The organism is Salinicoccus kekensis (assembly GCF_900220995.1).
GTDB classification, from domain to species: domain Bacteria; phylum Bacillota; class Bacilli; order Staphylococcales; family Salinicoccaceae; genus Lacicoccus; species Lacicoccus kekensis.
In genome coordinates this window covers 57,672-263,290 of the sequence record NZ_OBQF01000004.1, presented here as the reverse complement: position 1 = coordinate 263,290, position 205,619 = coordinate 57,672, and the positions used below count along the sequence as shown (strand labels likewise).

The following is a 205,619-nucleotide window of genomic DNA, read 5'->3' as shown; positions in this document are numbered from 1 at the left end:
GATAGGTTCGGCGTGTAAGTGTGGCAACACACTCAGCGGACGAATACTAATCGATCGATGACTTATTCAAAGATTTGTACCGTGTAGGTTTTCTATGCGTGCTTGGCTTCTATATGGTTTTGAATGTGCATTGATGACGTTCTTGCATCTGTGATGCTTAGAACGGCACAAATGGACATTCGTTCGACGACAGTCGAACATCCACCCAGTGATTACATAGACTGTAATCGACAATTGTCTGGTGGCGATGGCGGAGAGGCCACACCTGTTCCCATGCCGAACACAGCCGTTAAGCTCTCCAGCGCCGATGGTAGTTGGACATACGTCCTGCCAGAGTAGGACGCTGCCAGGCAAATAGTTAAGATCCGATCCCAGTGATTGGATCTTTTTTTGTGTTGTTTTTTATCAGTGGAAAGTATATATGATGATTATGTTAGTATAAGGTAGGGTCTGAAAGACAAAGTAGATGATACATAAGGTGATTATATGGGACTAGTGGATAAATTAAACGCGCTTAAGCGTGACCATGCGATATCGATGCATGTGCCGGGTCATAAGAACATGACCATCGGTAACCTGGAGCAACTGGAGTGGTCATATGATAAGACGGAAATAACCGGGCTGGATGATCTTCATTCACCGGATGGGGTCCTGCTCGAGTTGAATAATTTACTTTCCAAGAAAGAGCCGGGCTATAACGCACAGGCGATGGTCAATGGTACGACTACGGGGATCTTATCAGCTGTACATGCTCTGAAAGACGATGTTGAGAAATTCCTGATTGTCGGTGATGCTCATAAGTCCGTCTATCACGCTCTGGATCTCGCAGGTGTTTCTTTTGAAAAAGTAAACTTTGATAATCTTTTGGAGATGTCAGTGGGTAATACTGCAGTGCTGATTACATATCCATCCTACAGCGGCCGTGCACCTTCCCTTCCTGAAGTGATTGAACAGGTAAGGGCTGCAGGCGGCACGGTCATCGTTGATGAGGCGCATGGTGCGCATTTCGGCATTACCGGAAGGTTTCCCCAATCTGCCCTGAGGCATGGTGCGGACATAGTGATACAATCCTACCATAAGATGCTGCCGGCTTTGACCGGTGCGTCTGTAGTATTCACAAAAGAGCAGGCATTACATAATAGGGTGATGAAGTATATCGACCATTTTGAAACTTCGAGCCCCTCCTATCTGATACTCGCTTCCATAGAGCTTGCGCATCAATTTTACAATGATTTTGAAGATGAAGTTTTCTTCCAAAAGAGAGCTGAGCTGATTAAGAGTTTGGAGCACCGGGGGTTTTCAGTGACAAAAGCGGATGATCCGGCGAAAATCGTGCTCAATATTGAAGGTGTTTCTCCTTATTTACTTTTCGATGCATTGAACAGGAAGGATGTTTATTCGGAAATGGTGACGGAGGAAGGAGTGCTCTGGTGTCTGCCATTGTTCCACGAGGGGGACAATTATCCACTCGAGTCATTGTCAGGGCGGCTGGATGAACTTACTCTGGTGGAGGACGTGCGTAATGAAGTTCAGGAGGATTTGAGCTTCCTGCTCGGCAGGCCCGCCGTGCGTGCTGTCGTGCCTTATCCCCCAGGTATCCCGCTCATTCACGAAGGTGAACGATTCACGGAGGAAGTTATCAAATCTATAATACATAAAAAGTCTTATCATGTTAAAATAGAAGGTATAGAAGAAAATATCGCATATTATAAGGTTGATGACGCATGACATTATTTATTACGTTTGAAGGGCCGGAAGGTTCCGGGAAGACGACGATGATACAGATGCTCGCTGAAGCGCTTAAGGATACACATGAAATAGTGCTTACACGTGAACCCGGCGGGATCCCGATCAGCGAAAAAATCAGGGATATACTGCTCGCCAACGATACTGAAATGGATGCAAGGACTGAAGCCCTCCTCTTTGCGGCAGCAAGGCGGCAGCACCTGGTGGAAAAAGTCGTGCCGGCGCTGGAAGAAGGCAAGGTTGTCCTGTGCGACCGTTTCATCGACAGTTCGCTTGCCTATCAAGGGTATGCCAGGGGGCTTGGAGTTGAAGATATCATGCAGATCAACCGGTTTGCCATTGAAAACTGGATGCCGGATCTCACCATATATCTGCAGCTGCCACCTGAAACCGGTCTTAAAAGGATACAGGACAACAACCGCATCAGTAATCGTCTGGATGCAGAAACACTGGCCTTCCATAAGGATGTCGTATCGGGTTATAATGAGTTATCTGAAAATTATCCGGAACGCATCAAAGTCGTCGATGCCGACCGGGAAATTGAGGATGTATTCAAAGACATATACAATATAATCGGAAAATATTTAAATCATAGAGGTGACTGATCATGAAAATGGTAATAGCAATCGTACAAGATCATGATAGCCAGAGACTGACAGACCGCTTGACCAAAGCGAATTTCAGGAACACGAAACTTGCTTCAACAGGCGGCTTCCTGCGTGCGGGCAACACAACTTTCCTGTGCGGGGTCGATGATGACAGAGTGGGCGATCTGCTTAACCTGATAGATGACACTTGCGGCAACAGGGAGCAGACTGTCGCTCCTGTAACGCCTATGGGCGGGAATGCGGACTCCTACATCCCGTACCCGGTGGAAGTTGAAGTGGGCGGAGCGACGGTGTTCGTGCTGCCGATTGAGCAATTTGAAAGATTCTAAAGGTTCATCCATGGATATCAATCAAACGACAGAGGAGAACCTGTTGAACGCAATCCATAATAACCGCCTGAGCCACACTTATATGTTCGAAGGCGATACGCTGGAAACCCTGCGCAGATACAGCATGTTCTTTGCATTGAACATTTTTGGTGATACACCCCGCAACCGGGCTTTATTGGAAGAGGGCAACCACCCTGATTTCTATTATTTGAGCACGGAAGAGACGACGATAAAAAAAGAAGAAGTCGCTCATCTGATGCATGCGATGAACAATAAACCCACGGAAACTGAATATAAAGTATATGTCATAGAAGCTTTTGAAAAGTTGACGCCCCAGGCTGAGAACAGTCTCCTTAAATTTTTGGAGGAACCGCCTGAAAAGACGGTTGCTTTGCTTCTGACCATAGATAAGAGCAACATCCTGCCGACCATCCATTCGAGGGCTCAGCATGTCTTTATAAAAGGAGACTCTGGGGACCGCATGAAGGAACTTGGACATTTGTCGGAGGGCGATCTTCAGACGATAGATGTCCTCTCACTGAATGCCGGACACATCAAGGAATTGGGGGAGGATTTCAGCAGGCTGAGGAATGCGGCACTGGAATTCTCGGTGAAGTGGATCAACCGCCATTCTCTTGTGCTCCTCGATATCAAGCCGATGCTTGATATGTGCAGTGAGCGGAGGGATCACCTGCTGCTTCTGCAGCTGATAGATGGCGGTGTGCGGCAGGCAATGCACTCCAAGTTGAATCTCGATATTTTCAAGCCTTACAAGGAAGAGTTGAAAGTGGATAAAATGATCAGTGTTAATCATCTGACCAAAATGCTGGAAGAGATAGAACAGGCCAACAAGATGATTCAGTTCAATGTACATCCAACGCTCGCATTTGAGGGAATGGTTATCAATTCGAAAGGTTGATGAAGTATGATAAAGCTCATGACTGCGACCCAATTAGATTACTTTAGTAATATTTATATAGATAGCAGCAAAGCAACTGTTGAAAGAGATGATTACATCATTGCCGAGACGAAACGCGGCGTCGAACTGCTGCGGGTCGTGAAAGGCACATATGAAATTTCAAAAGATAATATAGTTGAGCCGGACGGTCAATTTGTAAGATTCGCAGAAGATGAGGATTTGAAGAAATATCATCAGAATGAATCGAAAGCCCGCGAAGCACTCAAATTCTGCAAGAAATCAGTGATAGAGGAAAAACTGGACATGAACATTGTCAATGCAATGTATACGCTTGACCAGAAAAAACTCATATTCAAATTCACAGCGGATGAACGTGTGGATTTCAGATCCCTTGTCCGGGTGCTTGCCACACGCTTTAAGACGCGCATCGAGCTCAGGCAGGTCGGTGTACGCGACGAAGCCAAGTTTTTGGGTGGTGTCGGACCTTGTGGACGTGCACACTGCTGTTCGACATTCCTCGGGGATTTCGTTCCGGTCAGCATACAGATGGCCAAAAATCAGGACCTGTCATTGTCGCCGACCAAGATCTCCGGCGCCTGCGGCAGATTGATGTGCTGCCTGAACTATGAAGACCAGTATTATGAAGAATCCCGCACAAAGATGCCTGATGTCGGGGAAATGATTGATACGCCGAACGGTAAAGGCAAGGTCATCGGCATGAACATACTCGACCTGGTCGTCCAGGTCAGATATAAAGATGACTATATCCAGGAATTCCATTATGATGAACTGGAAGAAACGGCTTCCGGCGGCGGTGTTTCATAATGGATCGTGAACAACTTTTTGACCATATCAGCAAGCTTGAAGCCGACCTCAGGAATATGCAAGAAAATCTGGAGACACTCAAAGTTCATGCTGTAAATCTGGTCGAGGAGAATGTCAGCTTACAGATGGAAAAAGAGCATTATGAAACACTTGTGAACAATGCTGAGGAAAAAACGGATGCATCGTTCAAACACAATACTTTAAAGAATTTATATGATGAAGGATTCCATATCTGCAATGTACATTTTGGTACACACAGGCACGGGGAAGAATGCCTCTTCTGCCAGGGGTTCTTAAATCAATAGATTGATCATAAGCGGCTGAAGCCGCTTTTCTTATGCCGGAACGAGGTGAATGAATTGTTGAAAGAGGATGAAAGGCTGGATGAACTCTACCGTGAAAATATGAAAATCATCCAGAGCAGATCTGTATTTTCTTTTTCAGTGGATGCACTGCTGCTTGCGAATTTCACTAAAATCAGCAGGCAGGATAGAACAATAATGGATTTATGTTCAGGAAACGGCGTCGTCCCCATGCTGCTGTCACACAGGACAGCGCTGCCGATCGATGCGGTCGAAATCCAGGAACAGCTTGTGGATATGGCGAAGCGCAGTTTCGAGCTGAATGATAAAGCCGGACAGCTGGCCATGTATAACATCGATATAAAGAATATCAAAGAACATTTTAAGCACTCCACCTATGATGTGATTACAGTGAATCCACCATACTTCACAAACGATCAGCCTTTGAAGGTGCTGGGACCGCACAGCATCGCAAGGCATGAAGTGATGATTGATCTGGAAGGTGTGGTCAAAGCCGCGCGCTATCTCATCAAAAATAAAGGGCGGCTGTATATGGTGCACCGGGCCGAGCGCAGTGCAGAAGTGATCTTCTGCCTCATGGACAATGGTTTCAGAATCAAAACCCAGCAATACGTCTATAATGATCCGGATTCCAAAAATGCAATGTTCGTCATCGTTGAGGCACTGTTCCATTCACAGGCGTATGTGGATGTCCTGCCGCCGTTTTACATCTATGAAGCAGAAGACCGGTACTCCAAAGAGATGCTGGAGGTGTATTATGGGTAGCTACTATGTATATATCGTGGAATGCAGCGACGGCACTTTCTACACCGGGTATGCGAGAGATGTGGCATCACGCATCGAGAAGCACAACCTCGGCACAGGGGCCAAGTATACGCGGAACAGGGGGCCGGTCAAATTAAAGTACAAGGAACCGTTCGACACGATAAGCAGTGCGCTCAAAAGGGAAATTCAAATAAAAAAATTGACGCGGAAAGAGAAAGTGAAGTTGATTGAAGGAGGTTCGACATGAATTTATATATCACCGGCACGCCGCTCGGTAACCTGGATGATATGAGTGTGCGGGCTGTAAAGACTTTAAAGGAAGTTGACGTCATCCTGTGTGAAGACACAAGACTGACAAAGAAACTCACCAATCATTTCGAAATTGGGACACCGCTCCGTTCCTACCATGATTTCAACAAGGAAGAAGTCGAGGAAGGAATCATCGGGGAGATGAAAAACGGCAAAGTTTTTGCCCTGGTCAGTGATGCAGGCATGCCGGCGATTTCGGACCCGGGTTATGAACTGATCAGGAAAATGCAGGATGAAGGACTCACATATGCAGTCATCCCGGCGGCCTCTGCGTTCACTCTGGCACTTGTCGCAAGCGGTATCCCTTCATTTGAATTCACGTTTTTCGGATTCCTCCCGAAAACCGGAAGCAAAAAAAATGATAAGCTGAGGCAGATCATGCATCATCCACAGACATCTGTGATATATGAATCACCCCATAAGCTGAAGTCGACGGTCCAGAGTATGATGGAAATCGACGCAGACCGGGAAATCAGCATTTCAAGGGAGATCACGAAAAAGTTCGAACAGCACAGGCGGGGCACAGCGAAAGAGATTTTTCAAGCGCTCGATGCTGACATCCCTTTGAAGGGCGAGTTCGTGATCGTCATCCGGGGATATGAGGAGGAAGCGGTCGTCAGTGATATCCCGATCAGGGACCATGTCAATCAGTTCATTGAACAGGGCATGAAGCCGACGAAGGCCATGAAGATGGTGGCGGACATCAAAGGCATGAAGAAGCAGGAAGTGTATGACATCTACAATGGATGATGCAGGAAAAGGGCAAAAAAAAGCCGCTGAAATCAGTTGATTTCTGCGGGCATTCAATCAGTCTTTCGACATTTTATCTTGAATCTCTTTTATAAGCATTTGTGCGCCTTCTTCGCTTAAAATGATCCTGCCTTCAGCAAGTCTCATGTTTTTATCAGAGACATCGCCCGTAATATCACAAGTCATGGATGGCTTATACTTTTTAAGAATGATGGTATCATCATCCGTATAAATTTCCAAAGCATCTTTCACTTCAATATCCAGTATACGGCGCAATTCTATCGGGATGACGACGCGGCCAAGTTCATCGACTTTACGTACGATTCCGGTTGACTTCATTTCGAGCTCCTCCTTACTATGTTTCCTACAAGGTTCTGGGATGTTTTTGGGATATATTAAGACTCTATTGTATGCTATAAATTATTAAGAAAATATAAAAGAATTTTTTATAGTATGAGAAATCGATAGGTCTTAAGATACACATGATTATAGCACAAAAGGATTCGGAGTTGCCAACAATTATACTGCAGCAATTGAAAATTAATTCAAAATTAGATATATTTAACTAATGAACATATAGGAGGCAGAGGCATGGAAAAACCGACATTTTATATAACAACACCGATTTATTATCCAAGTGGACAACTGCATATCGGCAATGCTTATACGACGATCGCAAGTGATGTGATGGCAAGATATAAGCGCATGCGCGGATATGATGTATATTATTTGACAGGGTCGGATGAGCACGGCCAAAAAATAGAAAAGAAAGCCCAGAAGATGGGTGTTTCGCCTCAAAAATATGTCGATGACATGGTTGCAGATATGAAGACATTATGGACGCAGCTTGAAATCACACATGACCAGTTCATTCGCACAACTGATGCTCCACATAAAAAGGCCGTTCAGCAGATATTTGAACGTCTGCTTGAACAGGGGGACATCTATCTGGGTGAATATGAAGGCTGGTATTCCGTGGAAGATGAGGAGTTCTTCACGGAGACGCAGCTGGCTGAAGTATACAGGGACGACGAAGGCAACATGACCGGCGGCGTCGCACCGAGCGGCCATGAAGTGGAGCTCGTGAAAGAGGAAAGCTACTTCTTCAGAATGAGCAAGTACGCAGACCGTCTTGTCCAATATTATGAGGACAACCCGGAATTCATCCAGCCCGCCTCACGCAAGAATGAGATGCTGAACAACTTCATCAAGCCGGGGCTTGAGGACCTTGCGGTTTCCAGGACGACGTTCGACTGGGGCATCCCGGTGAAATCCAACCCGGAACACGTGGTCTATGTATGGATTGATGCACTGACGAACTATATAACAGCGCTTGGTTACGGCTCGGATGATGAAACTTTATTTCATAAATACTGGCCTGCCGACGTCCAGATGATCGGCAAGGAAATCGTCAGGTTCCACGCGATCTACTGGCCGGTGATGCTGATGGCACTTGATTTGCCTTTGCCGAAAAAATTGATGGGCCACGGCTGGCTGCTGATGAAGGACGGCAAGATGTCCAAGTCCAAAGGTAATGTCATCTATCCGGGTGCCCTGGTTGAAAGGTATGGACTCGATGCACTGCGTTACTACCTGATGAGGGAAGTGCCTTTCGGTTCGGATGGTGTGTTCACACCGGAATCATTCGTGGACCGCACAAACTTCGACCTCGCTAATGATCTGGGCAACCTCGTCAACCGGACGCTTTCAATGATCAATAAGTACTTCGACGGAGAGCTGCCTGAATATAAGGGTCAGATGAATGAATTCGATGGAGGGCTTGAAAATACAGTCAAGGAGAACATCGAAGCTTATGAAGATGCCATGGAAGCACTCGAGTTCAACAAAGCACTGAGGGCGGTATGGACGATCATCAGCCGGGCGAATAAGTATATCGACGAAACGACACCATGGGTGCTTGCGAAAGATGAAAGCAAAAAAGAAGAGCTTGGCAACGTGATGGTGCATCTCGCTGAAAACATCCGTATTGCAGCGATCCTCCTCAAACCATATCTGCCACATGGTCCGAAGGAGATATTCAGACAGTTGAACATGGTGGATGCAACGCTTGAGGAATACGATTCGATCATGACATACGGTGCGATCAAAGTGGATGGCAGAGTGATTGAAAAACCGCAGCCGATCTACCCGCGCCTTGATGTTGAAAGTGAAGTTGAACATATAAAGAGTTCAATGAAACCGCCTGCCCAGGATAAAGAAGAGGAACAGGAGCAGGAAGACCTCACCTCCGGACGCATCACAATCGATGATTTTGATAAAGTGGAAATGAAGGCAGGGACGATCATCAACGCCGAAGGTGTGAAGAAGGCGGATAAACTGCTGAAGATCCAGGTGGATCTCGGTGAAGAGCAGCGCCAGATCGTTTCCGGCATCAGAGAACAATATGAACCTGAAGACATCATAGGCAAGAAAGTGCTGGTCGTCACGAACCTCAAGCCGGTGAAGCTGCGCGGTGAATTGTCGGAAGGCATGATACTCACTGCTGAAAAAGGTTCGCGTCTGACATTGATCAGCGTGCCTGACGGCGTGGAAAACGGCAGTATCGTAAAATAGGGAGTGGAATCTTTTGCTGATTGATACACATGTGCATTTGAATGCAGATCATTATGATGCAGACCTGGATGAAGTGATGGGCCGGGCAAGGGAAGCGGGCGTTGAGAAGATGGTCGTCGTCGGCTTCGACCGTAAAACGATAGAACGTACGATGCAGCTGATTGATGACCACGAAGATGTGTACGGGGTCATCGGCTGGCATCCAGTCGATGCAGTGGACTGCACCGATGCCGACCTTGAATGGATAGAGGAATTGTCGAAGCATGAGAAGATCGTCGGAATCGGTGAGACCGGCCTCGACTATCATTGGGACAAGTCACCTAAAGACGTTCAAAAGGACATCTTCAGACGTCAGATCGCCCTGGCCAAGCGGGTCAATCTGCCGATCATCATCCATAACAGGGAGTCGACGGAGGATTGTGTGGAGATCCTGAAAGAGGAAGATGCACACGAAGCAGGCGGCATCATGCATGCGTTCAGTGCGGATGAAAAAACGGCCGATGAAGTGCTCGATATGAACTTTTATATCTCACTCGGCGGGCCCGTCACCTTCAAAAATGCACAGCTGCCGAAAGATATCGCAGAGCATGTGCCGTTGGACAGGCTTCTCGTTGAAACGGATGCACCGTTTTTGACGCCCCACCCCTACAGGGGGAAGCGCAATGAACCTGCCTATGTAAAGCTTGTGGCGGAAAAGATCGCAGAATTAAGAGGGGTATCCTACGAATCGCTTGCAAAGGCGACGACTGAAAACGCCGAAAAGCTGTTTAATTTCAAATGATCAAGCCGGGAGATCCCCGGCTTTTTTCATAAGGGAGCAGATGCACGGAGCATCTTATATCAGGATACTCCCCAAAGGAGATAACATATGGAAAAACCAGTGATACATGAAGTGATCATAGTTGAAGGCCGGGATGATACAAGAAGACTGAAAGAGGCATTGATATGTGAAACGATCGAGACGAACGGATCCGCCATCAATGAAAGGACGATGCAGGAGATCGAAGTGGCTTTGAACACACGGGGTGCCATCATTTTGACTGATCCGGATTTCCCCGGCCATAAAATAAGGACTGAAATCCTGAAGCGGTTCCCTCATATCAAAGAGGCTTTCATATCCCGGCAGAAAGCAAAAGGCAGGCACGGAATCGGTGTGGAACATGCATCGATAGAGGATATCCGAAGTTCACTTAAAAATGTGCTGGTGAACCATGAGATAAATGAAGAGACGATTTCAAACGAAGATATGCAGCTGTGGGGCCTGAGTGGAAGGGTGGACTCGAAAGCGCGGCGTGAACATCTGACTGCCGGACTGAATATCGGTTACGCCAATGCAAAGCAGCTCAAGAATAAGTTGAACAGGTATCGGATTGATAAAGAAGAAATCAACTCGATCCTTTCGGAGTTGAAAAAGGATGAATGATATGAAAGATATCGCAACTGCATCAAGGACAAAAGAGATATTGAGCAAATATGGATTCAAGTTCAAGAAAAGCCTGGGTCAGAACTTCCTGATCGATGCGAACGTCATCCACAAAGTTCTGGACAAGGCGGACGTAGGCCGGGAGACCGCCGTGATTGAAGTCGGTCCGGGCATCGGCTCGCTCACCGAACAGATCGCAAAAAGAGCGGGCAGAGTGATCGCATATGAAATTGATCAAAGACTGATCCCTGTGCTGAATGACACACTTGCCCCGTATTCCAATGTCAACATCATCAATGAAGACATCCTGGAAGCGGATATCGGCGCGATGATCGAAGAGGAACTCAGTGATTTCGAAGAAATTGTGGTCATTGCAAACCTGCCTTACTATATCACCACTCCGATCATAATGAACTTCCTGATGCAGAAATTGCCGATCGACCGGTATTATGTGATGATGCAAAAAGAGGTCGGTGAGCGCATCAGCGCGGAACCCAACACGAAAGCCTACGGCTCACTTACAATCGCCATCGATTATTATACCGAGGCAAAAATTGTGCAAAATGTACCGAAGGCGGTATTCATGCCTGCACCGAATGTGGATTCCATCATCGTTGAAATGAAAGCCCGTCAATCACCGAAAGTGGCCGTGGACGATGAAGACACCTTTTTCAGGCTCACAAAAGGTGCTTTCATTCAGCGCAGGAAGACGATTTTGAATAATTATCTGTCTTTATTTGAAGATGGTAAAAAATTCAAATCGGAAATCGGTGACCTGTTGAATGCTGCGGGGATAGACCCTGTACGCAGGGGGGAGAGTCTTTCGATTGAAGATTTCAGCGCCATCTATCACAAATTAAACGAATTTCCAAATCTAAAGTTCGAAAAAGTACAATAATTACAACAATTTTTTGACAAAGTTATGTAAACTTGCTATAATGAAAGCAGTGAGGTGGGCCAAATGCCAAAATCTTTAGTCGACATCAAAAAGATTCTTGATTGTCAATTAGGTAATCGCGTAATACTTCGTGCCAACGGAGGCCGTAAGAAGTTAATAGAAAGACATGGTATTCTCAGAGAGACATATCCTTCTGTTTTCGTGGTGGAACTTGACCAAGAAGAACATAACTTTGAAAGAGTGTCATATACATACACTGATGTATTGACATCGAATGTTGAAATGACTTTCGTCAACGAGCAGAGTGAAGCATTTGTAATCCAATAAGAACGGGACGGCTGGCGCAGAATCAGCCGACATAATATAGGGTGTAAAATCTGTTAATGGGGATTTTACACCCTATTTTTATTTTGTTCAATTCCTACCAAAATGATAAACAATATGTTAGAAATTTAATGGCGGCATAAGTATACTGTAATTAATAAAGTTTGGAGTGTGACGAATGGAAAATGAAAACCCGCATGTAATGCCTAAGATTGATCGCTCAAAAGGGATGGAAATCGGTCTTTATTCCCTCGGGGAACATATGCCGGACCCGCATACCGGTGAACTCATCCCGGCGAGCCGGCGTCTGAAGGAAATCGTTGAAGCGGCAAAGATGGCGGAGGATGCCGGCCTGGACCTGTTCCAGGTGGGCGAGTCCCATCAGGAGCATTTTGTATCCCAGGCCCATCTGGTGCTGCTGTCTGCAATCGCCCAGGCGACGAACAAGATAAAAATAGCTTCGGGTTCGACCATCATCAGCACATCGGATCCGGTGAGGGTGTTCGAAGACGCTGCCACAATCGATTTACTGTCAGACGGACGGATGGAAGTCGTGGCCGGCAGGGCATCGAGGGTCGGCCTTTATGAACTGCTCGGCTACAGCCTGAATGATTATGAGGCACTTTTTGAAGAGAAGTTCGAACTGCTTCTGCAGATCAATGAAAACGAGACCGTCGACTGGCAGGGGAAATTCCGTGCACCGCTGAATAACGCACAGGTCATCCCAAGGCCGGAAAACGAAGCTGCCGGGCTGCCGATATGGCGGGCTGTCGGCGGTTCGCTGGCATCCGCTCAGAAAGCGGGAAGGCTTGGCGTACCGATGTATCAGGCGCATCTCGGCGGACCGGCCGAGGCCTTCAAGTCGCGTATCGACCTCTACAGACAGACGGCTTTCGAAAACGGGTTCAATCCCGACGACCTTCCCGTGGCCACGGCAGGCTTCCTGTATGTCAGGGAAAATATGATGGATGCGTACAGGGAATATTATCCCCATCTCAATGAAGGAATGAAGCTTTCAAACGGTCAGGGTTTCCCAAAGGAGGCCTTCGCCCAGGGTCAGGATGTCAAAAGCGTCCTCAATGTCGGATCGCCTGAACATATCGTGGAAAAGATATTATACCAGCATGAAATGTTCAACCACGACCGTTACATTGGGCAGATCGATTTTGGCGGCGTCTCCCTTGATAATATAAAAAGGACAATAGATATTCTCGGCGAGAAAGTGGTGCCGGAAGTGAAGAAGCATACTAAGAGGACTAAAGGAGAATAGGGTTATGAATATATTGGTTTTATCAGGTTCGAACGCAGGCAGCAAAACACGGATTGCGACGACACTGTTAAAGGAGAAGCTGCAGAGGCAGTACAGCGGAGAGAATATAGACTACATCAATCTACAGGACGTCAGCCTTCCGTTCAGTGACGGCCGGAATTATATGGATTACGGCGGGGATGCGACTGAAGTATTGACGAAAATCATGGAAGCGGATGTCCTTTTCATCGGCAGCCCGATTTTCCAGGCCTCCATGCCAGCGCCGTTGAAGAACGTCTTCGACCTCCTCCCTCAGAATGCACTCGAGGATAAAACGGTGAGCATGCTGATCACGGCCGGCTCCGACAAACACTTTTTAATCCCGGAGTATAACTATAAGCCGGTACTCAGCTACTTGAAGGCGAACATCGTCCCAAGGTATGTCTTCATACTGGATACGAACTTCCAGGACGGGCAACTGCTGGGAGATGATGTGGACATGCGCCTGGACAGGCTGATCGATGATACGATGGTCCTGTCACGCACGTATCAGGATATCAGGGCTGAAAAAGATGCCCAATTCGGATTTTAACCACAACAAAGCCTGCATGAAAAATCCATGCAGGCTTCTTTATATTGTAAATATTGAGTTCTGATTAACGGATTGTCTTAAGTGCTTTTGCCCAATTCACAACATCTGTAACGACTGCTTCCATAGTTGGATTGTGCACTTCTGCCGGCTTGAATGTGCTCATGTTTTCAAAGTCGGTGAAAAGGCTGAACGCACCCTGAGGTGTGACGATCGCGAGCTTCAAGTTTGCCAAAGTGCTGCGAAGTGCCATTGATGCAGCAATTCCGAGGGTGGAGCCGTAAGAGACGATTCCAGCTGATTTGTTGTTCCACTCGGAAGCGATGTAGTCGATATGATCCTTCAGTGAAGAGGAGATGTTTTTATTATATTCAGGAGTGACGAAGATGAAACCGTCCAATGAATCAATCTTTTCAGACCATGCATCAATTTTCTCATTTGAGTACTCTTTGTTCGCCATAGCCGGCGGCAATTTTTCGTTGAAGCGGTCAAGACCGTATTCCTTGATGTCAACGACTTCAAATTCTGCATCCGTATTCTGCTTCTCAGCAAAATCCTTAACCCATTCTGCGACCTGTGTGCTGACACGGCCTTCGCGTGTGCTTCCTACTATAATACCAATTTTAGTCATAAATCTTTCCTCCGGATAACATATATTTATTTAATTACATAATGTAACTAACTGTATGTTTATATTACAATATGTATTTACAGAATGGAAGAGAAAAAGTCTCGAAATCTAAATGAATACGTTTTCATTAAGATGGGTGGTGCTTGAGGGCTGATTTTTATATAATTGAGAAGGAAAGGCGTGAAGTATATGAAGATAAACGTCAGTGAACTCACAGGGGAAGCGGCCGGCGGGCAGATCTCATTTGAACCGGGGACGGTAAAAGCAATCCAGATGCCTTTTGAGTATTTGAGCCGTCTCGAAGAGTCTGTCGACTTAAAACATATCAATGTCGTTAAAGCCGGTATACCGGTGTATAAGCGTCTCAGCATAAAAGATCACATTTCATTCTATAATAAATGGTACAACCGGGGATTCGATGTCGCTGACCTGATGAAGCAGTTCGAATTGGAAGGTTCGGGGAAAATAAAACTCGGCAGGGCAAGTGCCGAATTGAATCAGCGGCTCAGTTTCATACTCGGGCTGATGTGCCGCCAGGAGCATATATTATTCATTGAACCTTTCTTCCAGGCGACCAGGGAAAACATCCATCTGTTCCATAAATTGAAAGCCCAGCTTGGCGATCAGGGTAAAAGCATAGTCGTTGCAGTGACGAAAACTGAAGATGCCTTCCTCGTCCAGCCTGAAATCATGCGGCTGACCCGGGAGGGGCTTCAAAGCGTCGAGACGGAGGAGAATGAAAAAACATCCGGGATGGATCATATAAGCAGAATCAAAGTGAAGGCGGAAGATAAGACTTTATTTGTGAATATACGGGACATAGAATACATTGAAAGTAATGAAGGAAAGGTCTTCATCAATATTTCCCGGGAAAAGTTCGCGATGGAGTCGACTTTGCAGGATGCTGAGAAGTCACTGGGTGATCACGGGTTTTACAGATGTCACCGTTCATACATCGTGAACCTCCATAAAGTGAAGGAAATCATCACATGGTCCAAAAATACATATTCCGTCGTGATCAGCAATCCTGAAGAATCCAAAATTCCTTTATCCCGTACAAAGTACAATGAAATTCAGGAAAGGCTCATCAAACTGTGACATTGGTGGAAAAGGGGTTGAAATCATGAGGCATAAAATAATGGCGGTATTCATGCTGAACGCGAAGGAGATCATAGTCAACATGTCTATGCTGACGAGCCTGCTCCTGCCGGTCGTCATGTCATTGATGTTCCAGAGGATGGACACGGCCGGGGCGCCGATGCCGTTCATCGTCATCAATGTCATCATCGGAATCACCTTTGCCTCCACGCTGGGTGCCATATTGATGGGCCTTGTGGCAGAGGAGAATGAACACGGTACAATGGAGCATATGATCGTCGACAGGCAGGATATGGCGGCCAATTTTCTTGGCAAAGCACTGCTGCTCTTCCCGGCCGCTTTTCTTATCCTTGGGATCAATCTGATCGTACTTGGTTATATGAATTTGCTGAGCATCACCATTTTTCCGGCGCTGGTGCTCATATGGCTGTTCTTCTACTTCAGTTCTGCTGGATTCGGCATGTTATCCAATTCAGTGGCGGCGACTTCATTATTCATAATGATTCTGCTTTTCGTATTCGCCATGTCACCGTATATTGATTTCCTGATTTATGACAGGAACAATATCATCAGGCAATTTTTTGAGCTGACCCCGGTTTATCAGATTAAGCATATTGAGGGCGGATCTTTGGCCGGCCCTTATATCAGTCTTATCCTCTGGGTGCTGCTGAGCTTGGTCTTCTTCATGACCGTTTTCAACAGGAGGACGAAGTCGCTGTAACAGCACGGCCCGGGGCGGTACACTTCATCCTTATTGAGTACAGTTCAGCGTATTGCCTTTAAGTATCTACGAGTATTCAGCTACAACCGGACAATAAATGACTACAACTCACCGTGATGTTATCGCGGTGTTTTTATTTTGCATGTAATCTTGAATCAAGAACGAAACAAGCGAAGATGGAGGGGTTCAAATGATACATGTAACGAATCTGAAAAAGACATTCGGCAACGAACATGCATTGAAAGGCATAGATTTTGAAGTGGGGAAAGGCGAAGTGTTCGGGCTTCTTGGCCCGAGCGGATCGGGAAAGACGACGACGATCAAACTTTTGACTGGTGAGTTCAAGCCGGACGGCGGGGATATTGAAGTGAACGGCACAGGGAGCAGGCATTTCGGCAGAACTTCTTATGTAAGGAACTTAGGGATACTGTCGGATAAAAGTTCCTTATATGAAAGGCTGACGGTCAAGGATAACCTCGAACTTTTCAGGAAACTGTACGGTGCGCCTAAAAAGGTTGTGGATGAAGTTCTGGACAAGGTGGGCTTGGCCGATGAAAAGGACAAAAGGGTTTCAAAGCTCTCCAAAGGAATGAAGCAGCGGGTCCTGCTGTGCAAGGCGGTGCTGCACAAACCGGATGTGATGTTTCTGGATGAGCCGACGAGTGCCCTCGATCCGACGACGACCGAAAAGATTCATGAAATGCTTGAAGATTTGAAGGAAGAGGGCACGACGATCATGCTGACGACACACAATATGGATGAAGCGACGAGGCTGTGTGGCCGGGTGGCATTCCTGCATGAAGGTGTGATCAAGGAAACCGGCGCTCCGGAAGTATTGCGCCACAAGTATAAGAGGAATGAAGTGCATCTGACCTACGAAGACGGCGGTGTCCGTACGGTCGGGCGGGATCAGGAGAACGGTGGCCTTTTGAAAGAGGCGCTGTTCGACGATAGTGTCATCGATATCCGCACGGATTTCCCGACGTTGGGTGAAGTGTTTAAAAAAGTGACAGGAAAGGAGCTTGTTTAAAATGAGTATGACACGAGTGCTGGCTATATTTGAAAAAGATTATAAGGAATTCATGAGGAACATGATGCTGTTCACTTCGGTGCTGATACCGGTGGTGCTTGCGGCATTCTTCGGCAGGCTGGGCGCGGATGCAGGGACTCTGCCGAGTGAGATGGTGATCATCATCGTCGGGGTCGTGTTCACGTCGGTGACGTTCAGCGGGATGATGACGATGATGGCGGAAGAGAATGAAAAAGATACGCTGAGGGGGCTTCTGCAGTCGCCGGCCTCGATTTTGGATATCATAACGGGGAAGAGCCTAGTGATCACTTTGATGACTGTCATCTCACTGGCTGCCTCCATTTTCCTGATCGATGCGGATGGTTTCTGGAGTCTTGAAAATATCGCGGGATTGATTCTCCTCGGCGTATTCTTCCTGAACCTCGGCATCGGCATCGGGCTGATCGTCAAGAGTGTGGCAACGACGTCCGTATACCTGATACCGATAATGTTCCTGTTTGGCTTCACCCCGTATATCGAATTTCTGGTCACTGAGGAAGGACATATCGCAAGGCAGATTGCAGAATACTTCCCGCTGTATCAGAACTTGTATATTTACAATGGTGACGGCGGTGCAGCAGAGTTTCTGATCCTCCTCGCCTGGGTGGCTGTAAGTCTCGGAATCGTCCTGTGGGCGTTCAATAGAAGGAAATCAGATGGTTGATCCGCATCATCCGATTTGGTGCTCCTGTAATCCGGGGTGTGATCGGATTCGTCTTCAAAATCCGATTTGGTGGCCCCGAAATCCGGGGTGTGATCGGAATCGTCTTCAAAATCCGATTTGAAGGCCCTGAAACCCGGGGTGTGATCGGATTCGTCTTCAGAATCCGATTTGAAGGCCCTGAAACCCGGGGTGTGATCGGAAACATCTTCAAAATCCGATTTGGTGGCCCCGAAATCCGGGGTGTGATCGGATCAGGGCCCACCCCGGCAATTACAGGATGGAGGTCCACCAAGGTTCAGCTGCCTCCCGGGCGGCTGGGCCTTTTATTTTGATGGATATTTCATATGCATCTTTGATCTATGTTAAAATAGACAAAAATATCAGGACAAATGGAGACAGTATTATGCATTATGAAACAGCTCCGGCTAAAATCAATTTAACTTTGGACACTCTTTTTAAACGTGAGGACAATTATCATGAAGTGAGCATGGTGATGACGACGGTGGATCTGAATGATCAATTGTCCTTCGAGAAGCGCAGTGATGATCAAATCATCATAGAGACCGAAAATCAGTATGTGCCGAATGACAGGAAGAACCTGGCTTACCAGGCTGCGGCTTTGATGATGAAGACTTATGATATCAGGACGGGTGTGAACATCGTCATCGATAAGAACATACCGATTGCGGCCGGCCTCGCGGGCGGTTCAAGTGATGCGGCGGCGACATTCAGGGGGATGAATAAACTCTACGGCCTGGAGCGGCCGCTTGATGAGCTTGCGGATCTCAGCGCAGAGCTGGGTTCGGACATCCCTTTTTGCGTCTACGGCCGCACGGCACTCTGCACGGGCAGGGGGGAAGAGGTGAAGCTCCTCCCTAAACCGACGAATGCCTGGGTGATACTCGCAAAACCTTCAATCGGCGTCTCGACCAAGACGATCTATTCGCATCTGGAGCCGGGTAAGCATGAACCGGCATCCGAAAAAGTGGTCGAAGCGGCATTGGCGGGAGATTATGATGGCGTAATCCGCCATATGAAAAACGATTTGGAAGAGGTGACGGCCCGGCATTACCCTGAAGTGAAAAAGCTGATCCAGAACATGGAGGCTTCAGGTGCGGACAAGGCGATGATGAGCGGGAGCGGGCCGACTGTGTTCGGTCTTGTTCAGAAAGAAAGGCAGGCCATCCATGTATATAATTCGATGCGGGGCTGCTGTAACGAAGTTTACCGGGTGAGATTGCTCGGTTAATTGCCTAAAGGCGAACAATTATGATAACATCTTACTTAATAATACGGAATTGGAGAGTTATCATGAAATATAAACGCAGTGAGCGTCTGGTGTTCATGACGCAGTATTTAGCCACACACCCAAACCGCCTCATTCCGCTGACATTTTTTGTAGATCAATTCAACCAGGCAAAATCTTCAATCAGTGAGGATATCCGGATCATCAAGCATGTGTTTGAAGAGGACGGCATCGGCACGATCAGGACGACTGCAGGCGCCGGGGGCGGCATCACATTCCATCCGGAGATCAGCAGGACGCGTGCAGCGGACATCGTCACAGGCTTCAAGGAAGTCCTGGAGAAAAGCGACCGGCTGCTGCCGGGCGGATACCTGTACATGTCGGACATCATGGGCAATCCGTCGCTGATGGATTCCATAGGCGAGCTGATCGCGACGATGTATAAGAATGAACAGATCGATGCGGTCGTGACCATCGCGACAAAAGGCATTTCGCTTGCGAATGCAGTGGCAAGGAAGCTGAATGCGCCGGTTGCGATCATCCGCAAGGACAATAAAGTGACCGAAGGCTCCACCGTATCAGTGAACTATGTATCAGGTTCGACACGCAAGATAGAGACGATGGTGCTCTCCAAACGCACATTGCAGGAAGGCTCAAGCGTCCTTGTCGTGGATGACTTCCTGCGTGCCGGCGGCTCCATTTCAGGTGTGATGAATTTGATGGAGGAATTCAATGCGCAGGTCGTCGGCGTCAGCGTGCTGGTGGAGGCGAAGGAAGTGGCAAACAGAAGGTTCAGGGACTATACATCACTGCTCAAAGTTTCCGAAATCGATGAGTATAACCAGTCCTTTGTAGTAGAAGAAGGCAACTGTTTGGAGTATATTGATAATAATAACTAAAAGGAGTGTTATGAATGCAACCGATCAATGCAGATAAAGCCCCGGAAGCTCTGGGGCCGTACAGTCACGGCGTGAAGACCGGCAACCTCTTCTTCTCATCAGGCCAGATTCCCCTGACGAAGGAAGGCGAGATCATTTCAGACGATGTCAAGGAGCAGACCGACCAGGTGATGAAGAACGTCGGTTACGTGCTTGAAGCGGCAGGTTTGAGTTTTGGGGACGTCGTCAAGACGACGATCTTCATCGCCGACATGAATGACTTCCCGCACATCAATGAGGTTTACGGATCTTACTTTCAGGGTAAATTACCAGCAAGGTCATGTGTGGAAGTCAGTCGTCTACCTAAGGATGTTCAGGTGGAAATCGAAGTTGTTGCATCGATAGAATGATACATTAGGCAATAACTGAATTGATCATTATTGGACTGCAGCAGTAACACATTTGATCCAACAATATCAACGTATTGGGGGAACGGATATGCAAATTACAGATGTTAGGCTGCGTAAAGTTAATAATCAAGATACAAGAATGAAGGCATTGGTTTCAATCACTTTTGATGATGCGTTCGTCATCCATGATTTAAGGGTGATCGAAGGTAATAACGGACTTTTCGTAGCCATGCCGAGCAAGCGGACGCCGGACGGTGAATTCAGGGACATTGCCCATCCGATCCATTCGGATATGAGGCAGCATGTGCAGGAAGAAATCATGCGGGTCTATGATGAAACCGAAGATGTGGCGGAGACGCCTAGAGCAGATGAAGACGGCAGTACCGGAGAAGAAGCAGAAGAGGAAACGGAAGAAGAATCCATCGCCGTTGACGAAGACGATGATAATGATGAAGAACAGAACGTTTAAAATTCCAAAATGAGCATGAAATCTGGATTCAGGTTTTATGCTCATTTTTTATTTGCTTTGCAGAAAATAGTTTGTTAATTTTGTTACAAACTCTTAACGTTCGTCTTGAAAGTCCTTATAGAGTAAAATATAATTGATATATCGATTAATTGGAGGGTGATTATGCAAACACGAGCGATAATCTTGGCGGCCGGCAAGGGAACACGCATGAAGTCGAGGAAGGCGAAGGTCTTACATGAATTATGTGGTTTACCAATGATCCAGCATGTGATCAATAACGTTAAAGAGGCCGGATTTGATGAAGTACATACAATCATCGGGCCTGACAGCCGGGAAATCGGCGAATATCTGGGTGACAGTGTCGAGAAGACGGTACAGGATGAGCAGCTCGGTACAGCGCATGCAGTGGGTCAGCTGAGTGATGCGCTTGCAGGTAAAGAAGGGCATACTCTGGTCATATACGGGGATACACCCCTGATCTCTCCGCTGACGATCAAAAACCTGCTTGAATTCCACAAACAGAGGAAATCACTCGCCACCATACTGTCCGCCGAAGCGGAAGTGCCGACGGGCTACGGCAGGGTCGTCAGAAATTATGATGGCTCTGTGAAGAGGATCGTGGAGGAAAAGGATGCCACTTCAGAGGTCAGGGAACTTCATGAAATCAATACAGGCACCTTCATCTTTGATAATAAGACACTGTTCAAGGCACTGGATAAAGTCACCAATGATAATGCCCAGAAGGAATATCATCTGCCGGAGGTCATCAGCATAATGTTTTCGGAGCATAAGCTGATAGACGCCTATGAAACGGCGGATTTCAACGAAACGATGGGGATCCACGACCGGGTCGCCCTCGCAAAGGCGGAGGCCATCCTCCGTGAGCAGATCAACACCCGCCATATGCAGAACGGGGTCTCCTTTACAGACCCGAAATCAACTTATGTCGATGCTACAGTGAAGATCGGTATGGACACCCTGATTTATCCGGGAGTCGTATTGAGCGGTGATACCGTGATCGGGGAGAATGTCACGATCACTTCCTCTTCCCATATCACGGATTCCCATATAGAAGATGACGCAGTGATCAAGCAGTCCGTCGTATCCGATGCAAAAGTGGGTAAAGGGACGACTGTCGGCCCATTTGCCCAGCTCAGACCGGGTGCGGAGCTCGGAAAGAATGTCAAAATTGGTAATTTTGTTGAAGTGAAAAAGTCGCAGCTTGAAGATGAATCCAAAGTATCCCATCTGAGTTATATCGGGGACGCCCGCATAGGCGAGCGCACCAACATAGGATGTGGTACAATCACGGTGAATTATGATGGCAAGAACAAGTTCAGGACGGAAATCGGCAAGGATGCTTTCATAGGCTGCAACGCCAACCTGGTCGCCCCTGTCAAAATCGGGGACCGTTCGTTCATCGCAGCCGGCTCGACGGTAACAGACGAAGTGCCGGACGACAGTCTGGCAATCGCAAGGAACAGGCAGACAACAAAAGAAGGCTATTATAAAAACTCAAAATAATGGAGGCAAATCATGTCATCTACAAACGTAACCAATTCCAAATTAAGGCTCTTTTCACTAAACAGCAACGAACCGCTTGCAGAAGAAATTTCGCGCCATATCGGCATTCCGCTCGGAGCCTGCGAAGTCAACCACTTCTCGGATGAGGAAGTTTCAATCAGCATCGAGGAAAGTGTGCGCGGCTGTGATACATTTGTCATCCAGTCGACTTCCCAGCCCGTAAATGAACATCTTATGGAGCTTTTGATCATGGTGGATGCATTGAAGCGTGCATCAGCCAAGACGATCAATCTGGTGATGCCTTATTACGGTTATGCGAGACAGGACCGTAAAAGCCGCTCCCGTGAACCGATCACGGCCAAACTTGTTGCGAATTTACTGGAAACTGCAGGTGCGGACAGGGTCATCTCACTGGATCTTCATGCACCGCAGATCCAGGGCTTCTTCGACATCCCGATCGATCACCTGATGGGTGTGCCGCTTTTGAGCGATTATTTCTCGGAAAAGGAAGACCTGAATTTTGATGATGTGGTTGTCGTGTCCCCGGACCACGGCGGAGTCACCCGCGCCCGTAAGATGGCGGACCGTCTGAAAACGCCGATTGCCATCATTGATAAGCGCCGGCCGAGACCGAATGTCGCCGAAGTGATGAACATCGTCGGTGATATCGAAGGTAAGACAGCAATCATCATCGATGACATCATAGACACCGGCGGGACGATCAAGCTCGCTGCACAGGCTCTTGTGGACAAAGGTGCAAAAGAGGTTTATGCATGCTGTACACACCCTGTCTTATCCGGTCCGGCTATAGAAAGAATTGAAAGCTCCATTATAAAAGAACTTGTGGTGACGAATTCCATACAGCTTGCCGAGGAGAAGAAAATAGGCAAAATCACTGAACTTTCAGTGGGTGCACTGATTGCCCAGGCCATCGTCAGAGTATATAAAGAGGAATCTGTCAGCACTTTATTCGATAATTAAAAGTTTTTTTTACAAACAGGCGGGTAATATGTTATTATTGTTTGTGCTATGTGTTAAATTGGACATAATACATTGTCTGTTATATGAAAGGTGGAATTATTACCATGGCAAAATTAGCCTCGGCAAATAGAGAAGCAAAAACTCGTTCATCCGTTAAACAACTGCGCAACAGCGGTCAAGTACCGGCAGTCGTATACGGATATCAAGTTGAAAACACTTCAGTTGCAGTTGATGAAGTTGAATTCATCAAAGTCATCCGTGAAGTGGGACGTAACGGTGTAATCGATCTGGACTTGAACGGTGAACCGACAAAAGTGATGGTTTATGACTATCAGTTCGATTCACTTAAAAACCAGATCACCCACATCGACTTTGTGGCGATCAACATGAAGACGGAAGTCACTGTTGACGTTACAATCGAAATCACAGGTGAAGCGGTGGGCGTCGATGAAGGCGGCATCGTGGAACAGCCGATCTTCGAAGTTGAAGTTACGGCGACACCGGATAACATTCCGGAAACACTGGTAGTGGACGTGAGCGACCTTGGTATCGGCGACACACTTTATGTATCCGATATTAAGACGACGGGCAACTTCACGATTGAAAACGAAGATGATGAAGCACTCGTGACGGTTGTACCTCCACAAAAAGAGGAAGAGCTTGACGACGAAGAATCAGAGGAATCTGCAGAGGAATCAGCAGAAGAGGCTGAGGAAGAATCTTCACAGGAGTAATACATCAAATGACAGGCGGTGGGCGACCATCGCCTTTTTTAACGTTGTATGAGGTGATGAGATGAGATGTATAATTGGGCTTGGAAATCCAGGGAAGAAATATGAACTGACGCGTCATAACATTGGTTTCATGGTGGTCGATAAAATCGCTTCGGACTTGAATATCGAAGTCACCAATCGTAAATTCAAATGTGACTACGGCATCGGTGTACATGACGGTCATAAGGTCATGCTGGTCAAACCCCAGACTTTTATGAATTTGTCAGGTGAGGGCGTCCGCCCGCTGCTGGACTATTACAACATAGAAATGGAAAAAGTCATCGTCCTTTACGATGATCTGGACCTGCCGCTCGGCAGGCTGCGCTTAAGGCAGAAAGGGACCGGAGGCGGGCATAACGGGATGAAATCACTGAATCAGCATCTCGCCACCGAAAAATATAAACGGATCCGCATCGGGATCGACCGTCCGGCTGAGGGTACGACGGTCGTGAAGTATGTGCTCAGCAAATTTTCAAAGGCGGAACAGCCCATCCTCGAAAAAGTTGTCGACAGGGCGAGTGAAGCATCCATCAAGTTCATCACTGAACCTTTCGAGGAAGTCATGACGGAATTTAATGGTGATGTCGATGGATAAGCAAATTTTAAAGCGCATACGGAATGATGAAAGGTTCCTCGAGGTCGCAAAGCACGATAAAAAAGAAAACCTCCTTGTCACCGGTGTGAATGAAGATTTCAAGGCCACTCTGCTGTATCAGCTTTACGAAATGAATAAAAGGCCTTACGTCATTTTCGTCCAGAACAACCACCAGATGGAAAAGCTGGCGGCAGTGCTGATGGATCTCATGGAAGACAATGTCTATACATTCCCGGTCGGCGATATCATGATCGAAAACCATTCGAAACAGAGTCCCGAATTCATCAAGTCAAGGATGGCAGCAGCCTATGCTCTGGCACACAATGTGCCGGGGCTGTTTCTCGTGCCGGTACATGCGCTGATGAAACCCCTCATGCCGAAGGAAAAGCTTCTGACATATCAAAGGACTTTCAAAAATTCGGATATCGTGGATTACGAAGAGTTGTTGGAATATCTGGTCAGCATCGGCTATAAGCGTTTATCGAAAGCCCAGAACTCAGGCGAGTTTGCGGTCCGCGGGGACATCATCGACATATTCACACCGGAGGCGCTGTACCGCATGGAGCTTTTCGGTGATGAAGTCGATTCTTTGCGCATCATCGATCCGGAGACTCAGCGCTCGATCAAAAACATAGATGCATTCACCCTGGAGCCGTATGCAGAGTACGTTCTGGATGCAGGAGACAGGGAGCAGCTCCTTGCCAAAATCCGTGAATTATATGAACAGGACACGGATTATCTGGATGAGGCGGGGAAGGAAGCTTTGACGGAGCATTTCGAAGAAGTGACGCACCCGGACCTCGCTTTCGAGCATCTGACACGGTATGCACATCTACTGCATGAATCCGGGAACTCGATCATCGATTATATAGAGGAAGACCACCATGTGATGGTCGACGAAGTGACGAACATCACCTCAGCGTATGAAGCGGAGCTTTCGGCGGTCAGTGAGTTCTACAGTTCTATGGTTGAAGCCGGCAAAGTGTTCAAGGGCGGCGGCAACTACCTCGAAGGACAGCTTGACCGGCTGCTGTCGATGAAAGGCAGCACATATTTCACCCTGTTCACCAAGAGCATGCCGGTTGAAATCGGGAAGATCGTCAAGATATCGGTGCGTCCGACTGAAATCTACTACGGACAGTATGATATCCTTGCCTCAAACCTCAACAGGATGCTGCAGGACGACTATCTGGTCAACATCATCCTGAGGAATGAAGAGGAACTTTTAAAGACGAAGCAGCTGCTGGACGATCTGAAGATTACAAGCTACATTCATGAAATACCGGTCGACTCGGGCATCGTCCTCACCCTGGGCGAAATGCCTAAGGGTTTCATCCTCCCATTCATGCAGGTGGCCGTGCTGACTTCAAAGGAACTTTACAATAAAACCATCAAAAAGAAGAAGCGGCGGCAGAAGCTCACCAATGCCGAGAAAATCAAGTCCTACCAGGACTTGAATGTCGGGGATTACGTCGTTCATGTGCACCACGGCGTCGGGCGCTACCTCGGCATAGAGACGATGGAAGTCGGCGGCATCCACAACGACTATATGAAGCTGCAGTATAAAGGGACGGACCAGCTTTACATCCCTGTGGATCAGATGGACCTCGTGCAGAAATATGTATCGAATGAAGACAATGCACCGAAGATGCATAAACTCGGCGGCACGGAATGGAAGAAGACGAAGGCCAAAGTCGAAGCGAGCGTCAATGAAATCGCCGACGAGCTCATGAAGCTCTACCAGGAGCGTGCAGAGGCAAGAGGCTACAAATATTCGCCGGACACCGACATGCAGCAGGCGTTCGAGGAGCGTTTCCCTTATGAGCCGACACCTGACCAGGTCGCTTCTGTGAATGAAATCAAAAATGATATGGAAGACATCAAGCCGATGGACCGTCTGCTCTGCGGGGATGTGGGCTACGGCAAGACGGAAGTCGCCATCCGTGCAGCCTTCAAGGCCGTCCAGGACGGCAAACAGGTGGCATTCCTCGTGCCGACGACCATACTTGCAGCCCAGCACTTCGAAAGCCTCATCGAGAGGATCGAGGATTATCCGGTGAATGTGGCGATGATGAGCCGCTTCAGGACCGCCGCACAGAACAAGAAGACGCGGGAAGGCCTGAAGGAAGGGATGATCGACATCGTCGTCGGCACCCATAAGATATTGAGCAAGGATGTCGAGTTCAAGGACCTCGGCCTCCTGATCGTCGATGAGGAGCAGCGTTTCGGGGTGAGGCACAAGGAGCGCATCAAACAGCTGAAGACGAATGTGGATGTGCTCACCCTCACTGCCACGCCGATCCCGCGCACACTGCATATGAGCTTATCCGGGGTGAGGGATTTGTCGGTGATCGAGACGCCGCCTGAGAACCGCTTCCCCGTACAGACTTACGTACTTGAATACAACGGCAACTTCGTCCGTGAAGCGATCGAAAGAGAGCTTGCACGGGACGGACAGGTGTTTTATCTCCATAACCGGGTGGATACGATCTACCAGAAGAAGGCCCATGTGGAATCCCTCGTGCCCGATGCGAACGTCGGCGTCATGCATGCGAAGATGACCGAAAAAGAGATTGAGGAGACGATGCTCGACTTCGTCAACAATGAGTTCGACGTCCTTGTCACGACGACGATCATAGAGACGGGTGTGGATGTACCGAATGCGAACACCCTGATCATCGAGGATGCCGACCGCTTCGGCCTCAGCCAGCTCTATCAGCTGCGGGGCCGGGTCGGACGGAGCAACCGGATCAGTTACGCCTACCTCTTCCATCAGCCGAATAAAGTGCTCACCGAAGTGGCGGAAAAACGGCTTGAAGCCATCAAGGAATACACCGAACTCGGCAGCGGCTTCAAGATCGCGATGCGGGACCTCAACATCCGCGGTGCGGGGAATCTGCTCGGCAAACATCAGTCGGGCTTCATCGACTCCGTCGGATATGAACTCTATTCCGAAATGCTTGAATCCGCCGTCAGGGAGAAGCGGGGGATCGAAGAAGAGGAGAAGCCGCTCAACATACCGATCGACATCACGCTCGATGCCTATATACCCGGCACCTACATCACCCATGAACAGTCGAAGATCGATATTTATAAACGTCTCCGGGCGGCAAGTTCGATCGATACGGTCATGGACATCGAAGACGAGCTGATCGACCGGTTCGGCACTTTCCCGGAGGAAGTCAACAATCTCCTGCAGCTTGTGCGGGTGAAAGTCTACGCCCTGATGTACGGCATCTACCAGGTCAAGGAAGACGGCGGCAAGATCCATCTCCACGTTTCCAAACAGGCTACGGCACAGATCGACGGTGAAAAATTGTTCATGGACACCCGCGACTACGGGCGCATCATCCAGGTCGGGGTGCAGGACGGTGAACTCAAGATCACGGTTGCCACAAAAGATATCAAAAAGCTCGTCAATATATTGGAAGATATACAGGACAGCAGGATGGAGGTTGCATGATGAATACAATCAATATCATCGGGCTCGGCAGTTCGGACATCGACAGCATGCCGCTCGGCATATGGAGGGAAATCAAGTCTTCCCGCAATCTTTATCTGCGGACGGAGGACCATCCGGTCACCGCGACCTTGAAGGAGGAAGGGCTCAAATGGCAGTCCTTTGATGACATTTATGAAAGCAGCGGCACTTTCGAGGAGACATATGAAGAAATCTGCAACCGCCTCATCCGGGCGGTGCAGTCATCGGATGTGGATTATGTCGTGCCTGGGCATCCTTTATTTTATGAAACGACGACGGAGCTCCTGCTGGCACGCGCGGCAGAAGATGGTTTCCGAGTCGACATCAAGGGCGGCGGCAGCCTCATAGATGCGGTCATCACCGCAGCGGGTGTGCCCGTCAATGACGGTTTCCAGCTGCTTGATGCGACAGCGCTTGAACTCCGGGACCTCTCGCACAGGAAGCATACGATCATCACGCAGGTGTATGACCAGTTCAGCCTGAGTGATGTCAAACTGACTCTGCTCGATTACTACCCGCCGGAGATGGATGTCAAAATCATCATCGCTGCAGGCGGCAGTGATGAGATGGTGTATGAGGTGCCGCTCCATGAGATCGATCATCTCCAGGTCGCGAGCAACCTGATGGCGCTCTTCATCCCTGCATCATCACTCGAGGCGCAGGATGTGAAGTCGGTCCACCATATGATGGGCATCTTTGATACGCTTGTCGGTGAGGATGGCTGCCCGTGGGATAAGAAGCAGACGCACGAATCGCTGCAAAAGTACCTGCTGGAAGAGGCATATGAAGTGATCGAGGCGATCGAGCGCGGAGATGATGAGGACATCATCGAAGAGCTTGGTGACATACTGCTCCAGGTCGCACTGCATTCCGCCATCGGCAGCAAGAGGGGACACTTTGATTTCATGGATGTCCTCGCCGGGATGACGGAAAAAGTCATCAGGCGCCATCCCCATGTGTTCTCGGATGCGGTCGTTGAAGATATGGAGGACTTGAACGAAGTCTGGCAGGAGGCCAAGAAGGCAGAAGGCAAGAAAGATAAGGTCAAATATGAAAAAGAATACGGGGAGAAGGTCCTCAGGTGGATGAAAGAGACGATCCACAATCAGAAGACCTTGTCCGAGCAGGTGGAAGAAAAGGAGGATACCGAATGAGACTGGATAAATTCCTTAAGGTGTCGCGCGTCATCAAGAGGCGGACACTCGCAAAAGAAGTGAGCGACGAAGGCCGCGTGAAGATCAACGGCCACACGGCCAAGGCGGGTACGGTGCTGAATGTCGGCGATATCGTCGAAATCAGGTTCGGCAATAAGATTGTGACGCTTGAAGTGCTGATGCTTGAGTCCCATGCAAGAAAAGAAGAAGCGGAAAGAATGTATAAGATCATCAGCGAGGAAAGAATTGAAAAAGAAGAAAAAGACGGGGAAATCAATGAGTTTCTGTAGAATTTAATCTGAAAATAGTGTATTTTAAAAGTGAGAGCTGATGATGAGGAATGGACGTGGTGCTGTGAACAATAAAGTTGTGAAATTACTAAACAGCTACACCCGGAAAAAGGAATCCGAGAAAAAGGTGCTGACGGGTGAGCAGCGTGTCAGCAGGAGAAGAACGGTGCTGGTCAGCAGTCTCATGCTGGTCGTCGCAGGCATCCTTCTGGTCATGGCCCTGCATCAACACAATCAAAATTCATTTTTAAAAGAAGAAGTGGTCTCGAACGAAGAGATCCTGGAGAATAAAATCACGGAAGCCCGGGATCTGGAACAGCAGATCAAGCAATTGAACGACGATAATTACATCATGCGCATTGCGCGCAGTGAATTCTTCCTGTCCGAGGAAGGGGAGATCATATTCAACCTCTCGGATGGCAATGATGACGAAAGTGTTACAACCGAAGATGGAAAGGGAGAATAATCATTACATATGTAATGATTATTTTTCGTTTTTATAGTATCATATATAGAGATAACAGTAATTGGGAGGATATCATATAAACATGTCATTAGAAGTGGGCAGTAAAATCACAGGGAAAGTAACAGGTATCAAACATTTCGGGGCGTTCGTTGAATTGCCGGAAAGAAAGAACGGCTTGGTGCATATCAGTGAAGTGGCCGATCAGTATGTAGAAGATATCAATGATCATTTGAGTGTCGGCCAGGAGGTGGAGGTCAAAGTACTGTCCATCGGTGATGACGGTAAAATCAGCCTTTCCATAAAAAAGGCGAAAGAGAACAAACCTAAGCCAAGACCCCGCAAAGAAGCGTCACCAAAAGATTTTGAGGAGAAACTTTCTTCTTTCCTTAAAGACAGTGAAGATCGACTTTCCACGATCAAGAGACAAGCAGAATCTCGTCGGGGCGGCGGGGGTCGCAGATAAAAAATCAAGGCGATTACTAGTAATCGCCTTATTTTATTTTTGTATATAAGTTGGAGATTAAAATGACCGAAGATATCGATAAATTGATGCAGATGTCGTGGGCGCCGTCCGATACGATTGCTCTTGCGCTCTCCGGAGGCATCGATTCCATGATCTTGTACCATATTCTCACGGATCGGGATGACACCTACCGGAAGCTTGTACTGCTGCATGTCAATCACGGGATGAGGCCGGAATCGGCGGACGAAGAAAACTACATAAGGCGCCTCGCTTCCCGGAACGGACATACAGTGGAAGTGGCGCACCTTTCAATGGCTGGGGATTTTTCCCAGGCGAAGGCAAGAACCCTGCGTTACCGTTTTTTTAAGGAACAGTGCAAGAGGCACGATGCAGCGGTCCTCCTCACGGCCCATCATCTGGATGATCATCATGAAACCATCCTCCACCAGCTGCTGACGGGCAGGCACCTCAATGATACGCTCGGTATCAAAGCGGCCGGCACCGTCGACGGACTTCCGGTCGCAAGGCCTCTCTCGGCCGTCTCGAGGCAAATGATAAAGCGATATCAGAATAAACACCATATCCATTACTTCGAAGATGAGACGAATGCAGAAGATGGTTATACAAGGAACTATATACGCCATCACATCATGCCGGCCATCAGGACGCATGAACATCTTCACGAAACAAGCCTCGGCCGGGCTGCAGAAGATATGGATGAACTGAAAGGACTTGCACGGCTCAGGGCATCGGAATTCATAAGTCACAACAAAGGTGGGGACCTCGAAAGAGATGCGTTGAATGGTGAGCCGCACATCATCAAAGTGTTCATCATACAGCAGTGGCTCAGCCTACATGGGATCCATGCCGGACGGAAATTCATCGAAGAGCTCCTCGCCGTCAGTCAAGGTGATGCCTCCCAGAGTGATCTCCATATCGGGGGTAAAACCGTCAAATTGAGATACGGCAGGCTGTTCATTGATGATGACAGCGTAAAACATGTAAGATTAATGGATGAAGATCTTTTGATCACAGGCAACGGGACTCACCATTATAACGGGTACCGGATAGATGTGGACCTCCCCCGGGAGCTCCTGCCGCTCGCTGTACGTCCGAGGATGGATGGCGATGTGATGAGGCTGCCGAATGTGGGTCGGAAGAAGCTGTCGAGGATTTTCATCGACAATAAAGTTCCGCGTGAGGAACGGGGGAAAACCCCTGTAATCGTCGATAAGCGCAATGAAATCATTGCACTGGGAACGATCTATAATATAATTGAACCACAAGAAAATTATAATGGATTAAATATATCAAAGGAGAAAGCGCATGAGCCTGAGGAATGATATCAGTGAAATAGTTTTATCGGAAGAAGATATTGAACGGATCGTGACCCATCTGGGTGAGACGATCACAAAAGACTATGAAGGAAAGACCCCGATCATGGTCGGGCTGCTTAAAGGATCCGTCCTTTTCATGGGAGATCTGATCAAGAAGATCGATGCACACCTGGAAATAGATTTCATGGACGTATCAAGCTATTTGGGTACAAAATCGACGGGGGAAGTCCAGATATTAAAAGACCTTTCGGGGTCGGTCGACGGCAGGCATGTTCTGATCGTCGAGGACATCATCGAGACGGGGACGACGCTGAACTCGATCATCGACCTCATCAAGTACCGTAATGCCGCATCGATTGAAATCGTCACCCTGCTGGATAAACCCGTGAACAGGAAGCTGCACGTCGACGTCAAGTACATAGGGACGGAAATTCCTGATGGTTTCGTCGTCGGATACGGATTGGATTTCGATGAGAAATACCGGAACCTGCCTTATATCGGACTGCTTAAACCTGAGTTTTATTCATAAACCATATAAGTGGAATTACTTGAAGATATTATGATATTATTTTTTTTAGTGTATTAGAAATGGAGGATTACGAATGCCGAAGAATACAGGTCGTAATATGATACTAATCCTTGTATTAGTAGTCATTATGTTTGGTATTTTCTCACAATTTAATGGTACTGGCGGTCTTGAAGAAGAACTTCAGTACAGTGAATTTTTAGAACAGCTTGAAGCCGGCAACGTTGAAGAATTACTGATCCAGCCGGACAGGAATGTTTATTTGATCGAGGGGCGCCTCAGCACGCAGGAAGAACAGGAATCATTTACATCCGTCATCCCCTACAACAGTGTGGATGACCTCGACAGCATATTGGATTCGGCACGGGCCCAGGACGGCCTGAACTTTGCGGTGGAGCCGGCTGAGCAGCAGAGTCCGTGGACGACCATGCTGTTTACATTCATACCACTGCTCCTCATACTCTTCCTCTTCCTGTTCCTGATGAGTCAGGCCCAGGGCGGCGGCGGAGGCGGTGGCAAGATGATGAACTTCGGCAAATCCAAGGCGAAGCTCTATGACCAGAATAAGAAGAAGGTCCGTTTTGACGACGTCGCCGGTGCAGATGAAGAGAAACAGGAACTGATCGAAGTCGTCGACTTCCTGAAGGATCACCGACGCTTCGACAGGATCGGCGCACGTATTCCAAAAGGTGTACTTTTAGTGGGACCTCCGGGTACCGGTAAGACATTGATCGCAAGGGCAGTCGCCGGCGAAGCGGGCGTACCGTTCTTCTCAATCAGTGGTTCGGACTTCGTTGAGATGTTCGTCGGTGTCGGTGCATCCCGTGTGCGTGATTTATTCGAGAACGCGAAGAAGAACGCACCATGCATCATCTTCATAGATGAGATCGATGCAGTCGGACGCCAGCGTGGCGCCGGTGTGGGCGGCGGCCATGATGAGCGTGAGCAGACATTGAACCAGCTGCTTGTTGAAATGGATGGTTTTGGTGAAAACGAAGGCATCATCATGATTGCAGCGACGAACAGACCGGATATCCTCGACCCGGCGCTTCTGCGCCCGGGACGTTTCGACAGACAGATCCAGGTCGGCCGTCCGGATGTCAAAGGCCGTGAAGCGGTGCTCAAAGTGCATTCGCGCAACAAGCCTCTTGACGACACCGTCGACTTGAAGGCAATCGCACAGCGTACGCCGGGCTTCACAGGTGCGGACCTTGAGAACCTGCTGAATGAAGCGGCACTTGTCGCTGCAAGGCAGAACAAGACGAAGATCGACATGCGTGACGTCGATGAAGCGACCGACCGTGTCATTGCCGGTCCGGCCAAGAAGAGCAAGATAATTTCCGAGAAGGAAAGGAAAATCGTGGCATTCCACGAAGCAGGACACACGATCATCGGCATGGTGCTGGATGATGCGGACATGGTCCATAAAGTAACGATCGTTCCGCGCGGCCAGGCAGGCGGATATGCCGTCATGCTTCCGCGTGAGGACCGCTACTTCATGACGAAGCCGGAACTTGAAGATAAGATCGTCGGATTACTAGGCGGACGGGTATCTGAAGAGATCAACTTCGGCGAAGTATCCACCGGTGCCCATAACGACTTCCAGCGCTCAACAGGGATTGCGCGCAGCATGGTTACGGAATACGGTATGAGTGATAAGCTCGGACCCCTTCAATTCGGTGAAACGAACGGACAGGTGTTCCTTGGTAAAAGCATGCAGGGCGAGCCGAACTACTCGGATAAGATCGCCTATGAAATCGATCAGGAGATGCAGAATATCGTCAAGACACAGTATGAACGCTGCCGTCAGATCCTGACCGATCATAAGGAACAGCTCGTATTGATTGCGGAGACGCTGCTTGAAATCGAGACGCTCGACCGTGAACAGATCGAAGGTTTGTTCTACGACGGTAAACTGCCTGAGAGAACGTTTGAGGACCACACGGCAGATGATGCCGAACTCGAGGAGTCCGAAGAGGACAAGATCGGCAAGTCATATGAAGAAGTTAAAAAAGAAGCAGAAGATAAAGAACGCAGCTCTGGTCCTTCATCCGAAGACTCCGGCCGCAGTCTGGAAGAACGTCCGGACATGGTCGGTGAATCTGAAAACCGTGAAGATAACGTACGTCTTGATGAACAGAAGAGACGTGCAGAAGAGTGGGAAGACGATAACAGGAAGAATTAATCAATTACAGCCAAAGTCGCCGGAAGGCGACTTTTGGTGATTCAGGAGGAATAAAATGAGTGACCATTTAGTAAGAGGACTTGGATTGGATGATGAAATCCGCATATTGGCAGTGGATACGACCGAAACGATCAATGAAGCGGTGAGCCGCCACGGCGCCTATCCGACAGCGGCGGCAGCGCTCGGGCGCACGATGACTGCAGCTGTATTGATGGGGGCGATGCTCAAAAATGAAGAGAAAGTGACTGCGACCATCGAGGGCGGCGGACCGATCGGTGCGATCGTCGCCGACAGCAATGCGAACGGCACGGTCCGTGGATATCTCGGAAATCCGCATGTCCACTTTGACTTGAACGATTCGGGTAAGCTGGATGTGAAGCGGGCAGTCGGTACCGAGGGCTACCTGCGTGTCGTGAAGGACATCGGCCTTAAGGAGCATTTCACAGGTTCAACTGAAATAGTCTCCGGTGAAATCGGCGAAGACTTCTCCTACTATTTCTATGCGAGTGAGCAGGTGCCGTCCATCGTCGGTCTCGGTGTCCTCGTCAATCCGGATAATACGATCAAAGCTGCAGGCGGCTTCATCATACAGGTGCTGCCGGGAGCGAGCGAAGAGACTTTCGATTTCCTGGATGCACGGGCAAAAGAAATGGAGCCCGTATCCAAACAGATCGATAAAGGATTGTCACCGAGGGAGATTATAAATGAGGCGATCGGGGAAAAGAACTGGAGAGAACTTGGCGAAATGCCGGTTTCCTTCGAGTGCAACTGTTCTAAAGAGCGGTTCCTGAACGCGATTTCGGCACTCGACCCTTCAGAGATCATGTCGATGATCAAAGAAGACGGCGGTGCGGAAGCGGACTGTCATTTCTGCCGCAATAAAGTATGGATCGAAAAGGAAGAACTGCAGGAATTGATCACGCACTAATCCATTGTAATGAAGCCCATTGCGTGCTATATTCATAGTGTCATACCAGGAAAAGGGAGTGCTTTTTTTGAGTAAAGTTTATAACAACATTTCAGAAACGATCGGCAACACGCCTCTGGTGAAATTGAACAATCTCACTGATGAAAACAGCGCAGATGTATATGTAAAACTTGAATTCATGAATCCGGGCAGTTCAGTCAAGGACAGGATTGCGCTGGCGATGATTGAAGCGGCTGAAAAAGAAGGGAAGCTGACGCAGGATACGGTGATCGTCGAACCGACAAGCGGCAACACCGGCATCGGACTTGCCATGGTCGCAGCGAGCAAAGGCTACAAAGCAACCCTGGTCATGCCGGATACGATGAGTAAGGAACGGCGCAACCTGCTGCGTGCATACGGTGCAGAGCTCGTGCTCACACCGGGTGCCGACGGCATGAAGGGCGCCATCAAAAAAGCAGGCGAACTGGCTGAAAAAGAAGGCTATTTCATGCCGCAGCAGTTTGAAAATATGGCCAACCCTGAAATCCATGCAAAAACGACAGGTGTTGAACTGGTCAACCAGATGGAAGGGTTGTCCATAGACGGTTTCATCTCCGGCATCGGTACAGGCGGTACAGTATCGGGTGCAGGCCGTGTGCTGAAGGAACATCATCCGGATGTGAAGATCGTTGCGGTTGAGCCGTCGGATTCTGCAATCCTGAGCGGCAAGGACCCGGGACCTCACAAAATCCAGGGCATCGGTGCAGGATTTGTCCCCAAAACACTGGACACGGAGATTTATGATGAAGTTGCAACGGTCACAAATGATGAAGCGATGGAAGTCGGCCGTGAGCTTGCTGCAAAAGAAGGCATCCTCGGCGGCATTTCCTCAGGGGCTGCAGTCAAAGTCGGCCTCGATGTCGCCAAAGAGCTCGGAAAAGGTAAAAACGTCATCGTCATCCTGCCTTCAAACGGGGAACGATATTTATCGACGGCATTGTTCAATTTCGAGGACTGATGCCATCAAAATGGGAAATGACTGTAAGCATGCTTACAGTCATTTTTTATTTGTCCCCGGCAGCACCTGGAGATTTCCCGCATCAACGGCTTTGCGGTGTGGAATCGCCGGGCGGAAACGTGTTATAATATGTCTGTTAAAATTCTAAATAGTAAGAGGTATCTGTCATGAAAAAATTGAAGATCATGGGAATACTGAACATCACACCGGATTCATTCAGTGATGGGGGCAAATATCATGATGCGGACAGTGCAGTGAGGCGTGCGCATGAAATGGTGGATGAAGGTGTGGATATCATAGATGTGGGCGGCTACTCTACGCGCCCCGGATATACGGAGATCACGGAAGAGGAAGAGATCAGTCGTGTGAAGCCCGTCATTGAAGCGATTAAAGATCTCGGAGTGGAGATATCCATCGACACATTCCGCTCCAATGTGGCGAGAGCCGCCCTTGAAGCCGGGGCGACGATGATCAATGACCAGTGGCGCGGTACATACGATGAGGCAATCCTTGATGTGGCGGCCGAGTTCGATGCGCCGATCTTCCTGATGCACAATAATCATCATGCACAATATGATGATGTGGTTGGGGATATGATCAGGGAGCTGGAAGAATCAGCGGAACTTGCTTTGTCTCATGGTGTAAAAAAAGAGAACATCTGGCTTGATCCAGGCATCGGTTTTGCAAAGTCACGTGAAGAGGAGCTTGAAGTCATGCGCCGTCTCGATGAACTTGTGGCCGTCGGCTATCCTGTCCTCCTTGCGACAAGCCGGAAACGGATGATCAAGGAATTGATAGACGGTGAATCAAAAGCTGATGAAAGGGATGCGGCGACTGCGGCAACCACAATCTACGGCCTTGAAAAGGGTGTCGGTGCGGTGCGGGTCCATAATATCGCCATCAACCGTCAGCTGGCGGATACTTATGTCAAACTGAAGGAAGATATTGATGGATAACATTAAGATAAATGGAATCAAAACATACGCATACCACGGTGCGCTTGATGCGGAGCGCGTCCTCGGCCAGTTCTTCATCACCGATGTCACCATGTATCTTGATCTGAGGGCCGCTTCAGAAAACGATGATCTGGAAGGCACTGTGCACTACGGGGAAGCATATGAACTGGTGGAACAGGTCATCAAAAGCGAACCGGTCAATCTGATCGAACATCTGGCCGAAAAAGTCATCAGGGCTTTATTTGACCGGTATGATAAAATATTGGAGATGGATGTTACAATCACCAAGCCGAGTCCGCCGATCGACGGACATTATGAAAACGTGAGCATTACTCTAAACAGAAAGCGGGAAAATTGATGGCAAATGTTTATCTTGGCCTGGGAAGCAACCTGGGCGACCGGGAAGAGAATCTGGAAAAAGCAATCGACGCCTTGAATGATTTCGATGAAATCGACGTAAAAGACCGTTCCCGGGTTCTTGAGACCGAACCTTACGGAAAGACCGACCAGCCTGAATTCATGAATATGTGTGTGGCGATCGAGACGCGCATGTCCCCGCTCAGCCTGCTTGAGACGGTGCTCGGCATCGAGCATTCCCTGGGCCGGGTGAGGGAGGAAGTATGGGGACCGAGGATCATTGACATCGACATCCTGCTTTACGAAGATTTGGAGCTTGAACTCGATGACCTTTCGATTCCGCATAAGGAGATGCATAAACGGAGTTTTGTGCTGGAGCCCCTCGCTGAAATTGCACCGGACGTGAAACATCCGACACTGGATAAGACGGTGCTCCAACTGAAGGAAGACCTGGAAAGGGGTGACTGATATCTTTAAGATAGGCGATATAGAGATCAGCAACCGTGTTGTGCTCGCGCCGATGGCCGGTGTGAGCAATGCGGCATTCAGACTGACGGTGAAAGAATTCGGGGCAGGGCTCGTCTGTGCGGAGATGATCAGTGACAAAGCGCTCCTCGCAGGAAACGACAGGACGATGAAAATGCTGTATATCGACGAAAATGAACATCCCCTGTCCCTCCAGATCTTCGGCGGCGAGAAGGATACGCTTGTTGAAGCGGCGAAGTATGTGGATCAGAATACGAATGCGGATATCATAGATATCAATATGGGGTGTCCCGTCTCCAAGATCATACGGTGCGAAGCAGGTGCCAAATGGCTGCTCAACCCGGATAAGATCTATGAAATGGTCAAGGCGGTGACCGACAATGTATCGAAGCCGGTTACGGTGAAAATGAGGATCGGCTGGGACGATGAGCATATTTATGCCGTTGAAAATGCGAAGATGGCGGAACGTGCAGGTGCTGCCGCGATCAGCATGCACGGCCGCACGAGGGTCCAGATGTACGAAGGTGAAGCCAACTGGGATGTTATCCGCCAGGTCAAGGAAGCGGTGAAGATTCCCGTGATCGGAAACGGGGATGTCACGAGCCCGGAACTCGCCCGCGCAATGCTTGAAGAAACGGGTGTCGATGCCGTGATGATCGGACGCGCTGCCCTCGGCAACCCATGGATGATCTACAGGACCGTCCATTACTTGGAAACCGGCGAACTGATTGATGAGCCGGATTTTGAAAGCAAGATGGAAGTGATGAAGCTTCATATGGACCGCCTGATCGCTCTTAAAGGTGAAAAGATCGCCGTCATGGAGATGCGCAAGCACGCTTCCTGGTATTTGAAGGGCATCAAGGAGAGCGGCGATGCCCGCAAAGCAATCAATCAGGCAACAACGAGGGAAGAAGTTATCAAAATCACAGATGAATGCATCAGTGAAGTAAAGGAACGGCAGGAAGAGTCCGCAGTTCAAAAAATTTAAGGAGTGTTCAGTGTTGACAGAAGAAATGAATGACCAGATGAGTGTCCGAAGGGAAAAGATGCAGCAGTTGATCGATCTTGGCATCGATCCTTTCGGCGGGAAATTTGAACGCACATCTTATACGGATGAGCTTGTAAAAGAGTGGGATCAATTTTCAAAAGAGGAGCTTGAAGAAAAAGAAGGCGAATCCGGGACGGTCGTCGCAGGCCGCCTGATAACTAAAAGAGGTAAAGGGAAAGCCGGTTTTGCCCACCTGCAGGATATCAACGGCCAGATCCAGATCTATGTGAGGAAAGACCAGATCGGCGAGGAGGCTTTCGATCATTTATGGAAAGAGGCTGACCTCGGGGACATCATCGGTGTCAAAGGTGTCATGTTCAAAACGAATACCGGGGAACTCTCCATCAAGGTGCAGGACTTCAAGCTGTTGACTAAAGCACTCCGTCCGCTGCCGGATAAATATCATGGATTGAAGGACGTCGAAGAGCGCTACCGCAGACGCTACCTTGACCTGATTACAAGCGAAGCGTCCAAAGAGACGTTCATCAAGCGCAGCATGATCATACAGGAGATGCGCAATTATCTGAACGAGCGCGGCTTCCTCGAAGTGGAGACGCCGATGATGCATATGATCGCAGGCGGCGCCCAGGCGAAACCTTTCGTGACGCACCACAACGCACTGGATGTGGACCTCTTCATGCGTATCGCGATCGAGCTGCATTTGAAGAGGTTGATCGTCGGCGGTATGGAGAAAGTGTATGAAATCGGCCGGGTATTCAGGAATGAAGGCATCTCCACACGCCACAACCCTGAATTCACGATGATTGAACTGTATGAAGCCTATGCAGATTATAACGATATCATGGATCTGACAGAAGCACTGGTTGCACATATTGCAGAAAAAGTCACAGGCAGTGCCACCGTGCATTACGGCGGCGAAGATATCCACCTCGGCACCGGCTGGAAACGCGTGCACATCGTCGATTTGATCAAGGAAGCCACAGGAGTGGACTTCTATGAAGTGAAATCGGACGAAGAGGCACATGCGCTCGCCAAAGAACATGGAATCGAAGTGAAGGAAACGATGCAGTATGGTCATATACTGAATGAATTCTTTGAACAGAAGGTTGAGGAAACGTTGATCCAGCCGACATTCGTCTACGGGCATCCGATTGAAATATCGCCGCTCGCTAAACAAAATGCGGATGATCCGAGGTTTACGGACCGTTTCGAGCTGTTCATCGTCGGACGTGAGCATGCGAATGCATTCACCGAGTTGAATGATCCGATCGACCAGAGAAGACGTTTTGAAGCCCAGGTGGCGGAAAAAGAGGCGGGGAACGATGAAGCTCATGATATGGATGAGGACTTCCTTGAAGCACTTGAGTACGGCATGCCGCCGACAGGCGGACTTGGGATCGGCGTGGACAGACTGGTGATGCTGCTCACGGATTCAGCGAGCATACGCGATGTCCTGTTATTCCCTTATATGAAACAAAAATGATCCGATTGAAGAATGCAGAGCCCGATACGTTCGGGTTTTGCATTTTTTATTCATGAAAACGTATTCATTTAGTTTAGGTCTTTATTTATATACAGATTCATGTATAATTACAATCATTATGTAGTTCAGGAGTGGTAATTATGAATCGTGATATATTAAAAGATGTAAACCGTGTCGTGATTAAGATTGGAACGAACTCCATCATGAAATCCATAAATAAAATCAACTATCATAAGATTGACCGTCTTGCTTTCGTGTGTGCCACTCTGCGGCAGCAGGGGTGCGATGTCGTCCTTGTGGCATCAGGTGCCGTCGGCATCGGGGCAAGCGTGATGAACCTCGACGAATACCCGGAGGACATTGCAGAAAAGCAGGCGCTTGCTTCAGTCGGCCAGGGAGAACTCATCAATTTATACAGCCGGTTCTTCCAGCATTACGACCAGCATGTGGGGCAAATACTTATGACGCGGGACATCATCAACTATCCGAATTCATATGCAAACTGTCAGACGGCCATCAACACCCTTCTGAAGAACAACATCATACCGATCATCAATGAAAATGATGCTGTGTATGTCGACGAGTCCGGGCACTGTTCAAAATTCGGGGAGAATGACACACTGTCCGCTGTAGTATCGGAAGTCATTGATGCGGATCTTCTGATCATACTGAGTGACATAGACGGATTGTTCGATGCGAATCCGCATACAGAGGTGGATGCGAAACTGATTCCGTTTGTCGGTGAAATCGATGAAGAGATACTGGACATGGCCGGCGGTGCGGGTTCAGTCTTCTCGACAGGCGGGATGGAGACGAAACTTGGTGCAGCGAAGCGCGTGATGGACAACGATAAGAGCATGATCATCGCTTCCGCGAAGGATCCGACGATCGTCTTTGATATATTGAACGGTGAGGATGTCGGGACTTTATTCAAAAAAGAAACCGTGGAATTAATGATACAGGGGGAGAATGAATGATGAAAACAGTGATGACGGAAGAAAATGTATTGTACGGACTTGGTAAGAACGCCAAAAAAGCGGCGAAGGTCTTAAGGGGCCTGCCGGCGGGAGAGAAAAATGAGGCGCTCCTGGCTATGAGCGCAGCGATTGAAAAAAACCATGAGAAGATTTTGAAAGCGAACGCAGAAGATATACAGAATGGTAAGGACAATGGATTGACGGATGCATTGATCGAGAGGCTGACGCTGAACCCTGACAGGCTTGAAGGTATGCAGGCAGGACTTAAGAAGATGGCCGGGCTTGAAGACCCGACGTCGAAAAGTGATGCCCAGTGGGTCAATGAGGCGGGGCTTAAAATCAGCAAGAAAAGGGTGCCGCTCGGCGTCATCGGCATCATTTACGAATCGCGCCCGAATGTCACAGCTGATGCTTCGGGATTATGCCTGAAGGCGGGTAATGCAGTCATTTTAAGGGGCGGCAAAGAAGCGCTGAACAGCAATGCAGCGCTTGTCGAGGTACTGCAGGAAGGGCTCACAGGGACGAATGTGCCGAAAGAGAGCATCCAGCTGATCAAAGACCCGTCCAGGGAACTCGCCACACAGTTCATGCAGTTCAATGAAGGCGTCGACTGCCTCATACCTAGGGGTGGTGCGGGCTTGATCCAGGCGGTGCTGAAACAGGCGACTGTGCCGGTGATCGAGACGGGCACGGGCAACTGCCATATGTACGTGCATGCTTCAGCGGATATGGAAATGGCATCTTCACTGATCGTCAATGCCAAAACCCACAGGGTTTCCGTATGCAATGCACTGGAGACGCTGCTTGTGGACGAGAGCGTGGCAAAGGATATGCTGCCGGTGTTCGCCAAGGCGCTGGAAGAAGCGGGCGTCACGATACACGGCGACGAGAAGGTATGTGACATCGTCGAAAATGCAGTCAGTGCCGGAGAATCCGATTATACGGATGAATACCTCGGATACGATATCGCAGTGAAGATCGTGGATGGTTACGAAGAAGCGGTTGGTCACATTGATGAATATTCGACGGGGCATTCCGACGCGATCGTTGCAACGGATTATCAGGTCATACAGGATTTCCTGAATGAAGTGGATTCGGCTGCAGTTTATGTCAACGCATCCACACGCTTCTCAGACGGCGAAATGTTCGGTTTCGGCGGTGAAATCGGCATCAGTACACAGAAGCTTCATGCAAGGGGGCCGATGGGTCTCGAAGCATTGACGAGCTATAAGTATATCGTCGAGGGTTCCGGTCAGATCAGGGAATGATGTTGTTCATTTCACCGACTCCACTCAATATGGTATTTTTAAGGAAGTAATGAATGAAAGGGGAGAAGTGGGATGGCTTCAGAAAAAATCTTTCCAGAAGGTGAACGGAGGACGGATCATTTTACGGGGGAAGTTTATTTTAATGTAATCTTTAAAGATGATACCCCGTTGAACACGCCGATTGCGAATGTGACATTCAAACCCGGCGGCAGGACGAAGTGGCATTCGCATGAGGTGGGCCAGGTGCTCCTTGTCACCCACGGTGAAGGATGGTACCAGGAAGAAGGCAAAGAACCCCGGACGATCAAGGCGGGGGATGTCATCAACATTGATAAAGATATCGTCCACTGGCACGGTGCGAAGAAGGACAGCGAGCTTGTGCATCTGGCTTTGACCGCCGGCGAAGTGGACTGGATGGGCCCGGTGGAAGATGAAGATATTTAAAATGAAAATGAGCGGAGATCATCTCCGCTCATTTTTGCATTTGAATATTGTCGAGGTGCATCCTGAAATTGTCTGCGAGCTGTTTCCGGTCCAGTATATCGAACGTATGGATGGACTCCTCCATTAATTGGGTTCCGCGGTCCTCGTCGCCTGTCACGTAGTGGTAGAATCCACCGAGATATTTGGAGACGTTTTTTTCATACAGCAAGTATTGGTCCGTCTCCAGCAGCTCTTCCAGAATATCATGGAATTTTTTGCTGTGGACGGTCTCTCCCTTTTCCAAAAGGACCAGTATGACGTTCGTCAATGTCTGTATGGTCATCGTCCGGTGTTTGCCGATTACCCGGTAATACTGTGTATTGTTGATCATCTCATTGGTCAGCATGACGAGTGATTCAATGGTGAAGAGGGGGAGTGAATTGGCGAACAGGACGATTTCATAATTGCACCAAAGATCCACTTCCATCAAGTGATCGATCAATTTGACTTCCCGTTCATTCTCCTCGTACCGGTCTTTGTCGAGGTCCTTGATCAGTGCTGAGAGCATGATCGCATTCAGCTCGAAGAATTTGATGTCCCGTTCCTCGTACTTTTTCAGCTGCGCATCTCTGAGTTCAATGATCTTTTCGATGTCCCGTTGTATATAGTGTTCTTTCATATCATTTATAAGTTGTTCGAATTCACTCAGTTCAAACTCTTTTTCAGCATGGAAGAATTCTTCGATGGTGATATTGAGCCGGTCCAGTATCACAAGCAGTTTATTGATGGTCAGCTCACTGACACCGCGCTCGAATTTGGACAACTGGGCGATTGACAAATCGGTATCACAGACTTCCTTCATCGTAAGGTTCCTTGACTGTCTGAATTCCCTGAGCAGCATCCCTATGGATTGGTTTGACATTTTCCTCACCTCTGATGTTAACTTGTCCTTAAAGATACTACATGGGAATGAGGAAGTAAAAGGAAAGCACAATCTTTTTATTTTCATATATGAAAATTATTAATGGAGTCAGAATATTCGTAGTATAATTAAAATATCACAAAAAGGTGGGGGAGATAGTATGAAAAAAGCAAGACGTTTAGTTACTGTTATTGCGTTGACGGGGATACTCACAATTGTTGGAACAAAGAGTCTGCCGGTTGATCCTATCCTTTATGTTATGTAAGACATGAATCTTCAGAAGCACTTTTGACCTTGTTATACATTTTTGTATAAATACATTAGCTCCCAAAAGCAGGGGGAAAACTCAATTTAATTGAGGGTTTCCACCTGCTTTCCCTTTTTACACATTAAAATGTTAAGATAGTGTTGACATTGTAACGGGTGGTATATTATGATGTATTAGTATTCATCATCCCGTGAACGGAGAATTAGCTCAGCTGGGAGAGCATCTGCCTTACAAGCAGAGGGTCGGCGGTTCGAGCCCGTCATTCTCCACCATTCTAAAATTCAGTCTACATATTGCGGAAGTAGTTCAGTGGTAGAACACCACCTTGCCAAGGTGGGGGTCGCGGGTTCGAATCCCGTCTTCCGCTCCATTTTAATTAAGCGGTTATGCCGTTTTATTTTTTTGAAGGCAGTTAAAACAACTTATCGGGAAGTAGCTCAGCTTGGTAGAGCACTTGGTTTGGGACCAAGGGGTCGCAGGTTCGAATCCTGTCTTCCCGACTTTTACAACGCGGGTATGGCGGAATTGGCAGACGCGCTAGAATCAGGATCTAGTGTCTTCGGACGTGGAGGTTCAAGTCCTCTTACCCGCATTATTTTTATCATAATATATTTGTTACACGGGGGCTTAGCTCAGCTGGGAGAGCGCCTGCCTTGCACGCAGGAGGTCAGCGGTTCGATCCCGCTAGTCTCCACTTTTTTTTATTACATACATAAGAAGGGCCTATAGCTCAGCCGGTTAGAGCGCACGCCTGATAAGCGTGAGGTCGGTGGTTCGAGTCCACTTAGGCCCACTCAAAACGCATGGAAATATCCGTGCGTTTTTAATTTTGTCTTTTTTAAAATATATGTTACTGATTACAATATTCTCAAAATTTGCACTTGACCAGTAATTTGACCTTTGCCAAAATAGTTTTATTGGCCTTTGCGGGCTGAGATTTTGGAAAGGGGTTTCATTTATGCTCAGCATCATCGCTTTTATAATCATCGCAACGATTGTTGCTTTATTGATCACCCAGAAGGTGCATCCTGTCATCGCCCTCACAATTGTGCCGGTGGCAGGGGCCCTGATCGCAGGTTTCGGATTTGAAGAAATCAGCGACTTTTTCAGTGAAGGTATCGCCTCCGTCCTGCCGGTAGTCATCATGTTCATCTTTGCGATTTTATTTTTCGGAATCATGCAGGATTCAGGCATGTTCAATCCATTAATACATAATATGGTGAAAATCTCACGGGGGAATGTCATTCTTGTGGCGATGGTCACTGTAATCATCGGGGGACTCGCCCATCTGGACGGGGCGGGCGCCTCGACATTCCTGATCACGATACCGGCGCTGCTGCCGCTCTACAGGAAGCTCAATATGAGTCCTTATCTGCTCGTCCTGCTGATCGGTTTAAGTGCGAGTATCATCAATATGGTGCCGTGGGCCGGACCGCTTGGGCGTACAGCAGCAGTGCTCGGGGTGGATGCTGCAGAGCTGTGGCCGCCCCTGATCCCTCTGCAGATCATTTCAATCATCTTGTTGATTGGATTTGCTGCGTTCCTCGGCTGGATGGAAAAGAAAAGGATAGAAAAGGAAGGGCTGCTCATCAACACGGACAATGCCGGAATGTTTGAAAGCAACATCAACACCGGTTCGGAGTCCGAGGGGAAGAACCTTGAACGTCCCAAACTGCTCTGGTTCAACCTCCTCCTTGTTTTAATCGTCATCATCTCTTTGGTGACGAACATCCTTCCGGCAGGCCTGATCTTTATGATCGCTTTATGTATCGGCATGCTGGTGAACTATCCAGATGCGGAAGTCCAAAAAGACCGTCTGGCGAGCCATGCCCCGAACGCGCTTATGATGGGAAGCATCATCCTTGCAGCAGGTACGTTCCTCGGCATCATGGACAACAGCGGCATGCTCGAGTCCCTGGCTGAAGACATGGTCAGCGTGCTTCCGGCGTTCATCGTCCCTTATCTCCATTATGTCGTGGGGGCGTTTGGTGTGCCGCTTGATATGGTGTTGAATACGGATGCATATTACTTTGCACTGCTTCCGATCGTTGAAGGCATCGTCAGCCCGCTTGGTGTGGAAAGTGTTGAAATCGCATATTCCCTCTTGATCGGCAATATCATCGGCACATTCGTCAGTCCTTTTTCTCCTGCGCTTTGGCTTGCAGTCGGGCTCGCAGGAATCGAGATGGGCAGATACATCAAGTATGCATTTTTCTGGATCTGGGGTTTCAGTCTGGTGATCCTCTTAGTTGGATTCCTCCTGGGTCTGTATTAAATCAAAAAAGCTTTCCGGAAAGCTTTATTTGTATACATCGGTAAGAAAATGGCTGAGAGTGGCGATGATCTCCTCCGTCTTCGCTTCGCCGATGCCGATGATCACTGCATCATTGAAATGACCGCTCACCGAATAATTGTTTTTGCTGATCAGGCCGTAAGCTTTAATATTCGGGCCGATGTCCCTGCCCGGACACTTCAAGACGAAATGCATGCCGGTATGTTCGCCGCTTACCCTCACCTGGGGGAAATGTTCCCCGAGCCAGTCCGTGATCTCCTTCATCTTCCTTGAGTATATTTTGCGCACCCTGTTGATATGCCTGTTCAAATAACCTTCTGAAATATACCGCGCCACGATATGCTGCATCTGCCTGGATACATTGCAGGATAACTTCTCAGCGTAGTATTTTTCTGCGAGTATTTTCGGCAGCACCATCACCGACAGCCTGAGCGACGGATAGAGTGATTTGGAGAAGGTGCTCATATATATGGTGCGTTCATTCCGGTCAAGGCCCTGGAGTGACGGCAGGGGTTTCCCCGTATATCTGAATTCACTGTCATAATCGTCTTCAATGATGTATTTGCCATTCAGAAAAGCATAGTTCAGAAGTTTCGCGCGCTTCTTCATGGAGAGTACGGCACCGCTCGGGAACTGATGGGAAGGGGTGATGTGGACCACAGGGTTGTCATGTTTTTTGACATCATCAATATTTATCCCGTCTTCTTCGACCTCTGCGATATCACACGACAATTTCAAATGGGAAAGCACTTTTTTAACTATGGGGTAGCCGGGATCTTCAATCGTCATTTTTGGATAGTCCATTAAAAATAAAGCCTGCTGCAGCAGATATTCCGTCGACGGCCCGATGAAGATCTGATCGATCGAGCAGGAGACGCCGCGGTTGAAATGAAGATAGTCGAAAATCGCTTTTCTGAGGGCATGCTCGCCGCTGTCCTCCCCGGGGTTGAGCAGATCCTCCTCACCGAATACCTCCCTGGAAATCTGTTTGATGATGCCTTTCTGGACGATGGTGGTATCGATTGCGCCGAGGCTGAGGTTATAATTGACGGGCTCCGGCCTGGTGATGACGGGCGTCTCTTTCGGTGCAGTTTTCAGCAGGTCGATTTCAGATACGAAGAATCCGCTCTTTTCCACACTGTAGATGAGGTCTTCATCAAGGAGCTGGGCATAGGCACGTTCAACCGTGGTCATGCTGATATTCAAATCCATTTCAAGCTGTCGTTTGCTCGGAAGTTTATCCCGGCTTTTTAGTTCACCGCTTAAAATCTGCCTTTTCATTTCCTGATAGACTTGTTCATATAAACTTACTTCACTTTTTGCATCCAATTTTATATACATCATCTGACCCCTATATTATTAATCGTTCTGACACTTTTTAAGAGTCAGTTAATACACTAGAATATAGCATAAGAACAAAATATAAGGAAGTGGGATGAACAATGACTCAAGATAAGCTGACGATGCCTTACAAAGGCGTAATCATGGATGTAGTGAATGCTGAACAGGCAAAAATCGCAGAGGCTGCAGGAGCGGTGGCTGTAATGGCACTGGAGCGTGTACCGTCTGATATACGTGCTGCAGGCGGCGTGGCGCGTGCGGCAGATCCGCGCATCATAGAAGAAGTGGTGAACGCCGTATCCATTCCGGTGATGGCGAAATGCCGCATCGGCCATATTTCAGAAGCGCGTGTACTGGAAGCGATGGGTGTCGATTACATCGATGAATCGGAAGTGCTGACCCCTGCGGATGAAGAATATCATCTGTTGAAATCTGATTATAAAGTGCCGTTCGTCTGCGGCTGCCGGGACCTCGGCGAAGCGGCGCGCCGGATCGGCGAAGGTGCTGAAATGCTGCGCACGAAAGGCGAGCCCGGGACGGGGAATATCGTTGAAGCGGTGCGTCATATCAGGAAGGTGAACCAGCAGGTTAAAATGATCACCGTCCTGAATGATGATGAGCTGATGACATTCGCAAAAGACCTGGGTGCACCGTATGATGTGCTCAAACAGATCAGGGAAGAGGGCGAGCTGCCTGTAGTGAACTATGCAGCAGGCGGCGTCGCAACACCTCAGGACGCGGCATTGATGATGGAGCTCGGCGCTGACGGCGTATTCGTCGGGTCCGGTGTCTTCAAATCCGAACAGCCGGAGAAATTCGCAAGAGCGATCGTCCAGGCAACCGAGAACTACCAGGATTATAAACTGATCGGCGAACTGGCAAAAGAGCTCGGCACCCCGATGTCCGGCATTGATGTACGCACACTCGCCGAAGCTGACAGGATGCAGGACCGCGGCTGGTGACACGAATAAAATGAGACCGGGACATCAGTTCCGGTCTCATTTTTTTGCGGGAGAAGGTGGGTGACCTATATACGGGGGCTGTATACTGCTGCTCACTCAGGACATTTTTAAGAAGCGAATGAGCACTCCTGACGTTTTGCTGCTCACTTAGAGGGATTTTTGGGGCTGAGTGAGCACTGTCGGCGTTCCGCTGCTCACTTAGAAGGATTTTCGGGGCTGAGTGAGCACTGTCGGCGTTCCGCTGCTCACTTAGAAGGATTTTCAAGGCTGAGTGAGCACTGTCGGCGTTCCGCTGCTCACTTAGAAGGATTTTCAAGGCTGAGTGAGCACTGTCGGCGTTCCGCTGCTCACTTAGAGGGATTTTCGGGGCTGAGTGAGCACTGTCGGCGTTCCGCTGCTCACTTAGAAGAAGTTTAAGACATGAGTGAGCGCTTCCGGCATTCCAGGGGGGATTAACACAGAAAAGGCCAGGACATTTGTCCTGGCCTCCTTGCTATGCTTCTTTTTATTCCTCTGATGTCACGTTATCGATAAATTCTGTATTAATCAGACCCTCGATATCATCGCTTGAAATGTAATCCGCTTCAAAGCTGATCGTCGCCATTTCCTGGAGAACCTCTTCGTCTATCTCGTGGGTCGGATACAGCCTGTCGCTTGCTTCAAGCGTCTCTTCCTCACTCAGTTCACTGCCGGTCACCTCTGTGATGTGATCCACAAAGATGCCGACTGCTTCCTCGGTATTTTCATTTATGAACTCGATTGCTCTTACGTGCGCCCTCAAATAGGCTTCAGTGAGCTCAGGATTCGTTTCGGTGAACGCATCTCTTGCCGTCACCACGGTCATCGTCGAATCTTCGCCCCAGCCGAATTCATCTTCATCCAGAAGGATGTCTGCATTCGCCTGATTTTCAAGGAAAACCCCCCAAGGTTCCTGGGTTGCTGCCGCGTCCACATCACCCTGCAGGAATAAAGTTGAAGTGTCTGCAGGCGCCTGAGGGTTCAGGCTCACCGTCCCGCCGGAATCATCGATGTCGAGGCCGACTTCATGGAGGGCTTTCCTCAGCATGATGTCCTGTGTGGATCCGATGGTCGGGACTGCGACATTTTTGCCGTCCAGATCCTCGACAGAATCAATGCCGGATCCTTCAGCCGTGGCAAGTACTGCACCGCCGTTGACCGCACCGGCAATGATGGAGTGTGCCGGATTTCTCATGTAAGTCGTTGTGGCAGGTGACGGGCCGACCGTGCCGATGTCGAATTCATCGGTTGACATGGCCTCCATGAAAGCACTGCCGTTCGGGAAAGTCATGGTGTCAATTGCGATATCCTCACCGAATTCTTCTTCAAAGTAACCATTCTGGAGTGCGACGACTGTCGAGATGTGGGTCAGGTTCGGGAAATAGCCGATCCTCACTTCTTCAGCTGGTTCTTCTGCACCGCCACAGCCTGCAACGACTGCCAAAGATAATGCGATGATGCCCAATATGAATTTTTTCATTTTATATCCTCCTGATTTTCATTTAGACTGTCTGGCCGTATCGGCGCGCCACTGCACGTTCCATGCGCAGGAACACCTGGTTGTCTATGATCGTCCCGATGATGCCGATGACGATCATGATGGAGAGTACAAGGTCCATCGCCTGGATTGAACGTCCGAGGTCGAGCAGGTAGCCGAGGCCGCCAGTCGAACCGAGCAGTTCACCCGCCATGATTGCCCGCCATGCGAAGGCCCACGCGACCCGGAGGCCGGATATGATGTGCGGGATGGAGGCGGGGATGACGACCGTCCTGACCAGGTGTGAACCTGAGGATCCGAGCGTCTTTGCCGCGTTCAAGTAAATCGACGGCACATTTTTGAAACCTGCACTCGAGTTCACCGTCATCGTCCATGTCGCCCCGATGGCGACGATGAACAATATTGCCGCGTTCCCAAGGCCGAACCATACGATCGCAAGTGGGAACCATACGATGCTCGGTATGGACTGCAGTGCAGTCACAAAGAATCCGAGGGTGTCGTCGACCCACTTATACCGGGCGATCAGGAATCCGAAAGTCAGGCCGAGCACGACGGCGATCGTGAAGCCTACAAGCAGTCTTGCAAGCGTTGTACCTGTTGCGGTGAGGATCTGACCGGAAAGGATGCTGCCGATCAATGTGCCGATCACCGTGACACCGCCCGGTTCATTCGGGATGATTATCGGAGGGAACATGAATGTCGGGAAGAATCCGAGTTTAGATATTACTTCCCATATCCCGATGATCACCGCTACGAAGATGATCCGTCTTAAGACTGTAGTCATCACCAAACTCCTCCTTCAACACTTTTTCCATTTCAATTTCAAGCTCCGTCATCACACGTTTTTCGAGATCGACGATCACACTGTCGGCCGGATCCCTCGGGCGTGCAGCCCGGACGGTGAAGGATTCCTTTATCTTTCCGGGACGCGTGCTCATCAGAAGTACGCGGTCCGATAAAGTCAGCGCCTCACGGATATTGTGGGTGATGAATAAGATCGTGTTGCCGGTCTTCCGCCATATATTCTGAAGCTCCTTGTGCAGTACGAGCCTTGTCTGTTCATCGAGGGCCGCAAAGGGCTCATCCATCAGCAGGACTTCCGGATCCATCACGAGGGCGCGCGCAATGGCCACCCGCTGTTTCATGCCCCCGGATAACTCATGCGGGTAGGCATCGGCAAAATTGCCGAGATGCACCATCTGCAGACCCTCGACCGCTTTTTGTTCCACTTCGGCCTTGGACATCTTCTTCAGGTTCAGTCCGTAAGTGACGTTCTGCTTCACGGTCATCCAGGGGAACAAGCCGCCTTCCTGGAATACGACGATCCGGTCCGTGCCGGGCTTCGTCACCTGCTCACCATTGACGCGGACGTCCCCGGATGTCGCTTTGTCCAGCCCTGCAATCAATTTTAAGATCGTCGACTTCCCGCAGCCGGAAGGTCCGAGGAGGGAGACGAACTCTCCTTCTTCAATATTGAAGTTGATGTCGTCCAGCACATGGAGTTTCTGACCGTCACCTTTTTTAAATTCTTTATGTACATCTTTCAATTCCACTTTCAAGTCCGTTCACCTCACTAAAAAGTCATACCAATACAATAGGAATAATAACCATAATATCCTAGTAAGTCAATATAATTTGACGCATGTCTGATATTCCTATTGTATGAAGAGTGAGGCAGAACTTTATTTCAGGCAGTAAAATTGAACGGGGGGCAGGCAGCTGATAATATTATTTCTAATTTGGAAAATAACTGATGGAAAGTTGAAAGGATGGCTTCAAATGAAATTAAGCGTATTGGATCAGGCTCCGGTCACGATGGGGAACAAGTCGGCGGATGCACTCATAAAAGCCGAGGAGCTTGCGGTGCTTGCGGATGAACTCGGATATCACCGCATGTGGATGGCTGAACACCACGGCACCAAATCACATGTGAGCTCGGCGCCGGAAATCACGGCGGCACGACTTGCTGCGAAAACAGAAAATATCCGGATCGGTACGGGCGGGGTCATGATGATGCATTACTCGCCATTAAAGCTTGCCGAAGTGTTCAAGACGCTCAGTGCGTTTTCACCGGGACGGATCGATTTCGGTGCAGGGCGCGCGCCGGGTGGCGATCACTTCGCGATGTATGCACTCGCACAGGGCGGACAGCCGAAAGTGGATGACCTCTACGAAAAATTCCGGATCGCGATGCAGCTGCTGAATGATGAGGTGCCGGAAGGCCGCCTGTACGGCTCGGTACCCGCATACCCGGCAGATGTCGTAAGGCCTGAGGCTTGGATGCTCGGGTCGACCGGCAACAGTGCAATCGCAACTGCCGAGATGGGGGCGGGATATTCATTCGCGCAGTTCTTCAACGGGGAACTTTCAAAGGATATACTTGATCTCTACAAGAATCGGTTCAAGCCGTCGGCGCTGATGGAAAAGCCGGCGATCAATGTATCCTATATGGCGACAGTGGCCGAGACGCGCGAAGAAGCGGAATACGAGGCGCTGCCGTATGACATTTCAAGGCTCATGATGCAGCAGGGCCGGATCACCCAGACGATGACACCGGAAGAGGCGCAGAACTATCCACTCAGTGAAATGGATAAGATGGCCATTCGGGAGGGGCGTAAGCTTCATCTGGTCGGCTCCGCCAAAGAAGTCGCGGAACAGCTGAAGGAAGAGCAGGAGATGTACGGTTTTGAAGAGGCGATGATATGCAGCATCCCGCATTCCCAGGAGAAGCGGCTGGATGTATACAGGCTGCTCGCAAAAGAACTTTTGTAACAGAATAAATCACTGCCGGCACAGGAAATCATCCCTGTGCTTTTTTAATTTTCAGGAAGTTTGGTATACTTGGAGTATGCCTAATATAATTAAATACAAGGGGGATGAACACAATGAATACCGAGTACAGCACCAACGAATACAATGCATATCAGAAACTTGAAATCGACATCAACGCGACGACAGAGGACATATTCTACTTTTTCGGCACGACGGAAGGCAGTAAAAAATGGTTTCCCGAATTGACATTCGAAGATGAACCGAGACCCGAGAAATTGTTTTTTGAAAAGGGTGACGGAACACATGATCACTTATATATACTGGATTATGCTGAACCGAGACGGTTGATGTTCACATGGGACCCGGGGGACGTCAGTCTTGAAGTGCATGACATCGACGAAGACAATGTCAGGGTGACATTCGAGGAAAGGATGCCTCTCGCATTCAAAGGCATCGTCAAAGATTTCACGGGCTGGTATTTCCAGATCGAAAATTTAAAACATATCGCCGAAACCGGGGAACTGAAGGAAATGGACGAAGAAGCCTTCCAGACTCTGGAGAAAAAGGTGAGGGAGAAGCTGGGGCGTTGACAAAATAAAAACCCGCACTGTTGTGCGGGCTACATATCAGCTGATCGCCTTCAGCCCGACGGCACTGCCGATGATGAGGGCGATGAAGAAGATCCTCGGAAAGTTTTTCGGCTCGTTATAAAACAGCATGCCGAGTATCGCGCCGCCTGCTGCACCGATTCCCGTCCATACCGCATAGGCGGTGCTCATGGCGATCTCATTCATCGCGAGTGACAGGGAGATGAAACTGATGCCAAAGAGGCTGATTATGCCGAAGAGTGCGAGTTTCGTCCTTTTATGCGTATAGACGTTTATTGCGTTGACGCCGAGCATTTCAAAGATGCCCGCCAGTATCAAAAGTATCCAGGCCATTATTTTTCCGCCTCCTCAATGCGTTCTTCCGATGTGACCATCTTCAGGCCGATGACGCCTGCGAGCAGCACTGCGATGAATACGAGGTTCCAGACTGTAAACGGCTGCCCGAACAACAGGAAATCGGTGATTGCGACACCGGTCGCGCCGAGTCCGACGAACACCGCATAGGATGTGCCGACCGGCAGCTCCATGGAAGCGACGATCAGCAGGTAGAAGCTGATATAAATCGCAATCAGGGTCAGCACCCACTGCCACCAGTTGTCGGCATGGTTCAGGCCGATGACCCAGCCGACTTCAAAAATCGAAGCGATGATGATTTTGATCCAGTTCATAAATTCAAATCCTTTCGATCATTAAATAAAAAAAGCCTGGGAGATATTTAAATCTCCCAGGCTTTTATCCCTCCGTGTCACGGCCTCTGCCATGGGTTCACTCTCGGTCCAGTCCAGCGGTGCTGCGGAACCCTAGTGAACTCTCTCCACTATATTCAATCATATGTTAGCACACGGAATTGCTTCTTTCAAACCATGAGCTTCCCTCAGATTATCAGTGCCGCCCTCCGGGATTTCCTGTACAATGATTCTATGAATCATACTGGGGGACACAACCATGCTTTTGGAAATCATGTATACTTTGCTCATCATCTCAATATCCGGCTTCCTCATCAGCGGGATGCTTTCCATCCTGCAGTTCGGCGGCTATTTCAAAAAGCACAGGCAGCGCTACATAAAATATTTCATCGCTTTCGCCGTCATCACCATCATTCTGATGGGCATATTCACCATCATCGCGTCTTGAATATATTTTAAATCAGTGCAGAAAAAGAACGTCCGAATCCCGGACGTTCTTTTTTGATTCATCAATTAAAAGAAGAAGCCGACGACAGCCGCTGTAAGTAGGCTGACGAGTGTCGCGCCGTATACGAGCTTCAGGCCGAATCTTGCCACCTTGTCCCCGCTTTCGCTGTGGAGACCTTTGACGGAGCCTGCGATGATGCCGATGCTGCCGAAGTTGGCAAATGAGATCATGAATACTGAAAGCATCGCCTGTGTTTTCCTTGAAACTTCTTCAGCGATAGGCTGGAATTCCACGATCGCAACGAATTCGTTGGTGATCAGCTTGGTCGCCATGAGGCTTCCCGCAATCTGGGCGTCCTCCCATGGAATCCCGATCAGGAACGCAATTGGCATGAAGATGTAGCCGAGGATATCCTGGAACGTAAAGTTCGATCCCGGTATGAGCAGGAACAGCTCATTGAGCAGATTGATCAGGGCGATGAAACCGATCAGCATCGCGCCGACGATCAGGACGATTTTACCACCATCGATGATATAGTCGCCAAGCACCTGGAAGAACGACTTGCCCGCTTCCGGCTTGGTGGAGATTTCAGCACCGTCATCAACGATCTCCTCTTCGTAAGGGTTGATGATATGTACGATGACATAGATGCCGAACAGGTTCAGTACAATCGCAATCAATACGAACTGCGGTTCAAGCATCGTGAAGAAGGCGCCTACGATTGAGAGCGAGATGGAACTCATCGCCTGTGCTGCGAGTGTATAGAGCCGCGGGGTCGTCATCCTCGGCAGCTGGTTCTTGAGTGATACGAAGACTTCCGACTGACCGAGCATCATTGAAGCCGCACCGTTGTAGGACTCGATGTAAGGCAGTCCCGTGATCCTCGTCAACAGGATACCGAGGCCTTTGATGATGAGCGGCAGGATCCTGGTGTAGGAAAGGATGCCGATGATCGCCGATATGAAGATGATCGGAACCAGTACATTAAAGAGGAATACGTTGACCGGATCTCCTGCGTCATCCGTCATCAAGTCGCCGAAGACGAACAATCCGCCTTCACGGGCAAAGCCGAGCAGATGATCGAAGGCTGCGGCAAGCCATCCGATGAATGTCTGACCCCATGTCGTATTCAGTAAAAGAAATGCGAAAAGGATCTGGAGTGCAATCAGAAGCAGGATGTTCTTCCACTTCCTGAGCGCAAGCTTACGGTTGCTGCTTGCAAGCCAGGCGAGTAACATTACGAACAGCAGGCCGACTATCCCCATTACAATACTCATGATAAAATCCTCCAAAATAAAAATATATGATGTAAAATATGTATATGCTGTCTCGCTTTTCATTATAAAGTATAAAAGGCTGAAACGCGATACCGAATCATTATAATGCAAACGTTTGCAAAAATAAAGAAAGACTTTATTTTTTGAACAGGAAATTTGCCAAAATATATCGCAGGCTGTATACTTTAGTCAAAGAAGGTCAAAAGAGGTGATTGCATGCGTAATATGTCGGATATCATTGAAGAATATTTGAAGGAATTACTTGCAGATTCCGACGGCGAAGCCGTTGAAATCAAGCGTGCATCTATTGCTGAAAAATTCGACTGTGTCCCATCTCAATTGAACTATGTCATAAAAACGAGGTTCACCAATGAGCACGGATACCTTGTAGAGAGTAAACGTGGCGGTGGTGGATATATCCGGATCACCAAAGTCGAAACACATTCAAAAGCGGAATATCTTGCCCGTTTAAAACAGATGATAGGCACCGGGTTAAGCCAGCGGAATGCACAGCATATCGTCCAGTCCATGTATGAAAACAAAGTGATCACATTGAAGGAAGGCAAAATCATCAATGCGGCCCTCGACAGGGAGTCGCTGATGATCGAACTGCCGTACAGGGATCAGCTCAGGGCGAAAATTTTGTTGAACATTATCGACGTCATCCTATACACCGAGGAGTGATTTTATGGTATGTGAATCATGTCAGGAAAATGAAGCGACTGTTCATATAACGACAGGCAGTGGCTTGAACAAAACAGAGAGGTATTTATGCGAAGCTTGTGCCAACAAGTCGTTTTCGAATCAGTTCGCGAATTTCCCGGATGATTCGGTCAACATCCATCAGCTTCTGCAGTCACTCTCGGCACAGCAGCCGGCGGGGATGAAGCAGAAAAGGCACTGTGATACATGCGGTTCCACGATAGAAACCATACTTAAAAACGGCAAGTTCGGCTGTGCGGACTGTTACGGCACTTTCAGCGGCAAAAGCAATGAGATCATCACCAAAGTGCAGCTCTACCAGACGGAACATGTCGGGAAGGTCCCTGAGAAGTCCTCGGCTTACCTTAAAGTGAAGAAAGAAATTGAGAAACTCCGGGAGAAGCTCACAGAACTCGTGGAACAGCAGGAGTTCGAGGAAGCCGCAGTGGTCAGGGACCAGATAAAATCATTGGAAGCAGGTGATGACAATGGTGAAGGTTAGTCCGTGGATCATAAAAGCCGAAGAGAAGCCGGTGGAGATGTCTTCAAGGATCCGCCTTGCAAGGAATGTGAGGGACATCCCCTTCCCCCATATGCTGAAAGGCGGGGAGATGGATGAGGTCACAGGCAGGCTGAAAGCTGTACTGAACGACTTCGGAGAAGTCGATCTGAATGGGATGAAGTTTGAAGATAAGGCACTACTCGTCGAAAAGCATCTGATCAGTCCCCTGTTCACCAAGCGGGGACGGCTGAGCTATATCAGCAGTGATGAATCGGTCTCCATCATGGTCAATGAAGAAGACCATATCCGCATCCAGGTGATGGGGGCGGATGAGTCACTTGATGAATTATATGAGAGGGCATCCAAACTTGATGATAAACTGGAGGCGGAGATCAATTATGCATTCGATGACAAATACGGCTTCCTGACCGCCTGCCCCACCAATGTGGGCACAGGGCTCAGGGCTTCGGTCATGCTGCATCTGCCCGGCTTGTCACTCGGCAGCAGGATACAGAGGATTGCAAGCAACCTGAACCGCTTCGGATTTACGCTGAGGGGAATATACGGGGAAGGCTCCGTCCCGCTCGGCCACATCTACCAGTTGTCCAATCAGCTGACGCTCGGCCGGACCGAAGAGGACATCATCATCAGCCTGAATGAGTTGAAGATGAGGATCATGGAAGAAGAAAGCGAGATGCGCTCCATCATGAATGATGATCATCTCCTGAAAGCGAAGGATTCAATCTACCGTTCCTACGGCACGCTCAAATATGCCCATACTATTTCTCTGAAAGAAGCGGCGAATCACTTGAGTAATGTTAAACTGGGGATGGATCTGAATCTGCTCCCCGAAAACACCATAAGATTCCAGGAACAGATACAGCTGATTCAGCCGGCTTTCATCAAAATGCGTTTAGACACCATGGAAAAAGAGTATGGATCATTAGAAAGAGCAGTCGACGAAGAACGTGCAACACTATTACGTGAATTAATAGGAGGGACATCATAAATGTTATTTGGAAGATTAACTGAAAGAGCCCAGAAAGTGCTCGCTTATGCACAGGAAGAAGCAATCAGCCTGAAACATTCAAGCATAGGCACAGAACATTTGTTACTCGGTCTGGTCAAGGAGAAAGAAGGCATTGCTGCAAAAGTCCTGTCGAGCTTCAACATAAGCGAAGATAATGTACGCGACGAAGTATTCAATCTCATCAATGAGGGCGAGGACGGGACCGGATCCATCCATTACACCCCGCGCGCGAAAAAAGTGATAGAGCTCTCCATGGATGAAGCGCGCAAGCTCCACCATAATTTCGTGGGCACCGAGCACCTGCTGCTCGGCCTCATCCGCGAAAGTGAAGGCGTGGCGGCACGTGTCCTGACCAACCTGGACCTCAATATCACAAAAGCGCGTGCTTCCGTCATCAAAATGCTCGGAAATCCGGAAGCACTCCAAAACAAAGAGGGGCAGAAGAAGGATAACAACACCCCGACGCTTGATTCACTCGCAAGAGATCTCACGGAAATCGCCCGTGATGACCGTCTCGACCCGGTGATCGGAAGATCCAAAGAGATCACCAGGGTAATTGAGGTACTGTCCCGCAGGACCAAGAACAACCCTGTCCTGATTGGTGAACCGGGTGTCGGTAAAACTGCAATTGCAGAAGGTCTCGCCCAGTCCATCATCAAAAATGAAGTGCCGGAAACATTGAAGGACAAACGTGTGATGTCCCTCGATATGGGTACGGTCGTCGCCGGTACGAAATACCGCGGTGAATTTGAAGAGCGCATGAAGAAAGTGATGGAAGAAATCCATAAGGCAGGGAACGTAGTGCTGTTCATTGATGAGCTCCATACGCTGATCGGGGCAGGCGGGGCGGAAGGTGCAATCGATGCATCCAACATCCTGAAGCCGGCGCTTGCCCGTGGCGAGCTGCAGTGCATCGGTGCCACGACTCTTGAGGAATACCGTAAGCATATTGAAAAAGATGCAGCACTCGAACGCCGCTTCCAGCCGGTCCAGGTCGATGAGCCGAATGTCGAGGACACGATCCTGATCCTTAAGGGCCTCAGGGACAAGTATGAAGCCCACCACAGGATAAACATCACGGATGAAGCAGTCGAGGCGGCAGCCAAAATGAGTGACCGCTACATTCAGGACCGCTTCCTGCCGGACAAGGCGATCGATTTGATCGATGAAGCTTCATCCAAAGTCAGACTGCGCAGCTACACTTCACCGCCGGATCTGAAAGATCTTGAAAGCAAGCTCGAAGCGGTCAAGAAGGAGAAGAACGCAGCGGTGCAGAGCCAGGAATTCGAAGCTGCGGCAAACTACCGCGACCGCCAGTCCAAGCTTGAAAAAGAGCTGAAGGAAAAAGAAGAAAAATGGAAAAAGGAACAGGGTCAGTCTTCACAGTCCGTCACCCAGGGCGATATAGAAATCGTCATCAGCGGCATCACAGGCATCCCGCTGTCCAAGATTGCAGAGGGCGAATCGGACCGTCTCCTTAACCTGGAATCCATCCTCCACGACAGAGTCATTGGACAGCAGGAAGCAGTGACTTCCATCTCCAAAGCTGTGCGCCGTGCAAGGGCCGGCCTTAAAAACCCGAAACGCCCGATTGGCAGTTTCATCTTCCTCGGTCCGACCGGGGTCGGTAAGACTGAGCTTGCAAGGGCACTCAGCGAAGCGATGTTCGGCGAGGATGATGCGATGATCCGTGTGGATATGAGTGAGTACATGGAAAAACACTCGGTATCCAGACTCGTCGGTTCACCGCCGGGTTACGTCGGGTATGAGGATGGCGGCCAGCTGACCGAGAAAGTCAGAAGAAAACCTTACTCGCTCGTCCTGTTCGATGAAATTGAAAAAGCACACCCTGATGTCTTCAATATGCTGCTGCAAGTGCTGGATGACGGCAGACTGACGGATGCAAACGGCCGTACGGTCGATTTTAGGAACACGATCATCGTCATGACATCAAACGTCGGCGCCCAGGAACTGAAGGACCGCAAGTTCGCAGGTTTCGGCACGACTTCCGATTCAGGCACGCATGATTATGAGACAATCAAAAGCACGATGATGAAAGAGCTGAAAGATACATTCAGGCCGGAATTCATCAACCGTGTCGATGATATCATCGTCTTCCACAGCCTTGAAAAAGAACACCTGAAAGAGATCGTCTCCCTGATGATCGAACAGCTGCAGGAAAGGCTGAGCGACCAGAACATCAATATTGAGGTCACTGAAGCTGCAAAAGCTCAAATTGCAGAAGATGGCTATGACCCTGAATACGGTGCAAGACCGCTTGCAAGAAGCATACAGAAAAATATTGAAGATACTTTGAGTGAGTCATTGCTCTCAGGTGCCGACTTCGAAAACAAAGTTGTCACTGTGGATTATGAAAATGAAGAATTTACGGTGGGCATGAAAGAAAAAGAAGCGGCAGAGAAATAGGCAGTGTCAGCCCAAATCATGTGTGAATGGTTTGGGCTGTTCTGTTTTCTTTTACATACTTTAAAAACAGGCTCGATAGTAATACAATAATAAGGAAAAGAAGCGGAGGTCATCAGCATATATGGCAAAAGTGAAAAATGTCTTCGAGTGCATGGCATGCGGATATGAATCGCCCAAGTGGATGGGCAAATGCCCGAGCTGCGGCGGATGGAACCAGATGGAAGAAAAGCTTGTGCATAAGGAAACGAAAGGGCGGGGGACGCTCGGCAAACAGGCCCCGGATGAAAAGGTCAGCCGACCGACAAAATTGAACAACGTCAAAAAATCACAAACGCCGAGAACATTGACGAAAAGCGGCGAATTCGACCGGGTGCTGGGCGGCGGGATCGTCGACGGCTCGCTCATACTGATCGGCGGGGATCCGGGAATCGGCAAATCGACGATTCTGCTCCAGACTGCACTGACACTGTCGGAAGACCATGAAGTGCTCTATGTCTCAGGCGAGGAATCGCTTGAACAGATCAAGCTCCGGGCGGACCGGCTGGATGAGAGAAGTGATAACCTGCACGTATACTGCGAAACGAACCTTTACTATATACATGAGGAAGTCAAAAAATCAAAGCCGGACTTCCTCATCATCGACTCCATCCAGACCATCTTCAATCCGGACATCACGAGCGCGCCGGGCAGCGTCTCCCAGGTGAGGGAATGTACACAAAGCCTGATGAATATCGCGAAGGGTGAGAACATCGCGACTTTCATAGTGGGCCACGTGACGAAGGAAGGGCAGATTGCCGGACCGCGCATGCTCGAGCATATGGTGGACACGGTACTTTATTTTGAAGGCGATCAACACCAGACATACCGTATTTTAAGGGCGGTCAAAAACCGTTTCGGCTCCACGAATGAGATGGGCATATTTGAAATGAAAAGTACGGGGTTGAAGGAAGTCCTGAACCCATCGGAAATCTTCCTTGAAGAGCGGTCCAAAAACACACCCGGTTCTGCAATAGTCGCAACAATGGAAGGCACGAGGGCGATGCTGGTGGAAGTCCAGGCACTTGTCGCACCGACACACTTCCATAATCCGCGCCGCATGGCGACAGGAGTCGACCATAACCGGCTGTCATTATTGATGGCGGTACTTGAGAAGAGCGGCGGCTACCTCATGCAGCAGCATGATGCCTATATCAAAGTGGCCGGCGGCGTGAAGCTGGACGAACCCGCTGTGGACTTGAGTGTCATCATCAGCATCGCCTCCAGTTTTAAGAATATGGAAGTGCGCGGGGATGACTGCTTCATCGGGGAAGTGGGACTGACAGGCGAAATCAGAAGGGTCACGAAAATAGAATCACGTCTGCAGGAAGCGGCAAAGCTCGGTTTCAAACGGGCCATCGTGCCAAAATCATCCCTTGCAGGCATACAGCTGCCGGAAGGATTGGAAGTCCGCGGCGTGAGCCACCTGACCGAGGCGATAAAGCACGCCTTCGGTTAATATGATTTTAAATTATTTGAAAGGCGGTGAATGAATTGCTGAAATATCTGATATATATATTGTACTTTCTGATCGGTGTGTCACTCGGCGTATGGCTGCTCCCGGATTTGGTTTCTTTTCTCCCGGTTGAACTGCCTCTGCTGCTGAACAATGTGCTGGTCCATGCCCTGATCGGAGGAATCCTCTTTTTATTCCTGTTCCTTTGGAGTGTTCCAAAAGTCGAATCCCTGATCGGCAAAGGCGAGGGGATGATCCTGAACCGGAATCTGCCGGAAATCATCTTTGCGACATTGGGCATGATTATAGGGCTTGTCGTTGCTGTCTTAATATCATTATTATTAAATACTTTGAATATCCCTATAATCAGCGAAGTCATATCTTTTGCACTGGCAGTCATACTCGGCTATCTCGGTTTCCAGATCGGTATGAAAAAGCATACTGAACTGCTGGAAGTCTTTCCGGGACAGAACAGCAGGCAATCCGGGAAAATGGCGCAGGGCCAGAAGAAGCTGGTGGACACCAGTGCAATCATCGACGGCCGGATCATAGATGTCGTCAAAACCGGTTTTATAGAAGGCGAACTGATCGTCCCCCAATTTGTCCTGGATGAGCTCCAGCTGATTGCAGATTCCACGGATGCCATGAAGCGTGACCGCGGGCAGAGGGGGCTTGATATGCTGAATGAGCTTCAGGACAGCGGACTGGACGTCACAGTCCAGCCGATCGCCTATGAAAAGCTGGATGTGGACCAACAGCTCGTGCAGCTTGCCAAGGAGGAAGATGCCGCCCTGATCACCACTGATTATAATCTGAACCGTGTGTGTCAGGTCCATAACATCAAAGTGCTCAATGTCAATGAATTATCGGATGCGATAAAACTGGTCATCAGACAGGGCGATACTCTGGATATCATGGTGACGAAGCACGGCAAGGAAGAAGGCCAGGGTGTCGGATACCTCGAAGATGGGACGATGGTGGTCATAGAAGAAGGCAGGGAGCTGATCAACCGCACCGTCAGTGTCGAGGTGACAAGTGTCCTGCAGACCAATTCGGGACGCATTATTTTTACAAAGAGAGAGAGCTAATATGTCTTATATTGCGATTATACCGGCGGCCGGCCTCGGCAGCCGCATGGGTTATGGTAAAAACAAAGTATTCATCGAACTGAAGGGGAAATCCATTATAGAACGGACGGTCGGGCTCTTCGAGGAAGACGCGAACTGCACCGGGATTTACCTTGCGGTGAGGGAAGACGAGGCGGCATTGATGGAGGAGAAGCTTTCGGCCTATCCTAAAGTCAAAGGTGTCTTCGCCGGCGGCCGTGAGAGGCAGGACAGCATCTATAATGTTTTGAAGGAAATCCCTGAGAGTGACCATGTGTTCATACATGACGGGGCGAGGCCGTTTGCAAGCCCGAAACTTTTGAATGAGGTTTATGAGGCGGTCATCACTCACAAAGCTGTAATATGCGGCGTGAAAGTCAAGGATACGATCAAAAGGGTGGACGGCCCGACAGTGGCAGAGACGCTGAAGCGGGAAGAACTGCTCATCACCCACACGCCCCAGGCATTCGACTACCGGCTGATTATGAAGGCGCATGAGAATGCCCGCCGGAGGGGCCTTGCGGTGACGGATGATTCAAGCATGGTCGAAACCCTGGGTGAATCAGTACATATTGTGGAATCGGATTACAACAACATCAAAATTACGACCCGGGAAGACCTCGTCATCGCGGAGTCGATCATAGCCGGAAGAGGTGAGAGTAAATGATAAGAATCGGTCATGGTTTTGACGTCCATGCGTTTGCCGAAGGCAGGCCGCTGATCATCGGCGGGCTGACGATACCGCATGATAAAGGCCTTGCGGGCCATTCGGATGCGGACGTCCTGCTCCATACGATTGCGGATGCAATCCTCGGGGCACTTGCACTTGGTGACATCGGGAAGTTTTTCCCGGACACCGACGACGCGTTCAAAGATATGGATTCCAAAGTGCTGCTCAGTGAAGTGGTCGGGAAAATGAATGAGGAACAGTATGAAATCGGCAATGTTGATGCCGTCATCATGGCCCAGGCGCCGAAGTTCAGGCCTCATATCGACGAGATGAGGAAAAGTGTGGCATCGATTTTGAACACAGAGGTTTCAAATGTTAATATAAAAGCGACCACTACAGAAAAACTAGGATTTGTCGGCAGGGCTGAAGGCATCACTTCGGAAGCAGTTGTTCTGCTTACAAAAATGGAGGAATATTAATGGATAAAGTTAGAGTCAGATATGCACCGAGTCCGACCGGATTTCTGCATATAGGGAACGCGCGTTCAGCGTTGTTCAATTATTTGTTTGCGCGTCATTACGGCGGTGATTTCATCATCCGCATCGAGGATACCGATCAATCCCGCCATATCGAGACCGGTGAGGAATCCCAACTCAACAACCTGGCATGGCTCGGAATCGACTGGGATGAGAGCATCGATAAAGACGGGGGGTACGGACCGTACCGCCAGTCTGAACGCGGACATATATATGAACCCTACATCCAGAAACTACTGGATGAGGACCTTGCCTACCGATGCTATATGACGAGCGAGGAACTGCAGCAGGAACGCGAGGAGCAGATTGCACGCGGTGAGATGCCGAGATACGGCGGCCATCATGCCAACCTGACGAAAGAGGAAGAAGAGGCGCTGATCGCCGAGGGCAGGGAACCTGCCATCCGCATACGCGTACCGAAGGACAAAGTCTATAAATTCAATGATATTGTAAAAGGCGAAGTGACTTTTGACTCAAACGGATTCGGAGACTGGGTCATCGTCAAAAAAGACGGAGTGCCGACGTATAACTTTGCGGTCGCCATCGATGACCATGAGATGGACATCACCCACGTGCTGCGCGGGGATGATCATATTTCAAACACGCCGAAACAAATGATGGTATATGAAGCGCTGGGTCTGGAAGCACCGGAATTCGGGCATATGACACTGATCGTCAATGAGAGTAAAAAGAAGCTGTCCAAGCGTGACGGGGCGATCATCCAGTTCATTGAACAGTACAAAGAGCTCGGCTATCTGCCTGAAGCATTATTCAACTTCATCGCACTGCTCGGGTGGACGCCTGAAGGTGAAGAGGAGATCTTCTCCAAAGAGGAATTCATCCAGTTATTCGATGAAAAGAGACTTTCAAAAGCGCCCGCCTTCTTCGACAAACAGAAGCTGACATGGATCAACAACCAGTACATGAAAGAAAAGGATGCTGAAACCGTCTTTGAAATGGCGTTGCCGTTTCTGGTCGAGGAGGGGCTGATCAGCAAGGATCCGCAGGGCGAGGAACTCGAATGGGCAAAGAAACTTGTGGCACTCTATCAGCCGCAGATGAGTTTTGCCGGTGAGATCACGACGCTGTCCGAACAGTTCTTCAAAGACGATATCGAGTTTGATGCAGAAGCGACGGAAGTGATCAACCAGGAGCACATACCGGAATTGATGAATGCATTGTATGATGAGTTTGAAGGATTATCTGACTTTGATCCTGCTACAATCAAAAAGTCCATTAAAAATGTACAGAAAACGACCGGTTATAAAGGCAAGCAGCTTTTCATGCCGATCCGCGTGGCGGTGACGGGACAGACGAGGGGCCCGGAACTGCCGGATGCGATCTCCCTGATCGGCAGGGAAAAAGTGCTCGGGCGTGTGGCTAAGCTGAAATGAAGCGAGTCTAAGTGATTGCAGTAAGGGGAATAATCGATTAATATATCTGTAACAGAGAAAAGAAGTATGATGTATTGTGGAAATCAGAGATTGTCTGGCGGCTGAAAAGACAACCACAATATTTTCAGAAATGCGCAAGCCACAGGTGAATACTATAAAGTGCAAATTGAATTTTGTAAACAGAGTGGAACCGTGCGGAAGCGCCTCTGTCCAGTTATTTGGGCAGCGGCGCTTTTATTATTGAGAGGAGGATCAGCTTGCTTAATCGAATGAAGGAAGACATCAATATGGTACTTGAACTGGACCCGGCTGCCAAGAACAAGTTCGAAGTGGCTTTGACATACTCGGGGCTGCATGCAGTATGGCTGCATCTGCTGGCACATAAACTGTACAAGAGGAAGTTCGCGACATTCTCAAGGGCGATTTCACAGCTCAGCCGTTTTGTGACAGGTATAGAAATACATCCGGGTGCAGAAATCGGCAGGCGCCTTTTCATAGACCACGGCATGGGTGTGGTCATCGGCGAAACATGCCGCATCGGCAACAACGTGACGATCTACCAGGGTGTGACACTCGGCGGAACAGGGAAAGAGGAAACGAAGCGTCATCCGGACATCGATGATAATGTACTGGTCTCCGCGGGGGCGAAAGTGCTCGGGAATATCCGTATCGGTGAAAACACCAAAATCGGTGCGAATTCCGTCGTACTCATCAATACGCCGAAGGATTCGACCGTGGTCGGCATCCCCGGGAGAGTCGTCAAGAAGGCCGGAGAGAAAGTCAAGGATGCACGTGACATGAACGTCACGGATTTGCCGGACCCGATCCTCGATATGATACTGGGTCTTGAAGACGAAATAAAAGATTTCAGAAAAGAAGTAAGGAATGAGGTACAAGATGGTTCGCATATATAATACATTGACAAGGCAGAAGGAAACTTTCAAACCGCTTGAAGAAGGGAAGGTCAAGATGTATGTCTGCGGCCCCACGGTGTATAACTATATACACATAGGGAATGCAAGACCCGCAATCGCCTTCGATACGGTCAGGAGATACCTGGAATACAAAGGCTATGAAGTGGAATATGTATCAAACTTTACGGATGTGGATGATAAGCTCATCAAGGCATCACAGGAACTCGGGGAATCCGTCCCTGACATTGCCGAACGTTTCATCGAAGCATTTTTCAATGATACGGGGGCGTTGAATGTGAGGCGCGCCACCGCCCATCCGAGGGTGATGGATCATATGGACGACATCATCAAGTTCATTGAAGTGCTCATTGAAAAAGGGCACGCTTATGAATCGGACGGCGATGTTTATTTCAAGACGCGCTCTTTCAATGAGTACGGAAAGCTCAGTCATCAGTCGATCAACGATCTCAAAGTCGGTGCGCGCATCGATGCAGGAGAGAAGAAGGAAGATCCCCTGGATTTTGCGCTGTGGAAGCAGGCCAAGCCCAACGAGATCAAATGGGAGTCCCCGTGGGGAGAAGGCCGTCCGGGCTGGCATATCGAATGCAGCGTGATGGCAAGGGAGCACCTCGGCGACACGATCGATATCCATGCGGGCGGACAGGACCTGACTTTCCCGCACCATGAAAATGAAATCGCACAAAGTGAATGCATGACCGACGCGACATTCGCTAACTACTGGATGCATAACGGCTACATCAATATCGACAACACTAAGATGTCGAAATCCCTCGGCAACTTCATACTGGTCAATGACATCATCAAGGAAATCAATCCGAATGTGCTGAGGTTCTTCATGATCAGTGTCCATTACCGCAACCCGATCAACTATAACCGTGAACTTGTGGAGGCGGCAAAAGCCGGACTCGAGCGCATCCAGGGCAGCTATGCCCAGGCGAAGGAGCGTCTGGACAGCGCAATCGGCACGGAAGCGGATGAAAAAGTGATGGAGATCATCCGGAAGAATGCGGAGATGTTCGAATCCCGGATGGATGACGACTTCAATACGGCGAATGCCATCAGCACATGGCATGACCTGACGACCGAGCTCAACAAATATCTCCGGTATAACACAACGAACCGGGAAGTGCTTTCCGAGTTCATCAAAGTGTTCGAGCAGTACGGTGAAGTGCTCGGCATCATCCTTGAGGAAGAGGAAGTCCTGCTGGATGAAGAGATTGAGGCAATGATCGAGGAACGCAATGAAGCGAGGAAGAATAAAGACTTCGCACGGGCGGATGAAATCCGGGATGAATTGAAGGTGCAGGGCATCGTGCTTGAAGATACAAAAGAAGGGGTACGGTTCAGGCGTGGATGACTTTAAAGTGGAAGACGTGCCGAGCCTGTCCCTCGCTTTTCTCGGGGATGCGATCTATGCCGTGCATATACGCACCCGCCTTTTAAAGGAGAGGCCGCGCATGAAGCCCGAAGAGCTCCACAGGGAAGCGAATTTATGGGTGAGTGCGGGGGCCCAGTCGCGCGCCCTGCTCCACTTGAGGAAAGAATCGCTCCTCACCGATGAGGAGTGGGATATAGCGAAGCGGGCACGCAATAAATCCAGTGCCACACGTGCCAAAAATGCAAGCATCAAAGAATACCGGAACGCCTCGGGTCTCGAGGCGCTGATCGGTTATCTGGACCTCACGGGCAATAAGGACAGGATTGACATACTCATGCAGGAGATAATAAAGGAAGGGAGGGTTCACTATGACTGAATCGGTGGTTGCAGGAAAGAATGCGGTGAGGGAAGCATTGCGTTCCAAAAGCGACATCAATAAAATATTCGTCCAGGATACGATCAATAAAAACCAGGTGAAGGAATTGCTGGATCTGGCGAGGGACCGGAAAGTGATCGTCCAGCATGTCCCGAAAAGCAAGATGGACGGGTTGACTGAAGAGAAGCACCAGGGCATCATCGCGATGATCAGTGCACATGAGTACATGGAACTCGAAACATTCATGGAACGCATCTCGGAAAAGGAGACGGCGAACGTCATCATCCTCGACGGGCTTGAAGACCCCCATAATCTCGGATCCATTTTAAGGACATGCGACGGTGCGGGCTTCGACGGGGTCATCATCCCGAAAAGGCGTTCCGTCCAGCTGACCGAAACGGTTGCGAGGACATCTACGGGGGCCATCGAATATATCCCGGTCGTCCGTGTCACCAACATCAACCAGACGCTCGACAGGCTGAAGGAGAAGGGTTTCTGGATCGTCGGCAGCGATGGCAGCGGCAAGACGGATTACCGTGAACTGGACATGGATATGAGCACGGCCCTTGTGATCGGCAGCGAAGGCCAGGGCATCAGCAAAAAGACTCTTGAAAAGTGTGACTTCATCGTCAAGATTCCGATGAATGGTGAAATTACAAGCTTGAACGCCTCGGTGTCGGCTGCACTTTTGATGTACGAAGTGTACAGGAAGCAAAACCCTCCCGGGACGTGATGCTATGAGGAAAAAACGCAGAATTCTGCTGGTCGACGGCTACAACCTCATCGGTGCCAATAAAGAACTGCATGCTGAATCGAAAGCCTCCCTTGAGATTGCAAGGGAGGAAGTCGTGACGGTGCTTGCCGAATACCAGATGGTCTCGAACTATGAAATCATCATCGTGTTTGATGCATACGAAGTGAAGAGCATGGAAACGATAATGGAGAAACACGGCATCACCGTGATCTTTACAAAAGAAAAGGAAACTGCAGATGAGTACATTGAACGTTTCGTGCATGACACATATCATCCTTTTCTTTGTGAGATCAGTGTGGTCACAAGCGACCTGACTGAACAGAATGCAATATTTGCACTCGGCGCCTACAGGATATCTTCCAGGGAGATGTGGGTGCTGCTTGAGGATTCGGAAAAAAACATCAGTAAAGAAATTGATGCAATAAATGAAAAACTGCCCAGGCAGAAACTCGATATCAGTCCCGATATTCTTTCAGAACTCGAAAAATGGAGAAGGGGCCTGAAATAGCACCTTGAGGAATGACCCGCCTCCCCATATATTTATATGTAAAAGGGGGGACGGCTTATGTATCTGATTGCTCAATACCGCTTCTGCATCAAAGAAACACTGGATGATGAAATGAACCGCTGTGCATACAGGGTCAGCAAGGGTGACACTGTTGCATTCGACTGGATAGATGAAAATTTCAGGCCCGCCGTATTCAGGAAGACTTTGAAATACCCTTTCACTGTGCATGATCGTGAAGATGCATTGCAGGAGATGATGGAGCTTGCGCTGAGACTGTGCCACAAGTATGATCCGGTGGCGGGGAATTACCGCCATTATGCATCCAAAGTGATCACTTATGAATTGATGAAGCTCTTCTACAGGGAGATCGACCATCAGTCGGGTGAAATGCTGAAATCTGCAGAGGATATCACTTTTGAAGCGGGGGATTACAGGAACAGGAGGCGGGATGACCCCCTCGACATCATCCTGGACGAGGAAAACAGGATGAACATACTGCACAACCGGAAAGTGTGCTCCCCGCTCGAAAGGAAGATCGTCTACTACTGTGATTACGGTTATGAAATCAAAGAGATCAGCGAAAAGCTCTGCGTGAGTGAAAGGGCGATCGTAAACGGGCTGCACAGAGTCAGAAGGAAACGCGGAAGATGACCGGCTGCCGGATTTAACAGTGATTGACATTATTTTTTAAAATCGGTATAGTGTATAAGAATTGAAATGGGATGTATCATATGAAAATAGCATTGGCGTGCACTGTATGTGGATCAAGGAATTATCAAATCATGTCTGAACATAAAGAACGTCTGACATTGAAAAAGTTTTGTAAAAAATGTAATCGGCATACGACTCATAAAAGTTCCATCTGAAGTAGGAGGATATGTTAAAGATGTCTAACAATAAGAATTTCTTTCAAAACGTCGTTAGCGAAATGAAGAAGGTCAGCTGGCCGACCGGACAGGAAACTGCGAGATTTACGGTAATTGTTACATTGACGGTTATATTTTTTCTGGCTTTTTTCTATGTTTTGGATTTAGGTATTACTGCAGTGATAGATTTTTTGTAATTTAAAGGAGCGATTGGATGTCTGGTGAAAAAAATTGGTATGCCGTACATACTTATTCGGGATATGAAAATAAAGTAAAAGCGAACTTGCTTGCCCGTCTGGAATCGATGAACATGCAGGATCAGATTTTCCGAGTGGTGATTCCGGAAGAGGAAGAGACCACGGTCAAAGACGGCAAGCGTAAAACCGCGATGAAGAAGACCTTTCCCGGGTATGTGCTTGTAGAACTGATAATGACAGACGAGTCCTGGTATATAGTGAGGAATACACCGGGTGTGACGGGGTTTGTAGGCTCACAAGGTGCAGGAAGCAAACCGAATCCATTACTGCCCGAGGAAGTGAAGTTCATCCTGAAATCCATGGGCATGGCTGAGAAGACCATAGATTTCGAAGTTGAAGTCGGAGAAGTCGTCAATATTATAGACGGACCGTTCAAGAATCAGTCCGGTGAGATAAAGTCCATTGATGAGGAACGTTATAAGTTGACGGTACTCGTCGAAATGTTCGGCCGGGAAACACCGGTTGAAGTCGAATTCGACCAGATTGAAAAATTATAAGAACGCATCTTGTAATATGAACAGAATAATGGTAAAATATCATGGTCGGAATTTTCCGGCCATCTTTATTTTTTAAAGATGCGGGTGGGAGGATAAAATTTATAATATCCTATGACCACATCACGATAAACGAGGAGGTGCACATCGTGGCTAAAAAAGTTATCAACGTTGTGAAATTGCAGATTCCTGCAGGTAAGGCGAACCCGGCTCCACCGGTAGGTCCGGCACTGGGTCAGGCAGGCATCAACATCATGGGGTTCTGTAAAGAATTCAACGCACGTACACAGGAGCAGGCTGGACTCATCATTCCGGTTGAAATCTCTGTATTTGAAGACCGCTCATTCACTTTCATCACAAAAACTCCGCCGGCTGCAGTGCTTTTGAAACAAGCTGCAAGCGTGGACAAAGGTTCTGGTGAACCGAACAAGAACAAAGTGGCGAAAGTATCAGAAGCGCAAGTGCGTGAAATTGCTGAAACGAAAATGGAAGACCTGAATGCGGCTGACGTAGAAGCGGCAATCCGCATGGTCGAAGGTACAGCCAGAAGCATGGGCTTCGAAGTTCAAAAGTAAATTAAACGAGACTGTATAGAAATGTATTAATACAAACGTGGGAGGATTACCCGCTAAAACCACAAGGAGGAATTATTAATGGCTAAAAGAAGTAAAAAGTATCAGGCAGCACTTGAAAAATTCGATGCCGATTCTTCGTACTCAATCGAAGAAGCAGTCAAACTGGCTCAGGAAACAAGTACTGTAAATTTTGATGCTTCTGTTGAAGTCGCTTTCCGCCTGGGTATTGATACACGTAAAAACGACCAGCAGATCCGCGGTGCAATCGTATTGCCGCACGGTACTGGAAAGTCACAACGTGTATTAGTATTCGCAAAAGGTGAAAAGCTCAAAGAAGCTGAAGAAGCAGGCGCAGATTACGCAGGAGACCAGGAGTTCGTTGAAAAGATCAACGGCGGCTGGTTCGACTTTGATGTAATCGTTGCGACACCTGACATGATGGGTGAAGTCGGTAAACTCGGCCGTGTACTCGGACCGAAAGGTTTGATGCCGAACCCTAAGACAGGCACAGTGACAATGGATGTCAAAAAAGCTGTTGAAGAAATCAAAGCAGGTAAAGTGGAATATCGTGCCGAGAAATCCGGTATCGTCCATGCTGCAATCGGTAAAGTATCATTCGATACAGATAAGCTGGTTGAAAACTTCAACACACTCCATGATGCCCTGGCAAAAGCAAAACCTGCATCTGCCAAAGGCACTTATTTCAAGACTGTAGCAGTTTCATCCACGATGGGCCCTGGCATCAGAGTGGACAATAATGAAGCGAGAATCGTCTAATTTAAAATAATATTGACAAGTGCAGCTGCATGTTGTACAGTTGCACTTGTATTAAAATATTACCTGAGACAGCAGGAGTGGCGGATCATCGTCACTTAAAACGACATCCTGCCGAGGCAAATGAAAAAGACTTGAATTGACCAATATATATTCAAGCACTTTTTGCCGTGGGTAAAAGGTGCTTTTTTTATTGCACCAGCCTATACACACAAAAATTATGGAGGTGTAAAAATGTCAAAAGTGATGGAATCTAAACAGCAGCTTGTTGATCAGATCGCAACTCAGTTCAAGGAATCTGTTTCTACAGTAGTCGTCGACTACCGTGGACTGACAGTTGCTGAAATGACTGAATTACGTAAGAACCTCAGAGACGCAGGCGTCGAATTCAGAGTATACAAAAATACAATGACGCGCCGTGCAGCTGAAAAAGCTGAACTTACAGAGCTGAACGAATTCCTGACTGGTCCAAACGCCGTTGCATTTTCCAACGAATCTGTAATCGCTCCTGCCAAAGTGATTTATAACTTTGCCAAGGAACACGAAGCGCTTGAGATCAAAGCAGGTGTCATCGAAGGAACTTTCGCTCCTGCGGAAGATGTGAATGCAATCGCATCCCTCCCTTCAAAAGACGGACTTGTATCCATGCTGCTCTCTGTCCTTCAGGCTCCGGTACGCAACTTCGCTTATGCAGTTAAAGCGATCGGTGAAGAAAAGGAAAACGAAGAAGCATAATCGCGTGAAAATAATATAAAAATCGGAGGAAATTATAATGGCTAATCATGAACAAATCATTGAGTCTATTAAAGAAATGTCAGTATTAGAACTAAACGACCTGGTAAAAGCAATTGAAGAAGAATTCGGTGTAACTGCAGCAGCTCCAGTGGCAGCAGCAGGTGCAGGCGGCGGAGAAGCAGCTGCTGAAGAGCAGACTGAATTCGACGTTGAACTTACGGATGCCGGTTCATCCAAGATCAAAGTCATCAAAGTTGTACGTGAAGCAACAGGCCTTGGTCTTAAAGATGCTAAAGCACTAGTTGATGAAGCACCTAAAGTGGTTAAAGAAGCACTTTCCAAAGAAGATGCTGAAGAGCTTAAAGGCAAGCTTGAAGAAGTCGGCGCTGGCGTAGAACTCAAATAATTTTTGTGTGCATAAAGTTTTTGAATGAGGCTCATGATAAACATAATGTTTAGATGAGCCTCGTTTTTTTATTACATATCATATTACCGGGGTGAGGCCATGTCACATTACTTTACAACCGATCAGAGTGCACATGATTACAGTGAAATCTCTTTTGATTTCCAAGGTGAGGTATACAGGTTCAAGACCGACCGCGGCGTATTTTCGAAGGAGCGTGTCGATTACGGCACGAAGACGCTTCTTGAAGGCGTTGTTGCGGACAGTCCCGGGAACCCTTCTTCAATGATTGATATGGGTGCCGGTTACGGCCCGGTCGGCATTGTCCTCGGCAGAGTCTTGAAGCTCGAACCGGTGATGGTCGAAGTCAATGAAGATGCAATCGCACTGCTCCACGACAATGTTGACAGAAACCGTGTCGGCGCCAGAATACTGGACCGGGAGGAATACGATCGGTCGGATATCTCTGCGGATTTGTATGTCACGAACCCTCCGTTCAGGGCCGGGAAGGACACGGTGATGTCGATCATAGATGACAGTCATGAGCGGTTGGGGGATGGCGGTGCGTTTTACATGGTCGTCCAGAAAAAACAGGGCATGAAATCTTATAAAAGTGCAATTGAACGAAAGTTCGGCAATGTCAGCACCGTCCTGAAAGACAAGGGCTACTATGTATTGAAGGGCATCAAATGACGGCGGCTGCCCGGACGGAACCACAAAACGAAAAGAAAATCAATAACAAATTTGACTTGACAAAATTGTTGTGATATAGTTATAGAATGTAAAAATATAATACCAATAAGTATGCACTTTTTATCTGCTTATTGAAATGGAGCGTATTAAATACTGTTTAATATAAATAGAAAATGGGGTTGATTTCGATTCCGTTTTCTTTTTGTCTTTAAACATAAATAGTATGCTAATGTGTATGTTTTACGTAAATTTTATTAGGGGTGAATCTGTCGATGAGTCAAGTGATTCAATATGGAAGACATGCCAAACGCAGAAGCTATGCACGTATCGAGGAGAAATTGGATCTGCCTAACTTGATTGAGATTCAGACGAAGTCTTATGAATGGTTTTTGAAGACGGGTCTGATAGAAATGTTCAAGGACATTTCACCGGTGGAGGATTTCACTGGAAATATGTCGTTGGAATTTGTGGATTACAAACTTGGTGAACCCAAGTACGATGAAGATGAGGCAAAGAACCACGATGCTACTTATTCTGCACCATTACGAGTGAAAGTTCGCCTGGTGATAAAAGAAACAGGTGAAGTGAAGGAACAGGAAGTATTCATGGGTGACTTCCCATTGATGACGGACACTGGAACTTTCATCATTAATGGGGCTGAACGTGTCATCGTATCCCAGCTCGTACGTAGCCCTTCCGTCTACTACTCTGAAAAATACGACAAGAATGGCAGACTGAGTTATGGTGCGACGGTAATACCGAACCGCGGTGCATGGCTTGAATATGAAACCGATGCTAAGGACGTGGTGTACGTCAGGATCGACCGTACCCGCAAACTGCCGATCACGGTTTTGGTCAGAGCCCTAGGATTCTCAACAGACCAGGAGATCATCAACCTTCTGGGAGATAATGAATATATACGCAACACATTAGACAAAGATACTACAGAAACCGTGGATCAGGCACTGCTTGAAATCTACGAACGCCTGCGTCCGGGTGAACCGCCGACGGTGGAAAATGCGAAGAATCTGCTGTACTCAAGATTTTTCGATCCGAAGCGCTATGACCTGGCAAGCGTCGGCCGCTACAAAATGAATAAAAAGCTTCACCTGAAAAATCGTTTGTTCAACCAGGTGCTGGCTGAACCGATCGTTGACAAGGAGACGGGTGAGATCATCGCTGAAAAAGGTGCGACGATCGACCGCAGAACATTGGATTCAATCACTGAAGCGCTTGAGACGACAGCGAACCTTGAAACTTATGAGCTTGAACAGGGTATTCTGGACGAGCCGATCGAGGTCCAGTCGATCAACGTGGAAGCGCCGAACTTTGAAGAAGGCACGACTACTGTCATCGGTAATGCTTTCCCGGATGTTGAAGTGAAATCCATCACTCCGTCGGATATCATTTCTTCAATCAGTTATTTCTTCAACCTGCTGCATGGCGTCGGTCATACAGATGATATTGACCACCTTGGAAACCGCCGTCTGCGTTCTGTGGGCGAACTGCTCCAGAACCAGTTCAGAATCGGGGTTTCCCGTATGGAGCGTGTGATCCGTGAACGTATGTCCATCCAGGACACCGAATCGATCACCCCGCAGCAGCTCATCAACATCCGTCCTGTGATTGCGTCCATCAAAGAGTTCTTTGGCAGCTCCCAGCTGTCACAGTTCATGGACCAGACCAACCCGCTTGCGGAATTGACCCATAAGAGGCGTCTGTCTGCCCTCGGGCCCGGCGGACTTACCCGTGAACGTGCAGGCATGGAAGTGCGTGACGTCCACTATTCACACTATGGACGCATGTGCCCGATTGAAACGCCTGAAGGCCCGAACATCGGCCTGATCAACTCATTATCAAGCTATGCGCGTGTAAATGAGTTCGGCTTCATCGAAACGCCTTACAGAAAAGTTGATCATGATACTGGCCAAGTGACAAGCCAGATCGATTATCTGACGGCTGATGAAGAAGACAGCTATGTCGTTGCACAGGCCAACTCCCCGCTCAACGAAGATGGCAGTTTTGAAAACGAAGAAGTCTTCTGTCGTTTCCGGGGCAACAACACCCAGATGCACAGGGACCGCATCGACTATATGGATGTATCGCCGAAGCAGGTCGTTTCTGCGGCTACCGCCTGTATCCCGTTCCTTGAGAACGACGACTCCAACCGTGCCCTGATGGGTGCGAACATGCAGCGTCAGGCAGTACCTCTCCTGATTCCGGAATCACCGCATATCGGTACGGGCATGGAGCACGTATCTGCGCGTGATTCAGGTGCAGCAGTGGTTGCCAAGTATAAAGGCAGGGTATCGCATGTGGAAGCGAAGGAAGTTCATGTGTACCGTATTGAAGAGCAGAACGGAAAAGAAGTCGAGACGGAAAAGGACGTTTATAAACTGTCCAAGTTCATCCGTTCCAACTCCGGTACATGTTACAACCATAAACCGATCGTCTCAGTGGGGGATGTCGTCTCAAAAGGTGAAATACTTGCCGACGGCCCATCCATGGACAACGGTGAAATGGCACTCGGCCGCAATCTGGTGGTCGGCTTCATGACATGGGACGGCTACAACTATGAGGATGCTGTTATCATGAGTGAGAGATTGGTCAAAGATGATGTCTACACTTCGATCCATATTGAAGAATATGAATCCGAAGCCCGTGACACCAAACTTGGACCGGAGGAAATCACGCGTGATATCCCGAACGTCTCGGACAACGCCCTGAAGAAGCTGGATGACCGCGGTATCGTCTACATCGGTGCCGAAGTCACCGACGGTGATATCCTCGTCGGTAAAGTCACGCCTAAAGGTGTGACGGAACTGACAGCAGAAGAGCGCCTGCTCCATGCGATCTTCGGTGAAAAAGCACGTGAAGTGCGTGACACTTCACTCCGTGTACCCCACGGTGCCGGCGGAATCGTGCTGGACGTCAAAGTGTTCAACCGCGAAGACGGCGATGAATTGTCGCCTGGTGTCAATCAGCTTGTGAGAGTCTACATCGTTCAGAAGAGAAAAATCAGTGTCGGGGACAAGATGTGCGGCCGTCACGGCAACAAAGGTGTCATCTCCCGTATTCTGCCGGAAGAAGATATGCCTTACCTGCCGGATGGCACACCGATCGACCTGATGCTCAATCCGCTTGGTGTACCATCACGCATGAACATCGGACAGGTGCTTGAAATGCACCTCGGAATGGCAGCCCGTGCCATGGGTGTCAAGATGGCTTCACCGGTCTTCGATGGTGCAAACGAAGATGATGTCTGGAATACGATGGAAGAAGCGGGTCTCGCACGTGACGGAAAAACAGTCCTTTACGACGGACGTACAGGCGAACCGTTCGAAAACAGGATTTCTGTTGGTGTCATGTACATGCTGAAACTTGCGCACATGGTCGATGATAAGCTTCACGCGAGAAGCACAGGGCCATATTCACTCGTGACACAGCAGCCGCTCGGAGGTAAAGCCCAGTTTGGTGGCCAGCGTTTTGGTGAGATGGAAGTCTGGGCACTTGAAGCATATGGTGCTGCGTACACATTGCAGGAAATCCTGACCGTCAAATCAGACGACACCGTCGGCCGTGTCAAGACTTACGAAGCGATCGTCAAAGGTGAAAACGTACCGAAACCAGGTGTACCCGAGTCATTCAGAGTATTGATGAAAGAGCTCCAGAGCCTGGGTCTGAACGTCAACATCATGGATAATCAGGACGAAGAAGTCGATATGCATGATACGGATGAAGAAGATGCTTCCAATCAGCTGAATGTCAGCGACAAGAAGCAGGTTGCGACTGAAAATGTCACTGAGTGATGTACTGAGCTTGATTAAACTTTTAGGGAGGAAAGCTCATTGATAGATGTCAATAGATTTCAATATATGAAAATCGGCCTTGCTTCACCGGAAAAGATCCGTTCGTGGTCATTCGGTGAGGTCAAGAAACCCGAAACAATTAACTATAGAACTTTAAAGCCGGAACGTGATGGATTGTTCTGCGAGAAGATCTTCGGTCCTACAAAGGACTGGGAGTGCAGCTGCGGAAAGTATAAACGTGTACGTTATAAAGGCATGGTCTGCGACCGTTGTGGTGTGGAAGTGACAAGAGCCAAAGTACGCCGTGAGAGAATGGGGCACATTGAACTTGCGGCCCCTGTCTCCCACATCTGGTATTTCAAAGGCATCCCGTCAAGGATGGGACTGCTTTTGGATATGTCTCCGCGTTCACTTGAAGAGATCATTTATTTCGCTTCCTATGCGGTCATCAAGCCGGGATCGACAGGACTTGAGCCAAAACAGCTGTTATCCGAAAGAGAGTACCGGGAGTATTATGATAAGCACGGCAACACCTTCACTGCGAAGATGGGCGCAGAAGCGATCAAAGATCTGCTTCGCGAAGTCAACCTGGAAGAAGAGCTGGCAAGTCTGAGGAAAGAGCTCGAATCCGCTACAGGACAGAGATTGACACGTGCAATCAAACGCCTTGAAGTGGTCGAGTCCTTCCGTAATTCCGGCAATGAGCCGGAATGGATGATTCTGGATGTACTGCCGATCATCCCGCCGGAAATCCGTCCTATGGTGCAGCTGGACGGCGGACGCTTCGCAACGAGCGACCTGAACGACTTGTACCGCCGTGTGATCAACCGTAACAACCGTCTGAAGCGGCTTCTCGACCTCGGCGCGCCGGGGATCATCGTCCAAAACGAAAAGCGTATGCTTCAGGAAGCAGTGGATGCATTGATCGATAACGGCCGCCGCGGCCGTCCGGTTACAGGGCCGGGCAACCGTCCATTGAAATCATTGTCACATATGTTGAAAGGTAAGCAGGGGCGGTTCCGTCAAAACCTGCTCGGCAAGCGTGTCGACTACTCAGGCCGTTCGGTCATCGTCGTCGGTCCGAACCTGAAAATGTATCAGTGCGGTCTGCCGAAGGAAATGGCGCTTGAACTCTTCAAACCATTCGTCATGAAAGAACTGGTTCAAAGAGAGATGGCGACCAACATCAAGAACGCCAAAGGTAAGATTGAACGTATGGAAAGTGAAGTCTGGGATGTGCTGGAAGATGTCATCAGCGAACACCCTGTACTTTTAAACCGTGCACCGACACTTCACCGTCTGGGCATCCAGGCATTTGAAGCAGTGCTTGTAGAGGGCAGGGCGATCCGCCTCCACCCGCTTGTAACGACTGCTTATAATGCCGACTTTGACGGCGACCAGATGGCGGTTCACGTACCATTGTCGAAAGAGGCTCAGGCAGAAGCGAGAATGCTCATGCTTGCGGCACAGAACATCCTGAACCCTAAAGACGGCAAACCGGTCGTGACACCGTCACAGGATATGGTCCTCGGAAACTATTATCTGACGCTTGAGCGTGAGAATGATAAACGCGAAGGGCATATCTTCAAAGATGCGAACGAAGTCATCATGGCATACACGAATGGGTACGTAGGGCTTCATACGAGGATCGGTGTCCATACCGACTCGTTCGATCATGAGAAGGTCTCGGATGATCACCGTGGAGAAGTGATGCTGACGACAGTCGGTAAGATCATCTTCAATGAAATCATGCCGCCGTCCTTCCCTTATATCAATGAACCGACGAGATCCAACCTTGAGGAAAAGACACCCGATAAGTATTTCGTAAGAGTCGGGGAGCTGGGTGAAGGTGGACTGAAGGAATATTATAAAGACAGACCGCTGGCTGATCCTTTTGATAAGAAGTTCCTGGGTCAGATCATCGCTGAAATCTTCAATAAGTTCCATATCACGGAAACTTCCATCATGCTGGACCTGATGAAGGATCTGGGCTTCAAGTATTCTTCGAAAGCGGGTATCACTGTTGGTGTATCCGATATCGTCGTACTGCCTGATAAACAGAAGATCATCGATGAGACGGATGAGAAAGTCGAAAAAGTCCAAAAGCAGTTCTCACGTGGTCTGATCACCGAAGAAGAACGCTATAACACAGTGATTGAGCTTTGGACCAGGGCAAAAGATGTCATTCAGGAGAAATTGATGGGCTCCCTGGACCGCCTGAACCCGATATTCATGATGAGTGACTCAGGTGCACGTGGTAACGCCTCAAACTTCACGCAGCTTGCGGGTATGCGTGGATTGATGGCCAACCCGTCCGGTCAGATCATCGAGCTTCCGATCACCTCAAGTTTCCGCGAAGGACTGACGGTGCTCGAGTACTTCATTTCGACACACGGTGCGCGTAAAGGCCTTGCAGATACGGCGCTCAAGACTGCCGACTCAGGTTACCTGACACGCCGTCTTGTAGATGTGGCACAGGATGTGATCGTGCGTGAGAAAGACTGCGGTACTGATAAAGGGCTTCTTGTATCGGCACTGACTGAAGGGTCTGAACTGATCGAACCGTTATTCGACCGTCTCGAAGGCCGTTACGTAAAAGAAACGGTCAGACATCCTGAAACCAAGGAAATCATCGTGAAAGCGAACGAGCTGATCACTCTTGAAACTGCCAAAGAGATTGTGGGCAGTGGCATTGAGGAAGTGTACATCCGTTCCGCCTTCACATGTAACGCCCGTCACGGCGTATGTGAACGCTGTTACGGCAAGAACCTGGCAACAGGTGAAAAAGTGGAAGTCGGCGAAGCGGTCGGCACCATTGCAGCCCAATCCATTGGTGAGCCGGGTACACAGCTGACGATGCGTACATTCCACACGGGCGGTGTTGCAGGAAGCGACATCACCCAGGGTCTGCCGCGTATCCAGGAGCTGTTTGAGGCGCGTAACCCTAAAGGCCAGGCAGTGATCACTGAAATCAGCGGTGAAATAACTGATATTGAAATCATCAAAGACCGCCAGCAGGAGATCAAGGTCAAAGGTGAACAGGAGACAAGGACGTATACCGCGATGGGCGCTGCACGTCTGAAAGTCGAAATCGGGGACACGGTCATTCCGGGTCAGCCGCTGACTGAAGGTTCAATCGAGCCGAAAGAACTCCTCACCGTGGCAGGGCTCAACCGCACTCAGGAATACCTGCTCAAAGAAGTTCAGAAAGTTTACCGTATGCAGGGTGTTGAAATCGATGATAAACACGTCGAAGTGATGGTCAGACAGATGCTTCGCAAAGTGAGGATCATCGATGCAGGTGATACGACACTGCTGCCGGGTGCTTTGGTGGACATCCATGCATTCACGGATGCAAACAAAGCGATATTCAAGAAGAGGAAACGTCCGGCGACAGCGAAACCTGTACTGCTCGGCATAACGAAGGCATCGCTTGAGACAGAAAGCTTCCTGTCGGCTGCAAGCTTCCAGGAAACGACGAGAGTCCTCACGGACGCTGCAATCAAAGGCAAGCGCGATGACCTGCTCGGCCTCAAAGAGAACGTCATCATCGGTAAGCTGATACCGGCAGGTACAGGAATGCCGAGATACCGTGATGTTGAAGTCGACATGGATCAGACGGCAGAAAGTGCCGAAGAAGTGCTTGTGGAAGAATAATTTGAAAATCGGCCGTATGAAAGGCCTTAATACAGATAAATCCTGGAGTGGCCGCTGCATTGCAGGCGGCCATTCCTTGATTATCCTGTAGACAATCCTTGTACTTCATGACCTAACTTGTTAGTATGGACATCTCGGGTACTCAAGGGTAAAAATGCAAATAAAAACTTGACAATGGTAATTCCCAGGTGCTATTATTGTTAAGGTTACTCTATGATGGGTAATTTACCTCGTGAGAGACAATTTAGATGCGAAAATGTAAGAATCTTTTCTTACAGATTTTTTATACTCTAAAAATGAACCACCTGGATGTGTGGTATTACAGAAACTTAGTAAAGGGAGGAGGAATATCCAAGATGCCAACTATTAATCAGCTAATCAGAAAGCCTCGTAAAACAAAAGGTAAAAGCACAGACTCACCAGCATTGAACAGAGGTTTCAACAGTCTTAAAAAGCGGGTCACTAAAGATTCTGCGCCTCAAAAACGTGGTGTTTGTACGCGTGTAGGTACAATGACTCCAAAGAAACCAAACTCTGCACTTCGTAAATATGCTCGTGTGAGACTTTCAAATAATATAGAGGTCAACGCATATATCCCTGGTATCGGCCACAACCTGCAGGAACACAGTGTTGTTCTTATCCGTGGAGGCCGTGTGAAAGACTTGCCGGGTGTCCGTTACCATGTTGTACGTGGTGCACTTGATACTTCAGGTGTCGACGGCCGTATGCAGGGTCGTTCACTTTACGGTGCGAAGAAGCCTAAAGCTAAGAACTAAATAAGACTCAGATGTTAACGTTATGTTAAAAGAATTAAACTTTGAGAGAATAAGTGATAATATTTGAAGGGAGGATTACAATATGCCTCGTAAAGGTCCAGTTGCAAAAAGAGATGTGTTGCCAGATCCGATACACAACTCAAAACTGATTACAAAATTGATCAACAAAATGATGGTTGACGGTAAGCGTGGTACTTCACAAAGTATCCTGTACAGTGCATTCGATTTAGTGGAGGAGCGCTCAGGCAGGGACGCTATGGAAGTTTTCGATGAAGCGATCGAAAACATCATGCCGGTACTTGAAGTCAAAGCACGCCGTGTCGGCGGTTCAAACTATCAGGTACCTGTAGAAGTACGCCCTGAACGTCGTACTACGCTGAGTCTGCGTTGGCTCGTGAACTACGCTCGTCTGCGTGGGGAAAAGACAATGGTGGAAAGACTCGCGAATGAAATTCTTGACGCAGCAAACAACACAGGTGGTGCTGTCAAGAGACGTGAAGAAGTACACAAAATGGCAGAAGCCAACAGAGCATTCGCTCACTACCGCTGGTAGGTGCGGGTGTCTGACAGTTATAAACCGCAATCCATTTTTGGAAGGAGAAAAGAATACTCATGGCAAGACCATTCTCATTAGAAAGAACGCGTAACATCGGTATCATGGCTCACATCGATGCCGGTAAGACTACGACGACTGAACGTATTCTTTATTACACAGGACGTATCCACAAACTTGGTGAAACGCATGAAGGTGCTTCACAGATGGACTGGATGGAGCAGGAGCAGGAACGTGGTATTACAATCACGTCTGCAGCGACGACAGCAGAGTGGGACGGACACCGTGTAAACATCATCGATACGCCTGGACACGTAGACTTCACTGTTGAAGTTGAACGTTCACTTCGTGTGCTGGACGGAGCTGTGACAGTACTTGATGCTCAATCAGGTGTTGAGCCGCAGACGGAAACAGTATGGAGACAGGCAACAACTTACGGCGTTCCCCGTATCGTATTCATCAACAAGATGGATAAGATCGGTGCTGACTTTGAATATTCAGTCGGTACCATCAGAGACCGCCTGCAGGCAAATGCCCACCCTATCCAGTTCCCAATCGGAGCAGAGGATAACTTCAACGGAATCATCGACTTGATCCACATGACAGCTTACAGCTACGGTAATGACCTGGGGACAGAGATTGAAGAAATCGAAATCCCTGAAGATTATAAAGCAAAAGCTGAAGAGTTGAGAGAATCCCTCATTGAAGGTCTGGCAGATGTCAATGAAGATATCATGGAGAAATACCTTGGTGGAGAAGAAATCAGCATCGATGAGCTTAAAGCTGCGATCCGTCAGGCGACGTGTGATGTTGAATTCTACCCTGTACTTTGCGGTACAGCATTCAAAAACAAAGGTGTCCAGTTACTTCTTAACGCGGTAATCGATTACCTTCCATCACCATTGGATGTAAAACCGATCGTCGGTCATGTCAAAGATAACGAAGACGAAGAGATTGTCGCAAAACCTGACGACTCCGAGCCGTTTGCAGCGCTTGCATTTAAAGTGATGACAGACCCGTTCGTCGGTAAACTGACATTCTTCCGTGTGTACTCAGGTACACTGGATTCTGGTTCTTATATCAGAAACACGACTAAAGACAAGCGTGAACGTGTGGGACGTATCCTTCAGATGCACGCAAACTCCCGCCAGGAGATTGCAACGGTTTACGCCGGAGACATCGCTGCTGCGGTAGGTCTTAAAGACACAGGTACAGGTGATACTCTTACAGACGAGAAGAACCAGGTTATTCTGGAGGCTATGGAATTCCCAGAGCCGGTCATCCACTTATCCGTTGAGCCTAAATCCAAGGCGGATCAGGATAAGATGACTACAGCACTTGTGAAACTTCAGGAGGAAGACCCTACATTCACTGCACGTACTGACAATGAGACCGGACAGGTCATCATCGGCGGTATGGGTGAGCTTCATCTTGATGTACTTGTCGACCGTATGAAGCGTGAATTCAAAGTTGAGTGTAATGTTGGTGCGCCAATGGTTTCTTACCGTGAGACATTCAAATCTTCAGCATCTGTACAAGGTAAATTTGCACGTCAATCAGGTGGCCGTGGTCAGTTCGGTGATGTTCATATTGAATTCACACCTAACGAGCAGGGCGCAGGATTCGAATTCGAAGACAAGATTGTCGGTGGTGCAGTACCACGTGAATTCATCCCATCTGTTGAGCAGGGGCTCAGGGACTCCCTGGACAACGGTGTGCTTGCCGGATACCCGCTTGTTGATGTTAAAGCAAAATTATTCGATGGTTCATACCACGATGTCGACTCATCCGAGATGGCATTTAAAATTGCTGCATCACTTGCTTTAAGGGAAGCTGCGAAAGTCTGTGACCCTGTCATCCTTGAACCGGTCATGAAGGTGGAAATCGTCATGCCTGAAGAATACATGGGTGATATCATGGGCGACGTAACAAGCCGTCGTGGACGCGTGGAAGGTATGGATTCCCGCGGTAACGCACAGCTCGTCAGAGCGTTCGTTCCACTTTCTGAAATGTTCGGTTACGCAACATCACTCCGTTCAAACACTCAGGGCCGCGGAACTTACACGATGACTTTCGATCACTATGAAGAAGTGCCTAAATCAATTTCTGAAGAAATCATCAAGAAAAACACAGGTGCATAATTCGGTTACTTGATTTTTAGGTATAAATCATTTATAAGTGGTTTAGGAAACACCTTGGGAGAGTGATTCACTCTTCCCAAGTAAACTATAAAACAAATTAATTTCTTTAAATAAGGAGATGTATTTTAAAATGGCTAAAGAAAAATTCGACCGTTCCAAAACGCATGCTAACATTGGTACAATTGGTCACGTTGACCATGGTAAAACAACATTGACAGCTGCTATCGCAACTGTACTTGCTAAACATGGTGACACTACAGCACAGAGCTACGACATGATCGACAACGCACCAGAAGAAAAAGAGCGTGGTATCACAATCAACACGTCTCACATCGAGTACGAAACTGATTCCCGTCACTATGCACACGTTGACTGCCCAGGTCACGCTGACTATGTTAAAAACATGATCACTGGTGCTGCACAAATGGACGGCGCTATCCTTGTTGTATCTGCAGCAGACGGCCCAATGCCACAAACTCGTGAGCACATCCTGCTTTCACGTAACGTTGGTGTACCGGCACTTGTTGTATTCCTTAACAAAGTCGACCAAGTTGACGATGAAGAGCTTCTTGAGCTTGTAGAAATGGAAGTTCGTGAACTTCTTTCTGAATATGACTTCCCTGGTGATGACATTCCAGTTATTGCTGGTTCTGCACTTAAAGCTCTTGAAGGCGATGCAGACATGGAGCAAAGAATTCTTGATCTTATGCAGGCAGTGGATGACTACATCCCAACTCCAGAGCGTGACTCTGACAAGCCATTCATGATGCCGGTTGAGGACGTATTCTCAATCACTGGCCGTGGTACTGTTGCAACTGGTCGTGTTGACCGTGGACAGATCAAAGTCGGTGACGAAGTTGAAATCATCGGTCTTGCTGAAGAATCAAGCAAAACAATCATCACTGGTGTTGAAATGTTCCGTAAGCTTCTTGACTATGCAGAAGCAGGCGACAACATCGGCGCACTTCTCCGTGGCGTAGCGCGGGAAGACATCCAGCGTGGACAAGTACTTGCAGCACCTGGATCAATCACGCCACACACTCAGTTCAAAGCTGAAGTGTACGTTCTTTCAAAAGAAGAAGGTGGACGTCATACTCCATTCTTCAACAACTACCGTCCGCAGTTCTACTTCCGTACAACTGACGTAACTGGTGTTGTAAGCCTTCCTGAAGGAACTGAAATGGTTATGCCTGGCGACAACGTTGAAATGAACGTTGAACTCATTTCACCAATCGCTATCGAAGACGGTACACGTTTCTCCATCCGTGAAGGTGGACGTACTGTTGGATCAGGCGTTGTAACTGAAATCGTTAAATAATTTCAGACCTTATAAACAGAAAGCGCAAAATCTCAATCGAGATTTTGCGCTTTTTTTGTTTTGATAAATATTTTGGGAAATGCCTGCTCACTCATAGTGAGTTTCAGGTTTGAGTAAGCAGAATTTCGTAATAACTGCTCACTCACAGTGAATTCCAGCCCTGAGTAAGCAGAATCCTGTCATGCCTGCTTACCCACAGCAATTTCCAGTCCTGAGTAAGCAGCTCAAATCCTACACTTCCCTGAAATTCGTAATCAGGCGCAGATATGCTTCGACGCCTGCCTGCATCCCTGCTTCATCGATATCAAACTTCGGGTGGTGGTGCGGGTAATCGGTTTCGAGTTCTTTATTCATCGTGCCGATATTGAAGAATACGCCGGGCACTTTTTCAAGATAATACGCGAAATCTTCGCCGCCCATTGAGAGTTCGACCTCTTCTACGGAACTGATGAACTCTGTTTTGCCTTCAGTCGCTTCAAGCAGCATGTCGACCAGCTCATCCGAATTCAGGACGGCAGGGTAGCCTTTGACGTATTCGAGCTCGCATTCCAGCGCAAAGCTCTCTTCGATGCCTCTCCGGATGCCTTCCATCCGGGTGATCACTTTGTCTTGGACTTCTTTATCGAATGTCCGCACGGTACCGCTGATATCTGCGTTGTTCGGTATGATGTTGAAGGCACTGCCGGCATTGAACATGGCTGCTGTGACGACTGCGGACTTCAGGGGATCGACCGTCCGGGAGACGATCGTCTGCAGCTGCTGGATCAGTGAAGCGGCTGCGACCACGGGGTCATTCGCCACATGGGGTTCTGCACCGTGTCCGCCGCGGCCCATCACTTTAAAGTGGAAGGAATCGGCAGCTGCGTGTTTGTATCCGTAATTGTAGCCGAGCATGCCTGTCGGGTACTTGCTGGAGACGTGTATGCCGTACACGTAATCCACACCGTTGAGGACGCCTGCTTCCACCATACTTATCGCTCCGCCCGGCAGCTGTTCTTCGGCATGCTGGAAAATAAAGACCACATTGACCGGCAAAGTGTCCTTATGTGCACAAAGAATTTTTGCGGTGGTGATCAGCATGGCGGTGTGTGCATCATGTCCGCATGCGTGCATGATGCCGTCGATTTCGGATTTGTATGCCACATCATTCTCTTCTGTGATCGGCAATGCATCAAAATCAGCACGCAAGGCCACGGTCTTGAAATCATCATTCACATGCAGTTCCGCACGCAGGCCGTTGCCGCCGACATCTCGTTCGATCTCAAGCGGCAGGTCTTTGATCTGCTCATATATATAAGCCTTCGTATTCGTTTCCTGGAAGGACAGTTCCGGATATTTGTGCATATGCCTGCGCACAGCCTGCATTTCTTCATATCTGTTTTCTATTTCTTTTCTTATGTCCATCATTTCACGGCTTCCTCCTCAAAGTATATGCATACTGCACGCAGCATCACCGACAGCGCATTGACCAATCCTTTTTCATCGATGTCGAACATGCCGTGATGGTGTGGGTAATCTGCCCTGAAATTTGAATTCCTGACACCTGTGAAATAGAAGGTGCCGGGCACTCTCTGCAGGTAATAGGAAAAATCCTCACCGCCGAGGCTCGGCTGGAGTTCCTTCACCTGATCGACTGTGGATACTTCCCCGGATGCCTGTATGATGATATCCGTCTTTTCGTGATCATTGACGACCGGCGGATAGCCCTTCATGTAGTCGAGCTCATAGGATACGCCGGTCATCGTCACAAGACCTTCCAGGCATTTCTTCAGTTCCCGTATCATGACATCCTGGGTCTCGTGATTGAATGTCCTTATCGTGCCGCCGACTTCGACTTCGTCGGGGATGACGTTATGCTGATGGCCGCCGTTGAACATCGTGATGGAAAGCACGACCGGCTCCATCGGCGACGACTTCCTGGTGACGGCGTACTGCATCTGATGGCAGAAGGAGAGGGCTGCGGCAAGTGGGTCGACTGCGCTGTCAGGTTTTGATGCGTGGCCGCCGCGGCCTTTAATCTTCACCGTGAAGTCATCCGGTATGCCGGTGGCTGTGCCTTTTATATAACCGATGGTGCCGATGTCGAGGCTTGTTGAGACATGCTGGCCGAAAATCGCATCGACGCCGTCAAGGCAGCCGTCGGCGATCATCTGTATGGCACCCCCTGGATCGACTTCCTCGGCATGCTGGAAGATGAAGACCACATTACCTTTCAATGAGTCTTTATTTTCGCTTAATATGCGGGCGGCCGTCATGATTACAGATGTATGGGCATCATGTCCGCATGCATGCATCACTCCAGGGACTGTAGAGCGGTATGTCACGTCCTTTTGGTCATGGATGGGCAGAGCATCGAAATCTGCACGAAGCGCCACTGTGGGCAGATCCTGATCGATTATGAGCCTGCCGACGACACCGCGCCCACCGACGCCTTCCTGGACTTCGAGGCCGAGGTCATGAAGGTAGCTTGCGATATATGCCGGTGTATGGACTTCTTTGAATGACAGTTCGGGATTCATATGGAAATGGCGGCGGAGTTTCACGAGTTCATTGAAATGGTCATCAGAAATCTTCTCTATCTGCTTCAGTTCCATTCGATCACCTGCTCGAGCTCCAGAATTTTCATGAACATCGACAGACCGCTGACCATGGCGTCTTCATCAAGGTCGAACATCGGATGGTGATGCAGGTATGTCGAATTTTTATCCTGATTGCCGGAACCTGTAAGGAAGAAGGCGCCCGGTTTCTCAAGGATATAATAGCTGAAATCCTCACCGATCATGAGCGGCTTGGCCGTTTCAAACGGCAGACCGAGTTCGAGTGCGGCTTCTTCAATCACTTCAGCTTCCCTTTCATGGTTGATGACCGCAGGGTAGCCGTAGTTGTAGAACAGCTCACCTTCGGCGCCGCGTTTTTTTGCCGTATATTCAACTTCCCTCTGGAATATTTCGTGAATCTGGTCTTTGATTTCAGGTTTGAACGTACGGACTGTGCCGACGATTTCAGCAGTGTCCGGGATGATGTTGAATGCCGTTCCGGCACGCACTTTACCGAATGTCACAACGGCATTATCAATCGGGGACACCTGCCGTGAGACGACGCTCTGAAGGTTTGTAATCACTTCGGCGGCAATCAGCACCGGATCGACGGAATCATGCGGCTGGGCTGCATGTCCGCCTTTGCCCTTGATCGTGATGACGAAATAGTCCGGACTTGAGATGATCGGGCCGGGTTTCACTTTCACCGTATGGGTGGGGTGCTGGCTCCAATAATGCTGGCCGTAGACTTTGTCCACGCCCTCCAGGACGTCGTCCGCGACCATGGAAACTGCACCGCCGGGCTGTATTTCTTCGGCGAATTGAAAGATGAATGAGACGGCACCTTTCAATTTGCCTGCCTTCTCCTGTGCTGCCACAAGGTCGAGCAGTGCAAACAGTGTACTCGTATGCCCGTCATGTCCGCAGGCATGCATGAGGCCATCCACGGTCGACTTATACGGTACGTCCTTTTCGTCCTGGATCGGCAGGGCATCAAAGTCAGCACGGATGGCGATATGGGGGCTGCCTGTGCCGAGTGTTGCGCGGATGCCGCCGCCTCCGACTTTCTCCCTGATTTCGAGTGTGTCATACGCCTGCAGGTATTCAAGGATATATTTATAAGTCTCCTCTTCATGGAATGACTCTTCCGGATGCATGTGGAGATATCTTCTGTGTTCAATCATTTGGGGAAGGGTGGACTCCGCCAAATCGTGTATCGTCATAATCTAACCTCCATTAAGATAATAGTTAATTTTATCAAACAACCTAAATTTTTCAAACTATTTAATTTTAATTGAATAGTTCAATTACTTTATTATACAGGATTTCACTAAAAGAAAGCGCTTTATTATGATAAGATGGATTTGAGAGGAGAGGGGCAAATGTCTAAAATATTGAATGAGTTTTTATCTTCGAATTTACAGGAGTTGAAAGATAACGGTCTGTACAATGAAATCAATGTGGTCCGGGGTGCAAACGGCCCGGTGATCGATATTGACGGCAAAGAATTGATCAATCTGTCTTCAAACAACTATCTGGGGCTTGCGACAGACGAAACACTGAAGCAGGCGGCAAAGGATACGATCGATTCCCACGGGGTCGGTGCAGGTGCGGTGAGGACGATCAACGGTACACTTGATGTCCATGTCGAACTTGAGGAGACGCTTGCTGAATTCAAGGGGACTGAAGCGGCGGTCGCGTTCCAGTCCGGCTTCAACTGCAATATGGCGGCCATACAGGCTGTCATGAACAAGGAGGATGCGATCCTTTCAGATGAACTGAACCACGCTTCAATCATCGACGGCTGCCGTCTGTCACGTGCAAAGATCATCCGCGTCAACCATTCCGATATGGATGATCTGCGGCAGAAGGCGAAGGAGGCGACCGAATCCGGCCAGTATAAAAAAGTGATGTACATCACCGACGGTGTGTTCTCGATGGACGGGGACGTGGCGAAACTTCCGGAGATCGTCGAGATCGCAAAAGAGTTCGATCTCATCACCTATGTGGATGATGCACATGGCTCGGGTGTCATGGGCAAGGGAGCCGGTACGGTGAAGCATTTCGGACTTGAAAAGGAAGTCGATATCCAGATGGGAACCCTGTCGAAGGCGATCGGCGTGGTCGGCGGCTATATCGCCGGCACAAAGGAGCTCGCGGACTACCTGAAGGTCGCGGCCCGCCCGTTCCTGTTCTCCACATCGCTCACGCCGGGGGATACGAAGGCGATCAATGAAGCCGTGAAGATGCTGATGGCATCGACAGAACTGCATGATCAATTGTGGGAGAACGGGGATTATTTGAAGAAGGGGCTGAAATCACTCGGCTTCAATATCGGCAATTCGGAAACACCGATCACGCCATGCATCATCGGCGATGAGAAGACGACCCAGGCGTTCTCGAAGCGTCTGATGGAAGAGGGCGTCTATGCGAAATCCATCGTCTTCCCGACGGTTCCGAGGGGGACCGGCCGTGTGCGCAACATGCCGACGGCAGCACATACGAAAGAGATGCTGGATGAAGCACTGGAAATCTATGAAAAAGTTGGAAAAGAACTAAACGTGATATCATAAGAGGGGTATATTATGGAACGAATATTAATTACAGGCGCACTCGGGCAGATCGGCACAGAATTGACTGTAAAACTGAGGGAGATATACGGCGATGACAAGGTGCTGGCGACCGATATCAACGAACCTGCCGAAGGGCCGCTTAAGGGGAAGCCGTTTAAAATACTGGATGTAAGAAGATATGATGAGATGGTGGAGACGGCGGATGAATTCAAGCCGGACACCATCATGCATATGGCGGCGCTGCTCAGTGCGACATGCGAGGAAAAGCCGCTGATCGCATGGGATATCAATATGGGCGGGCTCGTCAACGCGCTCGAGACCGCAAGGAAAAGGGGCATCAAATTTTTCACGCCGAGCTCGATCGGAGCCTTTGGCCCCTCCACACCGAAGAAAGATGCACCGCAGACGACGATCCAACGGCCGACTTCGATGTACGGCGTCAACAAAGTGGCCGGGGAGCTGCTGTGCGATTATTATTTCAAGAAGTTCGGCGTGGATACGCGGGGTCTCCGTTTCCCGGGACTCATCTCACATGTCAAGGAGCCGGGCGGCGGCACCACCGACTATGCTGTTGAAATTTATTTTGAAGCGGTCAAATCGGGGAAGTATACATCCTATATAGGCGAAGGGACGTATATGGACATGATGTATATGGATGATGCCATCGATGCTGTGATACAATTGATGGAGGCGGACGCCGAAGATCTCATCGACCGCAATGCATTCAATGTCTCGGCAATGAGTGTCGAGCCCGGAATGATTGCGCGCGAGATTGAAAAGCATATACCCGGCTTTGAACTCGATTATGATGTGGATCCCGTCAGGCAGGGGATCGCCGACAGCTGGCCGGACTCCATCGATACGAGTGAAGCGGAGAAACAATGGGGTTTCAGACCCAAGTATGATTTGGAAAAAATGACAACGGAAATGATAAACGCAATCAGGGATAAAGCATAAGAAGGCATTGTGCCTTCTTATTTTTAACAGGAGGACAGGAATTGAAAGCGATACTGTTTGATAAGGACGGCACATTGTTGAATTATGAAAAAGTATGGACGCCATTTGCGATCAAAAGTGTCGAAGCCTTCGCAGAGCAATTTGAACTTCATTCCGAGAAGGAAGATCTTGCACGTGCGCTCGGCCTTGTCGACAATAAAATGCAGTCCGATTCCATAGCTGCAAGCGGCACGGGTGCCGATATACATGCGGTGTACGAAAGCTTTGCCACCGGCGGCGGCAGGTGGGCACGGGAGTTCTATGAGAATAACCTGGATTTCATCGCGAGCCATATGGAATTGATCGACGGCTCGAGGGAAGTGCTCACCGCACTGAAAGCCATGGAGTATAAAAATGTCATCGTGACGAGCGATTCCAGGAAAGGTGCGGAGCTTTTCATCAGGCAGCTCGGACTTGGTGAATTGATCGATGATATCGTGGCCGGCGATGACACTGATTATAAGAAGCCGGATTTCAGGGTGCTCCAGCCATTCCTAAAAAGGCACGGCTACGGTGTGGATGATGTCGTGATGATCGGTGACAACAATGCCGACACCATGCTCGGAAAAGAAGAAGGGCTGTACACGATAGGCGTGCTGAGCGGCACATCCGGGCGGGAACAGCTGAAAGGCGCCGATCTCATCGTCGACAGCGTGACCGACCTGATCCAGGACGGAGAGTTTGTAGTGAATGCAAAAGCAAAATGACCACGAAATGTTCATGAAAGAAGCACTCGAAGAAGCGAAAAAAGCATATGAAAAAGGCGAAGTCCCCATCGGGGCGGTGGTGGTGCACAACAACGAAATCATTGCACGCGGGCACAACCTGAGGGAGACGGTCGGCCATCCCCTGACGCACGCCGAAATGATCGCGATCCACCGGGCGAGCGGCCATTTTGAATCTTTCCGCCTGGAGGACTGCACACTGTATGTCACCCTGGAGCCATGCGTCATGTGTTCCGGTGCCATCATCATGAGCCGCCTGTCCCACATCGTATTCGGTGCCTATGACAGGAAGGGCGGGACGGTGAGGAGCCTGCTGGAGCTGCTTGACGAACCCCGCTTCAACCACCGGCCGAAAGTGACGGAGAGTGTCATGGAGGAAGAATGCAGCCGGCTTTTAAAGGATTTCTTCAAGGATTTGAGGCGGAAGAAAGCACAGGGCGGGAAGCATGAGTTATAATGTAGAATATATCATTAAAAGGGAGTTTTATTTAACTTATGGTTAAGTTGATAGCAATTGATATGGATGGGACACTGCTCACACCCGAGCATGAAATCACACCAAGAACCATACTCGCAATCAATAAAGCGATCGAGCAGGGTGTCCATGTCGTCATTGCAACAGGAAGAGCCTATTATGAAGCACATGCGATAGTGCGGGAATACCGGCTGCAGATTCCATATATCTGCCTGAACGGTGCACAGGTGCGTGATGAGCAGCATGAAGTGGTGGCTGATCACCCTCTCCCCCGTAACCTGATTACAGAGGTCTCGGAAGTTTTGAAGGCGGAGGATATCTTTTACCAGGTCTATACGGATCGTGCAATATACACGACGAGCATCGAGAGGGATATTGATATTTTCATAGAGCTGGCCAGACAATCCGGCGGGACTCCGGATGTGGATAAGATCAGAAGGCTGATGCGTGAGAGGCTCGCAAAGACTTCATTGCAGGAAGTCCGGGACTACAGGGATGTATATGAGCGTGAGGATGAAAACGTACTGAAATTCCTTGCGGCATCAACCTCCCGTGCGAAGCTGGTGAGGGCCAAGAACTATCTTAATGAGATTGATGATATTGCCGTTTCCGCATCATCCCCGGGGAACATCGAACTCACCCATGCGGAGGCACAGAAGGGCATTGCACTTGAAAAGCTGGCAGAATCTTTGGATGTCGATCTGAAGGACACGATGGCGATCGGTGACAACCTGAATGATATATCCATGCTGAAACGCGTCGGCACAGCCGTGGCCATGGGGAATGCCACATCGGAAGTGAAAGCCATTGCAGATGTCGTGACCGGTACGAACTCGGATGACGGTGTGGCCGAAGTCATTGAAAAGGCGCTCAATAATGAACTGGAACCATCTTCCAAATAAAAAAGACATCCTAAGGATGTCTTTTTGCTATTTCTGATATTTCATGCGGCTGAAGGCGTCATGCTGGTGGATGCTTTCTTCGTTACGGCATTCCAGTTCAAAACCTTTGACCCAGTCAAGTTCGGCAATATCATAGGCGATCAGACGGATCAGGTCTTCAACAAAGCGCGGGTTTTCGTAGGCGCGTTCGGTCACAATCTTCTCATCCGTCCTTTTCAGGATCGGATAGAGCTGACTTGAAGCATTGATCTCAAGCAGTTCATAGACGATTTCCTTATGGTTTTCAGGCACTTCTGCATCAGGATCGACATCGATCAGCACTTTGACATATCCGCGCTGGTTATGTGCGCTGTATTCACTGATCTCCTTCGAGCATGGGCAGAGCGTCGTGACCATGGCGGTCATGCCGAACTGCTTCCTCGTCAGTCCGCCTTCGTCCAGGGCAAGCGAATACTTCACATCTGCGTGGGCCATGCCGTGCAGGTTCGTGCCGGGGCTCGGTTTGGAAAAGTACCATTTACCGTCTGCAGTGACTTCTGCGTTTTCCTGGCGCATGCGGTCGCGGAGCACTTTCAACACTTGTTCAAGCGTTTCAAAGTCCAGGCTGACACCGTTTTTGTTCTCCGTCTCCAATGCTTCCAGCAGACGACTCATGTTGACGCCCTTCTCCTCACGGCGCAGGCTCGTTGCCAGTTCAAAGTTTCCGACAGACTGGTAATCACCAATCACGACCGGATAACTCAAATTATTGATACCTACAGATTCAACTGCAAATAAAAAGTCTTTTTTAGAATTTTGAAGATCAGCCATTTCAGCTTTCTCTGTTGGCTTGGTCCCTTCTACAGGTTCAACAGAACCAAAATGTTTAAAACGACCTTCTCGTGTCGTTAAATCCAATTCTTCCATAATAATCTCCTTAATCTATATCATAACTGTAAAATTGTTCTAACTTTAAATAAGCTTCCCTTGTTTCCTGGCCTTCCACAGTGTCCGCAGCCAGCCGTTTCAGCAGCGGGCCGGTCTGAGAAATATGAGCCGCCATCACATCTTCTTTCCTGTCTTCATAGCCGGTGATGTCATTGATGATGTCAGGGTCCCCGAGGTCCTCCAATGTACCTTTATCAAAAGCGACGAGCTGGAGGGCCGGTCTTTTTTCAGGCGACATATCCTTTACAGCACTCACAACGGCTTCCGCAGTCGCCTCATGGTCAGGATGGACAGAATACCCCGGATAGAAGGAAATGATTCTTGAGGTGTTGAGTTCGTCTATCAGCTCTTTGATGACTGAAGCCAGGTGGCCGGGCGGTTCAAATTCGAGTGTCTTATCACGGTAGCCAAGAAGCCTTAAATCAGTCAGCTTCATTATTCTAGCACTTTTCTCGACTTCCTGCTTCCTTATATCATGCAATGATTCCCGCGTTGCGAAAGGAGGATACCCGAGGCTTCTTCCCATGTCACCGTAAGTCAGGCAGGCGTAAGTCACCGGCACGCCTGAATCGATGTATTTCATGATGGTGCCGGAGACACCGAATGCCTCATCATCCGGGTGGGGGAAGACGACTAAAACATGTCTTTCTTTTTCCATTCCGATTTCCTCCTATTTGAAAAACTCATTAGAAGATATTTCCAAAGCACTGGCCAGTTTCCCTTCATGATCAAAGCCGTGCATGATGAATTCATCATTCTCGTTGATGACATAGTGCGTCAGGCCGAGTACATAGATCCATCCGCCGTTCACAAGCTTCAATCCGACACGGTACTGACCGTTCCTGCCGCCCCGGATGGCACCCTGAACAAACTCGACCTGGATGTTCCGCAGGAATGTGCCTGCATTAAAGATGTTCTCGTCCAAGTGGTCCGCGTAGACCCCACTTGTGATCTCAACGTGTATATAGACAGGACGGTCCTGATATTGATTCAGTATTTCCTGCACTTTCTCACGGTCAATCTTCTCCATTAAAATGCCACTCCCACTTCTGCATATGAATTCAATTTAAAAGAGATAGGCAGGCTATCTCTTTTAAATCTGTTCTTCTTTTACTTTGATTTCTTCCACTGTATTCGCTGCGCCGTGTCTGACGACACCGACATGTTCATTCAATCTCCAGCCGTTCTTGATTGCTGAAGTGACGAACGCCTTGGCTGACCGTACAGCTTCAAGAGGTGTTTCACCTTTGGCGAGCTTTGCGGTGATTGCTGCAGCGAATGTGCATCCTGCACCGTGGTTGTATGATGCATCGATCTTCTCGGTTGTCAAAAGGTGGAATTCGTCACCATCATAGTATACATCAATCGCTTTGTCACCCTCGATGCCTGTACCGCCTTTGATGATGACATGCTGTGCACCCTGCCTTACGATCTCCACTGCACATTCTTTAACTTCGTCCAGTGTTTTGGGTGTCTTGCGGCGGGTCAGATGGCCCGCTTCAACCAGGTTCGGGGTGACGATCGTTGCATGCGGCAGCAGATGTTCGATCATCGCATCCACAAGACCCGGATTGAGCACTTCATCATCACCTTTACAGACCATGACCGGATCGATGACGAAGAATTTTGCACCGCTGTTCAGGAATGCTGTCTTCGCCCTCTCAATCACTTCCTCCGAAGGCAGCATACCGGTCTTGATGGCATCCGGTGAAATGGATAAAGCTGTTTCTATCTGTGAATCCACGACTTCGAGAGCCGTAGGGAATACCCGGTGGGACCATGTTTTTGGATCCATCGTCACTGTGGTCACAATGACGGACATCCCGTAAGTTTCATGTTCCTGGAATGTTTTCAGGTCGGCGGCTATACCCGCGCCTCCGCTGACGTCCGTACCCGCGATGGTCAGGGTCTTTTGAAGCTGCATAAAAGTTCCTCTTTTCCTCTAATAGATTAATAATGATATTTTACTATATTTGACGCTGTAATTCTAGAGCATTGCTTACTTGAATGGTATAATTGAATTTTAAAAGAGGTGATGTAATGGAATGGTCGGAAGTATTCGCAAAAATAAAGGAAGAACATGATTTCAGCACACTGGAAGCGGTGTTGGAGGATAAATATGAAAACGGCAAAGTTTTCCCGCCAAGGGATGAAATATATACGGCATTCGAATTGACATCATTTGAAAATGTCAGGGTGGTCATACTCGGCCAGGATCCCTACCACGGGGAAAGGCAGTCGCACGGACTTGCTTTCTCGGTGAATGAAGGCATCAAGATCCCGCCGTCACTCCGGAACATATATAAAGAGCTTGAGGAGGACCTCGGGATCAGACGCACAGGCGGCAGCCTGAAAGACTGGGCGGCACAGGGCGTGCTGCTGCTCAACACGGTCCTCACCGTGGATGCGCATGAAGCGAATTCACACCGCGGGCTTGGCTGGGAGAAATTCACGGACAGCGTGATCAAGGTGGTGTCCGAAGAGCTTGAAAATGTCGTGTTCATACTCTGGGGCAAACCCGCCCAGAAAAAAGAGGCACTCATAGACGGCTCAAAACATCTGATAATAAAATCCGTGCATCCCAGCCCTTTATCCGCATATAGGGGATTCTTCGGTTCGAGGCCGTTCAGCCGGACGAACGAATACCTGGAGGAAAACGGGCGGACGCCGGTGGACTGGAGTGAGCGGACGTGAAGCGTGAGATCATCAGCCAGATAAAGTCGGAGCTCCATATGCTCGAAGTCTCAAGCCTGCCCCATGAGTTCGAGAAGCATCTGTATGCAGTCGAGACGCTGGTCAGCCTACTGAAGGCGGAAGGGCCGGGCACGACCCGCGCAGCAACGGAAGAAGCGGAGCCGGACCTCACGGATAAGGATAAAAAAATGCTTGAAATGATGGGCGGCAGCAAAAAAGAGGGCAGGCCGCCTGAAGAAAAACGGACGGACAATTCGATTTTTGATTTTTAACAGCAGGGAGTAAAGAGAAATGAAATTATTTGTAATTCTGGGGGCAGTGAACGCCTTCATATCAGTCGCACTGGGTGCATTCGGGGCACACGGCCTCGAAGGGAAAATCAGCGACCACTACCTCGGCGTATGGGAAACGGCAGTGCAGTATCAGATGTTCCACGCAGCGGGGCTGATCGCGGTGGGGATCCTGATCGGGCTCACGGACATGCCGATGAACGCGGCGGGGTGGCTGATGTTTGCAGGCATCATATTTTTCAGCGGATCACTGTATATACTCGCGGTCTCAGGTATTTCGGTGCTCGGTGCCATCACTCCGATCGGCGGCGTACTGTTCCTCGCTGCCTGGGTGATGGTGATCATTGGAATAGCGAGGATTTGAGCATTGGCTGCATCCATTCGGGGTGCGGCTTTTTATTTTGGGAAAGTCCGGCTGAATTACGGCAAAACAAAGACCGGACCTCTGTGAGGTCCGGCCATAAGTATTTCCATCTATTATGCGAGGCCGTAGAACTTCTTCGCTTTTTCGAAAAACGGCTCGTCTTCCGGCGTCATATCGTATTCTTCGATGATCGCTTCTACAGGGCAGACCGTAACACATGCACCGCAGTCGATGCAGATATCCGGGTCGATGAAGTACTGATCTTCGCCTTCTTCTATGCAGTCGACCGGGCAGACATCAACGCAGTCTCCTGCTTTCTCACCGATACACGGCTGGGTAATGACAAATGCCATTTGAATTACCTCCTTCAATCTATGGATTCCTTCACTTAAATTTGGTTCGTTTAAATCCGGCTATAATTGAATAGTAAGTGAATCCCGGACATTTTTCAAACCATTTCTGGAAACTCGGTTAAAATACACATTTAGGCTGACCCGTGCCGTGTAATTTAACCCCGTTACCTCATTTCATCCGCTTCTTTCTTCAGCTGCATATATTCCTTGAATTCCCGTTGTGCAAACCAGATTGAAATCAGCCCGAAAATCACTATGGCGAGCCCGAACCAGTCGCCTTCGGCAATGATGAAAATCAGGCCCACGACCAGTAACAGCACTGCCACGACCGAGGTTACAGTGCCTGTAAATATGAGTATCCATCTTTTTGATCTGTTGATATTCGATGACATAAGCTTTCCTCATTTACTGTTTTAGTCCATCATATCAGAAGCAACAATTTATAAAAAATGCCGGATGACCCCGCACCCGGCATTTCCAAATTATTTTTTACCCGACTTATTCTTATTGAATATTTTCTTAATGATTATAGGTGCCAGAACTATTGCAAGTCTCCTTATTAAACGGCCCATGTCAACACCCCTTCGAATTATTTAATCCAGCATTGTGTTATATCCGATTTTCCTGGTGTTCAAACATCTGCCTACTTGAAAAAATCGGACAGTTCGTCAGCCGGAAGGTGGACACCGACATAGAAGTCGCCGAATATGCCGTAGCGTGCAGAGGCTTCGTCGAACCTCATTTCATAGATGATGTTCTTGAATTCAAGCATATCATCGGAGAATAAAGTCACGCCCCATTCATACTTGTCGAGCCCCTGTGAGCCTGTGATGAACTGCTTGACTTTGCCTGCATACTGGCGGCCGATCATGCCGTGGTCATACATCAGGCGGCGTCTTTCCTCCATCGGAAGCATATACCAGTTGTCATCCAGATCGCGCTTTTTATCCATCGGATAGAAGCAGATGTACTTGGACTTCGGCACTTCCGGGTACAGGCGGCTTTGGACATAAGGATTCTCATACGGGTCTTCATCCGACTCCTTGGCAAGATATCCGCTCATCTCAATTACGGATACATATGAGTAGGCCGGGATCAGGTAGTCCCTGATGCCGAGCTTATTGAATTCCAGTTCCAGTTTGTTCAATTCATCAATGGTCGGACGCAGCATCCAGAGGATGATGTCCGCTTTCTGGCCGGTCACATTGTAAAATGAATAGCTGCCTTCTTTATTTTTATGAACTTCTTCCTCCCGCTCCAGGAAAGATTGGAGTTCAGCGATCAAATGGTCTTTTTTTGATTCTTCCAGGGTTTTCAATGAAGTCCAGTCGACATTGTACAGCAAATGCAGACTCCACCATCCATCCAGTGTTGAAACAGCTTCGCTCATTTTAAAAAACCTCTCTTTTTTAATTGTTATCATATCTATTCTACTCCAACTGAAAACGTTTTAAAAGTATTTAAGGATGAAATATTGTGACAGAAAAGGTATAATAATTTCGTACATAGGCTTTTCAAGGAGGAAACCATGAGTCAATTTTTAGATAAACTAAAAGCTAACTTGGAAGGGGAAAACGTCAGAGTCGTTTTTCCTGAAGGTGTTGACGGCAGAATATTGAAAGCGGCAATTGAACTGAATAAGACAGATTATGTGCATCCCATCGTTTTGGGGGACCATGATGAGATCAGGGCGCTTGCCGAAGAAAAGTCGCTTGATATTGAAAACCTGGAGATCATCAATCCTGTAAACTGTGATGATAAGGAAGAGCTTGCGGACGCTTTCGTCGAAAGGCGGAACGGCAAAGTGACGAAAGAACAGGCTGACGACATCATAAATGATGTGAATTACTTCGGAACGATGATGGTCTATACGGGGAAAGCCGACGGGCTGGTTTCCGGTGCCATGCACTCCACGCCGCACACTGTGCGTCCGGCATTGCAGATCATCAAGACGAAGCCCGGCGTCTCGCGCACGAGCGGGATCTTCTTCATGCTGCGCGAAGATGAGCTGTATGTCATGGGGGACTGTGCGATCAATCCGGTCCTGAACGCTGAGGAACTGGCGGAAGTGGCGGTCGAAACAGCAAAGACCGCACAGAGCTTCAATGTGGATCCGACGGTGGCACTGCTCAGCTTCTCGACGAAGGGCTCGGCGAAGACCGAAGAGACCGAACGCGTCAGGACGGCTGCACAGTATGCCAAGGATAAACTCCCGGACGTCCCAATCGACGGTGAATTCCAGTTCGATGCAGCATTCGTCCCGAGTGTCGCCGAGAAGAAGGCACCGGATTCCGAAGTCCAGGGCAATGCCAATGTCTTCATCTTCCCGAACCTCGAAGCCGGAAACATAGGGTACAAAATCGCACAGCGCCTCGGCGGTTTTGAAGCATACGGTCCGATACTGCAGGGCCTCAATCAGCCGGTGAACGACTTGTCCCGCGGCTGCACCACGGACGAAGTGTATAACCTTGCACTGTTCACCGCAACACAGGCACTGGCACTGAAGAACGGCCATGAATGAATTTTTTGAAGCAGAATGGGATTACATCCCGCCTGAAGTGACGCCGCATCCGTACCATTCATTTGCGATTGACGACGCCCTTCAGGAAACCGTGAGCAGCGACGGATCTTTCAAATTCCGGGCGTGGACCCATGATCCTTTCGTCATCCTCGGACTGCATGATGCCAGGCTGCCGCACCTCCATGACGGCCTCGCATATTTATCCGGAGCGGGATACGATTACATAGTCAGGAACAGCGGGGGACTCGGCGTCGTACTTGATGAAGGGGTGCTGAATATCTCGCTCATCATGAATAAAAGCCATTCGCCCTCGATAGATGACGGCTACGATCTGATGCTCGGCCTGGTCCGGAGTGCTTTGGACGATGCAGATGTGGAAGCATATGAAATCCACGGGAGCTACTGCCCCGGAAGTTATGATCTGAGCATAGACGGCAGGAAATTCGCCGGCATCTCCCAGCGGCGGATCAGGGACGGGGTCGCCGTTCAGATCTACCTGTGCGTCACGGGAAGCGGGGCGGCGCGGGCGGAAGTCATGAAGGAATTTTACCGGCATGCAAAAAAGGATGCGGAGACACGCTTCCAGTACCCGGATATAGAGCCGGATGTCATGGCTTCCTTAAATGAACTCCTTGGAAAAAGCTGGACCGTGGATGAGATGCTTGATAAGTTTTTGGATGTCTTGAAGATCGACCGGGAAAATACCGGCACACTGCCTGAGGAATTCGACGGCAGGTACACGGAATATGTACGGCGGATGATCAGGCGCAACGAGGATATCAGGGGCGCCCTCGACAGCAGGATATTTTCAGACCTTTAAACCAGTAACGGCATGTTACTGGTTTTTGTGGTTGCAGTAAAGGAGTGGACGCATTGTCTAAAAGTAAATACAGGGCGAAAATTTGGACGCCGGAGTTCATCATCATATTCTTATTTCATTTCATCGTCATGTTTTCGATGTATTCGACGCTGGTGACGGTCGGCAGCACGGCAATTGAGAATTATGGTGCGGCGCCCGCCACCGCTGGATTCGTGGCGAGTGTATTCATCGTCGGGGTGCTGGCCGGGCGCGCGCTCACCGGCTACCAGGTCAACAACATGGGTGCACAGAAGATCATGTATATCGGGACGGTTTTCTTCTTCATTACATATGCATTGTACTTCATAGACGGCGGCCTTTATTTCCTGATTGCAGTCCGTCTTCTGAACGGGATCGCAACCGGCGTGATCAGCACCGCGCTGAACACGCTTGCGACGGTTTCAGTCCCGCCGGAACGGCGCGGCGAAGGCATCAGCTACTTCAGCCTGAGCATGGTCCTTGGCTCGGCAGTCGGGCCTTTTTTGTCGTTCCTGGTACTTGAACACATCAGCTTCAATACGATGCTCACCTGCATCGGCCTTGCCGTGCTCGCGGTTTCATTGATGCTGCCGCTGATCAGGATCAATAACACGATGCGTCCGGAAGGTGCACCGAGGGGCAGGTTCGTGATGATCGACAAGGATGTGCTTTCGATGGGCTTTTCGGTCCTTTTCATGGGACTCGCGTATTCTGCGGTGCTGTCCTTTTTGAACCTGTATGCGATCGAGCTGGATCTGGTCACCGCCGCAAGCATGTTCTTCCTTGTCTATTCCGCAGCAATCCTGATGACGCGCCCGGTGACGGGCAGGATGCTTGATAAATACGGGGCAAATGTCATCATCTATCCGGCCTTCATCATCATGGCCGCCGGATTCTTCACGCTCGGCCAGGCAGCGGCGGGGGGAGTGCTCCTGCTTGCCGGTTTCCTGATCGGCCTCGGCTTCGGGAATTTCCAGTCGGTCGCCCAGGCGGTATGCGTGAAGATCGCGAAAAGGGAGAATGTCGGCCTTGTGACTTCAACATTTTTCATCATGCTTGAGATCGGTCTCGGCTTCGGCCCCTTCTTTCTCGGAATGATCGTGCCGTTCACCGGTTACGGCGGACTGTACCAGCTGCTCGTCCTTTCCATAGCGGCAGGCCTGGTCATTTTCCATGCTGTTTACGGCAGACATGAAAAAAAACAGGAAATATAGTTTAGCCTCCCATGTATTTTGGGAATTGAAGTGTTAAGGAAAAGGAGGCGCTATCAAATGGATAAGAAGAATGATGAGCATAAACGGATGACAACACGTGAAGACGAGGCGGAACTGGAAGAGAAGGAAAAGGTGAACGGGGATGAAGTCAGGGAACAGGTGCCCCCGGACCAGCCGCCGAGCGGTGAGATAAAAGAAGATGCCGAGCGTGAGGAAGATGTCCAGGAACAGAAGAGCGAGAAGCGCGAACGGCATATATAAAAGAATGTTTACGGTGGGGGCGTACTGCCCCCGCCGTATTTTTACGTCCGCGCACCAGATAGAGGCGCGGGAGTTGCACTTAATATAAAGAGGTATGATAATATGGAAACTGAAGGCGAAGGAGGCAGACGATCATGTTGACAGAAGTGCCGTATGCAAAAAAGCAGCTGGCTGAAGAAAAAGTCTTTAAGGACCCGGTGCACCGGTATGTCCATGTCCGCGATCAATTGATCTGGGACCTGATAAAAACGCGGGAATTTCAGCGCCTCCGCAGGATCAAACAGCTGGGGACGCTGTATCTTGCATTTCATTCCGCGGAACATACACGCTTCAACCACTCACTCGGTGTATATGAAATCGTCAGGCGGATGACCGAGAATTTCAAGGAACATGAGGAGTGGCAGGGGCGGTACCGCCTGCTTGCGCTGGCATCCGCCCTCCTGCACGACCTCGGCCACGGTCCTTTTTCCCATTGCTTTGAAAAGATATTCCATACCGATCATGAGGAATATACACGTAAAATCATACTCGGAGATACGGACGTCAATAAAGTCCTGAAGCGTGTGAGCCCGGATTTTCCGCGTGAAGTCGCACAGGTGATCGATCAGACGCATGAAAACAAGCTTGTCATCAGCATGATTTCAAGCCAGATCGATGCGGACCGTATGGACTATCTGCAGAGGGACTCCTATTATACAGGCGTCAGCTACGGCCGGTTCGACATGGAGAGGATACTCCGTGTGATGAGGCCCTCGAAAGAGGAGGTCATCATCAAGGAGAGCGGCATGCATGCGGTGGAGGATTATTTGATGAGCCGGTATCAGATGTACTGGCAGGTCTACTTCCATCCCGTCTCGAGGGGCGGAGAAGTGCTCCTGAACCTCGCTTTGAAACGTGCAAAGCATCTGTATGAAAAGGGGCATGAATTCAAACAGGCGCCCAAATATTTCATCCCGTTCTTTGAAGAGGATGTCTCCGTCGATGATTATCTGCGGCTGGATGAGATGGTCGTCAATTTCTATCTGCAGGAGTGGATTAATGAAGACGATGAGGTATTGTCCGATCTCGCCAACCGCTTCGTCAACCGTGAGCTGTTCAAATATCTGCCGTTTGATGGCTCATTCATCACCCAAAGCGAGCTCGAAGATCTGTTCAGAAGGGCGGGCATCGAGCCCGAGTACTATATTTTCAGCGACTCGTTCTCGGATCTGCCCTATGATTACGACCGTCCGGGGGCAAAGAACAACCGGAAGCCGATACATCTCAAGAAGGACAACGGGGAGCTCAGGGAAATCAGCAGCCAGTCGGCGATCATCAATTCCATCACGGGCGTGCACCGTATGGAATCGAAATTATACTACCCGAAAGAGAAGATATTAGCGATCGAAGACCTTGAAATCAAAGGTGAAATAATCAATATATTGAATCAATTAGCATAGGAGCAGGATACAATGTCAAATGATTCCAATGAAAAAAAGCCGGGATTCCAGTTCAATATAATCAAGGATGACCCGTTGACCGGCCATAAGGGCCAGAACTTCGGCATGATCAGTGTGGAGAATGTTGCGCCGGTCTACATCGACATCGACACCCAGGAAGTGTTCATAGATATCGGGGGCCTTCATGGACGTGCCGAGGTTGAAAGGCGCGTCAAATGGGTGACTGACCCTGAAGCACCGAAAGGCGAGGGGGAGAGGCGGTTCTGGCTGGTCTGGGTGACCGTCGAACGCACAAAGGACGGGCCGGTGTACGAAGGGCTGACCGTGTGCTATGAATCCATCAATAAGACGAAGAAGCGCGGATATAAACTGATGCATGAGCATGTGAACCAGATGGACCGTTCCATGAAAGGCAAAATCATCCTCGATGGAATGGACAAGGAAAGCAGAAGCTCCCTGAAGAAATTCCTTCAAGCCCATAATGAGGAAATGTGGAATAATTCCAAAGAATTGCAGGAAGTAATGAAAGATGACTGAAACTTTGTCTGAATTGTGTCTTTTATAAATGAAGGTTGCAGATTTCCCTGAACGACTATAAAATACTATATAGTTATATAAAATATAACTGGGACACTAAGACAGGGGACACCCTGTCTTTTTTTTATCACCGATTTCTTTAATGTCTGAATATGTTATAATCTACCTTACTTGCAGGTGATGATATGAAAGGTGAAACATCAAAATTTTTACTCACGCAGAACTTCCGGGTGGGCGGGGAAGACCGCTCATTCGCCCAGAAAATCGAAGTTACGGAAATTGAAAAACGCGACCGGTATTTGAAGTACCGGGAAGATATGGAAGGTCACCGGCTGGATGTCGTCCTGCGCATCGGTGATGACTTCATTAAAATCCAGAGAAGCGGGATCGTCAGCATGAAGTTCACTTTCGTCGAAGGTGAAATGACGGATACGTTTTATGAATCAGCGGCGGGACGCCATCATTTCAAGCTGTACACGAAAGCACTGCTCATTGAAAGCGACCGCGTCATCATTGAGTATGATTTATATGAGCAGGGTCAGCTGCTGGGCAATTATCATTATAAATTGGAAAGAGAGGGTTATTGATGAATTTAAAAGCCGGCTTATTGGAAGCCTTGAAAAAAGCAGTGGAAAAATCCGGGATTGTGGATGAAGTACCTGAAATTAAAATAGAGACCCCGAAAGATAAGGCAAATGGGGACTTTTCGTCGAATGTTGCGATGACGCTGACAAAACAGGCGAGGAAGAATCCGCGGGACATCGCTTCTGCCATCGTTGAAAATCTGGATCACTCCGCAGCGAATGTGAAATCAGTGGATATCGCCGGACCCGGCTTCATAAATTTCTATATGGACGAGTCGTCGGTGACGCAGATTGTCCCACAGGTGCTGGAGCTCGGCGAAGCATACGGACGTTCTAATCCTGACGGGAAACAGAAGGTGCTTGTGGAGTTCGTCAGCGCAAACCCGACGGGTGATCTGCATATCGGGCATGCGAGGAATGCGAGTGTCGGCGACACGCTTTCCAATATACTGGACTTTGCAGGATATGATGTGGAACGTGAATACTACATCAATGATGCGGGCAACCAGATCGATAACCTGGCCCTCTCCATCGATGCACGCTACCTTGAGGCGCTCGGGCAGGAACTCATCATGCCTGAAGACGGCTACATGGGTAAAGACATCAAAGCGATCGGCGAAAAGCTTGCTGAGGAAAATCCGGAACTGATCGAGACGACGAAAGAGGACCGCATACAGATGTTCAGGAAACTCGGCGTGGACTACGAGATGGAGAAGCTGAGGAAGGATCTGGCTGACTTCAATGTCCATTTCGACAACTGGTTCAGTGAAACCTCACTGTATGAGAACAAGGAAGTCGAGGCGGCCCTTCGGGTGATGACGGGGAACGGTTATACGTATGAGGCCGAAGGTGCATTGTGGCTTCGTACGACCGATTTCAGCGACGATAAGGACCGGGTACTGCGTAAAAGCGACGGCTCATACACATACCTCATGCCCGACGTCGCCTACCATTACGACAAGGTCGAGCGGGGTTATGACAAGCTGATCAATATTTTCGGAGCGGACCACCACGGCTACATCAACCGTCTGAAAGGCTCCCTCGGGGCACTGGGCAAAGATCCCGAAATGCTTGAAATAAAGATCATGCAGATGGTACGGTTGATAGAGAATGGTGAGGAAGTCAAGATGAGCAAGCGTACCGGAAAAGCGGTCACGCTGCGTGAATTGATCGATACGATCGGCGTCGATGCATGCCGTTATTTCCTCGCGATGAGGAGTTCCGATTCACACCTTGATTTTGATATGGACCTGGCGAAATCGGAATCCAACGATAATCCTGTCTACTATGCGCAATATGCCCATGCGAGGATCTGCAGCATTTTAAGGCAGGCGGAAGAGAAGGGGCATGAAGTGGCCGGAGATGCGGATGTTTCCATCATAGACCACGAACAGGCACTCGATCTCATCAAGAAGATGGCGGCATTCCCGAATGTCATCAAAGGTGCGGCAGAGCATCGTGCGACCCACAGGGTCACGACTTACATCCAGGAGCTTGCCAGCACTTTCCACAAGTTCTATAATGCTGAAAAAGTGCTCGGTGAGGATGATCACAAAACCCGTGCATATTTATTGATGATAGAGGCGGTCAGACAGACGTTGCAGAATGCGCTGAATCTTGTGGGCGTATCCGCGCCGGAAAAAATGTGATTGAAGGAGCGTGCTTATGAGGAAGGTCGTCAAAACAGTCGTCATGCTTTTCCTGGTCATGAATTTATCAGGCTGCGGCATGATGATGATGCAGCAACAGCAGCAACAGCAGAATGATTTTTCCGAGCAGCAGGAATCAACATCTTCAGATTCGAATTTAAGCAGTGACCGAGGCTCTGAGCTGAATAGCTCAGAGTCTTTTTCTGCCCCTGAAAGAAGGATCGTCTCATTGATCCCGAGCAACACTGAAATACTCGCAGCTCTCGGACTGGAAGAGGAGGTTGTCGGGATCACCACCGTAGATACATATCCTGAAGGCCTGATCAGCGATCCGGATGTCGAAAGGCTCGATGCATTCGAGTTTGATGTGGAACAGCTCATGGCGTTGGACCCCACGCATATTCTATCCCATGAAGCCTCATATGGCGTCCATGGCGGTGTGCTTGAAGATGCGGCGGCAGCCACCGGTGCAGAAGTCATCTTCCTGGAAGAAGTGGAAACGGTCGATGAGATTCCGGAAACGATGATGGCGGCCGGTGAATTTCTGGGCGCACCGGATGAAGCCCGTCGAGCCGCAGCGGAATTTGAAGCGGATCTTGCGGCGGTCACGGAAGAGGCGCCGGACCGCGGAACCGTCTTCCTGCAGGTGAGCAGCGGGCCCGAAATGTATACGGCGGGGCGGGGGACATTCCTCCATGATGTGGTCGAAAAAGCCGGGGCTGAAAATATATTCGAAGACCTGGAGGGGTTCGTCAGTGTGAGTTATGAGGAAATACTGGACAGGAACCCGGACTACATCATTTCCGCGAGCGGTGCCGGCGCGGAGCAATTGAGTGAAGAAGTGGCGAACTTCCGCGGCGTTGATAATCTGTCGATACAATCGGAAGACCGGCAGTGTGCCGTTGATCCGGATATCCTCACAAGACCCGGTCCAAGAATTACACAGGGCATGACGGAATTGTCAGAATGTCTTGAAAACTGAATACCTTTCTGTTCAAACCGCTCCTTTATTAGTGTTAAAATGTAGGAAACTGATAAGGGGGATTTTTTGTGTCGAAAAAAGTGGATATCAAAGATATATTCAGCATCAAGTCGGTGGCTTCACCCGTGGTGGTGCCGGGGGGTGGCGCAGTTACATATTCAGTGACCCATCTGGATGAGGAAGAAAATATTTACGTGACGAACCTCTATAAGCATGACGATTCCGGCAGCCGCCAATTGAGCTATAAAAAGGAGCGCATCTCCAACGTGAGGCATTCTCCGGAAGGGAGACACACGCTTTTCATCGCCAAAGGCGAGCATGACAAGCCGCAGGTGTTTTTAATCAGATTGGACGGCGGTGAAAGGGAGCAGCTGACGGCGGAAAAGGAAGGGGTGGCGAGCGCGCTGTTTTCTAGTGACGGCAGCAGGATTTTCTATCATGTCTCGAATGTCCCGGAAACAGAGGAGGAGCTGGCAGAAGCTGAAGAGAAGAAGAAAGAGGATAAAGAGAAGTTCCCGGAACCCGTCGTCATCAACCGCATGAAATATAAGGCCGACAGCATCGGGCTCGTCAAGGAGAAATACCAGGCTGTGAAGTCCCTGGATCTAAAAACACGGGAAACAGAAACCTTCCTGTCAGGCGAGGAGAACTTCACACTGCATGCCGTGATGTCGAACGGCACGATCATCTACTCATCGGATGAAAGCGAGGACAGGGACTTCAATTTCTCGGAAAAACTGTACCTTAAAAGAAGCGGTGCGGAAAGCGAAGAGATCGCAAAAGATGAAGGGTACATCGTTAAGGTGGATGTCAGTCCGGATGAAGCGCATCTGCTGATCACGCACATCGGCCGTGAATTCGAAAATGCAACGCATGCACATATCGCCCTTTATGATGTTGAAGGCAGGAAGTGGTCTGAGCTCACAGAGCAGCTGGACAAGCCGGTCGGTGACTATGTGGCGCATGACACTCAGCAGTCGACCGTGATGAATCCGACGGCCTGGATCTCGGAAAATGAATTCCTCTTCCTTGTCTCTGAAATGGGCAGCGTCAACCTGTACCGGGGGGGTCTTGAAGGCAGTCTCACACCGCTGCTCCAGGATGCCCATCATATACATGGGATGGATGCGGATGAGAACTATGCATACCTCACGATTTCAAAGCCGGAGCATCCCGGCGAACTGTACCGTTATGACTTGAAGGGGGGCGGACTTGAACCCCTGACGTCGGTCAATGAGGAATATGCCGGGGCGACGGATATCGTGAAGCCGGAAGCTGTGGAATATAAGAGCTTCGATGACACGGTGGTCCATGGGTGGTTCATGAAGCCCGCCGGTTTCAAAGAAGGCCGGAAGTATCCGATGGTGACCAATATCCATGGCGGACCGCATGCATTTTATGCGAACACCTTCTTCCATGAGATGCAGGTCTTCGCCGCCAGAGGCTATGCTGTGCTGTATGTGAATCCGCGCGGTTCCCACAGCTATTCACAGGCTTTCGTCGATGCTGTGAGGGGCGATTACGGCAACGGTGATTACAAAGACATCATGGCGGGTGTGGATCATATCACAGGAAAATATGGGTGGATCGATCAGGACAACCTCGGTGTGACGGGCGGTTCATACGGCGGCTTCATGACGAACTGGATCGTGGGCCATACAAACCGCTTCAAAGCGGCGGTCACGCAGCGCAGCATCTCCAACTGGGTCAGTTTCAGGGGTGTTTCCGACATCGGCTATTATTTCAGCGATTGGCAGATCAAAGCCGATTTCAACGATATTGAAACGATGTGGCACCATTCGCCGATCAAGTATGTGGATGATATTGAAACACCGCTGCTGATACTGCACAGTGAGAATGATTACCGCTGTCCGGTGGAACAGGCGGAGCAGCTGTTCATCGCCTTGAAATATAAAAAGAAAGAGACGTCATTCATCCGCTTTCCCGCAGCAGACCATAACCTGTCGCGTACAGGCAGGCCGAACCTGCGGATCGAGAGGCTCAAGCATCTGACTTCATGGTTCGATGAATATCTGGAGCATGATGAATCATGATCACCATCATTACAGGTGCTGATGTGTTCGCACCCGAATATTCAGGCATAAATGACGTGGTCATCATCGGCGGGCGGATCGCCCTCATTGAAAGGGAGACCGATATCGAGAAGTACCTGGCACTGGACATTACGGTCGATATCATCTCGGGGGAAGGGAAGATGCTCACCCCGGGCATCATCGATCCCCATGTCCATCTGATCGGCGGCGGCGGGGAAGGCGGCTACCACACCCGCACCCCTGAAACGCACATCGGGCAGTTCATCGACGCAGGCATCACCACGGCTGTCGGCCTCATCGGCACGGACAAGACGAGCCGGTCGCTTGAGGCACTTTATGCGAAGTCGAAGGCGCTGACATCGGAAGGCATCACCGCCCTGATGTATACAGGGAATTACCAGATTCCGCCGCCGACGATCACCGGGACGATAGAGCGCGACCTTTATTTGATAGATGCAGTGATCGGTACGGCGGAAATTGCGATTTCCGACCACCGGTCGAGCCAGCCCACGACAGCGGAACTCGCAAAAATTGTGGCGGAAACGCGGGTGGGCGGCATGACGGCCGGGAAGGCCGGGGTGACGCATTTCCATACGGGGGGCGGCAAAGCGGGGCTCAGCCAGCTTAAGGCACTGATAGAGGAGTATGACCTGCCGGCGCATAATATCTACCCGACACATGTCAACCGTACTGATGCCCTGATTGAAGAGGCGGCTGAACTGACGAAGCTCGGTGCTTATGTGGATATGACCGCCGGAGAGGGTATCACTGCTGACGTAGATAAGTTCAAGGCTGCAGGCGGTGATATGGAACGTCTCACGCTCTCCTCCGACGGCAACGGCAGCCTGCCTGTGTTCGATGCGGCAGGGGATCTTCAGAGGCTCGAAGTGGCGGCCCTCGAGACCCTCACCGGCAGCGTGAAGGCACTGCATGAGAGCGGGGTGCTCAGTACAGGGGAAGTGTTCCGCATCGTCACCCAAAATACCGCATCGGTCCTGCAGCTCCATGAAAAAGGGCGCATTAAGGAAAATATGCATGCAGATCTCCTGCTCTTCGATGAAGGCTTCAGGCTGGACACCGTCATCGCGAAAGGGAAAGTGCTCAGGCAATACGGGAAGACGATCGTAAAAAGCACTTTCGAATGAAAGTCCGGATGAAAAAACGGCCCTCGAGGCCGTTTTTTCAGGATACCCACAATTGGAAGATATGGATCCTGTTCCATATGTTGAAGAGCACATAACTGAATATATGAATGCCTATTATGCAGAGGATGATCGCCCAGAAGACGTCGACCGGCTCCTCTTTCAGGGAAAGGAAGAGGAAATAGGCCGGGTACAGGTTCGCACCCGTCAATATGATCAGAATCGCAAGTCCGAAGATGAGGAGGATGTGGTCCGTCCCCATGCCGAGCACGTAATAGGAAAACAGGACGGCGAAGAACAGGATGATGGACAGCATGAACAGGAACGTCGCAAAGACTGCATAATACGAATAGATTACACGGAGCGGGACTTTCCTTTGTTTAAAATAACGCACTAAGAGGTACAAATAGATGATGTTGAAGTTGATGAAAAGAAGGAGAATGATCATTCTTAAAATCACAACGGGATAATTGTCGCTCAGCAATTCATCGGATTCACCGATCACGCCGTAATTGATCAAATAAGCGGCAAATCCGGTAATGATCGTATAGAGGGTCAGCAGCGCCAGAGAATAGAACAGCGGCAGCTGGAAATTTTCATTGATCCTGGAATGCAGTCCGTTGAAGAACCGGTAAAATCTTTTCATATTCATCACCATTCGTTATAACATTACTTTAAATCATACCACGGCGAGGTTTTATTTATAACTGGAAGGTCCCGTGCAAACAAAAAAGCAAAGGATGAGGAAATCAATGTCGATATATAAAGAGAGAGTTTCAAAGCTTGCATCAAGTGTCAAAGTGGATACTGTGCTGCTCACTGAGCCGGTGAACATCTTCTACTTTACAGGGTGCTTCATCGAACCGCACGAAAGGCTCCTTGCGCTCATCATAGATACGGAGACTGAAGAGACGACGATTCTTTACCCGGCGCTCGACCAGGAGATCGTGAATGAGACGGCGACGGTCGTCAACCATCTGCCGCACCGCGACGGGGAAGACCCGTTCAGTTTGTTGTTCGATCAGTTTGCCCGCGGGCAGACGAAATCGATCGGCATCGAAGGCAGTCATTTCGTGTATGAAAGATATATGAAACTGCTCGATGAATATGCCGCTGAAAGCATCTTTTCAATCGACCCGGCGGTCAACGCGCTGCGCGGCATCAAAAATGAGGAGGATAAGGCAGAGCTGCAGGAAGCGGTCGATATGACGGAGAGGGCCCTGTCGGATCTGACGGAAGCGGGCGTCATCGGTAAAACTGAAAAAGAGATTGCGGATTTCCTGACAGGGAAGCTGAAGTCATACGGTGCAAAAGACGTCTCATTCGGCCCGCTCGTCCTCACCGGAGAGAATTCGGCACTGCCCCACGGGGAGTCCGGTGATACTGAAGTCCGTCCGGGGGATTTCCTGCTGATAGACTTCGGTGTCGTCACGGAGTCGAGGTATGTCTCCGATATGACACGCACATTCATCATCGGGGAGCCGACGGACCAGCAGCGTGAGATTTATGAAGCTGTACTTGAGGCGAACCTTGCGGGGATCGAAGCGGCCGTCCACGGTACACCGATGAAGGAAGTCGACCTTGCAGCGCGGAATGTGATCATCGAAGCGGGATACGGGGATTACTTCACACACCGCATCGGCCACGGCCTCGGCTACGGACTGCATGAACAGCCTTCACTCGACAGCGAAAATGAAGATCCGCTTGAGCCGGGCCATGTGGTGACGATTGAACCGGGCATTTATCAGACGGGTTTCGGCGGTGTTAGGATTGAGGATGCCCTCTACATCGGTGAAGAGGGGACGCATAATTTCAACAAGTTTCCAAAAGGTATCGAAGAGATAATACTCGAGAAATAAAGGATGATCGGCCGCAATGTGAATGTTGCGGCCGGTTTTTTTTTGGAAAAATGGGTAAAAACATTGCTTATCGGTGTAAATTTCTTGTGAAATAATGTATAATGTACTGTGGTTGAAATAAATGGACGGAGGATCGGACTCATGATGAATAAAAGTCATATGTATCATTTGGATGATTTTAACAACTTCATAATGACAGTCGAAAATGATTCTGATATCGCAATATACAGAGCACTTCTTGAAGGTATACGCGGAGAAAACTATTCTGAGATCAAAAATCTGAAACCATCTTCCATTGAAGAGGAGGAAGGCCGGTATTTTGCGACTTTATGCGATGAAGAGGATGGCATAGAAACATTCCGCAAAATGGAGATTTCGGAACAGCTGTATGAGGATTTGATCTGTGCCCATCATCAGACATTCTATCTGGACAGTTCATGGAATTCAGGAGCGATGGAGCTTTACGAATTTGAAGAATCGCCTTATATATTCAAACCTCTCGAGGCGGAGTGTGAAGCGGACATTGGTGAAAAGATTGATGATGAAGTGATAGAAAAACGTGAACATATTTTAAATCACTTCCTTGCCGGAAAAAACCAGGGCGCGATCACCATAGCCGACTCAGGCACGGTGCTGAATGTGCGCTTTCACTTGAACTGGAAGATCGAAAGATGAAAACGACCCCGGCGGGGTCGTTTTTTTCGTCAATCTCCCGTTTCTTCAAAAAAGACCATCATGCCTTCCCGGTTGTACATCTCAATGAGCCTGAGCTTTGCCAGTTCGCCTTCGGTGGCGAGAGAGTAGTCCACAGTGGAAATTTCAGCCGTGTACTTCACATCCTTCTCGACACTTGAAGCGAGATCGGAGAATACCAGCAGCAGTTCCCCCTGATGATCCACAAGAGTGATTTCCAGCTGATCATCCACTGCAGTATATTCCCCTTTCAAATGCTCTGCGGAATGGATGATGACCTCCCCCGAATCGAATGTGAGAGATAACAGTTCCCCTCCCGCATCTTCTGAAGCGGATTCCGTTTCCGTCCCCAGGAAGTTTGTTGAATCGATGACCGTGAACGTCCGCCCGGTGAAGTCGTCCTCACTGCATCCGCCCATGAAGACTGCCAGGCACATCAGCATCCCCAAGGAAAAACCTTTCATAATGTTCCTCCTCCCTGCTCCCCCTTATTTTGCTTATGTATATACATAATTATCTCATAAACCGAAATAAATATAAAGATAATTTTTAGAAAAATCAAAATATTTAAAGGGCTTCAATTGTACCTTGGGCCTGCTTTAAATCCCCTTCGGTAAAAACGGCGGGGCGATAGGCAATTTACTAACAAACACCATAGTGGTAGCATTATAAATAATAAAAAATCCGATGGAGATGCTAATCATGGACTTTATAGAGAAGGGAACCCCGGCGTTCAATAAAATATCGATCGCATTTTTTGCTGCGGGCTTCAACACTTTCGCAATCCTCTACACCGCACAGCCACTCATGCCGGAATTCACCGAGGTCTTCGGCGTCACTCCCGCGACTTCGAGTTTATCGCTCACTTTAACGACGCTCGCCCTCGCGGTGAGCATGATCATCTTCGGTTCAATATCCGAAGCCGTGGGGCGGAAGCAGATCATGGTCACGTCGATGTTTGCAGCCTCCTTGTTATGTGTGCTCACACCTTTAAGCGGGGAGAGTTTCACGATGCTCCTCATACTCAGGACCCTGCAGGGGGTCGTCCTTGCCGGTGTGCCGTCGATAGCGATGGCCTACATCAGTGAGGAAATCCATCCAAGAAGCATGCCGCTTGCGATGGGGCTCTACATAAGCGGAAACTCACTCGGTGCGGTTTTCGGCCGTGTATTCTCGGGGCTTATGGGTGATGTGTTCAACTGGCAGGTCGCCTTCCTCGCAATCGGCATCATCAGCATCATCGCGACTCTGGTGTTCTGGAAGCTTTTGAATCCCTCCCGGCACTTTGAGGCCCAGAAGCTGTCGGCGGGTGCTTTGCTGGGCTCACTCATCGGCCATCTGAAGAATCCGGTGCTGTTGTGCCTCTTCGGGACCGGGTTCCTGCTGATGGGCATGAATATTGCATTGTTCAGTTACGTGACTTTCGTCCTCCTGGGTGATCCGTTCAACATCAGCCAGTCGATCGTCAGCTGGGTTTTCCTCATCCTTCTGATCGGCACGGTCAGTTCCGTCATCAACGGCAACCTGGTCACGCGCCTCGGACAGGAGAAGGTGATCTACCTCGGGCTTTCGATCCTCACCCTCGGGATATTGGTTTTATTCATCCCGAATGTACCGGCGATCATACTCGGGCTGTCGCTGTTCACGTACGGGTTCTTCGCAAGCCACTCGGTGGTGAGCGGGCTCGTCGGCAGGAATGCCGCCGACAATAAGGCCCAGGCGTCTTCGCTCTATCTGTTCTTCTACTATGTGGGTGCGTCGCTGCTCGGCACTTTTGCGGGGCTCTTCTGGACGAGCCACCACTGGCCGGGCGTGGTCACCGTCAATCTCGCTGCAGCTCTGCTGTGTTTTGTGCTCATCACACTTGCGATCCGGCTCAGGAATAAAATGCAGGCCGGCACTTAAAATCCGTTATTCATTTTTTAACTGTCCTTTAATTTTACTTTAAGCGTTTTTTAGCCTGCTGCGGCTATCATATAAGTAAGATCAAAAGGAGGAGTTAAGATGAAATTCTACAAAAACACATTACTTGCAGGCAGCTTATCCGCAGCGCTGGTGCTCGGTGCCTGTTCGACAGCGAGTGCCTCGGATGATATGGAATGGGAAGATGAGAGCCGTGAAGGGACGGTTGAAGCCGAAACCGGAGAAACATCAGAACTCAGCTATTTAGTGCAGGATGCAGTCGATCTGGCGGGCGAACGCTTTGAAGGTGTCGTCACTGATGTTGAACTGGATGAAGATGACGGCGTGCATTATTATGAGGTTGAAATGGAAGACGGCGAAGATGAATATGACATCAAGATCAATGCAGAGGATTTGACCATCATTGAAGAAGAGACCGACCGTGATGATGAATCCGGCAGCACAGAAAATACGACACCTGCAGATTTCGGGTTCATCGGCATGGATGAGGCGGTAAAGATTGCGAAGGATGAAGCAGGCGGCGGGGAAGTGCATGAGAAGGAATTCGACAGGGACGACAATGAATATGAAATCGACGTCATGAAGGACGGCTCCAAGTATGAAGTTGAAATCAACGCAACAACCGGTGAAGTGGAGAAAGTGGATGTTGAAAAGCAATCAGGCGGACAGTCTTCAAATACCGGTTCAGCCTCTGATTCCGGGTTCATCGGCATGGATGAAGCGGTAAAGATCGCAACAGATAAAACCGGCGGCGGGGAAGTGCATGAGAAGGAGTTCGACAGGGACGACAATGAATACGAAATCGACGTCATGAAGGACGGCTCCAAGTATGAAGTGGAAATCAACGCCACGACCGGTGAAGTGAAGAAGATCGACCAGGAAAATGAATCCGGCGGTGAATACACAAATAACATCGAAGTGGACGGAGGCTTCATTTCATCTGAAGAAGCGGCCGGCATCGCAATCGATGCTGCAGGCGGAGGCACGGTGAAAGAATGGGAACTCGATAAGGAAGACAATGAATACGATTTTGAAGTCGACTACGACGGCCGTGAATATGAAGTTGAAATCAATGCCACGACCGGCGAAGTGCTCGACGTTGAACAGGATGACTGATTGAAAAAACCTTGGGCAGGGTGCCCAAGGTTTTTTATGCTTCTGCAGTTTTATTCTCCTCCGGATAATGTTTGGCGATGTAAGCATCGCGTTCCTCCGCCGAGATTCTGGTAATCCCGAACCCGGTGGCTGCAAGTATGATGGCGATGACCGGGACGGTGAAGTTCAGGATCGCAAAAGGTGCATAATCCCATGCGACGACGCCGAGTGTGCCGTAGATGAAGACGCCGCATGTATTCCATGGGACGAATACGGAAGTCAGTGTGCCGCCGTCTTCAAGTGAGCGGGACAAGTTTTTTGAATGGAGTTTATTGTCGATATAAGCCCTTAAATACATCCTTGAAGGCACGACGATCGAGATGTACTGCTCGGAGCATGTGACGTTCGTCGTAAAGCACGACAGGATCGTTGCCGTGATGATGCCGAATGTGCCTTTTGCGATTTTAAGGATCTGATGCATGATGGAACGGAGCATCCCCGAATATTCGAGTATCCCGGCAAAAGTCAGGGCGGCGATCGTCAAGGCGATCGTATACATCATATCCATCAGGCCGCCCCGGTTGAACAGCGTATCCACCATCTCGTTGCCCGACTCGAGCACATAGCCGTTCATCAATATCGAGGCGGCATCCGCAAGCGTCTCCCCCTGGATGAAGATGGTGCATATCACCCCGAGAACCACACCGGCGATGAGCGCCGGCACCGCCTTCACCTTCAATATTATGAAGACGATGACGAGAGCAGGGACGATCAGCAGCCAGGGGCTGATGACGAAATTCTCACTCATGCCGGACATCATCGCCTGAATATCTTCTGGGGAAGCGGTTGAGTTGCCGATGACATTAAGCCCGATGATCAAATAGGCGGCAAGGGCGACGACAAGCCCGGGAATGGTCGTGTACATCATATGGCGGATATGCTCGAAAAGGTCTGTGTTCGTCAGTCCCGCAGCGAGGTTCGTCGTATCCGACAGCGGAGACATCTTATCCCCGAAATATGAGCCGGAGATGACCGCACCCGCTATCATGGCGGCATTGATTTCCATGCTTATCCCGATGCCCATGCCGGCGACACCGATGGTGGCCATGGTCGACCATGAACTGCCTATCGCAAGCGAGACGATGGCGCAGATGATGCATATCGTGACAAGGAAATACTGAGGGCTGATCACCATCAGACCGTAATAGATCATCGAGGCGACGACGCCGCCGCTGATCCAGGAACCTATGATGAGGCCGACGATCATAAGGATGACGACCGCCGGGAGGGCGAGACGGATCCCCTTATACATCATCTCTTCGATATCCTCCCATTTAAAACCCGAAAATACGGCGACGAGCGCAGCAGTGATGGTTCCGATGATCAGGGGCAGATGGGGGTCGGTCTCAAGCACCACGATGGCGTACAACATCGATGCAATCATCACCAAAAGCGGTGTGATGGCCAGGAAAAAATTGAACTCCTTTTTGGTCTTGTGTTCAAAAAGCGGCTTTTTATCCATGACATCGTCCCTTTTTGATTTAATTATACACAGAGAAACCGCTTTCACAAGGTAAAATCAGTATAAAAATACACCGAAGGCCAGGCCTCCCGGTGTGATTTTTTGGAAACAAAGTTTTATTTCACTTTTATATCTTCATACTTCCGGAACCACTCCGGAAAGACCCGTTTGAAGGGGACCGTCTTAAATTCCCCGTCGACCTTCTTGACGACGACATGCGTCGTGGTGCCAAAAGTGCAGAGCTCCCCGTCCCCATTTACAATCTCATATCCGTAAATTGTTTTCATGCCGGTGTTCAGCTGCACCCATGTCCTGACGAAAGCGCGGTCGCCGTATTTCAAAGCTTTTTTATAAGTGATGTCGACGTTATATACAGGTGCGTAATAACCTTCACGTTCCATTGCCACATAATCATAGCCGATATCCTGGATCAGCTGCATCCGGCCGACTTCCGCCCACTTCAAATAATTGCCGTGATAAACGACACCCATCATATCTGTATCTGCATACATCACCTGAATCTCTTTTTCCGCAACATAGCCGCTTTCCATAAAAAAACGTCCTTTCCCATTCAGATATCCAAAAATTATTATATCATGAATATATTGTCTCATAAATTCAAAGACTGCGATGGCGGTGATATCATCATGAAAATGAAGTTGAAATACATCAGGAACCGTCTCCTTTACCTCTCCTATTAAAGGAAATAACTGAATTGACTGAAAATTGACATAAATATCTAGTGTATCATTACATTTTGTGATACATTATATTTAAGCTTAATGGCGACATGGGAGCACTAAAAGGGGGTCGTTATGTGGGGATTCAAGAGTTTTACAAGCAATTTGTCACAGAAGAGAGCTTAAAGCAGCTGAACGAGAAACGTAACAAAGGGTATCAATCAATCGATGAGTTTGCGGTTTACAGGTACCGGGAGATCACCAATCCGTATCATATCAGCTGGCTCGTCGAGCAGCTGAATGCGCAGGACCTTAAGCTGATTGAACACTTGAAGTCATCTCAATCGAAGGACGGTTATTATACCGTGGAGGCATCAGAGGACGAACATCCTTTTCTGGTTGAGCAGTTCATACTGGTTCCTCTCGATGACAAGCAGTGTGTGGTCCATGAAGAGACGTTGCGGAGCCTGGTCAAGGAGATGAATATAGACAACAAAGATTTGAAATGGCTGGAGGAGATCAGTCCGCTTAAAAGGACGATCCTGCTTTCATACGCCGATTTGAAACTGGAGGAATTGCTGCGCGGCATTACAATCACTCAACTGAAAGAAATTTCGAAAGCGCTTTCACACACGCCTGCTTCGCTTCAGAAGGAGGTTTTCGTCGAGGAATTGAAGTCACTGCTGACGGACCGGACGCGCATCAAGGATATACTGCTGTCGTTACCGGATGACAGTTTCCAGGTCATAAAGGAAAGGGCCGAGAACGATCACCCGTTTTATGAAAATGTCGGTGAATTCAAGGAGCTGATCAAATCCGGGCTGATCGTCAAGCTCGAGGATGAATATGGCATCACACATCCGAAGATACTCGAGACGATCAGGGAGGCGAATTTATCTGAAGTCGCGGAACAGCGGTATAAAAATGTCCTGCTGAAGAATAAGAAGATGCACACTTCCTATAATGCATTCAGGATAAAAGTGTCGCTTCCTGGCGGGAAAAATGTGATTTACCGTGAAATGGTCATACCGACGCGCTTGAATTGTTATGAGCTCCATCTCATCATCCAGTCCGTCTTTGACTGGAGCAGTATGCATTATGCAGAATTCATCTACGATAAAGTGGTGATCCGTGTATTTTCAGGGGATACGCATGAAAGTGACCGGGAAAAAACGAAATTCACATCGAGTCATATACAGGTCGATGCGCTTCTGACGGAAGGCGGCAGCCTTGCATATATTTATGATTATGATGCCAGATGGTTCCATAAGATCGAGCTGATCGAATTCTTAACGGAAGAAGGAAGACCTTATCCGGAAATCGTCGGCTACACAGGACCTTCTCCTATAGAAGGCGCCAAAGGGATTGAAGATTTCGACAGTCTGTATGAAATCCTTAAGGATAAGGAACATCCTGAATACGAGGAGACGGAGGCGCTGGCGAAGCGCTCACACTATAAGATGAGGTTTCCTAAAAGTGCAATCAACCGCAGACTCCATAAGTTATTCGATGTCCAGTACGCGATTACGGAGTTCAATGATGAGAATATCAATCTGGTGGAAAATTAAGGCGGAGCATCAGACGGTTGTGATAAAGTGGTGTTATATGGAGAGGGACCTGTTCAGCAGGGAAGACAAGCCTTATTATCATCTCACTGGAGGATCATTATGCAACTCGGTAAAGTTGAACATTTATTTACAGGAAAGGCAAAAACTTATGGGGATGACAAAGCGGAACGGAAGATGGACCGCGAATGGACGACGGCGATTTACCGCAGGGAGACCGATGAAGCGGTTCATCTGACGGAGACAGGATTTCAAAACGATGAAGTCGGGGATAAGAAAAACCACGGAGGACCTGAAAAAGCGGTGTTCTGTTACACTGTCCGCCATTACACAGAGTGGGAAAAAGAACTCGGGCAGGAGATGGGGCCGGGGGCTTTCGGTGAAAACCTCGCTGTCAGCGGATTGGACGAAACCAATGTATGCATCGGTGATGTGTATCAGCTCGGCGGGGCCCGGATACAGGTTTCCCAGCCGAGACGGCCGTGCTGGCGGCCTGCAAGAAGGCACAGGGTCATGGACCTCGCGCTGAGGATCGAAGACAGCGGCCGGACCGGTTGGTATTTCAGGGTCGTCGAAGAAGGTCATGTACAGGCGGGAGACGTCTTTAAACTTCTGGAAAGGCCTCACCCCGAGTGGTCGGTCGATGCCTGCAATGACGTGATGTATGAGCAGTCCGAAAATCTGTCCCTCGCAGAAAAACTCAGGGATGTGGAGCTGCTCGCAGGAAGCTGGAAAAGATCTTTGCAGAAGCGTCTCGACGGCATCCCTGAAAATAAGGAACCGAGGGTGTTCGGTCCGAACAAATAAGGAACCGGAAAATTCCCGGTTCCTTTTTATCATTCCTGTTCTTCTATGCTTTTCAGGAATTCGATCATTTCCCTGCTTTTGATGCGCTGATCCTGACGTTTTTGAATACGGTCGTCCGCTGTCTTGAACAGCCATTCCTCATGCTGGTTCGTCGGGTAGACTTTCGGCACTTCTACCTTCTCACCGTCTTCATTGACGGCGACGAATGTCAGAAAGCTGAGGACCGCAAGATCGCTCTGATGTGTAAAGGGATTATCCACTTTAATCTGGACGCATACTTCAAGTGAAGATGTACCGACGTGGGAAATATACGCCTCATATGTAACGATTTCGCCGGCGCGGATCGGTTTTAAGAAGTTCACCGAATCGATGGATGCCGTGACACAGTTCGTTTCCGCATGCTTCATCGCCGCGATCGCCGCGATCTCATCGATGTTTGCCAGGATCTTGCCCCCGAACATGGTGTCCAGATGATTCGTATGCTCGGGAAACACCTGTGTGGATTTGATGGATTTTGAAAAGCTCATAGGTTTTTTATTGATTGTCATGTCGCCTGCCCCTAAGTTTGAATTTATATGTATCATCTTATCATAGTTTTTTTCACGTTTGGCAACTTTTGTGAAACCGGTAACATATGATTTGAAGACTGTGAGGATAAAGTTTAAAATGAAGGTATCATTATCAGGAGGTTTTTGCATGTCACTTACAGAAAAACTGTTTAAAAAACTTGAGGAAAAAGAAGACCGCATGATCGAAATCAGGCGTCATCTTCACGAGAATCCTGAACTTTCATTCAAAGAGGAGAAAACTGCCCGTTACATCGCAGATTTCTATAAAGATAAAGATGTGAAGGTCACAGAGAAAATCGAGGGCGAGAACGGCATCGTCGTTGAGATCAATGGCAAAAACAAAGGGAAGACGATCGGACTCCGTGCGGACTTTGACGCGCTCCCGATCACCGAAGAAACGGACGTACCGTTCAAGTCCAAAAATGATGGTGTCATGCATGCCTGCGGACATGACGGGCATACGGCCTACCTGCTGACGCTCGGTGAAGCGCTCATCGAATTGAAGGATGAGTGGGATGGCACAATCAAGCTGATCCATCAGCATGCTGAAGAAGTGCCGCCGGGCGGTGCGAAGAGCATCGTCGCTTCCGGCATACTGGATGACCTCGATGAGGTTTACGGCATCCACCTCTTCCCGATGTTTGAAACTGGTGAAGTCGGTCTGGTGGAAGGCAATGCCATGGCCGGACGTTCGAACTTCAACCTCCATATCCAGGGGAGCGGCGGCCACGGTGCGATGCCTGAAACGACGATCGACCCGATCGTTGCAGGCTCCCATTTCGTGACACAGGTGCAGACGATCGTCTCAAGAAGAATGAGCCCGAAGCATACTGCCGTCGTATCGGTGACCGCATTTGAAGCACCGGGCGGCCAGAACGTCATTCAGGATAAGGTGATGCTCCGGGGTACGGTGCGTTATATGGAAGAGGAGAATAAAGAACCGATCCATGACGAGATGGTCAAGATCATCAGCGGCCTGGAGACTGCTTTCGGCGTTACATGCGATCTTGAGTACATCTATGATTATCCGGTGCTCTACAACGACCCTGAGAAGACACGTGTGGTTGGTGAAATTCTGCGAAACAGCAAGGGCGGGCACATTACAAATGTCGCAGACCATGAACCTTCAAGCGGTTCGGAAGATTTCTCCTACTATCTGCAGAATACACCGGGGACGTTCATCAACGTCGGTGCAAAACCTGAAGGTGTGGAGAAGGCCTACATCAACCACCATCCTAAGTTCGACATCAATGAAGACTCCCTCCTGATCAGCGCTAAAGTGCTTGGGGAAGTCGTGCTTTCAAGACTTGGAAATAAATGACTAAAAAAGATGACCCGGCAATTGCTGCCGGGTCATCTATTGTTTTCCAGGAACTCTGTGACCAGCTCATCCGTTTCTTCTGCCTCCTTGCCGAGCCAGATTATATGGCCCCAGGATTCAGTGACGATCAAAGTGCTGTCCGGGATATTGTCATGAGCAAAATATGCATGCTCCAAAGGGACGGAAGCATCATTCCTGCTGTGGATGATGAGTGCAGGGCACCGGACTTCCTGCAGAGCAGCCGCAGTGATTTCCTTCGTGGCGGCCAGATCGATCAAAAAACCTTGACCCGAAGACTGCCTGTTGTTCATCAGGCGGATTTCTTCGATGTCGTTATCCGCCATTTTATCAAGAATCTCTTTATTTGAAAGTGTACTGAATGAAGGCGCCATAAATCTGAAGACGGTTTTCGGGAAAAGGTTGTTCATCGTTGATAGAAGCCGCCATGTCACTTTCTCGACCGGTGAACGGAAAGCAACCCGGGCTATTTTATATAAACTGTCATCGGGGCGCAGCCATTCCCGTGTGACTGCACTTTGCAAAATTAAACTCTTGATCCTCCCGGGGTATTTTGAAGCCAGATAAATGCCGGACGTCCCTCCTGCAGAAATCGCAATCAGATGGACCTTGTCAATCGACAGATGATTCAGCAACTCAATATAATATGCGGCAGTTTCTGCAAGGGAATCTCCGATGCCCTTGGAAGTCTTCCCATAACCGGGCCTTGAAGGTATGAGGACTGCGTATCCCCCGTCAACCAGCATTTTAGCGCCGAATGTTTCATTGCTGTTGGAGTGGCCGCCATGCAGCAGTAAAACCGTCTCGGCCCCGCCACCAGTGACCGAGTACTCCATAATATGGTGATTAAGCTGAAAAGTGCCGGTGATTCTATCCAAATAAATCCCCCCTTTATGTAAAATCATACTGGTTTATTATTCCCCGTTTGGCTAAGTAATAACACATTAATTTCACTCACGGTGAAATTTTGATTGATTTTTTATTTGGCATCGTATATGATTTAGTTGACAGAAGATTTAGTCATTACATATTAAAACAAGGAGTGGGATGGGATGTCATTGATGGAATTGAAACCTAAAGTAAAAGAGTTTTTGGAGCAGGAGAAGGGGCTGTATATCAACGGGGAATATGTGTCTTCGGAGAGCGGCAATACATTCGAAGTCAAAAACCCGGCGACCGAAAAAGTGATCGCAAAGGTGAGTGAAGCTACGGAAAAGGACATCGACAAGGCGGTGAGTGCCGCAAAAGAGGCGTTCGACAATGGGGAATGGACGAAGATGGATGCGGCCTCAAGGGCTGAACTGATCTATAAGTTCGCCGACTTGCTTGAGGAGAACCGTGAAGAGCTTGCACAGCTGGAGGCCCTGGACAACGGCAAGAAATATATGCAGGCGCTGGAAGATGATGTGGACGGCACGGTCACCCATTTCAGATATTATGCAGGGTGGGCGACGAAGATCTTCGGCAAGACGACGAACGTCGACCCGAATTACGTGACGTACACCGTCCATGAGCCGATCGGTGTCGTGGCGCAGATCGTGCCGTGGAACTATCCGCTTCTGATGGCGGCCTGGAAGATGGGCGCAGCACTTGCTGCAGGCTGTACGATCGTATTGAAACCTGCTGAGGATACGCCTTTATCGATCCTTTATGCGGCGGGACTCTTCAAAGAAGCGGGCTTCCCTGACGGTGTGGTCAACATCGTGCCTGGACAGGGCTCGGTGGCAGGCCATTCGCTCGTCACCCATAAGGACGTCTCAAAAGTCGCATTCACAGGATCGACGAACACCGGCCGTGAAATCATGAAGCATGCCGCTGAAGACATCAAGTCCATCACTTTGGAACTCGGCGGAAAATCACCGGCGATCGTACTGGAAGATGCTGATCTGGATTCAGGCCTCGAAGGAATCTTCGACGGCACGATGTACAACTCCGGCCAGAACTGCAGTGCGACGACAAGGGTATATGTGCAGCGGGGAATCTATGATAAGGTGGTCGAAGAGCTGAAGAAACGGGCTGAGAACCTGGTCGTCGGCGATGGTCTCGATGAAAACACCGATATCGGACCTTTGATTTCAGAGAAACAGATGAAGGCGGTCCTCGGATATATCGAGAAGGGCAAAGAAGCCGGTGCAAAAGTGATCACCGGCGGCAACCGCATCGGCGATAAGGGATATTTTGTCGAACCGACGATATTCACGGATGTCACTGATGATATGGCAATCGCGAGGGAAGAGATATTCGGACCTGTGATGTGCGTCATGCCGTTCGATGATATCGATGAAGCGATCAAAAGGGCGAATGACAGCGACTACGGTCTTGCTTCAAGCGTCTGGACGGAGAATATCAAAGACGGCCACTATATCGCATCAAAACTGGAGGCCGGCACAGTATGGATCAACGACTTCGGTCTGGAGCTCGAGACCATGCCGTTCGGCGGCTACAAACAGTCGGGCATCGGCCGCGATATGGGCGGAGACTACGGCATCGCAAACTACGTGGAAGTGAAGAGTGTGTTCGTCAATATGCACAGATCATAAGTAAATGAGGTCGGGACATGAGTGAGACGCTGGGAAGTGAACTGAAGAAATTAAGGAAAGGCAGGAAGATGACGTTGAAGGAGCTGAGCGCCGAAAGCGGGTTATCCATCAGCTTCCTATCTCAGGTTGAACGAGACTTGAAGACCCTGACTTTCACATCCTTGAAAAAAATATCAGAAGCACTCGACGTCAACGTCAATTTCTTCTTTGATGATAACCAGAAAGACCCGGTGGACACCGCGTCACTGAACGGCAATTTTTCATATGAGGATTTGTCGGGGGATATAGAGAATCCTTTATTCACCCCGGCACTCGTGGAATTGAAGGCGGGAGAGACACAGCACTCGCCATATACCCACAGGGGGCAGGAATTCATCTATGTGCTCAGCGGGACACTGCAGGTCATCATCCAGGGCGAGCGGACTGTCCTGAAGGCGGGCGACTCGATCCACATCGACTCAAAAGTGGAACATGAGTGGTATAACGATAGTGGCGAACCGGCGAAGATCCTCCTCGTATCTTCCAATGTCACATGAAAACAGCGCTGCACTGCAGCGCTGTTTTTTTATGGTCATTATTTGGATTTGAGAAGCCTGGATGGGGTGCTGGGTCCGGAGGGCTATCGCTGTATTTCAGGTTCTGTCCTAATTTTGGTCCAGTATCCAGACAGCGGTCGCCGCACATCAGGCTCCATCCGGGTTTTGATTCCGAATCCAGATGGCGGTCGCTGTCCTTCAAGTTCTGTCCGGAGTTCAGTCCCGGATCCAGACAGCGGTCTCCGCACATCAGACTCCATCCGGATTTTGATTCCGAATCCAGATGGCGGTCGCTGTCCTTCAAGTTCTGTCCGGAGTTCAGTCCCGGATCCAGACAGCGGTTACCGCACATCAGGCTCCATCCGGGTTTTGATTCCGAATCCAGATGGCGGTCTCCATACCTCAGGTTCTGTCCAGGTTTCGATCCCGATCCGGATGGGCACCTCCCGGTTTCAGATCCCATTCTGACTTGACTCCAATACCGCCTCTCATCATTTTGCGAGCCAGTAGAGCTGGAGTTTTTCCCGGCCAGCATCCAGGTCTTCATGGAATTTCACCTTGGCATTTTTGCGTTCTTCATTGATCTTCCTTAAAGTGTCTTCAGATGCCGCCTCATCCCCCAAAATCCGGTGGGCGGCCATCTCTCCCTGGAGCATCGCGACTTTGGCGTTTTCGATGCCGGTGATGTTGCCGGCGACATAAAAGTCTTCGACTTCGGTCTCCATCTTCTCACTGTGGAGGGGCACATATCCGCCGAGGGACTCAAGGTATACATGCTTCAGATTGAACAGCGACGTGACTTCATTGACCGGCGAGAGGCCGTCGGAAATGCAGACGAAGTCGCAGGCGATCTCTTTTTCCGTCCCTTCGATCACGCTGCCGTCGGCTCTCGTCTTAACGGTGGTGACGGACTCGACCTGATCCGTCCCGTTGATTCCGACGACTCTTTCCTTGATGGAGATCGGGAGGCCGAGTGCCCTCACTCCGCCGGAAGGGAAGAGATTCAGCACCGGACCGTGCAGCAGAGGGAGTCTTCGACCGATACCCCCTGCAAGTGATAAAAATTTCGAAGGGGCAGACCGGCTGAGGCCCATCAGTGTTTCCAGGGCATCTTTCGGTGTTGCCGTATTGATTTCATTTACCGCAGGGAGGCATATCTTCTTCACTTCCACATCCGCATAGCCGAGCTCCATGGCGATCACCATGGAGAGGGGATTGATGCCGATGATGACCCCGGATTCGCCCGGTGCGACCCGGTGGAAATTGGTGAGCACCTGGGCCGCCCCGACGGTCATGACGCCCGGCAGTTCCCAGCCGGGCAGCGGGGAGGAGTTTTCTTTGGAACCGGTCGCGGCGACGAGGCACCGGGCCGTGAAATTGCCCTTATCCGTATATACGGTGAATAAAGAACCCTCCCGCTCGGCGTTATAGACGGAGGTGCCAAGGCTGAATGCGACTTTACCTTCAAGTCCACTGTACAGTTCATTGGCGATTTCCATGCCGTTCCACCAGTTTCCCTTGGATTCCTCGTAGAGCTGGCCGAGCAGCCTGCCGCCGTGGTGATAATATTCATCGATGACAAGCACCCGTTTATCATCCTTCAAAAGACCTGCGGCGCTGAGGCCTGCAGGTCCGGCGCCTATGATGATCACATCATAATGCATCGTCTCCGCCTCCTTTGACGAGATGCGGCAGGGCACCCTGCCGACTGATTTCCATATCTTTTCGGACAGGGGTCAGGCAGGCGCGCACATTTTGAGTACCATCAACGGTCACCCTGCATTCGGAGCAGTGGCCGATATTGCAGTAAAGGCCCCGCGGCGCCCCGTCCCTTTCATGGTGCCGGAGTGTCCGCACATCATTGGCGAGGAGGGCGGCTGTGATGCTTTCGCCTTCTGCACCGTAATACGTCTCCCCGTTCCATTTAAAAGGGACGATTTTATTTTTCCTCGGTCCGAGGATTTTATGTTCCAGTATCCGTCTAGTCATCATGCACACCTCCTGCCAGTGTTTCAAAAGAAATCGTGCGTATCGGCGGCTGCGACCTCAAATGGATGAAATCGGGTCCGCTGTCTGTCTCATTCATCATTTTATTGACCAGGTGCCCGCATGTCCTGCCGTTGCAGAAACCCATGCCGGCCCGTGTCTTCAATTTCATTTCCCTGGCATTGTTCACGCCTCTTTCCATTTCCTTCATCATTTCGGCATATGTGACATTTTCACATCTGCACACGACGAAATCTCCGTTATTGTCCATGATCTTCACCTCAAATGATTTATCCTAACAAGTAATAAGAAATAAACGTGCCAGTCATAATTTAAATTTTTTGATCTTCGAGTATAATGTCGGCCGGCTGATGCCGAGCACTGCAGCGGATTTTTCAATGTTATGGTCATTGTTTTCGATGACCTGCCGGATATAATCCGCTTCGAGCCTGTCCACATACTCCTTCAGTTCGATATCACCTGCGGGGACGGAGTAGGCCGGGATGTTGTGGCTCTGTCCGACTTCCTGCAGATATTGATGGAAGATATCGTTATCCAGGGTGCTGCCGTTCGAGAAGATCACGAGCCGCTCGACCACATTGATGAGCTCCCGTGCATTGCCCGGCCATTCATATTCCCTGATCTGCCGGAGCAGTTCCTGGTCGGCATACATGAGATCGGTATTGTACTTATCGGATAACTGGAACAGATAATAGTAGAACAGCGATTCGATATCGTCCGGCCGTTCCCGGAGCGGCGGGATATGAATATTGATGACATTGATCCGGTAGAGCAGGTCGGAACGGAAGTTTTCGGAAGACAACAGTTCGGTGATTTTTTTATTGGTGGCGGAAACCAGCCTGAAATTCGTCGTCATCTCCTTCTTCCCGCCCAGCTTGAAATATTTCCTTTCCTGCAGTATGCGCAGGAACTTCACCTGCATATCGAGCGGCATCTCACCGATTTCATCAAGGAATAAAGTCCCATCCTCCGCAAGCTCTATCTTGCCCTTGTTGCCTTCTTTATTCGCGCCGGTGAAGGCACCCCTGTCATAGCCGAACAGTTCCGACTCGAACAATTCATTCGGGATCGCCCCGCAGTTGAGTGGAATCAGGTCGCCCCGAAGCCCGCTGGTCTTGTGTATCGCCTGGGCGAACAGTTCCTTACCGACGCCGGTTTCACCGGTAATCAGTATATTTGCATCCGTATGCGCAGCTTTCTCGATCTGGTTCTTCAGGTTTTCCATGATGGAGCTTTTGTAGATGATGTTTTTGAAGTGGTTGTCATTATTCAGATGTTTGACGTTATCACTTAAGATATCGACTTTGCTTTTGAGTGCTTCCATCTCTTTTTCTTTTTTGATCTGTGAAGTGACATCCACTTCGGAGACGACGGCGCCGAGGACTTCCCCGTCCACGGTGATCGGTTCCGCCTTGATATCCACATAGATATCCGGGGTTGCCTTATGGCGCTTCTTTTCAAAGGATTTATTCTCCCTCAAAGATTCCAGTATGAGCAGCTGGTCTTCGGAGAACACTTCCTTGATATCCTTGCCGATGACATCTTCATGCTTCAGGTTGAATATTTCGGATGCACGGTCACTCCAGTAAATCAGTTTCTCGTCTTTATCAATGATCGTGAACGAATGGTTGTAAAAATTGATGAGGGCTTCAATCATTTTCTTTTCAATCATAACTATCTCCTCTGTAAACTTTATTATACTTATTATAAGATTCTTTACACTTTATCACAAACGATAATAATATCTTCATGTTTAAAGCTGGCACGCTTATTTCTTATATACAGTTAAAGGAGGGAGTGGCATATTGACCAGTCATTTTGATGTAATGATCATCGGCGGCGGCATCATCGGTGCAAGCATCGCCTATTACACCGCGAAAAAAGGATTGAATGTGGGGATGATCGAAAAGTATACGGTCGCTTCAGGCACGACTTCAAAGTGCGACGGCAACGTCCTGCTGATTGATAAGGAGCCGGGCTTCGACAGCAGGATGGCAATCCAGAGCCAGGCGCTCATCAAGGAATTGTCGGAAGAGCTTGAAATGCCGTTCGAATTCAGGCATCCGGGCAGCATCTTCCTCTGTGCCAATGAGGAGGAACTGGAGCAGGCTTATATATGGGTCGACCGGCACAATCAGGCGAACGGTGAGCAGCGGTTCTTCAATAAGCTCACAAAAGAGGATCTGAAGAATGATTCCAAGCATTTTTCGGATCATCTGACCGGCGGGCTCGAGTGCACGAATGATTCGACCGTGAATCCGTATATGCTGACATTCTCGTTGATCAATGAAGCGGAAAAATATGATTTCTCTTTATATGAACATTCACCGGTCACCGATATTAAAAAGATGGATGTGGAAACGTTTAAAATATACTCCAATGAAAAATCCTTCACTGCGAATAAAGTGATCAATGCAGGCGGCATTTACGCACCTGAAATCAGCAGGATGCTCGATATCGATCTGCCGATCACACCGAGGAAGGGCCATATACTCGTGGCATCACGGACGGAGCTGATGGGCACACGGAAAATCCAGGAGTTCGGATATTTGATGACGAAGTTCGGACGGGAGCGGATCGCACCGAAAGCGATGAATGATTATGGCATTGCCCTGGTGCATGAACCGACGGAGAGCCAGAATTTCCTAATGGGGAGCAGCCGTGAATTCACCGGCTTCGATACGAAGGTCAATCCTCACGTCATCCGTCTGATTGCAGAACGGGCGATCGAATACTTCCCGAAGATGAAGGATCTGAACATCATCCGCTCTTATGCCGGACTCAGGCCGTGGACGCCCGATCACCTGCCGATCATATCCGGTACGGATATCGGAAATTACTATATTGCGGCAGGGCATGAGGGTGACGGGATTGGGCTCAGCGCCATCACCGGCAGATGGATGAGTGACATGGTGACCGGCTCGCTCACTGAAGACATCAGTCCGCTCAGCCTGTCGAGATTCAAGGAGGCAGCTTTATGAACATCAATGCAAAACAGTTTTTGACCATCGATACACATACGGGCGGCAATCCGACACGGACAGTCCTCACCGGCATGCCGGAATTGAAGGGGGAGACTATCCAGGAGAAGATGCTCGATATGAAGGAGAACCATGACCATATCCGGAAATTCCTGGTCTACCCGCCGCGGGGTCATGATGTGATGAGCAGTACGATCGTGCTCCCGCCTTTGAAGGAGGAAGCGGATTTCAGTGTGATATTTGCTGAAACCGGCGGTTACCTGCCGATGTGCGGGCATGACACGATCGGCACGTGCACGGCACTCGTCGAGCTTGGCTATGTGGAAGTGACCGAGCCGTATACGACCGTAGTGCTGGATACCCCGGCGGGCGTCGTCGAAGCGGAATGCAAAGTGGCAGACGGCAAAGTCGAGGAAGTGACTTTCGCCAGCACGGATGCGTTCCATCTGAAGACGGTGTATGTCGATTACAAGGACAGGAAGGACATCAAATGTGATATCGCCTACGGCGGCAACTTCTACGGCATTATCGATGCAGCCGACCTCGGACTCACGCTTGATGTCGGGGCCTCCGAGGAGATCGTCTCGGTCGCCATGGCGCTCAGGGATGCGATCAATGAGCAGCATGAAATACAGCACCCCGAATTCCCGTTCATCGACAAACTGACCCATATGGAACTGTATGAGCCGGGGGAAGTGACGAAGAATGCCGTCATCGTGCCGCCGGGCGGCATCGACCGCTCGCCGTGCGGCACGGGGACATGCGCCAAAGTGTCGACCCTGCATAAGGACGGTATGCTCGGACCTGATGAAGAATTCATCCACGAAAGCATCACAGGTTCGCGGTTCAGGGCGAAGCTGCTCAGCACAAGGGAGGAGGCGGGTATCTCCTTCAACAGGATATCCATCACGGGTTCCGCCTGGATAATGGGCCGGCATGATTTTTATTATCATGAAGACGATCCGTTGAACGAGGGATATCTTCTGATACCCGAAATATAAGGAGGTGGAAAAGTGATTCGGAAAGTGATCAACAGCCATGATATCCATATCAACGGACAGCTGCTCAGAATTGTGCATCAAGATGAGCTGCAAGGCATCGTTGAGGGATATGATAATGTCGACCTGCTCCTGAATGAACCGCGCGGCAGCAAATATGTAAATCTGATCATCCACGATTCGGAGCTGAATGTCGAAATGCATTCCGGTTCCGTGATCGATAACAAGGATATGCTTTTGAAGGGTTTCCTCTGTTCGTTGCTGGAACGGGGGAGCATCAGCCGGGCTGAAGCGTACCATATACACGAGGGTGATGCCCGGTATACTTATTCCCATGAGGATCTCGGTCATGAAGTGATCCATGAGGTCACAGAAGATGCCTGCATCCATCATGTGAACGGCAAGAGGGTCGCCGTTGAAGCGGTCGATTTCGAACTGTCGATAGAGAACATCGCGGCAGTGAAGGAATATGTCAAAGCCGTGGAAGATTTTTCAGGCTATAAAGTATTGGTCCATAAAGATATGCATGCAGTCATCAATGAAGAGAAGGTGATCATTGCATATCCTGTGAGCGAAGTGGTTTCCGTCCTGAACCGGCACTTTGGCAAGAGAGAGATCAGGACATTGAATTCAAGTCTTATAAAAGTTCAAGGGGATCGATTTCGATTCAGGCATTTCCTGATATCGAATTCTCAATTTTATATTGATGATTCCGATATATATTCAAAGGGGTTTGTCATTAGATAGATGAAAACAAGGGGGAAGGACATGAACAATGTGAATACAGAAAAGAGACTGCCCAGTGTAACGATGCTGATTGCAATCATGATTATATTCGTCGTGGTGATGTTCGGTTCAATAGTAATCCTGGAACTGCCGATCCAGCTGGCGCTTCTGCTGGTCTGGTTCGTCATAATGGGGTTCGGGATTTATCTGAAATACTCTTATTTTGAGATGGAACGCGGCCTGTTGAAAGGCATCTATGAGGGGATGGGTGCGACACTCATACTGATTGCGGTCGGGGCCCTCATCGGATCGTGGATCGCCGGCGGTGTGGTGCCGACGATGATCTACTTCGGCCTAAGCATCATCAGCCCGGGCATATTCCTGATGGCTGCAATGATCATCTGCGCAATCACATCACTGGCCACGGGTACATCATTCGGTTCAGCCGGGACGGCGGGGATTGCGATGATGGGCATCGGGGAAAGCTTCGGGCTGCCGGTCGCGCTGGTCGCCGGTGCCGTATTGTCCGGGTGTTACGTCGGGGATAAAATGTCGCCGCTTTCGGACACGACGGTGATGACGGCTTCACTGTCGAATGTTGATGTATTCAGGCATATCAAATCGATGGCATTCGTATCGGTTCCGGCATTCATCATCGCAGCGATACTGTACTGGGTGGTCGGCATGTTCATCATGGAAGGCAGCGGGGACTTGACGATCGCGGAAAACACGATGGCGAACCTGCAGGATACATTCAATATTTCCTGGATCATGCTCATACCGGCGGCAGTAGTCGTGGCGATGCTCATATTCAAATTGCCTTCAGTGCCGGTGATCATCTTCGGTGCACTTCTTGGCAGCATCTGGGCAGCCTTGTTCCAGGGTTACGGCATCATAGAAGCACTTGAGACGATGTATACCGGAAGCGGTGTCTCGACGGGCATCGAGTTCATCGATAACCTGCTCGACCGCGGTGGCATCACGTTCATGCTGGATGTCATACTGCTCATCATCCTTGCGCTCGGCGTCGGCGGCCTGCTGCAGACGATCGGTGCGTTCAAAGTCATCGGGGATATATTCGCAAAATGGGCGACAAGCACAGGGAATTTGACGGTCACGACGATGCTTGCATCATTTTTCGGTGTATTCTTTGGCGGGGCGGCATATGTCTCACTGCTTACAGGAACCAAGATCACCGAAGAAAACTACAACAGACAGGGCGTCAGCCGGACGCTGCTTTCACGTAACGTCGAGGCAGGCGGCACGGTGACCACACCGATGGTGCCGTGGTCCGACGGCGGGGTGTTCATGGCAGCCACACTTGGTGTCGCGACACTCGCTTACCTGCCGTTTTTCTGGTATGCATTTTTGGTCATCATCATCAGTCTGATTTACGGTTATGCAGGATTATTCATAATGAAGAAAGACAAATATGAAATGGAGAGGGATAAAGAACATGCAGAAGAAATTTGAGGGAGTATTCCCTGTACTGATCACACCAATGAACGAGGACTACAGCGTAAACTATGAAGGGTTGAAGGAGAACGTCCAGCATTTCCTAGACCAGAAAGTCGCCGGCATCATCATCGTCGGCTCGACGGGGGAATTCGCCGCACTCGATGATGAGGAGAAGGAGAAAATCATCACACAGGTGAGCGACCAGATCGAGGGGCATGACACCCAGCTGCTCGTCGGCATCGCCGATGAGCGCACGGATAAGGTGATCGAGTATGCGAAATTCGTCGAACAGACGAACGCCGACGGGCATCTCCTGATCAACTCGTTCTATATGACGCCGACCGAGGAGGAGGCGTTCCACCAGTTCAAGGACGTCAATGACGTCGTTACGAAGCCGATCATGATGTACAACAACCCGTTCACGGCGAATGTGGATCTGGAGAACGAGACGATCTACAAGATCGACAAGGAACTGGATAAAGTGCAGTACATCAAGGAATCGACGGGCGACATCCGTAAGGTGCGCACGCTGGTCGAAAATACGGACCTCGTGATGTTCTGCGGCTCGGATGACCTGGCGTATGAATCCTTCGCCGTCGGTGCGACGGGCTGGGTGTCGGTGGCGGCGAACATCGCACCGAACAGCGCTTCAAAGCTGTATGAGCTGATGAAGGCGGGCGACTATGAGGCAGCCAGGGCGCTGAATAAAGACCTGCTCCCACTGTGCGAGTTCCTCGAGGACTCGGGCAAATACGTCCAGATCGTCAAGAAGGCGATGGATCTGAAAGGTTTGAACGGCGGCCCGTCAAGGAAGCCGAGGCTCGGGCTCACAAATGAGGAAGTGGAGAAGCTGAAGGGTCTCATGGAGAAGCTGGATTAATTGAAAGCAAGGGCCGTTTAGCCTTCAACCGTTAAAATTTACAGGTGAATAGAATGATTTCTGCTGAGGTTCGTACTTATTCGAACCTCAGTTTTTTATGCGCGGAGTCGGCCGGACGGCGCCTCATAGGGTGCTCCGATACAACAGGAGATTTGATAGCGCGCTCTGCGATGCAGGTGGCGGTGTTCCCATTCTCAACCTAAATTCTGACGTCAAGAATCACATGTCAATTATATGCCATTAATTCCTTGATCGTGGTTATGAAAAATAGCAGCAACTGGGTTACAATGACCATATATACAAATTTTGGATAGGAGTGACGATATGGAAAGGAAGCAATGGCATGCTGGACGGGAGGAGGAAGTGCTGCGGCATTTTTCTGTAGAAAAGTCACAAGGGCTGAGCGAGGAGGACATCGCCAGGAACTTGGAAACCCATGGCAGGAATGTGCTCCCGAAACCGGAAAAGGTGCCCGAATGGCGAAAGTTTCTGGGACATTTCAATGACGTCCTCATTTATGTACTTCTCGCTGCCGCAGTAGTGACTGCTGTGCTCGGCCACCTCATTGACACAGCTGTAATCCTCGCCGTCGCCATCATCAATGCGATAATCGGTTATGTACAGGAGAACAGGGCTGAAAAGGCGCTGGAAGGCATACAGAACATGCTGTCCAGTGATGCAACGGTCATCCGGGAGGGGAAGAGGCTCGAAATCCCTGCTGATGAGGTGGTGCCGGGGGACATTGTGATTTTCAAAGCCGGCGACCGCCTCCCGGCAGATGTCCGGCTCATAGAAGCAAATAATCTTAAAGTGGAAGAGTCTGCTTTGACCGGGGAATCATTGGCAGTACAGAAGCAGACAGCTGCAATCGATGCGGACGCAGTCCTTGGCGACCAGGTGAATATGGCATTTTCCGGAACTTCCATTGCTTCCGGTTCAGGCAGAGGTGTAGTGGTGGCCACCGGTGAACAAACGGAGCTTGGGAAGATCAACACTTCGATGGTCGAGACGGAACAGCTTCAGACCCCATTACTCAGACAGACTGCTCAATTCGGTAAGACCATCAGTTTCATCATATTACTTATAGCAGCAGTCAGCTTCATTTATGGTTATGTCTTCCATGATTACCCGACGACTGAACTGCTCCTTGCAGTGATTTCCCTCGCAGTGGCAGCAATTCCTGAAGGTCTGCCCGCCATTCTCTCCATCATCCTTGCACTTGGTGTACAGACCATGGCTGGGAATAATGCGATTGTTAAAAATCTTCCGTCTGTCGAGACCTTGGGCGCGGTATCGGTCATCTGCTCGGATAAGACCGGGACTTTGACCAGGAATGAAATGACGGTCACCTCTATCCACCTTCAGGGTGCTGACTACAGTGTGACCGGCACCGGTTATGCACCTCACGGGGAAATAGTGGCGGGGAAAACAGCTGACGATCCGGACCCCCTTAAAGAGTTTCTGACCTGCATAAAGACAGTCAATGAAACCAGCCTCGGAAAGAATGAGGAAACCGGACAATGGGAAATCAGTGGGGAACCGACAGAAGGATGTCTTCTGACTGTAGCGGAAAAGGCTGAGATCGATATTCCTGCACTTCCTCCAATCGATAAGATTCCATTTGATTCCGAGTACAAGTATATGGCTTATCTGGTTGAGAATGAGGGCGCAAAACGTCTCTACGTCAAAGGCGCACCGGACAGGCTGCTCGATATGTCATATTCTGACGCGGACGATGAAAACAGGATGGTATGGGAGGAAAAGCTTGTCCAAATTGCAGGCGAGGGCAAGCGTATGCTTGGGGCAGCGTATAAGGATATGCCCCCGGAAACATCGGAGATCACCCACGAAGATCTCACTGATGGTATGAATCTGCTTGGTTTTGCCGGCATCATCGACCCGCCGAGGGAAGAGGCGATCCTTGCAGTTGAGGAATCCAAGAGGGCCGGAATCACCGTAAAAATGATCACAGGCGATCATAAGGATACAGCAATCGCCATCGGCAGGCAGCTTGGCATCGGCGACGGCCAGCGTGCGATTGAAGGCCAGGAGCTGGATGCCATGACGGAAGGCGAATTAGCTCATGCCGCTTTGGAATACGATATTTTTGCGAGAACCAGTCCGCAGAACAAGCTGCAGCTGGTCACCGCACTTCAAAAGGAAGGGCAGATCACCTCCATGACGGGGGATGGTGTCAATGACGCACCTGCGCTCAAGCGGGCGGATATTGGTGTGGCCATGGGCATCAAAGGGACTGAAGTCTCCAAGGAGGCTGCCCGTATGATTCTCGTCGATGACAACTTTGAAACCATCGTAAAGGCGGTAAGGGAAGGCCGGCGTGTCTATGACAACCTGAAAAAGACCATACTATTCATACTGCCTACGAACGGCGCCGAGGCATTCCTGATTCTTGCAGCGCTCATGTTCGGACTGACGATGCCCCTTACACCTGTACAGATCCTATGGGTCAATATGGTCGTATCCGTCACCGTATCGCTCGCCCTCGCGTTTGAAAAGCTCGAGCCAAGCAGCATGAAACGGCCGCCAAGACCACCTGAGACCAGACTTCTAAGCGGGTATTACATTTTCAGGATTGCGCTTGTCTCCCTGCTTGTAGGCGGGGGAATACTGCTTATGAACCTGGAGCTTCATGATCTGGGGTACCCGGCCGAAGTCATCAACACGGTGACACTTCAGTCCATTGTATTTGCCCAGCTGTTTCATCTGTATAATTGCCGGAGCGAAGTGGACTTTGCCCTGAACCGGAACTTTTTCACAAACCGCATCGCATTCATGGTTTCAGGACTGCTCGTCCTCCTTCAGATCGGGGTGACGTACCTGCCGTTCATGAACACAATCCTCGGCACTGTACCAATCGGCCTTGAATACTGGCTCATACCGATCGCAATTGGCATCAGCGTATTCATCCTGATAGAAATCGAGAAGTGGATTACACGCTCCATCATGAAAAGAAAACCCCTTACCACTGATAAGTAGGAGGTTATAGCTCAATTTGCCCCCGGCCTTTTTCATAAATTAAAGAGGCCGGGTTAATTTTGAGCTTTTTCCAACATCTGATTCTTATACTTATTGACGGTGCGCCTTGAAAGTTTGATGCCGAGTTCGTTCAACATCATGGAGATTTTATTGTCCGGAAGCTTCTGATGGTCTTCGATATTCCGGATGATATGTTTTACATGACTGACGGAATATCCCTTGTAACACCGCCTCGACAACAGGGTCTGGATCGGGAGCATCCCGCGCGGGGTGGATATGTATTTGCCCGAGACCAGGCGGCTGACCGTCGCAGGGCTGAGATTGGTGGATTCAGCGAGCATCGTCTGATCGAGCGGCTTCAAATAATCGCATCTTCCACTCAAATATTCCTTTTGGACATCACAAATGATGTTCAATATTTTCAGCATGTAAATCTTCCTTGCATTCAACATGGAAACCAGTTCTAAATACTCATCCCGGTAAGATTTCAGCTTCTCCGAGAAGCCTGTATCACCTTCTGACAGATAAATCGGCTCATGGGTGATGCTTTCCGTCAAATAATCGTCGATGCTGATTGTGAGGATGCCTCTGTCCAGTCTGATGAAGCCTTCAGGCACGATTTCGATGGATGCTTCCCCGTCGAGGGGAGAGAGGCGGCATGTTTTGATACGGTTTTCCATATAATCAAGGAAAATATCTTCATTAATATCCAGCTTTTTTAAAAAATTCAAGTTGCCGGAGCTGATCTCGGGAAGATGATTTTTAAAGGCGGAAAACAGCTGTTCATCATACGTACCCTCCGCCTTCAGTTGAAATTCAATGAAGTCGATCGCCCCGGCAGATCCTGCCCCTTTTGAATCATATGCCTGGAGCAGTCCGATCAGATGCCGGACCTGTTTGATGGACGCACCGGTCATCGAAGCGAGCTCCTGCGGTGCTGTATCCAGGAAACCTTTTGGTGACAGTGAGGCGATGATGGCATCCATGACCTGCCGTTCCCCTGAGGTAAGGGTGCAGTTGAAATGAGTGGTGATTTCATCAAGAAAACCATCACCGTCATATGTATGGGCGGGGAGGCGGTGGTGGTCCTCGATGGATATCAGAGGATTGGCATGGCATTTATCCATCACATACTTATGCAGTTCAGTGGGTGTATACTTGAAGATATTGATCGAGTTGATGATATATGTATTCAGTGAGATGCTGGCTTCGGTATTGATATTCAATAAAATCACGGGGGACCCTCCTTACATCCGTCATTTTCAGATAATTCTATCCTTTTATGGAAGCGGTGTCAAACAGGTCGGGAAGGATATTTTAGTATGCGGGCGCCGTTTGTTATACTGGTATCGATGAACCAAATAAATGTACGGAGATGATAATGTGAAAACGGTGATTTTTCAATTTGAAGTGGCTGAAGGCAACTATGAAAAAAACCTGGAAAAAGTGAAGCGTATGTTCAAGGAACATGAACCGGAAAAAGGCAGCATCGTTGTTCTGCCTGAAATGTGGTCAAGCGGGTATGACCTGTCCAATATAGGGGATCATGCATTTCACGACCTTGAAGGTGTGAAGGGTGAAATCGAAAAGCTGGCCGTGGATTATGAGGTGAATATCGTTGCCGGATCCGTCCCGAACATCAAGTCGGGGGATGATGTGCTGAATACGGCTTTCGTCGTCGACAGCAGCGGGGAATTCCTCCATGAATACTCCAAGATCCATCTGGTGCCGATGCTGAAGGAGCCTGAGTATCTGACAGGCGGTGATGCATCAGTGGAGACGTTCAACCTGCTGGGTGATAAGGCGGGTCTCGTCATATGTTATGACCTCAGGTTCCCTGAATTGTTCAGGGACCTTGCACTCGAGGATGCAAAAGTGATCTTCGTCGTCGCCGAATGGCCGGCGGAAAGGACGGAACACTGGCTGACCCTCCTGAAGGCGAGGGCGATTGAGAACCAGTGTTACATCGTCGGCTCCAATACATTCGGGAAACAGCCGAACGGCACGACATTCGCCGGCAACAGCATCATCGTCAACCCGTTCGGGGAAGTGCTTGCGCAGGGTGCAGCAGATGCAGAAGAAGTCGTGGAAGCGGATATTGACCTGGAATATATCGCAGAAGTCAGGGAAGATGTACCGATATTCAAGAGCAGGAGAAGGGACATGTATAAATTCCTGTAACTATAACAAATAAATACTAATATTTAATATGGAAAAATAATTTCAAGAAAATCCGTACGTTTACTTTGATGAAGCATCAAGGGAGAAAGCGTACGGATTTTAATATTGAACTTTAATGAAAATATTTTTTATAATCTCCTCGATACTTAATTGCTTACTTTTATGAACTATTAAATGTAATTAAAAGAATATTCAAATGATATTTTATTTTCAAAATAATCCATTGACAATTGTTACAATATAATGTAAGTTTGTTAAAAATAAGAGAACTAAGAGGAGGTTTAAAAATTACATATTACAACGTTTTAGATGAAGCTTTAAAGATTAAAGAAGACTTAGTTAGGTGGAGAAGGCATTTACACAAGAATCCAGAACTCTCTTTTGAAGAATACGAAACAAATAAATTTGTAAAAAATTTATTAGAAAAATGGGGATATACATCCATTAGTTCTATTGCAAAAACTGGATTGGTTGTAAATATCAAAGGGAAAGAAGAAGGGGCTACTATAGCTTTACGCGCAGATATGGATGCGCTTCCAATTAACGATGAAAAACAAGTGTCCTATGCTTCGAAGAAGGAAAACATTGCTCACTTATGTGGTCATGATGCACATACATCAATTTTACTGGGAGTAGCTGAACTGTTTTCAAAGATTGAATTGGAAAAAGGAAATATAAAATTAATTTTTCAACCCGCGGAAGAAGGTTTTGCTGGAGCTAAATATATGGTTGAAGAAGGCGTATTGAAGAATCCAGATGTTAATGCAATCGCCGGATTACATGTTCATCCTACTGCTCAAACTGGTGAAATCACTGTTGCCAAAGATATAGCAATGGCTACTTCAGATCAAATTGATATAGAAATCATCGGAAAAGGCGGGCATGCTGCACATCCTCACCTCAGTATAGATCCCATTGCAATAACCTCGATAGTAATATCGTCATTGCAGCAAGTTGTCAGCCGCTCAATTGATCCTCTTGAACCGGTGGTAGTAACTATAGGGAAAGTGCAAGGTGGTTATAAGAGAAATATTATAGCTCCATCAGTAAAGCTAGAAGGGACGGTTAGAATATTAAATAAAGATTTAAGAGAAGATGTGCGAAAAATTATTAAAGAGCACATTGAAGGCATTTGTAATGGGATGGGGGCGGATTATGAATTTAATTATACAGAGGGCTATCCATCCGTTGTAAATGATAATAACTTGATTCAAGACTTAGCGAAAGTATCAAATGAGATTTTGGGTCAAAATACGATGTCAATTGTAAAGCCTAGTATGGGAGGGGAAGATTTTTCATATTATACAGAAAAGGTACCTGGCTTATTTTTTAGGCTAGGGACACGAAATGAAAATAAGCAGACAAATTTTCCAAACCATCATCCCTTGTTTGATATTGATGAGGATGCCTTGCCTTATGGAGTAGCTTTATTAAGTGGATTCGCTTTAAATTATTTGAATGAAAATTAAGGAGTTGAGATTTATGGACAGTAAAAAATATTATTTGTTATTTCTTATGTCAATATTAGTATTAGTCCTGGCTGGATGTGGTGGCGATGAGGGCACTGAAGAGGAAACGGGTAATGCTGATGATCCAGAGACAACAGAAACAGAGGACAGTAATGGAGATGTGGAGGATGATTCCAATGGGGGAGCTGCGAATTCAGGTTCTAGTGATGATAGGACATTAACTATTGCACTGGGTACAGATATGGTCTCATTTGATATCCATGACCATGTAAATACTTCGACAGAAGCTGTGCACATCAACATGTTCAATTATTTGTTTAAAAGAGACAATGATAGTGGAGAAATCGAACCGGATTTAGCTGAAGATTATGAGGTGATTGACGATACAACGTGGGAGATTACTTTAAAAGAAGGTGTCCTCTTCCATAATGGAGATGAGCTGACATCTAATGATGTTAAATATACTTTAGAACGTGTAGCTGATGATTCAACTCTGCTGGAATATATAAATTACGAAGTTATTGATGAAGTAGAAGTTATCGATGACTATACATTAAGAATTCATACAGAAACACCGGATCCTGCTTTATTAAACAGAATATCACGTATAGGGTCGGGTATACTTCCTGCTGATTATATCGAAGAAGAGGGATTTGATCATTTCTTACAAAATCCTATTGGTACTGGCCCATTTCAATTTGTTGAATGGGTACGAGATGACCGAGTAGTTTTCGAAGTTTATGAAGATTATTTTGAAGGACAAAATGAAGAGTGGGACGAATTGGTGTTTAGAGTAATCCCTGAAAACTCTACTAGAGTATCAGAATTACTTACAGGGGGTGTTGACATTGCTACAAACATGCCACCTAGTGAGTGGGATAGAATAGAAAGTAGCGATTCAACTTACTTAGCTCAAGAAGTTTCGAATAGAACTATGATGGTATTTGTTAGACACACCGAGGGTTATCCTACTGAAGACAGAAGGGTAAGGGAAGCACTCGATTTGGCTATTGATAACCAAGCAATTACAGACAATCTGCTTGCTGGTGCTGGGGTTCCGACAATAACAAGAGTTGCTCCTGGTAATTTCGGATTTGCAGAACATCTTTATGAGACATACAACTACGATTTAGAAAGAGCTAGAGAATTATTAGACGAAGCGGGTTACCCGGATGGTTTCGAAATGACATTACACTCACCGAGAGGAAGATATTTACAGGATGCTGAGATTGCAGAGATGATAGCAGGTATGTGGAGTCAAATTGGCGTCACAGCTAATGTTGAATTTATGGAATGGAGCTCCTTTGTAGATATGCGGAGTGCAGGGGAAAATGAAGATGCATATATTCTCGCGCTAGGCAACTCAATGTTTGATGCCGCGAATGCTCTGGATTGGTATAACTATGAGCGTTTCGAAGGAGAAATTGATTACCATAACGAAGAAGTAGAAGCATTATTGGATGAAGCTGCACAAAACATGGACTTAGAAGAGAGAGAAGCTCAATATATTGAAGCTCAAGAGTTATTGGCGGAAGATGTTGCCCATCCAGTTTTACATCAGGAGTCTATAAACATTGGAGTCAATGAAAATATAGAATATCAGCCAACAATGGATGAAATGATTTATGTAGATACTATCAGTAGAAGATAAGTTTTAAGAGGATTGAGTTTTCCTCAATCCTCTTTTACTTTCATTACAAAGGATGGGATGACTATTAAATTTTTACTACGAAAAATTCTACAAATCTTACTGGTATTAATCATCATATCCTTTATAGTTTTTGGTTTAGTATATGTGGCGGGAGATCCCGTAGCATTGATGTTACCAGATGATGCATCACAAGAAGATGTAGAAATTTTACGAGAATCGATGGGGTTAAATGAGCCATTTATAGTTCAATATGGTTTATATCTGCTCAATATGTTGCAAGGAGATTTTGGAGAGTCCTATAGATATGGGCAAGATGCTATGTCAGTAGTGTTGGATCGTTTACCAGCAACCTTGGAATTAGCTATTGTTTCAATAATTTTAGCTATAGTAGTAGCTGTACCTTTAGGTGTCTGGTCAGCAACTAAGAAAAATACTAGTCTTGATTTGGTAGCTACAGGAGCAGCAGTTATTGGAAAAGCAATGCCAAACTTTTGGTTAGGTATAATGTTGATTTTAATATTTTCAGTTACTCTGAGTATTTTTCCTGTATCTGGAAGAGGCACTCCCGCTCATGTTGTTTTACCTGCTATTACATTAGCAACAGGTATTGCAGCCGAAATGACGCGACTTATTAGAAGTAGTATGGTGGAATCTTTAAGTCAAGATTATGTAAGAACAGCTAGAAGCAAGGGGTTAAGAAGCAGGATGGTAATCTATAAACATGCTTTTAGAAACTCTTTAATACCAGTAGTGACCATTATATTTCTTCAAACTTCTACATTGGTTGGAGGGACTTTGATTACAGAAACGGTCTTTGCGTGGCCGGGGCTAGGTCAATTATTAATTCAAGCTGTGAATACGAGAGATATGGCGATTGTTCAATCTAGCGTATTTGTTATAGCAATTCTTGTTATTTTAATGAATTTGATTGCGGACTTACTTTATCGAGTACTCGATCCCAGAATTAAATCTAAATAAGGAGGGTGAATCATGACTCACGAATCACATACTATAAGCAATGAAGTTCGCCCTAACTTAATAAAAAGACCTAGTGCTTTAAAAAAGTGGTGGAGATTACTTATAAGAAGTAAAACTGGAACTGTGGGTTTAATTATAGTGGTTACAGCCATTATTATTGCTCTATTAGCCCCAGTGTTAGCACCTCACAACCCTGCCGCTATTAATCCAGCTAATATGCTGACTCCACCTGTATGGATGGAAAATGGGACCACCGAACATATTCTTGGCACTGACAACTTGGGTAGAGATATTTTAAGCAGAATTCTTTACGGCTCTCAAGTATCATTGATTGTTGGTGTTTCCTCTGTTGTTTTAGCTGGAATAATAGGAGTAACTGTAGGCTTAATTGCTGGTTACTTTGGTGGATTTATTGATAGTGCTTTAATGAGGTTAGTAGATGCTTTTCTAGCTATACCTACCATTTTATTTGCGCTCGTTATACTTGCTGTTTTTGAACCCAGTGTATTTACTTTAATTATTGTATTAGGAATAACTAACTGGGTTGCTTATGCAAGATTAGTAAGAAGTGAAGCGCTATCAATTAAGGAAAGAGACTTTGTCCGGGCTGCACATTCAATTGGTGTAAGTAACTTTAAAATAATTACACGTCACTTGTTACCGAATGTTATTTCGTCATTCATAGTCATCTCCACATTAAGTGTAGCCACTACAATAATTTTAGAAGCTTCTTTAAGTTTCTTAGGCTTAGGAGTGCAACCGCCCACAGTTTCTTGGGGATCCATTCTAAGTGATGGAAGAGATTATTTAGCTACTAGCTGGTGGCTAGCCACATTTCCGGGAATAGCCATTACAGTCACAGTATTAGGCATAATATTCTTAGGTGATTGGCTTAGAGATGTACTCGATCCGAAATCCAAATAAAAGAAGGTGAGCGACTTGAACGAAAAACTATTAGAAATTAAAAATTTAAAAACATATTTCAAAACTGAAGAGGGTGAAATACCTTCAGTGGATGATGTTTCTTTTGAGATACGAAAAGAAGAAGTAGTAGCTGTAGTTGGGGAATCAGGGTCTGGTAAAAGTGTTACTTCATTATCTATTATGAAGCTCTTAGATGAAAATGGTTATATAAAAGAAGGCGAGATACTATTCGAGGAAGAAGATTTAACAAAACTCAGTGAATCTACAATGAGAAGGTTACGTGGTGATGATATTTCAATGATATTCCAAGAACCTCTGACCTCACTTAATCCAGTATTTACTATAGGTAACCAAATGGCTGAGTCTGTCAGGTTACATTTAAAAATGTCTAAGAAAGAAGCTAAGGAACATAGTATCAATATGCTGAAAAAAGTTGGAATTCCAAGAGCTGATAAGGTTATTGATATGTTCCCACATTCTTTAAGTGGAGGTATGAGACAGCGGGTAATGATTGCAATGGCATTGTCCTGTAATCCTAAATTAATTATTGCTGATGAACCTACAACTGCACTAGATGTAACTATACAAGCACAAATTTTGAGGTTGATGAAGGATATTGTAAAGGAACTCGAAACTTCTATCTTATTAATCACACATGATTTAGGTGTTGTGGCTGAAATGGCGGACAGAGTAGTAGTGATGTATGCAGGGCAAGTGGTAGAAGAGACTGATGTCTTTACTTTATTTAAAGAACCTAAGCATCCATATACAGTGGGGCTAATAGAAAGTACACCCAAGGTCACTGAGCTATATGAAAAATTGACCTCTATACCCGGTACTGTACCAAGTCCATTAGACTATCCAATAGGCTGTCGCTTTGCAGATAGATGTCCTCATGCAATGAGAGTCTGTATAGAAAGAGAACCGGCATATGAAGAAGTTGAAAATCATCATCATGTAAAGTGTTGGTTGCACCAAGAGGTGGAAAATGAGAGGGATCGAGAGAAGGTGAATGTTTAGATGAGTGAAGAAATACTTTTAGAAGTTAAAAATTTAAAAAAACATTTTGATGTATCAAAGGGAATATTTAATAAAGAGAAAAAATTTATATATGCTGTAGATGGTCTTGATTTTTTTGTTAAAAAGGGTGAGGTTTTAGGAATTGTAGGTGAATCTGGTTGTGGTAAATCTACTGCTGGTAATATGGTCGGACAGTTATTAGATCCGACAGAGGGAGAAATCTATTTTAAAGGTCAAAATTTATTAGAATTGAAACGAAAAGAATTATTAAAAGTGAGACCTGAAATTCAAATGATATTCCAAGATCCTTTTTCCTCTTTAAATCCAAGGATGAAAGTACTCGATATCATTGCAGAACCACTAAAAACACATACTAATAAGAATAATAAAGAAATAAAAGAAGAAGCCTTGGAGTTAATGGATGTCGTGGGGTTGAATAGAAGCTATATAAATAGATATCCACATGAATTCAGTGGAGGACAGAGACAGAGGATAGGAATCGCAAGAGCTATAGCTCTCAATCCTGATTTAGTAATTTGTGATGAACCCGTTTCAGCGCTTGATGTATCAATTCAATCACAAATATTGAATTTACTTCAAAAATTGCAAAAAGAACGTAATTTGACTTTCATTTTTATAGCACATGGCTTACCAGCTATTAAATATATTAGTGATAGGATTGCTGTAATGTATTTAGGTAAAATTGTAGAGATTGCTTCGAAAGAGGAAATTTTTGAAGGCGCAATACATCCTTACACAGAGGGATTGTTTTCAGCAGTCCCTATCCCGGATCCGACTGAGCGTGATAAAGAGAGAAAAATTATCGAGGGAGATATACCTAATCCGGAAAATCCGCCGTCAGGTTGTAATTTTCATACAAGATGTCCTTACGCACAACCAATCTGTAAAGAAAAAGAACCAGCTTTTGAAGAGAAAGTACCAGGACGTTTTGCCGCATGTCATTTCCCATTAAATGTGTAAGGACTTACTAAGATAATGAAGGGGGTTATAGATAATGATAAATAGTATAAATGAGAAATATGAAGAGATGATAGAATTACTAGAGAAATTGGTTAATATCGATAGCGGTTCATATTATAAAAAAGGTGTCGATGAAGTGGGTGAGATACTTCAAAATCTCTATAGAGAACTGGGATATACTATAGAGGTAGAGGAAAATGATGAACTGGGAAATAATATATTAATATATCATCCTGATATAAGGGATCCTCAAATTTTGATTATTGCCCATATGGATACGGTTTTTGATAAAGGAACAGTAAAGGAAAGACCATTTACAATAGAAGGAGATAGAGCATATGGTCCTGGTGTAGCAGATATGAAAGCCAGTCAAGTATCTTTGATATATGCTATCAAATATTTACAGGATAATGAAGATGAAGGTTTCAAAAATTTGAAAATCATTTTAAATAGTGATGAAGAAATTGGATCAAAGGTCTCCCAAAAATTGATTAAGAAAACATCTGAAAAAGTTGCTTATTCAATCGTAATGGAACCCGCAAGAAAAGATGGAAGTATTGTAACTTCTCGTAGAGGTGGGGGAAGATACATATTGAATGTTAAAGGAATTGCTTCGCATTCTGGTGTAGCACCTGAAGAAGGGAAAAGCGCTATTGAGGAACTTGCTCATAAAGTAATAAAATTGAATAACTTATCTGAGCATAAAGAAGGCGTTTCTATTAATGTGGGATTGATAAAAGGTGGTCAAGCTACAAATATGGTTCCAGACACAGCGTCGTGTGAAGTCGATGTTAGAGTTACAAATGAGGAGCAAGCTGAAGAAGTTGTTAAAAAGATAGAAGAGATAGTTTCTGAACCCGATATAGAAGGAACAAAAATTGAGCTGTCAGGAGGCATTAATAGACCACCTATGGAGTTTGACAAGGAAAATAAGGAATTATTTAATCTCGTTACGAAAGTTGGAAAAGATTTAGGTATCGAGGTGAAAAATACGCATACAGGTGGTGGGTCGGATGCCTCCTTTTCATCTAGTCAAGGGGTAGCGACTATAGACGGAATGGGACCGATTGGTGGAAAGTTGCATAATGAGGGAGAGTATCTGGATTTAAAATCTTTTACTGAAAGAACATTATTATTAGCAGAGACAATCTCGAAGCTTTCTCGTACAAGGAAATAATAATTATAGAACTTATAATTTTTAAAAAAACTAAGAGCACTTTAAATTTTCTTCAACATTCTTATATAAAAATGTTGAAGTGAAGTCTATTAGTTTCACAGTGGTGTCTTTCCGCCCGTGGCTGAAGATGTAGGCCTGGGGAGCGCCGATTTCCCTTGAAACTATGGTTTAAACTTTTAATGAGTCCCCGAACTGGTTCGAAAGTGTAGAAGTCTTCATGGAAAAATTGACGGTGCTCCCGGGCAGCATCTCCCCCTTCATATCATCGAAATGCAGCCGTTTCTCTGTCTGACTTAATATCGTTCAAGCTCATAGTTGAATAAAATGGTTTTTGCTAAGATCCTGATGAATCAGGATCTTATTTTTCATGTAGCAACGCGGTGAAATTCGATGGATATTAGTTCGGCTAAGACTTCCTCTGAACGGTCATGGTTGTATAAATTTACATAGTCTTTCAAATCAACGATTGGCTGGGAGTACGTATGATACTCTTGTGTTTTCCACACAGACACGGGATGATAACACTTAGATTTCAGTTTGCCGAAGAATGACTCTATCGGCTTGTTGTCAATATATTCTCCAACCAAGGACCTGCTTTGAATCATGCTATGAGCTTTTCAAACCTAGGAAGTGAACTGGAAGTTTCGGTCGCTGTGGGCAATGGAGGAGGCCACTGGAGTGGTGGTAAGTTCGGCCTCGAGAGTATCTGACACTAGATAGTTATTGTGGCTGAGCACAAACCAGTGGGTCATTATAATATTATCGAACAGATCTAGTAGGACACATCTGAAGACCACCGACTTTCAGTTTTGTCTACTACGGTCAAATCTTGCGTTGGTTTCCAACGGTCTAAGCGGCTCTCTGACCTTAAGTAACCTCTGTCACATACTTCTTTAAATGTTAATAAGCCTGTTGATAGGAGTTCTTAGATCACTTTGAGAGTGCGGCAATAAGATTCGTTTGGTGATTATGTTGCCATATACATTAAATGGTTCCGTCACCTTGAAATGTTAATCGTGTTCCATGTATTACGCTATAAACCTTAGTATTTTCTTCGAAGTTTCTATAACGGATTATCCAAAACCTCTAAGGTTACAGATGTTTTATTTTATCTGTACTCTTAGAGATAACTCCTCAAAATTTTATCCTGTCTGTTTCATTGGTTATAGGCTTAATTTCCCTTTTTGTAGTAAGACGCGACCTTGATTATTCTTTCCGCTGCATCGACGGCTTTTTCCTTATCCTGTGAGAAGTTCAATCTGACACAGTCAGTAAAATTCGGGCCGAACTGTGTGCCGGGTGTAACGGTGACATTAGCCTGCTTTTTGAGGACTTTGACGAAGTCATCGCAGGAAATTGAGAGATCTTTGATCCTGGGGAAGATGTAGCTGCCAGCTTCAGGGGTCCTGACTTCAAAACCGGCTTTTCTGAACATCTGAAGCAGTGTGTCCCGGATATCCTGATGCGCACTGATACGGTCCCTCATCCAGTTCTCAGGCTCATTGAACCAGTTTTTTAAAACAATCTGGTTGTAGCCTGCCGCCCGCAGTGAAACGATCGCCTGCAGCTGCTCCATCCTGTCGATCGTCCCCTTTGAGCCGTATGCCACACCGAGCCTGAAGCCGCTGAGCGATTCCGTCTTCGACGGGCCGATGATGGTGATGATATTCTCTTCAGGTACTGCATCGAGGCTTGAGAGATGGGTGAATGGCCTCTCGTCAAAAACTTGTCTGGAGTACAGCTCATCGACGATGACCTTTACGTCATACTCTTTAACGAGCTTTCCAATCTCAATGATTTCCTCTCTGGAATAGACGACACCGCTCGGATTGTTGGGGTTCGAGAAAATAAACGTCGATACGCCTTCCTTGAAGCCCGCTTCCAATTCATGCAGATTGATGCCTGCGCCTCCTGCGCGGTTGAGGTAGTCCAGGCCGACCGGATACAATTCGCCCTGGAAAAAATGGACGAGCTTTCTGTTGGCATAATAATCCGGCTCGACAATTGCGACTTTGTCCCCGCGTGAAATCATTGCACCTGCGGCAAGGAACAATGCGCCCTGGGTGCCGGGGGTGATGATCAGTTCATTTTCGGGGTCGATTGAAGTCGAAGCGAAATCCGCAAGCTTTGCAGCGACGTCTTGAAGTATATCTTCCCGCCCGCGGTAGACCGTGTAGGCCTGGGTTGCGCCGACTTCACTGAATCCATGGCTGAAGCTCTCAAGGCTGCCCGGGACCGGTTCGAAAGCATCCACATCCCCGTGGGAAAAATCGACGGGTTCGCCTGGCAGGACCTCCCCCTTAAGCGAAATATCATCGATATTCAAACGCTTCTCCTGTCCGGGAGCAAGTTCTGCATCAAGTTTTTCAAAAAGGTTATCCATGTCAGGCATTGCACACACCTCTTTCGAGTATTTAATCATTTGTATTTTCAGATTATCACTACTCTTTGGATAATGTAAGCGGCGGCGTTTAAATGCTGTAAATTCAGGGAGCAGGCATTTCACTTCAATAATTCCTTGTTAATGGGTAGAATTTAAAGTGACGAGGAGGAATTGAATATGACAAATGAAGCGAAACACCTGGTGCTGGGATCGGATGAAGCGGAAACGGCAATAGAATCATACATCAATATGGGCTGCCCGTTCTGTTCGACCTACATCGAAGTCATCGATGAAATTTTTGCACCTTACATCGAATCAGGGAAAGTGAAGCACATCATCAAGCACGTGGACCGTACGCATGGTTCCTTGTTGAAAGGCACAGTCGCCGGCACCAATTTGAATGTGGATGAGCCGGAGCAGGCATACAAAGATATGAAACACCTGCTGGAAACGCGCCCGGAATGGATTGGAAGCTTCGAGGAAACGCTGATGAAGCTTGAAGCTCTCGGGCTTCATGAACAGGAAGGGCACGGTGCCCGTTCGAAAGAAATCCTGGATGAAGCGGCCGAACGCAATGTGAGGGTTGTGCCGACGGTGTTCATCGACGGGGATAAATTTGATTTCCCGGTCAAAGGTGAGAATGCTGAGATTGCGGAAGCGTTCAATAAAAAACTGGAAAGCTTATAGGTGGCTGTCAGCCTTCATTTCAGGCAGTCAAAAAGTCCTGGGTACGATTTTGTTCCCGGGGCTTTTCAGTATCACAGGCCGGTAATTTTACGGAGGATGATCTGTTAATCCGCTTGCTGGGGGATAGATATACACCATTCAAATGTAAGTTTTTGGGTTATTGGGCGCCGGCAGAGGGAATAAGAAATTTAACATGCAATTGTTGATATGGGGAATTCTTTGAAAGTGTTCCGCTTATGCTCTATAATCAATGATTAATATTTCAATATATGAAAAACTTGAGAGGAGGTTGTTCGATGCACAAGCGAGTAAGTAAAGTTATGGTTGGTCTGATGATGATCGGCTTCTTTGTGATAGCTTGGAATCAACAGATCTCGGCACAGGATTCAAACCTGCTCGAGATGGTTGAGGTACGGACAACAGATAGTTCAAATAATGCTGAAGCAGAGCAGATGATAGACAGGCTCGATAATGTGGATTCCAGGATTTTATATGAAACGAATCAATCAGGTGTGACAATCATCCTGATGGACGTCCCGCTGACCGAATTGCCGGAATTCCAGCATCTTTCGGGCACGGTGCCGAGGGGCTGGGAGAACAGCGGCAACACCTGGGATGATGTGCCGGGTGCCGGAGGATTCACCACAGCTGCGAGAATAGGCTACAGCGATCCGGGCAACGGCCACTCCACAATCAACCTTGAGCTGCATGAATATGCCCATGCCGTCGACAGCTATACAGCAGGATTCACATTCAGTGATTCATCAGAATTCAGACAGATCGCATCGGCTGAAAAAGATGCACTGTTCGGTGACCACGCAGTTTCCGAATACTTCGATGTCCCGAGTGAGTATTTTGCGGAAGCATTCGCAATGTATTATCTTGGCGGCGAAGAGCAGAGTAAGCTGCAGTCGAGGGCACCACAGACATATGACTATATGGAAACCCTGAATTATAAGATTGTTTCATTCGGTGAAATTACAGGCAACACGATGACCATCGAATGGGATGAGTATGACGGTGCAGATTCCTATAATGTCTACCAAAATGGTGAGCAGGTAGCCAATGTATCCGAAGGTGAATATAAGGCCGAAGACCTGGAAACAAGCACCAATTACGAATTTTATGTTGAACCGCTGGATTCAAGCGGCAACGCCTTGTTTACATCATTCTTCCGTTATGCGACCACTTCAGCGGAGCCGGACGAAAACGGCTCCGGAGATGTGTCTGAAGTTGACGACACTAAACTTGAGGAAGCGGTCGCACAGGCGATGGAGATACCTGAAGCCGAGAGGACGGAAGAGCTGAATGAAGCCCTTTCTGAAGCAAACGCAGTGCTCGAAGAAAGCAAAGCAGGCAATGTGGAAAATCAGTCGGAGGTTGATGAGGCAAGAGAAAATCTGCTTTCCGCAATCGAACTGAATGATATGGGTGAAGGAGAGCGGCCGGAAGAAGATATTGAAGGTACTGAAGAAGATTCCGCTGAAGGTGAAGGAACGGAAGCTTCAGAAGAGACTGAAGCGGCACAGGAAGACATGGAAACTTCCGAAGAGGAGACCGTGACTGAACAGGAAGAGACAGATTCAGGTGAAACTGAAGAAGTGGAGACTGAAGAGGAGAGCGCAGAAGTCGGAGGCTCCATTTTCAATGATAACCAATTCCTTTTCATGGCAATCGTCGTTCTTGTGATCCTTGCAGTGATTTCTGCAGTGCTCATCAGAGTCATCAGGAGATAGACAAGAAATAGATTCCGGACTGTGCGGGAACAGTCCGTTTTTTTATTGGAAGTGATCAGTCCACTGAATTTTGAAGGGTAAAATGTTATCATAGAGATAATCAGAGATGAGGAGGATATTCATGTCAGCAGCTGATGAATTATATGAAGCTTATGTGGGGAGGGCGCCGCTCGCTCTTGGGAGTATCGGGGTGGAGTCACTGGAAGAGGCCTATCAGATTCAGGACCGGATCCTCGAGATGAAGATCAATGATAACGACGAAACTTTAAGAGGCTACAAAATCAGTCTGACGAGTGAAGAGACACAGAAAATGTTCAACCACGACGAACCGCTGTACGGTGCCCTGACCAACAGGAACCTGGTCAATAATGCCAGGTACTCAGACTACAACGCACCGAGACTCGAGATGGAGATTGCGTTTTTGGTCCAGGAAGACTTGTCTGTGGAGGATACTGCTGAAGATATCATCAGGAAATGCCTGATTGCGCCCGGCCTGGAAATCCCCGACGGCCGTTACGAAGACTGGTTTCCGAACGCCTCGAAATATGAGATCGTCGCTGACAGTGCAGTTGCAGGCGGCATGACGTTCGGACAAAGCGACTTCAGCACTTATGAAAAACTCGATGATATCAAAGGCACCTTGACGCTCGACGGTGAAATGATCAAAGAGGGCCGTTCAAGCGAAGTGATGGGGCATCCTGCCAAAGCGGTCAAATGGCTGGTAGAAAAACTTCATGCCCACGGTAAAATCGTTGAAGCGGGCAAAGTCATCTCATCCGGAACCTTCAACCTGCCGGTGGATCTTGAAAAAGGATATTATGAAGCGGAATTTGAGAATGTCGGCACTGTGACCCTCGACGTGAAATAAGGCCCCCGCAGAAGGAAAAACACAAAGAACCCGGTGCACATGTGAATGTGCACCGGGTTACTTTTATGCTTATTATACTCTGACGATCCAGCCGAACGGATCATCCAGGTGTCCATACTGTATACCTGTATAATGGGTGTAAAGGTCTTCAGCGACAGGACCGACCTGGTTATCGTTCACCACATAGTCTTCTCCATGGATCCTCATGCGGCCGACAGGGGAAATGACAGCTGCCGTGCCCGAACCGAAGATTTCTGTGACACTGCCGTCCTTCAGGCCTGCCTGCAGTTCGTCGATATGGATCCTTTCTTCTTTGACCGTGTAGCCCTTGTATTCGGCCAGCTCAATCAGTGACTTCCTTGTGATGCCGGAAAGGATGGAACCGTTCAGCTTCGGAGTGATGAGTTCATTGTCCCTGACGAAGAAGATGTTCATGCTGCCGACTTCCTCAACATATTTCTGCTCGACACCGTCCAGCCAAAGTACCTGCTCGTAACCCATTTCAGCAGCTTTCTGCTGGGCAAGGATGCTCGCTGCGTAGTTGCCCGCACATTTGATGTCGCCGACGCCGCCGCGCACGGCACGTACGAAGTCATCCTCCACATAGATCGCGGTCGGATCGAGCTGACCGCCGTAATATCCCGCTACAGGGGAGAGGATGATATTATACTGGTAAGTCCTTGCCGACCGGACACCGAGGAAGGCTTCGTCCGCGAATACGAACGGCCGTATATACAGTGACTGACCGGGTCCTTCAGGCACCCAGTCCCGTTCCAGTTTGATCAATTCATAAAGGGCGTTCAGGCTCACTTCTTCATTGATCTTAGGCATTGCAAGACGTTCTAAGGAAGTGTTCAACCTTTTGAAGTTTTCATCGGGTCTGAATAGTAGAACATCATCACCGTTCTTGTATGCTTTCAGACCTTCGAAAACAGATTGTCCATAATGGATGCCGTTTGCAGCAGGGGAAATCTCGAGATTTTGATAAGGTAAAATCGCCGGCTCTTCCCAACCGTGCTCAGGTGTATAATTTGAACTGAACATATAGTCCGTGAACACCGTCCCGAATTTCACCGTTGATACATCAGGCTTTTCTTTCAAAGATATTGCTTTCTCGATTTGTATAGTAGTTTGTCCCATGATGGACCCTCCTTCTAACTTCTAAAACAAGCCTCTGACTTGATTTGAAAATTGTGTTTATTTTAACAAAAAACGCACCATAAAGCAAGGTGTTTTCTGATAATTTAAAAACTTATTTTATTTCAAACATTGTCCTTATCCAGAAAGGAAAATTGTTATAATGGTTTTATTATGGAAATGTGAGGGGAAATAAATATGAAAACTGTAAAACTCGCCGTGATACCAGGGGACGGGATCGGACACGAAGTCGTACCCGGTGCACTCCGCATACTGGAGCGTCTTGCTGAAATCGACGGCGGACTGAAGTTTGAATTCGAACATTTTGACTATGGATGCGATTATTATCTGCAGCACGGGGACATGATGGCACCGGACGGCATCGAACGCCTCAGCCAGAGTGATGCGGTGTTTTTGGGGGCGGTCGGGGATGCCGGAAAAGTGCCCGACCATATTTCGCTCTGGGGACTGCTCATAAAAATCCGCAGGGAATTCCAGCAGGAAATCAACGTCAGGCCGGCGAAGGTTTTTGAAGGCATCAGATCACCGCTTGCGAATCCGAAAGACTTCGACCTCATGGTCGTCAGGGAGAACAGCGAAGGAGAATACAGTTCGGTCGGCGGCCGCATGTTCCATGAAGAGCACGAAATCGCGATTCAGAGCAGCGTATTCTCGAAACGTGCAACTTCACAGGCGATGCACTATGCATTCGACCTCGCGGCCTCGCGCAGCAAACTGGTGACGAGCGCCACCAAATCCAATGGCATTTATCATGCGATGCCGTTCTGGGATGATGTATTCAAGGAAATCTCGGCAGAGTATCCGGATATTTCAACGACTTCCGAACACATCGATGCCCTGAGCGCATCATTCGTCACCCGTCCCGAGCGTTATGATGTCGTGGTCGCAAGCAACCTGTTCGGTGACATCCTCACCGATATCGGTGCGGCGATCATGGGAAGCATCGGCATTGCGCCGAGTGCGAATCTGAACTTGAATGGCAGATATCCATCGATGTTCGAACCCGTCCACGGTTCCGCCCCGGATATCGTCGGCAAGGGCATCGCCAATCCGGTCGGCCAGATCTGGACGGCGAAGATGCTGCTCGACCATTTCGGCTATACGGAGCTTGGCAGCATGCTGCTCCGGGCGATCGAAGATACATTCAGAGAAGGGATCATGACATCTGACATCGGCGGCAGTGCCTCCACAGATGAAGTGACCGCTTCAATACTCAATAAACTGCAGTAAAAAACAACGTGAGGAGGGGTAGTGTGAAGGACCGCCTATGGACCCGTGATTTCATCATCGTGTTTATATTCAATTTCTTTATCATGCTTGCGATGTTCCTGCTCATGGTGACCATCAGTGGATATGCGATAGAAGCATTCGGCATCTCGACGAGCAATGCGGGACTCGCAGCAGGAATATTCATCGTCGGGTCATTGATCGGGCGTATAGTGACCGGTCATCAGCTGAGCCTGATGGGGGCAAGGAAGATCATGTATATCGGAACGGTCATGTTCATCGTTACATACGGCATGTATTTCTTTGCCGGAAATTTCTGGGTGCTGCTCGTCGTCCGCTTCCTCAATGGTTTTGCCAATGGTGTAGCGACGACGGCGGTGGGTACGATTGCAGCACTCGCACTGCCCCAGGCAAGGAGGGGCGAGGGCATCGGTTATTTCAGTCTGAGCTTCGTCATGGCGACGGCCATCGGTCCGTATCTTGCGTTCTCAATGCTCGAACATGTCGATTACCAGATGCTGTTCCTGCTCGTCTTCATCGTCGTACTCATCGCGAGTGTGTTCACCATATTCATTAAAACCGACAATGAAACGATCGACCTGTCGAAAGAGCCGAAGCCACGGTTCCAGTTCCTGGACCGGGATGCACTGCCTGCCGCGACGACGATACTCATCGTCTGTCTCGCGCATTCGACGATATTTTCATTCATCGCACTGTTCGCCGACCAGCAGGGTCTCGGTGCAGCGGCCAGCTATTTCTTCCTGATCTATGCGGTCATGATGCTTATCACAAGGCCGTTCACCGGCCGCCTGATGGATTTGAAGGGTGCGAACATCATCGTCTATCCGGCACTGGCCCTCTACTTCATCGCCTACATGGTGCTCGGAAATGCGACGACGGGCTGGATGCTGCTCCTTGCCGGGGCGCTTGTCGGCCTAGGCTACGGCAATTTCCAGTCCATCATCCAGGCGCTGTGCATCAAACTTGCAGACAGGAGGAACGTGGGTCTTGCGACATCGACCTTCTTCATCTGCCTGGATTTCGGCCTCGGTGTCGGATCCTATATATTCGGCCAGCTTGTCCCGTTCCTGGGGTACGGCGGGCTGTACAACTCCATGACGATCATCGTCGCCATCGCAGCGGTGATGTATTACTTCGTCTACGGCCGCAAGGAGAAATATTTATCGATATGAACAAAAAAGCACTTCTGCCTGCATGGCAAAAGTGCTTTTCCTATTTTGGGCCGCCCTGATCCTCGCCGTCCGCCCTGGTGTTGTTGTAGATGTTGATTGAAAGCAGTATGAACATTAGGCCGAATATGATGAATGGGTTGACCAGAGGTGCCTCAAGGATTAAATTCATCACGGCGATCAAGAGCAGGATCAGCATCCCGCCGACATAGATCCTTTTCACTGTCTGTTTACTCAAAATGAAAGCCCCCATATTTTTATTCATGTTAAATGATACCGGAAACCCCACGAATTACAACAATTCAATGCGGTTACTCCAAATAAAGTGCCGGGGTCAAATCGCCACCGGATTCTGGTATAATCGGTATGAAAATATTAGAGGAAGAGTGATACCATGCCACAGGCCAACAGAAGAATGAAAGATATCGAAGTGCCGGGGACGAGACAGTTCTCAAACAGGGTGGAGGAGTTTCCGGATGCGGTCGATCTGACACTCGGCCAGCCGGATTTTGAAACGCCGCAGCCGATCAGGGATGCAGCAATTGAAGCCATCAACACCAAGTCGATGAAGTACTCCCATAACACCGGGCTGCTCGAACTGCGTCAGGCGATCAGCAGCTACTATAAAAAGAATTACGGGGCGGATTTCAGCCCCCACGGGGAGGTGCTGGTCACTGTCGGCGGCAGCGAAGGTATAGACGGCATCCTCCGGGCGATCCTGGATCCGGGGGACGAAGTGCTGATCCCGGCCCCGACCTATCTTGGTTATGAGCCGATCATCGAACTGTCCGGCGGCGTGACGAAGTTCGTCGATATGACGGAGACGGATTACATTGCGACACCGGAACTGATTGAATCGAACATCACTGATAAGACGAAGGCCGTGCTGCTCAACTATCCGACCAACCCGACGGGCGTGACATATACGAAGGCGCAGATGGATGCCCTTGTTGAAGTGTTTAAAAGACATGATATATTCGTCATCACAGATGAAATTTACGGCGAAAACACGCTGGAAGGCGAACATATCAGCCTTGCATCCTATCCGGAGCTTAAAGAGAAGGCGTTGATCGTCAATGGCCTCAGCAAATCCCATGCGATGACCGGCTGGCGCATCGGTTATGTCGTCGGGCACAAAGGTATCATGGAAGATGTCACGGCGGTGCATCTGTACAACACGATCTGTGCAAGCATCCCGAGCCAGTACGCGGCGATTGAGGCACTCACTTCACAGCTGCATGTGCCGAAGGAGATGAACCGGGCTTATATCGAGCGGCGCGATTATATATATGAAAGGCTGCTTGATATGGGGCTGGAGGTCTCAAAACCGACGGGCGCCTTCTACATTTTCCCATCCGTAGAAAAATATGAACGGGATTCCTTCAAGTTCGCAACAGATCTGCTTGAAGCCGTCTACCTGGCGGTCGTGCCGGGACGGTCATTTTCCGAGTACGGCGAGGGCCATATCAGACTGTCCTTCGCATGCAGCATGGAAGAACTGATCGAAGCGGCGGACCGGCTGGAGAAGTATATCAATATGCTTGAAGAGGGACAGGCCTGAGTCTTCATATAATAAGCAGCTGGAGGTTCATGAATGGAGAAATGATGATTTTCATTCATGAAGTTTACACAATCTAAATAATACGCCATAAAATTAAACAAACATTTACTTCATGTTAAAACTGTGTGAACATTCGACCGCTATCATATATATGTAAGTGATCACCAGAGTGATCATAAATATGAGGAGGTTTACTGTTCATGAATGTCAATTTGTTTAATGACAAGAAATTGATGAACGCACTCGGTCTTGCATTTGTAACGCTGCTGCTGGTACTTTCATCATTATTCAGCCCGGTCGCGCATGCAGCCGGAGGAGGCGGTCCTGCCGGCGGGACGGCAGAACCGGTTACGGAAGAATTCAATCCGGTTCTGACGGATGAGAAACCTGAAGTGGCGGATATTGAAGCGAATAATATGCCAAACCGCATCGCAGCCACATTCAATGGCGACACGACGGGCGAGATGGGCTTCAATTGGTATACGACGGATCTCTTTGAAGATTCGAAAGTATGGGTTTCCAAGAGCGGGAATTTTGATGATACATTGGAGTTCGAAGCAGAAGCGGCGGAAGTCACTTCCCACTACGGGGAACGTGATATGAACGGTTATTACATCTTTGCAGACGTTGAAGAAGATGAAGAAGGGGAGCCGGTGACGGACGAAAATGGCGACCCTATGATCAACGGCTACTATACAGATGAGCAGGCGCACGGCGGAGACTGGATGTACGGCCGTGAATACGGACAGCTGGATCTGATCGATGTGCAGGAATATTCCTATAAGGCTCATGCCACCGGTCTTGAGCCGAACACGACCTACTACTATCAGGTGGGCAGCGAGTCGGGTGAAATCAGCGAAACCGGACAGTTCAAAACTTCCGGAGAGGACGGAGACCCGTTCAAGTTCGTCCATTACACAGACACACAGAATGCTTTCTGGAATGAAAACGTCCGGAATGAAGCGGCTTTCGGTGCGGATACTTTGATGCGCGCACTTGAAACGGCCGGAGATGCGGATTTTGTACTTCATACCGGAGATGTCGTTGAAATTGCAGAGATCGAAGATGAGTGGGTGGACATCTTTGAACGGTCCAGGCCGTACTTCATGAGTGCCGCAATGGCTGTGGCACCGGGCAACCACGATGAATATGCATTGAACTGGGCTGATGAGCCATTTACGGAAAAGTTCAATGAACATTTTAATGTGCCGGTGACGAATGACGCGGTTGACGGCGGATCCTATTACTCATTCGATTATAACGGCGTCCATTTTGTGACGCTGAATACGAACGACAACAAGGAATCCGAAGATAACCCGAACGAAGGTGCAATCGGTGAAGAGCAGATGGATTGGATACGTGAAGACATCGATGAGGCCCGTGCAAACGGTGCGGAATGGGTTGTATTGAACTACCACAAGCCGCTCTACTCGAAGTCGTATCATTCACTGCAGGATGACGATGTGCAGGAAATCAGGGAGGAGCTCACGGCCCTGATTGATGAATTGGACGTCGACCTGGCACTGCAGGGTCATGACCATGTCATCTCAAGGACACATTCACTGACGCATGTCCCGAGTGATGAGAACTTCTCGAACGGTGTGGTTGAAGAGGTTGAAACATTCGTCGGGGACAATGGCGTCAAGTACATCGATGATCCGGAAGGAACGACATATATCCTGCCGAACACGGGCGGAACGAAAGAGTATGATGATGTCTATTCCAAAGGTGTGGAGCACCTCCATGAAGTGAGGCCGGAGCTCGACTGGATGACTCAGGAAGATATGGATTACTACAACAGCCTGTTTGCATATGGCAACCAGCCGCAGGATACTGATGCATTCGAAGATTCCCATGCAAACAACAGGGATTCCGATGTACAGAACTTCGCGGTCTATGAAATGGAAGGCGATGAACTGATCGTCAGCATGTATCAGATAGAAGGCGAGCTGCTGGAAGGTGAAGAGCGCACCGTCCATCTGGTGGATCAGTTTGGCATCGTCAAAGATTCCGAATAACAGCACGTTAACTCAAAGAGGCCCCCCGGGCCTCTTTTTTTGTTGTTTCATCTTGTTTTTTCCATAAAATTGCAAACCGTCTCGAATTCGAGTAAAATCATAAACAAAGGGGAGGGATTTTATTGAAATTTAAAAAGACCGCGGTGGAGCAGTTTTTCACACCGTACAGCATAGGGGATTTCAACATCACACAAGATGAGAAGCGGCTGCTCTTTTCGTCGAACATGAACGGCAAAGTCAATATATACGCAATGGACCTGCCGCATACTTATCCTTACCAGTTTTCGGTGAAGGACGAAAGTGCAAGCTTCATCCAGCCGGCACCGGATAATTCATATGTGCTGGCGGGGTTTGACAAGGACGGCAATGAAAATCATAAAATATATGCAATACCACCCCAGGGGGGTATGCCGGAGCAGCTGATCGAGGCGGATGTGGATGATAAGTTCATGTTCACCAAGCTGTCCAAAGACGGGACGAAAGTGTATTATACTTCGTCCAAAGGCAATGCCAGCTATTTGAATTCCTATGTTTACGACACCGGCACGGAAGAGGAGGTGCTGCTCCATGAAGGGGAGGGCGGCCCGACGCATCTGGTCGATGTATCGCAGAATGAGGAGAACTCGGTTTATCTCACTGCTTTCGCCAATACGCATATGATCGGCTTCATCAAGACCGAGGAGGGCACAGAGTATTTGACGCCTGACGCCGAAAAGGTGCACACTGTCAGCAGCATCAGTTTTGTAAAGGACGATGAGGCGTGGTTTGTGACCAACTATGATTCAGAGTACAGTTACCTTGCCAAATACGACCTTACGACAAAGTCTTTTGAAAAGGTCCTCGATTTCGAGCGGGAATCACTGGTGCTGATGAAATACAACCGCCACACGAACATGATGTACCTCATCACACAAAAAGGCGTGGTCCAGAAACTGTATTATTACGATTTGAACCATGATCAGCTTGAGCCGATCATTGCCCCGGTGACAATATTCGACCGGCTCGTCACGACGCGGAGCGGCGCACTGTACATCAAGGGGACGAGCGCCACGGTGCCAGTGAACATCTTTAAATATGAGGATGAGACATGGGAGCAGCTGACGAAGAATAAAGTGCTCGGTGTCACGCCGAAGGACATGGTGGAACCGGAAACCATCACCTATAAATCTTTTGACGGTCTGGAAATCGAGGCGCTGCTGTTCAGGGCGAAAGAGGACCGGGCGAACGGCTATACGGTCTTCTGGCCGCACGGCGGCCCGCAGTATAATGAAAGCAAATCTTTCAGGGCGATGTTCCAGATGTTTTTAAACCGGGGCTACAACGTGTTCTGCCCAAATTTCCGGGGCAGCACGGGGTACGGTGCCGAGTTCGTCAAGATGGTGGAAGGCGACTGGGGACACGGGCCGAGGCTCGATAATGTCAAAGGGATTGAATGGCTGTTCCAGGAAGGGATCTCAAGTCCTGAAAAACTGTTCCTTGTCGGCGGAAGCTACGGGGGATATATGGCCCTGCTGCTTCACGGCCGCCATCCGGAATACTTCAAGGCAGTGGTGGATATTTTCGGAGTATCGAATTTATTCACATTTTATGAATCCGTACCTGAACACTGGAAGCCGATGATGAAACGGTGGGTCGGCGACCCGGTGGAAGATGAAGAGCGGTTCCGGACGGACAGCCCGGTGACGTATCTGGATACGATGACCAGGCCGATGCTTGTCATACAGGGTGCCCACGACCCGCGCGTGGTCAAGGAAGAGTCCGATCAGATCGTGGAGAAGCTGAGGTCAGCCGGCCGCGATGTGGAATACATCGTCCTGGATGACGAAGGGCACGGCTTCTCGAAGAAAGAAAATGAAATCCTTGTATATGAAGCAATGCTTGAATTTTTGGAAAAACATCAATGATACCGAAAACCCGCCCCCGGCGGGTTTTCCCTTGTTGACTTTTATACCCTATGGGGGTATAATGAATGTAACGAATAAGATAAGGCCGGTGATTAAGATGGAAGAAACATTGCATGACCATGCGGTCGTCCCGCGTACGGACGATGAAAAGGATAAAGTACAGAAGCGTTTAAGGCGCATCGAGGGCCAGGTCCGGGGCGTCCAGAAGATGGTTGAAGAAGACCGTTACTGTGTGGACATCCTCATACAGATCAGTGCCATCCAGTCGGCATTGAAGAATGTCGGTTACGAAGTGACGGAAAGACATATGAAACACTGTGTCGCGGATGCGATCGATAAAGGTGAAGGCGACGATTCCATCGAAGAATTGATGGCGGTGCTGAAGCAGTTTTCAAAATAAACACGTGAAAGGAGGGGCAGGAAATGGCAGGCAAAGAAAATACTACATTGAATATAACCGGCATGACATGTGCATCCTGTTCAAGCAGGATTGAAAAGGTCCTGAATAAGATGGACGGTGTCGATGCCAAAGTCAATCTCGCAACTGAGCAGGCGTCGGTTGGTTATGATAAGGACAACACCAATTTGGATGAGATCACAAACAGGATAGAAAACCTTGGCTTCGGTGTACAGTACGACGAAGCGGAGTTTGATATTTCCGGCATGACATGTGCGGCGTGTTCCAACAGGATCGAAAAAGTGCTGAATAAGACGAGCGGCGTCTCCAGTGCGACAGTCAACCTGGCGACCGAGAACGCTGTGATCGAGTACAATTCGAATGTGCTGACCGAGAGGGACTTGATCGACCGCATCGGTAACCTCGGATACGGGGCCAAGGCAAAAGAGAGTGCCGAGTCCAGGGAAGAAAAGAAGGAAAAGGAATTATCACGGCTGAAGTGGAAGGTCATCATATCGGCTCTTTTATCGCTGCCGCTTCTCGTGACGATGCTGGATCATCTGTTCGGCATCGCCCTGCCTTCAATATTCATGAACCCGTGGTTCCAGCTGGCATTCGCAGCACCGGTGCAGTTCATACTGGGCTGGCAGTTTTACGTCGGAGCCTATAAGAGCCTGAAGAGCTTCAGTGCCAATATGGATGTGCTGGTCGCGATGGGTACGACCGCAGCATTCGGTTTCAGTCTGTTCGAGACATACAGATGGCTCACTGGTGCGACTGCCCATCCACACTTGTATTTTGAAACGAGTGCAATCATCATCACATTGATTCTTTTCGGCAAATATTTGGAAGCCCGTGCGAAATCACAGACTTCCGGTGCGATAAAGGAACTGATGAACATGCAGGCGAAAGAGGCCAGGGTCATCAGGAACGGGGAAGAAGTGATGATCCCGGCAGCTGATGTTGCAGTCGGTGATGCACTGATCGTAAAACCGGGTGAGAAGTTCCCGGTGGACGGCATGATCACCAGAGGCAGCACCTCTGTGGACGAGTCCATGCTGACAGGGGAATCCATACCTGTTGAAAAAAACGTCGAAGATAAAGTGATCGGCTCGACGATCAACCAGAACGGCAACGTCATCGTTGAAGCTTCCCGTGTCGGCAAGGACACGGCGCTGCAGTCCATCATCAAAGTGGTGGAGGAAGCGCAGGGGAAAAAGGCGCCGATCCAGCGGATGGCGGACATCGTCTCCGGATATTTCGTGCCGATTGTGATCGCCATCGCGATAGCGACTTTTCTGATCTGGTACTTCATCGCATCCCCTTACAATCTTGAGCCGGCACTGATCGCATCGATTACGGTGCTCGTCATCGCCTGTCCATGTGCCCTCGGCCTTGCAACACCGACTTCAATCATGGTCGGTACAGGCAAAGGGGCAGAGAACGGCATCTTGTTCAAAGGCGGAGAGCATCTGGAAAAAACACATAATCTGGATGCCGTCATCCTGGATAAGACAGGCACCATCACAAAAGGCAGACCTGAAGTCACCGATTTTACAGGAGATGAAGGGGCGCTGATGCTGCTGGCGGCAGCGGAAAAAGGTTCTGAACATCCGCTTGCTTCCGCAATCATCGCCTACGCCACCGAAGAGGAAGTGGACATCCCTGAAGTGGAAGATTTCAAGGCGATACCTGGCCACGGCATCGAAGCGGTGGCAGGTGCGGACCGGATTCTCGTCGGCACACGTAAACTGATGCAGGATCAGAGCATTGAAGTTGATGAATATGATGAAGAAATGACACAATATGAATATGAGGGCAAGACGGCGATGCTGGTTGCCGTAAATGAAAAAATCCGGGGCATCGTCGCCGTACAGGATACAGTGAAAGATACGGCGAAAGAAGCCATCACTGCACTGAAGGCCCAGGGGCTTGAGGTCATCATGCTGACCGGCGACAACCGCCGCACGGCGGAAGCCATCGCAAGGGAAGTCGGGATTGATACGGTGATTGCGGAAGTGCTTCCGGAAGAGAAGGCGGCACAGGTCAAAAAAGTGCAGGAAGAAGGCAAGTCGGTTGCGATGGTCGGGGACGGTGTGAATGATGCACCGGCACTGGTCACTGCAGATATTGGAATCGCAATCGGTACAGGTACGGAAGTGGCGATAGAGGCGGCTGATATCACCATCCTCGGCGGCGAGCTGACATTGATTCCAAAAGCCATCAATCTGAGCCATAAGACGATCCGGAACATCAGGCAGAACCTGTTCTGGGCGTTCGCCTATAACACTGCAGGCATCCCGATTGCTGCACTCGGCTTCCTCGCACCATGGGTGGCGGGCGCTGCAATGGCCTTCAGTTCGGTGAGTGTCGTGACGAATTCACTGAGGCTGAGAAGAGTTAAAGTTTAAACCAATCATATAATGGAGGATGATTTTTATGAATACAACATCAATCAAAGTGGAAGGCATGACTTGCGGGCACTGCAAGAGTGCAGTGGAAGGCGCACTCGGGAAACTGTCAGGCGTCGGCAAAGCGGAAGTGGACCTGTCGGCCAATGAAGTTTCCGTGGAATATGAAGAAGATAAAGTGACTGTTGAAGAAATGAATGAAGCGATTGAAGACCAGGGCTACGATGTAGTGAAATAATGGAAATGAGCCTGCATCTTTTAAGGATGCAGGCTTATTTTTGTTTCATATCTGTTATAATTGAAGAAATATGTTTGAATCGTTTAATCCGCGAAGGGGGAACTTCTTTTGATCATTTTGATCATCATATTATTACTCACCTCGCTGTTCTTCTCCGGCAGTGAGACGGCACTGACCGCAGTCGATAAAGTGAAGCTGCAGGCCAAGGTGCAGGACGGGGATATGAAGGCGGCGAGATTGATGGGCATCGTCTCAAGGCCGAGTGAATTCATCACGACGATCCTGATTGGCAACAATATTTCCAATATCATTCTGCCGACACTGGTGACGATATTGGCACTGGATTACGGCTGGAACGTGGCGGCGGCCAGTGCCGTACTGACGGTCACCATCATTTTATTCGCTGAAGTCGTGCCCAAATCCATTGCCGCAGCCTTCCCGGAGAGGGTGTCCTACCTGGTCATGCCGATCATAAGGCTTGTCATCATCATCCTCAAGCCGGTGACGGTCATCCTGAATTTCCTGACGGACAATATCACCAAGATATTATCCAGGGGGGAGCAGCCGGCCTGGACCGTCTCCAAGGATGAGCTCGTGAACCTGATCGATATAGCGAATGCAGAAGGTGTCTTGAAAGGCCGGGAAACGAACAGGATTAAAGGTATCCTCGATTTCCGGGATCTGAATGTCAAAGATATCATGTCGACTCCGCGGACCGAGATGGACGCCATCAAGGTGGGAACCCCTTATGACGAAGTGGTGGATACGGTGGTGAACCTCATGCACACAAGATATCCCATATACGGCGAGAACCTTGATGATATCGTCGGCGTCTTCCATACGAAGTACCTTTTGAAATGGTCACTCCATCCGGAGAAGGATCTCCTGGACTTTTCGGATACGGATCCGCTGACTGTAAAGGAGTTTGACTCGGTGGAGAACGTCTTGAGGAAAATGACGAAGGAGAGGCGCCACCTTGCGATTGTACTGGATGAATACGGCGGTACCGAAGGCATCGTCACACATGAAGATATCATCGAAAACATGCTCGGCTTCGATATAGAAGACGAAACGGATGTCAGAAGCGATGCCCTTGTCGATAAAATGACGGAGGATGAAATCATCTGTGACGGAAGGATTACACTGCACCGTCTGAACACTCAGTTCGATACGGAAATACCTGAGGAAGAAGACACTCTTTCAGGTTATCTTTTCAAAGAGTTCAACGATATCCCGGTGCAGGGGGATGTGTTCCGGAATGAGGCACTCGGGCTCAGGTTTGAAGTCATGGTGATGGAAAATCAGACGATCCGGACCATCCGGATCTTGAAGGAACAGCCGCAGGGAGACGAAGAGGCGGATGTAAATTACAGATGAACCGAAGCCCGGTGAAAACGGGCTTTTTATTGTGCACCGAATAGTGGTAAGATTAGTATTATTTGATCCAGGGGATATCATTATGAAAAAATATGCATTCTTGTTAGGTTTTTTGATTGCGGTGAGCCGCTTTTTATATAAAGAAGATAAAGAAATCCAGGTGACGGAGCGGGAATTCCACAGTGAAAAACTGCCTGAGGCATTTGAAGGCTTCCGTATCGTCCATGTCTCCGATTACCACAATGGATGGTTCGGCTGGAGGGCGCGTCATTTATTGGACCAAGTCAGAGGGGCCGACGGTGATGTGATCATGATGACCGGGGATGTCATCGACAGGCGGACCCCGAACCTCGGCAGGTCGAAATCATTCATCCGGAAACTCACGAAAATCGGGCCGGTCTATTATGTGACGGGGAACCACGAAGCCCATTATAAAAAATGGAAAAAACTGAAGAAGTATATAGAGAAGTCCGACATGATGAATTTAAGTGACACTTCGGTGCAGCTGGTGAAGGACGGACAAGCCATGAATGTGGTGGGAATGCCGGATCCATGGTTTCTCGGGAACGAAGTATATTCCGATGTGAATCTGCGGTTTGATAAGCTTTTGAGGCACAGGATGGAGAATATTTCAGATTATTTCACCATCCTCATGTCCCACAGGCCAGAGCTGTTCCTGACATATGTGAAATATGATATAGATCTGGTGCTCTCAGGCCACGCCCATGGTGGACAGATCCGCCTGCCATTCGTCGGCGGACTTTACTCGCCGCATCAAGGCATTTTGCCAAAGTACGCAGAAGGCATGCATAAGATGTACGGAACGGCATTGTCGGTCAGCAGGGGACTCGGCAACAGCAGATTCCCGTTCAGGGTCTTCAACCATCCTGAAATAGTGGTGCTGACTTTAAGGAAAAAATGATCAAATGAGGTGTGTGGATTGCTGGAACAGCTGATATCGTATGTGATCGTCGTCACCGTGCTTGCGATGGTGCCAGGTGCGGATATGATGATCATCATGAAGAATACGCTTGCGTTGAGCAGATCAGCGGGACGCGTCACGCTTGCCGGCATCATTGCGGGACACCTGTTCTGGCTCGTGATATCTGTGGTGGGGCTCGCGGTCATCATCGCCGGTTCACCCCTTTTGTTCAACGCGATCAAATACGCCGGGGCTTTGTATCTGATCTATATCGGGGTGCAGAGCATGCGCGCAGGCGTGCTCGTCCCCCGTCAGTCGCTTGAACATATCGACACCCTAAGTGCACCCGTCAGCCGCAAATCCCTCCAGCAGTCATTCAGGCAGGGATTCGTTGCAAACTTGTTGAATCCGAAAGTATTGATATTATACATGACCATCATTCCCCAGTTTGTGGCGGGGAGTGCGGAGACGGCGCTTGGGTACAATCAGCAGATTGTGCTGCTCGCCCTGATACTGATCGGGATTTCAATCATATGGTTTCTGCTCGTCGTTGAACTGGTGAACCTTTTGAAGCGGTGGATGAAATCCTATGTATTTCAAAACTGGCTCAGCAAAGGCGCCGGTCTGATCATCATTCTGTTCGGCCTCCGGACGATATTTTTCGGGTGAGCTGATGGGGCCTTTCCATCGCTCATTGGGCTGTCTGAGTGAGCGATGGGGCTTGTCTATCGCTCATTGGGCTGTCTGAGTGAGCGACGGAGCTTGTCTATCGCTCATTGGGCTGTCTGAGTGAGTGACGGGGCTTGTCTATCGCTCATTGGAATGTTTGAGTGAGCGATAGACGCTCCTATCGGCCAATTGGTATTTCGTTTGGCCGGTACAGACAATCCATACATATTTCCAAATATTAAAGGCATAACCCGAAGTGGGTTATGCCTTTTTCTAATTCCTAAATCAATTGAAGAAGACCATATCCGGTGCATCTTCTTCTGTGATTATTATTGTCTGTTTCAAATATTTTTCCATCTTGGTGAAATCGACTTCTGCACCGATTCCGGGCTTGTCACTCACCTGGACGACGCCTTGTTCGGCCACGACTTCAGGAGTGATGATATCTTCTTCCCAGTAACGGCTGGAGCTTGCGGTGTCACCCGGCAATGTGAAGTTCGAGAGTGTGGTGATTGCGATGTTGTGCAATCTGCCGACACCAGCTTCGAGCATACCGCCGCACCATAGCGGGATATCGTGTTTCGCGGCAAGGTCATGAATCCTCTTCGACTGCGTGATGCCGCCGACGCGTCCGACTTTGACGTTGATGATTTCACAGCTGCCGAGTTCGATGGCCGCTGCAGCCGCCTGGAAGCTGTCAATGCTTTCATCCAGGCAGATCGGTGTCTTGAGCTCTTTTTGCAGTTTCGCATGATCAACGATATCGCCGGCCGCAAGGGGCTGTTCAATCATCATCAGATCAAATTCATCCAGCGCTTTCAGCAGCTCGATGTCATCCAGTGTATAGGCGGAATTGGCGTCGACCATCAGCGGGATGTCAGGGAAATTCGCCCTCACCCTGCGGATCATCGGTACATCGCGTCCGGGTTTTATTTTTACCTTGATGCGTTTATAGCCTTCATCGACCTTCTCCTGAATTTTCTCAAGCAGCAGCTCATCCGTGTCCTCGAGCCCCAAAGAGATGCCGACATCGACTTCAGTCTTCCCGCCTCCGACAGCTTCGGCGAGTGTCATGCCATTCTCTTTGGCATACAGATCCCACACGGCACCTTCAATGCCGGACTTGGCCATATTGTTCTTTTTGAAAGGGGCAAACAAATCCCATACTTCATCAGGATGGCTGATTTCATTTTGGACGATGAGCGGTGCGAAGTACTTGTTCATGGCGATCAGGGCACTGTCCATGAATTCCTCCGAGTAGAGCGGATCTTCACCCGCGACACATTCACCGAAGCCCGAAAGGCCATCGGTGTTCACCGCCTCGACGATCGTGATGTGCCTTTTCGTCTGGGTGCCGAAACTTGTGGTGAAGGGGTTCTTCATTTCCATTTCCAGTTCATGCAGTCTGATTTCTTTTATCTTCATTATTTTCCTCCTAAACGGGTCCAAAATCTATTGCAACAAGTACAATCAGATAAATAATCCCTAATGTATACCATATTAACACTAAAGGGAAGGCGAATTTAACCCATTTTACAAACGGTACACCAGCAATTGCGAGATTTGCCATCAAGACACCCGATAAAGGCGTGATGATGTTGGTGAAACCGTCTCCCATCGTGTAAGCCTGGACGGCCACCTGCCTTGGGAAATCCATTATATCCGCGAGTGGTCCGAGTATCGGCATGACAATTGCAGCCTGTCCGCTGCCTGAAGTGACGACGAGGTTGAAGAGTCCGTTACCGATAAGCATCATGATCGCTCCCATCGTACTCGAAAACGGCTCCATCATGACAGCCATGCCATTGACCACAGTATCAAGGATTCTGCCATCTTCCAAAATCACGACAATGGAACGTGCCATGCCTATGATCAAGGCCCCATAGAGCACACCCTGCGCTCCTTGGATGAAGGAACTCACCATACTGTTGATATCAATGCGGCCAATGATGGCAGTGACAACCATGATGACGAGGAAGACTGCTGCCATTTCCTGGAGGTTCCATTCAGCAACGAATACACCAGTGACATAAGCTGCAATACCAAGGAACAAAGTGAGAAGGACCAGAATATGTACCGGCTTCATCTTCTGCTTTCCGACCGTCAGTTCCTCTGAGTTTTCCCTTGGGAAAGGATTATCCTTGAGGATACCGCCGTGCTGATCCCTCTTCAATTTTCTGGAATACATGATGACGTAAATCATCGTGACAATCAGGGTGATGGCGTACATTACGCTTCGCTCCGGCGCGCCTGAGAAGAGGGGAATGCCCGCAATCTCCTGAGCGAATCCAACTGTCAGTGGATCAAGTATGGCGACGGCGAATCCGACGTAGGCACCCAGATAGATGATGGATACACCGATAATCGCATCCATGCGCATTGATCTCGCCAGTATAATTCCAAGCGGGATGAAGGCGATGACGGCATTGACAATGATGCCGAGGGTGCCGAAAACAGAAAACACAAACATGATTACAACAATCAGAAGCCATTCCCTGTTCTCGGTCACTTTGATGATTTTTGTGACCATGGCATCGATGGCCCCTGTCTTTTCAATAACTGCAAACACTCCACCGATGATCAGTACCAGAAATATCAGATCGGCGGTCGATACCAAGCCGGTGACGATGGCTTGGAATACATCAAGGAAGCCTGCAGGATTGGAATCGATGACGCTGAAGGTTCCCGGAACAATGATGTCTATTCCTTCTGCGGACTCCTCAGTCTGAAATTCCCCCGCGGGTATAAGGTAAGTCGCTATTGCAGCAAGTACGAGGAAGAAGAATAAAATCCCGTATGCATCAGGGAGTTTCAACCATCTGGATGTCTTCGTGCCTTTTTCTTTTTCATCAGGCATATAATCCCTCCATATTGAATTTAAAATTACATAAGTATATATTAAGTATAATAGTTTGATAATACAAATAATTTTGGAAAGGAATTTTTGATGAGTACTGAAAAAATTCTTGAAGTGTTCCACCATATTCATGAAAATCCGGAACTGAGCAATGAGGAATATGAAACGACGGATTATATATTCGAGTATTTGAAAGCTGAAGGGTTCGAACCGGTGAAGTTTAAAAATATAACCGGCTTATACTGTGACATGGGCACTTTTGATGGCGACCATCCGAAGATCGGTGTGCGGGCGGACATCGATGCGCTTTATCAGGAAGTGGACGGGGTGAAGCGTGCGAATCATTCATGCGGGCATGATGCGCATACCGGCATGGTGGTCGGGGCGATGCTGAAACTTAAAGATCATGAAGCTCTGGAGTCGCGGGGTGTGAGGTTCATCTTCCAGCCTGCCGAGGAATTGGGCACCGGGGCGCTTGCCGTCGCGGAGGAGGGGATCATAGAAGACTTGGATTACCTGTTCGGCATCCATCTCCGGCCGATAGAAGAAGCGGCGATGGGTGAGGCTTCGCCGAGCATCGAGCATGGCTCGGCTGCATCCCTCCAGTTCAGGATAGTCGGTGAGGATGCCCACGGGGCACGTCCGCACCTGAACCATAATGCGATCGAGATCGGGGCGGATATCGTCAATATGCTCTCCAAGATCCATATCAATCCGGTCATCCCTTCATCGGTCAAGATGACGAAGTTCCTCTCAGGGGGGAAATCCCTGAACATCATCCCGGGAATCGCTGAGTGCGGCATCGATCTGCGCGCACAGACGAATGAAGAGATGGATAACTTGAAAAACCGCGTATTCAAAATACTGGAGTATGTCGAAGATTTTTACGGTGTATCCATCGAAGATCAGGAATTTTCAAGCATCGTCGCGAGTGAGAGTAATGATGAAGCGATCCAGTTCTTAAGGGAAGGCATCCTCGAAGCGCTGGGTGAAGAAAACCTGATGGAGCCGATCATGACGACCGGCGGGGACGATTTCCATTACTACACCGTGAAATACCCTGAATTGAAGGGTGCCATGATCGGACTCGGATGTGACTTGAAGCCGGGGCTCCACCATCCGGATATGACATTTGATCATGATGCACTGGAAAATGGCTCTGAAATCATCTATCAGTCGATTTTAAAAGTGGAGTGACAACGACAGCATTCTTTCTGTTTAAAGGGGTAATATAACTTTGAACAGGAGGAATGATAAATGAAAGAAATTTTCGATTTGCTCAAGCAGGGCAGCATGGCCTCATTCACTGCATCCATAGTGAATTTCTTCATCGGCCTTCTGAAAGGTGCGGCATTCATACTGACGGGGAATGTTGCAATGTTCGCCGAAATGATGCACTCATTTGGGGATTCAGTAAATCAGTTTTTCGTATTTGTAGGTTCGGGACTCTCGAAAAAAGCACCGACAAGAAGGTTTCCTTTCGGTTTTGGAAGGCTTGTGAACCTGGTCTGCATTTTTGCGATCGTCGTCGTGGCCATATTATCATATGAAACGGTCAGGGAAGGGATACATCATATCATCGAACCTCTGCCGAGGGAGACGGATCATATAATGATATGGATCAACATCGGCGTCCTGGCAGTGGCATTCATATTGGAATCTTTCGTCTTATATAAAGCCGGGAAAGAGCTTTTGCAGCAGGCGGGCGAACCTTATGACGGCATGAAACCCCTGACGACGAGCTTTTTGCATATGAACAGGGCGAAACCTGCGACGAAATTGGTTTTCCTTGAAGACAGCGTTGCGACTGTCGGGGCGGTCATTGCGATCATCGGCATATTGGTCGGGCAATATTTGAATGTACCGGTGGCAGAAGGTGTCGTTTCAGTCATCATCGGTCTGATGATGTTCTACATCGTATATAAGGTGTTCATGGAAAATGCTGCAGGGGTCCTTGGTGAGAGTGACCCCCATATGGAGGAGCGGATTTCTTCAATCGTCCTGAACCATAAGGAGATCAGGGACTTAAGGCGGCTCCTCGTCCTGAAGGAAGGGGACGCCTTGCATGTGGAAGTCATCGCGGAACTGGACCAGGGCCTGACAGTGGAACAGGCGAACGATATCCGGGATGAGATAGAAGGTATCATACTTGAGCAGAACCATGTCACCGACGTGAACCTTGAATTCGAGGTGGATGACGGATTCCGGGCATGGCCGCAGCAGATGGCGAAGAAGCAACCATAAGGATTAAAAAAGGGCCGGACAACAAATGTCCGGCCCTCTCATGAGCATTGGTTATGCCAATTTGGTTTCAACGTTCTCTGTGTTCGTGACGATCAGGAACACTGTTCCTCTGTCCATTTCAGATTCATAGTTCTCTGCTTCATTCTCGGAGAAACCGATACCTTCAAGCTGGGCTCTCAGCTGATCGCCTTTTTTGGTGAATGTGCCTTTCACTGCACCGGTGACGCCCATTTCACTTGCACCGATCGTGCTGGCATCTGCATTTTTAGCAATGCGCTTCGTACGTTCATCATCGTGTGAAATCACATAAATATCATCTTTGCTGATATCTTTCGACTGCAGTTTTTGGATATCTTCCTGCAGTTTCTCATCATCTTTATAACCTTTGATAAATGGTTTAGCCATAATTATCTCCTCCGATGTTTATTGTTGATTTCAAATCCAATATTAGTATTCCCATCATAGATATAATTAAACATGGGAGCTTGGTTCAGAGGATAAAAAAAGAGCCCTCAGGGCTCATTTAAATCAGATGTTCCTGTGCTGATCAACATCATCCGTGTCCACCGGGCCGCGGTGGGGTTCACTGACGGGTTCCTCGCGGACCACCGGATCATTGAACGTTTTGGAAAGCTTGCGGTGATAGAGGAACAGCACGACGATTGCTGCAATGCCTGCCGTCAACACATTCAGTATAGCGAGCAGTATCGCAACGCCCATGTTACGGGTATAGGCATTGAACAAACCGATGAATATGATGGATTCCATAAGCAGGTAGGAAATCGCGATATCCCCGATGGATAATCCGAGGAAATAAACGACGAGGCCTGTGATGGCGAAGATCAGCCCAAGGTGTTTCGGGTTGAAACTGCCTTTTTGAAAGACGTTGCCGTCAAATTCCTGGCCGGCCACATAAAAAGTCCCGAATGGTACAAATGAAAGCAATGGTATATCAAGATTCTTCCTTTCAGCTATCCTGAAGAGGAAATAACCCTGCAGCAGCCATTTGATCAGGCCGAGGGCGGCTATGAATATCAGCACGATGATGCCGATGGCAACAAGTCCTGCAAACAAACCGAAGATTTCGATATGAATCACTCCTTTGCTTTAATTGTAACACGAATAAAACAGATTAAAAATTCACAGGTACCAGCCCGGCACCACAAATTTCAATGATTATTAATAATTTTGTATAAATATACTTGAAAAAGCATTATTATAATGTTAGTATGTATATCATTACGAATCAAATCAAATAGTAGAGGTGTTTTATATATGAGTGAAAAAGTGGTATTGGCTTATTCAGGTGGTTTAGATACAAGTGTTACAATCAAGTGGTTCATCGATAAAGGATTCGAAGTCGTTGCGTTATGTCTGGATGTGGGTGAAGGGAAAGACCTGGACCACATCAAACAGAAGGCGTTCGACATGGGTGCTTCCGAATGTTACGTATTGGATACTAAAGAGGAGTTCGCAAATGAATACGTGAGCTATGCAATTTACGGTAACTCAATGTATGAAGGCAAGTACCCACTGGTATCCGCCCTCAGCAGACCTCTAATCTCCAAGAAGCTGGTTGAAGTGGCGCATGATGCAAATGCAGATTACGTTGCACACGGCTGTACAGGAAAAGGGAACGACCAGGTGCGTTTCGAAGTCGCCATCAAATCACTGGATCCGACAATCAAGGTGCTGGCCCCAGTAAGAGAGTGGACATGGAGCCGTGAAGAGGAAATCGAATATGCGAAGGAACATAACGTGCCGATTCCTGTGGATCTGGATTCACCATATTCAATCGACCAGAACTTATGGGGCAGAAGCAACGAGTGCGGTGTACTTGAAAATCCTTGGAACCAGCCGCCTGAAGATGCTTATGACCTGACTGTACATCCTACAGCTGCAAAGGATGAAGCAGAAGAGCTTTTATTGACATTTGAAGCGGGTCTTCCGACTAAAATCAACGGCGTCAGCTACCAGCTGGATGACCTCATCCTGAAATTGAATGATATCGCCGGTGCACACGGCATTGGACGAATCGACCATGTGGAGAACAGACTGGTCGGCATCAAATCAAGGGAAATCTACGAGACGCCGGGTGCGGCAGTTATCCTTACTGCAAAGCATGATCTCGAAACGATCACTTTGACGAAAGACATCGCACATTTCAGACCGATCATCGAACAGAAATATACGGAACAAATCTATAACGGTTTATGGTTCTCGCCGCTCAGCGATTCATTGAGAAAGACGTTGAAAGATATGGCGCAGGACGTGAACGGTGATGTCCGTCTCGAACTTTATAAAGGTAATGTGATCGTCACAGGACGTCAGTCCGAGAACAGCCTCTACAATGAGAAGCTTGCGACTTACACTTCAGAAGATGCATTCGACCAGGGCGCTTCTGTCGGCTTCATCGAGATCTTCGGCCTGCCGACGAAAGTCAAGGCGATGCTTGATAACGGAGTAAAGATTAATGACTAAGAAAGCCTGGGGAGGCAGATTTTCAGGTGAGGCACTGGACTGGGTGGAAGACTTCAACGCTTCCATCCATTTCGATAAAGTGCTCCTCGACCTGGATATAAAAGGCAGCATCGCCCATGCGGAAATGCTCGCCAAGTGCAGCATCATCAGCCAGGAAGACAAGGACATCATCGTGGACGGCCTGCACAAAGTGAAAGAGGAAGCCGATAAAGGTAATATCGAATGGGACGTCACGCATGAAGACATCCATATGAATGTCGAACATGCCCTGACGGAAATCGTCGGTCCGGTCGGCGGCAAGCTCCACACCGGACGCAGCAGGAATGATCAGATCGCGACGGATATGCACCTCTATGTAAAAGCACGTGTTGAGGAGATCATCGAATCCATTGAAGAACTGCAGCGTACGATCATCAGGATCGCCGAAGAGAACATCCATGTGATCATGCCGGGTTATACGCATCTGCAAAGAGCCCAGCCGATTTTATTCTCCCATCATATGATGGCTTATTTCTGGATGTTCAACAGGGACAAGGCACGCATGCAGGATGCTTTGAAACGTATTGATGTCTCACCGCTCGGCGCAGGGGCGATCAGCGGGACGACGTTTGACATCGACAGGGAGATGACGCAGGAAGCCCTCGGTTTCAGCGACCTCTACCATAACAGCATGGATGCGGTCAGCGACAGGGATTACATCATCGAGACATTGTCGAACATCAACCTCGTGATGATCCACATGTCGAGGATTTCTGAAGAGATCATCTTTTGGATGAGCGAAGAGGCGAAGTTCGTCACTTTGAGTGATACATTCACAACGGGCAGTTCCATGATGCCCCAGAAGAAGAATCCGGATATGGCGGAACTCATCCGCGGGAAGACCGGGCGCACGACAGGTGCACTGATGTCCATGCTGATGCTGGTCAAAGGCCTGCCGCTCACATACAACAAAGACATGCAGGAAGACAAAGAAGGCCTCTTTGACGCCGTCACTACCGTCCTCGGCTCACTGAAGATCATGAACGGCATGATCGATACGATGACCGTGAATGAGGAAAGGCTCGAACAGACGATCAATGAAGACTTCTCCAATGCGACTGAACTTGCGGATTATCTTGTTGAAAAAGATGTCCCTTTCAGGGAGGCGCATGAAGTCGTCGGGAAGCTTGTGCTGAAGTGCATCAATAGCAACCGGTACCTGAAGAATCTGAGCATGGATGAATTCAAGGAAGCGAACAGCCTGATCGAAGATGATATATACGACGTATTATCACCTAAGACTGTCGTCGACCGCCGCGTCAGCTACGGCGGCACCGCCACCGAAGCAGTGAAGCAGCAGATCGGACTCGCAAAGACACTCATATAAAACTAATGTTCACCCACAGCGTATTTCGCTGACGGGTGAACATTTTTTTGTACTTATTTGTGGTGGAAGGCCATGGGGAGATGTTCAGATGAGCCTGATATTTCGCCTAACTAAACGTTTGGGGGCCGCTGCTGTTCAGATGTGCCTGATATTTCTCCTAACTAAACGCTAGAAGCCCGCCGCTGTTTAGATAGGTCTGATATTTCGCCTAACTAAACGTTTGGGGGCCGCTGCCGTTTAGATAGGTCTGATATTTCTCCTAACTAAACGTTTAAGGGCCGTCGCTGTTCAGATGTGCCTGATATTTCGTCTAACTAAACGCTTGAGGGCCGCTGCTGTTTAGATAGGTCTGATATTTCTCCTAACTAAACGTTTGGGGCCGTCGCTGTTTAGATAGGTCTGATATTTCTTCTAACTAAACGCTAGAAGCCCGTCGCCGTTCAGATGAGCCTGCTATTTCTCCTAACTAAACGCTAGAAGCCCGTCGCCGTTTAGATGCGACCAGAACTCAGCTCCCCTGAACATTATCCCGTTCGCTTCGGCTGAGACATCTTCCGCCTGTCACACTCCGGAAAATATAAAATAAAAAAAGACCGGCTCCTGCCGGTCTCAATCCGAAAATCTAATATCTGCGGTTATTTCTTTCGTTGATCTTATTGGCACTTCTGTATGCGTCTATCACTGCAAACAACCATACAATCGGGAAGAAAATGTAACCGATGAGTATCGTCATTAAAAATCCGTTGATCGCCTGTATGATGATCAGCATGATGCCTTTGAAAAACTGGCCGTTGTATATCTGGCCGAGGCCGTTGATGAAGAAGCTTAAAACAGCAGCAACGCCTGCACTTTTTTGTGATGGCATATCTTTATTCCTCATTTCCTCTTTAAATTCGAGTCTTGTAAATATACCCGTTATTCTTCGTCTTTAAACTTCGCATGCCTTTCCTCGCCGCCGGGCATTTTGAACGGCCACCAGTTGCCGCGCTTGAATGTGACAAGCAGTGCGGGCACGAGCAGCGGCAGGACGACGAATGCATAGAACAGCAGTGCGAATATGATGATGCTGGTCACCTGCACCAGGATGACGATGCCTGATGGGTAGAGTGCTGCGAATGTACCGGAGAGGATGATCACAGCCGTTATGACGACGGATCCCATCTTCCGGATCGCAATTTCAACCGCATCTTTGATGCTGTGTGTAACGACCTCTTCCCTGAATCTGTCGATGATGAATATCGAGTAGTCGATGCCGAGTGCCGCAAATATGATGAGACTGAAGAACGGCACCGCCCAGTTCAGCTGCTCTATGCCGAACCAGCCGAGGATCCATTGCGTCATGCTGACAGAGGCGAAGTAGGTGACGAAAATCGATCCAATCATGATGATTGGCAGGATGAATGATCTGAACAGCACCGCGAGTATCACGAATAAAGTAATGACGAAAATCGTCACGACGTAAGTGTAGTCATCGGTGGTGATCTGATCAAGGTCCCTGTTCATGCTGGTGACGCCTGAGAAATAGCTATCGACTTCACTCAGCTCGAGGCGTTCCAGTTCGCTGTTGACGGTGAACTCGACCTCATCAAGCACGTCCATTGCCTGATGGCTGTATGGATCACCGTCAAGTATGACATTCAGGTTGATTGCGGTGTCATCTGCAAAACTGTACTGGTCGATTGCACTTTCCAGTTCATCCGACTCCATGAATTGCTGGGGTACGTTTACGCCTGTATGATCGACGGCCGCGTTATCCGTGATCTCAGAAAGCAGCGTCTGGATTTCATCCATCCCGTCGATGGTTTCTTCCATGCCGTCATTGATCTCATCGATGCCTGACGCCATTTCAGACAGGCCGTCTGAGAGTTCGGACATCTGTGTTGCGGCCGCCTCCTGCTGTGCGAGCATTTCTTCGTTTGCCGCTTCCACTTGGGTGGCCATTTCCTGCATGCCAGCCTGGACTTCCTCAAGCTGGGCGGCTGCACCTTCGACGTCCCCGGTCATCGTCATATACTGACTGATGCCTGAGACGCCTTCACCCAGCTCATCCAGGCCGGCTGACAATTCACTGAGATCTCCACCGCCCATATCGGCACCGCCGGTCTCCTCGCTGATTTCCGTCAGATTGCCGGATATCTCTTCGAGTCCCCCGGTCATCTCCTCCATGCCCTCGGCGATTTCAGTCATGCCCGATTCTGCTTCGTCCAGTTGGTATCTTACCGAAAGTTCCTCGATGACGTCGCCTGTCGGCCGTGTCACCGTCTGGACTTCCTTCACACCGTCGACTTTGCTGACGGTATCCGCAACCGACTCGATGCGTGTCATGGTTTCATCGTTGACCAGATCATCCCCGTCGGACAGTATGACCTGTATCGGGAAGATGACCCCCTCGTCAAAACTTTCACTCACCACATTCGTCGCATGGACTGCAGAGTATGAATCATCCAGTTCGCTGATCGAGTCGTAGCTCACTTCATCATTGTAGAAGAATGACAGCACGATCAAGACAGCGACTACCGAGAAGATGATGCGTGTCGGATGCTTGATTGAGAACGTTCCGAAAAGCTTCCAGATTCTACTTTCCTTCGTCTCGATATTTTTGATGCTCGGCCAGAAAATATATTTGCCGAGCAGTGACATGAGTATCGGCAGCAGTGTGAATATCGACAGCAGCATGAACAGCATCCCGATGGCCACACCGACCGCCGAGCGGTAGATTTCAAAGTTCGCAAAGTACAGCACGCCGAACACCACCGCACCGGAAATACCGCTGATGAAGACCGTCTTACCGCCGGTTTTGAAAGTGTTCAGCGTCGCCTGATACTTGTCATTGTTCAGCAGTTCTTCTTTGAAGCGGTTCAATAAAAGTATGCAGTAATCTGTCCCGACCCCGAAGAGTATGACGATCAGAAAGCTCTGTGTCTGCGGGGAGATGGGGAAGCCGAGCCATTCGACGAACCATGCGACGAACGACTGTCCGATCAAGTATGAAACGCCGACCACCAGGACGGGCACTAAAGGTGTGACGACTGACCGGAACATGAGCAGGAGGACCGCAAGGACGATGATGACGGTGAAGGTCTCAGTCGTCTGGATGCCGTTCATGGCGTCCTCTTCAAGCGTCCTTTGAACCAGTTCATTGGAAGTGATGGATGTTTCGGCGGATGTCGGGTTCAATGCCTCGATGTCGCTTGCAGCTTCGAGGATTACATTCTCATCACCCGTGTACTCCATCGGAATCATCATGACGCCGGTATCCTCATTGATGAAATTTTCCTGGATACCTTCACTGAATTCAAAAGGATTCATGATATTATCGATATCCTCAAAATTCTCAAGTTCATTGATGTACGATTCGATGCCCTGCTGGTTTTCCGACACCCCGCCGTCAAACTCCAGGACAAGCGACATCATTTCAATATCCTGCCCGTGCTTTTCCAAAAATTGGCGCGCCTGCTCACTCGGCTGGTCGTCGGATAACTGGACGTCACCCTTTTCGGCCGCAAGCTGGGTCAGATCGGGAGAAAATATGTAAGTCAGTACTGCAAAGGCGATCATGAAAACCGTGACCGGCCATTTAAATTTCAGGATATGTTTCATTCACTCTTCCTCCGTTGATATGTTTAAGTATGATTTCTGTTGCTTGATGCAACTCATTCAAATCTTCTTCACTGATACCTTTGATATCCTGATAAATCGAATCTTTTATATTCGACAAAAACTCGATCAGCAATTTTTCGGCATTTTCATTGAGTGATACGAGCTTTGACCGCCGGTCATTGGTCAATTCATTTTCCTTGAAAGTGATCAGATTTTTATAGGCAAGCTTTTTCAGCGTGTGGGTCGTCGCGCTTTTGGTCGTGTTGAGTGCCTCGGTCAGTTCCGTCGGCGTCGCCTGCTGATGGATGAATAAATATTTGATGACTGCCATCTGGGGTTTTGAAATGTGCAGTTTCTGCACGGTGTCCGTCACATCATCGAAGATGGATGCATAACCGTATCCATATATGTCCCGCAGGTTGTTCAAAGTATCCGGCATCTTTTCCAATCATCTGCCTCCTTCATGTAGTTTAGCATGCTGTACTATTTTGCCACAGAAAGAGTTTAGCACGTTTGATGTTTCTGTTCAATGAATGACACCATTGCAGACTGTGCCGGATATCGCACAAATTCCGAAGGAGTGGTATTCTTATAATAAATAAAAACCGGGGAGTGAGTTGAATGTTCCAATACCAGTCATTATTCAGAAGGAATGCAGAAGGGCAGGCGGGGAAGATCATCGGCCTGACGATACTTGCAGGTATCATGATGGCAGTTTCATTTTTTGCCGTCATGCTGATCACCCTGCTGCCGTTGATTGCGATAGGGGAAGGCACATGGGCAATACTGTATGCGATCATCATTTTCTTTTTATTATTCCTGTTCAGCGTCTTCGTCATCTATCCTCTCGGCATCGGCATCATCAAGTTTTTCACATCGGCATATCAGAGGACGCCTTACGGGTTTTCCGATCTGTTCTTCGTCTTTAGGGGGGGCAGGTATGGCAAGGCCATCAAACTCACCATCCTTGTGATCGTCGCCTACCTGGTCATAAATTTCGCCATCAGCATGCTGATGCAGCTTGTGCTGACAGCGATCAACCTGCCGTTTTCCGCTGCGCTCGGCGGCATGTCCTATGAGGGCCTTGAAGCATCCGCTGCAATGGTCACGGGACAGATCGGCCTTGTCATATTGATGGTCACCCTCAATCTGCTGGTGGTCTTCCTGATGTACATACCATTCATACTCCTGATGATCTATATGGTCCTTTTGTATCTGGTCTATGTGGACCAGCCGCACATCCCGACTTTCGATAAATTTTCGATAGCATTCAAAGTCATGTTCCAGGCGGGCCAGAGCCTGGTTAAGCTGTTCTTCAGCAACGTCCTTTTGATGATCGGTGTGACCGTGCTTTACATCATCGGCATCATCGCGGCAGCACTGCTCGGAAGCCTTGTGCTCGGTGCAACGGACAGCGGCATATTATTCGCACTGATCCTGATCGCCGCCGGCCTGGTAATCCTTGGCGTATACATTTATGTGATGTACATGATGCTCGGTTCGGTCGTTGCGTTTTATTTCGAAGGGCGCAATGAGCTGGATTCGAGGGCGGCAGAAGCCGCAGTCTACAGCAGTGAAGTCCCGGCGCATGACGGCCGCATCGGTGATGAACTCAAGCCGTTGGATGAAAGATAATACGAACTGAAAAAGCCCGGGAGCCCCGGGCTTTTTTAGGTAGCCAGCACTTTCGCCTTCAGACTTCCCCGGGATCGGCAGCTTCTTTAATCCTCCGTGCAATCAACTGCCAGGCCTCCAGGGCTTTTTCTTTTGGGCCGAAATGCGTAAAGGCATGGGAACAGTCAGCGAAAAGGACATTTTGGACGCTGACGCCGGCAGATTTCAATTTTTCGACATACCTCTGCGCTTCCGGCCTGAATGCGTCATGCTCAGCAATGAGGATGAGGGCAGGGGCCAATTGGTCATTCACATCCGCATATACCGGGGAAGCAAGGGGATTCCGGGCCATTTCCTTTTCGGGCACATAACATGCATTCAGAAAATGTGCAGCCTGCGGGAATTTCGCGCGCAGTTTACTTGGCTCGGGTTTTTTGGCATATGATGTGGCGAAATCCAGCATCGGATAAGCCAATGCCTGCAGGAGCGGCTGCTTCTCCATCTTATTTTGAAGATGGAGGCAGAATGCAGCGGCAATGTTGCCTCCTGAACTCTGACCGCCCACCATCACTTTTTCAGGATCGATGTTCAAGTCATCCGCGTGCTCCTTCATCCACCGGAACACATCATAGCTCTGTTCAATCGCTTTCGGAAAAGGGTATTCAGGTGCCTTCACATAATCAATGTTGAGGACCACACATCCCGTCTGATTGGCGAGATACCGGCAATACGGGTCATCCATTTCCTTATCATTCATTATGAAGGCACCGCCATGGAAATTGATGTATATGGGGTATTTTTCTTTTTCTGTTTCCAATGGATAATAAAATGATATGTCGGTAGGTCCGACGGATGTGTCAACGATGATATCTTTTTTGGTTTTCACAGGCTGATGATCGACCATTGGATTCTTTACTGCCTTATTGGGAAATAGCCTCAGTAATTTTGCAATGATGATTTTTGGCATGACGGCTGGCCTCGCTTTCAGTTTTTTTATTATGCAGAAGTGGAAGGCCTGGCAAATAAACACCGACTATTTGACGTTGATCTTCCGGCCCTTCCAATTCACCGAACGCAGTACATATACCCGGAAGAGGGAGTATATAAATATGCCTGCAAAAAATGTGAACAGGATGGGATGGAATATAAAAATAAATCTTTTGAAATCACCGCATCTGCGGGCGAATGCCATCGTCTGAAGTGCATAGAGGAGATAAAGCAGGCCGCTGAGCATGATCATCACGATATCCATTGAGAGGATGGAGGAAATAAATGCCCCGGTGCTTATGAAGCTGCCCGAAATCCAGATGATGGTCATCAGCATGACTGCAGGGTGTGTCGCTTTGGAGCCGAGCGCAAAGCTTTTGCACCAGCCGTCCACAAGGCTCCCCAGCCCTTCAGGATACATGCGGAAAGAAATGACGCCCCTGCCTCCAAGGCAGTGAACGGGCAGATCCTTTTCGAGATAGGCCTGCCCGAGCGCGAGATCATCCATGATCGCCTCCTGTATCCCCTTATGCCCGCCTGTCGAGAAGTAATCCTCCCTGTCGGAGAGAATGCAGGGGCCGAAAGAGCCGGCAGGCTCAAACCGCTTCCCCCGGATGGTGAACACGTTCATTCCCACAATGACAATCACATTGAAGATGGCTGAAAGGTTCTCGTACAATTTTTCAAGGGTGTGGAAGGGCTGCAGTGACAAGATGCCTCGAGCCCCTTTCCGCTGATACTGCGCCAGCAGATGAATTAGACTGTCAGGATCGGAAAAGCGTGTATCGGCATCGAGAAAAAGCAGCCACGCTCCTTTTGAATGCTGCACGCCGTGCCAGCATGCTGATGATTTCCCTGCACCGGCTTCTTTCGATTCATTGTGCAGCACCGTCGCACCAAAAGATGCTGCAACGTTGACGGTGTCATCCGTAGAATGGTCATCGACGACCAGGACTTCGAACAGTCTGTATTTTTGTTTCTGCAGGGATTCGAGCAGGGGAGAAATCCTTTCCGCTTCATTCCTTGCAGGGATGATTATGGATAAAAAGGGGTATCGGCCATTTTCATCCCGGCCTGAAGGCAGGGGCAGGGAGTGGAACATGAGCGTACCGACAATTATTGCGAGAAGCCCCAGTATAAGGTTGATCATCATAAGATACTCCTCCTTTCAATGCGTTCAGTGACCATCTGCGCTCTTCATCATTCCGGAGTGCCCTTGTCGTCCTGGATGAGTGACTCGGCGGCAATGCCTGCCGACAGCAGCACGATCGGCACCCCTGCGCCCGGGTGTGTGCTGCTGCCTGTGAAATACAGGTTGGCACAGTCCGGAGATTTGCTTTGCGGCCGGTTGTGGATGCTTTGGGCAAGGGTCGGCTGCAGCCCGAAGGCAGCCCCGTTGTATGCATTGAACCTGGATTCGAAATCGACCGGTGTAAAGGTGCTTTCTGTAACGATTTCCTGCTCGATATTTTCAAACCCGCGCATCTTTTTTAAAGTTTCAAGGATGTATGTACGGTAGTATTGGACCATATCATCATTCCACTCATAGTCTGCTGTACCGAGGTCGGATACGGGTAGCAGTATATACAGCCCGTCCTTTCCTTCCGGCGCGAGCGACGGATCGAGCTTCGATGCGATATAGACGTAAAAGGAAGCATGCTCCAATTTCTTTCCTTCAAAGATGTCATGCATGTTCTTCTCAAGAGATTCATTGAAAATGAAATTATGGACATGTTCGACGTCTTCATATTTACGGTCCATCCCCAAGTAGAGAAGGAGGGCGGAACAGGAATATTTCATGCCTTCAATCTTCCTGTCGGTGAACTTACCCTTAGCCGCAGACCGCTTCACCAGGTGCTTCATCGCATATGGGAAATCCGCGTTGCATACTACAAAATCGGCATCGATCTTCTTATCGTCAACCTTTATGCCGGTCGCCCTCCCGTCTTCGATGGAGATTTCCCGGGCCGGGCTCCCGTAAAAAATTTCCCCGCCAAGCTCCTTGAAAAGCCGCTCCATCGCTGTTGCCATGGTGTACATCCCGCCTTTGATGAACCAGATTCCGTATAAAAACTGGATCATCGGGATCATCGAATAGAAAGAAGGGCCGCTGAACGGGGAGATGCCTATGTATAATGTCTGGAAACCCATGATCTGCTTCAGGCGCTCGCTTTTTATATACCGTCCAATGAAATTATCGGCTGTCCCCACCAGTCTCACTCCCGGTGCCTCCCTGAGCATCGAAAGATTGTAAAAGTCCCGTCTTTTGTTGAATGGCCGCCTCAGGATGTTGTCCCGTGCAAAGTTGTACCCTTTATAAATGTCATGCAGATATTGAAGGAACCCCTCGGTGTCCCCGGGACTGATGGCTTCGATCATCCTGGTCAGTTCAGTCAGGTCGGAGGAGATGTCGAGGGGATCATCCGGTGTATCGCTGAAGTACACCCGGTACATGGGATCCAATTTCTCCATTGGAATGTAGTCATCGGGATCACGTCCGCAAAGCTCGAATATTTCCCTGTATAATTCAGGCATCATGACAATGCTCGGCCCGAGGTCGAATTGATACCCGTCTTTCTCAAGACGGTTCATCTTCCCGCCCGGGGTGGCGTCCTTTTCGTGGATTTCCACCTGATAGCCGGCGTGCTGCAGCCTGATTGCACTTGCAAGCCCCGCGGCACCCGCCCCGATGACGATCACTTTCTTTGTCATGCTCATAACCCCGTTCCTTAAACTTATTCAATCATGTTTCAAATGTCTGCCGGTCCTTTTTAAAATTAAATCCTTCCGGATCACGACAACATCTTCTTGATGCGCCCGCGGTTATACCGCTGTGTGATGATGAAGGGCAGGTTGAAAGCGAGCGCATAGACGATCATCAGCCATCCTGCCAGGGGTGGATTCCATAAAAAGAACAGCGGGGCCGGCAGTATCGAAAGCCAGTGCGTCAGCTCGGCCCGCTCCGTCTCCATGGCAAATGTCTCGATATCCTCCCTGTTCGTGCCGTGCAGTGCTTTCTTCTGATACCCTCTTTTGAACAGGGAGGCCCCGTCGATCAGTCTGCCTTTCCATGACTTCACCCGGAACAGCTGATCCCAGAGCGCCCCTGATTTTTCCCATGAATAGATGCGGGACCAGAAAGCATTGTTCTGAAAGGCGCCAGGAGGGAGCTTCAGACAGAGGACTGAAATGGCCATATGGAAAAAGAACCACGCACCTATGTCTATGACGATCGTCCAAAAGAGGGGGAATGAAATCACCTGCATGGTCTGGCCTCCTAACAACTCATTTTTTCGGGTACTGCCCTTAAATGTGTAAACTTGAAACAGAGCTGGGCATCAATTGTCCCCTGAATCCCTTGCGACGATCTGGTCGCATACATGCTGGCCGCTCAACGTGACCATCGGCATTCCGCCACCGGGGTTCACCGTGCCCCCGACAAAATAAAGGTTCTCATAGAGTTCACTCTGTTTCCGATGCTTGAACCCTTTATTCTTCCTGCGGTCCGACAGGGTGCCATAGATTGCACCGCGGTCGGAGCCGTAGACCCGCTGGATGTCCTCGGGGGTCCATACATCTTTTGTGACGATGTTCTGCCGGAGATTTGTGAGGCCCATGCGCTCAAGCTTGACCAGTGTCAGTTCTGCAAACCGCTCATAGTCTTCAGCTGTAAAAGGCTCGTCCTGGATGTATGGGATGTGGGGGAGCACTTTCAGATTCTCGTGCCCCGGCGGCGCCTGGTCCGGGTCCGTCTTATTGGGATTCACAAGGTAGATGACCGGATCATCGGGCAGTTCATGCTTATGGAATATGTTATTCATCTGCTTTTTCATATCTTCTGCGAAGAAGAAATTATGATGGGCAAGCTGCGGATAGCTCTTCTTCACGCCCAGATGCATGACAAGGCCGGAGCTCGCAGGCTCGAATTTCCTCTTCAGTTTCCGGACATAGTCTTCATTTCCCCCGATCAGCTTCTCGTAAGCCGGAATGACTTCCATATTGGAAATGTAATAGTCTGCGCTTAGAACTGTCCCGTCATCGAGGACGGCGCCGTCTATCCTGCCTTCTGTGTCCCGGAGCCTTTTGATCTGCTTCCCGGTATGGATCTTCACACCGGATTCCCCGGCGAGCTTTACGAGGCCTTTGGCCAGTCTGTCCATCCCGCCCGGTACATACCATACGCCCTGGTCATGCTGCATGTAGATCATCATGTTCAGTACAGCCGGTGCATCATAGGGGGAGGAGCCGACATACTTGATGAAGTATGAAAGCATATCACTCAATTGCTTATTGCTGATCCGCTTATCGATCGCCTGATGCACGGTGGAAAAAAGATCGAAGCCCCTCAACGTGCTGAGCAGTCCCTGATACTTCAAAATATCCTTTTCATCATCGACACCTTTGAAGTAGCTGTTCTCGGTCGTGTCATACAGTTTTTTGGAGTAGGCGAGCAGCTTTTGATACTGCCTGATATCTTTCTTACTCAGTGACGGATTCTTTTCCTGCATATCCTTTATATCTTCATGGAGATCGATGACATTGCCATCGGGGAAGAAGGAGCGCCACTGGTGGTCGAGCTTGACGGTCGGGACATAGTCCGCCATCTTCTTCCCGTCCGCCGTAAAGAGCTTTTCAAACACTTTCGGCATCGTCAGGATGGAGGGGCCGAGGTCGAAGCCGAAGCCATCCTGCTCAAGACGGTTCAGCTTCCCGCCCAGATGTTCATTTTTTTCATATAACGATACATCGTATCCCTTTTGGGCCAGGGAAATGGCGGAAGATAACCCGCCGAGCCCGCCTCCGATGACCAGTACGCTTTTTTGTGGCATTCGATACATCTCCTTACGGTATGTTTTAAAATTCAGAAATTTTATTGTACTGATATCATAACAAATAAAAACATCGATTGATATTTTGAACATAAGCCACTCAGCTGCAGACAGCTGCTGCATTTGGAAACCTGCGCTTCAATTTGATGTTTTATTGAGTATAAACACTTTCAAATGCCGTGGCCGAGGAGTAATATGATTGTATTGCATTATAAATTGAACCGGGGGAGGAATCATGTTTTGAGCGAGAGTACAAAAGGGGTCCTTTTTGCTTTGGGGGCTTATCTTGTCTGGGGCTTCATGCCGATCTACTGGAAGCAGATCGAGGCGGTCTCTTCATATGAAATCATTGCGCACAGGGTGTTGTGGGCATTCGTTTTCATGCTGCTGCTGATCATCGTCATCGGCAGATGGTTTTATTTCAAGGAAGACCTGAAATTCATATTCAGCAATAAAAAGAAAGTGATCGCCCTGTTTTTTGCCTCGATGGCCATCACTTCGAACTGGCTGGTATACATAATTGCCGTGAACTCGGGCAATATACTCGATGCGAGCCTCGGGTATTATATCAATCCGCTCATCAGCATTTTAATCGGATTCATCATACTCGGTGAACGTTTTTCAAAAATCGGCTGGATCGCCATCCTGGTTGTCGCGATCGGTGTCGTCTATATGACTGCAGGGCTCGGTTCGGCTCCATGGATATCATTTTATCTCGCGGTCAGCTTCAGCGTCTACGGGCTGATCAAGAAGATGATCAATCTCGATGCAATCTATGCCATGGCTGTCGAAACATTCGTCCTTGCGCCGTTCGCACTGATCTATATCCTTTACCTGGGCTTTTCGGGAGCGGGGGATTTCGGTCTGAACACTGAAAGCATATGGATGGTCGGCACAGGTCTTGCCACTGTCGTCCCGCTGCTCCTGTTCAGCCTCGGCGTGCAGAAGATACGCCTTTCATTGATCGGGTTCCTCCAGTATTTTGCGCCGACGATCATGCTCATCATCGGCGTCTTCATGTATGATGAAGCCTTCACCCGCGTGCATCAGGTCGCGTATATATTCATCTGGGGCGGCCTGATACTCTACAGCGTCAACAGATACTTTGCGATGAGGAATGAAAACAGGAGGATCGCCCGCAGACGCATTGAAAATTAGCATATCATTAGGGAAAAAATAATGGGCGTGGTATCATTTTATAGAGATCAGGCTTGAGGTGTAAAATATTAATGATGACTAAAAAACATGCTGTAATTACATTATTACTTCTCTCGGTCATGTCCGCCGCCTGTCAGGATGACGGCGGGGAAACGGCGGATGAACAGGCCGGGAGTCCGGATATAGAGAACGAATATAATGAGGAGTCCGGACAGGACTCTGAAGAGGCCGGGGAAGATACTGCCCCGGAAGAAGTGACGGACGGGACGGACGAAGAGACGATCGACCGGATTGTTGAAGAAGCGGGCGGAGTGGACAGCTATGAAGCGGCTGTGGATCTGGCAGGCGCCGTGGACGGTGCCCCTTACACATTGAATGCCGAAGTCGCTTTCAAGGACGGGGACCCGCCGGATTTGCTGCTGAAATCCAACGATGAAGCAAGGACAGTCGCAAAGGATGGCTTGATTTACATCTATACCGGCGAGGGCTGGGTGGAAGCGACAGAGTCCATGAACATTGAGAGTTTATTCCTGGTCACATACGAAAGCACGGTCAGCTCACTTGAAAACCTTTCAGGAAACCTGGAGCAGGAAGAATCGGAAGAATCTTACGTCTTCACTTATGAAGGGACGAACCAGGCGGTCTTCCGGGAATTTGAAGATCTGCTCGGCTTCGGTTTCGGCGCAATGGATACATCGAATGTCCACAGTGACCTGAGGGTCTCTGTCGATAAAGAGGATTATCTGCTGCAGTCCATCGACTATGAAGCATCCGGAGAAGATGAGCAGGGCGAATACTCGTTATCCGGTGATGTGGCATTCACGAACTTCAATGATGTCGACACGATAGAATTACCTGAGGGCATTGAAAATTAACGGAAAAAACCGGACGGATCAGCATTTGATCCGTCCGGTTTCTTTGTATGTGTTAATTGATCGGCTGCGAATACAGTTCCAGGAAGTCCCTGTCTTTCTCAAGCTCCGGCGGCAGCGACAATGATTCGCCGAGCGCCTCGAGCGGCTCATCCACAGTGAAGCCCGGCCCCTCGGTCGCAATTTCGACGGTGATGTTCCCGACGGATTTGATATAGACCGCTTTGAAATAAAAGCGGTCCACTATCCCTGAATTCCGCCATTTTTCGGCATTGACGGTTTCGAGGACTTCTTCGAGCGCCGCTTCATCAGCCACACGGAGGGCGAAGTGATGTACACTGCCGTACCCTTCCTTTTCTATGGGGGAACTCCGGTCCTCGGCCACAAATATCGAATCCTGTCCAAACTTCACTTCGACGGATCCGGATTCGTCCGACCATCCGCTTTCCGCCTCCCCGCCGAGCATCTCCAGGAATAAAACCATCGGCTTCAAGTACTGGACGGTCACTTCAACCCCTTTGATCCCGGTGATCGCATATTCCCGGGGTATCCCGCCGCCGGCGAACGGCTCGGATACATCATAATCCTCATCGACGATCAGCGCAAGCCGCTGTCCTTCAAGGTCTGAGAAGTTCATGTAAGGCCGGCCGGCCCGCTCGGTGATGCCGCCGGTATGGGCGCCTTTTTCCTGCAGCCGCCCTTTGAAATACTCGAGTGCCTCCAAAGAGGGCACCCTGAAGACGGTCCTTGAGATGGAATTTGTGCCGGGTTGGAACTTTGATGAGCGGCTGATTTCAAAGAATGTGATGTCCGTCCCGGGAGTGCCCTTATAGTCGGCGTAAAACAAGTGGTACATCCCGGTATCATCCTGGTTCACGGTCTTTTTGACGAGCCTCATGCCGAGCACCTGGGTGTAGAAGTCATGGTTGTCCAGGACTTCTTTTGTGATCGCAGAGACATGATGTATTCCTTTGACTGGCACGGATATCTCTCCTTAACGTAAAGTATGTTACATTTATTATATAGTATGAATGAAGAGAACTCTAACTTAAGAGGGTGTGGACGATGGAGCATCTGTTTATAAAAGGGAAGAATGAAAGTCCGTATACGATCATCCTGTTTCACGGCACAGGCGGCCGCGAGACCGATCTTCTGGATGTGGCGGCGACGGTGGATGCCAATGCCAATGTTTTAAGCTTCCGGGGAAACGTAGAAGAGAACGGCCGGACGAGATTTTTCAAAAGGCTCAGCCCGACAGAAGTCGATGAAGGGAGTCTTGAAGAGGAGGGCAGGCGGCTGCATGATGAACTGCTCGCCTGTAAGGAGAAATATGGGTTCGAACTCCAAAAATCAATTTTCATCGGTTACTCGAACGGCGCCAACATGGCGGCGCACCTGCTGCTGAATTACAATCTTTATGTGCTCGGCGCGATACTGCTGCACAGCGGTTACAGAAGTGAGCAGATCAGCAAGGTGGATCTGACCCGGACGGACGTCCTGCTTACGGCGGGGGCAAGGGACATGGTGACCACGGCAGGGGAGGCCTATCAATTGAAGAAAGAACTCGAACTTAAAGGCGCCGTCGCCGAAGTGAAGCTGACCGACGGCGGGCATGAAATCGTGCCGGATGAACTGATGGAAGGACACGTATGGTTCTTGGGCCTGAAACGAAAAATCGAAGATGAATTTGAAAATATGCAGGAGTAGAGATAAAAGGGGGGAAAGGCATATGCAGGTCGTCGACCAGTCGGGCCAAAGAGCGGTGCTCGCAATGCAGGTCATCTTCATGACATTTTTGAAGCTGGTGACATTCGGAAGATCGGAGAACATCAACCGGCAGCTTGAGAAGATGAAAGAGGAATATAAGGAAATATCACAGGAAGACAGGCTGTAAATTAAAAAACAGGCGCACTGCGCCTGTTTTTTACGTCAAGTATGTCTTCTCCAGATATTTTGCAAGCCCGTCCTCATCACAGCTGAACTCGGTGATGTCGTCCGCGGCACTGATCACCGACTCCACACTGTTCTGCATCGCAGTGTTTTTGCCGGCGACTTCGAATAAGGGCAGGTCATTCATCGAATCGCCGATGGCATGCACGTCCTCTGTGGAGATGCCGTATTCTTTGACCAGAGTTTCAAGCCCCGTGCCCTTGTCCCGGCCTGCGAGCATGATTTCCGAGTTATGCCTGCTCGTCTTGTACAATGCAAAACCGAGCCGGTCCTTTTCGGCATCCAGGTAGTCGAACCAAGCGTCAATCTTTTCAACATGTTTCGAGATGAAGAAAATCTTCAAGATTTCATCCATATTGAGTTCATCGACCCACTGTGCCTCATTTTCCAGTGCCTGCAGCAGCAGGGTGTGCTCATAATCCAAAAGACCCTCAGGTTTCGGGCCGCCGATATCGCGCGCGCTGTACTCATAATCGGCTTTCAAAGTTTTCGAGCTGCTCTCTGCGGTGTATGTCTCATAGTAGATTTCCCGGTCCCGTGCTGCCTTGAGCACTTCCTCGACGACCGGGCGTTCGAAATGATAGCTTGCGATTCTTTCATAACCGTCCCCTTCACGGTTGTATATGCTCATCCCGCTCGCGGCGACGAAGCCCGAGAGCGGCACTTCATCAGGCGTGACCCTTAAAATTTCCCCCTTCGTCCTGCCGGTCGCAAAAAAGACCAGGATGCCTTTCTCATGCACTTTCCTTAAAGCTTCGATGAGTCTCGGGGTGAACTCCCCGCGGTTGTCCAAGATGGTGCCGTCCATATCCAAAGCGATCGCCTTCATAAATATATCTCCTAATCAGAATGATGGTTGAATTAATATCTTAAATAGACTATACCAAATATGATAAAATGTTTGTTAATTAAAACAATTGGGGTGAGTGGATGAATTGAACATTTACAGAAAGTCATTTATGGACGGACTGACGATCGGACTCGGATATCTGCCTGTTGCGGTGGCGTTCGGCATCACAGCCAAACCGCTTTTGAGCGCATTTGAAACATTCCTTATGAGCTTCATGGTCTTCGGGGGAGCGAGCCAGTTCCTGGCACTCCAGATGCTCTCGGCCTCCAGCAGCGCAGCTGCGATCATCATCGCCGTATTCGTCCTGAATTCCAGGCACTTCGTCATGTCCTTTAAAATCAACTACGACCTGAAGCGGGAGCCGCTGCTTAAGAAACTGCTGATTTCCTCATATGTCACCGATGAATCGTTCGCAGTCTCCGCCAGTGTCGAGGACGAACGGAAGGATTTCGCGAACTACTTCATCATCTTCATCACTGCATACATATTCTGGGTGGCTTTCTCCGTCGTCGGCTACATGGCCGGGGAGATCATGAGCGAGGAATGGGTGGCGGCAAGCGGCATCGCTTTATATGCACTCTTCATCGCCCTGCTCGTCCCTGCAATCCGTACGCATCATAAATATCTGATCGTCGCCGTGCTCGGCATGGTGCTGCATTTCGTATTCACGGCGATGCATTTCATACCGTCCGGGATAGCGATCATCCTCGCGATGGTGCTTGCGGCACTGTTCGGGCTGATCCTGGAAAAGAGGGGTGATAAAATATGATCCTGCTCATTCTGGCTTTATTTGCAGCGACGATCATCACGAGGATACTGCCGGCGTTCTTTGTCGGGGGCCTGAATTTCCCGCACTGGCTCGTCACGCTCCTGAATTACATCCCCTATGCAGCGCTCGGGGTGTTGATCTTCCCGGGGCTTCTGACTGCAGTGGAGACGCCCCTTCAGGGAATCCTCGGCGGCCTTTTCGCCATGGTGCTCGCAATACTCAGGGTGCCGCTCTTCTTCGTCGTCTTCGGAGCGATCATCTTTGTATACTTCTTAATATAAAACAGTGAGGAAATGACAATCATGACGGAATTTTTATTCATATTCAACAATGTGATGCTGCCCATCGCGATCATCGTCCTGATCGGTTATGTGGTGCAGCTGAGGTTCAAGCTCGACCGTGTGACACTCGCAAAATTGATGATCAACTATATCATGCCGGTGTTCATCTTCATGAACATCTTCGATGCGGATATCGACTTTGCGCTGCTGGTCTATGTTTTATTATTTTTGATACTGTATGCCGGCCTGACTTTCGTCATTACATATCTCGCCGGCAGGGCGATGGGGCTGGATTACGGTCACCAGATACTGTTCACGAACTCCAACCTGTTTTACAATGCCGGCAATTACGGGGTCCCCGTCAATGATCTGGTCTTCAGGAGCGACCCTTATGCGATGAGCATCCAGATCATGATGGTGTTCTTCCAGAACATGTTCGCCTACTCATACGGTGTCGTGTCGCTCAGGTCGGCGGATTCGGGCAAGTTGAAGGCACTGCTCGGGTATTTTAAAATGCCGATATTCTACGGGCTGATACTCGGATTGATATTCAACTTCTTCGATATCGGCATACCCGGTGCATTGTACACGGCGTTCGACTACGTCAGGGATGCGATGATCGGCACCGTCCTGTTCATACTCGGCGCCCAGATTGCAGGGATCTCCTTCAGGCGCATCAGGGTGAGCTCGATCATCGCCAGTGCGATGCGGCTCGTTGCAGGCCCGCTTCTGACGATACTGCTCCTCCTTTTGTTCAGACTGGACGGCGTCGTGGCCCAGGCGGTCCTGATCACTACAGCGATGCCTGCAGCGGTGAACAGTTCCATCATTGCCCAGCAGTACAGCGATGATCCTGAATACGCGGCGGAAATCGTGATGTTCAGTACATTATTCAGCGTCATCACCGTGCCGATGGTGATCTATATCGCTTTGAATGTATTTTAAGATTTTGTAATATGATAAAATGGAACTATTAAAAGTTTGCGGAGGTGGATCTTTCATGGCAAATGCTGAAAAGCAGTTACAGGCATATAACATGAATGACTTGAAAAGATTGGCGAAGACGATCTCGGTCAAAAGTTATTCTACTTTTAAAAAAGATGATTTGATAAAAGAGATCACAGCTGTCCAAAAGGCGCCGGAAACGGCGGCCTATGCCTATAAATATATCGATGATGCCTCATTCAACTCATGGAAAGAGGCTGCAGAAGCGGAAAAGAATGATGCACTTTATCCGCTGGAGGATATATTCGGCCTGTATATCATGGGTTATGCTTTCGAGGACCCGGAGAAAGAGGATCATTTCTATCTGACGGACACCGTGATCGACCTGTTCAGGGTGGTGGATACAAAAGAGAATGCGGAAGCGCGCCTTGAAGTGCAGAGGAGGCTGAACCTGATCAGGGCGGCACTCCACCTGTACGGCATCGTGAGTTTCGATCAGCTGATCCATCTGTTCAAAAAATATTATGATGAAGATGTGACCCCATCGGAGCTGGTGGGGTTCCTGGAAGGCTCGCCTTATGATATTTCGATTGATGAGGATAATGAGCAGATCGTCATTGATGACATGAACTATGCACAGTATGAAATGGTCAAAAAGCTCCAGGGCGACAGGCCGTATTACGAACCCGAATTCGGTAAGTTCATCAAGTTCAGCGATCCGAACTATATAGACGAATCATCCAACCATAAGAAGCTGAAAGAATGGATTGAAAAGAACATCGATGTGCCGCGTTCGAAGCATCAGGGCATCTATATCTCCCTGCTGCAGCTGATCATGCGCGGGGAGAAGCAGGATGAAATTGTGAAATACCTGATGTCCCTGGATGTCGAATTCAAGAATGTGCAGGAACAGCGCGACTTCTTCGATAACATCGCAGGCATCGTCGAAAATACGCGCCACTTCAAATACCGCGGTCATAAGGAATCTGAACTGAAGACCAGGACGGTCGTCAAAGAAGTGAAAGTCGGACGGAATGACCCGTGCCCTTGCGGCAGCGGCAAAAAATATAAAAAATGCTGTGGAGCGTGACAATATCACCCTGTGTAATGCAGGGTGATTCATTAATTTAAGTTTTCAAAATAATATAAATAAAGGGGATTTTATGAAACATCACAACTATCCGTACCAGAACAGTCGCTACAGTGTATATGCAAAAAACGGCATGGTCGCCACATCACATCCGCTCGCCACTGAAGCGGGCACCGAGATGTTGAAGCAGGGCGGCAACGCGATGGATGCTGCAGTTGCGACCGCTGCAACGCTGACCGTAGTGGAACCGACAAGCAACGGGATCGGAGGGGACGCCTTCATGATTGCCTGGATGAACGGGGAGCTCCACGGTATGAACGCAAGCGGTCATTCATCTGAAAACTTGTCGATGGAGACATTGAAGGCAAACGGATTCGATGAAATGCCTGTATATGGATGGCTGCCTGTGAATGTGCCGGGTGTACCGGCAGCGTGGGCGGACTTGATCGATAAATTCGGCAGGCTCACATTGAAGGAAGTGCTTGCACCGGCTGTACGGGCGGCAAGGGAAGGTTATGTCATCACACCGACGGTCGCAAAGTTCTGGAAGGCCGCATATAAGAAATTTGAAAAAGAAGTGGAAGAATTTCCGGAGATCAAACACTGGTTCGAGGTCTTCGGGGAAGTGGAAGCAGGCGATGTGAAGACACTGCCGGCGCATGCAGATACACTGGAAGAGATCGCGGATACGAATGCAAGATCGTTTTATGAGGGGGACCTTGCGGATAAAATCATCGGATACGCCGGTGAGACCGGCGGCATACTCACCCATGATGACCTGAAATCCTACAGGGTGGAGTATGTCAAACCCATCAGCATCAACTACAAAGGGTATGACATCCATGAGATACCGCCGAACGGACAAGGCATTGCGGCCCTTATGGCGCTCGGCATGCTGAAGGATGATGATTTCGCCGGGAGGGATGGCGATTACTACCATCATCAGATCGAAGCGATGAAGCAGGCATTCAGCGATACAACGGCATTTGTTTCTGATGCAGGACATATGAAAGTCGAATCCCGCAATCTGCTGGATGAAGGCTATTTGAAGGCGCGCCGATCGGAGATCGGGGACCATGCAGAAGAACGGGTGCACGGGGAGCTGCCGAAAGGCGGCACTGTGTACCTTGCAACGGCGGATAAAGACGGTAACATGGTGTCCTATATCCAGAGCAACTACATGGGCTTCGGGTCGGGTGTGGTCGTTCCGGGTACGGGCATCGCGTTGCAGAACAGGGGACACAATTTTTCGATGGATGAAAAACATCCGAATTTCATCGGCGGACGCAAGAAATCGCTTCATACGATCATTCCCGGCTTCATCACGAAAGACGGTGCACCTGTCGGTCCGTTCGGCGTGATGGGTGGATTCATGCAGCCGCAGGGGCATCTGCAGGTGGCGATGAACCTGATTGATTACGGGATGAACCCGCAGAGCGCACTGGATGCACCGAGATGGCAGTTCATGGAAGGCATGCGTGTGGATGTCGAAGACCGGTTCCCGGTGGATATTGCACGTGAGCTCAACAGGAGGGGCCACCAGGTGAACATCAGCCTTGAGCCGAACCATTTCGGCCGGGGGCAGATCATCATCCGACAGGACAACGGGTCTTATGTCGGCGGCACCGAGTCAAGAACCGACGGTTCGATTTCAATCTATTAGAAGAAGTGATCATAAATGCAGTTAAAGATATTTTGGATATTTTTCAAAGTGGGGATGCTCGGCTACGGCGGCGGGCCGGCATCCATACCGCTGATCAAGGCGGAAGTCGTGGACATCCATAAATGGATGACGGATGAGGAATTCCAGGACATGCTCGCAATAGGCAATACACTGCCCGGGCCGATCGCAACAAAACTGGCAGGTTATATCGGTTACATAAAAAGCGGCTGGCTGGGACTCGCCAATGCGGTGCTCGCGACGATCGTCCCAACGATCATCCTGATGATCATCCTCCTGACCCTGTTTGTGGAATTCCAGGAACTCGCCTGGGTGCAGGGGATGAGCCGGGGCGTCCTGCCGGTCGTCGGCGTGATGATGGCGATGCTGACGTATGATTTCCTGAGCAAAGCAAAAGCGAAGACGACATGGCCGTTCCTCATACTCTTCACCATCGCGGCATTGATACTGCTGGTGCCTCTCAACATCCATCCGGCGATCATCATTGCAGCGATCATCATCTTCAGCCTGTTCAGGAAAGAGGGGAGGAAAATATGATATACTTCCAGATATTTCTCGCATTCTTCATCCCCGGCATACTGGGCTACGGCGGCGGGCCTGCCTCCATCCCGCTCGTGGAACAGGAAGTCGTGCAGAACTACGGCTGGATGGACTCGCAGGAGTTTGCCGAAGTGCTGGCGCTCGGCAACGCCCTGCCCGGGCCGATCATCACCAAGATGGCCGGCTACATCGGGTTCATGGTCGGCGGTGTGCCCGGGGCGTTCATTGCAGTGACCGCTGCCGTGCTGCCTTCACTGCTGCTGATGGTGTTCCTCGCCGGGTTATTGTATAAACTGAAAGGCACCAAAAAGTTTGAAACGCTGACGCTGTTCGTCAGGCCGGTTGTGGCCATCCTCCTCGGTGTCATCGCATATGATTTCTTCAGCGGTGCTTTCATCCAGTCGGGTGCTGTCCATACAGTCATTCTAATCATCGCGAGCTTCCTGATGCTCACAAAGTTCAAAGTGCATCCGGCACTGGTGATTTTATTCGGCCTGATTTACGGTGCAATACTGCTTTAGACAAACAATATAAGAGGTGACGATATGGCAAAATCGATTCAGGATACTTACACGCTTTCAAATGGAGTGGAAATTCCCGTGATGGGGCTCGGTGTTTATAAGAATGTCGATGAAGGGGAACTTGCGACGGCGGTCACGAGTGCTTTGGAGTTCGGCTACCGTCATATAGATACGGCAAAAGTCTACAAAAACGAAAAGGGTGTCGGTGAGGCGATTAAAAATTCCGGCGTGCCGAGGGAAGATATATTCGTCACGACAAAAGTTTGGAACACCGACCAGGGCTATGAAAAAACATTGAAAGCCTTTGATAAGAGCCTTGAAGCACTTGATATGGATTACATCGATCTATATCTGATTCACTGGCCGATGCCTGGGACATATGTGGACACGTGGAAGGCCCTCGAAAAATTATACAAAGACGGGAAAGTGCGTGCCATCGGTGTGAGCAATTTCAACCCGCATCATCTTCAGGATATTTTCGATGAATGCGAAATCAAGCCGATGCTGAACCAGGTCGAATATCATCCGCATCTGGCGCAGCCTGAACTGAAAAAATTCTGTGAGTCACATGGAATACTGCTTGAAGCATGGTCGCCGCTTAAGCGCGGGCGCATGTTCGATGAACCGCTGATCGTCCGGCTGGCGGAAAAATATGGCAAGACACCGGCCCAGATCATTTTGAGGTGGGACGTCGAGACGGGTGTCTCGACCATCCCGAAATCGGTGAGCCGCGACAGGGTGAGGGAGAACGGGGATATATTTGACTTTGAACTCACTCCTGAAGAAGTAAGTGAGATCACGGCACTGGACCGGCATGAACGCGTCGGGAAAGACCCCGACAAAGTGACGCTTGAAACATTTGGAGACTAAATTGAAGGAAGCCGGGATATGAGTCCCGGCTTCTTTTTTTGGTTCCACCTTCAAGTCCCCGGGGTCGCAGACCTTCTCCTGATATGGATGACCGCCCGGATGATGGCGTAGACGGCAAGGAACCCGATGAGTGTCCCGGCTAAATTGACCGTGATGTACAATCCTTCCCCCATCTCGTGGAAAAACGGCCGGTTGTTGATGAAGAAGTAGTTGCCGCCGACGACCGGGTTCAGGAAGTATACGAAAAAGAAGTAGGCGATGAATATGAGATAAGCCTGGAAAACGCCTTTCAGGCTCGGTACAAATCCGGCGGCATAATGCATCGCGAAAGGGAAGAGCACATTCGCAGCATGAAGTATGAAAAAGGCCCATCCGGCCATGTGCCATACAGGATGGATGCCGATCGGGTATATGAAAGCTGCATAAGCAAACAGACCTATATAAAAGATGGCCTGGTTCAAAAAATCCTTTCGGACGAAGTACTGTATGATGATCAGCCAGATGACCACCCGGCATATTTGAAACGGCAGTGAATAGGCAAGTGAATAGTCGTCGTTGATAAGATACCAGGTGTTGATCAGGATTCTTTGCCCTATCGAGATGATCAGAAAAACAAACAGGACTTTCTGCGCGTTTCCTGAAATTCTGGATCTCATCCTGTATATCACGTAAAAACAAAGTGTCAATAAAACGAGGTATGCAAAATAACTGACGTCGCCCGGTTCCACAAAAGGTTCGGCAGGATTTATCACTCTGTCCATAAAGACCCCCTCCATGCCAAAATATAGTAACTTAAGCATAAACGACATGTGGGTAGTTTTACAACATCGGAAACGGGGTTCCCTGCAATCATCCCGGGGGGAAGGGCGTCTGACAATGCAGCAAACACTTAAATTGTAATAAATTATTCACATGATAAAATTGAGACAATAGTATAATAGTATGGAGGCACACGCTATGGATTACATTATCAGGAAACCTGAGCTTGAAGATGCACAGCAGATCATCGAACATAAGGAAATCGTGACGGAAAAGTATCCGGATACACTTGCCACTCCCATTGAGGATAAGGGAATTTCCCTGGAAAAGCAGGAGAACAACATCACTTCCCTGAAAGAGGAAGACCTGGGCCTTGTGGTGGAAGTGGATGGACGCATAGTCGGTATACTGAATTTAAGGCAGCTCGACCGTAAAAAGTTTGAACATGTCTGCCAGTTCGGTGTCAGCCTCCAGCCCGAATTTGCCGGCCACGGCATCGGCACCGAGCTGATCAACCGGGCGATCAGGCATGCAGAGGAAAGTCCGGTCCTTGAGAAGATTGTACTGGATGTGTTCGCGAATAACGAAGGGGCGATCAGGTTCTATGAGAGGCTCGGCTTCGTGCAGGAAGGCAGGCAGGTGGATCAGGTGAAGCTGAAGGACGGCTATACCGATCTGATCCAGATGGCCAAGTTCGTAAGGTAGGTATTATCTGCATCCGGGCTGTGACAGTGTGTAGATGAAGTAAAAAGATTTGAGGATGTGTTGTATGAGACCTGTTTTATTGATCGGCGGGGGAGTGCTGCTTGGATTCCTTCTTATTTTCATCGGGATAGGATTCTTCCCCGACAGTTTTGCATTCAATTTTGCCGCAAGCGTCATATTGATCATTTCTTTGATCACTTTATTCGGATGGCTGATCTTCAACATCATCAGATCATCCGGAAGGCGCAACGATGAAAACAATTGAAACGAAAAAGGTATCCATCTTAAGTGATGGATACCTTTTTTTATACTTGTACAGCTTCTTCTTTTTCGAGAGTTTTCATATATTCTTTTAAGCGGTTGGGAATCATGACGACTTCATTCTTCAGATTTTTTGGGCGATATGCCTTGTCGATGCATTTGTTCCAGTACTCGATATGCTTCCGGTCGACACATTCGGCTGCCTGAGAGTTCGTTTCGCCGTCATCGGCCTGAATTGAATACCAGTAGAGATACTCACGATCACCGATCGTATCACGCATGATCGTCTCAACAAACATTTTTTCACCGTCCAGTGAAAGCAGTGCATCCTGCATGTTCTGATTCAGGAAATCCATCCATTCATCCACTAATTCGCTTTTACCCCGTTTAATACGGAACTTCGTCAACTCCACCTGCATTTTCAAGCCTCCCTTTTCCAATTCACTTTCACCATCATACATCATTTAAAAGCATTGTCAATTCCCTTTTCAATATTTCATTGTTATATTTAATATGTAAAATTATTTTAAAAATTAAAAGTCAGGAAAGGTGATCGGATGACCTCTTGGAAAGCGCTTAACACACGCGCCCAGGCAAATA

208 protein-coding genes, 6 tRNA genes, 1 rRNA gene, 1 riboswitch and 1 other annotated feature (1 of these 217 only partly in view) are annotated in these 205,619 nt (G+C 48.7%); of the genes, 163 read left to right on the top strand and 52 right to left on the bottom strand.

Translation table 11 applies throughout. The features are described from left to right. Nucleotides 1–237 precede the first annotated feature (237 nt). The 10 genes from rrf (at nt 238) to rsmI (ending at nt 6,574) form a co-directional block, all read left to right on the top strand. Nucleotides 238–352: ribosomal RNA gene (gene rrf, locus CRN96_RS09610) — 5S ribosomal RNA — on the top strand. Between the two features lie 134 nt (nt 353–486). Continuing rightward, on the top strand, nt 487–1,728 hold the full coding sequence (locus CRN96_RS09605; protein WP_097041552.1) for an aminotransferase class I/II-fold pyridoxal phosphate-dependent enzyme: 1,242 nt from the start codon (nt 487–489) through the stop codon (nt 1,726–1,728). After that, entirely contained in the window at nt 1,725–2,351 is a 627-nt protein-coding gene (gene tmk, locus CRN96_RS09600; RefSeq protein WP_097041549.1) for a dTMP kinase, read from the top strand. Before CRN96_RS09605 ends, tmk begins: the two co-directional genes overlap by 4 nt. Nucleotides 2,352–2,353: 2 nt before the next feature. Then, nucleotides 2,354–2,683 (top strand): cyclic-di-AMP receptor, encoded by a 330-nt coding sequence (locus CRN96_RS09595; RefSeq protein ID WP_097041547.1) that lies wholly within the window; start codon nt 2,354–2,356, stop codon nt 2,681–2,683. Beyond that, nucleotides 2,670–3,602, top strand: coding sequence for a hypothetical protein (locus tag CRN96_RS09590; protein WP_245844613.1), 933 nt, complete (start codon nt 2,670–2,672; stop codon nt 3,600–3,602). The genes CRN96_RS09595 and CRN96_RS09590 overlap by 14 nt, the downstream gene beginning before the upstream one ends. A gap of 6 nt (nt 3,603–3,608) precedes the next feature. Then, nucleotides 3,609–4,427 carry a PSP1 domain-containing protein gene (locus CRN96_RS09585; RefSeq protein ID WP_097041544.1) on the top strand — a complete coding sequence of 273 codons (819 nt, stop codon included), beginning with the start codon at nt 3,609–3,611 and terminating at the stop codon, nt 4,425–4,427. Beyond that, nucleotides 4,427–4,732, top strand: coding sequence for an initiation-control protein YabA (locus CRN96_RS09580; RefSeq protein ID WP_097041542.1), 306 nt, complete (start codon nt 4,427–4,429; stop codon nt 4,730–4,732). The genes CRN96_RS09585 and CRN96_RS09580 overlap by 1 nt, the downstream gene beginning before the upstream one ends. 45 nt (nt 4,733–4,777) lie before the next feature. Continuing rightward, a complete protein-coding gene (locus tag CRN96_RS09575) occupies nt 4,778–5,515 on the top strand; it encodes a tRNA1(Val) (adenine(37)-N6)-methyltransferase (protein ID WP_245844611.1) in 738 nt (245 codons plus the stop codon). Beyond that, nucleotides 5,508–5,762 carry a GIY-YIG nuclease family protein gene (locus CRN96_RS09570; protein ID WP_097041537.1) on the top strand — a complete coding sequence of 85 codons (255 nt, stop codon included), beginning with the start codon at nt 5,508–5,510 and terminating at the stop codon, nt 5,760–5,762. The genes CRN96_RS09575 and CRN96_RS09570 overlap by 8 nt, the downstream gene beginning before the upstream one ends. After that, nucleotides 5,759–6,574, top strand: coding sequence for a 16S rRNA (cytidine(1402)-2'-O)-methyltransferase (gene rsmI / locus CRN96_RS09565; RefSeq protein WP_097041535.1), 816 nt, complete (start codon nt 5,759–5,761; stop codon nt 6,572–6,574). Before CRN96_RS09570 ends, rsmI begins: the two co-directional genes overlap by 4 nt. 57 nt (nt 6,575–6,631) lie before the next feature. Here rsmI and CRN96_RS09560 read toward each other — a convergent pair whose 3' ends face one another. Further along, nucleotides 6,632–6,913 carry a transition state genes transcriptional regulator AbrB gene (locus CRN96_RS09560; protein ID WP_097041533.1) on the bottom strand — a complete coding sequence of 94 codons (282 nt, stop codon included), beginning with the start codon at nt 6,911–6,913 and terminating at the stop codon, nt 6,632–6,634. 252 nt (nt 6,914–7,165) lie between these two features. Here CRN96_RS09560 and metG point away from each other — a divergent pair, with 252 nt between their 5' ends. From metG to CRN96_RS09525, 7 genes are all read left to right on the top strand, one after another. Continuing rightward, complete coding sequence (metG, locus tag CRN96_RS09555; RefSeq protein ID WP_097041531.1) at nt 7,166–9,148, top strand: methionine--tRNA ligase; 1,983 nt, start codon at nt 7,166–7,168, stop codon at nt 9,146–9,148. 13 nt (nt 9,149–9,161) lie between these two features. Further along, complete coding sequence (locus CRN96_RS09550; RefSeq protein WP_097041529.1) at nt 9,162–9,929, top strand: TatD family hydrolase; 768 nt, start codon at nt 9,162–9,164, stop codon at nt 9,927–9,929. An 87-nt stretch (nt 9,930–10,016) separates the two neighbouring features. After that, entirely contained in the window at nt 10,017–10,571 is a 555-nt protein-coding gene (rnmV, locus tag CRN96_RS09545) for a ribonuclease M5 (RefSeq protein WP_097041527.1), read from the top strand. Then, on the top strand, nt 10,564–11,469 hold the full coding sequence (gene rsmA / locus CRN96_RS09540) for a 16S rRNA (adenine(1518)-N(6)/adenine(1519)-N(6))-dimethyltransferase RsmA (protein WP_281254129.1): 906 nt from the start codon (nt 10,564–10,566) through the stop codon (nt 11,467–11,469). Before rnmV ends, rsmA begins: the two co-directional genes overlap by 8 nt. Nucleotides 11,470–11,532: 63 nt before the next feature. Next, nucleotides 11,533–11,796, top strand: a complete 264-nt coding sequence (gene veg / locus CRN96_RS09535; RefSeq protein ID WP_072710841.1) for a biofilm formation stimulator Veg — start codon at nt 11,533–11,535, stop codon at nt 11,794–11,796. Between the two features lie 175 nt (nt 11,797–11,971). Then, nucleotides 11,972–13,063, top strand: a complete 1,092-nt coding sequence (locus tag CRN96_RS09530) for an LLM class flavin-dependent oxidoreductase (protein WP_245844609.1) — start codon at nt 11,972–11,974, stop codon at nt 13,061–13,063. A gap of 4 nt (nt 13,064–13,067) precedes the next feature. Next, a complete protein-coding gene (locus CRN96_RS09525) occupies nt 13,068–13,634 on the top strand; it encodes an NADPH-dependent FMN reductase (RefSeq protein WP_097041526.1) in 567 nt (188 codons plus the stop codon). A 64-nt stretch (nt 13,635–13,698) separates the two neighbouring features. Here CRN96_RS09525 and CRN96_RS09520 read toward each other — a convergent pair whose 3' ends face one another. Next, nucleotides 13,699–14,262, bottom strand: a complete 564-nt coding sequence (locus CRN96_RS09520; protein WP_097041524.1) for an NADPH-dependent FMN reductase — start codon at nt 14,260–14,262, stop codon at nt 13,699–13,701. A gap of 189 nt (nt 14,263–14,451) precedes the next feature. Between CRN96_RS09520 and CRN96_RS09515 the strand changes: the two genes are divergently transcribed. The 30 genes from CRN96_RS09515 to CRN96_RS09365 all read left to right on the top strand — a co-directional run bounded on the left by CRN96_RS09515 (nt 14,452) and on the right by CRN96_RS09365 (nt 43,497). Further along, nucleotides 14,452–15,360 (top strand): LytTR family transcriptional regulator DNA-binding domain-containing protein, encoded by a 909-nt coding sequence (locus CRN96_RS09515; RefSeq protein ID WP_097041522.1) that lies wholly within the window; start codon nt 14,452–14,454, stop codon nt 15,358–15,360. 25 nt (nt 15,361–15,385) lie between these two features. After that, entirely contained in the window at nt 15,386–16,081 is a 696-nt protein-coding gene (locus CRN96_RS09510) for a hypothetical protein (protein ID WP_097041520.1), read from the top strand. Between the two features lie 190 nt (nt 16,082–16,271). Next, nucleotides 16,272–17,111, top strand: coding sequence for an ABC transporter ATP-binding protein (locus CRN96_RS09505; RefSeq protein WP_097041519.1), 840 nt, complete (start codon nt 16,272–16,274; stop codon nt 17,109–17,111). A 1-nt stretch (nt 17,112) separates the two neighbouring features. Further along, a complete protein-coding gene (locus tag CRN96_RS09500; protein WP_097041516.1) occupies nt 17,113–17,814 on the top strand; it encodes an ABC transporter permease in 702 nt (233 codons plus the stop codon). A gap of 403 nt (nt 17,815–18,217) precedes the next feature. After that, nucleotides 18,218–19,063: a 4-(cytidine 5'-diphospho)-2-C-methyl-D-erythritol kinase gene (gene ispE / locus CRN96_RS09490; RefSeq protein ID WP_097041512.1), complete on the top strand. Its 846-nt coding sequence runs from the start codon at nt 18,218–18,220 to the stop codon at nt 19,061–19,063. Nucleotides 19,064–19,125: 62 nt separating this feature from the next. Then, a complete protein-coding gene (gene purR, locus CRN96_RS09485; RefSeq protein WP_097041510.1) occupies nt 19,126–19,959 on the top strand; it encodes a pur operon repressor in 834 nt (277 codons plus the stop codon). 14 nt (nt 19,960–19,973) lie between these two features. Then, the gene (locus tag CRN96_RS09480) at nt 19,974–20,348 is read left to right on the top strand and encodes a RidA family protein (RefSeq protein WP_097041508.1); all 375 of its coding nucleotides are present in this window, start codon (nt 19,974–19,976) and stop codon (nt 20,346–20,348) included. 88 nt (nt 20,349–20,436) lie between these two features. Beyond that, a complete protein-coding gene (spoVG, locus tag CRN96_RS09475) occupies nt 20,437–20,817 on the top strand; it encodes a septation regulator SpoVG (RefSeq protein ID WP_097041506.1) in 381 nt (126 codons plus the stop codon). A 162-nt stretch (nt 20,818–20,979) separates the two neighbouring features. After that, nucleotides 20,980–22,341 (top strand): bifunctional UDP-N-acetylglucosamine diphosphorylase/glucosamine-1-phosphate N-acetyltransferase GlmU, encoded by a 1,362-nt coding sequence (glmU, locus tag CRN96_RS09470; protein WP_097041503.1) that lies wholly within the window; start codon nt 20,980–20,982, stop codon nt 22,339–22,341. A gap of 12 nt (nt 22,342–22,353) precedes the next feature. After that, a complete protein-coding gene (locus CRN96_RS09465; protein WP_097041500.1) occupies nt 22,354–23,322 on the top strand; it encodes a ribose-phosphate diphosphokinase in 969 nt (322 codons plus the stop codon). Between the two features lie 104 nt (nt 23,323–23,426). Further along, nucleotides 23,427–24,056: a 50S ribosomal protein L25/general stress protein Ctc gene (locus tag CRN96_RS09460; protein ID WP_097041498.1), complete on the top strand. Its 630-nt coding sequence runs from the start codon at nt 23,427–23,429 to the stop codon at nt 24,054–24,056. Between the two features lie 61 nt (nt 24,057–24,117). Then, nucleotides 24,118–24,690 carry an aminoacyl-tRNA hydrolase gene (gene pth, locus CRN96_RS09455; protein ID WP_097041496.1) on the top strand — a complete coding sequence of 191 codons (573 nt, stop codon included), beginning with the start codon at nt 24,118–24,120 and terminating at the stop codon, nt 24,688–24,690. Then, nucleotides 24,683–28,153: a transcription-repair coupling factor gene (gene mfd / locus CRN96_RS09450; protein WP_097041494.1), complete on the top strand. Its 3,471-nt coding sequence runs from the start codon at nt 24,683–24,685 to the stop codon at nt 28,151–28,153. The genes pth and mfd overlap by 8 nt, the downstream gene beginning before the upstream one ends. Further along, nucleotides 28,153–29,325, top strand: a complete 1,173-nt coding sequence (locus CRN96_RS09445) for a MazG nucleotide pyrophosphohydrolase domain-containing protein (RefSeq protein ID WP_097041492.1) — start codon at nt 28,153–28,155, stop codon at nt 29,323–29,325. Before mfd ends, CRN96_RS09445 begins: the two co-directional genes overlap by 1 nt. Further along, a complete protein-coding gene (locus CRN96_RS09440; protein ID WP_097041491.1) occupies nt 29,322–29,615 on the top strand; it encodes an RNA-binding S4 domain-containing protein in 294 nt (97 codons plus the stop codon). Before CRN96_RS09445 ends, CRN96_RS09440 begins: the two co-directional genes overlap by 4 nt. A 79-nt stretch (nt 29,616–29,694) precedes the next feature. Beyond that, nucleotides 29,695–30,081, top strand: coding sequence for an FtsB family cell division protein (locus tag CRN96_RS09435; RefSeq protein ID WP_245844607.1), 387 nt, complete (start codon nt 29,695–29,697; stop codon nt 30,079–30,081). Between the two features lie 82 nt (nt 30,082–30,163). Further along, nucleotides 30,164–30,544 (top strand): S1 domain-containing RNA-binding protein, encoded by a 381-nt coding sequence (locus CRN96_RS09430; RefSeq protein WP_097041489.1) that lies wholly within the window; start codon nt 30,164–30,166, stop codon nt 30,542–30,544. A 62-nt stretch (nt 30,545–30,606) separates the two neighbouring features. Beyond that, nucleotides 30,607–31,887: a tRNA lysidine(34) synthetase TilS gene (tilS, locus tag CRN96_RS09425; RefSeq protein WP_097041488.1), complete on the top strand. Its 1,281-nt coding sequence runs from the start codon at nt 30,607–30,609 to the stop codon at nt 31,885–31,887. After that, on the top strand, nt 31,877–32,410 hold the full coding sequence (gene hpt, locus CRN96_RS09420) for a hypoxanthine phosphoribosyltransferase (protein WP_097041583.1): 534 nt from the start codon (nt 31,877–31,879) through the stop codon (nt 32,408–32,410). The genes tilS and hpt overlap by 11 nt, the downstream gene beginning before the upstream one ends. A 73-nt stretch (nt 32,411–32,483) precedes the next feature. Then, on the top strand, nt 32,484–34,592 hold the full coding sequence (ftsH, locus tag CRN96_RS09415) for an ATP-dependent zinc metalloprotease FtsH (protein WP_097041486.1): 2,109 nt from the start codon (nt 32,484–32,486) through the stop codon (nt 34,590–34,592). A gap of 55 nt (nt 34,593–34,647) precedes the next feature. Continuing rightward, nucleotides 34,648–35,520: an Hsp33 family molecular chaperone HslO gene (hslO, locus tag CRN96_RS09410; protein WP_097041484.1), complete on the top strand. Its 873-nt coding sequence runs from the start codon at nt 34,648–34,650 to the stop codon at nt 35,518–35,520. 67 nt (nt 35,521–35,587) lie between these two features. After that, entirely contained in the window at nt 35,588–36,517 is a 930-nt protein-coding gene (gene cysK, locus CRN96_RS09405; protein ID WP_097041482.1) for a cysteine synthase A, read from the top strand. Between the two features lie 167 nt (nt 36,518–36,684). Further along, the gene (folP, locus tag CRN96_RS09400; protein WP_097041480.1) at nt 36,685–37,473 is read left to right on the top strand and encodes a dihydropteroate synthase; all 789 of its coding nucleotides are present in this window, start codon (nt 36,685–36,687) and stop codon (nt 37,471–37,473) included. Further along, nucleotides 37,466–37,831 (top strand): dihydroneopterin aldolase, encoded by a 366-nt coding sequence (gene folB, locus CRN96_RS09395; RefSeq protein WP_097041478.1) that lies wholly within the window; start codon nt 37,466–37,468, stop codon nt 37,829–37,831. Before folP ends, folB begins: the two co-directional genes overlap by 8 nt. Next, on the top strand, nt 37,831–38,298 hold the full coding sequence (gene folK, locus CRN96_RS09390; RefSeq protein ID WP_097041477.1) for a 2-amino-4-hydroxy-6-hydroxymethyldihydropteridine diphosphokinase: 468 nt from the start codon (nt 37,831–37,833) through the stop codon (nt 38,296–38,298). The genes folB and folK overlap by 1 nt, the downstream gene beginning before the upstream one ends. Nucleotide 38,299: 1 nt before the next feature. Next, on the top strand, nt 38,300–39,304 hold the full coding sequence (dusB, locus tag CRN96_RS09385; RefSeq protein WP_097041581.1) for a tRNA dihydrouridine synthase DusB: 1,005 nt from the start codon (nt 38,300–38,302) through the stop codon (nt 39,302–39,304). A 13-nt stretch (nt 39,305–39,317) separates the two neighbouring features. After that, nucleotides 39,318–40,808 carry a lysine--tRNA ligase gene (lysS, locus tag CRN96_RS09380; protein ID WP_097041475.1) on the top strand — a complete coding sequence of 497 codons (1,491 nt, stop codon included), beginning with the start codon at nt 39,318–39,320 and terminating at the stop codon, nt 40,806–40,808. Nucleotides 40,809–40,948: 140 nt separating this feature from the next. Further along, nucleotides 40,949–41,785, top strand: a complete 837-nt coding sequence (gene proB / locus CRN96_RS09375; RefSeq protein ID WP_097041473.1) for a glutamate 5-kinase — start codon at nt 40,949–40,951, stop codon at nt 41,783–41,785. Continuing rightward, nucleotides 41,782–43,053: a glutamate-5-semialdehyde dehydrogenase gene (locus CRN96_RS09370; RefSeq protein ID WP_097041471.1), complete on the top strand. Its 1,272-nt coding sequence runs from the start codon at nt 41,782–41,784 to the stop codon at nt 43,051–43,053. The genes proB and CRN96_RS09370 overlap by 4 nt, the downstream gene beginning before the upstream one ends. A gap of 72 nt (nt 43,054–43,125) precedes the next feature. After that, nucleotides 43,126–43,497 carry a cupin domain-containing protein gene (locus tag CRN96_RS09365; protein ID WP_097041468.1) on the top strand — a complete coding sequence of 124 codons (372 nt, stop codon included), beginning with the start codon at nt 43,126–43,128 and terminating at the stop codon, nt 43,495–43,497. A gap of 28 nt (nt 43,498–43,525) precedes the next feature. Here the strand turns inward: CRN96_RS09365 and CRN96_RS09360 are convergent, their stop codons facing one another. Further along, entirely contained in the window at nt 43,526–44,398 is an 873-nt protein-coding gene (locus CRN96_RS09360; RefSeq protein WP_179647164.1) for a helix-turn-helix domain-containing protein, read from the bottom strand. A 464-nt stretch (nt 44,399–44,862) separates the two neighbouring features. On the opposite strand from CRN96_RS09360, the gene CRN96_RS09355 reads away from it, so the two are divergent. The 7 genes from CRN96_RS09355 (at nt 44,863) to CRN96_RS09325 (ending at nt 46,941) form a co-directional block, all read left to right on the top strand. Beyond that, a tRNA-Val gene (locus CRN96_RS09355) sits at nt 44,863–44,938 on the top strand. Between the two features lie 23 nt (nt 44,939–44,961). After that, nucleotides 44,962–45,036: transfer RNA gene (locus CRN96_RS09350), tRNA-Gly, on the top strand. Between the two features lie 56 nt (nt 45,037–45,092). Next, a tRNA-Pro gene (locus tag CRN96_RS09345) sits at nt 45,093–45,166 on the top strand. A gap of 10 nt (nt 45,167–45,176) precedes the next feature. Beyond that, nucleotides 45,177–45,258: transfer RNA gene (locus tag CRN96_RS09340), tRNA-Leu, on the top strand. A gap of 29 nt (nt 45,259–45,287) precedes the next feature. After that, nucleotides 45,288–45,360: transfer RNA gene (locus CRN96_RS09335), tRNA-Ala, on the top strand. A 25-nt stretch (nt 45,361–45,385) separates the two neighbouring features. Then, nucleotides 45,386–45,459, top strand: a tRNA-Ile gene (locus tag CRN96_RS09330). A gap of 165 nt (nt 45,460–45,624) precedes the next feature. Continuing rightward, complete coding sequence (locus CRN96_RS09325) at nt 45,625–46,941, top strand: CitMHS family transporter (RefSeq protein WP_097041464.1); 1,317 nt, start codon at nt 45,625–45,627, stop codon at nt 46,939–46,941. A gap of 24 nt (nt 46,942–46,965) precedes the next feature. On the opposite strand, the gene pdxR is transcribed toward CRN96_RS09325, so the two are convergent. Beyond that, nucleotides 46,966–48,300, bottom strand: a complete 1,335-nt coding sequence (pdxR, locus tag CRN96_RS09320; protein ID WP_097041462.1) for a MocR-like pyridoxine biosynthesis transcription factor PdxR — start codon at nt 48,298–48,300, stop codon at nt 46,966–46,968. Nucleotides 48,301–48,401: 101 nt separating this feature from the next. Here pdxR and pdxS point away from each other — a divergent pair, with 101 nt between their 5' ends. Further along, nucleotides 48,402–49,262, top strand: a complete 861-nt coding sequence (pdxS, locus tag CRN96_RS09315; protein WP_097041461.1) for a pyridoxal 5'-phosphate synthase lyase subunit PdxS — start codon at nt 48,402–48,404, stop codon at nt 49,260–49,262. Nucleotides 49,263–49,767: 505 nt separating this feature from the next. Here the strand turns inward: pdxS and CRN96_RS09310 are convergent. The 3 genes from CRN96_RS09310 to CRN96_RS09300 are packed head-to-tail and all read right to left on the bottom strand — an operon-like array spanning nt 49,768 to nt 52,337. Beyond that, nucleotides 49,768–50,760, bottom strand: coding sequence for an ABC transporter substrate-binding protein (locus CRN96_RS09310; RefSeq protein ID WP_097041459.1), 993 nt, complete (start codon nt 50,758–50,760; stop codon nt 49,768–49,770). Nucleotides 50,761–50,782: 22 nt separating this feature from the next. Beyond that, complete coding sequence (locus CRN96_RS09305) at nt 50,783–51,562, bottom strand: ABC transporter permease (protein WP_097041457.1); 780 nt, start codon at nt 51,560–51,562, stop codon at nt 50,783–50,785. Next, the gene (locus CRN96_RS09300; RefSeq protein WP_097041456.1) at nt 51,495–52,337 is read right to left on the bottom strand and encodes an ABC transporter ATP-binding protein; all 843 of its coding nucleotides are present in this window, start codon (nt 52,335–52,337) and stop codon (nt 51,495–51,497) included. Before CRN96_RS09300 ends, CRN96_RS09305 begins: the two co-directional genes overlap by 68 nt. Nucleotides 52,338–52,557: 220 nt before the next feature. Between CRN96_RS09300 and CRN96_RS09295 the strand changes: the two genes are divergently transcribed. Next, nucleotides 52,558–53,550 (top strand): MsnO8 family LLM class oxidoreductase, encoded by a 993-nt coding sequence (locus CRN96_RS09295; RefSeq protein ID WP_097041454.1) that lies wholly within the window; start codon nt 52,558–52,560, stop codon nt 53,548–53,550. A gap of 113 nt (nt 53,551–53,663) precedes the next feature. Continuing rightward, nucleotides 53,664–54,140 (top strand): SRPBCC family protein, encoded by a 477-nt coding sequence (locus CRN96_RS09290; RefSeq protein ID WP_097041452.1) that lies wholly within the window; start codon nt 53,664–53,666, stop codon nt 54,138–54,140. 36 nt (nt 54,141–54,176) lie between these two features. Here CRN96_RS09290 and CRN96_RS09285 read toward each other — a convergent pair whose 3' ends face one another. Next, nucleotides 54,177–54,491 (bottom strand): DMT family transporter, encoded by a 315-nt coding sequence (locus CRN96_RS09285; protein ID WP_097041449.1) that lies wholly within the window; start codon nt 54,489–54,491, stop codon nt 54,177–54,179. Beyond that, nucleotides 54,491–54,826, bottom strand: a complete 336-nt coding sequence (locus CRN96_RS09280; RefSeq protein WP_097041447.1) for a DMT family transporter — start codon at nt 54,824–54,826, stop codon at nt 54,491–54,493. Before CRN96_RS09280 ends, CRN96_RS09285 begins: the two co-directional genes overlap by 1 nt. A gap of 51 nt (nt 54,827–54,877) precedes the next feature. Next, nucleotides 54,878–54,973, bottom strand: a riboswitch (guanidine-I (ykkC/yxkD leader). Between the two features lie 130 nt (nt 54,974–55,103). On the opposite strand from CRN96_RS09280, the gene CRN96_RS09275 reads away from it, so the two are divergent. Next, entirely contained in the window at nt 55,104–55,292 is a 189-nt protein-coding gene (locus CRN96_RS09275; protein ID WP_097041445.1) for a hypothetical protein, read from the top strand. 65 nt (nt 55,293–55,357) lie between these two features. On the opposite strand, the gene CRN96_RS09270 is transcribed toward CRN96_RS09275, so the two are convergent. Beyond that, a complete protein-coding gene (locus CRN96_RS09270; protein WP_097041442.1) occupies nt 55,358–56,569 on the bottom strand; it encodes a NupC/NupG family nucleoside CNT transporter in 1,212 nt (403 codons plus the stop codon). 216 nt (nt 56,570–56,785) lie between these two features. Here CRN96_RS09270 and CRN96_RS09265 point away from each other — a divergent pair, with 216 nt between their 5' ends. The 29 genes from CRN96_RS09265 to tuf all read left to right on the top strand — a co-directional run bounded on the left by CRN96_RS09265 (nt 56,786) and on the right by tuf (nt 87,430). After that, a complete protein-coding gene (locus CRN96_RS09265; RefSeq protein ID WP_097041440.1) occupies nt 56,786–57,253 on the top strand; it encodes a CtsR family transcriptional regulator in 468 nt (155 codons plus the stop codon). A gap of 4 nt (nt 57,254–57,257) precedes the next feature. Further along, entirely contained in the window at nt 57,258–57,773 is a 516-nt protein-coding gene (locus CRN96_RS09260) for a UvrB/UvrC motif-containing protein (RefSeq protein ID WP_097041438.1), read from the top strand. Further along, complete coding sequence (locus tag CRN96_RS09255) at nt 57,760–58,782, top strand: protein arginine kinase (protein WP_245844605.1); 1,023 nt, start codon at nt 57,760–57,762, stop codon at nt 58,780–58,782. The genes CRN96_RS09260 and CRN96_RS09255 overlap by 14 nt, the downstream gene beginning before the upstream one ends. Beyond that, entirely contained in the window at nt 58,783–61,230 is a 2,448-nt protein-coding gene (locus CRN96_RS09250) for an ATP-dependent Clp protease ATP-binding subunit (protein WP_097041434.1), read from the top strand. A 121-nt stretch (nt 61,231–61,351) separates the two neighbouring features. After that, nucleotides 61,352–62,725 (top strand): DNA repair protein RadA, encoded by a 1,374-nt coding sequence (gene radA, locus CRN96_RS09245; RefSeq protein ID WP_097041432.1) that lies wholly within the window; start codon nt 61,352–61,354, stop codon nt 62,723–62,725. 35 nt (nt 62,726–62,760) lie between these two features. Continuing rightward, on the top strand, nt 62,761–63,810 hold the full coding sequence (locus CRN96_RS09240; RefSeq protein ID WP_097041430.1) for a PIN/TRAM domain-containing protein: 1,050 nt from the start codon (nt 62,761–62,763) through the stop codon (nt 63,808–63,810). Nucleotide 63,811: 1 nt separating this feature from the next. Then, nucleotides 63,812–64,495 (top strand): 2-C-methyl-D-erythritol 4-phosphate cytidylyltransferase, encoded by a 684-nt coding sequence (ispD, locus tag CRN96_RS09235; protein WP_097041428.1) that lies wholly within the window; start codon nt 63,812–63,814, stop codon nt 64,493–64,495. Beyond that, on the top strand, nt 64,492–64,977 hold the full coding sequence (gene ispF, locus CRN96_RS09230; RefSeq protein WP_097041426.1) for a 2-C-methyl-D-erythritol 2,4-cyclodiphosphate synthase: 486 nt from the start codon (nt 64,492–64,494) through the stop codon (nt 64,975–64,977). The genes ispD and ispF overlap by 4 nt, the downstream gene beginning before the upstream one ends. Then, the gene (gene gltX, locus CRN96_RS09225; protein ID WP_097041424.1) at nt 64,977–66,428 is read left to right on the top strand and encodes a glutamate--tRNA ligase; all 1,452 of its coding nucleotides are present in this window, start codon (nt 64,977–64,979) and stop codon (nt 66,426–66,428) included. Before ispF ends, gltX begins: the two co-directional genes overlap by 1 nt. 257 nt (nt 66,429–66,685) lie before the next feature. Beyond that, nucleotides 66,686–67,342: a serine O-acetyltransferase gene (gene cysE, locus CRN96_RS09220; RefSeq protein ID WP_097041423.1), complete on the top strand. Its 657-nt coding sequence runs from the start codon at nt 66,686–66,688 to the stop codon at nt 67,340–67,342. Continuing rightward, on the top strand, nt 67,326–68,720 hold the full coding sequence (gene cysS, locus CRN96_RS09215; protein WP_097041421.1) for a cysteine--tRNA ligase: 1,395 nt from the start codon (nt 67,326–67,328) through the stop codon (nt 68,718–68,720). The genes cysE and cysS overlap by 17 nt, the downstream gene beginning before the upstream one ends. After that, the gene (locus tag CRN96_RS09210; RefSeq protein ID WP_245844603.1) at nt 68,680–69,117 is read left to right on the top strand and encodes a Mini-ribonuclease 3; all 438 of its coding nucleotides are present in this window, start codon (nt 68,680–68,682) and stop codon (nt 69,115–69,117) included. Before cysS ends, CRN96_RS09210 begins: the two co-directional genes overlap by 41 nt. Then, nucleotides 69,110–69,850 carry a 23S rRNA (guanosine(2251)-2'-O)-methyltransferase RlmB gene (rlmB, locus tag CRN96_RS09205; protein ID WP_097041418.1) on the top strand — a complete coding sequence of 247 codons (741 nt, stop codon included), beginning with the start codon at nt 69,110–69,112 and terminating at the stop codon, nt 69,848–69,850. The genes CRN96_RS09210 and rlmB overlap by 8 nt, the downstream gene beginning before the upstream one ends. A gap of 4 nt (nt 69,851–69,854) precedes the next feature. After that, complete coding sequence (locus CRN96_RS09200; protein WP_097041416.1) at nt 69,855–70,379, top strand: NYN domain-containing protein; 525 nt, start codon at nt 69,855–69,857, stop codon at nt 70,377–70,379. Nucleotides 70,380–70,436: 57 nt separating this feature from the next. Further along, a complete protein-coding gene (locus CRN96_RS09195) occupies nt 70,437–71,030 on the top strand; it encodes an RNA polymerase sigma factor (RefSeq protein ID WP_097041413.1) in 594 nt (197 codons plus the stop codon). Between the two features lie 71 nt (nt 71,031–71,101). Further along, on the top strand, nt 71,102–71,245 hold the full coding sequence (rpmG, locus tag CRN96_RS09190) for a 50S ribosomal protein L33 (RefSeq protein WP_097041411.1): 144 nt from the start codon (nt 71,102–71,104) through the stop codon (nt 71,243–71,245). A 20-nt stretch (nt 71,246–71,265) separates the two neighbouring features. Further along, the gene (gene secE, locus CRN96_RS09185; protein WP_097041408.1) at nt 71,266–71,442 is read left to right on the top strand and encodes a preprotein translocase subunit SecE; all 177 of its coding nucleotides are present in this window, start codon (nt 71,266–71,268) and stop codon (nt 71,440–71,442) included. Nucleotides 71,443–71,459: 17 nt separating this feature from the next. Beyond that, nucleotides 71,460–71,999 (top strand): transcription termination/antitermination protein NusG, encoded by a 540-nt coding sequence (gene nusG / locus CRN96_RS09180; RefSeq protein ID WP_097041406.1) that lies wholly within the window; start codon nt 71,460–71,462, stop codon nt 71,997–71,999. A 146-nt stretch (nt 72,000–72,145) separates the two neighbouring features. Continuing rightward, nucleotides 72,146–72,571: a 50S ribosomal protein L11 gene (gene rplK / locus CRN96_RS09175; protein ID WP_097041404.1), complete on the top strand. Its 426-nt coding sequence runs from the start codon at nt 72,146–72,148 to the stop codon at nt 72,569–72,571. 78 nt (nt 72,572–72,649) lie between these two features. Then, entirely contained in the window at nt 72,650–73,348 is a 699-nt protein-coding gene (rplA, locus tag CRN96_RS09170; RefSeq protein ID WP_097041403.1) for a 50S ribosomal protein L1, read from the top strand. Nucleotides 73,349–73,392: 44 nt separating this feature from the next. Beyond that, nucleotides 73,393–73,545: a sequence feature (ribosomal protein L10 leader region), on the top strand. Between the two features lie 34 nt (nt 73,546–73,579). Beyond that, on the top strand, nt 73,580–74,080 hold the full coding sequence (rplJ, locus tag CRN96_RS09165; protein ID WP_097041401.1) for a 50S ribosomal protein L10: 501 nt from the start codon (nt 73,580–73,582) through the stop codon (nt 74,078–74,080). 37 nt (nt 74,081–74,117) lie between these two features. Further along, the gene (gene rplL / locus CRN96_RS09160) at nt 74,118–74,486 is read left to right on the top strand and encodes a 50S ribosomal protein L7/L12 (protein ID WP_097041399.1); all 369 of its coding nucleotides are present in this window, start codon (nt 74,118–74,120) and stop codon (nt 74,484–74,486) included. Between the two features lie 99 nt (nt 74,487–74,585). Then, entirely contained in the window at nt 74,586–75,176 is a 591-nt protein-coding gene (locus CRN96_RS09155; RefSeq protein ID WP_097041398.1) for a class I SAM-dependent methyltransferase, read from the top strand. A gap of 272 nt (nt 75,177–75,448) precedes the next feature. Then, nucleotides 75,449–78,985, top strand: coding sequence for a DNA-directed RNA polymerase subunit beta (gene rpoB / locus CRN96_RS09150; protein ID WP_097041396.1), 3,537 nt, complete (start codon nt 75,449–75,451; stop codon nt 78,983–78,985). 39 nt (nt 78,986–79,024) lie between these two features. Continuing rightward, nucleotides 79,025–82,642 (top strand): DNA-directed RNA polymerase subunit beta', encoded by a 3,618-nt coding sequence (gene rpoC / locus CRN96_RS09145; RefSeq protein ID WP_097041394.1) that lies wholly within the window; start codon nt 79,025–79,027, stop codon nt 82,640–82,642. Nucleotides 82,643–82,998: 356 nt separating this feature from the next. Then, nucleotides 82,999–83,418, top strand: coding sequence for a 30S ribosomal protein S12 (rpsL, locus tag CRN96_RS09140; protein ID WP_097041392.1), 420 nt, complete (start codon nt 82,999–83,001; stop codon nt 83,416–83,418). Nucleotides 83,419–83,500: 82 nt separating this feature from the next. After that, complete coding sequence (gene rpsG / locus CRN96_RS09135) at nt 83,501–83,971, top strand: 30S ribosomal protein S7 (protein WP_097041390.1); 471 nt, start codon at nt 83,501–83,503, stop codon at nt 83,969–83,971. A gap of 59 nt (nt 83,972–84,030) precedes the next feature. After that, nucleotides 84,031–86,112: an elongation factor G gene (fusA, locus tag CRN96_RS09130; protein WP_097041388.1), complete on the top strand. Its 2,082-nt coding sequence runs from the start codon at nt 84,031–84,033 to the stop codon at nt 86,110–86,112. 130 nt (nt 86,113–86,242) lie between these two features. Then, entirely contained in the window at nt 86,243–87,430 is a 1,188-nt protein-coding gene (gene tuf, locus CRN96_RS09125) for an elongation factor Tu (RefSeq protein ID WP_097041387.1), read from the top strand. Nucleotides 87,431–87,661: 231 nt separating this feature from the next. On the opposite strand, the gene CRN96_RS09120 is transcribed toward tuf, so the two are convergent. From CRN96_RS09120 to CRN96_RS09110, 3 genes are read right to left on the bottom strand one after another with little or no spacing between them, the layout of a single operon-like run. Next, nucleotides 87,662–88,837 carry a M20 metallopeptidase family protein gene (locus tag CRN96_RS09120; RefSeq protein ID WP_097041385.1) on the bottom strand — a complete coding sequence of 392 codons (1,176 nt, stop codon included), beginning with the start codon at nt 88,835–88,837 and terminating at the stop codon, nt 87,662–87,664. Further along, entirely contained in the window at nt 88,834–90,024 is a 1,191-nt protein-coding gene (locus tag CRN96_RS09115; protein ID WP_097041383.1) for an amidohydrolase, read from the bottom strand. Before CRN96_RS09115 ends, CRN96_RS09120 begins: the two co-directional genes overlap by 4 nt. Then, the gene (locus CRN96_RS09110) at nt 90,015–91,190 is read right to left on the bottom strand and encodes an amidohydrolase (RefSeq protein WP_097041381.1); all 1,176 of its coding nucleotides are present in this window, start codon (nt 91,188–91,190) and stop codon (nt 90,015–90,017) included. The genes CRN96_RS09115 and CRN96_RS09110 overlap by 10 nt, the downstream gene beginning before the upstream one ends. A gap of 159 nt (nt 91,191–91,349) precedes the next feature. Between CRN96_RS09110 and CRN96_RS09105 the strand changes: the two genes are divergently transcribed. Genes CRN96_RS09105 through CRN96_RS09085 form a run of 5 tightly spaced genes read left to right on the top strand, consistent with a single transcriptional unit; the run spans nt 91,350 to nt 95,638 of the window. After that, nucleotides 91,350–92,540: a glycine C-acetyltransferase gene (locus CRN96_RS09105; protein ID WP_097041379.1), complete on the top strand. Its 1,191-nt coding sequence runs from the start codon at nt 91,350–91,352 to the stop codon at nt 92,538–92,540. Nucleotides 92,541–92,552: 12 nt separating this feature from the next. Then, complete coding sequence (locus tag CRN96_RS09100; protein ID WP_097041376.1) at nt 92,553–93,497, top strand: NAD-dependent epimerase/dehydratase family protein; 945 nt, start codon at nt 92,553–92,555, stop codon at nt 93,495–93,497. 41 nt (nt 93,498–93,538) lie between these two features. Continuing rightward, nucleotides 93,539–94,243 (top strand): HAD family hydrolase, encoded by a 705-nt coding sequence (locus tag CRN96_RS09095; protein ID WP_097041374.1) that lies wholly within the window; start codon nt 93,539–93,541, stop codon nt 94,241–94,243. Beyond that, on the top strand, nt 94,227–94,718 hold the full coding sequence (gene tadA, locus CRN96_RS09090) for a tRNA adenosine(34) deaminase TadA (RefSeq protein ID WP_097041372.1): 492 nt from the start codon (nt 94,227–94,229) through the stop codon (nt 94,716–94,718). Before CRN96_RS09095 ends, tadA begins: the two co-directional genes overlap by 17 nt. Nucleotides 94,719–94,756: 38 nt before the next feature. After that, on the top strand, nt 94,757–95,638 hold the full coding sequence (locus CRN96_RS09085) for a Cof-type HAD-IIB family hydrolase (protein ID WP_097041369.1): 882 nt from the start codon (nt 94,757–94,759) through the stop codon (nt 95,636–95,638). Between the two features lie 27 nt (nt 95,639–95,665). Here the strand turns inward: CRN96_RS09085 and folE2 are convergent, their stop codons facing one another. The 4 genes from folE2 to thiD form a co-directional block, all read right to left on the bottom strand. Further along, entirely contained in the window at nt 95,666–96,544 is an 879-nt protein-coding gene (gene folE2, locus CRN96_RS09080; RefSeq protein ID WP_097041366.1) for a GTP cyclohydrolase FolE2, read from the bottom strand. A gap of 10 nt (nt 96,545–96,554) precedes the next feature. After that, nucleotides 96,555–97,223 carry a bacillithiol biosynthesis deacetylase BshB2 gene (gene bshB2, locus CRN96_RS09075; RefSeq protein WP_097041364.1) on the bottom strand — a complete coding sequence of 223 codons (669 nt, stop codon included), beginning with the start codon at nt 97,221–97,223 and terminating at the stop codon, nt 96,555–96,557. A 12-nt stretch (nt 97,224–97,235) separates the two neighbouring features. Further along, nucleotides 97,236–97,595 (bottom strand): DUF1806 family protein, encoded by a 360-nt coding sequence (locus CRN96_RS09070; RefSeq protein WP_097041362.1) that lies wholly within the window; start codon nt 97,593–97,595, stop codon nt 97,236–97,238. A 63-nt stretch (nt 97,596–97,658) separates the two neighbouring features. Next, nucleotides 97,659–98,489, bottom strand: a complete 831-nt coding sequence (thiD, locus tag CRN96_RS09065; RefSeq protein WP_097041360.1) for a bifunctional hydroxymethylpyrimidine kinase/phosphomethylpyrimidine kinase — start codon at nt 98,487–98,489, stop codon at nt 97,659–97,661. A gap of 116 nt (nt 98,490–98,605) precedes the next feature. Here thiD and CRN96_RS09060 point away from each other — a divergent pair, with 116 nt between their 5' ends. The 3 genes from CRN96_RS09060 to CRN96_RS09050 are packed head-to-tail and all read left to right on the top strand — an operon-like array spanning nt 98,606 to nt 99,913. After that, nucleotides 98,606–99,259: a uracil-DNA glycosylase gene (locus tag CRN96_RS09060; protein ID WP_097041358.1), complete on the top strand. Its 654-nt coding sequence runs from the start codon at nt 98,606–98,608 to the stop codon at nt 99,257–99,259. Continuing rightward, nucleotides 99,256–99,531: a DUF5327 family protein gene (locus CRN96_RS09055; RefSeq protein WP_097041356.1), complete on the top strand. Its 276-nt coding sequence runs from the start codon at nt 99,256–99,258 to the stop codon at nt 99,529–99,531. The genes CRN96_RS09060 and CRN96_RS09055 overlap by 4 nt, the downstream gene beginning before the upstream one ends. A gap of 19 nt (nt 99,532–99,550) precedes the next feature. Further along, nucleotides 99,551–99,913 carry a DUF423 domain-containing protein gene (locus tag CRN96_RS09050; RefSeq protein ID WP_097041354.1) on the top strand — a complete coding sequence of 121 codons (363 nt, stop codon included), beginning with the start codon at nt 99,551–99,553 and terminating at the stop codon, nt 99,911–99,913. A 113-nt stretch (nt 99,914–100,026) separates the two neighbouring features. Here the strand turns inward: CRN96_RS09050 and CRN96_RS09045 are convergent, their stop codons facing one another. From CRN96_RS09045 to hemQ, 3 genes are all read right to left on the bottom strand, one after another. Then, nucleotides 100,027–100,266 (bottom strand): ferredoxin family protein, encoded by a 240-nt coding sequence (locus CRN96_RS09045; RefSeq protein ID WP_072710409.1) that lies wholly within the window; start codon nt 100,264–100,266, stop codon nt 100,027–100,029. A gap of 164 nt (nt 100,267–100,430) precedes the next feature. Next, on the bottom strand, nt 100,431–100,658 hold the full coding sequence (locus tag CRN96_RS09040; RefSeq protein WP_097041351.1) for a hypothetical protein: 228 nt from the start codon (nt 100,656–100,658) through the stop codon (nt 100,431–100,433). Between the two features lie 251 nt (nt 100,659–100,909). After that, on the bottom strand, nt 100,910–101,656 hold the full coding sequence (gene hemQ / locus CRN96_RS09035; RefSeq protein ID WP_097041349.1) for a hydrogen peroxide-dependent heme synthase: 747 nt from the start codon (nt 101,654–101,656) through the stop codon (nt 100,910–100,912). A 138-nt stretch (nt 101,657–101,794) separates the two neighbouring features. Here hemQ and pta point away from each other — a divergent pair, with 138 nt between their 5' ends. The 11 genes from pta (at nt 101,795) to iadA (ending at nt 113,490) form a co-directional block, all read left to right on the top strand. After that, a complete protein-coding gene (gene pta, locus CRN96_RS09030; RefSeq protein ID WP_097041347.1) occupies nt 101,795–102,787 on the top strand; it encodes a phosphate acetyltransferase in 993 nt (330 codons plus the stop codon). Continuing rightward, nucleotides 102,780–103,607, top strand: a complete 828-nt coding sequence (locus tag CRN96_RS09025; protein WP_097041345.1) for a lipoate--protein ligase family protein — start codon at nt 102,780–102,782, stop codon at nt 103,605–103,607. Before pta ends, CRN96_RS09025 begins: the two co-directional genes overlap by 8 nt. 53 nt (nt 103,608–103,660) lie before the next feature. After that, on the top strand, nt 103,661–104,839 hold the full coding sequence (locus tag CRN96_RS09020; RefSeq protein ID WP_097041343.1) for an MFS transporter: 1,179 nt from the start codon (nt 103,661–103,663) through the stop codon (nt 104,837–104,839). 57 nt (nt 104,840–104,896) lie between these two features. Then, entirely contained in the window at nt 104,897–105,100 is a 204-nt protein-coding gene (locus CRN96_RS09015) for a hypothetical protein (protein ID WP_097041341.1), read from the top strand. A gap of 134 nt (nt 105,101–105,234) precedes the next feature. Beyond that, the gene (locus tag CRN96_RS09010; RefSeq protein WP_425442535.1) at nt 105,235–106,539 is read left to right on the top strand and encodes an HD domain-containing protein; all 1,305 of its coding nucleotides are present in this window, start codon (nt 105,235–105,237) and stop codon (nt 106,537–106,539) included. 12 nt (nt 106,540–106,551) lie between these two features. Next, entirely contained in the window at nt 106,552–107,076 is a 525-nt protein-coding gene (locus CRN96_RS09005; RefSeq protein ID WP_097041339.1) for a YwhD family protein, read from the top strand. 185 nt (nt 107,077–107,261) lie between these two features. Next, entirely contained in the window at nt 107,262–107,663 is a 402-nt protein-coding gene (locus tag CRN96_RS09000) for a DUF1934 family protein (protein WP_097041337.1), read from the top strand. Next, nucleotides 107,663–109,309, top strand: a complete 1,647-nt coding sequence (gene argS / locus CRN96_RS08995) for an arginine--tRNA ligase (protein WP_097041335.1) — start codon at nt 107,663–107,665, stop codon at nt 109,307–109,309. The genes CRN96_RS09000 and argS overlap by 1 nt, the downstream gene beginning before the upstream one ends. A gap of 16 nt (nt 109,310–109,325) precedes the next feature. Further along, nucleotides 109,326–110,291, top strand: coding sequence for an ABC transporter substrate-binding protein (locus CRN96_RS08990; protein ID WP_097041333.1), 966 nt, complete (start codon nt 109,326–109,328; stop codon nt 110,289–110,291). 68 nt (nt 110,292–110,359) lie between these two features. Beyond that, complete coding sequence (locus CRN96_RS08985; RefSeq protein ID WP_097041331.1) at nt 110,360–112,345, top strand: S9 family peptidase; 1,986 nt, start codon at nt 110,360–110,362, stop codon at nt 112,343–112,345. Next, nucleotides 112,342–113,490 carry a beta-aspartyl-peptidase gene (gene iadA, locus CRN96_RS08980; protein ID WP_097041329.1) on the top strand — a complete coding sequence of 383 codons (1,149 nt, stop codon included), beginning with the start codon at nt 112,342–112,344 and terminating at the stop codon, nt 113,488–113,490. The genes CRN96_RS08985 and iadA overlap by 4 nt, the downstream gene beginning before the upstream one ends. Nucleotides 113,491–113,527: 37 nt before the next feature. On the opposite strand, the gene CRN96_RS08975 is transcribed toward iadA, so the two are convergent. Continuing rightward, nucleotides 113,528–114,133, bottom strand: coding sequence for a hypothetical protein (locus tag CRN96_RS08975; RefSeq protein ID WP_097041328.1), 606 nt, complete (start codon nt 114,131–114,133; stop codon nt 113,528–113,530). A 106-nt stretch (nt 114,134–114,239) separates the two neighbouring features. On the opposite strand from CRN96_RS08975, the gene CRN96_RS08970 reads away from it, so the two are divergent. Both CRN96_RS08970 and CRN96_RS08965 read left to right on the top strand, forming a co-directional pair. Continuing rightward, nucleotides 114,240–115,346, top strand: a complete 1,107-nt coding sequence (locus CRN96_RS08970) for a M24 family metallopeptidase (RefSeq protein WP_245844602.1) — start codon at nt 114,240–114,242, stop codon at nt 115,344–115,346. A 141-nt stretch (nt 115,347–115,487) separates the two neighbouring features. After that, the gene (locus CRN96_RS08965) at nt 115,488–116,021 is read left to right on the top strand and encodes a hypothetical protein (protein ID WP_097041324.1); all 534 of its coding nucleotides are present in this window, start codon (nt 115,488–115,490) and stop codon (nt 116,019–116,021) included. A gap of 29 nt (nt 116,022–116,050) precedes the next feature. Here CRN96_RS08965 and CRN96_RS08960 read toward each other — a convergent pair whose 3' ends face one another. Then, a complete protein-coding gene (locus CRN96_RS08960) occupies nt 116,051–116,503 on the bottom strand; it encodes a hypothetical protein (RefSeq protein WP_097041322.1) in 453 nt (150 codons plus the stop codon). Nucleotides 116,504–116,741: 238 nt separating this feature from the next. Between CRN96_RS08960 and CRN96_RS08955 the strand changes: the two genes are divergently transcribed. Together CRN96_RS08955 and CRN96_RS08950 are read left to right on the top strand one after the other, a co-directional pair. Then, nucleotides 116,742–117,944 (top strand): MFS transporter, encoded by a 1,203-nt coding sequence (locus CRN96_RS08955; protein WP_097041320.1) that lies wholly within the window; start codon nt 116,742–116,744, stop codon nt 117,942–117,944. A 99-nt stretch (nt 117,945–118,043) separates the two neighbouring features. After that, the gene (locus tag CRN96_RS08950) at nt 118,044–119,078 is read left to right on the top strand and encodes a PepSY domain-containing protein (RefSeq protein WP_097041318.1); all 1,035 of its coding nucleotides are present in this window, start codon (nt 118,044–118,046) and stop codon (nt 119,076–119,078) included. Nucleotides 119,079–119,112: 34 nt separating this feature from the next. Here the strand turns inward: CRN96_RS08950 and nhaC (CRN96_RS08945) are convergent, their stop codons facing one another. Beyond that, nucleotides 119,113–120,579 carry a Na+/H+ antiporter NhaC gene (gene nhaC, locus CRN96_RS08945; RefSeq protein WP_097041316.1) on the bottom strand — a complete coding sequence of 489 codons (1,467 nt, stop codon included), beginning with the start codon at nt 120,577–120,579 and terminating at the stop codon, nt 119,113–119,115. Nucleotides 120,580–120,695: 116 nt separating this feature from the next. Further along, complete coding sequence (locus tag CRN96_RS08940; RefSeq protein WP_097041314.1) at nt 120,696–121,130, bottom strand: acyl-CoA thioesterase; 435 nt, start codon at nt 121,128–121,130, stop codon at nt 120,696–120,698. A gap of 266 nt (nt 121,131–121,396) precedes the next feature. Between CRN96_RS08940 and CRN96_RS08935 the strand changes: the two genes are divergently transcribed. Both CRN96_RS08935 and CRN96_RS08930 read left to right on the top strand, forming a co-directional pair. Further along, the gene (locus CRN96_RS08935) at nt 121,397–122,827 is read left to right on the top strand and encodes an IS1096 element passenger TnpR family protein (RefSeq protein ID WP_179647163.1); all 1,431 of its coding nucleotides are present in this window, start codon (nt 121,397–121,399) and stop codon (nt 122,825–122,827) included. Between the two features lie 99 nt (nt 122,828–122,926). Next, nucleotides 122,927–123,631 carry an MOSC domain-containing protein gene (locus CRN96_RS08930; RefSeq protein WP_097041310.1) on the top strand — a complete coding sequence of 235 codons (705 nt, stop codon included), beginning with the start codon at nt 122,927–122,929 and terminating at the stop codon, nt 123,629–123,631. 29 nt (nt 123,632–123,660) lie between these two features. On the opposite strand, the gene CRN96_RS08925 is transcribed toward CRN96_RS08930, so the two are convergent. Further along, nucleotides 123,661–124,179, bottom strand: coding sequence for an acyl-CoA thioesterase (locus CRN96_RS08925; RefSeq protein ID WP_097041576.1), 519 nt, complete (start codon nt 124,177–124,179; stop codon nt 123,661–123,663). A gap of 148 nt (nt 124,180–124,327) precedes the next feature. On the opposite strand from CRN96_RS08925, the gene CRN96_RS08920 reads away from it, so the two are divergent. Beyond that, on the top strand, nt 124,328–125,521 hold the full coding sequence (locus CRN96_RS08920; protein WP_097041308.1) for an amidohydrolase: 1,194 nt from the start codon (nt 124,328–124,330) through the stop codon (nt 125,519–125,521). A 32-nt stretch (nt 125,522–125,553) separates the two neighbouring features. Here CRN96_RS08920 and CRN96_RS08915 read toward each other — a convergent pair whose 3' ends face one another. Further along, nucleotides 125,554–126,417: an alpha/beta fold hydrolase gene (locus tag CRN96_RS08915; protein WP_425442534.1), complete on the bottom strand. Its 864-nt coding sequence runs from the start codon at nt 126,415–126,417 to the stop codon at nt 125,554–125,556. Between the two features lie 174 nt (nt 126,418–126,591). Between CRN96_RS08915 and CRN96_RS08910 the strand changes: the two genes are divergently transcribed. Beyond that, nucleotides 126,592–128,079: an aldehyde dehydrogenase family protein gene (locus CRN96_RS08910; protein WP_097041304.1), complete on the top strand. Its 1,488-nt coding sequence runs from the start codon at nt 126,592–126,594 to the stop codon at nt 128,077–128,079. A gap of 17 nt (nt 128,080–128,096) precedes the next feature. Beyond that, nucleotides 128,097–128,615 carry a helix-turn-helix domain-containing protein gene (locus CRN96_RS08905; protein ID WP_097041302.1) on the top strand — a complete coding sequence of 173 codons (519 nt, stop codon included), beginning with the start codon at nt 128,097–128,099 and terminating at the stop codon, nt 128,613–128,615. On the opposite strand, the gene CRN96_RS08900 is transcribed toward CRN96_RS08905, so the two are convergent. Genes CRN96_RS08900 through CRN96_RS08880 form a run of 5 tightly spaced genes read right to left on the bottom strand, consistent with a single transcriptional unit; the run spans nt 128,608 to nt 132,294 of the window. Further along, nucleotides 128,608–129,078 carry a hypothetical protein gene (locus tag CRN96_RS08900; protein ID WP_097041301.1) on the bottom strand — a complete coding sequence of 157 codons (471 nt, stop codon included), beginning with the start codon at nt 129,076–129,078 and terminating at the stop codon, nt 128,608–128,610. The genes CRN96_RS08905 and CRN96_RS08900 overlap by 8 nt on opposite strands. Nucleotides 129,079–129,106: 28 nt before the next feature. After that, entirely contained in the window at nt 129,107–130,279 is a 1,173-nt protein-coding gene (locus CRN96_RS08895; RefSeq protein ID WP_097041299.1) for an NAD(P)/FAD-dependent oxidoreductase, read from the bottom strand. Continuing rightward, nucleotides 130,269–130,604, bottom strand: a complete 336-nt coding sequence (locus tag CRN96_RS08890; protein ID WP_097041297.1) for a (2Fe-2S)-binding protein — start codon at nt 130,602–130,604, stop codon at nt 130,269–130,271. The genes CRN96_RS08895 and CRN96_RS08890 overlap by 11 nt, the downstream gene beginning before the upstream one ends. Beyond that, complete coding sequence (locus CRN96_RS08885; protein WP_097041295.1) at nt 130,597–130,872, bottom strand: (2Fe-2S)-binding protein; 276 nt, start codon at nt 130,870–130,872, stop codon at nt 130,597–130,599. Before CRN96_RS08885 ends, CRN96_RS08890 begins: the two co-directional genes overlap by 8 nt. A 54-nt stretch (nt 130,873–130,926) precedes the next feature. Next, on the bottom strand, nt 130,927–132,294 hold the full coding sequence (locus CRN96_RS08880; RefSeq protein ID WP_097041293.1) for a sigma-54 interaction domain-containing protein: 1,368 nt from the start codon (nt 132,292–132,294) through the stop codon (nt 130,927–130,929). 130 nt (nt 132,295–132,424) lie between these two features. On the opposite strand from CRN96_RS08880, the gene CRN96_RS08875 reads away from it, so the two are divergent. The 6 genes from CRN96_RS08875 (at nt 132,425) to CRN96_RS08850 (ending at nt 140,662) form a co-directional block, all read left to right on the top strand. Next, the gene (locus tag CRN96_RS08875; RefSeq protein WP_097041291.1) at nt 132,425–133,603 is read left to right on the top strand and encodes an NAD(P)/FAD-dependent oxidoreductase; all 1,179 of its coding nucleotides are present in this window, start codon (nt 132,425–132,427) and stop codon (nt 133,601–133,603) included. Further along, nucleotides 133,600–134,604 (top strand): proline racemase family protein, encoded by a 1,005-nt coding sequence (locus tag CRN96_RS08870; RefSeq protein ID WP_097041290.1) that lies wholly within the window; start codon nt 133,600–133,602, stop codon nt 134,602–134,604. Before CRN96_RS08875 ends, CRN96_RS08870 begins: the two co-directional genes overlap by 4 nt. Nucleotides 134,605–134,616: 12 nt before the next feature. Then, complete coding sequence (locus CRN96_RS08865; protein ID WP_097041287.1) at nt 134,617–135,348, top strand: hypothetical protein; 732 nt, start codon at nt 134,617–134,619, stop codon at nt 135,346–135,348. Nucleotides 135,349–135,378: 30 nt separating this feature from the next. Then, nucleotides 135,379–136,800: a Na+/H+ antiporter NhaC gene (gene nhaC, locus CRN96_RS08860; RefSeq protein ID WP_097041573.1), complete on the top strand. Its 1,422-nt coding sequence runs from the start codon at nt 135,379–135,381 to the stop codon at nt 136,798–136,800. Next, a complete protein-coding gene (locus CRN96_RS08855; RefSeq protein ID WP_097041285.1) occupies nt 136,784–137,665 on the top strand; it encodes a dihydrodipicolinate synthase family protein in 882 nt (293 codons plus the stop codon). The genes nhaC (CRN96_RS08860) and CRN96_RS08855 overlap by 17 nt, the downstream gene beginning before the upstream one ends. A gap of 324 nt (nt 137,666–137,989) precedes the next feature. Further along, nucleotides 137,990–140,662, top strand: a complete 2,673-nt coding sequence (locus tag CRN96_RS08850) for a cation-transporting P-type ATPase (RefSeq protein ID WP_097041283.1) — start codon at nt 137,990–137,992, stop codon at nt 140,660–140,662. A 53-nt stretch (nt 140,663–140,715) separates the two neighbouring features. On the opposite strand, the gene CRN96_RS08845 is transcribed toward CRN96_RS08850, so the two are convergent. After that, nucleotides 140,716–141,897 (bottom strand): RNA polymerase factor sigma-54, encoded by a 1,182-nt coding sequence (locus CRN96_RS08845; RefSeq protein WP_097041282.1) that lies wholly within the window; start codon nt 141,895–141,897, stop codon nt 140,716–140,718. 148 nt (nt 141,898–142,045) lie between these two features. Here CRN96_RS08845 and CRN96_RS08840 point away from each other — a divergent pair, with 148 nt between their 5' ends. The 8 genes from CRN96_RS08840 to CRN96_RS08805 all read left to right on the top strand — a co-directional run bounded on the left by CRN96_RS08840 (nt 142,046) and on the right by CRN96_RS08805 (nt 151,043). Then, on the top strand, nt 142,046–142,843 hold the full coding sequence (locus tag CRN96_RS08840; protein ID WP_245844600.1) for a carbon-nitrogen family hydrolase: 798 nt from the start codon (nt 142,046–142,048) through the stop codon (nt 142,841–142,843). 251 nt (nt 142,844–143,094) lie between these two features. After that, nucleotides 143,095–144,312 (top strand): M20 metallopeptidase family protein, encoded by a 1,218-nt coding sequence (locus CRN96_RS08835; protein ID WP_245844599.1) that lies wholly within the window; start codon nt 143,095–143,097, stop codon nt 144,310–144,312. 13 nt (nt 144,313–144,325) lie between these two features. Continuing rightward, nucleotides 144,326–145,963 carry an ABC transporter substrate-binding protein gene (locus tag CRN96_RS08830; protein WP_097041278.1) on the top strand — a complete coding sequence of 546 codons (1,638 nt, stop codon included), beginning with the start codon at nt 144,326–144,328 and terminating at the stop codon, nt 145,961–145,963. A 57-nt stretch (nt 145,964–146,020) separates the two neighbouring features. Continuing rightward, nucleotides 146,021–146,941, top strand: coding sequence for an ABC transporter permease (locus CRN96_RS08825; protein ID WP_097041276.1), 921 nt, complete (start codon nt 146,021–146,023; stop codon nt 146,939–146,941). A gap of 12 nt (nt 146,942–146,953) precedes the next feature. Then, nucleotides 146,954–147,865 carry an ABC transporter permease gene (locus CRN96_RS08820; RefSeq protein WP_097041274.1) on the top strand — a complete coding sequence of 304 codons (912 nt, stop codon included), beginning with the start codon at nt 146,954–146,956 and terminating at the stop codon, nt 147,863–147,865. A gap of 15 nt (nt 147,866–147,880) precedes the next feature. After that, nucleotides 147,881–148,885: an ABC transporter ATP-binding protein gene (locus tag CRN96_RS08815; protein ID WP_097041272.1), complete on the top strand. Its 1,005-nt coding sequence runs from the start codon at nt 147,881–147,883 to the stop codon at nt 148,883–148,885. Beyond that, nucleotides 148,886–149,866, top strand: coding sequence for an ABC transporter ATP-binding protein (locus CRN96_RS08810; protein WP_097041270.1), 981 nt, complete (start codon nt 148,886–148,888; stop codon nt 149,864–149,866). Nucleotides 149,867–149,900: 34 nt separating this feature from the next. Then, on the top strand, nt 149,901–151,043 hold the full coding sequence (locus tag CRN96_RS08805; protein ID WP_097041268.1) for a M20 family metallopeptidase: 1,143 nt from the start codon (nt 149,901–149,903) through the stop codon (nt 151,041–151,043). A 365-nt stretch (nt 151,044–151,408) separates the two neighbouring features. On the opposite strand, the gene CRN96_RS13500 is transcribed toward CRN96_RS08805, so the two are convergent. Both CRN96_RS13500 and CRN96_RS08795 read right to left on the bottom strand, forming a co-directional pair. Continuing rightward, nucleotides 151,409–151,648 (bottom strand): IS3 family transposase, encoded by a 240-nt coding sequence (locus tag CRN96_RS13500; protein WP_097041266.1) that lies wholly within the window; start codon nt 151,646–151,648, stop codon nt 151,409–151,411. A gap of 566 nt (nt 151,649–152,214) precedes the next feature. Continuing rightward, nucleotides 152,215–153,435 carry a pyridoxal phosphate-dependent aminotransferase gene (locus CRN96_RS08795; protein ID WP_097041264.1) on the bottom strand — a complete coding sequence of 407 codons (1,221 nt, stop codon included), beginning with the start codon at nt 153,433–153,435 and terminating at the stop codon, nt 152,215–152,217. 168 nt (nt 153,436–153,603) lie between these two features. Between CRN96_RS08795 and CRN96_RS08790 the strand changes: the two genes are divergently transcribed. The 3 genes from CRN96_RS08790 to CRN96_RS08780 all read left to right on the top strand — a co-directional run bounded on the left by CRN96_RS08790 (nt 153,604) and on the right by CRN96_RS08780 (nt 156,717). Beyond that, nucleotides 153,604–154,113 (top strand): thioredoxin domain-containing protein, encoded by a 510-nt coding sequence (locus CRN96_RS08790; protein WP_097041262.1) that lies wholly within the window; start codon nt 153,604–153,606, stop codon nt 154,111–154,113. Between the two features lie 296 nt (nt 154,114–154,409). Further along, nucleotides 154,410–155,849: an anthrax toxin lethal factor-related metalloendopeptidase gene (locus CRN96_RS08785; protein WP_097041260.1), complete on the top strand. Its 1,440-nt coding sequence runs from the start codon at nt 154,410–154,412 to the stop codon at nt 155,847–155,849. 121 nt (nt 155,850–155,970) lie between these two features. Next, on the top strand, nt 155,971–156,717 hold the full coding sequence (locus tag CRN96_RS08780) for a 2-keto-4-pentenoate hydratase (RefSeq protein ID WP_097041259.1): 747 nt from the start codon (nt 155,971–155,973) through the stop codon (nt 156,715–156,717). A gap of 72 nt (nt 156,718–156,789) precedes the next feature. Here the strand turns inward: CRN96_RS08780 and CRN96_RS08775 are convergent, their stop codons facing one another. Continuing rightward, nucleotides 156,790–157,857, bottom strand: a complete 1,068-nt coding sequence (locus tag CRN96_RS08775) for a branched-chain amino acid aminotransferase (RefSeq protein ID WP_097041257.1) — start codon at nt 157,855–157,857, stop codon at nt 156,790–156,792. Between the two features lie 195 nt (nt 157,858–158,052). On the opposite strand from CRN96_RS08775, the gene CRN96_RS08770 reads away from it, so the two are divergent. Both CRN96_RS08770 and CRN96_RS08765 read left to right on the top strand, forming a co-directional pair. Beyond that, nucleotides 158,053–159,105 carry a tartrate dehydrogenase gene (locus CRN96_RS08770; RefSeq protein WP_097041255.1) on the top strand — a complete coding sequence of 351 codons (1,053 nt, stop codon included), beginning with the start codon at nt 158,053–158,055 and terminating at the stop codon, nt 159,103–159,105. A gap of 23 nt (nt 159,106–159,128) precedes the next feature. After that, the gene (locus tag CRN96_RS08765) at nt 159,129–160,295 is read left to right on the top strand and encodes an MFS transporter (protein WP_245844598.1); all 1,167 of its coding nucleotides are present in this window, start codon (nt 159,129–159,131) and stop codon (nt 160,293–160,295) included. Nucleotides 160,296–160,335: 40 nt separating this feature from the next. On the opposite strand, the gene CRN96_RS08760 is transcribed toward CRN96_RS08765, so the two are convergent. Next, entirely contained in the window at nt 160,336–160,530 is a 195-nt protein-coding gene (locus tag CRN96_RS08760; protein WP_097041254.1) for a hypothetical protein, read from the bottom strand. A gap of 156 nt (nt 160,531–160,686) precedes the next feature. Here CRN96_RS08760 and CRN96_RS08755 point away from each other — a divergent pair, with 156 nt between their 5' ends. From CRN96_RS08755 to CRN96_RS08715, 9 genes are all read left to right on the top strand, one after another. Beyond that, nucleotides 160,687–161,853 carry an aminotransferase class I/II-fold pyridoxal phosphate-dependent enzyme gene (locus CRN96_RS08755; RefSeq protein WP_097041251.1) on the top strand — a complete coding sequence of 389 codons (1,167 nt, stop codon included), beginning with the start codon at nt 160,687–160,689 and terminating at the stop codon, nt 161,851–161,853. 200 nt (nt 161,854–162,053) lie between these two features. Then, nucleotides 162,054–163,871, top strand: coding sequence for a purple acid phosphatase family protein (locus tag CRN96_RS08750; protein ID WP_097041249.1), 1,818 nt, complete (start codon nt 162,054–162,056; stop codon nt 163,869–163,871). 116 nt (nt 163,872–163,987) lie between these two features. Beyond that, a complete protein-coding gene (locus tag CRN96_RS08745; protein WP_097041247.1) occupies nt 163,988–165,775 on the top strand; it encodes a S9 family peptidase in 1,788 nt (595 codons plus the stop codon). Between the two features lie 97 nt (nt 165,776–165,872). Next, complete coding sequence (locus CRN96_RS08740; RefSeq protein ID WP_097041566.1) at nt 165,873–166,175, top strand: metal-sensing transcriptional repressor; 303 nt, start codon at nt 165,873–165,875, stop codon at nt 166,173–166,175. 23 nt (nt 166,176–166,198) lie between these two features. Further along, on the top strand, nt 166,199–168,583 hold the full coding sequence (locus CRN96_RS08735; protein WP_097041245.1) for a heavy metal translocating P-type ATPase: 2,385 nt from the start codon (nt 166,199–166,201) through the stop codon (nt 168,581–168,583). A gap of 28 nt (nt 168,584–168,611) precedes the next feature. After that, nucleotides 168,612–168,821, top strand: a complete 210-nt coding sequence (copZ, locus tag CRN96_RS08730; RefSeq protein ID WP_097041243.1) for a copper chaperone CopZ — start codon at nt 168,612–168,614, stop codon at nt 168,819–168,821. Between the two features lie 108 nt (nt 168,822–168,929). Then, entirely contained in the window at nt 168,930–170,198 is a 1,269-nt protein-coding gene (locus tag CRN96_RS08725) for a hemolysin family protein (protein ID WP_097041241.1), read from the top strand. 82 nt (nt 170,199–170,280) lie between these two features. After that, nucleotides 170,281–171,120: a metallophosphoesterase gene (locus tag CRN96_RS08720; RefSeq protein ID WP_097041239.1), complete on the top strand. Its 840-nt coding sequence runs from the start codon at nt 170,281–170,283 to the stop codon at nt 171,118–171,120. A gap of 18 nt (nt 171,121–171,138) precedes the next feature. Further along, the gene (locus CRN96_RS08715) at nt 171,139–171,789 is read left to right on the top strand and encodes a LysE family translocator (protein WP_245844597.1); all 651 of its coding nucleotides are present in this window, start codon (nt 171,139–171,141) and stop codon (nt 171,787–171,789) included. 285 nt (nt 171,790–172,074) lie between these two features. Here CRN96_RS08715 and menC read toward each other — a convergent pair whose 3' ends face one another. Further along, on the bottom strand, nt 172,075–173,214 hold the full coding sequence (gene menC / locus CRN96_RS08710) for an o-succinylbenzoate synthase (protein ID WP_097041237.1): 1,140 nt from the start codon (nt 173,212–173,214) through the stop codon (nt 172,075–172,077). Nucleotides 173,215–173,224: 10 nt separating this feature from the next. Further along, nucleotides 173,225–174,646, bottom strand: a complete 1,422-nt coding sequence (locus CRN96_RS08705) for a YfcC family protein (RefSeq protein WP_097041235.1) — start codon at nt 174,644–174,646, stop codon at nt 173,225–173,227. A gap of 90 nt (nt 174,647–174,736) precedes the next feature. Here CRN96_RS08705 and CRN96_RS08700 point away from each other — a divergent pair, with 90 nt between their 5' ends. Together CRN96_RS08700 and CRN96_RS08695 are read left to right on the top strand one after the other, a co-directional pair. Next, complete coding sequence (locus CRN96_RS08700) at nt 174,737–175,843, top strand: amidohydrolase (RefSeq protein WP_097041233.1); 1,107 nt, start codon at nt 174,737–174,739, stop codon at nt 175,841–175,843. Between the two features lie 60 nt (nt 175,844–175,903). Then, nucleotides 175,904–176,890, top strand: a complete 987-nt coding sequence (locus tag CRN96_RS08695) for a cation diffusion facilitator family transporter (protein ID WP_097041231.1) — start codon at nt 175,904–175,906, stop codon at nt 176,888–176,890. A gap of 51 nt (nt 176,891–176,941) precedes the next feature. Here CRN96_RS08695 and CRN96_RS08690 read toward each other — a convergent pair whose 3' ends face one another. Both CRN96_RS08690 and CRN96_RS08685 read right to left on the bottom strand, forming a co-directional pair. After that, the gene (locus CRN96_RS08690) at nt 176,942–177,295 is read right to left on the bottom strand and encodes a YflT domain-containing protein (RefSeq protein ID WP_097041229.1); all 354 of its coding nucleotides are present in this window, start codon (nt 177,293–177,295) and stop codon (nt 176,942–176,944) included. A 123-nt stretch (nt 177,296–177,418) separates the two neighbouring features. Continuing rightward, the gene (locus CRN96_RS08685) at nt 177,419–177,988 is read right to left on the bottom strand and encodes a hypothetical protein (protein ID WP_143544309.1); all 570 of its coding nucleotides are present in this window, start codon (nt 177,986–177,988) and stop codon (nt 177,419–177,421) included. Between the two features lie 177 nt (nt 177,989–178,165). On the opposite strand from CRN96_RS08685, the gene CRN96_RS08680 reads away from it, so the two are divergent. Both CRN96_RS08680 and argH read left to right on the top strand, forming a co-directional pair. Beyond that, complete coding sequence (locus CRN96_RS08680) at nt 178,166–179,371, top strand: argininosuccinate synthase (RefSeq protein WP_097041225.1); 1,206 nt, start codon at nt 178,166–178,168, stop codon at nt 179,369–179,371. Continuing rightward, nucleotides 179,364–180,737, top strand: coding sequence for an argininosuccinate lyase (argH, locus tag CRN96_RS08675; protein ID WP_097041223.1), 1,374 nt, complete (start codon nt 179,364–179,366; stop codon nt 180,735–180,737). The genes CRN96_RS08680 and argH overlap by 8 nt, the downstream gene beginning before the upstream one ends. A gap of 622 nt (nt 180,738–181,359) precedes the next feature. On the opposite strand, the gene CRN96_RS08670 is transcribed toward argH, so the two are convergent. Genes CRN96_RS08670 through CRN96_RS08660 form a run of 3 tightly spaced genes read right to left on the bottom strand, consistent with a single transcriptional unit; the run spans nt 181,360 to nt 184,776 of the window. Then, nucleotides 181,360–181,602, bottom strand: coding sequence for a hypothetical protein (locus tag CRN96_RS08670; protein WP_097041563.1), 243 nt, complete (start codon nt 181,600–181,602; stop codon nt 181,360–181,362). Between the two features lie 50 nt (nt 181,603–181,652). After that, complete coding sequence (locus CRN96_RS08665) at nt 181,653–184,337, bottom strand: MMPL family transporter (RefSeq protein WP_097041221.1); 2,685 nt, start codon at nt 184,335–184,337, stop codon at nt 181,653–181,655. Further along, a complete protein-coding gene (locus CRN96_RS08660; RefSeq protein ID WP_245844616.1) occupies nt 184,315–184,776 on the bottom strand; it encodes a MarR family transcriptional regulator in 462 nt (153 codons plus the stop codon). Before CRN96_RS08660 ends, CRN96_RS08665 begins: the two co-directional genes overlap by 23 nt. A 182-nt stretch (nt 184,777–184,958) precedes the next feature. Between CRN96_RS08660 and CRN96_RS08655 the strand changes: the two genes are divergently transcribed. Then, the gene (locus CRN96_RS08655; RefSeq protein ID WP_097041217.1) at nt 184,959–185,972 is read left to right on the top strand and encodes a hypothetical protein; all 1,014 of its coding nucleotides are present in this window, start codon (nt 184,959–184,961) and stop codon (nt 185,970–185,972) included. 58 nt (nt 185,973–186,030) lie between these two features. Here the strand turns inward: CRN96_RS08655 and CRN96_RS08650 are convergent, their stop codons facing one another. From CRN96_RS08650 to CRN96_RS08630, 5 genes are all read right to left on the bottom strand, one after another. Then, nucleotides 186,031–186,855, bottom strand: a complete 825-nt coding sequence (locus CRN96_RS08650) for an alpha/beta hydrolase (RefSeq protein WP_245844596.1) — start codon at nt 186,853–186,855, stop codon at nt 186,031–186,033. 129 nt (nt 186,856–186,984) lie between these two features. Beyond that, nucleotides 186,985–188,091 carry a glycosyltransferase family 2 protein gene (locus CRN96_RS08645; protein WP_097041213.1) on the bottom strand — a complete coding sequence of 369 codons (1,107 nt, stop codon included), beginning with the start codon at nt 188,089–188,091 and terminating at the stop codon, nt 186,985–186,987. A 47-nt stretch (nt 188,092–188,138) separates the two neighbouring features. Next, the gene (locus CRN96_RS08640) at nt 188,139–189,650 is read right to left on the bottom strand and encodes a phytoene desaturase family protein (RefSeq protein WP_097041561.1); all 1,512 of its coding nucleotides are present in this window, start codon (nt 189,648–189,650) and stop codon (nt 188,139–188,141) included. Nucleotides 189,651–189,730: 80 nt separating this feature from the next. Then, complete coding sequence (locus tag CRN96_RS08635) at nt 189,731–190,204, bottom strand: glycosyl-4,4'-diaponeurosporenoate acyltransferase CrtO family protein (RefSeq protein ID WP_097041211.1); 474 nt, start codon at nt 190,202–190,204, stop codon at nt 189,731–189,733. A 72-nt stretch (nt 190,205–190,276) separates the two neighbouring features. Then, nucleotides 190,277–191,767: a phytoene desaturase family protein gene (locus tag CRN96_RS08630; protein ID WP_097041209.1), complete on the bottom strand. Its 1,491-nt coding sequence runs from the start codon at nt 191,765–191,767 to the stop codon at nt 190,277–190,279. A gap of 240 nt (nt 191,768–192,007) precedes the next feature. Between CRN96_RS08630 and rarD the strand changes: the two genes are divergently transcribed. Continuing rightward, nucleotides 192,008–192,925, top strand: a complete 918-nt coding sequence (gene rarD / locus CRN96_RS08625; protein WP_097041559.1) for an EamA family transporter RarD — start codon at nt 192,008–192,010, stop codon at nt 192,923–192,925. A 74-nt stretch (nt 192,926–192,999) separates the two neighbouring features. Beyond that, complete coding sequence (locus tag CRN96_RS08620; protein WP_218839925.1) at nt 193,000–193,800, top strand: DUF6612 family protein; 801 nt, start codon at nt 193,000–193,002, stop codon at nt 193,798–193,800. A 52-nt stretch (nt 193,801–193,852) separates the two neighbouring features. Here CRN96_RS08620 and CRN96_RS08615 read toward each other — a convergent pair whose 3' ends face one another. After that, the gene (locus CRN96_RS08615; protein WP_097041206.1) at nt 193,853–194,779 is read right to left on the bottom strand and encodes a VOC family protein; all 927 of its coding nucleotides are present in this window, start codon (nt 194,777–194,779) and stop codon (nt 193,853–193,855) included. 83 nt (nt 194,780–194,862) lie between these two features. Here CRN96_RS08615 and CRN96_RS08610 point away from each other — a divergent pair, with 83 nt between their 5' ends. Continuing rightward, nucleotides 194,863–195,504 (top strand): alpha/beta hydrolase, encoded by a 642-nt coding sequence (locus CRN96_RS08610; RefSeq protein ID WP_097041204.1) that lies wholly within the window; start codon nt 194,863–194,865, stop codon nt 195,502–195,504. Nucleotides 195,505–195,526: 22 nt separating this feature from the next. Next, complete coding sequence (locus CRN96_RS13275; protein WP_179647161.1) at nt 195,527–195,691, top strand: hypothetical protein; 165 nt, start codon at nt 195,527–195,529, stop codon at nt 195,689–195,691. Between the two features lie 30 nt (nt 195,692–195,721). Here CRN96_RS13275 and CRN96_RS08605 read toward each other — a convergent pair whose 3' ends face one another. After that, the gene (locus CRN96_RS08605; protein ID WP_097041202.1) at nt 195,722–196,576 is read right to left on the bottom strand and encodes a Cof-type HAD-IIB family hydrolase; all 855 of its coding nucleotides are present in this window, start codon (nt 196,574–196,576) and stop codon (nt 195,722–195,724) included. 106 nt (nt 196,577–196,682) lie between these two features. Here CRN96_RS08605 and CRN96_RS08600 point away from each other — a divergent pair, with 106 nt between their 5' ends. The 8 genes from CRN96_RS08600 (at nt 196,683) to CRN96_RS08565 (ending at nt 203,294) form a co-directional block, all read left to right on the top strand. Continuing rightward, nucleotides 196,683–197,366: an AzlC family ABC transporter permease gene (locus CRN96_RS08600; protein ID WP_179647160.1), complete on the top strand. Its 684-nt coding sequence runs from the start codon at nt 196,683–196,685 to the stop codon at nt 197,364–197,366. Next, nucleotides 197,363–197,647, top strand: coding sequence for an AzlD domain-containing protein (locus tag CRN96_RS08595; RefSeq protein ID WP_097041198.1), 285 nt, complete (start codon nt 197,363–197,365; stop codon nt 197,645–197,647). Before CRN96_RS08600 ends, CRN96_RS08595 begins: the two co-directional genes overlap by 4 nt. A gap of 21 nt (nt 197,648–197,668) precedes the next feature. After that, entirely contained in the window at nt 197,669–198,592 is a 924-nt protein-coding gene (locus CRN96_RS08590) for an AEC family transporter (RefSeq protein WP_097041196.1), read from the top strand. 55 nt (nt 198,593–198,647) lie between these two features. Then, nucleotides 198,648–199,682, top strand: coding sequence for an SEC-C metal-binding domain-containing protein (locus CRN96_RS08585; protein ID WP_097041194.1), 1,035 nt, complete (start codon nt 198,648–198,650; stop codon nt 199,680–199,682). A 73-nt stretch (nt 199,683–199,755) separates the two neighbouring features. After that, nucleotides 199,756–201,345, top strand: coding sequence for a gamma-glutamyltransferase family protein (locus tag CRN96_RS08580; protein WP_097041192.1), 1,590 nt, complete (start codon nt 199,756–199,758; stop codon nt 201,343–201,345). A 15-nt stretch (nt 201,346–201,360) separates the two neighbouring features. Then, on the top strand, nt 201,361–201,900 hold the full coding sequence (locus tag CRN96_RS08575) for a chromate transporter (RefSeq protein WP_097041190.1): 540 nt from the start codon (nt 201,361–201,363) through the stop codon (nt 201,898–201,900). Further along, a complete protein-coding gene (locus CRN96_RS08570; protein ID WP_097041188.1) occupies nt 201,897–202,424 on the top strand; it encodes a chromate transporter in 528 nt (175 codons plus the stop codon). Before CRN96_RS08575 ends, CRN96_RS08570 begins: the two co-directional genes overlap by 4 nt. 24 nt (nt 202,425–202,448) lie before the next feature. Next, entirely contained in the window at nt 202,449–203,294 is an 846-nt protein-coding gene (locus CRN96_RS08565; protein WP_097041186.1) for an aldo/keto reductase, read from the top strand. Nucleotides 203,295–203,344: 50 nt separating this feature from the next. On the opposite strand, the gene CRN96_RS08560 is transcribed toward CRN96_RS08565, so the two are convergent. After that, nucleotides 203,345–204,055, bottom strand: a complete 711-nt coding sequence (locus CRN96_RS08560; protein ID WP_179647159.1) for a YwaF family protein — start codon at nt 204,053–204,055, stop codon at nt 203,345–203,347. A 196-nt stretch (nt 204,056–204,251) separates the two neighbouring features. On the opposite strand from CRN96_RS08560, the gene CRN96_RS08555 reads away from it, so the two are divergent. Next, entirely contained in the window at nt 204,252–204,758 is a 507-nt protein-coding gene (locus CRN96_RS08555; RefSeq protein ID WP_179647158.1) for a GNAT family N-acetyltransferase, read from the top strand. Nucleotides 204,759–204,822: 64 nt separating this feature from the next. Further along, nucleotides 204,823–205,023: a hypothetical protein gene (locus CRN96_RS08550; protein WP_097041180.1), complete on the top strand. Its 201-nt coding sequence runs from the start codon at nt 204,823–204,825 to the stop codon at nt 205,021–205,023. A 40-nt stretch (nt 205,024–205,063) separates the two neighbouring features. Here the strand turns inward: CRN96_RS08550 and CRN96_RS08545 are convergent, their stop codons facing one another. Then, complete coding sequence (locus tag CRN96_RS08545; RefSeq protein WP_097041177.1) at nt 205,064–205,438, bottom strand: DUF6176 family protein; 375 nt, start codon at nt 205,436–205,438, stop codon at nt 205,064–205,066. Between the two features lie 138 nt (nt 205,439–205,576). Here CRN96_RS08545 and CRN96_RS08540 point away from each other — a divergent pair, with 138 nt between their 5' ends. Further along, a protein-coding gene (locus CRN96_RS08540) for a carboxymuconolactone decarboxylase family protein (protein ID WP_097041176.1) crosses the window boundary here: on the top strand, nt 205,577–205,619 show its start. Its footprint extends 305 nt past the window's final position; 43 of the gene's 348 nt are visible here — the first part of the coding sequence; its start codon is at nt 205,577–205,579; its stop codon lies off the right edge, out of view.

Coding starts and splice junctions, on each gene's coding strand:
- CRN96_RS08580 (WP_097041192.1), top strand. CDS start 199,756: ATGAAACATCACAACTATCCGTACCAGAACAGTCGCTACAGTGTATAT.
- tuf (WP_097041387.1), top strand. CDS start 86,243: ATGGCTAAAGAAAAATTCGACCGTTCCAAAACGCATGCTAACATTGGT.
- CRN96_RS09585 (WP_097041544.1), top strand. CDS start 3,609: ATGATAAAGCTCATGACTGCGACCCAATTAGATTACTTTAGTAATATT.
- menC (WP_097041237.1), bottom strand. CDS start 173,214: ATGAAGATAAAAGAAATCAGACTGCATGAACTGGAAATGGAAATGAAG.
- CRN96_RS09085 (WP_097041369.1), top strand. CDS start 94,757: ATGGTTAAGTTGATAGCAATTGATATGGATGGGACACTGCTCACACCC.
- CRN96_RS08850 (WP_097041283.1), top strand. CDS start 137,990: ATGGAAAGGAAGCAATGGCATGCTGGACGGGAGGAGGAAGTGCTGCGG.
- CRN96_RS08550 (WP_097041180.1), top strand. CDS start 204,823: ATGAGACCTGTTTTATTGATCGGCGGGGGAGTGCTGCTTGGATTCCTT.
- CRN96_RS08560 (WP_179647159.1), bottom strand. CDS start 204,055: ATGGACAGAGTGATAAATCCTGCCGAACCTTTTGTGGAACCGGGCGAC.
- CRN96_RS09255 (WP_245844605.1), top strand. CDS start 57,760: ATGGTGAAGGTTAGTCCGTGGATCATAAAAGCCGAAGAGAAGCCGGTG.
- CRN96_RS08930 (WP_097041310.1), top strand. CDS start 122,927: ATGCAACTCGGTAAAGTTGAACATTTATTTACAGGAAAGGCAAAAACT.
- CRN96_RS08780 (WP_097041259.1), top strand. CDS start 155,971: ATGTCAGCAGCTGATGAATTATATGAAGCTTATGTGGGGAGGGCGCCG.
- CRN96_RS08855 (WP_097041285.1), top strand. CDS start 136,784: ATGCAGAAGAAATTTGAGGGAGTATTCCCTGTACTGATCACACCAATG.
- CRN96_RS09430 (WP_097041489.1), top strand. CDS start 30,164: ATGTCATTAGAAGTGGGCAGTAAAATCACAGGGAAAGTAACAGGTATC.
- CRN96_RS08900 (WP_097041301.1), bottom strand. CDS start 129,078: ATGGGATCTGAAACCGGGAGGTGCCCATCCGGATCGGGATCGAAACCT.
- CRN96_RS09525 (WP_097041526.1), top strand. CDS start 13,068: ATGAATATATTGGTTTTATCAGGTTCGAACGCAGGCAGCAAAACACGG.
- CRN96_RS08805 (WP_097041268.1), top strand. CDS start 149,901: ATGATAAATAGTATAAATGAGAAATATGAAGAGATGATAGAATTACTA.
- CRN96_RS08830 (WP_097041278.1), top strand. CDS start 144,326: ATGGACAGTAAAAAATATTATTTGTTATTTCTTATGTCAATATTAGTA.
- ispF (WP_097041426.1), top strand. CDS start 64,492: ATGATAAGAATCGGTCATGGTTTTGACGTCCATGCGTTTGCCGAAGGC.
- ftsH (WP_097041486.1), top strand. CDS start 32,484: ATGCCGAAGAATACAGGTCGTAATATGATACTAATCCTTGTATTAGTA.
- CRN96_RS09070 (WP_097041362.1), bottom strand. CDS start 97,595: ATGGAGAAGATTGACCGTGAGAAAGTGCAGGAAATACTGAATCAATAT.
- CRN96_RS09310 (WP_097041459.1), bottom strand. CDS start 50,760: ATGAAAAAATTCATATTGGGCATCATCGCATTATCTTTGGCAGTCGTT.
- CRN96_RS09305 (WP_097041457.1), bottom strand. CDS start 51,562: ATGACTACAGTCTTAAGACGGATCATCTTCGTAGCGGTGATCATCGGG.
- CRN96_RS09515 (WP_097041522.1), top strand. CDS start 14,452: ATGAAGATAAACGTCAGTGAACTCACAGGGGAAGCGGCCGGCGGGCAG.
- bshB2 (WP_097041364.1), bottom strand. CDS start 97,223: ATGGAAAAAGAAAGACATGTTTTAGTCGTCTTCCCCCACCCGGATGAT.
- folP (WP_097041480.1), top strand. CDS start 36,685: ATGAAAAAATTGAAGATCATGGGAATACTGAACATCACACCGGATTCA.
- CRN96_RS08640 (WP_097041561.1), bottom strand. CDS start 189,650: ATGACAAAGAAAGTGATCGTCATCGGGGCGGGTGCCGCGGGGCTTGCA.
- hemQ (WP_097041349.1), bottom strand. CDS start 101,656: ATGAGCGAAGCTGTTTCAACACTGGATGGATGGTGGAGTCTGCATTTG.
- mfd (WP_097041494.1), top strand. CDS start 24,683: ATGGATAAGCAAATTTTAAAGCGCATACGGAATGATGAAAGGTTCCTC.
- CRN96_RS08870 (WP_097041290.1), top strand. CDS start 133,600: ATGAACATCAATGCAAAACAGTTTTTGACCATCGATACACATACGGGC.
- CRN96_RS08890 (WP_097041297.1), bottom strand. CDS start 130,604: ATGACTAGACGGATACTGGAACATAAAATCCTCGGACCGAGGAAAAAT.
- CRN96_RS09370 (WP_097041471.1), top strand. CDS start 41,782: ATGATGAAAACAGTGATGACGGAAGAAAATGTATTGTACGGACTTGGT.
- CRN96_RS08755 (WP_097041251.1), top strand. CDS start 160,687: ATGCCACAGGCCAACAGAAGAATGAAAGATATCGAAGTGCCGGGGACG.
- CRN96_RS08630 (WP_097041209.1), bottom strand. CDS start 191,767: ATGCCACAAAAAAGCGTACTGGTCATCGGAGGCGGGCTCGGCGGGTTA.
- fusA (WP_097041388.1), top strand. CDS start 84,031: ATGGCAAGACCATTCTCATTAGAAAGAACGCGTAACATCGGTATCATG.
- veg (WP_072710841.1), top strand. CDS start 11,533: ATGCCAAAATCTTTAGTCGACATCAAAAAGATTCTTGATTGTCAATTA.
- CRN96_RS09105 (WP_097041379.1), top strand. CDS start 91,350: ATGTCTAAAATATTGAATGAGTTTTTATCTTCGAATTTACAGGAGTTG.
- CRN96_RS08680 (WP_097041225.1), top strand. CDS start 178,166: ATGAGTGAAAAAGTGGTATTGGCTTATTCAGGTGGTTTAGATACAAGT.
- CRN96_RS09445 (WP_097041492.1), top strand. CDS start 28,153: ATGAATACAATCAATATCATCGGGCTCGGCAGTTCGGACATCGACAGC.
- spoVG (WP_097041506.1), top strand. CDS start 20,437: ATGCAAATTACAGATGTTAGGCTGCGTAAAGTTAATAATCAAGATACA.
- CRN96_RS08975 (WP_097041328.1), bottom strand. CDS start 114,133: ATGAAAAGATTTTACCGGTTCTTCAACGGACTGCATTCCAGGATCAAT.
- tilS (WP_097041488.1), top strand. CDS start 30,607: ATGACCGAAGATATCGATAAATTGATGCAGATGTCGTGGGCGCCGTCC.
- CRN96_RS09520 (WP_097041524.1), bottom strand. CDS start 14,262: ATGACTAAAATTGGTATTATAGTAGGAAGCACACGCGAAGGCCGTGTC.
- rpmG (WP_097041411.1), top strand. CDS start 71,102: ATGTATCATATGAAAATAGCATTGGCGTGCACTGTATGTGGATCAAGG.
- CRN96_RS08700 (WP_097041233.1), top strand. CDS start 174,737: ATGAGTACTGAAAAAATTCTTGAAGTGTTCCACCATATTCATGAAAAT.
- rnmV (WP_097041527.1), top strand. CDS start 10,017: ATGGAAAAACCAGTGATACATGAAGTGATCATAGTTGAAGGCCGGGAT.
- rplA (WP_097041403.1), top strand. CDS start 72,650: ATGGCTAAAAGAAGTAAAAAGTATCAGGCAGCACTTGAAAAATTCGAT.
- CRN96_RS08825 (WP_097041276.1), top strand. CDS start 146,021: ATGACTATTAAATTTTTACTACGAAAAATTCTACAAATCTTACTGGTA.
- CRN96_RS08620 (WP_218839925.1), top strand. CDS start 193,000: ATGACTAAAAAACATGCTGTAATTACATTATTACTTCTCTCGGTCATG.
- CRN96_RS09045 (WP_072710409.1), bottom strand. CDS start 100,266: ATGGCATTTGTCATTACCCAGCCGTGTATCGGTGAGAAAGCAGGAGAC.
- CRN96_RS08650 (WP_245844596.1), bottom strand. CDS start 186,855: ATGGTCGATCATCAGCCTGTGAAAACCAAAAAAGATATCATCGTTGAC.
- CRN96_RS08880 (WP_097041293.1), bottom strand. CDS start 132,294: ATGATTGAAAAGAAAATGATTGAAGCCCTCATCAATTTTTACAACCAT.
- CRN96_RS09260 (WP_097041438.1), top strand. CDS start 57,258: ATGGTATGTGAATCATGTCAGGAAAATGAAGCGACTGTTCATATAACG.
- CRN96_RS08670 (WP_097041563.1), bottom strand. CDS start 181,602: ATGCCATCACAAAAAAGTGCAGGCGTTGCTGCTGTTTTAAGCTTCTTC.
- CRN96_RS09120 (WP_097041385.1), bottom strand. CDS start 88,837: ATGATGGACATAAGAAAAGAAATAGAAAACAGATATGAAGAAATGCAG.
- CRN96_RS08595 (WP_097041198.1), top strand. CDS start 197,363: ATGATCCTGCTCATTCTGGCTTTATTTGCAGCGACGATCATCACGAGG.
- CRN96_RS09580 (WP_097041542.1), top strand. CDS start 4,427: ATGGATCGTGAACAACTTTTTGACCATATCAGCAAGCTTGAAGCCGAC.
- CRN96_RS09110 (WP_097041381.1), bottom strand. CDS start 91,190: ATGACGATACACGATTTGGCGGAGTCCACCCTTCCCCAAATGATTGAA.
- CRN96_RS08705 (WP_097041235.1), bottom strand. CDS start 174,646: ATGCCTGATGAAAAAGAAAAAGGCACGAAGACATCCAGATGGTTGAAA.
- rpsG (WP_097041390.1), top strand. CDS start 83,501: ATGCCTCGTAAAGGTCCAGTTGCAAAAAGAGATGTGTTGCCAGATCCG.
- CRN96_RS09560 (WP_097041533.1), bottom strand. CDS start 6,913: ATGAAGTCAACCGGAATCGTACGTAAAGTCGATGAACTTGGCCGCGTC.
- CRN96_RS09280 (WP_097041447.1), bottom strand. CDS start 54,826: ATGAACTGGATCAAAATCATCATCGCTTCGATTTTTGAAGTCGGCTGG.
- CRN96_RS08575 (WP_097041190.1), top strand. CDS start 201,361: ATGCAGTTAAAGATATTTTGGATATTTTTCAAAGTGGGGATGCTCGGC.
- CRN96_RS08690 (WP_097041229.1), bottom strand. CDS start 177,295: ATGGCTAAACCATTTATCAAAGGTTATAAAGATGATGAGAAACTGCAG.
- secE (WP_097041408.1), top strand. CDS start 71,266: ATGTCTAACAATAAGAATTTCTTTCAAAACGTCGTTAGCGAAATGAAG.
- iadA (WP_097041329.1), top strand. CDS start 112,342: ATGATCACCATCATTACAGGTGCTGATGTGTTCGCACCCGAATATTCA.
- CRN96_RS08925 (WP_097041576.1), bottom strand. CDS start 124,179: ATGACAATCAATAAAAAACCTATGAGCTTTTCAAAATCCATCAAATCC.
- metG (WP_097041531.1), top strand. CDS start 7,166: ATGGAAAAACCGACATTTTATATAACAACACCGATTTATTATCCAAGT.
- nusG (WP_097041406.1), top strand. CDS start 71,460: ATGTCTGGTGAAAAAAATTGGTATGCCGTACATACTTATTCGGGATAT.
- CRN96_RS08635 (WP_097041211.1), bottom strand. CDS start 190,204: ATGCAGGTGATTTCATTCCCCCTCTTTTGGACGATCGTCATAGACATA.
- CRN96_RS09005 (WP_097041339.1), top strand. CDS start 106,552: ATGTCAAATGATTCCAATGAAAAAAAGCCGGGATTCCAGTTCAATATA.
- CRN96_RS08750 (WP_097041249.1), top strand. CDS start 162,054: ATGAATGTCAATTTGTTTAATGACAAGAAATTGATGAACGCACTCGGT.
- CRN96_RS09200 (WP_097041416.1), top strand. CDS start 69,855: ATGAGGAAAAAACGCAGAATTCTGCTGGTCGACGGCTACAACCTCATC.
- CRN96_RS08955 (WP_097041320.1), top strand. CDS start 116,742: ATGGACTTTATAGAGAAGGGAACCCCGGCGTTCAATAAAATATCGATC.
- CRN96_RS08555 (WP_179647158.1), top strand. CDS start 204,252: ATGGATTACATTATCAGGAAACCTGAGCTTGAAGATGCACAGCAGATC.
- CRN96_RS09570 (WP_097041537.1), top strand. CDS start 5,508: ATGGGTAGCTACTATGTATATATCGTGGAATGCAGCGACGGCACTTTC.
- CRN96_RS09025 (WP_097041345.1), top strand. CDS start 102,780: ATGAATGAATTTTTTGAAGCAGAATGGGATTACATCCCGCCTGAAGTG.
- CRN96_RS08970 (WP_245844602.1), top strand. CDS start 114,240: ATGTCGATATATAAAGAGAGAGTTTCAAAGCTTGCATCAAGTGTCAAA.
- folK (WP_097041477.1), top strand. CDS start 37,831: ATGGCAAATGTTTATCTTGGCCTGGGAAGCAACCTGGGCGACCGGGAA.
- CRN96_RS09605 (WP_097041552.1), top strand. CDS start 487: ATGGGACTAGTGGATAAATTAAACGCGCTTAAGCGTGACCATGCGATA.
- CRN96_RS08590 (WP_097041196.1), top strand. CDS start 197,669: ATGACGGAATTTTTATTCATATTCAACAATGTGATGCTGCCCATCGCG.
- CRN96_RS09505 (WP_097041519.1), top strand. CDS start 16,272: ATGATACATGTAACGAATCTGAAAAAGACATTCGGCAACGAACATGCA.
- glmU (WP_097041503.1), top strand. CDS start 20,980: ATGCAAACACGAGCGATAATCTTGGCGGCCGGCAAGGGAACACGCATG.
- CRN96_RS08960 (WP_097041322.1), bottom strand. CDS start 116,503: ATGAAAGGTTTTTCCTTGGGGATGCTGATGTGCCTGGCAGTCTTCATG.
- rsmA (WP_281254129.1), top strand. CDS start 10,564: ATGAATGATATGAAAGATATCGCAACTGCATCAAGGACAAAAGAGATA.
- pth (WP_097041496.1), top strand. CDS start 24,118: ATGAGATGTATAATTGGGCTTGGAAATCCAGGGAAGAAATATGAACTG.
- CRN96_RS08795 (WP_097041264.1), bottom strand. CDS start 153,435: ATGCCTGACATGGATAACCTTTTTGAAAAACTTGATGCAGAACTTGCT.
- CRN96_RS08920 (WP_097041308.1), top strand. CDS start 124,328: ATGTCACTTACAGAAAAACTGTTTAAAAAACTTGAGGAAAAAGAAGAC.
- rpsL (WP_097041392.1), top strand. CDS start 82,999: ATGCCAACTATTAATCAGCTAATCAGAAAGCCTCGTAAAACAAAAGGT.
- CRN96_RS08820 (WP_097041274.1), top strand. CDS start 146,954: ATGACTCACGAATCACATACTATAAGCAATGAAGTTCGCCCTAACTTA.
- thiD (WP_097041360.1), bottom strand. CDS start 98,489: ATGCAGCTTCAAAAGACCCTGACCATCGCGGGTACGGACGTCAGCGGA.
- CRN96_RS13500 (WP_097041266.1), bottom strand. CDS start 151,648: ATGATTCAAAGCAGGTCCTTGGTTGGAGAATATATTGACAACAAGCCG.
- CRN96_RS08570 (WP_097041188.1), top strand. CDS start 201,897: ATGATATACTTCCAGATATTTCTCGCATTCTTCATCCCCGGCATACTG.
- CRN96_RS08660 (WP_245844616.1), bottom strand. CDS start 184,776: ATGCCGGATACTTTGAACAACCTGCGGGACATATATGGATACGGTTAT.
- CRN96_RS09460 (WP_097041498.1), top strand. CDS start 23,427: ATGGCAAAATTAGCCTCGGCAAATAGAGAAGCAAAAACTCGTTCATCC.
- hslO (WP_097041484.1), top strand. CDS start 34,648: ATGAGTGACCATTTAGTAAGAGGACTTGGATTGGATGATGAAATCCGC.
- CRN96_RS08790 (WP_097041262.1), top strand. CDS start 153,604: ATGACAAATGAAGCGAAACACCTGGTGCTGGGATCGGATGAAGCGGAA.
- CRN96_RS08565 (WP_097041186.1), top strand. CDS start 202,449: ATGGCAAAATCGATTCAGGATACTTACACGCTTTCAAATGGAGTGGAA.
- CRN96_RS08885 (WP_097041295.1), bottom strand. CDS start 130,872: ATGGACAATAACGGAGATTTCGTCGTGTGCAGATGTGAAAATGTCACA.
- CRN96_RS09100 (WP_097041376.1), top strand. CDS start 92,553: ATGGAACGAATATTAATTACAGGCGCACTCGGGCAGATCGGCACAGAA.
- CRN96_RS09115 (WP_097041383.1), bottom strand. CDS start 90,024: ATGGAACTGAAGCAGATAGAGAAGATTTCTGATGACCATTTCAATGAA.
- CRN96_RS08610 (WP_097041204.1), top strand. CDS start 194,863: ATGGAGCATCTGTTTATAAAAGGGAAGAATGAAAGTCCGTATACGATC.
- CRN96_RS09060 (WP_097041358.1), top strand. CDS start 98,606: ATGGAATGGTCGGAAGTATTCGCAAAAATAAAGGAAGAACATGATTTC.
- CRN96_RS08695 (WP_097041231.1), top strand. CDS start 175,904: ATGAAAGAAATTTTCGATTTGCTCAAGCAGGGCAGCATGGCCTCATTC.
- CRN96_RS09360 (WP_179647164.1), bottom strand. CDS start 44,398: ATGTCAAACCAATCCATAGGGATGCTGCTCAGGGAATTCAGACAGTCA.
- CRN96_RS08785 (WP_097041260.1), top strand. CDS start 154,410: ATGCACAAGCGAGTAAGTAAAGTTATGGTTGGTCTGATGATGATCGGC.
- CRN96_RS08655 (WP_097041217.1), top strand. CDS start 184,959: ATGTTCCAATACCAGTCATTATTCAGAAGGAATGCAGAAGGGCAGGCG.
- copZ (WP_097041243.1), top strand. CDS start 168,612: ATGAATACAACATCAATCAAAGTGGAAGGCATGACTTGCGGGCACTGC.
- nhaC (WP_097041316.1), bottom strand. CDS start 120,579: ATGGATAAAAAGCCGCTTTTTGAACACAAGACCAAAAAGGAGTTCAAT.
- CRN96_RS09195 (WP_097041413.1), top strand. CDS start 70,437: ATGTATCTGATTGCTCAATACCGCTTCTGCATCAAAGAAACACTGGAT.
- CRN96_RS09595 (WP_097041547.1), top strand. CDS start 2,354: ATGAAAATGGTAATAGCAATCGTACAAGATCATGATAGCCAGAGACTG.
- folE2 (WP_097041366.1), bottom strand. CDS start 96,544: ATGGAAGAATTGGATTTAACGACACGAGAAGGTCGTTTTAAACATTTT.
- CRN96_RS08940 (WP_097041314.1), bottom strand. CDS start 121,130: ATGGAAAGCGGCTATGTTGCGGAAAAAGAGATTCAGGTGATGTATGCA.
- CRN96_RS08910 (WP_097041304.1), top strand. CDS start 126,592: ATGTCATTGATGGAATTGAAACCTAAAGTAAAAGAGTTTTTGGAGCAG.
- CRN96_RS08770 (WP_097041255.1), top strand. CDS start 158,053: ATGAAAACTGTAAAACTCGCCGTGATACCAGGGGACGGGATCGGACAC.
- CRN96_RS08965 (WP_097041324.1), top strand. CDS start 115,488: ATGATGAATAAAAGTCATATGTATCATTTGGATGATTTTAACAACTTC.
- pta (WP_097041347.1), top strand. CDS start 101,795: ATGAGTCAATTTTTAGATAAACTAAAAGCTAACTTGGAAGGGGAAAAC.
- pdxR (WP_097041462.1), bottom strand. CDS start 48,300: ATGTATATAAAATTGGATGCAAAAAGTGAAGTAAGTTTATATGAACAA.
- CRN96_RS08605 (WP_097041202.1), bottom strand. CDS start 196,576: ATGAAGGCGATCGCTTTGGATATGGACGGCACCATCTTGGACAACCGC.
- CRN96_RS09050 (WP_097041354.1), top strand. CDS start 99,551: ATGAAATTATTTGTAATTCTGGGGGCAGTGAACGCCTTCATATCAGTC.
- CRN96_RS09440 (WP_097041491.1), top strand. CDS start 29,322: ATGAGACTGGATAAATTCCTTAAGGTGTCGCGCGTCATCAAGAGGCGG.
- CRN96_RS08545 (WP_097041177.1), bottom strand. CDS start 205,438: ATGCAGGTGGAGTTGACGAAGTTCCGTATTAAACGGGGTAAAAGCGAA.
- CRN96_RS09510 (WP_097041520.1), top strand. CDS start 15,386: ATGAGGCATAAAATAATGGCGGTATTCATGCTGAACGCGAAGGAGATC.
- CRN96_RS09155 (WP_097041398.1), top strand. CDS start 74,586: ATGTCACATTACTTTACAACCGATCAGAGTGCACATGATTACAGTGAA.
- CRN96_RS09295 (WP_097041454.1), top strand. CDS start 52,558: ATGAAATTAAGCGTATTGGATCAGGCTCCGGTCACGATGGGGAACAAG.
- CRN96_RS09275 (WP_097041445.1), top strand. CDS start 55,104: ATGCTTTTGGAAATCATGTATACTTTGCTCATCATCTCAATATCCGGC.
- CRN96_RS09530 (WP_245844609.1), top strand. CDS start 11,972: ATGGAAAATGAAAACCCGCATGTAATGCCTAAGATTGATCGCTCAAAA.
- CRN96_RS09285 (WP_097041449.1), bottom strand. CDS start 54,491: ATGGCCTGGATACTTTTGATACTGGCGGGCATCTTTGAAATGCTCGGC.
- proB (WP_097041473.1), top strand. CDS start 40,949: ATGAATCGTGATATATTAAAAGATGTAAACCGTGTCGTGATTAAGATT.
- rsmI (WP_097041535.1), top strand. CDS start 5,759: ATGAATTTATATATCACCGGCACGCCGCTCGGTAACCTGGATGATATG.
- CRN96_RS13275 (WP_179647161.1), top strand. CDS start 195,527: ATGCAGGTCGTCGACCAGTCGGGCCAAAGAGCGGTGCTCGCAATGCAG.
- CRN96_RS08665 (WP_097041221.1), bottom strand. CDS start 184,337: ATGAAACATATCCTGAAATTTAAATGGCCGGTCACGGTTTTCATGATC.
- rpoB (WP_097041396.1), top strand. CDS start 75,449: ATGAGTCAAGTGATTCAATATGGAAGACATGCCAAACGCAGAAGCTAT.
- rlmB (WP_097041418.1), top strand. CDS start 69,110: ATGACTGAATCGGTGGTTGCAGGAAAGAATGCGGTGAGGGAAGCATTG.
- CRN96_RS09480 (WP_097041508.1), top strand. CDS start 19,974: ATGCAACCGATCAATGCAGATAAAGCCCCGGAAGCTCTGGGGCCGTAC.
- CRN96_RS09465 (WP_097041500.1), top strand. CDS start 22,354: ATGTCATCTACAAACGTAACCAATTCCAAATTAAGGCTCTTTTCACTA.
- CRN96_RS08735 (WP_097041245.1), top strand. CDS start 166,199: ATGGCAGGCAAAGAAAATACTACATTGAATATAACCGGCATGACATGT.
- CRN96_RS08905 (WP_097041302.1), top strand. CDS start 128,097: ATGAGTGAGACGCTGGGAAGTGAACTGAAGAAATTAAGGAAAGGCAGG.
- CRN96_RS09000 (WP_097041337.1), top strand. CDS start 107,262: ATGAAAGGTGAAACATCAAAATTTTTACTCACGCAGAACTTCCGGGTG.
- CRN96_RS08895 (WP_097041299.1), bottom strand. CDS start 130,279: ATGCATTATGATGTGATCATCATAGGCGCCGGACCTGCAGGCCTCAGC.
- CRN96_RS09365 (WP_097041468.1), top strand. CDS start 43,126: ATGGCTTCAGAAAAAATCTTTCCAGAAGGTGAACGGAGGACGGATCAT.
- CRN96_RS08720 (WP_097041239.1), top strand. CDS start 170,281: ATGAAAAAATATGCATTCTTGTTAGGTTTTTTGATTGCGGTGAGCCGC.
- ispE (WP_097041512.1), top strand. CDS start 18,218: ATGCATTATGAAACAGCTCCGGCTAAAATCAATTTAACTTTGGACACT.
- folB (WP_097041478.1), top strand. CDS start 37,466: ATGGATAACATTAAGATAAATGGAATCAAAACATACGCATACCACGGT.
- CRN96_RS09270 (WP_097041442.1), bottom strand. CDS start 56,569: ATGAGTATTGTAATGGGGATAGTCGGCCTGCTGTTCGTAATGTTACTC.
- tmk (WP_097041549.1), top strand. CDS start 1,725: ATGACATTATTTATTACGTTTGAAGGGCCGGAAGGTTCCGGGAAGACG.
- CRN96_RS09265 (WP_097041440.1), top strand. CDS start 56,786: ATGCGTAATATGTCGGATATCATTGAAGAATATTTGAAGGAATTACTT.
- gltX (WP_097041424.1), top strand. CDS start 64,977: ATGGATAAAGTTAGAGTCAGATATGCACCGAGTCCGACCGGATTTCTG.
- rplL (WP_097041399.1), top strand. CDS start 74,118: ATGGCTAATCATGAACAAATCATTGAGTCTATTAAAGAAATGTCAGTA.
- argS (WP_097041335.1), top strand. CDS start 107,663: ATGAATTTAAAAGCCGGCTTATTGGAAGCCTTGAAAAAAGCAGTGGAA.
- CRN96_RS08645 (WP_097041213.1), bottom strand. CDS start 188,091: ATGATGATCAACCTTATACTGGGGCTTCTCGCAATAATTGTCGGTACG.
- cysS (WP_097041421.1), top strand. CDS start 67,326: ATGGTTCGCATATATAATACATTGACAAGGCAGAAGGAAACTTTCAAA.
- CRN96_RS09015 (WP_097041341.1), top strand. CDS start 104,897: ATGGATAAGAAGAATGATGAGCATAAACGGATGACAACACGTGAAGAC.
- CRN96_RS08950 (WP_097041318.1), top strand. CDS start 118,044: ATGAAATTCTACAAAAACACATTACTTGCAGGCAGCTTATCCGCAGCG.
- CRN96_RS08990 (WP_097041333.1), top strand. CDS start 109,326: ATGAGGAAGGTCGTCAAAACAGTCGTCATGCTTTTCCTGGTCATGAAT.
- CRN96_RS09010 (WP_425442535.1), top strand. CDS start 105,235: ATGTTGACAGAAGTGCCGTATGCAAAAAAGCAGCTGGCTGAAGAAAAA.
- CRN96_RS09325 (WP_097041464.1), top strand. CDS start 45,625: ATGCTCAGCATCATCGCTTTTATAATCATCGCAACGATTGTTGCTTTA.
- purR (WP_097041510.1), top strand. CDS start 19,126: ATGAAATATAAACGCAGTGAGCGTCTGGTGTTCATGACGCAGTATTTA.
- CRN96_RS08810 (WP_097041270.1), top strand. CDS start 148,886: ATGAGTGAAGAAATACTTTTAGAAGTTAAAAATTTAAAAAAACATTTT.
- pdxS (WP_097041461.1), top strand. CDS start 48,402: ATGACTCAAGATAAGCTGACGATGCCTTACAAAGGCGTAATCATGGAT.
- radA (WP_097041432.1), top strand. CDS start 61,352: ATGGCAAAAGTGAAAAATGTCTTCGAGTGCATGGCATGCGGATATGAA.
- CRN96_RS08775 (WP_097041257.1), bottom strand. CDS start 157,857: ATGGGACAAACTACTATACAAATCGAGAAAGCAATATCTTTGAAAGAA.
- argH (WP_097041223.1), top strand. CDS start 179,364: ATGACTAAGAAAGCCTGGGGAGGCAGATTTTCAGGTGAGGCACTGGAC.
- rplJ (WP_097041401.1), top strand. CDS start 73,580: ATGTCAAAAGTGATGGAATCTAAACAGCAGCTTGTTGATCAGATCGCA.
- CRN96_RS08585 (WP_097041194.1), top strand. CDS start 198,648: ATGGCAAATGCTGAAAAGCAGTTACAGGCATATAACATGAATGACTTG.
- CRN96_RS09250 (WP_097041434.1), top strand. CDS start 58,783: ATGTTATTTGGAAGATTAACTGAAAGAGCCCAGAAAGTGCTCGCTTAT.
- ispD (WP_097041428.1), top strand. CDS start 63,812: ATGTCTTATATTGCGATTATACCGGCGGCCGGCCTCGGCAGCCGCATG.
- CRN96_RS09500 (WP_097041516.1), top strand. CDS start 17,113: ATGAGTATGACACGAGTGCTGGCTATATTTGAAAAAGATTATAAGGAA.
- CRN96_RS08740 (WP_097041566.1), top strand. CDS start 165,873: ATGGAAGAAACATTGCATGACCATGCGGTCGTCCCGCGTACGGACGAT.
- tadA (WP_097041372.1), top strand. CDS start 94,227: ATGCAAAAGCAAAATGACCACGAAATGTTCATGAAAGAAGCACTCGAA.
- CRN96_RS09040 (WP_097041351.1), bottom strand. CDS start 100,658: ATGTCATCGAATATCAACAGATCAAAAAGATGGATACTCATATTTACA.
- CRN96_RS09290 (WP_097041452.1), top strand. CDS start 53,664: ATGAATACCGAGTACAGCACCAACGAATACAATGCATATCAGAAACTT.